At 70.5% G+C, this 222402-nt stretch carries 225 protein-coding genes, 5 tRNA genes and 2 pseudogenes (1 of these 232 running past the window's edge); 99 read left to right on the plus strand and 133 right to left on the minus strand.

The features are described from left to right. On the plus strand, positions 1-370 hold the final stretch of the coding sequence (mshC, locus tag EDF19_RS10300; RefSeq protein ID WP_123680803.1) for a cysteine--1-D-myo-inosityl 2-amino-2-deoxy-alpha-D-glucopyranoside ligase. 875 nt of this gene lie to the left of the window's left edge; 370 of the gene's 1245 nt are visible here — the last part of the coding sequence; the start codon falls outside the window, past its left edge; the stop codon is at positions 368-370. 359 nt (positions 371-729) lie between these two features. Here the strand turns inward: mshC and EDF19_RS10305 are convergent, their stop codons facing one another. Next, positions 730-1653: a proteasome assembly chaperone family protein gene (locus EDF19_RS10305; protein WP_123680804.1), complete on the minus strand. Its 924-nt coding sequence runs from the start codon at positions 1651-1653 to the stop codon at positions 730-732. Between the two features lie 252 nt (positions 1654-1905). Between EDF19_RS10305 and EDF19_RS10310 the strand changes: the two genes are divergently transcribed. From EDF19_RS10310 to EDF19_RS10350, 9 genes are all read left to right on the plus strand, one after another. Beyond that, the gene (locus EDF19_RS10310) at positions 1906-2673 is read left to right on the plus strand and encodes an HAD family phosphatase (protein WP_260217086.1); all 768 of its coding nucleotides are present in this window, start codon (positions 1906-1908) and stop codon (positions 2671-2673) included. Next, positions 2670-3737, plus strand: coding sequence for a tRNA (adenine-N1)-methyltransferase (locus tag EDF19_RS10315; protein WP_123680805.1), 1068 nt, complete (start codon positions 2670-2672; stop codon positions 3735-3737). Before EDF19_RS10310 ends, EDF19_RS10315 begins: the two co-directional genes overlap by 4 nt. Positions 3738-3780: 43 nt before the next feature. After that, entirely contained in the window at positions 3781-4704 is a 924-nt protein-coding gene (locus EDF19_RS10320; RefSeq protein ID WP_123680806.1) for an FKBP-type peptidyl-prolyl cis-trans isomerase, read from the plus strand. A 71-nt stretch (positions 4705-4775) separates the two neighbouring features. Then, on the plus strand, positions 4776-5837 hold the full coding sequence (locus EDF19_RS10325; protein ID WP_123680807.1) for a YafY family protein: 1062 nt from the start codon (positions 4776-4778) through the stop codon (positions 5835-5837). Next, on the plus strand, positions 5830-6816 hold the full coding sequence (locus EDF19_RS10330) for a YafY family protein (RefSeq protein ID WP_123680808.1): 987 nt from the start codon (positions 5830-5832) through the stop codon (positions 6814-6816). Before EDF19_RS10325 ends, EDF19_RS10330 begins: the two co-directional genes overlap by 8 nt. Before the next feature lie 136 nt (positions 6817-6952). Continuing rightward, positions 6953-7705 carry a twin-arginine translocase subunit TatC gene (tatC, locus tag EDF19_RS10335; RefSeq protein ID WP_123681006.1) on the plus strand — a complete coding sequence of 251 codons (753 nt, stop codon included), beginning with the start codon at positions 6953-6955 and terminating at the stop codon, positions 7703-7705. Next, a complete protein-coding gene (locus EDF19_RS10340) occupies positions 7702-10146 on the plus strand; it encodes an RNA helicase (protein ID WP_123680809.1) in 2445 nt (814 codons plus the stop codon). The genes tatC and EDF19_RS10340 overlap by 4 nt, the downstream gene beginning before the upstream one ends. 32 nt (positions 10147-10178) lie before the next feature. Then, positions 10179-11750 (plus strand): apolipoprotein N-acyltransferase, encoded by a 1572-nt coding sequence (lnt, locus tag EDF19_RS10345; RefSeq protein WP_123681007.1) that lies wholly within the window; start codon positions 10179-10181, stop codon positions 11748-11750. Between the two features lie 109 nt (positions 11751-11859). Continuing rightward, positions 11860-12210 carry an RNA polymerase-binding protein RbpA gene (locus EDF19_RS10350; protein ID WP_071297044.1) on the plus strand — a complete coding sequence of 117 codons (351 nt, stop codon included), beginning with the start codon at positions 11860-11862 and terminating at the stop codon, positions 12208-12210. Positions 12211-12291: 81 nt separating this feature from the next. Here EDF19_RS10350 and EDF19_RS10355 read toward each other — a convergent pair whose 3' ends face one another. Then, positions 12292-13521, minus strand: coding sequence for an SPFH domain-containing protein (locus EDF19_RS10355; RefSeq protein ID WP_123680810.1), 1230 nt, complete (start codon positions 13519-13521; stop codon positions 12292-12294). Then, the gene (locus EDF19_RS10360; protein WP_260217087.1) at positions 13518-13991 is read right to left on the minus strand and encodes an NfeD family protein; all 474 of its coding nucleotides are present in this window, start codon (positions 13989-13991) and stop codon (positions 13518-13520) included. The genes EDF19_RS10355 and EDF19_RS10360 overlap by 4 nt, the downstream gene beginning before the upstream one ends. A 154-nt stretch (positions 13992-14145) precedes the next feature. Here EDF19_RS10360 and EDF19_RS10365 point away from each other — a divergent pair, with 154 nt between their 5' ends. From EDF19_RS10365 to EDF19_RS10375, 3 genes are read left to right on the plus strand one after another with little or no spacing between them, the layout of a single operon-like run. Then, positions 14146-14907: an SDR family oxidoreductase gene (locus EDF19_RS10365; protein ID WP_123680811.1), complete on the plus strand. Its 762-nt coding sequence runs from the start codon at positions 14146-14148 to the stop codon at positions 14905-14907. Between the two features lie 10 nt (positions 14908-14917). Beyond that, positions 14918-15370: an NUDIX hydrolase gene (locus EDF19_RS10370; RefSeq protein WP_123680812.1), complete on the plus strand. Its 453-nt coding sequence runs from the start codon at positions 14918-14920 to the stop codon at positions 15368-15370. A 43-nt stretch (positions 15371-15413) separates the two neighbouring features. After that, complete coding sequence (locus tag EDF19_RS10375; protein ID WP_123681009.1) at positions 15414-17816, plus strand: excinuclease ABC subunit UvrA; 2403 nt, start codon at positions 15414-15416, stop codon at positions 17814-17816. On the opposite strand, the gene EDF19_RS10380 is transcribed toward EDF19_RS10375, so the two are convergent. Genes EDF19_RS10380 through alr form a run of 3 tightly spaced genes read right to left on the minus strand, consistent with a single transcriptional unit; the run spans position 17801 to position 22291 of the window. Next, the gene (locus EDF19_RS10380; RefSeq protein WP_123680813.1) at positions 17801-19966 is read right to left on the minus strand and encodes a CapA family protein; all 2166 of its coding nucleotides are present in this window, start codon (positions 19964-19966) and stop codon (positions 17801-17803) included. The genes EDF19_RS10375 and EDF19_RS10380 overlap by 16 nt on opposite strands. Beyond that, positions 19963-21162, minus strand: coding sequence for an ATP-grasp domain-containing protein (locus tag EDF19_RS10385; RefSeq protein WP_123680814.1), 1200 nt, complete (start codon positions 21160-21162; stop codon positions 19963-19965). The genes EDF19_RS10380 and EDF19_RS10385 overlap by 4 nt, the downstream gene beginning before the upstream one ends. Next, positions 21155-22291 carry an alanine racemase gene (alr, locus tag EDF19_RS10390; RefSeq protein WP_123680815.1) on the minus strand — a complete coding sequence of 379 codons (1137 nt, stop codon included), beginning with the start codon at positions 22289-22291 and terminating at the stop codon, positions 21155-21157. Before alr ends, EDF19_RS10385 begins: the two co-directional genes overlap by 8 nt. A gap of 169 nt (positions 22292-22460) precedes the next feature. Here alr and EDF19_RS10395 point away from each other — a divergent pair, with 169 nt between their 5' ends. The 3 genes from EDF19_RS10395 (at position 22461) to EDF19_RS18805 (ending at position 24423) form a co-directional block, all read left to right on the plus strand. Continuing rightward, positions 22461-22778: a hypothetical protein gene (locus EDF19_RS10395; RefSeq protein WP_123680816.1), complete on the plus strand. Its 318-nt coding sequence runs from the start codon at positions 22461-22463 to the stop codon at positions 22776-22778. Between the two features lie 212 nt (positions 22779-22990). Beyond that, positions 22991-23146, plus strand: coding sequence for a hypothetical protein (locus EDF19_RS19130; protein WP_185022781.1), 156 nt, complete (start codon positions 22991-22993; stop codon positions 23144-23146). 173 nt (positions 23147-23319) lie between these two features. Beyond that, positions 23320-24423 (plus strand): hypothetical protein, encoded by a 1104-nt coding sequence (locus EDF19_RS18805; protein ID WP_148071067.1) that lies wholly within the window; start codon positions 23320-23322, stop codon positions 24421-24423. 8 nt (positions 24424-24431) lie between these two features. On the opposite strand, the gene EDF19_RS10400 is transcribed toward EDF19_RS18805, so the two are convergent. Genes EDF19_RS10400 through EDF19_RS10410 form a run of 3 tightly spaced genes read right to left on the minus strand, consistent with a single transcriptional unit; the run spans position 24432 to position 27349 of the window. Continuing rightward, the gene (locus tag EDF19_RS10400) at positions 24432-25892 is read right to left on the minus strand and encodes a Fis family transcriptional regulator (RefSeq protein WP_123680817.1); all 1461 of its coding nucleotides are present in this window, start codon (positions 25890-25892) and stop codon (positions 24432-24434) included. Beyond that, on the minus strand, positions 25885-26232 hold the full coding sequence (locus EDF19_RS10405) for a helix-turn-helix transcriptional regulator (protein ID WP_071403793.1): 348 nt from the start codon (positions 26230-26232) through the stop codon (positions 25885-25887). The genes EDF19_RS10400 and EDF19_RS10405 overlap by 8 nt, the downstream gene beginning before the upstream one ends. Further along, positions 26225-27349 carry a site-specific integrase gene (locus EDF19_RS10410; RefSeq protein ID WP_123680818.1) on the minus strand — a complete coding sequence of 375 codons (1125 nt, stop codon included), beginning with the start codon at positions 27347-27349 and terminating at the stop codon, positions 26225-26227. Before EDF19_RS10410 ends, EDF19_RS10405 begins: the two co-directional genes overlap by 8 nt. 308 nt (positions 27350-27657) lie before the next feature. Here EDF19_RS10410 and EDF19_RS10415 point away from each other — a divergent pair, with 308 nt between their 5' ends. Next, positions 27658-27936, plus strand: a complete 279-nt coding sequence (locus tag EDF19_RS10415) for a helix-turn-helix domain-containing protein (RefSeq protein ID WP_216099621.1) — start codon at positions 27658-27660, stop codon at positions 27934-27936. On the opposite strand, the gene EDF19_RS10420 is transcribed toward EDF19_RS10415, so the two are convergent. Beyond that, on the minus strand, positions 27933-28337 hold the full coding sequence (locus EDF19_RS10420) for a hypothetical protein (protein ID WP_148071068.1): 405 nt from the start codon (positions 28335-28337) through the stop codon (positions 27933-27935). The genes EDF19_RS10415 and EDF19_RS10420 overlap by 4 nt on opposite strands. Before the next feature lie 66 nt (positions 28338-28403). Between EDF19_RS10420 and EDF19_RS10425 the strand changes: the two genes are divergently transcribed. Then, on the plus strand, positions 28404-29102 hold the full coding sequence (locus EDF19_RS10425) for a hypothetical protein (RefSeq protein WP_148071069.1): 699 nt from the start codon (positions 28404-28406) through the stop codon (positions 29100-29102). A gap of 54 nt (positions 29103-29156) precedes the next feature. Next, entirely contained in the window at positions 29157-29744 is a 588-nt protein-coding gene (locus EDF19_RS10430) for a hypothetical protein (RefSeq protein WP_123680821.1), read from the plus strand. 124 nt (positions 29745-29868) lie between these two features. On the opposite strand, the gene EDF19_RS10435 is transcribed toward EDF19_RS10430, so the two are convergent. Then, complete coding sequence (locus EDF19_RS10435) at positions 29869-30117, minus strand: hypothetical protein (RefSeq protein WP_148071070.1); 249 nt, start codon at positions 30115-30117, stop codon at positions 29869-29871. A gap of 136 nt (positions 30118-30253) precedes the next feature. Here EDF19_RS10435 and EDF19_RS10440 point away from each other — a divergent pair, with 136 nt between their 5' ends. Further along, a complete protein-coding gene (locus EDF19_RS10440; protein ID WP_123680823.1) occupies positions 30254-30607 on the plus strand; it encodes a hypothetical protein in 354 nt (117 codons plus the stop codon). Positions 30608-30733: 126 nt separating this feature from the next. On the opposite strand, the gene EDF19_RS10445 is transcribed toward EDF19_RS10440, so the two are convergent. From EDF19_RS10445 to EDF19_RS10470, 6 genes are all read right to left on the minus strand, one after another. Then, positions 30734-31138, minus strand: a complete 405-nt coding sequence (locus EDF19_RS10445) for a hypothetical protein (protein WP_221180646.1) — start codon at positions 31136-31138, stop codon at positions 30734-30736. 114 nt (positions 31139-31252) lie between these two features. After that, positions 31253-31648 (minus strand): low molecular weight phosphatase family protein, encoded by a 396-nt coding sequence (locus tag EDF19_RS10450; protein WP_123680825.1) that lies wholly within the window; start codon positions 31646-31648, stop codon positions 31253-31255. Between the two features lie 15 nt (positions 31649-31663). Next, positions 31664-33061 carry an FAD-dependent oxidoreductase gene (locus tag EDF19_RS10455; RefSeq protein WP_123680826.1) on the minus strand — a complete coding sequence of 466 codons (1398 nt, stop codon included), beginning with the start codon at positions 33059-33061 and terminating at the stop codon, positions 31664-31666. A gap of 20 nt (positions 33062-33081) precedes the next feature. Then, positions 33082-33498 (minus strand): arsenate reductase ArsC, encoded by a 417-nt coding sequence (locus EDF19_RS10460; RefSeq protein ID WP_123680827.1) that lies wholly within the window; start codon positions 33496-33498, stop codon positions 33082-33084. Positions 33499-33518: 20 nt separating this feature from the next. Then, positions 33519-34922: an arsenic transporter gene (locus EDF19_RS10465; RefSeq protein WP_123680828.1), complete on the minus strand. Its 1404-nt coding sequence runs from the start codon at positions 34920-34922 to the stop codon at positions 33519-33521. Then, the gene (locus EDF19_RS10470) at positions 34922-36325 is read right to left on the minus strand and encodes an FAD-dependent oxidoreductase (protein ID WP_123680829.1); all 1404 of its coding nucleotides are present in this window, start codon (positions 36323-36325) and stop codon (positions 34922-34924) included. The genes EDF19_RS10465 and EDF19_RS10470 overlap by 1 nt, the downstream gene beginning before the upstream one ends. Before the next feature lie 116 nt (positions 36326-36441). On the opposite strand from EDF19_RS10470, the gene EDF19_RS10475 reads away from it, so the two are divergent. Further along, complete coding sequence (locus EDF19_RS10475; protein WP_123680830.1) at positions 36442-36795, plus strand: metalloregulator ArsR/SmtB family transcription factor; 354 nt, start codon at positions 36442-36444, stop codon at positions 36793-36795. A 15-nt stretch (positions 36796-36810) separates the two neighbouring features. On the opposite strand, the gene EDF19_RS10480 is transcribed toward EDF19_RS10475, so the two are convergent. Then, the gene (locus EDF19_RS10480) at positions 36811-37353 is read right to left on the minus strand and encodes a MerR family transcriptional regulator (RefSeq protein WP_221180647.1); all 543 of its coding nucleotides are present in this window, start codon (positions 37351-37353) and stop codon (positions 36811-36813) included. On the opposite strand from EDF19_RS10480, the gene EDF19_RS10485 reads away from it, so the two are divergent. Beyond that, positions 37352-38308: an arsenic resistance protein gene (locus EDF19_RS10485; RefSeq protein WP_123681011.1), complete on the plus strand. Its 957-nt coding sequence runs from the start codon at positions 37352-37354 to the stop codon at positions 38306-38308. The two genes, EDF19_RS10480 and EDF19_RS10485, sit on opposite strands and share 2 nt — an antisense overlap. Before the next feature lie 32 nt (positions 38309-38340). Here EDF19_RS10485 and EDF19_RS10490 read toward each other — a convergent pair whose 3' ends face one another. The 12 genes from EDF19_RS10490 to EDF19_RS10545 form a co-directional block, all read right to left on the minus strand. Beyond that, positions 38341-38979 (minus strand): TlpA disulfide reductase family protein, encoded by a 639-nt coding sequence (locus EDF19_RS10490; protein WP_123680831.1) that lies wholly within the window; start codon positions 38977-38979, stop codon positions 38341-38343. After that, positions 38979-39665, minus strand: a complete 687-nt coding sequence (locus EDF19_RS10495; protein ID WP_123680832.1) for a thioredoxin domain-containing protein — start codon at positions 39663-39665, stop codon at positions 38979-38981. The genes EDF19_RS10490 and EDF19_RS10495 overlap by 1 nt, the downstream gene beginning before the upstream one ends. A 17-nt stretch (positions 39666-39682) precedes the next feature. Then, positions 39683-40891: a M23 family metallopeptidase gene (locus EDF19_RS10500; RefSeq protein ID WP_123681012.1), complete on the minus strand. Its 1209-nt coding sequence runs from the start codon at positions 40889-40891 to the stop codon at positions 39683-39685. Positions 40892-40902: 11 nt separating this feature from the next. Further along, positions 40903-41505: a copper resistance CopC family protein gene (locus EDF19_RS10505; RefSeq protein ID WP_185022782.1), complete on the minus strand. Its 603-nt coding sequence runs from the start codon at positions 41503-41505 to the stop codon at positions 40903-40905. Positions 41506-41518: 13 nt separating this feature from the next. After that, a complete protein-coding gene (locus EDF19_RS10510; protein WP_148071072.1) occupies positions 41519-42358 on the minus strand; it encodes a M23 family metallopeptidase in 840 nt (279 codons plus the stop codon). Between the two features lie 82 nt (positions 42359-42440). Next, positions 42441-42854 (minus strand): hypothetical protein, encoded by a 414-nt coding sequence (locus EDF19_RS10515; protein ID WP_123680835.1) that lies wholly within the window; start codon positions 42852-42854, stop codon positions 42441-42443. A 63-nt stretch (positions 42855-42917) separates the two neighbouring features. After that, the gene (locus EDF19_RS10520) at positions 42918-43829 is read right to left on the minus strand and encodes a cation diffusion facilitator family transporter (RefSeq protein ID WP_123680836.1); all 912 of its coding nucleotides are present in this window, start codon (positions 43827-43829) and stop codon (positions 42918-42920) included. 25 nt (positions 43830-43854) lie between these two features. Then, the gene (locus EDF19_RS10525; RefSeq protein ID WP_123680837.1) at positions 43855-44541 is read right to left on the minus strand and encodes a cation transporter; all 687 of its coding nucleotides are present in this window, start codon (positions 44539-44541) and stop codon (positions 43855-43857) included. Beyond that, a complete protein-coding gene (locus EDF19_RS10530; RefSeq protein ID WP_123680838.1) occupies positions 44538-44891 on the minus strand; it encodes a helix-turn-helix transcriptional regulator in 354 nt (117 codons plus the stop codon). Before EDF19_RS10530 ends, EDF19_RS10525 begins: the two co-directional genes overlap by 4 nt. Before the next feature lie 116 nt (positions 44892-45007). Next, positions 45008-46051, minus strand: coding sequence for a DMT family transporter (locus EDF19_RS10535; protein WP_123680839.1), 1044 nt, complete (start codon positions 46049-46051; stop codon positions 45008-45010). Further along, positions 46048-46416, minus strand: a complete 369-nt coding sequence (locus tag EDF19_RS10540) for a metalloregulator ArsR/SmtB family transcription factor (RefSeq protein ID WP_148071073.1) — start codon at positions 46414-46416, stop codon at positions 46048-46050. Before EDF19_RS10540 ends, EDF19_RS10535 begins: the two co-directional genes overlap by 4 nt. Positions 46417-46460: 44 nt before the next feature. Next, the gene (locus EDF19_RS10545) at positions 46461-46946 is read right to left on the minus strand and encodes a DUF4396 domain-containing protein (protein WP_123680840.1); all 486 of its coding nucleotides are present in this window, start codon (positions 46944-46946) and stop codon (positions 46461-46463) included. Between the two features lie 186 nt (positions 46947-47132). Here EDF19_RS10545 and EDF19_RS10550 point away from each other — a divergent pair, with 186 nt between their 5' ends. The 9 genes from EDF19_RS10550 to EDF19_RS10590 all read left to right on the plus strand — a co-directional run bounded on the left by EDF19_RS10550 (position 47133) and on the right by EDF19_RS10590 (position 53471). Continuing rightward, on the plus strand, positions 47133-47588 hold the full coding sequence (locus EDF19_RS10550) for a hypothetical protein (RefSeq protein WP_123680841.1): 456 nt from the start codon (positions 47133-47135) through the stop codon (positions 47586-47588). A gap of 106 nt (positions 47589-47694) precedes the next feature. Beyond that, positions 47695-48300, plus strand: a complete 606-nt coding sequence (locus EDF19_RS10555) for a DUF305 domain-containing protein (RefSeq protein ID WP_123680842.1) — start codon at positions 47695-47697, stop codon at positions 48298-48300. Positions 48301-48610: 310 nt separating this feature from the next. After that, a complete protein-coding gene (locus tag EDF19_RS10560) occupies positions 48611-49114 on the plus strand; it encodes a universal stress protein (protein ID WP_123680843.1) in 504 nt (167 codons plus the stop codon). Then, positions 49111-49854 (plus strand): 2,3-diphosphoglycerate-dependent phosphoglycerate mutase, encoded by a 744-nt coding sequence (locus tag EDF19_RS10565; RefSeq protein ID WP_123680844.1) that lies wholly within the window; start codon positions 49111-49113, stop codon positions 49852-49854. Before EDF19_RS10560 ends, EDF19_RS10565 begins: the two co-directional genes overlap by 4 nt. Continuing rightward, positions 49851-50360 (plus strand): CrcB family protein, encoded by a 510-nt coding sequence (locus EDF19_RS10570; protein WP_185022783.1) that lies wholly within the window; start codon positions 49851-49853, stop codon positions 50358-50360. The genes EDF19_RS10565 and EDF19_RS10570 overlap by 4 nt, the downstream gene beginning before the upstream one ends. After that, positions 50357-50728 (plus strand): CrcB family protein, encoded by a 372-nt coding sequence (locus EDF19_RS10575; RefSeq protein ID WP_123680845.1) that lies wholly within the window; start codon positions 50357-50359, stop codon positions 50726-50728. The genes EDF19_RS10570 and EDF19_RS10575 overlap by 4 nt, the downstream gene beginning before the upstream one ends. A 29-nt stretch (positions 50729-50757) precedes the next feature. Further along, the gene (locus EDF19_RS10580; RefSeq protein ID WP_123680846.1) at positions 50758-51243 is read left to right on the plus strand and encodes an inorganic diphosphatase; all 486 of its coding nucleotides are present in this window, start codon (positions 50758-50760) and stop codon (positions 51241-51243) included. Positions 51244-51377: 134 nt separating this feature from the next. Continuing rightward, entirely contained in the window at positions 51378-52712 is a 1335-nt protein-coding gene (eno, locus tag EDF19_RS10585; protein ID WP_123680847.1) for a phosphopyruvate hydratase, read from the plus strand. Positions 52713-52883: 171 nt separating this feature from the next. Next, a complete protein-coding gene (locus tag EDF19_RS10590) occupies positions 52884-53471 on the plus strand; it encodes a cation transporter (RefSeq protein ID WP_123680848.1) in 588 nt (195 codons plus the stop codon). Here EDF19_RS10590 and EDF19_RS10595 read toward each other — a convergent pair. The 5 genes from EDF19_RS10595 to EDF19_RS10615 form a co-directional block, all read right to left on the minus strand. Next, on the minus strand, positions 53375-54187 hold the full coding sequence (locus tag EDF19_RS10595; RefSeq protein WP_123680849.1) for an AAA family ATPase: 813 nt from the start codon (positions 54185-54187) through the stop codon (positions 53375-53377). The genes EDF19_RS10590 and EDF19_RS10595 overlap by 97 nt on opposite strands. After that, positions 54184-55587: a Mu transposase C-terminal domain-containing protein gene (locus EDF19_RS10600; protein WP_071301383.1), complete on the minus strand. Its 1404-nt coding sequence runs from the start codon at positions 55585-55587 to the stop codon at positions 54184-54186. The genes EDF19_RS10595 and EDF19_RS10600 overlap by 4 nt, the downstream gene beginning before the upstream one ends. Before the next feature lie 6 nt (positions 55588-55593). Next, positions 55594-56196 (minus strand): recombinase family protein, encoded by a 603-nt coding sequence (locus EDF19_RS10605; protein WP_055960814.1) that lies wholly within the window; start codon positions 56194-56196, stop codon positions 55594-55596. A 140-nt stretch (positions 56197-56336) separates the two neighbouring features. Then, positions 56337-56765, minus strand: coding sequence for a uracil-DNA glycosylase (locus tag EDF19_RS10610; protein ID WP_228506156.1), 429 nt, complete (start codon positions 56763-56765; stop codon positions 56337-56339). 140 nt (positions 56766-56905) lie between these two features. After that, positions 56906-57970: a TDT family transporter gene (locus tag EDF19_RS10615; RefSeq protein ID WP_260217091.1), complete on the minus strand. Its 1065-nt coding sequence runs from the start codon at positions 57968-57970 to the stop codon at positions 56906-56908. Positions 57971-58018: 48 nt separating this feature from the next. Between EDF19_RS10615 and EDF19_RS10620 the strand changes: the two genes are divergently transcribed. Beyond that, positions 58019-59068: a LysR family transcriptional regulator gene (locus tag EDF19_RS10620; RefSeq protein WP_260217092.1), complete on the plus strand. Its 1050-nt coding sequence runs from the start codon at positions 58019-58021 to the stop codon at positions 59066-59068. Here the strand turns inward: EDF19_RS10620 and eno (EDF19_RS10625) are convergent. The 6 genes from eno (EDF19_RS10625) to EDF19_RS10650 form a co-directional block, all read right to left on the minus strand. Next, positions 59053-60387, minus strand: a complete 1335-nt coding sequence (gene eno, locus EDF19_RS10625; RefSeq protein ID WP_083393829.1) for a phosphopyruvate hydratase — start codon at positions 60385-60387, stop codon at positions 59053-59055. The genes EDF19_RS10620 and eno (EDF19_RS10625) overlap by 16 nt on opposite strands. A gap of 145 nt (positions 60388-60532) precedes the next feature. Beyond that, a complete protein-coding gene (locus tag EDF19_RS10630) occupies positions 60533-61018 on the minus strand; it encodes an inorganic diphosphatase (protein ID WP_055960822.1) in 486 nt (161 codons plus the stop codon). Between the two features lie 26 nt (positions 61019-61044). Then, positions 61045-61416, minus strand: a complete 372-nt coding sequence (locus EDF19_RS10635; protein WP_055960823.1) for a CrcB family protein — start codon at positions 61414-61416, stop codon at positions 61045-61047. Next, positions 61413-61916: a CrcB family protein gene (locus EDF19_RS10640; RefSeq protein ID WP_395859943.1), complete on the minus strand. Its 504-nt coding sequence runs from the start codon at positions 61914-61916 to the stop codon at positions 61413-61415. Before EDF19_RS10640 ends, EDF19_RS10635 begins: the two co-directional genes overlap by 4 nt. Next, on the minus strand, positions 61913-62668 hold the full coding sequence (locus EDF19_RS10645; RefSeq protein ID WP_171907745.1) for a 2,3-diphosphoglycerate-dependent phosphoglycerate mutase: 756 nt from the start codon (positions 62666-62668) through the stop codon (positions 61913-61915). The genes EDF19_RS10640 and EDF19_RS10645 overlap by 4 nt, the downstream gene beginning before the upstream one ends. Further along, positions 62653-63243 (minus strand): universal stress protein, encoded by a 591-nt coding sequence (locus tag EDF19_RS10650; protein WP_228506158.1) that lies wholly within the window; start codon positions 63241-63243, stop codon positions 62653-62655. Before EDF19_RS10650 ends, EDF19_RS10645 begins: the two co-directional genes overlap by 16 nt. A 32-nt stretch (positions 63244-63275) precedes the next feature. Between EDF19_RS10650 and EDF19_RS10655 the strand changes: the two genes are divergently transcribed. From EDF19_RS10655 to EDF19_RS10675, 6 genes are all read left to right on the plus strand, one after another. Beyond that, positions 63276-63542, plus strand: coding sequence for a cation transporter (locus tag EDF19_RS10655; RefSeq protein WP_123680850.1), 267 nt, complete (start codon positions 63276-63278; stop codon positions 63540-63542). Between the two features lie 252 nt (positions 63543-63794). Beyond that, complete coding sequence (locus EDF19_RS19135; protein ID WP_185022784.1) at positions 63795-63995, plus strand: hypothetical protein; 201 nt, start codon at positions 63795-63797, stop codon at positions 63993-63995. A gap of 201 nt (positions 63996-64196) precedes the next feature. Then, positions 64197-64793, plus strand: coding sequence for a recombinase family protein (locus EDF19_RS10660; protein ID WP_123680851.1), 597 nt, complete (start codon positions 64197-64199; stop codon positions 64791-64793). Positions 64794-65258: 465 nt separating this feature from the next. Then, positions 65259-65921, plus strand: coding sequence for a hypothetical protein (locus EDF19_RS18810; protein ID WP_148071074.1), 663 nt, complete (start codon positions 65259-65261; stop codon positions 65919-65921). A gap of 421 nt (positions 65922-66342) precedes the next feature. Then, positions 66343-68778 carry a hypothetical protein gene (locus EDF19_RS18815; protein ID WP_148071075.1) on the plus strand — a complete coding sequence of 812 codons (2436 nt, stop codon included), beginning with the start codon at positions 66343-66345 and terminating at the stop codon, positions 68776-68778. 959 nt (positions 68779-69737) lie between these two features. Then, entirely contained in the window at positions 69738-70331 is a 594-nt protein-coding gene (locus EDF19_RS10675) for a dihydrofolate reductase family protein (RefSeq protein ID WP_123680853.1), read from the plus strand. Positions 70332-70450: 119 nt separating this feature from the next. On the opposite strand, the gene EDF19_RS10680 is transcribed toward EDF19_RS10675, so the two are convergent. Beyond that, positions 70451-71131 carry an SDR family NAD(P)-dependent oxidoreductase gene (locus EDF19_RS10680; protein WP_123681017.1) on the minus strand — a complete coding sequence of 227 codons (681 nt, stop codon included), beginning with the start codon at positions 71129-71131 and terminating at the stop codon, positions 70451-70453. Between the two features lie 103 nt (positions 71132-71234). On the opposite strand from EDF19_RS10680, the gene EDF19_RS10685 reads away from it, so the two are divergent. Continuing rightward, positions 71235-72068, plus strand: coding sequence for a helix-turn-helix transcriptional regulator (locus EDF19_RS10685; protein ID WP_123680854.1), 834 nt, complete (start codon positions 71235-71237; stop codon positions 72066-72068). On the opposite strand, the gene EDF19_RS10690 is transcribed toward EDF19_RS10685, so the two are convergent. Then, positions 72055-73275 (minus strand): beta-ketoacyl synthase, encoded by a 1221-nt coding sequence (locus tag EDF19_RS10690; RefSeq protein ID WP_123680855.1) that lies wholly within the window; start codon positions 73273-73275, stop codon positions 72055-72057. The genes EDF19_RS10685 and EDF19_RS10690 overlap by 14 nt on opposite strands. Before the next feature lie 53 nt (positions 73276-73328). Here EDF19_RS10690 and EDF19_RS10695 point away from each other — a divergent pair, with 53 nt between their 5' ends. Then, positions 73329-73934, plus strand: a complete 606-nt coding sequence (locus EDF19_RS10695; protein ID WP_123680856.1) for a TetR/AcrR family transcriptional regulator C-terminal domain-containing protein — start codon at positions 73329-73331, stop codon at positions 73932-73934. 53 nt (positions 73935-73987) lie between these two features. Here EDF19_RS10695 and dhaM read toward each other — a convergent pair whose 3' ends face one another. The 3 genes from dhaM to dhaK all read right to left on the minus strand — a co-directional run bounded on the left by dhaM (position 73988) and on the right by dhaK (position 76454). Then, positions 73988-74710: a dihydroxyacetone kinase phosphoryl donor subunit DhaM gene (gene dhaM, locus EDF19_RS10700; RefSeq protein ID WP_123680857.1), complete on the minus strand. Its 723-nt coding sequence runs from the start codon at positions 74708-74710 to the stop codon at positions 73988-73990. Then, positions 74707-75348: a dihydroxyacetone kinase subunit DhaL gene (gene dhaL, locus EDF19_RS10705; RefSeq protein WP_123680858.1), complete on the minus strand. Its 642-nt coding sequence runs from the start codon at positions 75346-75348 to the stop codon at positions 74707-74709. The genes dhaM and dhaL overlap by 4 nt, the downstream gene beginning before the upstream one ends. A 104-nt stretch (positions 75349-75452) precedes the next feature. Beyond that, entirely contained in the window at positions 75453-76454 is a 1002-nt protein-coding gene (gene dhaK / locus EDF19_RS10710) for a dihydroxyacetone kinase subunit DhaK (RefSeq protein WP_123681018.1), read from the minus strand. Between the two features lie 317 nt (positions 76455-76771). Between dhaK and EDF19_RS10715 the strand changes: the two genes are divergently transcribed. Then, positions 76772-77497, plus strand: coding sequence for an MIP/aquaporin family protein (locus EDF19_RS10715; RefSeq protein WP_123680859.1), 726 nt, complete (start codon positions 76772-76774; stop codon positions 77495-77497). 74 nt (positions 77498-77571) lie between these two features. Then, a complete protein-coding gene (glpK, locus tag EDF19_RS10720) occupies positions 77572-79083 on the plus strand; it encodes a glycerol kinase GlpK (RefSeq protein WP_123680860.1) in 1512 nt (503 codons plus the stop codon). A gap of 99 nt (positions 79084-79182) precedes the next feature. Here glpK and trpD read toward each other — a convergent pair whose 3' ends face one another. Then, a complete protein-coding gene (gene trpD / locus EDF19_RS10725; RefSeq protein ID WP_123680861.1) occupies positions 79183-80247 on the minus strand; it encodes an anthranilate phosphoribosyltransferase in 1065 nt (354 codons plus the stop codon). A gap of 70 nt (positions 80248-80317) precedes the next feature. Between trpD and EDF19_RS10730 the strand changes: the two genes are divergently transcribed. From EDF19_RS10730 to EDF19_RS10750, 5 genes are all read left to right on the plus strand, one after another. Further along, positions 80318-80956, plus strand: a complete 639-nt coding sequence (locus EDF19_RS10730) for a heme-copper oxidase subunit III (protein ID WP_123680862.1) — start codon at positions 80318-80320, stop codon at positions 80954-80956. Positions 80957-80977: 21 nt separating this feature from the next. Beyond that, complete coding sequence (locus EDF19_RS10735) at positions 80978-81787, plus strand: cytochrome c (RefSeq protein WP_123680863.1); 810 nt, start codon at positions 80978-80980, stop codon at positions 81785-81787. Positions 81788-81820: 33 nt separating this feature from the next. Beyond that, positions 81821-82882 carry a ubiquinol-cytochrome c reductase iron-sulfur subunit gene (locus tag EDF19_RS10740; RefSeq protein WP_123680864.1) on the plus strand — a complete coding sequence of 354 codons (1062 nt, stop codon included), beginning with the start codon at positions 81821-81823 and terminating at the stop codon, positions 82880-82882. Further along, complete coding sequence (locus tag EDF19_RS10745; RefSeq protein ID WP_123680865.1) at positions 82882-84567, plus strand: ubiquinol-cytochrome c reductase cytochrome b subunit; 1686 nt, start codon at positions 82882-82884, stop codon at positions 84565-84567. Before EDF19_RS10740 ends, EDF19_RS10745 begins: the two co-directional genes overlap by 1 nt. A 190-nt stretch (positions 84568-84757) precedes the next feature. Next, positions 84758-85717 carry a phosphodiesterase gene (locus EDF19_RS10750; protein WP_123680866.1) on the plus strand — a complete coding sequence of 320 codons (960 nt, stop codon included), beginning with the start codon at positions 84758-84760 and terminating at the stop codon, positions 85715-85717. Positions 85718-86136: 419 nt separating this feature from the next. On the opposite strand, the gene EDF19_RS10755 is transcribed toward EDF19_RS10750, so the two are convergent. The 4 genes from EDF19_RS10755 to EDF19_RS10770 all read right to left on the minus strand — a co-directional run bounded on the left by EDF19_RS10755 (position 86137) and on the right by EDF19_RS10770 (position 90345). Beyond that, positions 86137-87690 (minus strand): stealth conserved region 3 domain-containing protein, encoded by a 1554-nt coding sequence (locus EDF19_RS10755; protein WP_123680867.1) that lies wholly within the window; start codon positions 87688-87690, stop codon positions 86137-86139. Between the two features lie 110 nt (positions 87691-87800). After that, entirely contained in the window at positions 87801-88235 is a 435-nt protein-coding gene (locus EDF19_RS10760; protein WP_185022785.1) for a DUF6804 family protein, read from the minus strand. Continuing rightward, positions 88235-88816: a GDSL-type esterase/lipase family protein gene (locus EDF19_RS10765; RefSeq protein ID WP_123680868.1), complete on the minus strand. Its 582-nt coding sequence runs from the start codon at positions 88814-88816 to the stop codon at positions 88235-88237. Before EDF19_RS10765 ends, EDF19_RS10760 begins: the two co-directional genes overlap by 1 nt. Beyond that, positions 88813-90345: an SDR family oxidoreductase gene (locus EDF19_RS10770; protein WP_260217095.1), complete on the minus strand. Its 1533-nt coding sequence runs from the start codon at positions 90343-90345 to the stop codon at positions 88813-88815. The genes EDF19_RS10765 and EDF19_RS10770 overlap by 4 nt, the downstream gene beginning before the upstream one ends. 43 nt (positions 90346-90388) lie before the next feature. Here EDF19_RS10770 and deoC point away from each other — a divergent pair, with 43 nt between their 5' ends. From deoC to EDF19_RS10785, 3 genes are all read left to right on the plus strand, one after another. After that, the gene (gene deoC, locus EDF19_RS10775) at positions 90389-91120 is read left to right on the plus strand and encodes a deoxyribose-phosphate aldolase (protein WP_123680870.1); all 732 of its coding nucleotides are present in this window, start codon (positions 90389-90391) and stop codon (positions 91118-91120) included. A gap of 126 nt (positions 91121-91246) precedes the next feature. Continuing rightward, positions 91247-92200 (plus strand): ROK family protein, encoded by a 954-nt coding sequence (locus EDF19_RS10780; protein WP_123680871.1) that lies wholly within the window; start codon positions 91247-91249, stop codon positions 92198-92200. A gap of 120 nt (positions 92201-92320) precedes the next feature. Next, positions 92321-92866, plus strand: a complete 546-nt coding sequence (locus EDF19_RS10785) for a type IV toxin-antitoxin system AbiEi family antitoxin (protein WP_123680872.1) — start codon at positions 92321-92323, stop codon at positions 92864-92866. Here EDF19_RS10785 and EDF19_RS10790 read toward each other — a convergent pair. From EDF19_RS10790 to ybaK, 17 genes are all read right to left on the minus strand, one after another. Continuing rightward, positions 92853-95177 carry a bifunctional (p)ppGpp synthetase/guanosine-3',5'-bis(diphosphate) 3'-pyrophosphohydrolase gene (locus EDF19_RS10790; protein ID WP_260217097.1) on the minus strand — a complete coding sequence of 775 codons (2325 nt, stop codon included), beginning with the start codon at positions 95175-95177 and terminating at the stop codon, positions 92853-92855. The two genes, EDF19_RS10785 and EDF19_RS10790, sit on opposite strands and share 14 nt — an antisense overlap. A gap of 69 nt (positions 95178-95246) precedes the next feature. Then, positions 95247-95594, minus strand: a complete 348-nt coding sequence (locus EDF19_RS10795) for a rhodanese-like domain-containing protein (RefSeq protein WP_123680873.1) — start codon at positions 95592-95594, stop codon at positions 95247-95249. Further along, positions 95594-96604 (minus strand): protein translocase subunit SecF, encoded by a 1011-nt coding sequence (gene secF, locus EDF19_RS10800; RefSeq protein WP_123680874.1) that lies wholly within the window; start codon positions 96602-96604, stop codon positions 95594-95596. The genes EDF19_RS10795 and secF overlap by 1 nt, the downstream gene beginning before the upstream one ends. Beyond that, positions 96604-98355 carry a protein translocase subunit SecD gene (gene secD, locus EDF19_RS10805; RefSeq protein WP_123680875.1) on the minus strand — a complete coding sequence of 584 codons (1752 nt, stop codon included), beginning with the start codon at positions 98353-98355 and terminating at the stop codon, positions 96604-96606. Before secD ends, secF begins: the two co-directional genes overlap by 1 nt. Positions 98356-98449: 94 nt before the next feature. Next, the gene (gene yajC / locus EDF19_RS10810; protein WP_123680876.1) at positions 98450-98836 is read right to left on the minus strand and encodes a preprotein translocase subunit YajC; all 387 of its coding nucleotides are present in this window, start codon (positions 98834-98836) and stop codon (positions 98450-98452) included. Between the two features lie 91 nt (positions 98837-98927). After that, the gene (gene ruvB, locus EDF19_RS10815) at positions 98928-99971 is read right to left on the minus strand and encodes a Holliday junction branch migration DNA helicase RuvB (RefSeq protein ID WP_123680877.1); all 1044 of its coding nucleotides are present in this window, start codon (positions 99969-99971) and stop codon (positions 98928-98930) included. Further along, complete coding sequence (gene ruvA / locus EDF19_RS10820; RefSeq protein WP_123680878.1) at positions 99968-100588, minus strand: Holliday junction branch migration protein RuvA; 621 nt, start codon at positions 100586-100588, stop codon at positions 99968-99970. The genes ruvB and ruvA overlap by 4 nt, the downstream gene beginning before the upstream one ends. Beyond that, the gene (ruvC, locus tag EDF19_RS10825) at positions 100585-101229 is read right to left on the minus strand and encodes a crossover junction endodeoxyribonuclease RuvC (protein ID WP_111084043.1); all 645 of its coding nucleotides are present in this window, start codon (positions 101227-101229) and stop codon (positions 100585-100587) included. Before ruvC ends, ruvA begins: the two co-directional genes overlap by 4 nt. A 2-nt stretch (positions 101230-101231) precedes the next feature. Further along, on the minus strand, positions 101232-101999 hold the full coding sequence (locus EDF19_RS10830) for a YebC/PmpR family DNA-binding transcriptional regulator (protein ID WP_123680879.1): 768 nt from the start codon (positions 101997-101999) through the stop codon (positions 101232-101234). Positions 102000-102115: 116 nt separating this feature from the next. Continuing rightward, entirely contained in the window at positions 102116-102727 is a 612-nt protein-coding gene (pdxT, locus tag EDF19_RS10835) for a pyridoxal 5'-phosphate synthase glutaminase subunit PdxT (protein ID WP_123680880.1), read from the minus strand. Next, the gene (pdxS, locus tag EDF19_RS10840; protein ID WP_123680881.1) at positions 102717-103628 is read right to left on the minus strand and encodes a pyridoxal 5'-phosphate synthase lyase subunit PdxS; all 912 of its coding nucleotides are present in this window, start codon (positions 103626-103628) and stop codon (positions 102717-102719) included. The genes pdxT and pdxS overlap by 11 nt, the downstream gene beginning before the upstream one ends. A gap of 12 nt (positions 103629-103640) precedes the next feature. Beyond that, positions 103641-104210, minus strand: a complete 570-nt coding sequence (locus EDF19_RS10845; RefSeq protein WP_123680882.1) for an HIT domain-containing protein — start codon at positions 104208-104210, stop codon at positions 103641-103643. After that, positions 104210-106246 carry a threonine--tRNA ligase gene (gene thrS, locus EDF19_RS10850; protein ID WP_395859965.1) on the minus strand — a complete coding sequence of 679 codons (2037 nt, stop codon included), beginning with the start codon at positions 106244-106246 and terminating at the stop codon, positions 104210-104212. Before thrS ends, EDF19_RS10845 begins: the two co-directional genes overlap by 1 nt. A 54-nt stretch (positions 106247-106300) precedes the next feature. Next, the gene (locus EDF19_RS10855) at positions 106301-106843 is read right to left on the minus strand and encodes an adenine phosphoribosyltransferase (protein ID WP_123680883.1); all 543 of its coding nucleotides are present in this window, start codon (positions 106841-106843) and stop codon (positions 106301-106303) included. A 142-nt stretch (positions 106844-106985) separates the two neighbouring features. Beyond that, positions 106986-107219 (minus strand): hypothetical protein, encoded by a 234-nt coding sequence (locus tag EDF19_RS10860; protein WP_123680884.1) that lies wholly within the window; start codon positions 107217-107219, stop codon positions 106986-106988. 604 nt (positions 107220-107823) lie between these two features. After that, complete coding sequence (locus EDF19_RS10865) at positions 107824-110412, minus strand: ATP-dependent Clp protease ATP-binding subunit (RefSeq protein ID WP_123680885.1); 2589 nt, start codon at positions 110410-110412, stop codon at positions 107824-107826. Positions 110413-110507: 95 nt separating this feature from the next. After that, on the minus strand, positions 110508-110993 hold the full coding sequence (gene ybaK, locus EDF19_RS10870; protein WP_123680886.1) for a Cys-tRNA(Pro) deacylase: 486 nt from the start codon (positions 110991-110993) through the stop codon (positions 110508-110510). Positions 110994-111059: 66 nt separating this feature from the next. Here ybaK and EDF19_RS10875 point away from each other — a divergent pair, with 66 nt between their 5' ends. Next, positions 111060-111374: a DUF6412 domain-containing protein gene (locus tag EDF19_RS10875; protein WP_123680887.1), complete on the plus strand. Its 315-nt coding sequence runs from the start codon at positions 111060-111062 to the stop codon at positions 111372-111374. A 62-nt stretch (positions 111375-111436) separates the two neighbouring features. Next, complete coding sequence (locus EDF19_RS10880) at positions 111437-112180, plus strand: membrane protein insertase YidC (RefSeq protein WP_123680888.1); 744 nt, start codon at positions 111437-111439, stop codon at positions 112178-112180. Between the two features lie 33 nt (positions 112181-112213). Here EDF19_RS10880 and EDF19_RS10885 read toward each other — a convergent pair whose 3' ends face one another. After that, on the minus strand, positions 112214-112429 hold the full coding sequence (locus EDF19_RS10885) for a hypothetical protein (protein ID WP_123680889.1): 216 nt from the start codon (positions 112427-112429) through the stop codon (positions 112214-112216). Positions 112430-112942: 513 nt separating this feature from the next. On the opposite strand from EDF19_RS10885, the gene EDF19_RS19140 reads away from it, so the two are divergent. Then, complete coding sequence (locus EDF19_RS19140) at positions 112943-113542, plus strand: hypothetical protein (protein ID WP_185022786.1); 600 nt, start codon at positions 112943-112945, stop codon at positions 113540-113542. A gap of 224 nt (positions 113543-113766) precedes the next feature. Continuing rightward, positions 113767-115128 (plus strand): MFS transporter, encoded by a 1362-nt coding sequence (locus EDF19_RS10895; protein ID WP_123680891.1) that lies wholly within the window; start codon positions 113767-113769, stop codon positions 115126-115128. A gap of 824 nt (positions 115129-115952) precedes the next feature. Here the strand turns inward: EDF19_RS10895 and EDF19_RS10900 are convergent. The 5 genes from EDF19_RS10900 to EDF19_RS10920 form a co-directional block, all read right to left on the minus strand. Beyond that, positions 115953-118091 (minus strand): collagen binding domain-containing protein, encoded by a 2139-nt coding sequence (locus EDF19_RS10900; protein WP_123680892.1) that lies wholly within the window; start codon positions 118089-118091, stop codon positions 115953-115955. 94 nt (positions 118092-118185) lie between these two features. Beyond that, positions 118186-118659 carry an NUDIX domain-containing protein gene (locus tag EDF19_RS10905; RefSeq protein WP_260217099.1) on the minus strand — a complete coding sequence of 158 codons (474 nt, stop codon included), beginning with the start codon at positions 118657-118659 and terminating at the stop codon, positions 118186-118188. Positions 118660-118731: 72 nt separating this feature from the next. After that, positions 118732-119958, minus strand: coding sequence for a cupin domain-containing protein (locus EDF19_RS10910; RefSeq protein ID WP_221180648.1), 1227 nt, complete (start codon positions 119956-119958; stop codon positions 118732-118734). Positions 119959-120026: 68 nt separating this feature from the next. Beyond that, positions 120027-120263: a hypothetical protein gene (locus EDF19_RS10915; protein ID WP_123680893.1), complete on the minus strand. Its 237-nt coding sequence runs from the start codon at positions 120261-120263 to the stop codon at positions 120027-120029. A gap of 62 nt (positions 120264-120325) precedes the next feature. Next, positions 120326-121162, minus strand: a complete 837-nt coding sequence (locus tag EDF19_RS10920; protein WP_123680894.1) for an alpha/beta fold hydrolase — start codon at positions 121160-121162, stop codon at positions 120326-120328. A 164-nt stretch (positions 121163-121326) separates the two neighbouring features. Between EDF19_RS10920 and EDF19_RS10925 the strand changes: the two genes are divergently transcribed. Then, a complete protein-coding gene (locus tag EDF19_RS10925; RefSeq protein ID WP_123680895.1) occupies positions 121327-122154 on the plus strand; it encodes a universal stress protein in 828 nt (275 codons plus the stop codon). A gap of 20 nt (positions 122155-122174) precedes the next feature. Here the strand turns inward: EDF19_RS10925 and EDF19_RS10930 are convergent, their stop codons facing one another. The 3 genes from EDF19_RS10930 to EDF19_RS10940 all read right to left on the minus strand — a co-directional run bounded on the left by EDF19_RS10930 (position 122175) and on the right by EDF19_RS10940 (position 124701). Continuing rightward, positions 122175-123182, minus strand: coding sequence for an SGNH/GDSL hydrolase family protein (locus EDF19_RS10930; protein ID WP_123680896.1), 1008 nt, complete (start codon positions 123180-123182; stop codon positions 122175-122177). Positions 123183-123310: 128 nt separating this feature from the next. Beyond that, a complete protein-coding gene (locus EDF19_RS10935) occupies positions 123311-123667 on the minus strand; it encodes a PRC-barrel domain-containing protein (RefSeq protein WP_123680897.1) in 357 nt (118 codons plus the stop codon). 50 nt (positions 123668-123717) lie between these two features. Then, on the minus strand, positions 123718-124701 hold the full coding sequence (locus EDF19_RS10940) for a glycosyltransferase family 9 protein (RefSeq protein ID WP_123680898.1): 984 nt from the start codon (positions 124699-124701) through the stop codon (positions 123718-123720). A gap of 100 nt (positions 124702-124801) precedes the next feature. Between EDF19_RS10940 and EDF19_RS10945 the strand changes: the two genes are divergently transcribed. The 7 genes from EDF19_RS10945 (at position 124802) to EDF19_RS10975 (ending at position 131746) form a co-directional block, all read left to right on the plus strand. Beyond that, a complete protein-coding gene (locus EDF19_RS10945) occupies positions 124802-125359 on the plus strand; it encodes an HAD-IIIA family hydrolase (RefSeq protein WP_123681025.1) in 558 nt (185 codons plus the stop codon). Next, complete coding sequence (locus tag EDF19_RS10950; RefSeq protein WP_260217101.1) at positions 125356-126459, plus strand: glycosyltransferase family 9 protein; 1104 nt, start codon at positions 125356-125358, stop codon at positions 126457-126459. The genes EDF19_RS10945 and EDF19_RS10950 overlap by 4 nt, the downstream gene beginning before the upstream one ends. Positions 126460-126544: 85 nt before the next feature. Next, positions 126545-127546, plus strand: coding sequence for a glycosyltransferase (locus EDF19_RS10955; protein ID WP_123680899.1), 1002 nt, complete (start codon positions 126545-126547; stop codon positions 127544-127546). Continuing rightward, entirely contained in the window at positions 127543-128877 is a 1335-nt protein-coding gene (locus EDF19_RS10960; protein ID WP_123680900.1) for a glycosyltransferase, read from the plus strand. Before EDF19_RS10955 ends, EDF19_RS10960 begins: the two co-directional genes overlap by 4 nt. Next, a complete protein-coding gene (locus EDF19_RS10965) occupies positions 128874-129506 on the plus strand; it encodes an SIS domain-containing protein (protein WP_123680901.1) in 633 nt (210 codons plus the stop codon). Before EDF19_RS10960 ends, EDF19_RS10965 begins: the two co-directional genes overlap by 4 nt. An 80-nt stretch (positions 129507-129586) precedes the next feature. Beyond that, positions 129587-130978, plus strand: a complete 1392-nt coding sequence (locus EDF19_RS10970; protein WP_221180654.1) for a PfkB family carbohydrate kinase — start codon at positions 129587-129589, stop codon at positions 130976-130978. Between the two features lie 63 nt (positions 130979-131041). Next, complete coding sequence (locus tag EDF19_RS10975; RefSeq protein ID WP_123680903.1) at positions 131042-131746, plus strand: SDR family oxidoreductase; 705 nt, start codon at positions 131042-131044, stop codon at positions 131744-131746. Positions 131747-131834: 88 nt separating this feature from the next. On the opposite strand, the gene EDF19_RS10980 is transcribed toward EDF19_RS10975, so the two are convergent. Then, positions 131835-132926 carry a glycosyltransferase family 9 protein gene (locus tag EDF19_RS10980; RefSeq protein ID WP_123680904.1) on the minus strand — a complete coding sequence of 364 codons (1092 nt, stop codon included), beginning with the start codon at positions 132924-132926 and terminating at the stop codon, positions 131835-131837. 124 nt (positions 132927-133050) lie between these two features. On the opposite strand from EDF19_RS10980, the gene EDF19_RS10985 reads away from it, so the two are divergent. From EDF19_RS10985 to EDF19_RS11005, 5 genes are all read left to right on the plus strand, one after another. After that, complete coding sequence (locus tag EDF19_RS10985; protein WP_123680905.1) at positions 133051-134475, plus strand: aldehyde dehydrogenase; 1425 nt, start codon at positions 133051-133053, stop codon at positions 134473-134475. Further along, entirely contained in the window at positions 134472-135971 is a 1500-nt protein-coding gene (gene rfaE2 / locus EDF19_RS10990; protein WP_123680906.1) for a D-glycero-beta-D-manno-heptose 1-phosphate adenylyltransferase, read from the plus strand. Before EDF19_RS10985 ends, rfaE2 begins: the two co-directional genes overlap by 4 nt. A 118-nt stretch (positions 135972-136089) precedes the next feature. Continuing rightward, positions 136090-136857, plus strand: a complete 768-nt coding sequence (locus EDF19_RS10995) for a DedA family protein (protein WP_185022787.1) — start codon at positions 136090-136092, stop codon at positions 136855-136857. Beyond that, entirely contained in the window at positions 136854-138083 is a 1230-nt protein-coding gene (locus tag EDF19_RS11000) for a sensor histidine kinase (RefSeq protein ID WP_123680908.1), read from the plus strand. The genes EDF19_RS10995 and EDF19_RS11000 overlap by 4 nt, the downstream gene beginning before the upstream one ends. After that, positions 138083-138742 carry a response regulator transcription factor gene (locus EDF19_RS11005; RefSeq protein WP_221180649.1) on the plus strand — a complete coding sequence of 220 codons (660 nt, stop codon included), beginning with the start codon at positions 138083-138085 and terminating at the stop codon, positions 138740-138742. Before EDF19_RS11000 ends, EDF19_RS11005 begins: the two co-directional genes overlap by 1 nt. A 149-nt stretch (positions 138743-138891) precedes the next feature. On the opposite strand, the gene EDF19_RS11010 is transcribed toward EDF19_RS11005, so the two are convergent. The 8 genes and pseudogenes from EDF19_RS11010 to EDF19_RS11045 all read right to left on the minus strand — a co-directional run bounded on the left by EDF19_RS11010 (position 138892) and on the right by EDF19_RS11045 (position 148087). Beyond that, a complete protein-coding gene (locus EDF19_RS11010; RefSeq protein ID WP_123680910.1) occupies positions 138892-139419 on the minus strand; it encodes a Dps family protein in 528 nt (175 codons plus the stop codon). A 136-nt stretch (positions 139420-139555) separates the two neighbouring features. Then, positions 139556-139969 (minus strand): SIP domain-containing protein, encoded by a 414-nt coding sequence (locus EDF19_RS11015; protein ID WP_123680911.1) that lies wholly within the window; start codon positions 139967-139969, stop codon positions 139556-139558. A 29-nt stretch (positions 139970-139998) separates the two neighbouring features. Further along, the gene (locus EDF19_RS11020) at positions 139999-140703 is read right to left on the minus strand and encodes a TetR/AcrR family transcriptional regulator (protein ID WP_260217102.1); all 705 of its coding nucleotides are present in this window, start codon (positions 140701-140703) and stop codon (positions 139999-140001) included. Next, on the minus strand, positions 140700-142757 hold the full coding sequence (locus EDF19_RS11025; protein WP_123680912.1) for a CocE/NonD family hydrolase: 2058 nt from the start codon (positions 142755-142757) through the stop codon (positions 140700-140702). The genes EDF19_RS11020 and EDF19_RS11025 overlap by 4 nt, the downstream gene beginning before the upstream one ends. Further along, positions 142754-144562, minus strand: a complete 1809-nt coding sequence (locus tag EDF19_RS11030; protein ID WP_123680913.1) for an ABC transporter ATP-binding protein — start codon at positions 144560-144562, stop codon at positions 142754-142756. Before EDF19_RS11030 ends, EDF19_RS11025 begins: the two co-directional genes overlap by 4 nt. After that, the gene (locus EDF19_RS11035; RefSeq protein ID WP_123680914.1) at positions 144559-145446 is read right to left on the minus strand and encodes an ABC transporter permease; all 888 of its coding nucleotides are present in this window, start codon (positions 145444-145446) and stop codon (positions 144559-144561) included. Before EDF19_RS11035 ends, EDF19_RS11030 begins: the two co-directional genes overlap by 4 nt. Then, positions 145443-146492 (minus strand): ABC transporter permease, encoded by a 1050-nt coding sequence (locus EDF19_RS11040; protein WP_123680915.1) that lies wholly within the window; start codon positions 146490-146492, stop codon positions 145443-145445. Before EDF19_RS11040 ends, EDF19_RS11035 begins: the two co-directional genes overlap by 4 nt. Beyond that, a pseudogene (locus EDF19_RS11045) lies at positions 146489-148087 on the minus strand (ABC transporter substrate-binding protein). The gene EDF19_RS11040 and the pseudogene EDF19_RS11045 overlap by 4 nt, the downstream one beginning before the upstream one ends. A gap of 235 nt (positions 148088-148322) precedes the next feature. Here EDF19_RS11045 and EDF19_RS11050 point away from each other — a divergent pair. The 3 genes from EDF19_RS11050 to EDF19_RS11060 are packed head-to-tail and all read left to right on the plus strand — an operon-like array spanning position 148323 to position 149973. Further along, positions 148323-148916, plus strand: coding sequence for a molybdopterin-dependent oxidoreductase (locus EDF19_RS11050; protein WP_123680916.1), 594 nt, complete (start codon positions 148323-148325; stop codon positions 148914-148916). Continuing rightward, on the plus strand, positions 148913-149716 hold the full coding sequence (locus EDF19_RS11055) for an FAD-binding oxidoreductase (RefSeq protein ID WP_260217103.1): 804 nt from the start codon (positions 148913-148915) through the stop codon (positions 149714-149716). Before EDF19_RS11050 ends, EDF19_RS11055 begins: the two co-directional genes overlap by 4 nt. Continuing rightward, complete coding sequence (locus tag EDF19_RS11060; RefSeq protein WP_123680917.1) at positions 149713-149973, plus strand: DUF6510 family protein; 261 nt, start codon at positions 149713-149715, stop codon at positions 149971-149973. Before EDF19_RS11055 ends, EDF19_RS11060 begins: the two co-directional genes overlap by 4 nt. 292 nt (positions 149974-150265) lie before the next feature. Here EDF19_RS11060 and EDF19_RS11065 read toward each other — a convergent pair. Beyond that, positions 150266-150337, minus strand: a tRNA-Gly gene (locus tag EDF19_RS11065). A 113-nt stretch (positions 150338-150450) separates the two neighbouring features. Here EDF19_RS11065 and EDF19_RS11070 point away from each other — a divergent pair. After that, a complete protein-coding gene (locus EDF19_RS11070) occupies positions 150451-150657 on the plus strand; it encodes a hypothetical protein (RefSeq protein WP_111084081.1) in 207 nt (68 codons plus the stop codon). A gap of 16 nt (positions 150658-150673) precedes the next feature. Here the strand turns inward: EDF19_RS11070 and EDF19_RS11075 are convergent. Next, positions 150674-152406, minus strand: a pseudogene (locus tag EDF19_RS11075) (2-isopropylmalate synthase). A gap of 148 nt (positions 152407-152554) precedes the next feature. On the opposite strand from EDF19_RS11075, the gene EDF19_RS11080 reads away from it, so the two are divergent. Continuing rightward, positions 152555-153223: a FadR/GntR family transcriptional regulator gene (locus tag EDF19_RS11080; RefSeq protein ID WP_123680918.1), complete on the plus strand. Its 669-nt coding sequence runs from the start codon at positions 152555-152557 to the stop codon at positions 153221-153223. Between the two features lie 38 nt (positions 153224-153261). Here the strand turns inward: EDF19_RS11080 and EDF19_RS11085 are convergent, their stop codons facing one another. Continuing rightward, entirely contained in the window at positions 153262-154641 is a 1380-nt protein-coding gene (locus EDF19_RS11085; RefSeq protein WP_123680919.1) for a hypothetical protein, read from the minus strand. A 105-nt stretch (positions 154642-154746) separates the two neighbouring features. Continuing rightward, the gene (locus EDF19_RS11090; protein ID WP_123680920.1) at positions 154747-154929 is read right to left on the minus strand and encodes a hypothetical protein; all 183 of its coding nucleotides are present in this window, start codon (positions 154927-154929) and stop codon (positions 154747-154749) included. 141 nt (positions 154930-155070) lie between these two features. Between EDF19_RS11090 and EDF19_RS11095 the strand changes: the two genes are divergently transcribed. The 3 genes from EDF19_RS11095 (at position 155071) to EDF19_RS11105 (ending at position 158023) form a co-directional block, all read left to right on the plus strand. Then, positions 155071-155715 carry a TetR/AcrR family transcriptional regulator gene (locus tag EDF19_RS11095; protein WP_148071076.1) on the plus strand — a complete coding sequence of 215 codons (645 nt, stop codon included), beginning with the start codon at positions 155071-155073 and terminating at the stop codon, positions 155713-155715. 85 nt (positions 155716-155800) lie between these two features. After that, positions 155801-157408, plus strand: coding sequence for a long-chain fatty acid--CoA ligase (locus EDF19_RS11100; protein ID WP_123680922.1), 1608 nt, complete (start codon positions 155801-155803; stop codon positions 157406-157408). A gap of 141 nt (positions 157409-157549) precedes the next feature. After that, positions 157550-158023: a hypothetical protein gene (locus EDF19_RS11105; protein ID WP_123680923.1), complete on the plus strand. Its 474-nt coding sequence runs from the start codon at positions 157550-157552 to the stop codon at positions 158021-158023. Positions 158024-158044: 21 nt separating this feature from the next. On the opposite strand, the gene EDF19_RS11110 is transcribed toward EDF19_RS11105, so the two are convergent. The 5 genes from EDF19_RS11110 to EDF19_RS11130 all read right to left on the minus strand — a co-directional run bounded on the left by EDF19_RS11110 (position 158045) and on the right by EDF19_RS11130 (position 159835). After that, entirely contained in the window at positions 158045-158908 is an 864-nt protein-coding gene (locus EDF19_RS11110; protein WP_123680924.1) for a hypothetical protein, read from the minus strand. A gap of 77 nt (positions 158909-158985) precedes the next feature. After that, positions 158986-159330, minus strand: a complete 345-nt coding sequence (locus EDF19_RS11115; RefSeq protein ID WP_148071077.1) for a cupin domain-containing protein — start codon at positions 159328-159330, stop codon at positions 158986-158988. A gap of 152 nt (positions 159331-159482) precedes the next feature. Then, positions 159483-159557: transfer RNA gene (locus tag EDF19_RS11120), tRNA-Val, on the minus strand. A 50-nt stretch (positions 159558-159607) separates the two neighbouring features. Next, a tRNA-Cys gene (locus EDF19_RS11125) sits at positions 159608-159681 on the minus strand. 82 nt (positions 159682-159763) lie between these two features. Next, positions 159764-159835 (minus strand) — tRNA-Gly (locus tag EDF19_RS11130). A 362-nt stretch (positions 159836-160197) separates the two neighbouring features. Here EDF19_RS11130 and EDF19_RS11135 point away from each other — a divergent pair. The 5 genes from EDF19_RS11135 (at position 160198) to EDF19_RS11155 (ending at position 166968) form a co-directional block, all read left to right on the plus strand. Next, a tRNA-Val gene (locus EDF19_RS11135) sits at positions 160198-160270 on the plus strand. A 111-nt stretch (positions 160271-160381) separates the two neighbouring features. Next, the gene (locus EDF19_RS11140; RefSeq protein ID WP_123680926.1) at positions 160382-161911 is read left to right on the plus strand and encodes a DUF3375 family protein; all 1530 of its coding nucleotides are present in this window, start codon (positions 160382-160384) and stop codon (positions 161909-161911) included. After that, positions 161908-162699, plus strand: a complete 792-nt coding sequence (locus EDF19_RS11145; protein WP_123680927.1) for a DUF4194 domain-containing protein — start codon at positions 161908-161910, stop codon at positions 162697-162699. Before EDF19_RS11140 ends, EDF19_RS11145 begins: the two co-directional genes overlap by 4 nt. Next, positions 162696-166070 (plus strand): ATP-binding protein, encoded by a 3375-nt coding sequence (locus EDF19_RS11150; protein WP_123680928.1) that lies wholly within the window; start codon positions 162696-162698, stop codon positions 166068-166070. Before EDF19_RS11145 ends, EDF19_RS11150 begins: the two co-directional genes overlap by 4 nt. A 568-nt stretch (positions 166071-166638) precedes the next feature. After that, positions 166639-166968, plus strand: a complete 330-nt coding sequence (locus EDF19_RS11155) for a hypothetical protein (protein WP_123680929.1) — start codon at positions 166639-166641, stop codon at positions 166966-166968. 167 nt (positions 166969-167135) lie between these two features. Here the strand turns inward: EDF19_RS11155 and EDF19_RS11160 are convergent, their stop codons facing one another. Further along, positions 167136-168602 (minus strand): peptide MFS transporter, encoded by a 1467-nt coding sequence (locus EDF19_RS11160; protein WP_123680930.1) that lies wholly within the window; start codon positions 168600-168602, stop codon positions 167136-167138. A 204-nt stretch (positions 168603-168806) separates the two neighbouring features. Between EDF19_RS11160 and EDF19_RS11165 the strand changes: the two genes are divergently transcribed. Next, a complete protein-coding gene (locus tag EDF19_RS11165) occupies positions 168807-170930 on the plus strand; it encodes an acyl-CoA dehydrogenase (protein WP_123680931.1) in 2124 nt (707 codons plus the stop codon). Between the two features lie 253 nt (positions 170931-171183). Here EDF19_RS11165 and csrA read toward each other — a convergent pair whose 3' ends face one another. The 13 genes from csrA to EDF19_RS11230 all read right to left on the minus strand — a co-directional run bounded on the left by csrA (position 171184) and on the right by EDF19_RS11230 (position 181765). Further along, complete coding sequence (csrA, locus tag EDF19_RS11170) at positions 171184-171450, minus strand: carbon storage regulator CsrA (protein ID WP_123680932.1); 267 nt, start codon at positions 171448-171450, stop codon at positions 171184-171186. 4 nt (positions 171451-171454) lie between these two features. Beyond that, entirely contained in the window at positions 171455-172384 is a 930-nt protein-coding gene (locus EDF19_RS11175; protein ID WP_123680933.1) for a hypothetical protein, read from the minus strand. Then, positions 172359-174413: a flagellar biosynthesis protein FlhA gene (locus EDF19_RS11180; protein ID WP_123680934.1), complete on the minus strand. Its 2055-nt coding sequence runs from the start codon at positions 174411-174413 to the stop codon at positions 172359-172361. The genes EDF19_RS11175 and EDF19_RS11180 overlap by 26 nt, the downstream gene beginning before the upstream one ends. Continuing rightward, a complete protein-coding gene (locus EDF19_RS11185; RefSeq protein WP_123680935.1) occupies positions 174410-175588 on the minus strand; it encodes a flagellar biosynthesis protein FlhB in 1179 nt (392 codons plus the stop codon). Before EDF19_RS11185 ends, EDF19_RS11180 begins: the two co-directional genes overlap by 4 nt. 6 nt (positions 175589-175594) lie before the next feature. Next, on the minus strand, positions 175595-176353 hold the full coding sequence (locus EDF19_RS11190) for a flagellar biosynthetic protein FliR (RefSeq protein ID WP_123680936.1): 759 nt from the start codon (positions 176351-176353) through the stop codon (positions 175595-175597). Then, positions 176353-176628 (minus strand): flagellar biosynthesis protein FliQ, encoded by a 276-nt coding sequence (fliQ, locus tag EDF19_RS11195; protein WP_123680937.1) that lies wholly within the window; start codon positions 176626-176628, stop codon positions 176353-176355. The genes EDF19_RS11190 and fliQ overlap by 1 nt, the downstream gene beginning before the upstream one ends. 9 nt (positions 176629-176637) lie before the next feature. Next, complete coding sequence (gene fliP / locus EDF19_RS11200; protein ID WP_123680938.1) at positions 176638-177456, minus strand: flagellar type III secretion system pore protein FliP; 819 nt, start codon at positions 177454-177456, stop codon at positions 176638-176640. After that, positions 177453-177995 carry a flagellar biosynthetic protein FliO gene (locus tag EDF19_RS11205; protein ID WP_123680939.1) on the minus strand — a complete coding sequence of 181 codons (543 nt, stop codon included), beginning with the start codon at positions 177993-177995 and terminating at the stop codon, positions 177453-177455. The genes fliP and EDF19_RS11205 overlap by 4 nt, the downstream gene beginning before the upstream one ends. Before the next feature lie 10 nt (positions 177996-178005). Continuing rightward, positions 178006-178713: a flagellar motor switch protein FliN gene (gene fliN, locus EDF19_RS11210; RefSeq protein WP_123680940.1), complete on the minus strand. Its 708-nt coding sequence runs from the start codon at positions 178711-178713 to the stop codon at positions 178006-178008. Continuing rightward, positions 178710-179600: a flagellar motor switch protein FliM gene (locus EDF19_RS11215; RefSeq protein ID WP_123680941.1), complete on the minus strand. Its 891-nt coding sequence runs from the start codon at positions 179598-179600 to the stop codon at positions 178710-178712. The genes fliN and EDF19_RS11215 overlap by 4 nt, the downstream gene beginning before the upstream one ends. Positions 179601-179709: 109 nt before the next feature. Further along, the gene (locus tag EDF19_RS11220) at positions 179710-180639 is read right to left on the minus strand and encodes a flagellar motor protein MotB (RefSeq protein WP_123680942.1); all 930 of its coding nucleotides are present in this window, start codon (positions 180637-180639) and stop codon (positions 179710-179712) included. A 2-nt stretch (positions 180640-180641) separates the two neighbouring features. Beyond that, positions 180642-181478 carry a motility protein A gene (locus tag EDF19_RS11225; protein ID WP_123680943.1) on the minus strand — a complete coding sequence of 279 codons (837 nt, stop codon included), beginning with the start codon at positions 181476-181478 and terminating at the stop codon, positions 180642-180644. Beyond that, positions 181478-181765: a flagellar FlbD family protein gene (locus EDF19_RS11230; RefSeq protein WP_123680944.1), complete on the minus strand. Its 288-nt coding sequence runs from the start codon at positions 181763-181765 to the stop codon at positions 181478-181480. Before EDF19_RS11230 ends, EDF19_RS11225 begins: the two co-directional genes overlap by 1 nt. Positions 181766-181892: 127 nt before the next feature. Here EDF19_RS11230 and EDF19_RS11235 point away from each other — a divergent pair, with 127 nt between their 5' ends. The 9 genes from EDF19_RS11235 (at position 181893) to EDF19_RS11275 (ending at position 191368) form a co-directional block, all read left to right on the plus strand. Continuing rightward, positions 181893-182981 carry a hypothetical protein gene (locus EDF19_RS11235; RefSeq protein ID WP_123680945.1) on the plus strand — a complete coding sequence of 363 codons (1089 nt, stop codon included), beginning with the start codon at positions 181893-181895 and terminating at the stop codon, positions 182979-182981. A gap of 109 nt (positions 182982-183090) precedes the next feature. Then, on the plus strand, positions 183091-183951 hold the full coding sequence (locus EDF19_RS11240) for a DUF4397 domain-containing protein (protein WP_123680946.1): 861 nt from the start codon (positions 183091-183093) through the stop codon (positions 183949-183951). Between the two features lie 14 nt (positions 183952-183965). Further along, positions 183966-184601 carry a class F sortase gene (locus EDF19_RS11245; protein ID WP_185022788.1) on the plus strand — a complete coding sequence of 212 codons (636 nt, stop codon included), beginning with the start codon at positions 183966-183968 and terminating at the stop codon, positions 184599-184601. 62 nt (positions 184602-184663) lie between these two features. After that, positions 184664-185209: an RNA polymerase sigma factor gene (locus EDF19_RS11250; RefSeq protein WP_123680948.1), complete on the plus strand. Its 546-nt coding sequence runs from the start codon at positions 184664-184666 to the stop codon at positions 185207-185209. Next, a complete protein-coding gene (locus EDF19_RS11255; RefSeq protein WP_123680949.1) occupies positions 185206-185973 on the plus strand; it encodes an anti-sigma factor in 768 nt (255 codons plus the stop codon). The genes EDF19_RS11250 and EDF19_RS11255 overlap by 4 nt, the downstream gene beginning before the upstream one ends. A 108-nt stretch (positions 185974-186081) precedes the next feature. Next, a complete protein-coding gene (locus tag EDF19_RS11260; protein WP_260217105.1) occupies positions 186082-187680 on the plus strand; it encodes a UDP-N-acetylglucosamine 1-carboxyvinyltransferase in 1599 nt (532 codons plus the stop codon). Positions 187681-187827: 147 nt separating this feature from the next. Beyond that, positions 187828-188982: a DUF475 domain-containing protein gene (locus EDF19_RS11265; protein ID WP_123680950.1), complete on the plus strand. Its 1155-nt coding sequence runs from the start codon at positions 187828-187830 to the stop codon at positions 188980-188982. A 43-nt stretch (positions 188983-189025) separates the two neighbouring features. Next, a complete protein-coding gene (locus EDF19_RS11270; RefSeq protein WP_123680951.1) occupies positions 189026-190606 on the plus strand; it encodes a Na+/H+ antiporter in 1581 nt (526 codons plus the stop codon). A gap of 126 nt (positions 190607-190732) precedes the next feature. Further along, positions 190733-191368, plus strand: coding sequence for an isochorismatase family protein (locus EDF19_RS11275; RefSeq protein WP_123680952.1), 636 nt, complete (start codon positions 190733-190735; stop codon positions 191366-191368). Between the two features lie 80 nt (positions 191369-191448). Here the strand turns inward: EDF19_RS11275 and EDF19_RS11280 are convergent, their stop codons facing one another. The 3 genes from EDF19_RS11280 to EDF19_RS11290 form a co-directional block, all read right to left on the minus strand. Beyond that, a complete protein-coding gene (locus EDF19_RS11280) occupies positions 191449-192339 on the minus strand; it encodes a formylglycine-generating enzyme family protein (protein WP_123680953.1) in 891 nt (296 codons plus the stop codon). A 2-nt stretch (positions 192340-192341) separates the two neighbouring features. Continuing rightward, positions 192342-193883 (minus strand): arylsulfatase, encoded by a 1542-nt coding sequence (locus EDF19_RS11285; protein ID WP_123680954.1) that lies wholly within the window; start codon positions 193881-193883, stop codon positions 192342-192344. Positions 193884-194008: 125 nt separating this feature from the next. Further along, positions 194009-194503, minus strand: a complete 495-nt coding sequence (locus EDF19_RS11290; protein WP_123680955.1) for a DUF1269 domain-containing protein — start codon at positions 194501-194503, stop codon at positions 194009-194011. A gap of 176 nt (positions 194504-194679) precedes the next feature. Between EDF19_RS11290 and EDF19_RS11295 the strand changes: the two genes are divergently transcribed. Next, positions 194680-195594, plus strand: a complete 915-nt coding sequence (locus EDF19_RS11295; RefSeq protein WP_260217106.1) for an HAD family phosphatase — start codon at positions 194680-194682, stop codon at positions 195592-195594. Between the two features lie 7 nt (positions 195595-195601). Further along, positions 195602-196267: a hypothetical protein gene (locus tag EDF19_RS11305; protein WP_260217107.1), complete on the plus strand. Its 666-nt coding sequence runs from the start codon at positions 195602-195604 to the stop codon at positions 196265-196267. Between the two features lie 140 nt (positions 196268-196407). Here the strand turns inward: EDF19_RS11305 and EDF19_RS11310 are convergent, their stop codons facing one another. The 17 genes from EDF19_RS11310 to EDF19_RS11390 form a co-directional block, all read right to left on the minus strand. After that, complete coding sequence (locus EDF19_RS11310) at positions 196408-197583, minus strand: flagellar hook protein FlgE (RefSeq protein ID WP_123680957.1); 1176 nt, start codon at positions 197581-197583, stop codon at positions 196408-196410. 59 nt (positions 197584-197642) lie between these two features. Next, positions 197643-198086 (minus strand): flagellar hook assembly protein FlgD, encoded by a 444-nt coding sequence (locus EDF19_RS11315; protein WP_123680958.1) that lies wholly within the window; start codon positions 198084-198086, stop codon positions 197643-197645. A 25-nt stretch (positions 198087-198111) separates the two neighbouring features. Then, a complete protein-coding gene (locus EDF19_RS11320; protein WP_123680959.1) occupies positions 198112-199551 on the minus strand; it encodes a flagellar hook-length control protein FliK in 1440 nt (479 codons plus the stop codon). Beyond that, entirely contained in the window at positions 199548-200291 is a 744-nt protein-coding gene (locus EDF19_RS11325) for a C40 family peptidase (RefSeq protein WP_148071078.1), read from the minus strand. The genes EDF19_RS11320 and EDF19_RS11325 overlap by 4 nt, the downstream gene beginning before the upstream one ends. Continuing rightward, positions 200288-200719 (minus strand): flagellar FliJ family protein, encoded by a 432-nt coding sequence (locus tag EDF19_RS11330; RefSeq protein WP_123680961.1) that lies wholly within the window; start codon positions 200717-200719, stop codon positions 200288-200290. Before EDF19_RS11330 ends, EDF19_RS11325 begins: the two co-directional genes overlap by 4 nt. After that, positions 200719-202047: a FliI/YscN family ATPase gene (locus EDF19_RS11335; protein WP_123680962.1), complete on the minus strand. Its 1329-nt coding sequence runs from the start codon at positions 202045-202047 to the stop codon at positions 200719-200721. Before EDF19_RS11335 ends, EDF19_RS11330 begins: the two co-directional genes overlap by 1 nt. Next, complete coding sequence (locus EDF19_RS11340) at positions 202044-202709, minus strand: hypothetical protein (protein ID WP_123680963.1); 666 nt, start codon at positions 202707-202709, stop codon at positions 202044-202046. Before EDF19_RS11340 ends, EDF19_RS11335 begins: the two co-directional genes overlap by 4 nt. Further along, a complete protein-coding gene (gene fliG, locus EDF19_RS11345) occupies positions 202702-203766 on the minus strand; it encodes a flagellar motor switch protein FliG (protein ID WP_260217108.1) in 1065 nt (354 codons plus the stop codon). Before fliG ends, EDF19_RS11340 begins: the two co-directional genes overlap by 8 nt. Then, positions 203763-205439, minus strand: coding sequence for a flagellar basal-body MS-ring/collar protein FliF (gene fliF, locus EDF19_RS11350; protein ID WP_123680964.1), 1677 nt, complete (start codon positions 205437-205439; stop codon positions 203763-203765). The genes fliG and fliF overlap by 4 nt, the downstream gene beginning before the upstream one ends. Continuing rightward, positions 205439-205783 (minus strand): flagellar hook-basal body complex protein FliE, encoded by a 345-nt coding sequence (gene fliE / locus EDF19_RS11355; protein ID WP_185022789.1) that lies wholly within the window; start codon positions 205781-205783, stop codon positions 205439-205441. Before fliE ends, fliF begins: the two co-directional genes overlap by 1 nt. Beyond that, positions 205783-206178, minus strand: coding sequence for a flagellar basal body rod protein FlgC (locus EDF19_RS11360; protein WP_260217109.1), 396 nt, complete (start codon positions 206176-206178; stop codon positions 205783-205785). Before EDF19_RS11360 ends, fliE begins: the two co-directional genes overlap by 1 nt. After that, positions 206175-206519, minus strand: a complete 345-nt coding sequence (gene flgB, locus EDF19_RS11365) for a flagellar basal body rod protein FlgB (protein ID WP_123680965.1) — start codon at positions 206517-206519, stop codon at positions 206175-206177. Before flgB ends, EDF19_RS11360 begins: the two co-directional genes overlap by 4 nt. Before the next feature lie 274 nt (positions 206520-206793). Then, positions 206794-207078 carry a hypothetical protein gene (locus EDF19_RS11370; protein WP_148071079.1) on the minus strand — a complete coding sequence of 95 codons (285 nt, stop codon included), beginning with the start codon at positions 207076-207078 and terminating at the stop codon, positions 206794-206796. Continuing rightward, positions 207068-207541 carry a flagellar export chaperone FliS gene (fliS, locus tag EDF19_RS11375; RefSeq protein WP_123680967.1) on the minus strand — a complete coding sequence of 158 codons (474 nt, stop codon included), beginning with the start codon at positions 207539-207541 and terminating at the stop codon, positions 207068-207070. The genes EDF19_RS11370 and fliS overlap by 11 nt, the downstream gene beginning before the upstream one ends. A gap of 10 nt (positions 207542-207551) precedes the next feature. Continuing rightward, positions 207552-208949, minus strand: a complete 1398-nt coding sequence (fliD, locus tag EDF19_RS11380; protein WP_123680968.1) for a flagellar filament capping protein FliD — start codon at positions 208947-208949, stop codon at positions 207552-207554. Positions 208950-209042: 93 nt separating this feature from the next. Then, positions 209043-209930 (minus strand): flagellin, encoded by an 888-nt coding sequence (locus EDF19_RS11385; RefSeq protein ID WP_221180650.1) that lies wholly within the window; start codon positions 209928-209930, stop codon positions 209043-209045. Between the two features lie 119 nt (positions 209931-210049). Continuing rightward, positions 210050-210868, minus strand: a complete 819-nt coding sequence (locus tag EDF19_RS11390) for a sigma-70 family RNA polymerase sigma factor (protein ID WP_123680970.1) — start codon at positions 210866-210868, stop codon at positions 210050-210052. A gap of 457 nt (positions 210869-211325) precedes the next feature. Between EDF19_RS11390 and EDF19_RS11395 the strand changes: the two genes are divergently transcribed. From EDF19_RS11395 to EDF19_RS11420, 6 genes are all read left to right on the plus strand, one after another. Further along, positions 211326-211811 (plus strand): flagellar protein FlgN, encoded by a 486-nt coding sequence (locus tag EDF19_RS11395; RefSeq protein WP_123681033.1) that lies wholly within the window; start codon positions 211326-211328, stop codon positions 211809-211811. A gap of 4 nt (positions 211812-211815) precedes the next feature. Further along, entirely contained in the window at positions 211816-213237 is a 1422-nt protein-coding gene (gene flgK / locus EDF19_RS11400; RefSeq protein WP_123680971.1) for a flagellar hook-associated protein FlgK, read from the plus strand. A gap of 2 nt (positions 213238-213239) precedes the next feature. Further along, on the plus strand, positions 213240-214121 hold the full coding sequence (gene flgL / locus EDF19_RS11405) for a flagellar hook-associated protein FlgL (RefSeq protein ID WP_123680972.1): 882 nt from the start codon (positions 213240-213242) through the stop codon (positions 214119-214121). Then, a complete protein-coding gene (fliW, locus tag EDF19_RS11410) occupies positions 214118-214531 on the plus strand; it encodes a flagellar assembly protein FliW (RefSeq protein WP_123680973.1) in 414 nt (137 codons plus the stop codon). The genes flgL and fliW overlap by 4 nt, the downstream gene beginning before the upstream one ends. Positions 214532-214781: 250 nt before the next feature. Next, on the plus strand, positions 214782-215705 hold the full coding sequence (locus EDF19_RS11415; protein WP_148071080.1) for a hypothetical protein: 924 nt from the start codon (positions 214782-214784) through the stop codon (positions 215703-215705). Positions 215706-215835: 130 nt separating this feature from the next. Beyond that, complete coding sequence (locus EDF19_RS11420) at positions 215836-217074, plus strand: hypothetical protein (protein ID WP_185022790.1); 1239 nt, start codon at positions 215836-215838, stop codon at positions 217072-217074. On the opposite strand, the gene EDF19_RS11430 is transcribed toward EDF19_RS11420, so the two are convergent. Together EDF19_RS11430 and EDF19_RS11435 are read right to left on the minus strand one after the other, a co-directional pair. Next, the gene (locus EDF19_RS11430) at positions 217071-217724 is read right to left on the minus strand and encodes a 3-oxoacyl-[acyl-carrier-protein] synthase III C-terminal domain-containing protein (RefSeq protein WP_311317107.1); all 654 of its coding nucleotides are present in this window, start codon (positions 217722-217724) and stop codon (positions 217071-217073) included. The genes EDF19_RS11420 and EDF19_RS11430 overlap by 4 nt on opposite strands. Positions 217725-218246: 522 nt before the next feature. Further along, positions 218247-218639 carry a ChaB family protein gene (locus tag EDF19_RS11435; protein WP_123680975.1) on the minus strand — a complete coding sequence of 131 codons (393 nt, stop codon included), beginning with the start codon at positions 218637-218639 and terminating at the stop codon, positions 218247-218249. 89 nt (positions 218640-218728) lie between these two features. Here EDF19_RS11435 and EDF19_RS11440 point away from each other — a divergent pair, with 89 nt between their 5' ends. Then, on the plus strand, positions 218729-219700 hold the full coding sequence (locus EDF19_RS11440) for an aldo/keto reductase (RefSeq protein ID WP_123680976.1): 972 nt from the start codon (positions 218729-218731) through the stop codon (positions 219698-219700). Positions 219701-219871: 171 nt separating this feature from the next. Here EDF19_RS11440 and EDF19_RS11445 read toward each other — a convergent pair whose 3' ends face one another. Continuing rightward, a complete protein-coding gene (locus tag EDF19_RS11445; RefSeq protein WP_123680977.1) occupies positions 219872-220528 on the minus strand; it encodes a tyrosine-protein phosphatase in 657 nt (218 codons plus the stop codon). 206 nt (positions 220529-220734) lie between these two features. Next, positions 220735-222009, minus strand: a complete 1275-nt coding sequence (locus tag EDF19_RS11450; protein ID WP_123680978.1) for an ammonium transporter — start codon at positions 222007-222009, stop codon at positions 220735-220737. Between the last annotated feature and the right edge of the window lie 393 nt (positions 222010-222402).

Here is a 222402-nt window from a genome sequence, read left to right on the forward strand (position 1 = left end):
CACGAAGATCTCGAAGTCGCTCGGCAACCTCGTCACCGTACGGGGGCTGCTCGACGACGGCGCCGACCCCCGTGCGATCCGGCTCGCGCTCCTGTCGCACAAGTACTCCGACGACTGGGAGTGGTTCGACGCCGAGCTGACGAGTGCGACGACGCGGCTCGCCACGTGGGATGCCTGGGCCTCCGGGGAGTCCGCCGGGCACGCCGACGACGCGGCCGACGTCGCAGCACGGATCCGCGCGCGGGTCTCCGACGACCTCGACACGCCCGGTGCCGTCGCGGCCGTGGACACCGCGATCGCCGGCGGGACGGCGTGCACGGCCGAGCTCGCCGACCTCATCGACGCGCTGCTCGGCATCCGGCTCGCCTGACCTGCGCGGCCGCGACACGTCGGGTGCGTGCCGCCGAGGGGTCAGGAACTGTCGCTCGGGCGGGCAGTAGCCGACAGTTCGCGACCACTCGCCGGACGTGAGCGGGGTGTCCTGACCGTTCGCGGCCGCCGGACGGGAGGCCCGTGGCGGGCCTGCCCCGTGCCTCCCGTCCGCCGTGTGGTCGCGACACGTCACGTGCGTGCCGTCCACCGGTCGCGAACTGTCGCCGAGGCGGTCGGCAACAGACAGTTCGTGACCACTCGCCGGACGTGAGCGGGGTGTCCTGACCGTTCGCGGCCGCCGGACAGGAGGGACGGTGCCAGCCGACACCGTCCCTCCTGTCCGTCAGCGGGTGACGGCTACTGCTGGGGCCGCCAGGGCCCCTCGCCCCCGGCGGTCCCGCCGTCCTTGCCGTCCTTGTGCTCGCGGCGGCGCAGGTACTGCTCGAACTCCTGGGCGATGGCGTCGCCGGAGGCCTCCGGGGAGTCCACGGTGTCGCGGGCCTGCTCGAGCTGCCCGATGTAGGACGCCATGTCCTCGTCGTCGGCGGCGAGGGCGTCGATGCCCTCTTCCCACTCGGTGGCGTCGTCGAGCAGCGAGCCGCGCGGCACCGTGACGTCGGTGAGCTCCTCGATCTTGTCGAGCAGCGAGAGCGTGGCCTTCGGCGACGGCGAGTTGTGCACGTAGTGCGGGACCGAGGCCCAGAGCGACAGGGTGGTCAGTCCGGCCTTGTCCATCGCGTCGGCGAGGACCCCGAGGATGCCGGTCGGCCCCTCGTACGAGGACTTGTCGACGTCGAAGGCCGCACGGACCCCGGCGTTCTCGCTCGACACGAACACCGAGATCGGACGGGTGTGCGGGACGTCGGCGAGCATCGCCCCGACGAAGACGACGGCGTCGATCGAGTAGACGTCGGCCAGGTCGATGATCTCGGCGCAGAAGCCGCGCCAGGTGCGGGACGGCTCCGGTCCGACGAGCACGAAGACGTCGCGCTCCGACGGGGACCCGGCCGCACCGATGACCGGACGGCCCTCGGCGCCGGGTCCGTGCAGGACGATCCGCGGCCACTGCACCCCGCGGGCACCGGTCTCGTCCGAGCCCATCGTGGGTCGGTTGAACTGGTAGTCGACGTACCGCTCGCCGTCGAGTTCGCGCAGCTCGTCGAGCTCGAGCGACTCGACGATGCGCCGGGCGAGGCCACTGGCGGCTTCGCCGGCGTCGTTCCAGCCCTCGAAGGCGACGACGAGCAACCGGCCGTCGCTGAAGGGGGAGTGCTGTGGCACGGAGCGGACCTCCTGGTGGTGGAGCGGAGCGGAGCGGGGCGGGGACGTGGAGCCCCCGGCCGGACACGATTCAGGCATCCACTGTAGGCCCAGGGCCCCGCGCGCACGCGCCCGTCCGCGACCAGCGGAACGCAACGCAGGCACCGGCGCAGGCGGCGTGCGCCCGCGGCGGGACGCAACGCACGCGCGACTTCGCGGGCGGCCGTGCGCCCCGCCGCGCCCCGTCGGACGCCGCCGGTAGACTCGTCGCCCGTGACCGCGCATCCCCTGGCCCTCGTCCCGCCCGCAGCCGTGCTGTGGGACATGGACGGCACGATCATCGACACCGAGCCCATCTGGCAGCGTTCCCAGGTCGAACTGACGACCAGGTACGGCGCGGAGTGGACCCACGAGGACGGCCTGTCACTGGTCGGCAGCGGACTCGAGCGCTCCGGCGAGCTGCTGCGCGACAAGGGCGTCGACATGGAGGTCGAGGAGATCATCCAGTGGATGACCGACTACGTGATGGAGCACCTGCGCGCCGGTGAGCTGCCGTGGCGACCGGGTGCGCGTGAGCTCGTCGAGGAACTCCATGCCCGCGGCATCCCCACCGCGCTCGTCACGATGTCCCGTCGCAAGATGGCGCTCGTCGCCGCCGAGGCCCTGGGCGAGCGCGGGTTCCGCGTCGTCGTGGCCGGCGACGACGTCGACCGTCCGAAGCCGTTCCCGGACGCCTACCTGTCCGCCGCCGCGCAGCTCGGCGTCGAGCCGACCGCGTGCGTCGCCATCGAGGACTCCGCGACCGGCGTCGCGTCGGCCGTCGCCTCCGGTGCCGTCACCGTGGCCGTCGAGCACATCGTGCCGCTCTCCGAGATCGCCGGCGGCGACGTGCACCTGACCACCCTGTCGGGTGTGGACGTCGACCGTCTGGTCGAGTTGACGGGACCGGCCCTCGCCGCCCGCAGCGCAGCTCCGACAGACCTGCCTGGAGGCGCGGCTGACGTCGCGTCGACCGCTTCCGCCGAAGGGTACGCACGATGACCGACGCTCTGCCGCACACCGCTGGTGGCGCTCCGCACACCCCACCCCGCGGCCCGTTCCGGGCCGGTGACCGCGTGCAGCTCACCGGTCCGAAGGGCAAGCTCACGACGCTGTCGCTCGAGACCGCGGGGGAGTACCACACCCACCGTGGGGTCCTGCGGCACGACGACGTGATCGGCCAGCCGGACGGCTCCGTCATCCGCGCGAGCACCGGCGACGAGTACCTGGCGCTCCGTCCGCTCCTCAACGACTACGTGATGTCGATGCCCCGCGGCGCGGCGATCGTCTACCCGAAGGACGCCGCCCAGATCGTGGCCTTCGCGGACGTCTTCCCCGGCGCCCGCGTGGTCGAGGCCGGTGTCGGGTCCGGTGCGCTGTCGCTGTTCCTGCTGCGGGCGATCGGCCCGACCGGTCAGCTGCAGTCGTTCGAACGTCGCGAGGAGTTCGCCGCGATCGCCCAGGGCAACGTCGGCACCTTCCTCGGCGCCGTCCCGGACAACTGGTCGGTGACGGTCGGCGACCTCGTCGAGTCGTTGCCGGACGCCGTCGACGAGCAGAGCGTCGACCGTGTCGTCCTCGACATGCTCGCACCGTGGGAGTGCGTCGACGCCGCAGCCGATGCCCTCGTGCCCGGCGGCCTCATCGTCTGCTACGTCGCGACGGTCACCCAGCTGTCACGCACCGCCGAGGCGCTCCGCGACACCGGCCGCTTCACCGACCCGATGCCGAGCGAGACCCTGGTCCGCACCTGGCACGTCGAGGGCCTCGCGGTCCGCCCGGACCACCGCATGGTCGGGCACACCGGGTTCCTCATCACGGCCCGGCGCCTGGCCGACGGCACGGTGCTGCCGAACCTGAAGCGCCGTGCCGGCAAGGTCGAGTTCTCGGACGAGGACATCGAGGCGTGGACCCCCGGTGCCGTCGGTGAGCGTGCGACGAGCGACAAGAAACTCCGCAAGGTCGCCAGGCAGTCAGCAGCCCAGGCGCGGAAGGTCGCAGCGGCCGAGGCGTCGTCGGCGTCGGCTGCCGGTGACGCGTCCGAGCCGGCCGACGGCGAACGGTAGGCTGGCGGTCGTGCCCGTCCTGCATCGAACGGAAAGAGGGTCCGTGCGCACCATCCCCGCACTCCTGGTCACCATCGGTCTCGTGGCGTCGCTCACGGCGTGCGCCTCGAACGGCGCCGGCACCACCCCCTCGAGCTGCGCGGCACCCGGTGCCGCGTCCGAGGCCGTGACGGCCACCGGCGCGTTCGGCAAGGAGCCCAAGGTGTCCGTGCCGAGCGGCCTCACCACGAAGGGCACGCAGGTCTCGGTCCTGAAGCAGGGCGACGGCCGCACGATCGACGACGGCACCCCGGTCCTGATCGAGTACACGCTCGTCGACGGAGCCACCGGCGAGGTCGCGCAAACCAGCGGCTACTCCGGTGCGACCGCGCCGATCACCGCCGGTGCGAGCAACTACGGCGCGCTCGGCGCCTCGCTCGAGTGCGCCCAGGTCGGCGACCGCCTCGCGGTGGCACTGCCGAAGAGCGCGCTCAGCAGCTCGTCGGGCACCACCACCGACACCGGGTCCTCGAAGAAGACCGAAGACGCCGTCGTCGCGGTCATCGACGTGAAGCGCGCGTTCGACGCCCGTGCCACCGGCACCCCGCAGCTCGCGGGCGACGGGATGCCCGCGGTCGTGCTGGCCCCGTCGGGTGCCCCCGGCATCACGATCCCGTCGTGGGACGCACCGAAGTCGAACGAGACGCACCTGCTCCGCAAGGGCTCGGGCCGTGAGCTCACCGCGAAGGACACCGCGGTCATCAAGTACACCGCCGTCACCTGGGGTGCTGACGCGTCCGTCGCCGGCTCGAGCTGGACCGACGGCTCCGGCGCCCAGACCGTGCCGCTCGCGAAGGGCCAGGTCGACGAGGGCGTCCGGAACGCCATCGTCGGACACCACGTCGGCGACCAGGTCCTCGCCGTCGTGAACCAGCAGGGCACCGCCTACGCGTACGTCATCGACGTCCTCGGAGCGATGTCGAGCTGACCCCGGCAGACCGTCCACCGACCGCGGCGCGGGTGCACTCCGGTGCACCCGCGCTGCCGTAGGATCGGCTCGTGCCAGCGACCCGTGTGCCCCGCGTGCCCGCCGAGGAGCGGTTGTTCAGCCTCGTGCTCGCGCTGCTCTCGACGGAGTCCGGGCTGACCAAGGCCGAGATCCTGACCAACGTGCAGGGCTACCGGCAGCGGTTCACGCCCGGTGGCGACAACGCCTCGCTCGAGCGCCAGTTCGAACGCGACAAGGACGACGTCCGCGAGCTCGGCATCCCGCTCGAGACGATCGAGACGCCTGGTGCTGCCGGCAACAACCAGACGCTCCGCTACCGGATCCCGAAGGGCGAGTACGACCTGCCCGTCGACGTCCGCTTCACGCCGGACGAGTCCGCACTGCTCTCCCTGGCAGCGATGGCCTGGCGCGAGGGCGCACTGTCGGCCGACTCGCGCCGGGGGCTGCTCAAGGTGCGCTCCGCCGGCTCCGAGGACGACGACGGCGCCCTGCAGCTCGGTGTCGACGCGTACGCTCCGCGGCTCCGTGCCCGTGACGCCGCCTTCGAGCCGCTCCGGTCCGCGCTCGACCGCGGTGCCGCCGTCCGGTTCGACTACATCACCCCCGGTCAGCACGAGGCCCGTCGCCGTGCCGTCGCCCCGCTCGCGCTGGTGCAGCACGGTGGCCGCTGGATGCTCGCCGCCCACGAGTTCGCGACGGGTTCGGACAAGAACTACCTGCTGTCCCGGATCGTCGGGCCCGTCGCCCAGTACGAGGTCGGACAGCACACCGCGCCGGTCGGAGCGGGGGAGCGCACCCTCGCCGAGCTCGAGCGGATCTGGGCCGGTCGGACCGCCCGCATCGCCGTGACGCCCGGCTCGGACGCCGAACGCCGGCTCGCCCGCCGCCGTGACACCGAGACGGACGCGGACGGTGCCCTCGTGCTGCACCACGTCGACCCGCAGATCCTGGCAGAGGAACTGGCCGCCTTCGGCCCCGAGGTCCGCGTGCTCGAGCCGGAGGACCTCCGGGTCCGTGTCGAGGAGCGCCTCCGGGCCCTGGTCCGGGACCACTCGGACGCCGACGTTCTCGTCGGCGGCTCCGGCGCCGGAGAGGAGCCCGACCGTGGCTGACGCCCAACCGCTGCAAGCGCAGGACAAGCTCGCGTTCCTGCTCTCGCTCGTGCCGTACCTGATCGACCGCGAGCGGGTCTCCGTCGCCGAGGCTGCCCGCCACTTCGGCGTGCCGGAGAGCCGCATCCGCCGCGCCGTGGAACTCATCGCCGTCTCCGGCGTCCCCGGCGAGACGATGCAGTACCAGCACGGTGACCTGTTCGACATCGCGTGGGACGACTTCGACCAGAACGACATGATCGTGCTGACGAACCTGGTCGCGATCGACGACTCGCCCCGGCTCTCCGCCCGCGAGGCCTCCGCGCTCATCGCCGGGCTGCAGTACCTGTCCGCGCTCCCCGAGGCCGCCGACCGCGACGCGATCCGCGCGCTGATGGCGAAGCTCTCCCGCGGTGCCGGTGGTGCCGCGTCCACGGTGGCGGTCGGGCAGGACCTGCACGACGTCGCCCTCGCCACGATCCGCCGGGCGATGGCCGACGGCCGCGGGCTCTCGTTCGAGTACGCCGGCCCGCGCACCCAGGGCGGCACCCGGAGCGTCGACCCCCTGCGGGTCGAGTCGATCGACACCGACTGGTACCTGCGGGCGTGGGACCTCGACCGGCAGGCGCTCCGGACGTTCCGGCTCGACCGGATGTCCGGTGTCCGGGTCGACGAGCGCGCGGCGGAGAAGTCCGTCGACCAGGTCGTGATCCCCGACACGCTGTTCCAGCAGTCCAGCGAGGACGTCATCGTCACGGTCGAACTCGACTCCTCGTCCCTGCCGCTCGTCGCCGACTTCCTCGCCGACACGGCCGACGCTCCCGACGGTGACGGCCGGGTCCGCATCCGGCTCGCCGCGTCGAACGGGTTCGACGGGGTCGTCCGGCTCGTCGCGGGGCTGCCGGGCCGCGCGGTCGTGCTCGACCCGCCGGCAGCACGGGCTGCGGTCCGCGACTTCGCCGCCACAGCGCTGGAACTCGCGGCGGGCTCCGCGGGCTGACGCCGCCGCATGTGCGTTCGCACGGAGCGCGCCGAACTGTCGGTGCCGACCCCGTAAGATCGACGTCATGGCTTCGACGACCGCGCGCGGGCGAGCGAAGCGGCAAGGGCGCCAGAAGACCGACGCCGAAGGCCGCATGTCGCTCGGACAGCACCTCATCGAGCTGCGCAACCGCCTGTTCCGCGCAGTGATCGCCGTGGCCATCGCCGCGGTGGGTGGATGGTTCCTGACCCCGTTCGTCCTCGACTCGCTCCGGGCGCCGGTGGCCGAACTCGCGAAGGTCGGTGGGCACACCGCCGAACTGAACTTCCCGATGATCACGGGCGCGTTCGACCTGAAGCTGCAGATCGCGATCACGATCGGCATCGTCATCTCCAGCCCGGTCTGGCTCTACCAGATCTGGGCCTTCATCGTGCCGGCCCTCGTCCGGCGCGAGAAGCAGTACGTCTGGGGCTTCCTCGGCACCGCGATCCCGCTGTTCTTCGCCGGGTGCTACTTCGGGTGGTACATCCTGCCGCACGTGGTCGGCATCCTCGGCAGCTTCGTGTCCAGCCAGGACACCTCGATCGTCGATGCGAAGGCCTACTACGACTTCGTCATCAAGCTCATCGTCGCGGTCGGCATCGCGTTCGTCCTGCCGGTGTTCATCGTGCTGCTGAACTTCGTCGGGGTGCTGTCGGCGTCCGCGATCATCAAGTCCTGGCGCATCGCGATCCTCTGCATCCTGGTGTTCTGCGCCATCGTCACGCCGAGCGCCGACGTCATCTCGATGTTCCTGCTCGCCGTCCCGATGATCGTGCTCTACATCGCCGCCTGCTTCGTGGCGTGGCTGCACGACCGCCGGGTGGCCAAGCGCCAGGCCAAGCTCGACGAAGAGTACGGCCTGTGACGCCCTCCGGCCTCAGCGCGGCCGAGCGGTTCGCCGCGGCCAAGGTCCGGAACCGCTCCCGCAACCTGGAGCTCTTCCGCGCCGACCTGCGCTTCGACCTCGACCCGTTCCAGTTCGCCGCCTGCGACGCGCTCGACCAGGGCCGCAGCGTGCTCGTCGCCGCGCCGACCGGTGCGGGCAAGACGATCGTCGCGGAGTTCGCCATCTGGCTGGCGATGCGCCAGCCGACCGCGAAGGTCTTCTACACGACCCCGATGAAGGCGCTGAGTAACCAGAAGTACGCCGAGCTCGTCGACGTCTACGGCGAGTCCGAGGTCGGCCTGCTCACCGGCGACACGAACGTCAACCCGCGCGCCCGCGTCGTCGTGATGACGACCGAGGTCCTGCGGAACATGATCTACGCGGACTCCGACCTGCTCGACGACCTCGCCTGGGTCGTCCTCGACGAGGTCCACTACCTGGCCGACCGGTTCCGCGGCGCCGTGTGGGAAGAAGTGATCCTGCACCTGCCGACCGAGGTCCGGCTGGTCTCGCTCAGCGCGACGGTGTCCAACGCGGAGGAGTTCGGCGACTGGCTGCAGACGGTCCGCGGCGACACCGACGTCATCGTGTCCGAAGACCGTCCGGTCCCGCTCGAGCAGCACGTGCTGGTCGGGTCGAAGATGGTCGACCTGTTCGACTCCAGCGGTGCGGCGGCGACGAACCGTGTCAACCCGGAGCTCCTCCGACTGGTCGGTGGTGGTTCCCGCAGTGAGCGGAACGGCGGGGGACACCGTGGTCGTCGCGGGCGTGGCGGCTACCCGGAGCGTCGCGGTCCGCGCACCGAGAAGCTGCACCGTGAGCGCATCGCGCACATGCTCGACGAGCGCATGCTCCTGCCCGCGATCTTCTTCGTGTTCAGCCGCAACGGCTGCGACCAGGGCGTCCGGAACGTGGTGCGTTCCGGCCTGTCCCTGACGACCGTGCAGGAGCGCAACGAGATCCGCGAGACGGCGGAGTACCACTGCCGCACCCTCCTCGACGAGGACCTCGCGGTCCTCGGCTACTGGGAGTGGCTCGAGGGGCTCGAGCGCGGCGTCGCGGCACACCACGCCGGGCTGCTGCCGGCGTTCAAGGAAGTGGTCGAGAACCTCTTCCAGCGCAAGCTCCTCAAGGTGGTCTTCGCCACCGAGACCCTCGCGCTCGGTGTGAACATGCCGGCCCGCACGGTGGTGCTCGAGAAGCTCGAGAAGTTCAACGGCGAGGCCCGCGTCCCCATCACGCCGGGGGAGTACACGCAGCTCACCGGCCGCGCCGGACGCCGGGGCATCGACGTCGAGGGGCACTCGGTCATCCAGTGGACCGACGGCCTCGACCCGCAGGCCGTCGCCTCGCTGGCCAGCCGTCGCACGTACCCCTTGAACTCCTCGTTCAAGCCGACGTACAACATGGCGGTCAACCTCATCGACCAGTTCGGCCGGCAGCGCACGCGCGAGGTGCTCGAGACGTCGTTCGCGCAGTTCCAGGCCGACCGGTCCGTCGTCGACCTGGCTCGCAAGGTCCGGTCGCAGCAGGAGTCCCTCGACGGCTACCGCGAGGCGATGCAGTGCCACCTCGGCGACTTCACCGAGTACTCGGCGCTCCGCCGTGAGCTCTCCGACCTCGAGCGGACGAACGTCCCCGGTGGTCGCGAGGCCTCGCACGGCGCCCGGCAGGAACGCCAGGCAGCCATCACCGCCGTCCGCCGACAGCTGCAGCGGCACCCCTGCCACGCCTGCCCCGACCGCGAGGCGCACGCCCGCTGGTCCGAGCGCTGGTGGAAGCTCAAGCGCGTCAACGACAAGCTCCTGCAGCAGATCCGCTCCCGGACGGGCGCCGTCGCGACGACGTTCGACCGCGTCACGGACGTGCTGCTCCAGCTCGGCTACCTGGTCGACTCCGGCAACGGCGAGGCCACCGTCGCGGCCGGCGGTCGACGCCTGCAGCGCATCTACGGCGACCGCGACCTGCTCGTCGCCGAGTGCCTCGAAGCCGGGGTCTGGAAGGACCTCACGCCGGCGCAGCTCGCCGCGATGGCCGCCACGATCATCTACCAGCCCCGTCGCGAGGACGCTCCCGGCACCGAGCACGCCCTGCCGCGCGGAGCGTTCCGGCCGGCCCTCGACGAGACCCTGACGATCTGGTCGCGGCTCGACGACATCGAGCGCGACGCCCGACTCGCCGGGTCGCAGCCGCCGACGCCGGCGATGGCCGTCGGCATGTTCCGCTGGGCCTCCGGTTCGGCGCTCGACGACGTCCTGCGCACCCTCGACCTGCCTGCCGGCGACTTCGTGCGCTGGTCGAAGCAGGTCATCGACCTCCTCGACCAGATCCGGAACGCCGGCGACGACGAACTCGCCCAGACCGCCCGACGCGCGACCGACGCGGTGCGCCGCGGCATCGTCGCGTACGCGGCCGTCTGACGGGAGGCACGGTGCGGGTCCCGGAGAGCGGTGTGCGTCGACGACGTCCCGGCGTCGGCCGCGGTGCGGTCGCGGACGGCCCGTTCGCAGCACTGCCGCTCGGCACGGCGCTGCCCCTGGCCGTCATCGGCGGCGTGCTCTTCGCGCTCTCGTTCCCGTCGCCCGGCTGGTGGTTCCTCGCCTACCCCGCGCTCGCCTGCATGCTGCTCGCCGCGATGGGGCAGCGCGCGCGGCGTGCCGCGTGGCTCGGCTACGTGGCCGGCGCAGCGTTCTGGATCCCGGCGATCTCGTGGGCCGGTCGCTACCTGGGGCCGGTCCCGTGGTTCGCACTCGCGTTGTTCGAAGCCGTGTTCTTCGCCCTCGGCAGCGTGGCGATCGCCCTCGCGTACCGCTGGGTCGCCCGGGTCCTGCCGTCGACCGCCGGACGCGTGTGGGGCCTCCCGGCCGTCGTCGCCGCACTGTGGACCGGACGCGAGTGGTTCTCGGGGAGCTGGCCCTACGGGGGCTTCGCCTGGGGGCGGGTGGGCCTCTCGCAGTCGCAGGGGCCGTTCACGCACCTCGCCGCGTACGTCGGGGTCCTCGGGGTGACCTTCGTCGTCGTCTACTGCGTCGCCGTCGTGGTGTCGCTCGCGCTCGTGACGCCGCGCGCGCCCGGCGTGACGCTCCGGCTGCCGGTGCGTGTGGCGACGGCGGGGCTCCTCGTCGCGGCGGTCCTCGCCGTCCCGGCCTGGCCGACCGCGACCGACGGCACGATCCGGGTGGAGTCGGTGCAGGGCAACGGCCCCGCCGGGTACTTCGACGGCGCCTCGCCGGGCGAGGTCCTCGCTGCACAGGTCGCCGCCACCGACGTCGAGGCGAAGGGCGTCGACCTCGTGGTGTGGCCGGAGGGGTCCGCCGAGTACGACCCGCGGCAGCAGCCCGTCGTCGCGGAGTCGCTCGACTCGGTCGTCGAGTCGCTCGGCGCACCGATCGTCGGGGGTGCCATCACGCAGACCGCGTCGGGCGTGCTCCACAACACCTCGTTCGTCTGGACCGCCGACGGTTGGCAGGCGTCCTACGACAAGAAGCGGCCCGTCCCGTTCGGCGAGTACGTGCCGGACCGGTGGTTCTTCTCGAAGCTCGCGCCGTCGCTGATCGGCCTGCTGCAGCGCGACTACACGCCCGGCACGAAGCCCAACGTGCTCCCCGTCGCGGGCATCCGGGCGGGCGTCGCGATCTGCTTCGACATCGTCGACGACGGACTGACCACCGACATGGTGCGCGGGGGAGCGCAGGTGATCCTCGCGCAGACGAACAACGCCGACTTCTCCGGCACCGACGAGAACCTGCAGCAGCTCGAGATCGCGCGGATGCGGGCCATCGAGACCGGCCGTTCACTCGTGAACATCTCCACGGTCGGGGCGTCGCAGGTCATCGACCCCGCCGGGCGGACGATCGACCGGGTGCCCGAGTACACCGCGACCTCGATGGTGACCGACGTCCCGCTCGGCACCTCGACCACTCCGGCATCGCTCGTGTCCGGGTCGGTCGCACTCCTGCTCTCGCTCGGTGGGCTCCTCGTGCTCCTCGCCTGTGCACCCTGGGGGCGTCGGAACCGCTCCTGATCGACTCGCCGCGCCCAGCCACTGGGAACGGACTGTGAATGCGCCGGTACGGGATTGATGGGGCGTGGGACAGTGTTGTGGAGGGCAGACGAGCGAGAGGAGCACACACATGGCTGATCGGAGTCTCCGCGGCATGCGGCTCGGGAGTCAGAGCCTCCAGAGCGAAGAGGGCGTCGAGCTCTCGGACCGCAAGCGCGCGGTCTACCAGACCGAATCGGGTGAGACGTTCGACATCGTCTTCTCCGCCGACGCCGACGTTCCCCAGACCTGGTCGGAGCCCCGCTCCGGGCGAGAGGGCCGGTTGCTCGGCGACGACGGCATCCCTGTCGAGGTCGCTGCTGAGGACGTCAAGGCACCCCGTACCCACTGGGACATGCTGCTCGAGCGTCGTTCGCGCGAAGAGCTCGAGGAGCTGCTCGAGGAGCGTCTCCAGTTCCTCCGCGCACGACGCGGAGCCTGACCCACCGCAGACACGAACGACGATGCCCGCCCCGGTTCTCCGGGGCGGGCATCGTCGTTCGTGCGTCGGCGCCGAGGTCGGTCAGCGGCGACCCGAGCCGTCGCTGGTCCGGTGCCCGGAGGCGTCGTCTCCCGGCGTTGCCGTGTCGGCGCCCGTCGTCGTCGCGTCGTCGACCTGCTGGGCCGTCGCTTCGTCCGCTGCGGCGAGGTGCGCGTCGACGCTGCGGTTCGACTCGGCGAGACGCTGGTCGAGCTCCGACTCGGGGACGATGTCCGCCGCGGTGGCGTCCGGCCGCGGCATGGCGGCGTCGGCGGTCGCTGCGGCCGAGGTGTTCGCCAGGCTCTCGTTCGCGAGCTTCGAGATGCGGGACAGGAAGTCCGTGCCGCCGGCAGCGCCGCCGACCGGGCCCGAACCCCCACCACGGCTCGCGCTGAAGCCCTTCGCGATGCCGGACAGCGCCTCGGTGAACTCGCTCGGGATCATCCAGAGCTTGTTCGCGGTGCCCTCGGCGATCTTCGGCAGCGTCTGCAGGTACTGGTAGGACAGCAGCTTCTCGTCGGGGTCGCCGGTGTGGATCGCCTCGAACACGGTGGCGATGGCCTGGGCCTCACCCTCGGCACGGAGGACCTGCGCCTTCGCGTCACCCTCGGCCGCGAGGATGGCGGCCTGTCGCTGGCCCTCTGCCTCGAGGATCTGGGACTGCTTCGTACCCTCGGCCTGCAGGATCGCGGCACGACGGCTCCGCTCGGCACGCAGCTGCTGCTCCATGGCGTCCTGGATGGACACGGGCGGCTCGATGGCCTTCAGCTCGACGCGACCGACGCGGATGCCCCACTTGCCGGTGGCCTCGTCGAGCACCACACGGAGCTGGCCGTTGATGTTGTCGCGGCTGGTCAGGGCCTCTTCGAGGTTCAGGCCACCGACCACGTTGCGGAGCGTGGTGGTCGTGAGCTGCTCGACGGCTCCGAGGTAGTTCGCGATCTCGTACGTCGCCGCACGGGCGTCGGTCACCTGGAAGTAGACGACCGTGTCGATCGAGACCACCAGGTTGTCCTCGGTGATCACGGGCTGCGGCGGGAACGAGACGACCTGCTCACGCATGTCGAGCAGTGGCCGGAGCCGGTCGATGAACGGCACGAGCAGGTTCAGGCCCGGGCTGAGGGTCTTGTGGTACTTGCCGAGTCGTTCGACGATGCCCGCTGTGGCCTGCGGGACGATCCGGATCGCCTTGGCGAGGACGACGATCACGAAGATGACGACGACGAGGATGAGCACGAGCAGTGCAATCGTCCCCGTGGAGATGCTGGTCACTTGGTGGCCCTTTCTGCGAGGCGCACGACCGCGGTCGACCCCTCGATCGACTCGACGACCACGGGGGTGCCGAGTGGCGGTGTGCGGTCAGTGGTACCGATGGCGAACCTGGCGCTCCAGGTCTCACCGTTGGCCAGGCGGACCTGGCCGGGAGCCGAGGAGGTGAAGGCGACGGCGACGGTGCCGGGGAGCCCGATGAGTCCCTCGATGTTGGTGCGGTGCGGGTCGGCGCCTCGGCCGAGCATGAGCAGCAGGCGCGGTCGTACGAGCGACAGCAGCACGAGCGCGAGGACGGCGGAGATGATGGCGGACAGCCACCACGGGGCGCCGAGCAGTGCGGCGATCAACCCGCCGGCGGCTCCGGCCGCGAGCATGATGAAGATGAAGTCGAGGGTGAAGATCTCGACCACTCCCAGCAGCAACACCAGACCGATCCAGACGATGGTCTGGATCCAATCGATTCCGTTCACGCGATCTCCCTCCCTCGGTCGCGCGCCGTGGCTCGCAGCGTCGCGACGGCCGGTACAACTCCGTTCAACATATCAGGCGGGTCCGACGGTCGTGCAGGCGATTGGTAGGCTCGGTGCGGCCGACCGGCCGGACCCCGAACTGGAGAACACGACTGTGACGAACCCCCTCGCCCCCGGATCCCTCACCGACACGCGCGCCGTCGTCACCGGCTCGTCCCGCGGCATCGGCGCCGACACCGTCGGGTACCTGGCCGAGGCCGGCGCGAAGGTCGTCGTGAACTACCGCAACAAGGCCAAGCGTGCCGAGCAGATCGCCGACAAGATCGTCGAGGCCGGCGGTTCCGCCATCGCCGTGGGTGCCGACCTCACCGACCACGAGTCCGTGCAGTCCCTCGTCGACACCGTCGTCGCGACCTGGGGCGGGATCGACCTCCTCGTGCTGAACGCCTCGGGCGGCATGGAGTCGGGTCTCGGCGAGGACTACGCGCTCCGCCTGAACCGCGACGCCCAGGTCGACATGCTGCAGACCGCGGTGCCGCACATGCCCGCCGGGTCCCGCGTCGTCTTCGTGACGAGCCACCAGGCCCACTTCGTCGAGACCGCCGAGACGATGGACGAGTACGTCCCGGTCGCCAAGAGCAAGCGCGCCGGTGAGCTCGCCCTGCGCGAGCTGATCCCGCAGCTCGAGGCAGCCGGCATCGAGTTCGTCGTCGTCTCCGGCGACATGATCGAGGGCACGATCACCGCGACCCTGCTCAACCGCTTGAACCCCGGCGCCATCGAGGGTCGTCGTCAAGAGGTCGGGAAGCTCTACAGCGTGTCCGAGTTCGCGGCCGAGATCGCCCTCGCCGCGATCGAGCCGATCCCGGCCGACCACACCAAGCTCGTCGGCGACGTGAGCGGCTTTGTCGGCTAGCGTCGACCGGGTGACTGCCAAGCCCGGCCTCCGCCGAACCTCCCGGATCATCCTGCTCGACCCCGACGGCCGCGTGTTCCTGATGGACACCAACTCGCCGTCCTCCGACGGTGCGCACCGCTGGATCACCCCGGGTGGCGGCGTCGACCCGGGCGAGGACCACCGGGACGCGGCGATCCGCGAGCTCCGCGAGGAGACCGGCATCGTCATCGACGAGCCCGGGGAACCGGTCTGGTCGTGGGACTTCACGGTCGAGTGGGACCTCGCCGACCACGATCGTGGGCACGCCGAGTTCTACGTCGTCCGCACGCCCGGCTTCGAGCTGTCCGACGCCGAGTGGACCGACGACGAGCGCGTCGACATCCTGGCGTCGCGGTGGTGGACGGCCGACGAGCTCGACGCCACCGACGAACCGTTCGAGCCCGCGGAACTGCCGGATCTCGTGCGGCGCTTCACCGCCTGACGGTTCCTTGTCGGTGTCGGAGCCGACCAGTACGCTGATCGACATGCATACCAGTCCGCCCGACGCCCGCCACGACGACGAGCGCGCCGCTGCGGTGCACGCCGCCGACGGCCACGACCGGATCCGGGTGCGGGGCGCGCGGGCGAACAACCTGCGGGACATCGACGTCGACCTGCCGAAGCGTCGTCTGACGGTCTTCACCGGTGTGTCCGGGTCGGGGAAGAGCTCGCTCGTCTTCGGCACGGTGGCGGCCGAGTCGCAGCGCATGATCAACGAGACGTACAGCGCCTTCGTGCAGGGGTTCATGCCGTCGCTCGCCCGCCCCGACGTCGACCTGCTCGACGGGCTCACGACGGCGATCGTCGTCGACCAGGAGCGCATCGGCGCCGACCCACGGTCGACCGTGGGGACGGCGACCGACGCGAACGCGATGCTCCGCGTGCTCTTCAGCCGGCTCGGCCAGCCGCACGTCGGCGGACCGAACGCGTTCTCGTTCAACCTGGCGACGGTGACCGCCGGCGGAGCGATCACGGTGCAGAAGGGCAAGGACGCCAAGGCCGAGAAGGTCTCGTTCTCCCGACTGGGTGGCATGTGCCCCGACTGCGAGGGGCGCGGATCGGTCAACGACATCGACCTGACGCAGCTGTTCGACGACTCCCGGGCGCTCGGCGACGGTGCGATCACGATCCCTGGGTACGGCACCGACGGCTGGAACGTCCGGATGTACGCCGAGTCCGGGTACTTCGACAAGGACACCCCGATCCGTGACTTCACCGAGCAGGAGCGCGCGGACTTCCTGTACCGCGAGCCCACCAAGCAGAAGATCGCGGGCATCAACATGACGTACGAGGGGCTCGTGCACCGGGTGCGTCGGTCGTTCCTGCAGAAGGACCGCGAGGCGATGCAGCCGCACATCCGCGCGTTCGTCGACCGTGCGGTGACCTTCACCACGTGCCCGGCCTGTGACGGCACCCGGCTGAACGACACCGCGCGGTCGTCGAAGATCGCCGGCAAGAGCATCGCGGACGTCTGCTCGATGCAGATCACCGACGTCACGGCCTGGCTGCGCGGCATCGACGAACCCGGAGTCGGGCCGCTCCTCGACGGGCTGCGGGAACTCCTCGAGTCCTTCGTCGAGATCGGCCTCGGGTACCTCTCGCTCGACCGACCCACCGGCACGCTGTCCGGGGGAGAGGGGCAGCGGGTGAAGATGGTGAAGCACCTCGGGTCGTCCCTCAGCGACGTCACCTACGTCTTCGACGAGCCCAGCACCGGCCTGCACCCGCACGACATCGAGCGGATGAACGGGCTGCTCCTCCGGCTGCGCGACAAGGGCAACACCGTGCTCGTCGTCGAGCACAAGCCCGAGGTCATCGCGATCGCGGACCACGTCGTCGACCTCGGTCCTGGTGCCGGTTCCGGCGGCGGCACCCTCTGTTACCAGGGCCCCGTAGACGGACTGCGGGGGAGCGGGACGATCACCGGGAAGCACCTCGACGACCGTGTGGCCGTGAAGAAGACGGTCAGGCAGTCCTCCGGTGCGATCCCGATCCGCGGCGCCTCCGCGCACAACCTGCACGACGTCGACGTCGACGTGCCGACCGGGGTGCTCACCGTCGTGACCGGGGTCGCGGGATCCGGCAAGAGCACGCTGATCCACGGCTCGCTCGCGGCTCGGGACGACGTCGTCGCCATCGACCAGAGCGGCATCCGCGGGTCCAGGCGGAGCAACCCGGCGACGTACACCGGGTTGCTCGAGCCGATCCGGAAGGCGTTCGCGAAGGCGAACGGCGTGAAGCCCGCGCTGTTCAGTGCCAACTCCGAGGGTGCCTGCCCCGCGTGCAACGGCGCCGGGGTGATCTACACCGACCTCGGGATGATGGCGGGCATCGCGAACCCGTGCGTCGAGTGTGACGGCAAGCGGTTCGACCAGTCCGTGCTCGGGTACCACCTCGGCGGCAAGGACATCAGCCAGGTGCTGGCGATGTCCGTGTCCGAGGCCGAGGCGTTCTTCGCCACCGGCGAGGCGACGATCCCCGCCGCCCACACGATCCTGGCGCGGCTCGCCGACGTCGGCCTCGGCTACCTGACGATCGGGCAGCCGTTGACGACCCTCTCCGGCGGTGAGCGGCAGCGCCTGAAGCTGGCCACGCACCTCGGTGAGCGGGGCGGGATCGTCGTCCTCGACGAGCCGACGACGGGGTTGCACCTGGCAGACGTCGCGCAGCTGCTCGGGTTGCTCGACCGGCTCGTCGACTCGGGCAAGACCGTCGTGGTCATCGAGCACCACCAGGCCGTGATGGCCCACGCCGACTGGGTCATCGACCTGGGCCCCGGCGCGGGGCACGACGGCGGCCGGATCGTGTTCGAGGGGACGCCGGCCGACCTGGTCGCCGCCCGCTCGACCCTGACGGGCCAGCACCTGGCCGACTACGTCCGGGCCTGAGGCGGTGGCGCGAGCACCCCGGCGTCGTCGATGGTCGGTGCGCTCGTCGGGAAGTCCCGCTGTCCGAACCGGTCGACGAGCGCCGCGGCGCGTCCGCTCGGGTCGGGCACCGGTCGGCCGTCCGCGTGCTCGAACGTGACGGACCGCAGTCGTCCGGAGACGAACGAGCCGTCGTGGTCGAGCGTGATGTCGAGGTACACGCCGTACCGGGTGGCCTGTTCGGCGCCGAAGACCCCACCGCCGCCGAAGTTCCCCAGACTGTAGGCGATCAGTTTCCCCGCGTGCCACTCGGTGCCACGGAGACTGTGCGGGCCGTGCCCGAGGACGAGGTCGGCACCGGCGTCGACCGCTGCGTGCGCGAAGGCGCGGACGTTCCCCCGGTCCTCGCCGAAGACGGACTCCGGTTCCCCGGACACCACGTTCGCCTCAGGACCCTCCGCCCCCATGTGCGCATGCACGACGACGACGTCCGCGGTCGCTGCTGCTGCGGCCACGACCTGGCGCACGTGCCGCAGGTCGGTGACCCGGTTCGTCCCGCTGTACGGCGCGAAGCCGATGACGGCGACCCTGGTGCCGCCGATGTCGGTGCAGACGATCTGGTCGCGGGCACCGACGCTGGCGATGCCCTGCTCGGACAGGGCGTCCGCGGTGGCCGCGTAGCCCTCCGGCCCGTGGTCGCCGGTGTGGTTGTTCGCGAGGTTCATGAGGTCGAACCCCTCGAGGTACTGCGCCGCGTCCCGCTCGCTGCGGAACGAGAGGCAGTCCGCGCGGTCCCCGCACTTGTCGAACCCGGTGTCGTCGGCGATGACCTGTTCGAGGTTGCCGGTGACGAGGTCCTGGGTGAACCACGACCGGACGGCATCGAAGTGACCGGCGCCGCCGTCCACAGGGACCCGGTGCCCGACGTCGTGGAGCAGGACGTCGCCGACACCGCCGATCGAGACCCGGCCAGGCGTCGTGGCTGCGGTCGTCCTGACGTCGTCGGCACACCCGGGGACGGCGGTGGCGCGGGCACCGGCGACGGTGCACGCGGCGAGGAGCGCGACGGCGAGCGTGAGGCGCCACGGGGCTCGCAACCGCCGTCGCATCGTCGGGCCAGGAGCGGTGCTCGTGCGCCGAGCTGGAAGGTCGAACAACCACCGCGCGCCGTCCCGGTCGGCGAGCCGTGCGAGGAGCAGGCACACGGCAACGAGTACGGCGGTGAGCACCACCGGCCACGCGACCGCGGCGACCAGTTGGACGGCGGGCCGCGCATCCGACAGCCAACCGGTCGCGACGGCGTCGACGACGGCGAGCAGCGGCATGTGCAGGAGGTACACGGGCAGGCTCCGTCGGCCGAGTCGGACGAGTGCCGGCCCGATCACCCGCAGCCTGGCCGTCGACGGTGCCGCGGACAGCCCGGCCGCCGTCCCCAGCAGCGCGACCGCCGGCCAGACGCCGGGGACCTGTTGTGTCCCGGAGAGGCGCATCGCGGCGAATGCCGCGCCGTACGCCGCCACGAGGCCGAGGACGACCGGCAGGGTCACGCGGGGGAGCAGCCGGCGGATCTGGGGTGCCAGGTGGACGCCGAGCAGGAAGAACGTGCCGTCGGCGAGCAGCGAGCCCCGGTTGCCCACGATCGCGGTCGCCCCCGCCGAGACGGCCACCGTCAGCACGGCGGCGGCGCCGATCACCAACCATGGGGACACGCGTCGGAGGACCTTCGCGACGACGAACCACAGCGCGAGCGCGTACAGGTACCACGTGTCCGGTGGACTGATCGTGACGGCCTCGACGAACTCGGTGACGGTGCGGGGCACCAGGGTGGGGAAGTCCGGGAACGCTCGCATCGCCACGGCGTGGATCAGCGACCAGAGCAGGTACAGGTACAGGAACCGCAGGACCTTCGGGCGGAGGACGGCCGCCCACGGACGCGCGACGGCGGCGGAGGCGTAGAACCCGGAGACCAGCAGGAAGAGCGGCATGAGGAACGGCCAGACGACGTCGCCGAGGAGTCCCCAGGCACCCGGGACCGGGACACCGAGGCGCCAGTCGACCTGCAGGTACTGCTTCATCAGGACGTGCCAGAACACGACCAGGACGATGAGGATCCCCTTCGCGGCGTCACCCCAGCCGTCCCGCGTCGGGCTCGGAGCAGGCGCGGCGGTCATGCTCCGGCCAGGGGGTGTGCCGACCCGAGAGCCGCCTCGATGAGTTCGCCGACGAGCTCGACGTACGGCAGCCCGGTCGCGGCGAACATCCGCGGGACCTGGGACTGCTCGGTGAACCCAGGTGAGGTGTTCACCTCGTTGAGCACCACGCCGTCCGCCGTCACGAAGAAGTCGAAGCGGGCGACCCCGGAGCACCCGAGGGTCTCGTAGAGCGCGTGTGCCGCTCGTTCGAGTTCCCCGACCCGTGCTGGCTCGAGCTGGGCGGGCACGGTGAAGCGGGCGGAGCCGTCGTACTTCTGCTCACGGTCGAACAGCCCGCCGGCCGCGACGCCGATCTCGAGCGTCGCGCCGGACCGGAGCGCCCCGGTCCGGTCACGGAACACGGCGATGTCGACCTCTCGTCCGCTGACGAACGCCTCGGCGAGCACGTCGTCGCCGGCGGCGCGGGCGTGCGCGACCGCGGGGGCGTACTCGCCCGGCGACCGGACCACCGTCACGCCGTTGCTCGACCCGCCGGTGGTCGGCTTCACCACGAACGGCGGAGCGAACGGGAGCGCGGACGGCGGCGCGGACGGCAGCGCGGGCAGGCTCGCCGAGTCGCCACCGGCCCGCAGCAGCACCGAGGGTGCGGTCCGGATCCCGATCGCCTCCGCCACCGTCTTCGCGACCCACTTGTCCATCCCGAGCGCACCGGCCCGGACCGGCGACCCGACGACCGGCACCCCGATCATCGTGAGGAGTCCCGCCGCCGCGCCGTCCTCACCGGCGATCCCGTGCAGCGCCACGAACGCGGCGTCACAGGACGTCAGCCGAGCGACCGCCTCGGCAGGGGAGAGCGACCGAGCACCAGTACCGCCCGACGCCGCCCCGCCCGACCCCGCCCCGCCCGACGCCGCCCCGCCCGACGCCGCGCCGCCTGGCACAGCACCGCCCACTGCGGCGTCGTGCCACCGCCCCGCCCGGTCGATCGTCAGCGGCACCGCTTCGAGCCCGAGCGCCCGGACCGCTCGGGTCACCGCAGCCGCCGATGCGAGCGACACCTCGTGCTCGTCGTTCGCGCCCCCGCCGAGCACCGCGACCCGGAGTGGACGAGCGAGCGGACGAGCGAGCGGACCAACGAGCGGACGAGTGAGTGGGGGCGCGAGCGGCCGAGCGCCAGGCAGGGGGAACGGGCTCGTGTCGTCGTGGTCAGGCATGTGCAGGCTCCTCAGCGTGGGTGGTGGTCCGGTGGACCCGGGCGACCCTGGTCCCGATCCGGGTGACGATCTCGTGCGCGATGGTGTCCGCCCACCCCGCCCAGTCGGTGACGGTCGGTGCCCCGTCGTCACTGCAGCCGAACAGGGTCGCGGTCTCGCCGGGGTGCAGCAGGTCGTCGCCCGTGTCGACGACGACCATGTCCATCGAGAACCGGCCGACCAGTGGACGACGTCGACCGCGCACCAGGACCTCGGCCCGTCCGGACGCGGCTCGGGGGAGTCCGTCCCCGTACCCCACGGGCAGGAGTGCGAGGTTCGTCCGACGGTCGGCGACGTGGGTCTGTCCGTACCCGACGCCGGTACCGGGGGTGATCGATCGCGCTCCCACCACCGGTGCCGTCAGTGACAGGGTCGGCCGGAGGTCGGAGGAGGTGCCGGACGGGTCGATCCCGAAGAGTCCGGCACCGATGCGGTGGACGTCGAACCCGCTCCCGACCCCGGTCAGCGTCGCCGCGGTGGCCGCCAGGTGTGTCACGAACCCGGAGAGTCCTCGTCGGCGTGCGGTCCGGACGGCGTTGGCGAAGAGGAGTCGCTCCCGGGTGTTCTGCGGGTCGTCGGGGCGGTCGGCGCAGGACATGTGGCCCATCACCCCGACGACGCGGACGGTGCCGCGATCTCCGAGCAGCCCAGCGGCGGAGCACAGCGCCGACCACGATTCGGGTGCGGCCCCGTCCCGCGCCATGCCGACGTCGGCGTGCAGGTGCACCCGTGCGCGTCGGCCGGTCCGGAGCGCTGCGCGGCTCACCGCGTTCAACAGCTCGGGGCTGTTGACGGCCAGGTCGACGTCCGCGCGGAGTGCCGCCTCGAAGTCGCCGTCCACCGGGTTGAGCCAGCTGAGGACCGGCACGTCGGCGCCGCCGGCCCGCACGGCGAGTGCCTCGTCGACGGTCGTGACGCCGATGGAGGTCGCGCCGGCCTCGACGACGGACCGCGCCATCGAGCCGTGCCCGAAACCGTCGGCCTTGAGGACCGCCATCAGTCGCCCTCCGGTCCGAGCGGCGAAGAAGGCGGTGTTCGCGCGGACCGCGTCGTCGTGGACGACGAGCAGGGGACCGGAACCGATATGCATGATGTCAGTGTTGCGCGCCTCGGGCTCGTCGTCTTCGGCCTGCAGGACGAGGTGCGCCCGGCGCAGGACGGAAAGAACGGCGCCGGGCGGATGACGCCGACACTGAACCGGGGGACAGGTTCATCGAGAAAAGCTGAACGTATCCGGTGTGAGAGGGATAGCGTTTCGAATGACGCTCACGATCAGCTACCCGGCTTCGATCGGCGTCCCGACCGAAGGAGCTCTCATGACCACCCCCGGCAGCGCGCCCGCGCAGACCAACACCCTCGGCATCGTCTCGCTCGTCCTCGGCATCATCGGTGTCCTCGGCGGGTTCTTCATCGCGATCATCGGCGTGGTCGCAGGCATCGTCGGCCTCGTGCTCGGCATCCTGGCCCGCCGTCGCGGGGGGAGCCGCGGCATGATCCTCGCCGGCATCGTCCTGTCGGCGATCGCGATCGTCATCGGGATCGTCGGCTACATCATCACCTTCGCCGTCCTGTCGTAGGACAGCGTCCGTCTCCGGACGGATGGTGAGCAGAAGAGGTCGGGTGCGCTGGTGCGCACCCGACCTTTCCTGCTCACGGACCGATGCAGTGGTCGCGACCAGCACCGGCCTGGAGGCGCGTGGCGGCGCCGCCACGCGCCTCCAGGCCGGCAGTCCACCACGTTGCGGGCCGCCGGATGCGTCATCAGGTCGACGCGCGTACCGTCCCGCGCATGACGTACAGCCAGCCAGACCCAGCCGAGGAAACCACGCAGACCGACGCGCCCGAGCAGCCCGACACCGATCAGGGGAACCTCGAGGAGCAGGGCGGCGAGCCCGCAGCGCTCGAGATCGATGCCGACGACGTTCCGACCGAACCGTCCGAGTGACGCTCGTCGCTTCGTGAGCAGGAATGGTCGGGTCTTCGTGCAGGACTCGACCATTTCTGCTCACGAAGCGCGTTCTCGGCGGATGCAGAACTGGTAACCGCGCGTGTGAGGACGGCCGGAGTCGACACGAACAGGTGTCGCGCCGCGGCCACCACTTGACTACCCTCAGTGAGATGTCCTCACCACCGACGCCGACGCTTCCTGTCTGGGGAGCTCGCTTCGCAAGGCTCGTTCAGGAATCCTTCGACTTTCTCGGCTCGCAGTCGGACCGAAAAAACGAGCACCTGGTTGTAAGGGCAATCCCTCGGAGCGACGGTAGGCATCGAGTCGTCTATCGGTATGGGGTCTTAGGTGAAATGCTGCCGTTTGACGTTATCGAAGACTTTCGGGATATCCTCGCTCGAGGACGATCCGTTCTCGACATTGCCATGTTCGACGCAGTGACGAGGCAAGCATCCCCGCCTCTAACGGCCAGACAAGAGCGATCGACCTACTTTCCTATCGCGGCAACCGAGGCGGACTGGAATTCGCTCGCCGGACAGCCATATATGAAGGCTCTAACCGCCGATCAGCTGAAGAATCTAGAAAAGCTTCAGCCATTCGTGACGGGCAGTGGCACGCTCAGTGAGTTCGCCAAGGTCCACAATGACGACAAACACCAGGCACCGCTGCGATTAGCCGTGGTGCCTGACGCTGAGTTTGTGATGATTTTCGACCACTTGTTTCCGCCGCCCGCGAGCGCAGGGGAGTGCTGGGTTGACTGGGTCGCGCCGCTAGCACCCGTCGAAAATGGCAAGGATTTTGTCGAGTATCGGTCTACGGAGGTGATTGCGGGGGCAGCGGTCGAGGATGTGCCAGTTGCGCTTGCCGTTGAGGTGAGCTCCGGTTGGCGGGACGTCCAACACTTCCTTTGGGAAGTGCTGGAGTTCATCTCCCGAGCGACGGCTGTCCTGCATGACGGAGACATGAAACTTGCGGACGCTCTCCGTGACTACTTTGCGTTCCGACGGGACGAACTTGAGGCGTTTCGGAAGATGCTCGTCGAGCACGACGCTGCTTCGGAAGCGCAATGGCTGACCTCACGCGGAGGATCCGCCGTCCCGCATGATGTCGATGGCATTCACCTGCACCCGATGGCAACCCGACCCGGTGTGCCTGTTCACTCTTTTGCTGCGACTGTTGACTGGCCGGCGCTCTTGTCGGGCGACGATCTTACTCCTTCCTCCGCAAAGCTTGTTCCCTGGTTGCAGGTGGAACGATCGAATCGTCCTGATTGACAGATCGTTCACAAGCGCTGTCGCCTAACCGCGCCGACGTATTGCGCGTAGGTGGAACCGGAGTCGACGCGGTGCGCTTCGATCGTCTCGGGGGAGTAGCCCAGTGCCTCCGCGACGATCGGGACGGGGCCGAGTTTGCTGAGTTCGTGCAGGGCTCCGAGGCGGGCGGCTCGAGCGCTGAAGACGTCGCGTAGGTGGGTGGCAATGTGACCGGGATTAATCGGTCGTCCTGGTGATTGACCGGTAAAGACCCAGTCGCTGCTCGGGTGTGACGCGGTGCGGAGGTTCACGGGTTCTGTGAGGAGCTCCCGCCAGGGTGCATCCAGCGGCGGGGGCAGTTCGAGGTCGATGGAGCCGAGCCGAACACAGACAGTGTCCTCGTTGACCGTGATGTCGCTCCATCGCAGTTCGAGGCTCTTGCGGAGCTGCTGGCCAAACACGAGGACCAGGATTCCGATCGCCCGGTCTCGCGGTGAGAGTTCGTCGGTGTGGACGAGCCGTTCGGTGGCGCTGGCCTGGTCGGAGGCGCTCATCCGCGGGGCGGTTCCACGGCGGTGTCGGGGAACGATCAGGTCCCGGTTGATCAGCCGAGCGCTCTGCGCCCAAGGGATGAGCCGATCGATGAACTGCCTCGTTGAGGGTCCGCTGGTGAGCCAACGGTCGACGTCGCCCTGCGTTGTGTCGACGAACGTGACGTGGTGCTCGGTGAGCCAGTTGAGGAAGTCGACGCCCACCGTGATCGACTGCTTGGCGCGCAGGAATGCATTTCGAGGCACTTCGTCCATGGCGCGGAACTTCCGTAGGAAGTTCCATCGGATCCATCGGTCAACCAGGCGACGATGCTCGTCGTCGGCGACGCGGTTTGGGATCTGTGTCAGCCACTCGGAGAAGGCTGCGAGGTAGTGATCGCGTCGAGGGAGCACGCCGTGCTCGATCAGGAGACCGCGGACGAAGTCCCGCGTTCTCGATTTCGGTAGCTCGTCGATCGCCTCGTGTGTGATGGTCCCGTTCGTAGCGATCATCCGAAGCGTGGCTTGTACGTGGTCCTGCCGAATCCAGGTCAACCCGGAGTTTGCGCGCTGCATTCGCTTGAGGGCGTCAGCCAAGGGTTCGAGCTGTGCGGGGACGCCGCCGTTCGGCGCGGAAAGGGCAGTGTCGACGTAGTTGGAGAGCGCGCATGACCAGCACCGACCCTGAGAATAGAGCTCGTCCTCGGCGCCGCAACGCACGCAGTCGACGTTGATCCGGACGCCCGAGCATGTGCGGCAGGTCGGGCCGTCGTCGGCTGTCCCGGGCAGGATGCCGACGTGCCCACAGACAGCGCAGGTGCCCGACGTTCGGATCGCCTTCCGGTAGCAGTTCTGGCAGATGAGCCCGTCCGGCCAACGCGCGGCGACGGGCCGGTGTTCGCCGCAGCGGCCGCAGGCCTCGTAGGCATCTGCGTCCTCGGGCGCCTTCGGCCTAGCCATGGTCGTCGGCGAGGCGGATCCGATGAGCCACGGGGTTACCGTTGATGGCGGGGGGTTCCTCGCCCGGCCCGGGGGCGTTTACACGGCCAGCTGCTCGCATCTCGACAAACGGCTCGAAGAGGTCATTCGGGGTGCAGTCGAGGATGTCGCAGAGCGCAGCGAACGTTCGAGCGGGGATCCGTTCTGGGGTGCCCGTGACGAGACGGTAGACCTGGCTCTCCGAGAGGTCGATGCCGCGGGTTCGCAACAACGGAACGAGTTCGGTGCTCTTCCAGAGGTTGTGCTGCGCCATTAGGGTGCGGAGGTTCCAGCGGTAGCCGATTCGTCGCTGCTCACTCATCGTGGTGTTCCTCTCGCTGGACGATCCGGGTGGAGATCATCTGTTGCAGGATCTTCTGCTTGAAGTCCGATCCGACCGATGTGTAGAGACTGGTCGTTGAGGCATGGCGGTGACCGACCTGCGTTTGGACGAACGTTGCGTCGTAGCCAGCCTCTAGCAGGTGCGTGACGTAGGAGTGCCGGAGGCAGTGCAGGTTCAGGCCTTCGTCGTAGCCGACGGCGCGACGGAGGGCTACGAAGGCGTCACCGACGGTGCTGACGGCGACGCGGCCGCGTTCGGTTGGCCAGAGGGCGCTGGACCGGTCTGCGGTCTTGAACCGGTCGCGGCGGCCGGGGGAAAGCCAGGTCGACAGGAGTGGGACTACCCACTCGAATTCGGGGACCGTCAAGACAGTGCGTCGGCGCGGCCCGGACCCCTTCGTGCCCTTGCCCCAGCGCACTGTCAACGCACCGAACAGGCCGTAATCCGGAACATGCGGGTTGGGCCCAAAATCACTGATTTCGAGCATCGCGAGCTCGCGACGTCGGAGCCCGAACGCATAACCGACCTTGAACGCCGTCGAATTCCGCATCAAGGCCGGCCACTGCTTCAGACGCTTCCGGTAAGCGAAGTCCACTTGATCGTCGATGTGGTCGAACAGGGCTTGCAGCTCCGAGACAGTGAAGGCGCGTCGCCGTGGATCCCGAGCATCGTCAGCGGTGTGGCGTGGGGAGTTCCACTCGAAGACGATCTGCGCCGGGATCTCGCCGAACATTGCCTCGCAGTAGTCCCCCCAGCCGTACGCGATGTTCGCGACGTACCCGCAGAACGCTGCGATCGCATTGCTGTACGCCCGCAACGTCGACAAGGCGTACGCGCGCTCACCGAGGCGGTGCTCCGCGAGGAACTCGTCGAGGTCGGCCGGTCCCCACGACCACGGGTAGGTGCCGGTGTAGTTCTGAAACCTCCGGATGAGGCTGAGCTTTGGCTCGATCGACGAGGTCTGCAGGCCGCGCGCGAGCATCTGGCTTGTCCACCCGTCGACCATTGCTTCGAACACGCGCTCGTCGGCCCGGAACAGCTGAACGGAGCGATCCTTCAGATGCCTCGGGACCGCGCCTGGTATCGCGCCTGCCATGCGAACTCTCTTCGTAGAATCCTGCACTAAATGCAGGAAATATACGCTGCCCGGTGCCAAGAGCACAAGACCCGATTCTCGGCCGGTTCGCCTCATTCGCTCGCAGCGTGCCCTATCGAGCGGGCCGAGCCAAGTGACCGGTCCCGAAGCCTCCCACACGGGGCAACGCACGGAGTGTCGCCGGCCCTCGCCTTCGCGATCGACCGGCGCCTCGCGCCGCAGGCGTTGGGTCGGCATCCGGCCCTTGACTGGTATGGATCGACTGCCGGCCGTCGGTTGAGGTGGCTTCGCGCTCTACGCTGGGACGCGTGAGCAGAACTCCCCGACAGCGACCGTTCGAGCTCGCGCCGGCGCCCTGGCCGGAGATTCCCGCCGACGATGCGATCGCGGAAGCGGCTCGTACCTTCGTGGTGCGGCTGAGGGAGGCAATGGGAACTCAGAGCACGCGCGCGGTCGCGACGGCTGCTGGAGTGCACCACACAACGTTGCTCGGTGTTCTGGCCGGTCGTTCCTGGCCGGATCTCGCCACGCTCGCTCGGCTTGAGCTCGCCCTCGACACCGAGCTGTGGCGACGACCCGAACGTTAAAGGTCGAACACCGTTTCGAAAGCAAACCAGGTTCCGCCTGACATGTCGGCGAGGGAACGGAGGCGTCCCTCGAAGCGCTGCCGTGACTCGATGGGAGCTTCATGGAGGTGTTGAAGGCGGCGCCTCAGTAGGTCGCGCATCAGCGCCGCAGCCGATTCGTCGCCTCCAAGCTGTCCGCTGATGACGTACTCGCCGGAGTCGAGGTCACAGACGGCGACGAGCTCGGCAGTTCCGACGGTGACGACGAAGTCGCCGCGGCGGCCGACTGTTCGGTAGTCGATACGCGCGGCCTCGGGGATCACGACCGCGTCCAGCCAAGAGAGTTCGACTCTGGCACCGGTTGTGGCCTCGATCGTGAGGCGGGGTGAACCAGGACCCGCGCCTCGCTCGCCTTCTCCCATGTGCTGATTATAATCAGCACGCGGCATGAGGCGTGTTGCGAGCGGCTGGCAGGTGAGGAAGTGGCGTTGGAAGCATCAGAGGCGGCCCCTTCGCCGGTGAGGTCTGCCGCCTCGCGTCAGATGTCGCTCGCCGCGCTGGAGGCGGCCATCCAATCGCTTGGACTCGAGTTCGACGCAACGGTTGAGCAGATCGCCGAATCGCTAACGGCGCTCAACCGGCCGAGTCCGCTGGGAACGGCGAAGCGAGCTCTCATCCTTCAGTGGATCGGCGCGGTCGGTGACGAGTTCCAATGGGAAGCGGAGCTGAGCGACCGAAATCTCATGACCGTGCTGGTCCGAGCCATATCGATCGAACACGCGGCGGTGTTGCAGGCCGATGACGTGGCCCGACGACGGGGGAGCACTCTCCTTGAGCTTCAGGCTGACGTGGCTTCTCGACAGCTCTGGGGATTCGAGCGGGCTGGAGCCTTGCTGTTCCCCTCGTGGCAGTTCATCGACGCCGGTGCCAAGACTTTGGAGCTCATCTCCGATGTTCTACCGACGGTGCTGCAGTGCGTACCGCCTGACGCGCCGCCAGCACTAGTTGCTCGCCTGATGTGTTCCGAAGACCCGCACTTGCAGCGGGGCGGCGCGCGGTGCAGTCCAAGAGAACATCTGATAGTGGGCGGATCGCCTTGGCCGGTGGTGCGGACCTTGCTGCTCGTGCTCGAGGGGTCTGCTTCACGCCTCCAAGATCTCGTACTCGGAGGACGGGGTGACCGGTGAGGTTGGCTGGGAAACAGCCTCCACACTCCGGCTGAAGCGGCGGAGGCGACCACTGTGAACGTCCCCCTATCGAGCTTCAACTCCCTCGCCGGTGTAATCGCGCACGGCCGCGACTATGGCCGAGTCGCTGAGCCACCCACAGGTCCGCGTGGCCGACAAGCGACACTCGAGGAGGAGGAGTTCCTCATCCGGTTCGGCGGCTGGACCCGCGAAGAGTACGAGGAGTCGAAGGCCGAAGTCGCCCGCGGCGAGCTGGAGAACGTGGAGCGTCGCACGGAACTTGAGGGGCTCGTCTCTGCGGTGACCGCCGAGGAAGCCGCGGACTGGTTGCGCATCAACGACGCTGAGCTGCACGCGCTCCTCCTTGTAGGGGAAGTGACCGCCTTTGTTTGGGACGGTGAGTTGCGGTACCCGGCGTGGCAATTCACCGATGACCCAGCGATACCTGTCCTGCCCGGCCTCGCGCGACTCACGCCGGCGTGGGGCGATCAGAAGCATCCGTCCACGATCCTCGGGTTCATGTACAACGCGGACCTCGAGATCGAGGGGACCGATGAGTCCTTCACACCCGTCGAGTGGCTGACGATCGGCGGCGACGTCCAGGTCGTCCTCGACCATCTCGAAGCCGCGAGCTGGCAGTAGGAACACCTCGGATGCACACGGTTCCACCCTTTCGCTTCTCGCAACCGACCTCGACCCACCCCTCCCTCCAGGCGGCGTCTGTGTGGGACCGAGAAGTCGAACAAAACGGGAGTGCCCGATGACGTCACGCGTTCAGATCGCACGCGCACGCGCACGTGTTGCTCTCGCCGCCCTGACGGGTGAAGACCTGCCCGACAGCGTCCGCAGCACCGCCGCCATCGACTTCGCGGATGCCGACGACGCGGTGTTGGTTGCCCGGGACCGCGATCTTGACCCGCCGCGGCAAGACGGCGCCTTCACGCGACTGATCGGTGTTCACGCCGACGGTCGAGATTTCGGGCCGCGCCACAACCCTCCGCGTCGTCGAACCCACCGAGATCTCAGACCAGACGAGGAAGACGCACTCATCGAGTCCGCGTTCGGCACCCGGGAGCGGTACGAAGCAGCGAAGGCGTGCAGTCGCACGCGGAGAGCTCGCAGCAGCCGAACGCCGCTCTTGGCAGCGCGCAATGAGCGCCTCCCTCACTTTGGAGGAGGCGGCCGACTGGCTGGATGCCGGCACCGCACGGGTCCTCACCCACCTCGCGTCCGGCGACCTGTTCGCGTTCGTATGCGACGACGAGCTTCGGTTCCCGGCATGGCAGTTCACCGACGACCCGAACCACCCAGTGCTGGACCACCTATCGACGTTGGCCGGAGCCTTCGACGACGACATGCACCCGACGTCGATCCTCGGCTTCATGACCACACCACACCCGTACACGCGCATCCACGGTGAACCGGCGACGCCCGTCGAATGGCTAACCGCGGGCCGCGGGGTGCAGCCGTTGCTAGAACTACTCGAGACCCGGCGCTTGAGATAGTTCCAGCACCGAAGACCTGCTCAGCCCCACTCGCGATATCCCCGACCTGATGGGGCGGCAGGTGCACCTGGCCAAGCCCCGAGACAGCGCGCTGGAGGGGGAGGCCGGACCTCACGAATGTCGACGTCAGAACTGGATGTACCCGTTCCAATCCCGCTCCGCATCTGACCCGTCCTCCCCGAAAACGTCGGGATCAACCGGGAAGTGCTCGTTCCGGAAGTGATCGAGCGACGCCCGAGCCTTGTCCCGCAGCGCCGAAACATCCTCTGTGGGGTGCATACGAGACAGCATCGCGGTCCGTCGCTCCAGGACCGCATCCCACATCTGGCGACGGCTCACCTCGGCCACCAGCTGTCCGGCGACCAACATCGAGTGGAACTCGAGCGATCCCGCGAACCGATCCATCAGCGTGATCAGATCCCGATCTTTCACCCCCGTGAAGACGTTGGGCTGCCGGTTTTGCTGCTCTATCATCCAGCGCACCTGCGCTCGCGCGTCCTCGAACGCCTGCCCTTCTGGATCCTCTGGCATGACTTCCCCCTCCCGCCACAGCACGATGCATCGGGCATTGGCGATGTACAACAGTAGGCAGCTTCGGTCTGTGTCGTGCTTCTGGCTTCGCTCCCTATCGGGACGGCCTGGTCACTACGGGTTGAGGAGCTCTCGTTCGATGCGTTCTGTGACGGCGTCCCGCATCGGGCGCACGTCCTCTGGCGACCAGGAGGTGGGGTCGGGGAAGGACCACTCGTGGACCGCGCCGCGGGGTTCGGTGGGGAGTTCGAGGCCGGGCTTCATGAGGACGACGATGTCCGCGTGCTCGAGCAGGTCGGCCGTCACGCGCCGAGGCACGCGTCCGGTGATGTCGAGTCCGAGCTCGCCCACTGTCGCGGCGATCGATGGGTTCACCTCGCCGGCGGGGCTGACGCCGGCGGAGGTGGCCGTGTACCGGTCGGGTGCTGCGATTTCGAGGAGCGCTGCTCCGAGCTGTGAGCGGCCGGAGTTGTGTTTACAGATGAACAGGACGGTGGGCTTCGTGGTCATGGCTGCCACTCCCGGTCAGTTGGTGCAGCACGAGGTGCTGTCAGTAGACGGCGCAGGCGTAGTGCAGCAGGCAGCGTCGTCAGCGGCAGGAGTGACGGTGGCGGCTGGGGTGGTGCAGCAGGAGCTGCCGCCGATGTCGGTGGAGCAGACGCCCGTTTCGGGGAGGACGAGCTCGAGCTGTCGCGCTCCGGTGTGGTCGCCGGCGAGTTCGGCGGCGATGGAGCGGACTTGCTCGTACCCGGTGAGGAGCAGGAACGTGGGTGCGCGGCCGTAGGACTTCATCCCGGCGATGAAGAAGTTCGGCTCCGGGTGCGCCAGCTCGGCGACGCCGTGCGGGGGCACGGACCCGCAGGAGTGCAGGTTCGGGTCGATCAGCGGTGCAAGCGCCCGGGGAGCTTCGACGATATCGTCGAGGCCCAGGCGGATCTCTCGGAGCATGTCCAGGTCGGGTCGGAACCCGGTCGCGTTCACGATCACGTCGACGGTCACCACGAAGGGCTCGCCGGCACGTCGACCGACGACGGTGACCTGATCGCCGTCGGGCCGGACGTCATCGATCTCGAACGACGCGATCTGCTGCACCTGAGCGGACTCGACGAGCCCGTGGACGGTGGACCCGAGCTGCCCGCGGGCGGCGAGCCCGTCGGCGGCGTCGGCGCCGAGCCGGGCGGTGCCAGCGTTCCGGACAGCCCACAGCACGTCGGTACCCGGCGCGGTCTTTGCGAGGCTGGCGAGCTTGATGAGCGTGTTCGCCGCGGAGTGGCCGGCACCGACGACCAGGACCCGTCGTCCGGCGAATCGGGCGCGGTCAACACCGAGGACGTCGGGCAGCGCGTGGACGACTCGGTCGCCGAGGTCCGCGGCGGGTGCGAGCCCAGCGGCAGTGAGGGGGTTCGGGGACGTGTAGGTGCCGGAGGTGTCGACGACCGCACGCGCAGTCACGTCAGTGACGCCGTCGGCGGTGTAGAGGCGGAGCAGGAACGGGGTGTCGGCGCGGCCGGTGGAGCGGGTGCGGTCCATCCCCTGCCGTGACACTGCCTCCACGCGGGTGCCGTACTGGATCACCGGTGCGAGCTGCGGGGTCGCAGCCAGGGGCGCCAGGTACGTGTCGACGAGGTCCTGGCCGGTGGGCAGGGATGATGCCCGGGGTGCTTCCCAGCCGGTGGCTTCCAAGAGACGCTGCGCGGCAGGGTCGATGACGTACTGCCACGGGGAGAACAGGCGCGTGTGCCCCCACGCGCGGACGCTCGTCCCGACGGCGGGCCCGGCTTCGTAGACGACGACGTCGAGGCCGCGCTCGAGGAGGTGCGCGGCCGCGGCGAGTCCGACGGGGCCGGCGCCGATGACGGCGACGGGGAGTCCGGTGAAGCGGTCCGCGTCGGTCCGGGGTGGGACGGTGAGGGTGAGCGTCATGGTCTGCGGCTTCCTGGTCGTTACGCGGTTGCTTCGGCGGGCAGCAGCTCGTTGAGGAGCGTCTGGACGCGGTGCTTGATGTCGTCGCGGATGGGGCGGACGTCCTCGATGCCGCGGCCGGCGGGGTCAGTGAGTTCCCAGTCCTCGTACCGCTTGCCGGGGAAGATCGGGCAGGCGTCGCCGCAGCCCATGGTGATCACGGCGTCGGAGTCGCGGACGGCGTCGGTGGTGAGGATCTTCGGCTGGTTGCCGGCGATGTCGATGCCGTCTTCGGCCATCGCCTGGATCGCGATCGGGTTGATCTGGTCCTTCGGCGCACTGCCGGCGGAGAGGACCTCGACGCGGTCGCCGCCGAGGGCCTGTGCGTAGCCGGCGGCCATCTGGGAGCGTCCGGCGTTGTGGACGCAGACGAACAGGATCGTGGGCTTGTCACTCATGAGTGTGTGTCTTTCCGGGTTCAGTGGATGAGGGTGAGCCAGCCGGCGAGGGCGGCGAGGGTGATGGCGAGGACGGGGATGGTGAGGATGATGCCGGTGCGGAAGTACTGCCCCCACCCGATGTGGATGCCCTTCTTCTCCAGTACGTGCAGCCACAGCAGCGTCGCGAGGGAGCCGATGGGCGTGATCTTCGGGCCGAGGTCGGAGCCGATGACGTTGGCGTAGACCATCACCTCGTGCGTGAGCCCGGTCGCTCCGGCACCGCCGATGGCAAGGGCGGCGATGAGGACGGTGGGCATGTTGTTCATCAGCGATGCGAGGATCGCGATGGTGAACCCGACGCCTAGCGCCGTGACGAGGACCCCGTGGTCACCAAACACGTCAAACAGCTTCGCGAGGTAGTCGGTGAGCCCCTGGTTCTGCAGGCCGTAGACGACGAGGTACATGCCGATGGAGAACAGCACGATCTGCCACGGTGCCTCCCGGATCGTCTTCCACACCGGAATCACCCGCCCCGACGCCGCCCCCGCACCGCCACCGGCGGCACGGACGGTGGCGGTGCCGCCGGTGGTGACCAGGACCGGTGCAGCCTCCGCGCGGGCGAAGAGGAACGCGGGCTGCCGGGCGGCAACGAGCACGATCACGACCGCCCCGACGCCAGCGACGGCCGCGAGGGGCACACCGAGTGGGTCGGCGGCGAAGTAGCCGACGAGCAGCAGGGCGAGGACGACCCAACCGGCGCGGAACGTCGCCCGGTCCGTGATCGCGGCGGTGGGGCTGGTGAGGGCGAGGACGTCGTACCGCTTCGGGATGCTCCTACCGAAGTAGAGCAGCAGCATGCCGAGGGAGGCCAAGACGGAGACGATGCCGACGGGGATCATGACGGCGGCGTACTCGGCGAAGCCGAGGTGGAAGTAGTCAGCGGAGACGATGTTGACCAGATTCGACACCACCAGCGGCAGGCTGCCGGTGTCCGCGATGAACCCCGTGGCGAGGATGAACCCGAGCGCCGCCTTCTGCGGCATGTTCAGTGCCCGGAGCATCCCGACGACGATCGGGGTGAGGATCAACGCGGCACCGTCATTGGCGAACACCGCCGCGATGACCGCGCCGAGGCCGACGATCAGGACGAACAACAGCCAGCCGTTGCCGCGACCCCAGCGGGCGACGTGGAGCGCTGCCCACTCGAAGAACCCGGCCTCGTCGAGGATCAACGAGATCAACACCACCGCGACGAACGTCAACGTCGCGTTCCACACGATCCCGACAACGGTCGGAATGTCGGAGAGGCCGACGACGGTGGTGGCGAGGGCGATGACGGCGCCGATGAGCGCGGTGTACCCGATCGGGAAGCCCTTGGGCTGCCAGATCACCACCACGAGCGTCGCGACGAAGATCGCCGCCGCGACCACAGCCAACACCATCAGGCGGTCACCCCGGCCTGATTCACTGCAGCCTGGTTCGCCGCGGCGGCGGCGCGTTCCCAGCCCTGCGCGGCCACCTGCACAGCGTCCCACGGGGACCCGAGCGGCGGCGTGTAGGAGAGGTCGAGGTCGATGACGTCGTCCACGGTGAGTTCCGCGTGGAGGGCGGTGGCGAACGTGTCGATGCGCTTGCTGATCTCCGCAGTGCGCTGCCCGACGATCTGCGCGCCGAGGAGCCGACCGGTGGCCTGGTCGCCGGTGACGCTGATCGTCAGCGGGACGGCGCCCGGGTAGTACCGCTTGTGGTCATCCGCCACCGTCACCCGCGTCAGCGGAGACACGTCCAGTGGGCCGGTCTCGTGCTGGCGGAGGCCGGTGCGGGCGGCGACGAGGTCGAACACCTTCACCACCTGCGTCCCCACGGAACCTGCGAAGACCTTGCTGCCGCCGAGCATGTTCTCCCCGGCGACGCGGCCCTGCTTGTGCGCCGTCGTCCCGAGCGGCAACCAGGTGGTGCCGAGGAGGCGATGGTGCGTCACGATGCAGTCACCGGCAGCCCACACGTGCGGCACCCCGGTGCGCATGGACTCGTCGACGACGATCGCGCCGGCGTGGCCCAGCCGGGCGCCGGCGGCGACGGCGAGGTCCGTGACCGGGCGGACACCGACGCAGACCACGACGAGCGCGAACGTGCCCTCCGCGTCACCGGAGGTCGAGCTGGTGGCGACGCGCCACTGCCCACCGCCTGCCGGGGTAATCCCAGTGACGGTGGAACCCGTCAGGACGGTTGCGCCGTGGCGGCGGACTTCCGCGGTGACGAGGGAACCGAGTTCCGGGTCGAGGGTGGAGAGCACTTCCGGGCCGCGCTGGATCAGTGTCGTGTCGAACCCACGGGCGACGAGCCCTTCGGTCATCTCCAGGCCGATGTAGCCGGCGCCGACGACCGCGACCGGGCTCCCTGCCGGCAGCAGCTCGAGGGCAGCGACGACCTGTTCCGCATCGGTCATGGAGTGCAGTAGGTGGATGCCCGGTTCACCGAACGGGACCCCAGCCGGGCGCACCGGCTCGGCGCCGGTGCCGACCAGCAGCTCGTCGTAGGAGATCTCCTCCTCGCCGCCGGGGCAGGTAACCATGAGGCGACGACGGTCGACGTCGACGGCGGAAGCCCACGTGGAGGAGCGGACGGTCATGCCGGCGGCTTCGAGGTCCGCGCGGGTGCGGTGCGCGAGGGACCCTTCCGTGGCGACGTCGCCGGACACCCAGTACGGGATGCCGCAGATGGAGAAGTTCGGGAACTCGTCCGCGAGCACCACCGTCACATCCGTCGACGGGTCGAGTTCACGGGCGCGGAGCGCCGCGGCGATACCGGCGTCGCTGCCACCGACGGCGAGGAGGTGAGTCATCAGGCTGGTCCTTCACGGATCGAGCGGGAGCCGGAACCCGGCGCCTACATCGAAGCACGTCGATATCGATGAACGCAAATATAGACGCGTGTCGAAGTCCGTGGGAGGATGAGCCCATGACGATCGAGCTGCTTCCCATCCAGGACGTCACCGCGTGCTGCTCGCCCGTCACCACCGAGGCGATGGACCAGGCATCCGCGGAGGTCCTCGCGAAGTCGCTCAAGGCGATCGCCGACCCGGCACGGCTCCGGCTGATCTCGATGGTCGCCGCACACGACGGAGCCGAAGCATGCGTATGTGACCTGCAGGAGCCGCTCGGCCTGTCCCAGCCGACGGTGTCGCACCACTTGAAGGTCCTCGTCGATGCGGGCATCCTGCACCGTGAGAAGCGCGGCACGTGGGCGTACTTCTCGCTCGTCCCAGGTGCTCTCGACACCCTCGCCGGCCTCATCACCGCACCGACGCGCTAACCCTCGGCCGCGCGGTTACCTTCTCCGGGGACGCCGAGCAGTTGCCCCGATGCCGTCGACGATGACGCACTGCGTGCTGCAGTGCTCATCACGGTCCGGGCATCCGGCGAAGTCCTGATCCGCTTGCGCCAACCGCCCGCGCAACTGCTGCAGGCGAGCGATCTTGTCGTCGATCTCCTGAAGACGTAGAGCGAGGACTGGCCGCATGGTGTCGCGGACGTCCGTGCAGGATCGGGTGTCAACCGTGACGAGGTGCTCGGCGACGTCGACGAGGGAGAAGCCGAGCTCTTTGCTCGCCTGGATGAACCCGACCCGCTCGATCGCGGCGTCGTCGTAATCGCGGTACCCGTTCTCGAGCCGGCGGCTGCCAATCAGGCCAAGGGACTCGTAGTACCGCAGCGTGGTCGCAGCGACACCGGTTCTGCGGCTGGCTTCCGAGATGCGCACGTCAGCAGCGTACGACTTGACCTTCCAGCGCACTGGAACGTTTAGGGTCAACGTTCGTGCACACCCCCGATGCGGCCGGAGCGTCCCGGTGAAGCGGCTCGTCTCCGTCATGGAGGATCACCAGATCCTGCTCTACCTGGCCGCGATCGCCATCGGCGCCGGAGCAGGACTAGTGCTGCCCGGAGCGGAGCACCTCGAGGTCGGTATCAACCCCGTCCTCGGCCTCCTGCTCTACGCGACGTTCCTCGGGGTGCCATTCGCCGCGATCGGACGAGCGGTCCGAGACGTTCGCTTCCTCGGCACAGTCCTCGTGCTGAACTTCATCGTCGTGCCGGTCGTGGTGTTCGCCCTGTCCAGGTTCGTTGCCGGCGACCCGCCACTGCTCTTCGGCGTGCTGCTGGTGCTGCTGACACCCTGCATCGACTACGTCATCGTGTTCTCCGGCCTCGCCGGCGGTGCGTCCGCGCGACTCCTCGCGGCGGCACCCCTCCTGATGCTGGTGCAGATCCTGCTGCTCCCCGTCTACTTGCTGCTGTTCATCGGCCCCACCGGGGTTGCCGCAGTCGAGATCGGACCGTTCGTCGAAGCGTTCCTCGTCCTGATCGTCTTGCCGCTGGCTACAGCGGCGGCGACGCAGGCACTCGCGAAGCGGACGCGGATCGCCCGGCGTGTCGAGGGGGTGATGCAGGGTCTGATGGTGCCGCTGATGATGGCGACTCTGTTCGTGGTCGTCGCCTCACAGGCGGGAGCGGTCGCAGACAACGTCAGTCGACTCATCGTGTTGGTGCCCGTCTACGGGGCGTTCCTGGTGGTGATGGCCGCACTCGGGATGGCCGCGGGCAAGATGGCCAGGCTCGACGTCCCCAGCTGGCGTGCACTGGTGTTCAGCGGCGCGACGCGGAACTCCCTCGTCGTCCTCCCGCTTGCCCTCGCACTCCCAGCCGACCTCGGGCTCGCGCCCGTCGTCGTGGTGACCCAGACCCTCGTCGAGCTCGTCGGCATGATCATCTACGTGCGGGTGGTGCCGTGGCTGATTCCGTCGAGGGTGAGCATGGTCAACACCTGAAGGTTCGCTCGACCGCGGCGCGGGTGCGGGACCTAGGTGTTGAGCTCGTCGGTAACGAGCGCGGAAAGTGTGCCCGGGCCGTCGATGGCACCAAGTACGCGGGCCGCGACGCGACCCTTCGTGTCGAGCACGATCGTCGTCGGGACAGCATTTGGTGCGACTTGGCCCGATAGAGCCAGCTGCATGCGCCCTTCGTTCGCGTCGATGACTGACGGGTAGCGGACGGTGAAGCGGCGCTCGAATGCGTCAGCGGTGGACTGCTGATCGCGCACGTTGACGCCGATGAACTGGACGTCTTGATCTTGGAAGCGGTCGTTGACGGCGTTGAGGTGCTTCGCTTCCGCTCGGCATGGTGGGCAGCTGGCGTACCAGAAGTTGATGACGACGACGGTGCCGGCGAGGTCGTCGGAGTTGAAGCGGGTGCCGTCGCTGGTGGTCACGTCGAAGCTGATGGGGTCGGTTCGGCCGGCGGGTGGCACCTGGGTCACAGCGCCGTCGCCGGAGACATAGTTCTGAGTTGTGCCGGACTTGTACTGTCCGGCGAGGTCGTCGTTGCTGCTGTCCGAGCAGCCCGTGACGACTAGGGCGACGAGAAGAGCTGCTGCGCTGGTCAGCGTGCCTCGGAGGCGGTTCGGGTGGAGATGGTGCGCCTGTCCACTTCGGGTCGTCATCAGCCGTCCTGCCGTTCGAGCGCGGTGGTGATGGCTCGTTCGAGGTCGTCGTAGGTGCTGAGTTGCACGAGTTCACCGTCGACGAAGAACGAGGGGGTGCTCTGCACCCCGAGAGCGGCGCCGTCGGTAACGTCTTGCTGGATGCGGTCGCGGACACTCTTGCTGGCAACGTCGCGGTCGTATTCGTCCATGTTCAGGCCGAGGTCTTCGGCGTATCCGCGGAATCGGTCGGCTTGGGAGTCGGTTCCGCGTTCGCCCCATTCCTTCTGGGTGCTGAACAGGCGCTGGTACATGGGTTCGAGCTGGTCTTGCCGGGCGGCTGCCTCGACCGCGGTGGCGGCGTTGCGGGCGTTGCCGTGGCCGGGGAGGGGGAAGTAGCGGAACGCGAAGTTCACGTCGCCGGCATAGTCCTTCCGGAGCTGTTCGACGTAGGGGTAGAAGCCGCCGCACGCTTCGCATTCGAAGTCCAGGAACTCGACGACGGTGACGCCGCTGGTGCCGGGCGTTCCGAGGAGGTGGGTGTCGTCGCGGACGAGCGGCGCGGCAGGCGCCGTGGTCGTGGTCCCGGCGGTCGAGGTGTCGGTGCTGGGTGTGCTGACACGGAGGATGACGGCGATCACGACGATGAGGACAATGACGCCGGCGATGATGCCGGAGGTGATCCCGATACGGGCACTGCGGGTCATGGCGGGGCTCCTAGGGGTTAGACGCCGCGGGCGTTGAGGAACGGCATGGGCGAGATGGCGGCACCGTTTTGACGGATCTCGAAGTGCAGGTGGCAGCCGGTGGAGAGGCCGGCGTTGCCGACGGCGGCGATGTTCTGCCCTGCACTGACGCGTTGACCGGTGCGGACGAGCACACCGCCGGGGAACATGTGGGCGTAGTTGCTGGTGACGCCGTTGCCGTGGTCGATGGTGATGAGGTTTCCGTAGCCGCCGTACGGGCCTGCGTAGATGACGGTGCCGGCCGATGCGGCGTAGAGGCCAGTGCCGCAGGGGGCGCCGAAGTCATCGCCAGCGTGCATGCGGTAGTAGCCGAGCACGGGGTGCAGGCGGTTCCCGTACGACTGGTACGACTCGTAGGAGGTGATCGGCATCGTCCACCCAGAGGCCGACACTGCCCCCGGATTCGACGCGGGCTGCGGGCGTGCTTGCGCGGCCTGGGCGGCGGCTGCCGCTGCCGCGGCACGGGCGGCCGCGGCGCGGCGGCGTTCCGCTTCCGTGTACGCGGCCTCGGTGCTGAGGGTCCGGTTGCGGAGGACGGCGAGCTGATCGGTGAGCTCGCGCTTCCGGGTGCGCTGCGTCGCTTCGGCGGCCGCCGCCTGTTCCGCGGCGGCAGTCGCGGCTTGGAAGGTAGCCGCGGCGTCATCGCGGAGCCGATCGCGGGCTGTTCGTGCGGTGGCGGCTTGCCGGCCGAGCGCGGCCGCAGTGCCGGCACGGGTGGCGGCGTCCTCGAGGGCGGCGTTCATCGTGTCGGTGACCTTCGCCGCGGTACCGAGCCGCTCGAGGAGGTTCCCGGTATCGGTTCCAACACTGACGGACAGGTCGCGTCCGGCGGAACGGGAAAGGTACGCCGACCAGGATGCAATCTGCTCTTCCGCGCCGGCGGCGTCCTTGCGTGCGCGTGCAGCCTGTTCGGTGAGCTTGTCGTAGCGGCCGGCAGCCTCATCGGCAGCGTCTTGGACCTCCTGCAGCTCCGTACCGCGGGCATCGGCGGCTGTGGCAGCTGCAGCGGTCTCGTCCTCGAGAGTGGCGATGAGCGCAGTAAGTTCGGCCGTCTTCGCCTTGGCGGCTGATTCATCGCCGCGGGCCGCGAGCACGTCGGCCCAGGTTGGTGCCGGTGCGGCGGCCGCGGCGGAGGGTGCGGGGAGCACAGTTCCGACCACGGCGGCCGCGGTCACCACAGCGATCATGGTGCGGCGGATCATTCGGTGCGCTTCGGTCGGCGCCGGGTGATCAGCAGCACGGCGATGATCGCGATGATCAGCACGGCAGTCAGCCCGGCGAGCACCCACACTGCAGGACCGGTGTCGCGAGCGGTGTCTGCTGCGGCCGCAGGGGTAGCGGACGGCTCGGTGGCAGCTGCCGGCTCCGGGGTCGCTGGCGCGGTCGGCGTGCTGGCGGGGGCGCTGCTTGGTGCAGCCGGTGCTCCAGTGGAGGTGAACTGGTAGGTGCTGGAGATGGGGTGCCCGTCAACGGAGACGCTGCGCCAGCCGAGGTTGTACCGGCCGGGCTTGGTGAGGTCGACGGGCTTGGTGAGGGTGCTGCCATCGACGCGGACTGTGCCGGTTGAGGTTTCGGCGCCGTCGGGTCCGGTGACGCTGATCACGAGGCCGGATTCCAGGCCCGCGAGCGGGGCTTCGGAGAACGTCAGGGTGACCCGGTCGAGGTCGCCGGAAACGGTGCTGTCCGCGGCCGGTGTTGCCGAGGCGAGGGCGTCGTGCGCTGCGGCCGGGGCGGCGGGGACGAGCAGCGTCGTGGCGAGAGCGATCGGGAGGATGGTCAGGGTGAGAGCGCGCAGACGCACGGGGGGCCTTTCGTCAGGAGGTGGCGGCGGCGTTGCTGCGCAGCCAGGTGGCGGGGTCGATCGGAGTGGTGCCGTTGGCGTGCACCTCGAAATGCAGGTGTGCTCCCGTGCTGCGGCCGGAGGACCCGACCAGGCCCACGAGGTCGCCAGCGGCGACCGACTGGCCGGCGGACAGCGGGGAGGAGCCGATGATCATGTGCGCATACAGGGTCGACACCAGTCGGCCGTTGACGCGGTGGTCGATGACGGCGTACTGGCCGAACTCGGAGTGCCGGCCAGCGATCCGGACAACACCATCCGCGACGACCTGGATCGGGGTGCCAGCGCCGGGCACGAGATCGAACCCTTGATGGTTCGTCGAGCAGGTGGCGCACGGCGCCACCCGGTAGCCGAAGCCCGAACTCAACGGGGCACCACCAAGGAACGGCCACTGCACCGTCCCGGCCGCCGACACATCGGCCAGTGGTGCCGAGCCTGGCTGAGCAGCCGCAGCGGGGGTGGTGACGGTGAAACCGTCACGCTGCTGGGACGGATCGAGCGCTGATGCGGCGACGGTGAGACTCTGCCCGGCGGCGGCCGGTGCGATCACCGCGTCCGGCGAGCCTGCTGCGGCGGTATGCGCGGGAAGCGCCGCGGAGGCGAAAAGCACGAGGACGGCGGCAGCGCCGGTCGATGCGACCAGGGAGGGCGCCGCAGGTCGGCGGCGGGTCATCGGACTGGTTGGGGCCGCGAGATTCGGTGAGGTGGTGCGCGTGGGGCGGCTTGGGCGTCGCGCTGCCGCGCGTTCGGCCTCGAGGGCAGCGCGGCGAGTGAGGTGTGTGGACGTGGCTGGGGTGGGGATGGTGGTGGTCACGGTTCCGATCAGGCAATTCCGGGGGCGAGTGCGGGCAGGCACGGCTGACGACCCCGATGATCGGGGCCGCCCGGAAGGCTGATCAGATGCGGGCGATCGCGAGCCCGGTCAGCGAGACCGCTGACCACCGCTCGAACGTTCCAGGTGGCCGCACTCGTGCGAGGACCCGAGACAGCGCGAACAACGGTCGCTGGTTCTGCCCGATCCGACTCGCGAGCGCAATCGCGATCGCCGTCGTGATGACCAACGCGACGAGCCCGAGCAGGGCGCAGAAAATCCCACCGACACCGTCGTGGGCGTCGACATGCACCGTCGGCGACTCCACGTGCCCCAGAGCCGCAGCGCTGGCCGGCGCTGCGGTCAGGGTTGCGGCGGCGGTGTCGGTGTGGGCTGCGTTGTTCTGCAGCGTGACGGCACCGAGCAGCAGCAGGACTGCAGCGACGACCGCGGTGACTGCGCGGAGCAGCCGGAGCGGGAGGTGGCGAAGTGTCGTCATGAGAGTGGCGGCCGTACCGATACGGCCGCATCCATTGTCACCGATGCTGTCAAGTCGCACAGCTCAGGCGTGCGGGGTGTGTTCGTGTTCCCGGTGGGTAGCGGGCTCGAGTTGGAACGTCGAGTGCTCGACACTGACGTCGAAGTGCTCGGCAACGCACGCCTGCAGCTGGTCAAGGATCTCCGGTGCGTGGCCGTCGCGGAAGCAGCCACCGGCGACGGTGACATGCGCGGTGAGGATGGGAAGCCCAGACGCGATCTGGGAGGCATGGAGATCGTGGACCGCTTCGACGTGCTCGAGCGCTTCCAGGTGGGTGCGGACGTCGTCGAGGTCGAGACCGGCGGGCGTGGTTTCCAGCAGCACGTTCACCGCGTCCCGCAGCAGCACGAACGCACGCGGCAGGATCAGCACGCCGATGAGGATCGCGGCGATCGCGTCTGCGCCGCCCCAACCGGTAATCGAGATGACGATCGCGGCGATGATGACGCCGACCGAACCAAGCGCATCGTTGACGACCTCGAGGAACGCGGCCCGCAGGTTCAGGTTCGCGCCGCGCCCGGAGGCGAGGACGAGGATCGATACGAGGTTCCCGGCAAGCCCGATCATGCCGAAGATCAGCAGTCCCGCGGACGGGATCTCCGGCGGCGTGACCAGGCGTTGAATGCCTTCGACGAGGACGAACAGCCCCACCGCGAGCAGGACCGCAGCCTGCGCAGTCGCGGCAAGGACCTCCGCTCGTGCATACCCCCAGGTGCGGCGGGAGGTGGCGGGCCGCATCGCGAGGGTCGTCGCGAGCAGTGCGACACCGAGCCCGCCTGCATCGGTGAGCATGTGGCCCGCGTCAACCAGCAGCGCCAGGGACCCCGTCCAGATCGCTCCGATGACTTCGGCGACGAGGACCGTGCTGGTGATCGCGAACGCGATCACCAGCCGCTTCCGGTTTGTGGTGCTGCCGTGAGCGTGTTCGTGCGTCATCCGGTTCTCCGTCGGTCAGGCGGTGTCAGCAGCAGTGGTCGTGGTCGTCGTGGTGTTCCCGTTCCCCGGTGAGTACCGAGGCGGGGACGGCGCACGCTTCACCGCGCCACGCTTCCAGGCCCTCCCGGACGGCGAACACGACGATCACGAGGCCGGCGACCGCGTCCGCCCAGGCCCATCCGAGCAGGGTGTTCAGCAGCAGTCCGATCAGGACTGCGGCGGAGAGGTAGGAGCAGATCAGGGTCTGCTTCGAGTCCGCGACGGCGGACGCGGATCCGAGCTCCTTCCCGGTGCGGCGCTCGAACAGGCTCAATCCGGGCATCACCAGCAGCGACACCGCCGTCAGGATGATGCCAACCGTGGAGTGCTCCGGGGAGCGGAGCCCGGTCAGGCTCAGGATGGCGTCGATGGTGACGTAGAGCGCGAGGCCGAAGAAGGACACCGCGATCACCTTCAACGCGACCCGCTCACGGGCTTCGGGGTCTGGGCCGGCGAACTGCCACGCGACGGCGGCGGCAGAGAGCACCTCGACGATCGAGTCGAGACCGAACCCGATCAGCGCCGTCGACGATGACACCGTGCCGGCGGCGATCGCGATGATCGCTTCGATGACGTTGTACGTGATCGTCGCGGCGACGATCCACCGGATGCGTCGCTGCAGGACCTTCTTCCGGTCCGGTCGTAGTGTCACGGAGAGGTTCGTAGCGGTCATGCCGACACCGCGCAGTCGATCGGAACGTCGCAGTCGTCGTCGACGCAGTCCACGCCGTCATCGACGGCGAGGACGACGTCGAGCAGGGCATGCAGCGCCGTCCCGATGTTCGGGTCAGCGATCTCGTATCGGGTTGACCGTCCCTCTGGGACAGCGACGACGATGCCGCACCCACGCAGACACGTCAGGTGATTTGACACGTTCGACCGCGTCAGACCCAGCGTCTCCGCGAGGCGCCCCGGGTATCCAGGGCCATCCAGCAGCTCGAGGAGGATGCGCGATCGGGTCCGATCCGTCATCGCCCGGCCCAGCCGGTTCATCACGTCGACACGAGAAGCACTGGTCAGCATGCGATGACCATACAGTGGTTGCTGTCAGGTCGCTACCTGGCGGTGTCACCGCAGAGCACTTGTTGGTGCCCGCGGCCTCCCTGGCGCCGAGGAACGAACCACGGGGAGCGATGGCGTCAGTGGGTGTGCCGGTGGTGTGCGTCCGGGTAGTGCTCGTGCGTGTGGGTGAGCTGTTCGTGGTGGTGTTCGTGCTTGTGCCAGGTGCCGGCTGGGACGGGGTTGTCGTGGTCGTGCTGGTGGTGTTCATCGTGGGTGTGCCAGTCGTCGTGCGTCATCGGCTGGTGCGTGTGCTCATGCTCGTGCCGCTCAGTGAGGTGTAGCCACACCCCGATCGCCATCAGGATCCCGGCGACCAGGAACGGCCACGTGATCTGGTCCCCGAACGCGAAGGCGAGGACCGCGCCGAAGAACGGGGCGATCGAGTAGTACGCGCCCGCCCGCGCGGTGCCGACGTGGCGCATCGCGACGATGAACAGCGCGAGGCTGACCCCGTAGGCAAAGAACCCGACGACCAGCGCGCCGCTGACTGCGGGCCAGGCGGGAAGGGTCGCGCCGAGTGCGAAGGCGAGGGCGAGGTTCACCGGGCCGGCGACGACGCCCTTGACCGCGGCGAGCCAGGTCGCGTCGGTGAGGGACACCTTCCGGGTGAGGTTGTTGTCCAGTCCCCAGCACAGGCACGCGCCGAGGATCGCCAGTGACGGCCACGGCGACCCGAGGTTCGCTCCCGATGGGACGCTGAGCACGACGGCGCCGGCGACGATCGCGATCATCCCGAACGCGATGCGGCGGTCGAAGTTCTCACGGAACACGAACCATGCCAGCGCTGCGGTGAACACCCCTTCCGCGTTGAGGAGCAGCGAAGCGCCGGACGCGGGCATGTTCGCCAGTCCGAGCATCAGCAGGACCGGGCCGGCGACTCCACCCGCGGCGATCGCCCCAGCCAATGGCAGCACGTCGGCGCGCGCCAGACGCACGCGAGGTGCACGTCGGACCACACGGAGCAGCGTCAGGCCGAGTCCGGACCCGCAGTAGAGCAGCCCGGCGAGCATCCATGGGCTGACGTCCCCGAGGAGCAGCTTGGCGAACGGGGTGCCAGCACCGAAGAGGACGGCGGAGACCAGTGCCGCCTGCACGCCACGGTTCGTCAGCGCGGTCCTCATGCCGGCGCCTGCGCCCGTTCGATTCGGTGGTGGGGCGCTGCACCGACAACATGCTCGGCCTGCTTCACCGCATCGATCACCAGTTCGGACGCATGCTCGTCAGTCAGCCGGTAGAACACGGTCGTGCCCTCGCGGCGGGTGGACACCATCCGAGCGAGCCGCAGCTTCGCCAGGTGTTGCGACACCGCGGCAGGACTCTTGTCGACCACGTCTGCGATGTGGTTCACGGACATCTCCTCCGCGTTGCGGAGCGCCAGGATGATCCGCACGCGGGTCGCGTCCGCGAGCATCGCGAACACCTCTGCCGCGAGCTCGACGTACTCCGACTCTGGGCTGAGACCGCATGGCTTCGTATCTACGTGCACACGCAGATACTAGCCGTCATCACGCCGCGGTTCATTCGGGGGTGTTAGTGGTGGCCGTGGACGACGGCGTGGCCGAGGCCGCGGCTGATCATCCACCGGTTCACCGGGGTCGTCACGATGAACGCGATGACGAGGGAGAACGCCAGGGAGCCCCAGAATAGCCAGTCGTTCAGCTGCGCGTCCATCGCGCCGGGGACTGCGACAATGACGGTGTTGTCGATGATCTCCATCACGGCAATCGACACCGTGTCCGCGGCGAGGGCAACCTTGAACGCAGCGGAGAAGCTCAGCCCGGACCGGATGACGCCGCGCATGGTGAGGGCGTAGCCGAAGATGAACGCCAGCACGATCGACAGGATGATCGTGCCCGTGTTGTGCAGGCCGGTAGCGGTGCCGATGACCATGCCGAGGATTTCACCGATCGCGCAGCCGGTGAGGCAGTGCAGCGTCGCTTGCGCTGCCATCGACCACGTCGTTGCCCCACGGCCCCCACCGTGCTGGGTCATGGTGTCGTGTTCATGGCTGCTCATGTCGCTCCTCCTGTCGGCCAACCAACATCTCGTTGTATACCCCCAGGGGGTACCGTAGTCCTGTAACGCCGAACGCCGCGGGATGTTCCCACACTCCCTCGCGGCAAGTGCCAAGCGGGTTGTACTCCCAGCGCCGCTCCCGCACCATGGAAGCCCTCACGACCACCGACCAGCACGGAACTCCGAATGCTCACCACCGCTTCGACGCCTCGTCGTCGCCTGCTCCTGCAGGCCACGGCGGTGTTGACGTTGCTGCTGCTGGTCGGGTTCACGGTCCTGATGCACAGCATGCTCAGCCGCGCATCCAGCCACGACCACACGATGGTCACGCCGGGGGCCGCCTCGGCTGAGCAGCATGCGGCCACCGGGCACGCCGCCCACGCGGCCGCACCGGCGAGCACAGTGATGACGGTGCTCAGCGACGCCGGCTGCGACGGTGGCCTGTGTGCGCTGATGTGTTCCCTGATGGGGATGGCGTGCGCGGTGGCGATCGCGCTGTTCGCGTGGGCGCTCCTGCGAGCCAGGGCGGGCGGGATCCTCTACCTCCTCGCCCGCCTGCTTGCCTTGGCTGATCACGTCGCTCGACGTGTCGCCGTCCCGAAACCGCCGTCATTGTCGGCGTTGCAGATCATCCGGATCTGATCCGTCCCGCGCGGGAGCCCCCACCGGGGTTCTCCTGCATGCCCGGAAACTCCGGGCGGGCGTCGTGCCCGCCCGGCATCACTGACGTATTCATGGGAACGGATCAATGCACACCACCACTACGCGCGCCCTCGCGGCCGCCGCCGCCCTCACGGTCGGTCTCACCCTCGCCGGATGCTCCACCAGCAATACCGACAGCTCCGCGGACAAGACGTCCGCCTCGACGTCGGCCGCGTTGAAGCACAACGATCAAGACGTCACGTTCACGCAGGAGATGCGTGCACACCATCAGCAGGCGATCGAGATGAGCGACATGCTCCTCGACAAGGGCTCCGACGTCGCCCCCGACGTCACCAGCCTCGCGAAGCAGATCAAGGCCGAGCAGGCGCCGGAAATCAGGACGATGACCGGCTGGTTGAAGGCGTGGGGCGAGCCCACCACCACGTCGAGCATGTCCGGGATGGATCACTCCTCTATGTCCGGGGGGATGATGTCCGGCGGCGAGATGGACGCGCTCGAGAAGGCGTCCGCGGCGGACGCCGGGAAGCTCTACCTCGAGCAGATGATCGAGCACCACACCAGCGCCGTCGACATGGCTACGACCGAAGCCGACGAGGGCACGAACACCGACGCCGTTGCTCTGGCGAAGTCGATCGTGTCGAGCCAGACCAAGCAGATCACCCAGATGAAGGACATGCTCGCGTCCAGGTGACCCCGGCGTGGGCCGCAGCGGGCTCCCACCTCTCGCCGCGGCCCACGACGGGCCTCCTTCTCACGAGTCCGAGTTCCGACTCGACGTCCCCAGTCGTCCCGTCAAGCATCTGGGCGGAAGAGGCGGCGGTCGCTGCCGTAGATGTTGCGTCGTCGGCTGAACGTTCTACCCACGCGCGGCACTGGACGGTGCATACTGGTGACGTCGTCAGACCCGGCAGTGGGGCTTGCCGGACCCAACCTCGACATCCGTCGACAACAGTCCCTATCTCAGATGGTCGCGCTTCCGCGCGCCTGAGGTAGGGAGTGAGATGGCCGAGGCATCTGAGCCCGTCGTCGTTGTCGGGCTGCAGTCGGGGCACGTTGCGGCCGTGGTTGAGGTTGCGGCGCAGATCGCGCACCGATTCAACGGGTCGTTGGTCTGCGTGACGATCGATCCGTCGTTGCTGTCCGTCGGTACCCGCTCGGACGGGTCGGAGATGATCGAGGCGATCGACCCGGACGCGGGAGAAAGCACCCCGCAGGGCCTGTCCGAAGCCGACGTCGCTGCCATCCACGATCTGGCTGCCCGCTCCCACGTCGAGGTGGAACACCTCACGCAGGTGGGGGATCCGGCGCGCGTGCTGGCGAGCGTTGCGGAGGAACGGCATGCCGAGCTGATCGTTGTCGGTACACGCACGGGCCGGCACCGCGTGGCGGAGTTCTTCAACGGATCCGTCGCTGCCCGCTTGACGCACCAGCAACACCGGCCCGTCCTCGTCGTTCCGACTGACCCCGTCGGGTTCGATGACCCATTGCCGTGGGATGCCGCATGAACGGCCGGTTAGTGGTGCTCCGGCATGGGCAGAGCACCGCGAACGCGGCCGGAGTCTTCACGGGACTGCTCGATGTTCCCCTCACCGATGCCGGTGAGCAGCAGGCGCTCCAGGCCGGCGCGCTGCTCCGTGCGGACGGGGTCATCCCGGACCTGGTCCTCACCTCGACGCTGCAGCGCAGCGTGCGGACCGCGGAGCTTGTGACCGAGGCGATCGGTCGGGACCTTCCGATCGAGAGTGCGTGGCAGCTCAACGAACGCAACTACGGCGCTCTCACCGGGCACAGCAAACATGCCGCCCGAGCGACGCTCGGGGAAGTTGCGTTCACCCGGATCCGTCGTTCCCTGAACGGGCAGCCACCGCGAATGCCGCTGCGGCAGTGGTGGGCACTTCGGCGCAGTTCCGCGCTCCGCGATCTCCCATGGTCGGCAGTGCGGCGGACCGAGACGCTCTCCGACGTCATCGACCGAGTGCGCCCCGTCCTGACCGGTCGGATCATGCCGGCATTGGTCGCCGGATCCACGGTGCTCGTCGTCGCGCACGGCAACTCACTCCGCGCGGTGTGCGCCGTCATCGATGGCCTCTCCGAGGTGGAGCTCGCCGGATTGAACCTCCCGACCGGGCAGCCGCTGCTCTACCGGCTCGACGACGACCGCGGGTTCCGTCCGCGCGGCGGCACGTACCTGGACCCGACAGCTCTCACGGCTGCGGCACTGGTCGCGGCAGAAGGCGGAACATGACTTCCCTAACGGACACCACGATGCCCGACGATCAGCTCCCAACCGACCCGGACGTGCAGGTCGGCGACCCGGCCCGCACCATGCGGCCGGTGCACCTGCGGTGGCGCTACCTCGGCCTCGTCGCGCTCGGCGGCGCGGCTGGCACAGCGCTCCGCGACCTGATCAGCACCGCGTTCCCCGCACACCACGGGGTGAGCTGGGCGATCTTCTGGATCAACATCACCGGCGCGCTCCTGCTCGGGGTGCTCCTGGAAGCTCTCGCTCACCGCGGCCCCGACGCTGGCCGACGACGGACCCTCCGGCTGCTGGTCGGGACTGGAGTCCTCGGCGGGTTCACCACCTACAGCACCCTCGCCGTCTCCACCGCGGGACTGTTCCTCGACGGCCGCGCCCTCGCCGGCACCGGGTACGCCCTCCTGACAGTGCTGGCCGGGGCGGTCGCCACCGCAATCGGATTGACCGTCGCCGGCTGGATCCGGCCCGACCGGACGGAGCACACCGCATGAGCGCCCTCACGATCCTCCTGGTCGCCGCCGGCGGTGGCGTCGGCGCGTCGCTGCGGTTCCTGCTCGATGGCACCATCAACGCCGGCCGGCAGTTCCGGATCCCCGTCGGCACCCTCACCATCAACATCACCGGCTCACTGGCCCTCGGGCTGATCACCGGCGCCGCCACCCACCTCGGCGCCCTCCCCGTCGCGATCCTCGGCACCGGGGTGATGGGCGGCTACACCACGTTCAGCACCGCCAGCTTCGAAACAGTCCGCCTCGCCCGCGGCGGCCGCATCAACGCCGCCGCCGTCAACGGGCTCGGAATGCTCGTCGTCTCTGTCGCCGCCGCGACCGCCGGCATCCTCCTCGGCGGTGCCCTATGACCACACCAACTCCCGAACCGGAGGCCCTGATGCACTTCGACGTCACGATCGAGATTCCCCGCGGCAGCGGCAACAAGTACGAAGTCGACCACACCACCGGTCGCATCCGGTTGGACCGGGCCGTGTTCACCAGCATGGTGTTCCCGCAGGACTACGGCTCCATCGACAACACCCTCGGCGCGGACGGCGATCCACTGGACGCGCTCGTGCTCCTGCCCCGTCCCACGTTCCCCGGCGTCGTGATCGACGTCCGTCCGGTCGGGATGCTGCGCATGGTCGACGAGAACGGCGGCGACGACAAGATCCTCACCGTCCCCAACGGCGACCACCGGTTCGACCACGTGCAGGACGTTGTCGACGTTCCCGAGCACACCCGGGCCGAGATCGAGCACTTCTTCTCCCACTACAAGGAGATCGAGCACGGCAAGCACGTCACCACCAACGGGTGGGCTGACCGGGCTGCCGCGGAAGCAGTCATCCGCACGGCGCAAGAAGCCCACACCCAGCACCCCTGACCGCGGCGCCTCACAGACCGCCGCGGGGAGGCAACTGGCGCCCAGTGATCGCCAGGAGGTCGTCCCTCCGCCTCCCCGCGGCCCACCCCACACCAGCACTACTCGACGCACGACCCGAACGAAGGAGCGTCACCATGAACGACTACATCAGCGGCACCCACCACCACGGCACACCGCAGGGTGAGTACGTCACCCACCACAACCACCCGGTCGGTATCGAGTCTGTGCATGGCAGCCGCATCCTCGACTCCCGCGGCTACCCGACCGTCCGCGTGTCCCTCGAGCTCGAAGACGGCCGCACCGTCACCGGCGACGCGCCCGCCGGAGCATCCACCGGCGCGCACGAAGCCCGTGAACTCCGCGACGGCGGCACCGCGTTCGGCGGCCGCGACGTCACCCAAGCACTGCACATGATCGACACTGAGATCGCGGGGCTCCTCACCGGCCGATCCTGGATCGCGATCGGGCAGATCGACGCGGCCCTCGCGGAGCTCGACGGCACCACCGGGTACGGCCGGCTCGGCGCGAACAGTGTCGTCGCGACGTCCATCGCCGCGTCCCGCGCCCTCGCGCACGCTGCCGAACTACCGCTGTGGCGGTGGATCGCCGACGTCACCGGCACCACCCCGCGGATGCCGGTACCGCACTTCAACGTCCTCAACGGTGGTGCGCACGCCGCGAACGCGCTCGACTTCCAAGAGTTCATGATCGCCCCCGTCGCCGCGACGACGATGGCTGACGCGGTCCGCATCGGCGCCGACGTCTACCACGCCCTCGCCAGCCTGGTCCGGGAACGGTTCGGCAGTGTCGGCCTCGGTGATGAGGGCGGCTTCGCCCCATCTATCGCGGCGCCGGAAGAAGCCCTCGACCTGCTCGTCACCGCGATCCGCACCGCCGGGTACGACGCCGACACCGACGGTGTCGCGATCGCTCTCGACCCCGCTGCCAACGAGTTCCACCTCGGTGCCGGCTCCTACCGGATCGTTGACCGCACGCTCGACCGGGATGGCCTGGTCGACTACTACCGGCAGCTGATCGACACGTACCCGATCCGGAGCATCGAGGACGGGTTCGCCGAAGACGACCACGACGGGTTCCGCCGCATGCAAGCAGCGCTCGGGGACCGGATCCAGATCGTCGGCGATGACCTTTACGTCACCGACCCGCAGCGCATCCGCGACGGCGGCGAACAGCAGCTCAGCAACGCGGTACTGATCAAGCCGAACCAGATCGGCACCGTCTCTCAGACGCTCGGTGCGATCGCCACCGCGAGCAGCCTCAACATGGCGAGCATGGTCTCGCACCGTTCCGGGGAGACCACGGACACCTTCATCGCGGACCTCGTCGTCGGCACCGGCACCGGGCAGATCAAGTCCGGCGCACCTGCCCGCGGGGAACGCGTCGCCAAGTACAACCGGCTCACCGAAATCGCGTCGACGAATCCCGAGCTGCCCTACGGTCTTGGGTAAGCCCATCCCGTGCGATGAGTCCAACGGCTGCCGATCCTGCCCAGACGAGGACCTGCTCTGGGTCCTCGACGGGATCGACGCCGTGGAGCCCGGTGGGAGGGGTTGCGGAGCAGATATCTGCCGAGGAGAGCGCCGTGAGCCGCGGCGGGGCGAGCGCGGAACAATGGGTCGGTGACCTCGCACATCGCCGATACGGCTGATCGTCTGCTTCGCCGGGGCCGACTGCTGGAGTGGGCGACCCTTCTCTGGAACGTCGTGGCGGTTGTGGTCCTCGCGGTCCTGACGTTGAGAGCGTCATCGGTCGCGCTGGCAGGTTTCGGCCTCGACAGTCTCATTGAGATCGGGGCGAGCAGTGTCGTGCTGTGGGAACTCGCCGGCACGGGCGAGCAACGACAGCGAACGGCACTCCGCCTCATCGGCGTCGCCTTCGCCGCGCTCGGTGTCTACCTCCTCGTCCAGTCGACCGCAGCACTGATATCCGCGCATCACGCGCAGACGAGTGTGGGCGGAATCATCTGGACTGCCGTGACGGCTGTCGTGATGTTCTGCCTTGCCGCTGGCAAAAACCAGACCGGTCGTGCCCTCGGGAACCCCGTCCTGGAGACCGAAGGCTGTGAGCAGCCTCGCTCTGTGTCGTCGTTTTCGCTGCGATCGGTGTCGGGTCAGGTGGTGCCGATGACGAGGGTGCTGCGGGCGGCCTCGACGACGTCGTTGGTGATGACGTCGAGCTCGTTGATCTTCAGGACGCGTTGGATCTGAGGGAGGAGGCGCTCAAGGAGCCGGAAGTTGCCGCGGGTGATGCGTTCGACGGCGGCGATGGCTTGCGCGTCGGTGAAGTCGTCGGGGTCGAGCGTCTTGCCGAGCTTGCGCCATTGACGTTCGAGGACGAAGAGCAGCTCGTCGTGGCCGAGCGGACGGTACTGGTGGGCGAAACCGAGGCGGCTGTAGAGCTGCGGGTAGTGGCTGAACTGCTTCTCGATGCCGGGCATGCCGATGAGGATCATCGCTATGCCGGTGCGGTCGTACTGGTCGCGGAGCCACTCGATCGCGTTGCCGGTGAGGCGTTCGGACTCGTCGATGATGATCAGCTCGAGCAGGGACGGGTTGGGGCCGTGTGCGTGGTCGAAGTGGCGACCCTGGAGCAGGAGGTGTTCCTCGATGCAGCGTTCGGTGCGGAGCATGTCGTTCCGGAGGTCGTCCTGCAGGGCGCGCATCGTGGCGGAGACCTCGGGCGTGTAGAAGACGGTGCGGGCTCGGTGGGCGGCGGCGTAGATCTTCGTGTCGTCTTCGCTGCGTGCGGCCCATCTGGCGATGAACGGGCCGATGCTGTCCCAGTGGGCGTAGCGGCGTGCGGAGAGGGTCTTGCCGACGCCAGCGGGGCCGAAGCAGACGCCGATGGTGTTCTGCTTCCGGACGGCGTCGGCGAACTCCGCGAACCGACGGTGTTCCTTCGTGATGATGAACTGGCTCGTCATGACCGGTCCTCCTCGTAGGTCATCAGTCGCGGTTGATCCGGTGCCGGTGCGGGTGCTGGTGGGGTGTGATCATCGGGTGTGGGGCGGACGATCGCGATGCGTTCGCGGATCTGCCCGCGCAGGGCTCTTCGTTGCGCGTTCCGGGCGGCCTGGATCTGCTTGAGACTGATGGTCTCGGTCTGATGCGCGGTACTGATCGCGGTGCACAGGAACGCGTCGCGGTGAAAGACACGGATCTCGGTGACGTCGCGGGGGTCGTACCGGACGCTGACGGTGCTGCCCACGAAGGGTGCGAGAGTGGTTGCGGTGTAGCGGAGCCCTTCGAAGTGGATGCCGTCTCGTTGCACGACACGCGTGGTCGGGACGGTGAGCAGGAACCCGTCGAGCTGCTCGAGGGAGTCCGGCATTCGTGGCAGCCACCCGTCTGCGATCCACGCTTCCAGTGGGCTCTTCCGGAGCTCGCGGTGGATGCGGGCGTTGTAGCGGCGGATGAACGTGTTGATGGCACTGTCGACACCGGCGAGATCCAGCGCCGGCGTCGGCGCCGGCGCCGAGGATCCGGGTGCGAGGTGGCCGGGGAGCGTTGGGAGCAGCTCGGTGTTGATGGTGCCGAAGAACCGCTCGATCTTCCCGCGGCCCTGGGGGCGAGCGACCTGCGAGTGGATGATTCGGAGGTGCAGCACGGCGGCGGTGTCGCCGATTCGGTGGCTGGTGAAGTCGGACCCGTGGTCTGTGTAGAGCACGTCTGGGATCCCGCAGACAGGCCAGTCCGGTTCCGGCTTGTGCCAGATCGCTTGCCGGAGCGCGAGCGCGGTGTTCGCGGCGGATGGGGCGCCGAGGAACACCATGTACCCGCAGACCGCGCGGGAGTAGTCGTCGAGGATCACCGTCAACCACGGCCGTTCGGGCTTGCCGTCGGGTCCGACGATGAGCAGATCGAGCATCGTGTGGTCCGCCTGCCAGATCGCGTTGGGGCGATCCGCACGACGTCGGAGCAGCAGTTCGTGCTTGTCCCGATATGACGCGGGCCCCTCAAGCGCGAGCGTCACCATCCCGGGATCAAGCCCGTTCACGATCGACCGCACAACGGAGTACGACGGCGCTGAGAGACCTCGTTTGGTGCAGTAATTGTCGACCTGGCGGTGAATCGTGGCGATCGAAGGTCGTGGCTTGGTGAGTGCGAGCCCCTCAATCAGGCGCACCAGTTCCGGTGCCGTCCGTCGGGCGCCGTGATCGGTGCGGGTGCCGTCGGCGAGAGCCGGGTATCCGCCGGTTCGGTAGCGGGCCAACCAGCGTTGCAGGGTGCGCTCAGCGACGCCCGTGGTGCGGGCCAGGGTGGCGAGCGGGATGGCGTCCTCGACGTGCAGTCGAAGGATGCCCCACCGCTCGCTCGCGTCCATAGCCAGCTACATCGTTGGGGAAGGCTTGGTTCGTCGCGCCGCGACGGGCTCGGCGTGCTTCGCGAGTGCACGGTAGATGGTGGTGCGGCTAACGCCGAGCACGTCGCCGATCTGCGCGACGGTCATGTCCTGCTGTTCGTAGAGCCGGCGTGCGGTGCGCACCTGGTCCGCGGAGAGCCGAGATGGTCGGCCGCCGGTGCGGCCGCGGGCTCGAGCGGCGGCGAGGCCGGCGTTGGTGCGTTCCTTGATGAGGTCCCGTTCGAACTCCGCCAACGCGGCGAAGACGTGGAACACGAGCCGGCCGCCGGGCGAGGTGGTGTCGATGGTCTCCTGCAGGGACCGGAACCCGATGCCGCGCTCGGCGAGAGCGTGCAGCTGATCGATGAGGTGCCGGATGGACCGGCCGAGCCGGTCGAGTCGCCAGACGACGAGAGTGTCGCCGGGGCGGAGCTGGTCGAGGAGCTTGTCGAGCTCGGGCCGGTGTTGGAGCGACCCGGACATGGTGTCGACGAACACGCGGTAGCAGCCAGCGGCGTTGAGCGCGTCGATCTGCAGCGACGCGTCCTGGTCTGTGGTGGACACGCGCGCATACCCGAGAAGGTGACCCATGAAGAGAACGTAGCGAAACTCGACCAGGAGGGGTAGTGGCGGCACGTAGATTCTGGGACTGGGTTCCGCTACAAGACACGGCGCCTCGCACCCGGACTGAGCGCCGGTACGGATAGTTGTAGCGGAATCGTTCGTATTTGTTACGTCTGCCGCGCTCGCGCGGCGAGCCGGAGTGCTTGCACGGAACGGAGGTGTTGTTCCGATCGGTGGCGGCCGTTGGCGGGAGACGGATGTGGTGCTGCGATGACCGGAAGGAGTCGGGGGTGCTCGTCCAGGGTGAAGTGTCGCATGACGCCGTCGAGGGCAACGGCCCCGTACGTGACGATCGCAGTGAGAGCGGGGAGGGCCGCGAGCAGTGTGGCGAGGGCATGCCGCCCCTCGTCGATGTCCTCGAGTCGCACGCGGTCGGGCAGTTCCCATGGGACAAGGTTCCAGCGGACGTACTCGCCGCGTGCGAGTCCGGACTCGATACGGGCTGCTCGGAACGCGGCCGCGGTCGGGCCCGGGTTGTCCTCGCTGCAGATCGCTGCGTGCGCTGCGGCGATGGTCTGGGGGCCAGGCGACTGCATCAGGACCAGGACACGGCTGAATCTGCCGCCGGATCGTGGGTCGAAGCTCGGGACGAACCGTCGGCTGCCGTCGGGCGCGGTCCGCCACGTCTCCGCGAGACCGTTCAGCGATCGAACGTCAGCGAGTTCCTCGGGGGTACTCATGCCGGCTGTGGCGGTGCCAGCAGGGTGCCACGGATGACGGATCCGTGAAAGGTGCGAAGGGCAACGGTGATCCATGCGGCGACGAGGCCGGCGTAGTAGATGACGGCGAGGACGGCAACGACGGTCAGGCCTGAGTGCAGGGCGAGCCCGTTCAGGCCGGTGACGCAGGTCCCGACGGGGAACGTGAAGGACCACCAAGTCAGGCTGAACGGCAAGTGTTCGCGGGCAGTGCGGATGGTGATCGCGAGGGCGATGACGGTCCACAGCAGCGCGAAGCCGAGCATCGCGAACCCGTACACCAGCGCCACGACCAGCAGGGCATGCGCGGTACTCGCATCGACAACGGTGGGGGCGTTCGATGCGAGGAGGTTCACCGCGGTGATCGACTGTCCGACCGGCCCGAGGACGATCCACAGAGTCGGGACCATGCCGGCGTCCCCGACCTTGTGCTGCGCGAGACGGTTCCAGATCAGCGTGATCACGACCAGCGACGTGATGAGGCTGAGGCCGAAGAAGCCGTAGCAGGACCACAGCAGCGTCTCCCGCGCCTGCCCGGCGGGGGCGTACGGCAGCAGGAGCGCACCGGTGGAGGCGGACACCATCGGCGGGACGATCGGCATCAGCCAGCCGCCGAACGCGGAGTCGGGCTTGTTCTCGTGGCGGGTGAACGCCAGGTACGGCACGAGCACTGCCGTGAGCAGTCCTCCGATGGTGCCGATGGTCCACAGGACCCAGTCGATGGTGACGGCGGCGGGCAGGCCGACCCAGTCCTTGCCGAGCAGGAGTGTCCCGGCGCCGACGGTGAGGAACGCCATCGGTGGTGCGCCGTAGAAGTGCGAGATCACCGGGTTGAGCTGGTGCCCGGCTGCAGTGCTCCGGTAGCGGATCCAGTGCAGCACCGTCGCGGTCGTGAGGGCGACGAGGAGCACCGCGGCGATCGCCCACACGACCGTCGCCGCGAGGCGCAGCCCGGGGAACTGCAGCGGCAGTGACGCAGCTGCGACAGCGACGATCCCCGTGCCCATGATCGACGCGAACCAGTTCGGTGTGAGATTCGACACGATCAGGCCTGGCCGCTCCAGGTCACGGAACAACGCCGTCTGCGGCCGTTGGGGCAGCTGGCTACCGTTCGCGGGTGCAGGGTCCGTGCGGAGCGTTGTCATGGGCCAAGCCTGCGCGAATCCTGCCTCTGGCGGTACCCGGAACCTCTTGGCAGGGCACAATCAATGATTGTGGCACTACGGCGACTCACGGACCGAACCCTCGACCTCGACACACTCGACGTGCTCGCACGCGTCGCCGAGACCGGCTCCCTCTCCGCTGCCGCTGGAGCGCTCGGCGTCACGCAACAGGCAGTGTCTGCTCGGATCCGGGTCGCCGAGCGCATGGTCGGTCACTTGTTGGTGCACCGCTCGACCACGGGGTCGGTGCTGACCGAGACCGGCAGGCTCGTCGTCGGGCTGGCCGGACCGGTCCTCGACGCGTCTCGCCACCTCGAAGCAGGAGTGGCTGCGCTGCGGACTCCCACGGGTTCGCTCGTCGTCGCAGCGTCACAGACGATCGCGGAGCTGCTGCTGCCGGGCTGGCTGCTCGAATTCCGCCGCCGCGAACCCGACGTGCGGGTGCGCCTGATCGCGGGCAACTCCGCCGCGGTGACGGACCTCGTGCAGTCGGGTGGCGCGAACCTCGGGTTCACGGAGACCCCGGTGACGGCGGCAGGTGTGTCCGCGCAGGTGATCGCGGACGATGAGCTCGCGGTCGTCGTTGCGCCGGAACATCCCTGGGCTCGGTCGACCGGGATCACTGCGGAGGTCCTGGCGGCGACGGCTCTGCTCCTGCGGGAAGAAGGTTCCGGAACTCGCGCGACCCTCGCCGCATGGCTCAGGGAGGCCGGTTTGAGCATGTCGGTTCCGGCCGCGGTGCTGGAGACCACGAGCATCATCCGGGCGAACGCGCAGGCTGGAATTGCACCGGCGGTGATGAGCCTTCGCACGGTCGCCGCCGACATCAACGACGGGTCGCTGGTGCGGGTCCCGCTCGCTGGGCCGCCACTTGCCCGGCCGTTGCGGGCGATCTGGTCGGGAGAGCCTCAGCCAGCTGGTTCTGCTTTCCTGCGCGTCGCCCACGAGGTGACCGGTCGGGGTCAGCGCAGCCCGTAGGGCAGCTCCGGATTGTTCTCCGCGATCTCGGTGAGCCGGTTGTACTTGGCGACGCGTTCTCCGCGGGCGGGTGCGCCGGACTTGATCTGTCCGGTTCCGGTGCCGACGACGAGGTCCGCGATGAACGTGTCGGTGGTCTCGCCGGACCGGTGCGACACCATGCTCCGCATCCCGAGCGAGCGTGCGACGCCGATCGCGTCGAGGGTCTGGGAGACGGTGCCGATCTGGTTCGGCTTGATGAGCGCCGCGTTCGAGAGGCCGTCCTTCCCACCGTCGCGGATGCGCTGCGGATCGGTGACGTAGAGATCATCGCCGACGATCTGGAGCATGTCGCCGAGCGCGAACGACATCGCCTTCCAGCCGCCGTGGTCATCTTCGGAGAAGCCGTCTTCGATGCTCCGGATCGGATACCGGCTGATGAGGTCGCGGTAGTAGTCGACCATGCCTGCGCGGTCGAGCCGGCGGTCCACGACCCGGTAGCTACCGTCACCGAGCGCGAACTCGTTCGCCGCCGGGTCGAGTGCGATCGCGACGGTGTCCACGCCGGGCTCGTAACCGGCGGCACTGATCGCGGCGACGAGGAGGTCGAGGGCCTCCTCGGGCGCGGCGATCGACGGGGCGAAGCCGCCTTCGTCCCCGAGACCGAGACTGCCGAACCGTTCCCGGACCAGTGCCGCCAGCGCGTGGTAGACGTCCGATCCGATCCGAACCGCGTCGGTCATGGTCTCGGCGTTCACCGGGGCGATCATGAACTCCTGGAAGTCGAGCGCGTTCGCTGCGTGCGCTCCGCCGTTGAGCACGTTGAAGTGCGGGACGGGCAGGCGGGGCGTGCTGCCGGTGACGTCTGCGATCCAACGCCAGAGCGGCAGCTCCGCTGCGGCGGCGAGAGCGCGTGCCATCGCGATCGAGGTCGCGACGACACTGTTCGCGCCGAGCCGGCGGTGGTTCGGGGTGCCGTCGAGGGCAGCGAGGGCGGCGTCGGCCTGCCCGATCGAGGTCCACGACTGGCCGGTGATCATCGGTGCGACGTCCGTCGTGATGAGGTGCAGTGCCTGGCTCACGTCGCGGCCGCCGTAGCTGCTGCCGCCGTCGCGAAGCTCGACAGCCTCATGCGCGCCAGTGGATGCGCCTGCGGGGGCGTCACCGGTGACGACGGTGCCGTCCTCGAGCTCGAGACGCACCTGGATCGTCGGGTAGCCGCGGGAGTCGAGGATCCGGGAGCCGTGCAGGCTGCTGATGGTGACGGGGCGGCTGGTGTGGGTCACGTACTCGCCCTGATGGTGGGTGGTGTGGTGGACGTTGCTGATGTAGTCGTTCACGGCGGTTGTCGCCTTTCGGGTTGGTCGTGCGGGTGTGGGCCGCGGGGAGGCGGAGGGACGACCTCCTGGCGATCACTGGGCGCCAGTTGCCTCCCCACGGCGGTTCAGGGCGCGCACTGGATGGTGTCGGGTGCGCGGGTGCCGGTCAGGGGTGCGGGGTGAACCGTTCCTGTGCGGCGCGGATGATGGCTTCGGCGTCGACACGGTTCGCCCACCCGTTGGTGGTGACGTGCTTGCCGTGCTCGATCTCCTTGTAGTGGGCGAAGAAGTGCTCGATCTCCGCCAGGACCGGCTCGGCGACGTCGGAGATGTCCTGGACGTGGTCGAAGCGGACGTCTCCGGCGGGGACGGTGAGGATCTTGTCATCGCCGCCGTTCTCGTCGACCATGCGGAGCATCCCGACCGGGCGGACGTCGATGACGACGCCGGGGAACGTGGGCCGGGGCAGCAGCACGAGCGCGTCGAGGGGGTCGCCGTCATCGCCGAGAGTGTCGTCGATCGAGCCGTAGTCCTGCGGGAACACCATGCTGGTGAACACCGCCCGGTCCAGGCGGATCCGTCCGGTGGCGTGGTCGACCTCGTACTTGTTGCCGCTGCCGCGGGGGATCTCGATCGTGATGTCGAAGTGCATGAGCTGTTCGTCTCCCAGTCGGATGGTCAAGTGAGGGTGCCGAGGGTGACGCCCCCGGCGGCTGCGGCGACGGAGACGACGAGCATCCCGAGCCCGTTCACGGCAGCCGCGGTGGTGCGGCCAGTGCGTGCGAGGCGGACGGTCTCGAAGCTGGCGGTGCTGAACGTGGTGTAGCCACCCATGAGCCCTGTTCCGAGCACCGCGACGGGGGTGGCGCCGAGGTGACCGGCGGCGCCGGTGATCAAGCCCAGCAGGAACGAGCCGGTGATGTTGATCGTCAGCGTCCCGACCGGGAGCCGGAACTGCCGACCCCGGTTGATCGCACCATCCACGAAGAACCGTGCGGCCGCGCCGACACCGCCAGCGACCGCGACGCTGAGGAAGGCCAGGGCGCTCATGATGTGGCCCCGTTCGGTCGGACCAAACCCGCGATCGCGAGGCCGCTACCGGTGGCGATCGCGCCGGCGAGGACCGTCAGGAGCGCGTACCCGGTGCCGGCCAACCCGCGGCCAGCGAGGAACAACACCGCGGTGCTGGTCGCGAGGGTGCTGTAGGTGGTGAACCCGCCGAGGACACCGGTTCCCAGAAGCAGGCGCAGTGTCCGGCGGCGACCCTCGTCACGTCCGCGATGCGCGAGGTGTTCCAGCAGCACACCCAGTAGGAGCGCGCCGGCGATGTTGATCCAGAAGATCGCCCAGGACACCTCCTGCTGAGCGGGGAACGCGGTGCTGAGTCCGTCGCGTGCGGCGGTACCGATGGCGCCGCCGAGTGCGACGACACCGAGGTACCGCCACCGCAGATGCACTGGCCGGTCGATACGTTCCGGGTCGTTGGCGTCGATGTCTGGGTCGGGCGGGAGCTGCCCATCGGGCAGCTGCGTGTCCGTTCGGGAGGTCATGTTCCACCTTCCGCAGCGACCGCTGCCGCTGCTGCTCGTGCTGCCGGATGCAGGTACTCCCCACCCCGCGGACAGAACCCACCGTCGCCGTCGAACCGGTAGATCAGGGGTTCGCCCGTGGGGAGGTTCAGGTCCGCGAGCTCACCGTCAGTTAGGCCGTCCATGCAGGCACACAGTGCCCGCAGTGAGTTGCCGTGCGCGACGACGAGCACTGTCTGCCCGTCGCGGAGTGCCGGGGTGATGCTGTGCGACAGGACGGGTTGGACCCGGCGGATGACGTCGGAGAGTGTTTCGGTTCGACGAAGTGCCGCCCACGGCAGTCCACGAAGCGCCGGCGTCCGCCGGAGCGCCAGCCACGCGCGGATCGACATGCGTGGTGGCCGTCCCGTGCGGGTCCGACGAACAGCGAAGAACTGCTCCGCCCCCAACGCCGCTTGCGCATTCTGCTTGGACATGCCGGTGAGGGCGCCGTAGTTCCGCTCGTTCAACCGCCACGTCGACTCGATCGGCGCATCACGTCCGAGGACGTCGGTGACGAGCTCCGCCGTGTGGAGCGCCCGCTCGAGCGTCGACGTGAGCACGAGGTCCGGTCGGATGCCGGCATGCAGAAGTAGCAACCCAGCCCGATTCGCTTCGGCGCTGCCCTGTTCGGTCAGCGCGACGTCTCGCAAGCCGGTGAAGGTACCGGCAGCGTTCGCAGTGCTCTGTCCGTGGCGGAGCAGAACAAGCTGGCCGGTCACGGGGTGTCCCACGGCAGTGGGGCATCGAACCCGACCGGATCAACGGGCACTACGAGCACTGAACGGTGCTGCTGATGGGTCAGCCGTACCGCGACCGACCCCGTGAAGAACTCCGCGATTCGACCCGCTCCCGTCCTGGCCCCGACGACCAGCATCGCCGCGTCGCGGTCTTCGGCCACCTGCGACAGTGCCCGGCTCGGATCCCCGACACCCGGGACGAACGTGACGTCGACGCCGTAGGTCGTTGCGGCAGCACGTACTGCCGCCTTGTCACTGTCCGACAAGCCCTGCGGTGTCGTGTCAGCGGTGTCAGGGTCGATCGGTTCCACCATCACCGACCCGTCCGAGCGCGTACCGGCATCGAAGAGCGATGCATCCACGCTGACGCACACCAGCGTCGTACCGAAGCGCCGCGCGATAGACGACGCAACCTCGATGACCCCCGGAGCGAGGCCGGGCAGGACGCCGACGACGACCGGTCCGGAACCGATTGGTGCTGTCATGACACTCCCTACCTCAGGCGCGCAGAAGCGCGACCAGCTGAGATAGGGACTGTTGTCGACAACTGTCGAGGTTGGGTCCGGCAAGCCCCACTACCGGGTCCGAAGACACCACCATTATGCACCCGAACCCCAAGTCACGCGGGCCGTCTCGCGCACCCGCGACGTCCCGACACCGAAGGAAGCGATTCCGACGACACGGAGCGAAGCTGCCCACAGAAGGCCGAGTGACATTCGTTGACGGGCTTCTGGCCGTCGCGGTACTCATCGGCATCAGCTTGAACGCGCTGGTCGGCTGGTGGTGGGCAGACCCGATCGCCGGCTACGTCATCGTGTTCTACGCCTTCCGGGAAGCGATGCAGATCTTCCGGCCGAGTCATCACTAGCGCGGGACTGGGGGAGGTGCCGCCGCACCACCGTTCGGACAGTTGCCGAATGTCCGGAGACTGTGTCAGAATCTTCCTGCGTTCATAGTGCGCGCAACCAGCCGGCCTCGAGCCGGTTTTTTTGTGCCCAGATGTCTCGCCGTGACCCGCGCAGTCTGATCGCCGGTCGCACCCGCGGGTCCGACTCGCGTCCCTCCTCACGGAGGCCCTAGTCCTCGGACGTGCACGGTGCACGAACCGAGAGTCGGCCAGTTGGCTGACAGATCGAACGGTGGAGGTTCCATGCTCCAGCTGTCGATTGAGATCCCTGCCCCCGCTGCCTACGCGGTCGGGTTCGCTCTCGCGATGCTCTTCGTCGCGATCGCGATCCGTCAGGTGTGGCCAATCCTGAACGACAAGGCTGCTCGCCGCGTCGTTCGGGTTCAGCGGGCGAAGGCACTTCGCAAGAAGTAGCCGGACTCAAAAAACACGCCCCCTCCATCGGCGAGGAGAGCTCTGTCCTCCGAATGTATCAAAAACCTCCGTTTGTGGCACATCTCTCACTCCGGATTGCGCAGAGCGCGCCGCGCCGGCGTTGCACGTGGCGGAACTCAGTGCCGATTTCTACGTGCCGTTTCCACTGACGTCCGACGGGTTCCGCTACGTTCATGGGTCATGGGTGAGCTTCTCGGGTACGCGCGGGTGTCGACAACCGATCAGGACGCGGCGCTGCAGCTCGATGCGTTGAATGCCGCCGGCTGCTACCGGGTGTGGGTCGACACAATGTCCGGATCGCTCGAGCACCGTCCGGAGCTCACCAAGATGCTCGATCAGCTCCGACCAGGCGACACTCTCGTCGTGTGGCGGCTCGACCGGCTCGGGCGATCCATCCGGCATCTGATCGACCAGCTGCAGGCGCTGGGGGAGCGGGGTGTCGGGTTCCGATCGTTGCAAGAGACGATAGACACAACCTCACCCGGCGGCCGGCTCGTGTTCCGTGTCTTCGCCGCTATGGCCGAGTTCGAACGGGATCTTATCCGAGAACGCACGCACGCCGGCCTCACGGCCGCTCGAGCTCGAGGGCGGAACGGCGGTCGGCCGCCTCGGCTGTCGGCCGATCAGGTACGAACTGCCAGGCGCCTTTACGAGCAACAGGACATGACGGTCGCGCAGATCGGGGACGTTCTCGGAGTTAGTAGGACCACCGTGTACAGGGCACTCCGACGCGAGAGCGAACCAGTCGCGGGCCGACGTCGAAAGACGTCCGGCTGAGCGTCTGGCACCGCGCGGTCCTGCGACCGATGCGCACGGGGACGTTGCGACATGTCTAGAGCCAACATCAGATCTGTCGTGGAACCCCTGAACCGACCCCATGACTGCGGTTCTCAACGGCACTGGGGCCTGTGGCCTTGGGGCATCCGCCAGCACCGCACCGTTCGGCAAGCATCGGGTAAGGGAGGAAGGTTTCCCCAAGGCGCACGCACGAATGGAGGCCGCCGGTAGTCGATGTCGATCGACAAGCCCACCAGCTCGCGGTGGCCGGCAAATCGCCGCGACGACGATTGAACACGGACGAGAGCGGCTACTCGCGGGTTCTCCCACCAAGTCCGGAACCTGAACGACCGTGCAACAGACGAGTGATCCAACCGATTGGGAGACGGGAGGTCACGTTAAGCCTCCGTAGGCGCACACTTGATCCGATGGCAAGTGACAGGGCGGACGGGACAGGAGTGTCGGGTGGATGAAGAAACGTGGGCGCGTCGGGATCGGATTGCTGCCGCACTCCGTGAGCGCCGCGCCGATCTTGCGAGCATGTATGAGATGGCGCATTCACTACTCGATCATGGAAGCAACAAAGGCGGCGAAAGGGTGCGGGTTTCGCTCATTTGCCATGCTATGCGGGAAGTAATGGCCAAATCAGTACGAGCACTTGCGCGATCAGCAAGCCCCCGCGTGACACCGACGTCTGGGGAGCAAGTGCAAAGGCTCCCCGCGCTCCTCACTGCACATCCCGACATGAATCTCGAGGGTGCCGCTCCCCAAATCGTCGTACCGCTCCCCGCTGCGCGTGCTTTTGATCGGCTCCTCAAGACCGCTGTACAGGAAACTGCGAGGAACCGCGGTGACGTAGCCTCACTCCTAACGGACGACGGTAACGAGGCTCACCCAGCTGTCGCCGCGTGGATCGAAACCAGCCGCTATTTCGTCAAATGGGCACACTTGCATGACGACGATCTCGCACCCGAGGTCCTGCCCGACGATAATGAGTTGAAAGCGCGAATTGCAACCTATGAAGAGCTTATGGACGGCGTGCTGACGGAATTCTTCCAACTTCAGCGGTCAATTGCGGCACTGCTCAAGCAAATCAACGAAGGAACCGGTGACCTGCTCGATGTCTGATACGCGACGACCCAGTGCTGAGCAAGTCAAGAACGTGCTCCTCAAAATCCCGACATTTCAGCTGCGACGAGTCTTCTATGAGGGCTTGACAAATCCGCAATGGGTGAGGCCCCTGCTGCAAGCGGGTGCATTTGCGTCTCCGCCTGAGCCGACTGTACTGGGCGACGGGCTCACCCGTGACGTATTTTGGCCCGAAGTAACATACTTAATCAACATGGCGCCCCATGTGCCATCGGACGTTGTCGACGTGTTGCTTACTCTCCAATGGAGTAACAACCCATGGGTGCGAAGGGCTGCTATCGAGATCGGCACTGTTGTACCCGCCGATCAAGGTGCCCGTTTGATACCGATGTTGAAACAGTGGAGAACTGGTGGAGGTTTCGGATGGCGCACAGATCCGCGATACCTAGTCAGCTTTGCTGTGAGGCTTCTCGAAGGTGATGAAGATGTTCTCGGTCGCTGGCTAGCGAACGAACTCTTCAATCCGAAACCAGAAGGCGAGGGGTACGCACGCAAGCCCACAGCAGGTCTCGATGACTACTGGTATCAGCAAGAGCTTCCGCGGGTGGTAGAAGCTCTTCGAGTTAATTCTTTCAAGGCTGTCACAGGATGGTTGCGCAACTGGATCGACGCTCTACCCTCGTATGGAAGTAATGAATTTAGTGCCGCTGAACGATCTTCGATTGCGGATCTGAGTACAGGGGAACATCCTGACCCTAAGCACTCCCTGATCGACACGGTTAGAGATCTCGCGCTAGCGGGCGTTTCTATCGACACTCCAAGTGCTGCTGATTACTTGGTCGGAAGAAAACGTCAGCTCCTCCATAAAGTTGCACTGTTTGTGGTCGCAGAGTCGCTACGGAGGGAAACCCAACTGCAGTCTCACGATCAACAACTGATCCAAGTTGCAAAGCGCCTCCTCGCCGATTCGACGTCCTATGATGACAATATGCGGATCGAGTACGCGGAGCTTGCCAGAGCGACAGTATTAGTCGACCCGGGGGCGTCCGTTCTGCTCAAAGAGTTCATTCGGGAAGGGCACCTTGATGATCTGCGCTGGATGATTGAAGGCTTGCCACGCAACGGAGAGTCAGATGATGATTTTGCGATAGAGGTGGCTGATCATGCCAGTAGGTCAAAGCACCGGTGGCTATCCGCGATTGGCGATGAGGCCCTGCCGCCGGAGCTGCAAGACGAGCTGAAAGCTCTATGCTCACGGTGGGGCGACATCAAGGACCCTTTGGAGCGGCCGGACAAGGTGAGCAGCTGGGTAGGACCTAGCGCTTTCAGTGATCCGACTGATCTGGAACAAATGACTCCTGTCGAACTCGTCGAGCAGCTCGCCAGCTTGCACTATGTTGGCGACGGTTGGGGCCCCGAACCATCTCACGAGGGTCAAGGGCGTGTTCTTGCCGCTCTTCTTACAACCAAGCCTTTCGCTGTCTCCGGTGTTGGGAATTTGGTTGGACGTTTGAGGCCGACATATGTCCGGGCGATACTCCAGGGCTGGACGGCGGCGTTGAAAGCAGATGTTGAGCTCGATTGGCCGGAAGTCGTCCAATTGGTGAGCGACACGCTGACCCACCCCGAAGCGTCTGATTTTCCATCCGAAGGGGACGGCTTCGATGACGATGCCTCATTCTTGCCAGCAAAGACCGCGGCACTTCGACTGCTTGAAAGTCTCTTGCGCGTTCGGATGAACGCGCAAGTTCCTGATGGCAGCCTGCCGTCATTCGCTTCGTCGCTTTTGAAGCATGGCAGGGATGCGTCTGCTTGGAGTGAGTATGACTCTTACCAGCACGATGAGGCGAGCTGGAGCCCACTGAACCTATCGTTGAATTGGCGCTGGCCTATCTACGTGAGGGCGCTGGTAATCCTTGCGGTCCGCGATGGTGGCAACCCCTGGCGAGCTGCAGCGCTTGAAGAACTGGATAAGGAGCTGGAGTGCAAAGACAGTCACGGCGCGGTGTGGGCCGTCGTTGGCGAGCACTTGGGGCAGCTGCTGTCCACTTGCTCCGAGTGGTTAGAGCCGCGTATGGAGAGATTTTTTGGAGGAGCGGCTGGGGTCACTACTCAACAGCAATGTGCCGTGACCACTGCGATGGCGATACATCACTACCATCCGCGCTTGTACAGCCTGCTGAGAGAGCCCTTGCTCGCGGCTCTTGCTCTGGGGAATGAAGTCCGGGCGGGTTGGGGCACGGCGGCGGAGGCGCAGGCTAGAATTGGCCAGTGGGCAATTAGTGGCCTTATTTACGAGGACATCGAGCCCGACGATCCTCTTGTAATGGCGTTTTTCAATGGGGCTGACGCGCAGGTTCGAGGTGCCGCGATGAGTAATGTAGCGTGGTCTTTTGCTCAAACCAAGTCCGTCGATGCGGGTATTGCAGCGCGTTTCGGCCAGTTATGGGATGAGCGCATTGCACATGTCAGAGAATCTCCTGGAGATGCCGCGGAACTCAGAGGAATTTTCTGGCTGGTGAAATCTGTTGCATATGATGCCCCCTGGTGGCTCCCTCGTCTGCGGGAGGCATTGGAATTCGAGTCCGACATCAAGGCTGACCGGTACCTGCTCGGCCGCGAGTTGGCTCAAGCTTCTGTGGTTGACCCTGAGAACAGTTTGGCGGTACTTGAGCTGCTTCTCGAGTCCGTAGACGGTGGAATGCTCGAGTATGACCTAAGTCGGCATGCTGTTCCGATCGTAATTGCTAACGCTCTTCAATCGGCGAGTGAGTCGGTGGCCAGAGCGGGTCGTTCGTACATGAATGTGCTGGGCGCGAGGGGCTACCTAAGTTTAGAGAGTGAAGTACGGGACGTCGTCAGTGGGGTAATAACCCCCGATCAAGTTGAGGAGTGAGATAGAGGCTGTTGGTGCCGTCCTAGGTTTCCTGCGGTGCGTGGTTTGGCCTTCGTGGTTGTAAGCACCTTCTCTCGCAGCGTGGGCGTACATGGCCCCTCTAATACCTTCGCTGTTTGAAGAATCTCGGCGAACCGCGGCCACCGTGGACCCCGCGGCGAGGGGGCAGCCTTCTTCCTTGTCCCTTCAGCGCCTGGTCGTGCATCCCGGAGCCACCATCATCGTGGGTCCGGAGCTCTCGTGAACCGAACTGTCCGGTTTAACCTGACATAAGAGCGCCGTATCGGCGTGAACGAAGCAGCCGGCCACCCCGAGGGTGGCCGGCTGCTTCGTTGGGGGAGCGGCGTCAGAGGGCGGCGTCGTACGCGTCGCGTACGGCCTGGCTCATGCGGGAGGAGACCTCGTGGCCGTTCGCCTTGATTGAAGAACTCACGGCTCACGGAAGTATCTGGTTCGAGCAGCGGACCTCTTGAAATAGCAAAAGGGCGAGTAGTTATCCACGGTGAGAGGGGCAAGGTGGCCGTTGCATAGAACGTGGCCGACTCACTTCTCCGGCGCCGGCGAGCTGCGGTTAGTCGGTGAGGTTGGCGCGTTCCTCGTTGAGCAGCAAAGACCTTGTCATCATCCGTCGTCCGCGGTCGCGCTCTAAGAAGCTCCAGTGAGGAAGTTGAGCGCGGCACCGCACTGCACCGGACCGCACGGCTCGGCACGGCACGGCACGGCACGGCACTCGAGCTGCAGTGGATTCCTGCATTAAACGCAGGATCCCCTTGCTCGCGAGCATGCCGCTGTCGCGCCGAGCTGGTTTCCAGGTTTCACCTAGTGGACAGATTCTGGGGCTGATCAGGTTAAACACTGCGGCACAAGCGGTGCCGGAGTCGTTGCACTAGATGCAACTCACGATGTTTAAGCGCCGATAATGCATATTATGTCAACTCAGACTGAGACAGGAGCTCCTCGTGCGTGACCTCGTGTTGAAGATGTCGATGTCGTTGGACGGCTACGTGGCAGGTCGCCGTGCAGAATCCGACTGGATGTTCCGCGGCGGGAGTCCCGACTCGATGGCCTGGGTGCGCGACATCGTCGCCGGTGCCGGAGTCCACGCGTTCGGCCGGAAGACCTTCGAGACGATCTCAGGTTTCTGGCCCACGGCGCCCGGACCGATCGCTTCGCCGATGAACACGATCCCGAAGGTCGTGTTCACGACGCAGGGCGACTTCGATCCGCGCACGATGCCCGTCGCGGACCCCGACTCCCCCGCTGTGGCGACCTGGACCGGTGCCCGGGTCGCCTCCGGCCCACTGGATGCCGAGGTCGCCGCGCTCAAGGACGAACCGGGCGGGTACGTGCTCGCGCAGGGTGGCACGGACTTCGGGCGGAGTCTGGTCCGGGCTGGTCTGGTGGACGAGTACCGGCTCGCCGTGTTGCCCGTACTGCTCGGCTCCGGCGACGGGGTGTTCACGGAACTGCGCGACGAGCTCGACCTCGAGCTGGTCAGTGCCACGGCGTTCACGGGCGGCGCGCTCGGGTTGGTGTACCGGCCGAAGCGCTGACACCGCGACCGAGCAGGGTCGGCGAGCCGCCGGATGGATCCAGTGAGCAGGAGACGTCGGGTCCGAATACTCGACCCGACGTCTTCTGCTCACTCGGAAGCTCGAGGACGGCCCGCGGCTCAGTACTCGATGCGGCCGTCCCGGTTGTGGAACTCCCCCGTCGGGCCGTCGGTGTCGATCGTGGCGAGCGCGACCGTGGCGTCGGTGCCCTCGGTGATGGTCTGGTGCCCGCCGAAGCCGTTGAACTCCGTCGCGGTGTAGCCCGGGTCGCTCGCGTTGACCCGGAACCCCGGCAGGTTCTTGGCGTACTGCACGGTCAGTGCGATGACGGCGGCCTTCGATGCCGCGTACGGGATCGCCGGCACGGGGTACTCGTCGTGCCCGGGGGTCGAGAGCCACCGTGCGAACCCGACGCCCGAGGCGACGTTCACGATCACGGGCGCGGCCGAGCGGCGCAGGAGGGGCAGCGCTGCCTGGGTCACGCGGACGAAGCCGGTGACGTTGGTGTCGAGGACGGCGGCCATCGCGCTCGCGTCCAGGTCGTCGACGCCGAAGGAGGTGCCGAGGATCCCGGCGTTGTTCACGAGGACGTCGAGCGACGGGATCTCCGCGATCGCGGCGTCGATGCTCGCCTGATCGGTCACGTCCAGGCGCACCACGTGGGCGCCGAGTGCGCGGGCGTCGTCGCCGGTCGCGGGATCGCGCATCCCGGCGTACACGGTGTGGCCGGCGGCGACCAGGCGACGGACGGTCTCGAGTCCGAGACTGCGGTTGGCTCCGGTGATGAGTGTCGTTGTCATGCCCACCACTCTCCGCCCGGGTGGCTGACTCCCCCAGGCACGGTGCGACGGTGGGACCGGCAGTACCAGGACCGACGGGAGGCGCGGGGCCAGGATGGTGCGTATGAGCGAGTTCGCGAACGTGTTGCGTTCCTGGCGTGACCGGGTGCGTCCGGAAGAGGTCGGCTTGCCGGCGGGGCCGGGCCGGCGGACGCCGGGTCTCCGGCGTGAGGAGCTGGCGGCGCTGGCGCAGGTGAGTGTCGACTACATCGTGCGGCTCGAGCAGGGCCGGGCGACGAACCCGTCACCGCAGCTGCTCGCCTCGTTGGCGACGGCGCTCCGCCTGACCGCCGAGGAGCGGGACCACCTGTGCCGGGTCGCCGGCGTTGCTCCGCCGTCCCGGCAGGTCGTGCCGCGGCACATCACTCCGGGGGTGCAGCGCCTGGTCGACCGCTTGGGTGACGTCCCGCTCGCGGTCTTCACGGCGACCCACGACATCGTGCTCTGGAACGACCTGTGGGCCGCGCTGAACGGTGACCCTTCGCGGTACGTCGGGCTCGAGCGCAACCTCGTCTGGCGGCACTTCATGCACGCGCACGACGGCGTGGAGTGGGACGCCGAGCACCAGGAGGAGTTCTCCAGCGACCTCGCCGCCGACCTGCGGCAGGCGTCCGGCCGGTACCCCGCCGACCGTGAGCTTGCGGAGCTCGTCGTCCGACTGCGCCGGGAGTCCCCCGAGTTCGAGCGTCGATGGGACACCGGACGCATCGCCGAGCACCGGGCGAGCCGCAAGCACGTGCACACCCCGGTCGGCCCGATCGAGATCGACTGCGACGTCCTGACGGTGCCGGGCGGCGACCTGCGGATCGTCGTCTACACCGCGGTGCCCGGCACCGAGGACGCCGCGAAGCTCGACCTGCTCCGCGTCACCGGTCTGCAGGAGCTCACGCCGCGGTGAACACCAGCGACGCGTTCTGCCCGCCGAAGCCGAACGAGTTGTCGAGTGCCGCCCGCATCGGTGCGGTCCGGGCGGTCCCGGACACCACGTCGAGGTCCACCGCCGGGTCGAGCCGGTCGAGGTTCAGCGTCGGCGGCACGGTGCCGGTCTCCAGGGCACGGAGCGTCAGGATCGCCTCGACCGCGCCGGCCGCGCCGAACATGTGACCGATCGCGCTCTTCGGCGCGGTGACGATCGCCGCGTTGCCGACGGCACGCCGGATCGCCGCGGCCTCGCCGACGTCGCCGACGGGTGTGCCGGTCGCGTGGGCGTTGACGTGGTCGATGTCCGAGCCGCTGAGGCCGGCCATCCGGATCGCCGCCGTCATGGCACGCTCCTGCTCGCTGCCGTCGGCGAGCGGTGCGGTGATGTGGTGCGCGTCCGAGGTGATCCCCCACCCGGCGAGCGTGCCGTGTGCGCGCTGCGCCCGGGCCGCCGCGTGCGACGCCCGCTCGAGGACGACGAACCCGGCGCCCTCGCCGAGCACGAAGCCGCGACGGTCGGCGTCGAACGGTCGGGAGATCGTGGTCGGGTCGTCGTCGCCGGGCTTCGCGAGTGCCTGGGACTGCGCGAAGGACGCCATGGTGACGGGCGTCACTGCTGCCTCGGTGCCCCCGGCGATGACGACGTCCGCCTCGCCGGTGGCGATGAGCCGCGCGGCGGTCGCGATCGCCTCGGCGCCGGACGCGCATGCGGAGACCGTCGTGTACGCACCGGCGCGAGCCCCGAACGCGATGCTGATCTGTGCTGCGGCACCGTTGGCCATGAGCATCGGGACGGTCCGCGGCGAGACCCGTCGGGCGCCGGACGCCCCGAGCACGTCGTGTGCGTCGAGGAGCGTCTCCACTCCCCCGATGCCCGTCCCGACGACGACGGCGAGCCGGTCCCCCTCGACCTCGGGTGCGCCGGCGTCCGTCCAGGCCTCCTCGGCGGCGACGAGGGCGAGCTGTTGACTGCGGTCGAGCCGTGCTGCCCGGACGCGGCCGAGCGCGCCGTCGGCGTCGAGGGCGGCATCGGCTCCGACCGTGATCGGGACCTGCCGCCAGAGTGCGCCCTCGCGGTGGAGCGCTCGGACGCCGGAGCGACCGGCGACGAGGGCGTCCCACAGCGGTGCGACTCCGTGCCCGAACGGTGAGACCGCGCCGTAGCCGGTGATGACGATGTCCATGGAACTCCTCTTGTACGTTGAACAAGTTGAGTTGTACCACGTACAATTCCTGCATGGCAACCACGGACGGCTCCGGGACGGCGCGCGGCGCAGCGACCCGGGCGAAGATCCTCGCGGCGACGGCCGGCCTGCTCGGTGCACGCGAGCACGACGGCGCCGACGGCTCCGGTCCCCCGCGCACGGTGACGGTCAGCGAGATCGCCCGCGCGGCCGGTGTCTACCCGAACCAGATCACGCACCACTACGGCTCGAAGGACCGTCTGGTGCTCGATGCCGCCTTCGCGCTGTTCCTCCGGGACACCACGCGGCTGCAGGCGGCGGGCCGGCGTGCGACGTCGGCGGAGTCCTTCCGGCAGGTCCTCGCGCGCACGGCACTCGCGATGCCGTCGACGCCGTTGGTGGTGCGGGCACTGGCCTCCGCCGGCGAGGACGACGCCCAGCGGGAGCGCGTGCGGCTGCTCCTCGCGGTGCTCTTCCGGCAGTCCGAGCGCTACCTCGAGCGCATCGTCGCCGAACACGGGTGGACGAGCCCGAGCGGCGTCGGGCGCGATGCCCGGACGTTCTGGAGTGCGGTGTTCGGCGCGGTGCTGCTCGCCGACGCCGGTGTCACGGGTGGCCCGTCCGACCTCGACCTGGCCGGGACCGTCTCGATCCGCTGACGCCGAGGCCGGCCCCTCCGCTGCGCGGCCGCTACCCCCACGCTGCGCGGCCGCTACTCCCCGAACCCACTCCGGACCAGTTCGACCAGCGCGTCGACGGCTCCCTGCGCGTCGGCCCCCGTCGCCTCGATCGACACGGTCGCGCCCTTCGGCAGCGCGAGCGCCATGATCGCGAGGAGACTCTTCGCGTCCACACCGTTCACGTGCACCGCGGCGTCGTACTTCGCGGCCGTCTTCACGAACTCCGCGGCCGGCCGCGCGTGCAGGCCGGTCTCGTTGACCAGCTCGACGCTCTCGGACGCGGCCACGTCGTCGACGCTGGCCGCTCCGGAAGCCGGCCCCGGGCCTCCAGGCAGGTCGTCGGACGGACGGGAGGCGCCGCTCGCGTCGTCCGCCGGCGCTGCGGCCGATGCTGCGGCAGCGAGCACGGCCGCAGCGTCACCACCCGTCTGGGCGGCCACGGCAGCGGCGACCGCGCCTTCGACGAGCGGCGCCTGTGAGACGTACACCCGTGCGCGGACGTCGTCGTCGAGGAAGTCGAGCGCCGTGTCGGTCGTCAGGTAGGCGGAGCCGAGGTCGCAGAGGACGACGACCGCGTCGGCACCGCTGAGTTCCTCGATGCCGGCGGTGATCGCCTCGAACGAGGTGCCGATGCCGCCGTCGTCGGTCCCACCGGCGGCGACGAGCTGCACGTCGGCCGCCATCTGCCGGGCGAGCTCGACGGTGCCGGTCGCGATGGCCGCGCTGTGCGAGACGATCAGGATGCCGACGCTCACGCGGCGGCGCCCGTCGTCGCGTCCACGGCTGCGCGGAGGATGTACGCCGTCGACTGCGCGCCCGGGTCGCGGTGCCCGACGGCCCGCTCGCCGAGGTAGCTCGCGCGGCCCTTGTGCGCGACGAGCGGCTCGGTCGACTCGGCACCGGACGCGGCCGCGTCCGCCGCGGCGGCGAGGACCTGCTCGGGGCCGTCACCGGCGTCGGCGGCGGCGCCGGCGGCGTCCACCGCCGGCGTCCACGCGTCCACCATCGTCTTGTCGCCGACCGCGGCCTTGCCACGCGACACGACCCCGTCCCGCGCCGCGGCGAGGACCGCGACGAGGGTCGCTGCGTCGAACTCGGACGCATCGCCCGCGGCCTGGGCCGCCTTGAGGTACGCCGTGCCGAACAGCGGGCCGGCCGCTCCGCCCACCGTCGAGATGAGCTTCGTCGCGACCGTCTTGAGCACGGCGCCGGGGGTGTCGAACGACCCGGAGTCGACGGCCTCGAGGACGGCGCGGAACCCGCGGTCGAGGTTCTCACCGTGGTCCCCGTCGCCGATCTCCCGGTCGAGCGTCACGAGCTCTGCCCGGTGTTCGTCGATCGTCGCGGCGGTGCGACGGACCCAGTCGATGGCCCATGCGGTGTCGAGCGCCAATGCGGTTCCCTTCGTGTGTCCGGCCCGGTGGGCTCGGTGTCGTGGTCGGTGGTGCGTGGTCGGACTCGGCCGCTCAGCGGCCGGACTCGGCCTGACTCGGCCGCTCAGCGGCCCCAGCGGAGTGCCGGGGTCTCCACCGGTGCGTCCCAGAGAGCGGTGAGGTCGTCGTCGAGCACCGTGACGGTGAGCGAGAACCCCTGCATCTCGAGGGACGTGACGTAGTCGCCGACCAAACTACGCGCGACGTCGTAGCCGCGGTCCGTGAGGACCTCGGCGGCGCGTCGGTACACGATGTACAGCTCGGAGAGCGGCGTGCCGCCCATCCCGTTGACGAGCAGCAGGAGCTTCGAGCCGGCCGGTGCGTCCAGGTCGGTGAGGATCGGTTCGAGCACCCGGTCGACCAGGGCGTCCGCGGGCGCCATCGGGATGCGCTCCCGGCCCGGTTCGCCGTGGATCCCGATTCCGAGCTCGACCTCGTCGTCGGCCAGGGTGAAGGACGGCTCCCCCGCGTGCGGCACCGTGCCGGACGCGAGTGCCAGGCCCATCGACCGCGTGACCTCGTTGACGTGCCGCGCGACGGCGGCGACGGCGTCGAGGTCGTCACCGCGTTCGGCGGCGGCGCCGGCGCACTTCTCCACCACGACGGTGCCGGCGACGCCGCGTCGGCCGGCCGTGTAGAGCGAGTCCTGCACGGCGACGTCGTCGTCGACCACGACGGACTCGACGCGGATGTCCTCCATGCCGGCGAGCTCGGCGGCGGTCTCGAAGTTCAGGACGTCGCCGGTGTAGTTCTTCACGATGTGCAGGACACCGGCGCCGGAGTCGACGGCCTTCGTCGCGGCGACGATCGGGTCGGGGGTCGGGCTGGTGAACACCGGTCCGGGGACGGCCGCGTCGAGCATGCCGTACCCGACGAAGCCGGCGTGCAGGGGCTCGTGTCCGCTGCCGCCACCGCTGACGATGCCGACCTTGCCGGCGACGGGTGCGTCGGCGCGGTGGATGTGGATCGGGTCCTCGACCAGGACGACGTGCCCGGCGTGGGCTCGTGCGAATCCCCGGACGGTCTCGTCGACCACGGCCTGCGGGTCGTTGATGAGCTTCTTCATGCGCGCTGCCTCCACGGGTGCGGGGCCGAGCCGTGGCGATCACACCGCCGTCGTCGACCGGAGTTGCCCCAATCTACATCCGTCCGACGGTCAGTCGTTCGGTGCTGATGCACGTTCGTGCATCAGCCCGGGGACGCGTCACCGGGGCGGAGACTCCACCGCACATCGAAAGTGCACGTTCGTGCACGTTGCCGCAGTTCCCTCACGATTGCATCGCCCGACGTCGAGCCGCGTCACTATGCTCGGCCTCAATCACTCAACGGGGAGTGCCGGAGCAGCACCACCGGACCCCCACCCTCACGCACTGGAGGTCACCGATGGACGACATCGGGGTCAAGTTCCTGTCCGAGCTCGTCGGCACCGCGATGCTCATCATCCTGGGTGGCGGTGTCGTCGCCGCTGTCTCCCTCACGAAGTCCAAGGGCTTCGGCGCCGGCTTCCTCATGGTCACGATCGGTTGGGGCTTCGCGGTCTTCGCCGGCGTCACCGTGTCCTACAAGTCGGGCGGACAGCTCAACCCGGCGGTGAGCCTCGCCCAGGCCATCCTCGGCAACATCACCGTCGGCGCGATGCTCCTGTTCTGGCTCGCCCAGCTGATCGGCGCGATCATCGGTGCCGTCATCGTCTGGCTCGCCTACAAGCAGCACTTCGACGAGGAACCCGACGCGGCCGCCAAGCTCGGCGTCTTCTCCACCGGCCCGGCCATCCGGTCGTACGGCTGGAACCTCGTGACCGAGATCATCGGCACCTTCGTGCTGGTCTTCGTCGTCATCGCCTTCACCAACGGGCAGACCCCGTCGGAGCTCGGCGCGATCCCCGTCGCCTTCCTCGTGATCGCGATCGGTGTCAGCCTCGGTGGCCCGACCGGCTACGCCATCAACCCGGCCCGTGACCTCGGTCCCCGCCTGGCGCACGCCTTCCTGCCCATCAAGGGCAAGGGCTCGAGTGACTGGGCCTACGCCTGGGTGCCCGTCGTCGGCCCGCTCATCGGTGGTGCGATCGCCGCCGGGCTGTCGTACGCCCTGCTGCCCGTCGTCAGCTGAACCAACCCAACCCCGGGGTGAGCGGTCCGCAACCGCGGACCGCTCACCGCACCGAACACCCGTAAGGAGCACCAATGGCCGACTACATCGTCGCCATCGACCAGGGCACGACCTCCACCCGAGCGATCGTCTTCGATCACTCCGGCTCGATCATCTCGACCGGTCAGAAGGAACATGAGCAGATCTTCCCGCGTGCCGGGTGGGTCGAGCACGACCCCGCCGAGATCTGGGACAACACCCGCGAGGTGATCGGTCAGGCACTGTCGCGTGCCGACATCACGCGGCACGACGTCGCAGCCGTCGGCATCACCAACCAGCGTGAGACCGCTGTCGTGTGGGACAAGACCACCGGCAAGCCGATCTACAACGCGATCGTCTGGCAGGACACCCGCACCCAGTCGATCGTCGACAAGCTCGCCGACGGTGACACCGACCGGTACAAGGCCATCGTCGGCCTGCCGCTCGCGACCTACTTCGCCGGCACCAAGATCATGTGGATCCTCGAGAACGTCGAGGGCGCACGCGAGAAGGCCGAGGCGGGCGACCTCCTCTTCGGCACGACCGACACGTGGGTCCTCTGGAACCTCACCGGCGGCGTGGACGGCGGCGTCCACAAGACCGACGTCACGAACGCGTCCCGCACGCTGTTCATGGACCTCGAGACCCTGCAGTGGCGCGACGACATCCTCGCCGACTTCGGTGTCCCGAAGTCGATGCTCCCCGAGATCGTCAGCTCGTCCGAGGTCTACGGCCACGTCGAGTCCTCGAACCTGCTGCGCGAGGTCCCGATCGCCGGCATCCTCGGCGACCAGCAGGCCGCGACCTTCGGCCAGGCCGCGTTCGACCAGGGCGAGTCGAAGAACACCTACGGCACCGGCAACTTCCTCATCTTCAACACCGGTACCGAGATCGTCCGCTCCGAGAACGGCCTGCTCACCACCGTCGGCTACAAGCTCGGCGACCAGGAGACGCACTACGCCCTCGAGGGGTCGATCGCCGTCACGGGCTCGCTCATCCAGTGGCTCCGCGACAACCTCGGCCTCATCGGCAGCGCCCCGGAGGTCGAGGCGCTGGCCAAGACCGTCGAGGACAACGGCGGCGTGTACTTCGTGCCGGCGTTCTCGGGTCTGTTCGCGCCGTACTGGCGTCCGGACGCCCGCGGTGCCATCGTCGGTCTGACCCGCTACGTCAACAAGGGGCACATCGCGCGTGCGGCCCTCGAGGCGACGGCGCTCCAGACCCGCGAGGTCCTCGACGCGGTCAACGCCGACTCCGGTGTGGACCTGACCGAGCTCAAGGTCGACGGCGGCATGACCGCGAACAGCGAGCTCATGCAGTTCCAGGCGGACATCCTCAACGTGCCGGTGGTGCGTCCGGTGGTCGCCGAGACGACGGCGCTCGGCGCCGCCTACGCAGCGGGCCTCGCGGTCGGCTTCTGGGCGAACCTCGACGAGCTCCGTGCCAACTGGCAGGAGGACAAGCGGTGGGAGCCGCAGCTCGACGCCGAGGAGCGCGAGCGCACGCTGCGCCTGTGGAAGAAGGCCGTCACGAAGACCTTCGACTGGGTCGACGAGGACGTGCGCTGACACGCGTGCGCTGACACGCACCACGTGCTCTGCACGCAACGCACTGGAGGCCCGGTGCCGGTTCTCGAAACCGGCACCGGGCCTCCAGGCTGTCGCGGGTCAGTGCCCGGCGTGCGTCGCGGGGACCGCGACCCAGTCCGCCAGCTTGCGGGTGCCGGCACCGGAGTCGACGGCCTCGGCGGCGACGACGAGCTGCTCGCGGAACCGGTGCAGGATCGGCCGGTCCGCCTGGGCGGGGTCCTCTGCCAGGCGGAACGAGACGAGCCCCGCGGCGGCGTTCAAGAGCACGATGTCCCGGACCGGTCCCTGCTCCCCCGCGAGGACGCGGCGCACGACGTCGGCGTTGTGCGCCGGGTCGCCACCGAGCAGGTCCTCGGTGTGGGCGCGGGGGATGCCGAGGTCGCGCGGGTCGAGGTCGTGCTCGATCACGCGGCCGCCGGTGACCTCCCAGATGTGGCTGTGCCCGGTCGTCGTGAGCTCGTCGAGCCCGTCGTCGCCACGGAACACCAGCGCCGTGGCGCCGCGCGTCTGGAACACCCCCGTGATGATCGGCACCAGGTCGAGCTGCGCGACACCGACCGCGTTGGCCTCGCACCGTGCGGGGTTGACCAGTGGTCCGAGGAAGTTGAAGACCGTCGGGACCCCGATCTCGGCCCGGGCCGGCCCGGCGTGGGCGAACCCGGGGTGGAACGCGTTGGCGAACGCGAAGGTCAGTCCGACACGCCGGAAAGTGTCCGCGACACGCGCGGCGTCCATCGTGAGATCGAGCCCCAACGCGGCGAGCACGTCACTCGAGCCGGACTTCGACGAGCTCGCCTTGTTGCCGTGCTTCACGACGGGCACGCCCGCCGCGGCGATGACGATCGCCGCCATCGTCGAGACGTTCACCGTGCCGACCACGTCACCACCGGTCCCGACGATGTCGAGTGCCATCGGATCGACGTCCAGCGGAACGGCGGCGTCGAGGATCGCGTCACGGAACCCGACGACCTCGTCGACGGTCTCGCCCTTCGCGCGGAGGGCGACGGCGAACGCGGCGATCTGTGCGGAGGTGGCGCGCCCACGCACGATCTCCTCCATGGCCCATGTGGATTGCCTGATCGTCAGGTCCTCGCGCGCCATGAGCGCGCTGATCACCGCTGGCCAGGAAAGTGCGTCAGGCATGACTCGATCGTAGTGAATTCGAGAGACCCGCCAGTCTCCTGCGAAAACACTGTCTGGGGTTTCGGCCATAATGGAGGACGTGACTAGCACCCCTCTCTCCAGATCCGCCAGCGGTCCGGCCCTGAACAGGCCGAACGCCGTTGCCGTGGGGACGATCGTGTGGCTGGGCAGCGAGGTCATGTTCTTCGCCGGCCTGTTCGCGATCTACTTCACGCTGCGCAGTACGTCCCCCGAGCTCTGGGCGACCGAAACTTCCAAGCTCGAGGTGCCGTTCGCCTCCGTGAACACGATCATCCTGGTGCTGTCCAGCTTCGCGTGCCAGTTCGCCGTGTTCGCCGCCGAGCGCTTCCAGGTCCACCGCACGAGCTGGAACCCCCGCCACTGGGGCATGACGGAGTGGTTCTTCGTCACCTACGCGATGGGCGCCATCTTCGTCTGCGGTCAGATCTTCGAGTACGCCAACCTCTGGCACGAGGGCATCACGCTCTCCTCCAGCGCCTACGGCTCGGCGTTCTACATGACCACCGGGTTCCACGGGCTGCACGTCACGGGCGGCCTCATCGCCTTCCTGCTCACGCTCGGCCGCGGGTTCGCCGCGAAGAACTTCGGTCACAAGGAAGCGACCACCGCCATCGTCGTGTCGTACTACTGGCACTTCGTCGACGTCGTGTGGATCTTCCTCTTCGCCGTCATCTACCTTCTCAAGTAGGAACTGGACACCCCCCAGCACATGTTCAACAGAACCAAGTCCAAGAAGGGCCGCCGTTCACCGATGGCGACCGTGTCGCTCATCGTCGTGGGTCTCATGACCACCGGTGGTGCCTACGCGCTGTTCAGCTCCACGGCGAACGCGGACGACAGCACGAGCACCGTCGCGGCGTCCAGCCAGTCGAACGTGAACGAGGGCGAGAAGCTCTTCGCCTCGAACTGCGCGACCTGCCACGGCCTGAGCGCCCAGGGCACCAGCGAGGGTCCGTCCCTCATCGGTGTCGGTGCCGCCTCGGTCGACTTCCAGGTGGGCACCGGCCGCATGCCGATGGCCGCCCAGGGCCCGCAGGCCGAAGAGAAGCCGGCGCAGTTCACGGACGAGCAGGTCGACGCCCTCGCCGAGTACGTCGCCTCCCTCGGCCCCGGCCCGGAGGTCCCCTCGACCGACCTCACCAACGGTGCGGACGGCGACGCGGCCGAAGGTGCGGAGCTCTTCCGCATCAACTGCGCCATGTGCCACAACGTGGCCGGTGCCGGTGGTGCGCTGACCGAGGGCAAGTACGCGCCGAACCTCGAGACGGTGTCGGGCAAGCACATCTACGAGGCCATGCTCACCGGCCCGCAGAACATGCCGGTCTTCAACGACCTGAACCTCACGCCCGAGCAGAAGGCCGACATCATCACGTACCTCAAGTACGTGCAGGACAACAAGTCGCCCGGCGGCTTCGCACTCGGCTCCCTGGGGCCGGTGGCCGAGGGCCTGTTCATCTGGATCTTCGGTCTCGGCGCGGTCGTCGCGATGACCGTCTGGCTGACCGCGAAGTCCAACTGATCGTCCGTGTCGAACGACACTGAAGGGAACACCATGGCAGAGCACGACGACGAGACGCTGAACTCGTCCTCGGCTGTCGAGAAGCACGGCACGACGACGTCGCCCGGGATCGCGGTCCTGCCCGTCGACCCGTTCGAGAACCCGGGCGAGCCGCCGCACCGCGCCCGCCGCACCGACGTCGACCCGAAGAAGCAGCGCCTGGCCGAGCGTCAGGTCGCCACGTTCTTCTACCTGTCGATCGTCGGCAGCGTCCTCTCGATCGCGGCCTACGTCGCCTTCCCGATCACGGACGACTTCGGTTCGGTCCGCACCGCGAACCTCTTCCTCGGTCTGTCGATCGCCCTCGCGCTCCTCGCGCTGGGCCTCGGCGCCGTCTACTGGTCGAAGTCGCTGGTCGTCGACCGCGAGATCACCGAACTCCGCCACGGCACCCGTGGCACGGACGCGACCCGCGCCAAGGCGGTCGAGGCGTTCCAGCTCGCCGACAAGGAGTCGGGCTTCAGCCGTCGCAAGCTGATCCGCAACTCGATGATCGGCGCCCTGGCGGCCTTCCCGCTGCCCGGCATCGTCCTCGTGCGCGACCTCGCTCCCGCCGCGGACCCCAACGAACTCCTCCGCCACACGATGTGGGCGAAGGGCACGCGCCTGACGAAGGACCCGACGGGTCTGCCGATCAAGGCGTCCGACGTGACCATCGGCTCGGTGTTCCACGTCATCCCGGACGGCATGCTCGAGAAAGAGGACATGCTCGAGGAGAAGGCCAAGGCCTCCGTCCTCCTCATGCGCCTCGACCCCAAGGACCTCAACCCCTCCAAGGGGCACGAGAACTGGGGCTACGACGGCATCGTCGCGTACTCGAAGATCTGCACCCACGTCGGGTGCCCGGTCGCCCTGTACGAGCAGCAGACGCACCACCTGCTGTGCCCGTGCCACCAGTCCACCTTCGATGTCTCGAACAACTGCGAGGTCATCTTCGGTCCGGCGGCGCGCCCCCTCCCCCAACTTCCGATCGCGATCGACGACGACGGCTACCTGGTTGCTCAGAGCGACTTCCACGAGCCCGTCGGACCGTCCTTCTGGGAGCGTGAACGCTGATGACCAGCACCACCACCACCGCACCGACGACGGCGGACAAGCCGGCGCCGGAGCGCGGGTCCCGCATCATCGGGGCCGCAGCCAACTACATCGACGAGCGCACCAGCATCTCGGGCCTCGTCAAGGAAGTCGGCCGCAAGATCTTCCCGGACCACTGGAGCTTCATGCTCGGCGAGGTGGCGCTGTACAGCTTCGTCGTCGTCCTGCTCTCCGGGACCTTCCTGACGTTCTTCTTTCAGGCGTCCATGGCCGAGGTCGTTTACCACGGCTCGTACGTCCCGCTGAAGGGCGTCGAGATGTCGACGGCTCTGCAGTCCACGCTGAACATCTCGTTCGACATCCGTGGCGGACTCTTCGTCCGTCAGGTCCACCACTGGGCAGCCCTGCTGTTCGTGGCGTCGATCATGCTGCACATGGCCCGCGTGTTCTTCACCGGTGCCTTCCGCAAGCCGCGTGAGCTCAACTGGGTCTTCGGCTTCCTGCTCTGGGTCCTCGCCATGGCCGAGGGCTTCACCGGCTACTCGCTCCCCGACGACCTGCTCTCCGGCAACGGTCTCCGCATCATCGTCGGCATGATCGAGGGTGTCCCGGTCATCGGCGTCTGGATCGCGTACCTGCTGTTCGGCGGCGAGTTCCCGGGCACCGACATCGTCGGCCGCCTGTACACGCTGCACATCCTGCTGCTGCCGGCGATCCTCGTCGCGGTGCTCGGTGTCCACCTCGTGCTCGTCGTGATCAACAAGCACACGCAGTTCGCCGGTCCGGGCAAGACCAACGAGAACGTCGTCGGTGTCCCGATCCTCCCGGCGTTCGCCGCGAAGGCCGGTGGGTTCTTCTTCATCGTCGCGGGCATCATCGCCCTCATCGCGTCGCTGTTCACGATCAACCCGATCTGGAACTACGGTCCGTACGACCCCTCCCCGGTCTCCGCCGGTACTCAGCCCGACTGGTACATCGGCTTCGCCGACGGTGCCCTTCGTCTGGTGCCGCCGCACTGGGAGGTCGTGTGGTTCGGCTACACGGTGTCGTTCAACATCCTGGCGCCGATCGCGGTCCTCGTCCTGCTCATCCTCGGGATCCTGCTCTACCCGTTCATCGAGGCGTGGGTCACGGGCGACAAGCGCGAGCACCACATCCTCGACCGCCCGCGCAACGCCCCGACGCGCACGGCGTTCGGTGCCGCAGGCATCACGCTCTACGCGAGCCTCTGGGCCGCTGCGTCGTCGGACATCATCGCGACCCACTTCCTGGTGTCGATCGAACACGTGATCCACGTGATCCAGGCCACGACGGTCCTCGGCCCGTTCGTCGCCTTCTGGATCACCAAGCGCGTGTGCCTCGCACTCCAGAAGAAGGACCGCGAGATCGTCCTGCACGGCTACGAGTCCGGTCGCATCGTCCGACTCCCGCACGGTGAGTACATCGAGGTGCACGAGCAGCTCGACGAGTACGAGCGCTGGAAGCTCCTGCAGTTCAACGAGTACAAGCCGCTCATGATCCGCCCGAACGCGAAGGGCAAGATCACGACGCTGCAGAAGGCCCGTGCAAGCGTGTCCCGGTTCTTCTTCGAGGACCGCATCGAGCCCGTCTCGAAGGCCGAGCTCGAGGCAGCGCACGCCGCACACCACGGTCCGGACCTCGAGGGTGGCCACCAGGCTCCCCAGGTGGGCCCCGGCGATCACTGAGCTGAGGCGCTGAGCTGAGGCGCTGAGGTGAGGCACTGAGAAACCCCCGTCACGATGTGGCGGGGGTTTTTCCGTGCAACGCGAACACGCCGTCCCACGTTCACGGGTGATTCACTCAGACGTGCTGGACTCGTCCAGGACGGTGTGGCAACGTGTTGCACCACGCACCCGCCAACGGAATGAGACCCCGATGGACAGCCGGACGGCCGAACACCCCAGGCCGAACCACTTCCTCCTCCACCTCAGCGACACCCACCTCGTCTCCGGGGACGGTGAACTCTACGGCGACGTGGACTCCGCCGCTCGGCTGACCGAGATCGTGGCCGACATCGAAGCGTCGGGCACCCACCCCGAGGCGATCGTCGTCACCGGCGACGTGGCCGACAAGGGCGAGCCGGGTGCGTACGCCCGCATCCGCCAGATCGTCGAGCCGGCGGCCGAGCGCATCGGTGCCCAGGTCATCTGGGCCATGGGCAACCACGACGAGCGCGGCGCGTTCCGCCAGGAGCTCTTCGGGCTCCAGCCGACCGACCGCCCCGTCGACTTCGTCTACGACGTCAACGGCCTCCGCGTGATCACCCTCGACACCAGTGTCCCGGGCCACCACTACGGTGAGGTCTCCCCCGAGCAGCTCGACTGGCTCGCCGAGGTCCTGTCCGAGGCGGCGCCGCACGGCACCATCCTCGCGATGCACCACCCGCCGGTGCCGAGCGTGCAGGACCTGACCGTCCTCGTCGAACTGCGCGACCAGCAGGCCCTGGCCGAGGTCCTCGAGGGCAGCGATGTGCTCTCCATCATCGCCGGTCACCTGCACTACTCGACGAGTGCGGTCTTCGCCGGCATCCCGGTCTCGGTCGCGAGTGCCACCTGCTACACGCAGGACCTCACCGAGTTCCAGGGCGGCACCCGGGGCCGGGACGGTGCGCAGTCGTTCAACCTCGTGCACGTGTACGGCCACAACGTCGTGCACTCGGTCGTGCCGATCGGCCACTACTCGACCGTCGGCGAGCCCGTCTCCGCCGTCGAGACCGAGGCCCGCCTCGCCGCCGCCGGGGTCACGATCCCGGCCGCGGTCGAACCGGCACCGGTGACCTCGAGCATCCCCGTCTTCACGCTCGACTCGGTGCCGGTCTCCCCCGTCCACCGCTAGGCCGCCGCACTTCGTGAGCAGGAATGGTCGGGTCCGCAGAGCGGACCCGACCATTTCTGCTCACGATGGGTGTGCGCGGGCGCGCCCGCGGCGGTGGAACCACCGTGGGGCGGCCGGGAGGCCCGTGGCGGGGCCGACTCGCGCCTCCCGGCCCGCGGGGTGGTCGCGACTCACCGCGGGTGCTGCGTCGCGTGGTCACGTTCCGTCGTTTGCCGGTGGCGCAGGCGACGGTTTGTGACCGCTAGGCGTGTGGGTGGCGGGGTGTCGTGACCGGTAGGGGTCGGTGGAGCGTGCGAACCTCGTGGCTGGGTTCCGGCGCCGGGCTCGCAGGCTCGCCCGGGGCGTGCGAACCTCGTGGCTGGGCTTCGGCGCAGGGCTCGCAGGCTCGCCCGGAGCGCGCCGGCAGGACGCTTCGCGTCCTAAGCGCCGGCGCGCTCCCACGGCGCGGGGAACGGGAAGTACCGCTCGAGGAAGTCCGTCACGCGCTGCGTCCGCTCCTCGTCGCTGACCTCCGGGAAGCTGCCGTCGTTCAGGCAGAAGAAGTCGGCGTTCCGCTTCTTGAGCAGTTCGTCGAGTGACCGCAGACCGGACTGCATCGTGGTGTCGATGTAGCGCACGTCGGCGTTCTCCTGCACGATCGCCCGGCCGGTGAGCAGCGAGTAGTAGTGGTACAGCGAGTTCGTCACCGAGATGTTCTCGGCGGCACGGAACCGCGAGGCAGCGGTTGCCCGGAACTCGTCGGCGAACTCGTGCTCCATCTCGGTCATGATCGACGCCCGGAGCGGAGTGGGTGCGTGCTCGAGGTGGCGAGTGGTGACCGCGCCGAACCGCTGCTGCAGCAGACGACGGTTGACCCGCGCCGAGTTCTCGAACCCGCTGCGCGCCGGGTTGTTCGCCCCGAGCCCGATGCGGGTCGTGGCGAGGATGAACTTCGTCACCGAACCGGGGCTGAAGAACACTGACGGGTCGACGGTGCGCCCGAAGAACATGTCGTCGTTCGAGTAGATGAAGTGCTCGCTGATGCCCGGGATGTGGTGCAGCTGCGACTCGACGGCCTGGGAGTTGTGGGTGGGGAGCACCGACGGGTCGAGGAAGAACTCCTCGCTGCGGACGATGCGGACCTTGGGGTGGTCGGCGAGCCAGGCCGGCGCCGGGGAGTCGGTGGCGATGTAGATCTGCCGGATCCACGGCGCGAAGGTGTGCACCGAGCGCAGCGCGTACTTCAGCTCGTCGATCTGGCGGAACCGGGCGGCGGCGTCGTCGCCCTCGCCCAGGACGGCGCCGGCCTGTGCGGCCTGGCGTGCGCGCTGGTACTCGATGGCGTTGCCGTCCACCCACGAGAACACGATGTCGATCGGGAACCGGATGTCGGAGACGTGGTCGTCGAACATGTGCTCGACGGTGCGCCAGGTGCGGCCGTAGCGCTCGATGTCGACGAGCACGAACTCGTCGCTCGGCAGGCTGCGGCGCATCAGGGCGTTCTCGACGGGTGCGAGGACCTCGGTGTCGGTCACCCGCCAGAACTCGAGCTGCACGCTCGTCTCGGCACCGTAGCGGAGCCGCCCGAGGGGCTCGAGACGCGGTCGGAAGACGCGGAGCACGGGTTGGTCGACGGGGCCGAGGCCGTCGTCCTGCACGAGCACGGCGGGCTCCCCCGGCGGCTTCGCGTAGAACGGCTCGTTGACGGCTGCGGCCATCACGGCGCTCTCGGCGCGCTGCCGGTCACGCTCGTCGACGGCGATCACCGGACGCTGGTCGTTGCCGCGGATGAGCAGGTGGTCGACGTCGGCCGCCGTGAGGGCGTCGTCGAGGAACAGCAGGTCCTCGATCATCGACTGCTGCGGCGTGAGGTGGCCGTTCAGCAGCGTGAGGCGACCCTTGCGCACGACGACGTCGGGTCGCTCGAGACCGCCGGAGGACGGTCGAGGGGTCAGCAGAGGACTCTCGGTCACCGGCTCGGTCTCGTTGTTCATCCACGCCCTTCGCAGCTGTCGGGCCGGGTCGTGCACCCGGCCTCCCGATCCTACCGTCCGCCCGCCGGCTCGGTTGCTCCCGTGGCCGGTTCAGGCGACGGCCTGGAGGCTCAGCTCGCGTCCGCCTCGCGGGGCACCTTGACCGAGATGCCCACCACGATGAACAGGGCAGCCGCCAGGATCTGCAGCGCGGCCCACACCTGGCCGGGGATCGGCACCGTGACGAGGGGGTTCCAGCAGACGGCGACGGCGGCCATCAGCACGGCGGCCCACCAGGTCTTCCCGCGCACCGCGAAGACGAGCACGATGAGCGCGAGGACGGTCACGCCCCACCGCGCGAAGACGAAGCCCGACGAGTCGATGATCGCGACGCAGGCCAGCAGCACGATCGCCGCGATCAGCGACGGTGCGAGCGCCGGTCGGGTGAAGGCCGGGGTCGCCTTCGCCGACGAGGACGTCGGCGACGCGGCCGCCGGTCGCCCCGCTCCCGCAGGCACGCCGTGCTGCGACGACCCCACCGGGGGCCGTCCCTTGCGTGCTGCCATCAGGCGGTTGCCTCGTCGAGGTCGATCGCCTGGATGGACCGGGACATCGGCGGGAGCTCGCGGACCCGTTCGAGCGCCGGCACGAGTTCGTCGACGTAGGCGCGGTAGCCCTCGTCGGTGAGGTGCAGCCCGTCGTCGGTGAACCGGTCGTCGAGGTGGTCGCCGTCGGCGAGGGCGGGCCAGGCGTCGAGGTACTGCGCGTGGCAGGTGGCGACGAACTGCCGGAGGTGCCGGTTCGCCTCCTCGATCTTGGCGGTGTACTCGGCCTGTCGCGGGAGCACCGAGACGAGCAGGAGTCGGACACCGGGCAGCTCGCGGCGGAGCGTGACGAGGATCGTCTCGACGTTCCGGACGACGTGCTCGGCGCTCTTCCGGTGGTTGCCGAAGTCGTTCGTGCCGATGAGCAGCACGATCACCTCGGGCTGCTCGGCGACGACGGCGTCGAGACGTGCGAGCACGCCGTCCGTGGTGTCGCCGCTGATGCCCTGGTTCAGGGTGTGCTCACCCGGCAACCAGGTGTCCCACGAGCCCTGTGCGGTGATGCTGTCCCCCAGGAAGAGAACGGTGCGTTCCTCGGTCATGCTGCCTCCTCGTGCGCCGGCTGCGGACTCCCATTGTGCTGGGTCCGGTTGCGCTGCGTCGACTCGGTGTTGTCGGACTCCCGTTCGGCCGCCGCCGTGATGCGCTCCACCATGCCCGGGAAGATGATGCCGTGGAAGGGCAGGATGCCGTACCAGTACAGGCGTCCTGCCAGTCCCTGCGGGAAGTAGATCGCCCGCTGGTGGTAGTCGCTGCCGCCGTCCGGGTTCGGGGTGACGGTCATCTCGAGCCAGGCGCGACCCGGCGACTTGAACTCGGCGCGCAGGCGGAGGTAGTGCCCGCGGTCGAGCCGCTCGACGCGCCACCAGTCGAGTGCGTCGCCCTGCTCGAGGCGCTTCGGGTCCCGTCGGCCGCGGCTGAGGCCGACACCGCCGGCGATCTTGTCCATCCAGCCACGAGCCACCCACGCGAGCGGGAACGAGTACCAGCCGTTCTCGCCGCCGATCGACTCGACGACCCGCCAGACGTCCTCTGCCGAGGCGTTCGAGTGCCGCTTCCGGTCGTCGACGTAGACCGTGTGGCCGGCCCAGTCCGGGTCGCTCGGCAGCGGGTCGGCCGAGGCGCTGGAGAGCGTCGCGCTGCGCCAGCTCGTCTCGACCTGGCCGGTGCGCATCTTGTTCAGGGCGAGCCGGACCGATCGGCGGTACGAGGTCAGGCCGCCCTTCGGCTTCGGGACGACGTCGTCGATGTCGTGCTCCCGCTGGACGCACTCGAACTGCAGCGACTCGATGATCGGCGTCGCGAGCTTGCGCGGGATCGGGGTGACGGCGTTGAACCAGTGCGCGGCGAGCCGGGGGGTGAGCACCGGGAGCACCGTGATCGGGCGCTGCGGGAGCTTCGCCTCGACCGCGTACCCGTTCAGCATCTGCCCGTACCGGAGCACGTCCGGGCCGCCGATGTCGAAGGTGCGGTTCACGTCCGCCGGGACGTCGAGCGCCGCGACGAGGTAGTACAGCACGTCACGGACCGCGATCGGCTGGATGTGGTTGCGGACCCACCGCGGTGCCGGCATCCACGGCAGGACGTCGGTCAGGTGCCGGATCATCTCGAACGAGGTGCTGCCGGAGCCGATGACCACACCGGCCTGGTAGGCGACGGTCGGGACGCCGGAGGCGAGGAGGATCTCCCCCACTTCCTTCCGGCTGCGGAGGTGCTTCGAGAGCTCGCCGTCCGGGTGCAGTCCACCCAGGTACACGAACCGTCGGACGCCGGCCGCCTTCGCCTCGCGCGCGATGGTCTCGGCGGCGTCGCGCTCGGCCGACTCGAAGTCGCCGTCGGCACCCATCGCGTGGGCCAGGTAGTAGACGGCCTCGACCCCTTCGACGGCGGCACGCACCGCCTCGGCGTCCTGGAGGTCGCCCTCGGCGACCTCGACGTCGTCGCTCCACGGGACGTCCTGGAGCTTCCTGGGGTTGCGGACGAACACCCGCACGGAGTGTCCGGCTTCGAGGAGACGGGGGACGAGTCGGCCGCCGATGTAGCCGGTGGCGCCGGTGACGAGGACCTGCATGCCCTGCACGCTACGCGGCACGCCTGACGGGTAGGCTTGCCGGGTGGACAACGCAGCCTTCCCCGTCACCGCCGATGCCGTCCGCGGCCTCATCGACCACGCGATCCTGAAGCCGGAACTCACCCGTGCCGACGTGGACGCGCAGCTCGACGAAGCCGCCGCCCACCGCGTGTTCAGCGTGTGCGTCCGCCCGAGCGACGTCGCGTACGCGGTCGCACGGCTGCAGGGCACCGGGGTCGGCGTCGGGACGGTCATCGGGTTCCCGCACGGCACCACCTCGACCGAGGCGAAGGTCGCCGAGTCGCTCCAAGCCCTGGCCGACGGCGCGTTCGAGCTCGACATGGTGCAGAACATCGGCGCCGCGAAGTCCGGCGACTGGGAGCGCGTCGAGCAGGACGTCCGCGCGGTCGTCGACGCCGCCGGGTCCACCGTGGTCAAGGTCATCCTCGAGACCGCGTTCCTGACCGACGACGAGATCGTCGCCGCCTCCCGTGCCGCCCAGACCGCCGGCGCAGCGTTCGTGAAGACCTCGACCGGGTTCGCCGGCGGCGGTGCGACGGCCGAGCACATCGCGCTGATGCGTCGCACGGTCGGTGCCGACACCGGTGTGAAGGCCTCCGGTGGCGTGCGCGGTCTCGACACCCTGCTCGAGATGGTCGCCGCCGGCGCGAACCGCATCGGCACGAGTGCATCCGCCCGCATCCTCGACGAGGTCGCGCACCGCGTCGAGACCGGGACCGCGTCGTCGCTCGGCGACGACACCAGCTCGTACTGATCCGCAGCAGTACACCCTGAACCAGACCACCTGACCCGACCACCAGCAGTGGAGCCGGGGCCCACCGGACGCGAGGACGCGTGCGGGAGCCGCGCCGAGCCTCCAGACCGTCGCATCGGAGCGCGCATGTCCAGCACCGCAGCCCAGTCCACCCCGCTCGCCCTCGCCGTCGACCTCGGCGGCACCAAGGTCGAGGCGGCGCTCGTCACGGACGCCGGCGTCGTGCTCCCCGGCACGCGCTTCCGGAGCCCCACCGGCCCGCAGCGGACCTCGGACGAGCTGCAAGCCGCCGTCGACGAGGTCGTGACGCTGGCGCTCGGCACGCTCCCGGCCGACGCGACACTCGTCGGTGTCGGCGTCGGGTCCGCCGGACCGGTCGACGAGGAGCACGGGCTCGTCTCCCCCCTCAACATGCCGGTGTGGCGCGGGCACCCGCTCCGTGACCGCATCGCGGCACTCGTTCCCGACGACGTGCCGGTGACGCTGCGCATGGACGGGCTCGCGATCACGCTCGCCGAGCACTGGGTCGGGGCCGCGCAGGGGTACGACCACGTGATGGGCATGATCGTGTCGACGGGTGTCGGCGGCGGGCTGATCCTGCACGGGCGCACCGTGAGTGGGCCGACCGGCAACGCGGGACACATCGGCCACGTGGAGTGCGGCGGGTACGACGACCCGTGCGCCTGCGGTGGGACCGGGTGCCTCGAGGCGATCGCCAGCGGCCCGAAGACCGTCGCCTGGGCGCAGCGCCAGGGCTTCACCGGCACGACCGGCGAGGAGCTCTCCGCGGCGTACGCGGCCGGCGACGAGATCGCCGTCGCCGCGATCAAGCGCAGCGGACGCGCACTCGGTCAGGCGATCGCCGCGGCGACGAGCCTCGTCGACCTCGAGGTCGTGGCCATCGGCGGCGGGTTCTCGCACGTCACGCCGGACCTCTTCGACTTCGCGCGCGAGGCCGTGGCGGAGCGGGTCGAGTTCCCGTTCGTCACGAAGGTGCAGATCGTCCCGACGGCGCTCTCGCAGGACGGCCCGCTCATCGGTGCCGCCGCGCTGGTGCACCGCGCCGACGTGCTGCGCTGACGTGCTGCGCTGAGGCTCGGCGCTGGCCCGGCGCTGGCTCGGCGCTGGCCCGGCGCTGGCCCGGCGCGGGCTGTCCACAGGTGGTCGTCGGGCGGCTGCGGGGTCGGGCAGGATGTCCGGGTGCCCCGCTCCCGACTCGTCACCACGGACGACTGGCCGGAAGCCGAACTCCGGGCAGGTGTCCTGGCGGGTGAGCTCGTCGCCGTCGGGCACTGCTGGGCCTCCCCCGCCGAGCCGCAGGACCCCGCACTCCGGGCGGCGGCCGCCGGGTGGGTCCTCCGTGACCAGCGGCTGGTGGCAGCAGGTCAGACCGCTGCGTGGATCTGGGGTGCGGTCTCTCGCCCGCCGGACCCGCTCGAGGCGAGCGTCCCGCCGCACCTCCGGCTCAACGTCGGCCCCGAGGTCCGGCTGCGCGAGGTCGTGCTGCCCGCGTCGGACGTGACGACCCTCGGCACCGTCGCCGTCACCACGCCCGCCCGCACCGCCGTGGACCTGCTCCGGACACCAGGAGCGCTCGGCGATGAACGGACCGAGGCGGTCGCGGGACTGCTGACGCTCGGGGTCGTGACCGCTCCGGAGCTCGGCGCGCGGCTCAGTGCACTCGGGACGATCCCGATGGTTCGACAGGCGGAACGCCGCCTGCGCGAGCTGCTCAGCCGGCGCTGACCCGGTAGACGTCGTACACGGCGTCGATGCGACGGACCGCGTTGAGCACCCGGTCGAGGTGGATGGTGTCACCCATCTCGAACACGAACCGGCTGAGGGCCAATCGGTCGGACGAGGTGGAGACCGTCGCCGACAGGATGTTCACGTGGTGGTCGGTCAGCACACGGGTGACGTCGCTGAGCAGGCCCGACCGATCGAGCGCCTCGATCTGGATCTGCACCAGGAACACCGACTTCGACGACGGGGCCCACTCGACCTCGATCATCCGGTCCGGCTCGTTCATCAGCGACTTCACGTTGGTGCACGACGACTGGTGCACCGAGACACCCTGACCGCGGGTGATGAACCCGACGATCTGGTCCCCGGGCACCGGCGTGCAGCACTTCGCGAGCTTGACGAGGATGTCGGGCGCGCCACGGACCAGCACGCCGCTGTCGCTCGTGCGGAGCTGACGGCTCGTGACCTGGCGGGGGAACGCGAGTTCCGGCTCGTCCGTCTCGGTCTCGGTCTGGACGCTGCCCAGGACCTTCTCGATCACGGACTGCGTGGACACGTGGCCCTCGCCGACGGCGGCGTACAGCGCGGAGACGTCCTCGTACCGCATCGACGATGCGACCTCGGCGATGGTGTCCTGGCTCATGATGCGCTGGAGCGGCAGGTTCTGCTTGCGCATCGCCCGCGCGATGGCGTCGCGGCCCTGCTCGATCGCTTCTTCGCGGCGTTCCTTCGTGAACCACTGCTTGATCTTGTTGCGGGCCCGAGGGCTCCGGACGAACTTCAGCCAGTCCTGCGAGGGACCCGAGTCGGGGTTCTTCGACGTGAAGATCTCGACGACGTCGCCGCTCGACAGCTGGCTCTCGAGCGGGACGAGCCGGCCGTTGACCTTGGCGCCCATCGTGCGGTGCCCGATCTCGGTGTGCACGGCGTACGCGAAGTCGACCGGGGTCGCGCCGGCCGGGAGCCCGATGACCTTGCCCTGGGGCGTGAAGACGTAGGTCTCCTTCGCGCCGATCTCGTAGCGCAGCGAGTCGAGGAACTCGCCGGGGTCGCTGGTCTCGGCCTGCCAGTCGGTGATGTGGGCGAGCCACGCCATGTCCTGGTCGTCGGTGGTCGACGAGGTCCCGACGTCGCGCCCGGCAGCGCGCTGCTTGTACTTCCAGTGCGCGGCGACACCGAACTCGGCACGCTGGTGCATCTCGTGCGTGCGGATCTGGATCTCGACGGCACGACCCTGCGGCCCCAGCACCGAGGTGTGGAGCGACTGGTACAAGTTGAACTTCGGCGTCGCGATGTAGTCCTTGAAGCGCCCGGGCAGCGGGGTCCAGCGCGCGTGCACCGATCCGAGCATCGCGTAGCAGTCGCGGACCGTCGGCACGAGCACGCGGATGCCGACGAGGTCGTAGATCTCGTCGAACTCGCGACCCCGCACGATCATCTTCTGGTAGATCGAGTAGTACTGCTTCGGCCGGCCCATGACCTCGCCGCGGACCTTCGCGGCCTTGAGGTCCTTCTTGAGCGTGCCGATCACGTTCTGGACGAACTGCTCGCGCTTCGGCTGGCGTTCCTTGACCAGGCTGTCGATCTCGACGTAGAGCTTCGGGTGCAGGACCGCGAAGGACAGGTCCTCGAGCTCGAGCTTGATCATCTGGATGCCGAGGCGGTGCGCGAGCGGCGCGTAGATCTCGAGCGTCTCCTTCGCCTTCCGCGTTGCGGAGGCGGACTCGACGAAGCCCCAGGTGCGGGCGTTGTGCAGCCGGTCGGCGAGCTTGATGACGAGGACACGGATGTCCTTCGACATCGCGATGACCATCTTGCGGACGGTCTCGGCCTGCGCGCTGTCGCCGTACTTGACCTTGTCGAGCTTCGTGACGCCGTCGACGAGCATCGCGATCTCGTCGCCGAAGTCGACCCGCAGCTGGTCGAGCTGGTAGTCGGTGTCCTCGACGGTGTCGTGCAGCAGGGCTGCCGCGATCGTGATCGGGCCGATACCGAGGTCAGCGAGGATCTGCGCGACCGCGACCGGGTGCGTGATGTACGGCTCACCGGACTTGCGCTTCTGGCCGTCGTGCGCCCGCTCGGCGACCGAGTACGCGCGCTCGATGAGGGTGACGTCGGCCTTCGGGTGGTGCGAGCGCACCGTGCGGATCAGCGTGTCCACCGCACCGGCGGGCTGAGCGCGGGAGAACAGCCGCGGCAGCAGGGACCGGAGCGAACCGATGTTGCCGGTCGTGTTCGGACCGAGCGGGCTGGTGGGCTGCTGCGCGGAGCCGGGCCGGCTGGGCGCGGAGGGATCCTGTTGGGTGTCCGTCATGATGCGCCTCCCAGGACTCGGTCCGAGAGCTCGACCCGAGCTCGATCCGACAAGACTACGCGTGTCCGGTCAGTGCCCGTGACGCGGTTCGCCCTGGGCGTCGCGGACCACCGGGGCTCCCGACTGCTCCCAGGCGACCATGCCGCCGACCAGGTTCACGGCGGCGACGCCGGACTGCTCGAGCGCGGCCACCACCCGAGCCGAGCGGGCGCCCGAGTGGCAGATGACGACGGCCGGCTGGTCGCCGCCGTCGATCTCCTGCCACCGGGTGACGAGCTCGGACATCGGCACGAGCGTGGCCTCGGGAGCATGGACCTCGTCCCACTCCCCCGGCTCACGGACGTCGAACAGCCGCGCGCCGGAGGCGAGACGACGCTGCGCCTCGGCGACGTCGATCTCGGTGATGTCGATCGGCATCAGGCGTCCGCCGCGGCTGCCGCTGCCTCGACCTCGCGGCGGCGCTTCTCGGCGGCCTGGGTCTTCTTCGCGTCGGCCTGCTTCACCTTGGGCTCGTTCTCCCGCAGGTGCGCGTACATCGGCGACGCGATGAAGATCGTCGAGTAGGTCCCGACGATGATGCCGATGAAGAGCGCGAGCGAGATGTCGCGGAGCGTTCCGGCGCCGAGGATGTACGACCCGATGAAGAGGATCGCCGCCACCGGCAGGAGCGCCACGACCGAGGTGTTGATGGAGCGGACGAGGGTCTGGTTCACCGCGAGGTTGACCGACTGCACGAAGGTGCGGTGCGACTCCTGCGACGTGTTCTCGCGCACCTTGTCGAACACCACCACGGTGTCGTACAACGAGTACCCGAGGATCGTCAGGAACCCGATCACCGCCGCCGGCGTGACCTCGAGCCCGACGATGCCGTAGACACCGGCCGTGATCAGGAGGTCGTGCAGCAGGGCGACCATGGCGGACACCGACATCTTCCAGGTGCGGAAGTACAGCGCCATGAAGACCGCGGCGAGGGCGAGGAAGATCACCAGGCCGCGGATGGCCTGCGCGAGCACGTCGGCACCCCACGTGGCGCCGATGAAGGTCGCGGCGACGTCGCTGTCCGGGACGTCGTAGGCCTTCGCCAGGGCGTCCTGCACCTCGGTCGTCTCACGGTCGGTGAGCTGGCCGGTCTGCACGCGGATGCCGTGCTGACCGAGCTGCGAGACACGCGGGACGCCGTCGGGGACGATCGACTCGACGGTCTCGGTCGCGAGGTTCTGGTCGAGGTTCTGCACGTCCGAGAGCGTGAACTCCGAACCACCGGTGAACTCGATGCCGAGCTGGTACCCGCCACGGAGCCACGGCACCGCGAGCGAGATCACGATCGCGATGACGGCGATGAGGTACCACGTCTTGCGGCGGCCGACGATGTCGTACGAGCGCTTGCCCGTGTACAGGTCACTGCCGAACTGGCTGAAGCTGGCCATCAGTCGTCCTTCCCGTCCGGCGTCGTGCCGTTCTGACCGGAGGCCTGCTGGGCCTTCCGCTCCGCGATCGTCTGTCGACGCTGGGCTTCCCCTGCTGCGCGCTGGCGCTTGCCGTCCACCACGGGGGCGCGGAACTGCGCCCGTCCCCGGTAGACCGCGCCGAGTGCCGCCGGGTCGAGCCCGCTGAACTTGTGCCCCTCGCCGAAGAACCGGGTGCGGGCGATGAGCTGCATCATCGGGTGCGTGAACAGCACGACGACGACGACGTCGATCAGGGTCGTGAGGAGCAGCGTGAACGCGAAGCCCTTCACGTCACTGACGGCGAGCACGTAGAGCACGATCGCGGCGAGGAAGTTGATCGAGTCCGAGGCGAGGATCGTGCGGAGCGCACGCTTCCAGCCGGACTCGACGGCGCTCTCGAGGCCACGGCCGTCACGGAGCTCGTCCCTGATGCGTTCGAAGTAGACGATGAACGAGTCGGCCGTGATGCCGATCGCCACGATCAACCCCGCGACACCGGCCAACGAGAGCCGGTAGTCGACCCGCCACGACATCACCGCGATGACGAGGTAGGTCAGGGCCGCTGCGACGCCGAGCGACATCACGGTGACGAAGGCGAGTGCGCGGTACTGGATCACCGAGTAGATGATGACCAGGATCAACCCGATCAACCCGGCGACGAGACCGCCGACGAGCTGGGCCGTGCCGAGCGTCGCGGAGATGTTCTCGTTCGACTGGACCTCGAAGTTGATCGGCAGCGCGCCGTACTTCAGCTGGTCGGCGAGCGTCTTCGAGGAGTCGGCCGTGAACGAGCCGGTGATCTGCGCCTTGCCGTTGGTGATGGCGGAGTTCGTCGTCGGCGCGGTGATGACCGAGCCGTCGAGCACGATCGCGAACTGGTTCTGCGGCTGCGTGAGCGCGACGAGGCGGTTCGTGACGGTGCGGAAGTCCTTCGAGCCCTGACCGTCGAAGGTCAGGTTGACGGCCCACTGGCCGGTCGACGTGCCCTGCGAGTCGGTGGCGAGACCGGAGGTGGCGTTGCTGATGTTCGCGCCGGAGACCTCGACCGGGCCGAGGATGTACTTCGCGGCACCGTCCTGGTCGCACGTGACGAGCGGCTCGTCGTCGGGCGCCGTGGTGACGTCGTCCGGTGCGTCGCAGTTGTAGTTCGTGTACAGGTCCTGCAGCTTCGGCGTGACCCAGTTCAGGTCGCTCGCGTTCGTCGGCTTCGCACTCGGCGTCGCGGCGAGGGAGGCCGGCGGCGAGTACGGCGTGGGCGATGCGGTCGAGGACCCGTCGTCACCGACCGCGGTGTTCGTCGCGGCCTCGGTGTAGAGCACCGGACGGAAGGTCAGCTTGGCGGCGGCCTCGATGCGGTCGATGGTCGCCTTGTCGGGCTTGCCCGGGATCGAGACGACGATGTTGTTCGTGCCCTGGGTGTTGATCTGGGATTCCGAGACGCCGGTGGCGTTGATGCGCTGGCGGATGATGTTCACCGCCTGCTGCAACTGCTGCGAGGTGACGGAGCCGCCCTCGGTGTTCTGCGCCGCGAGGGTCAGCTGCGTGCCGCCCTGCAGGTCGAGGGCGAGCTCGGGAACCCAGCTCGCGCCTTCGAACCACTCGCCGCTGTCGTCCTTGGCGGTGCTGGCGAGGACCGACGCGGCGGTGTTCAGGCCGGCGAGGATCGCCATCAGGATCACCAACCAGGTGAGCGAGCGAAGCGCCTTCTTGACGGGTGTCGATCGTGCCACCGGTCGTCTCGTCTTTCTGTTCAGGACCATCGGCACGCGAGCGCGCGACGGCAGAGGGAAGCCGCCGGGTCAGACGACCCGGCGGCCGAGGGAGTCAGTCGTCCGACTTGCGCTTCTGCGCGTCGGTGTCCTCGACTCGCTCGCCGTAGACGGGCTCACCGTTGAGTTCGGCGACCGGCTTCGACTCGTCCTCGGCCGGGGCGGTGGTCTCGATGTCCGACGCGCTGTCGTCGACGACGCGCGACAGGGTCTGACGGTGCACGGTGACGATGGTCCCCGGTGCGATCTCGACGTCGGCGGTGACCTTCTCGTCGTTGACAGAGAGGAGCGTGCCGTACAGGCCGAAGGAGAGCATGACCTTGGCGCCCGGGACCATCTTGTCCGCGAGTTCCGACTGCTGCTTCTTGCGCTTGCGGCTGTTGTAGAACATGAAGGCCGCGAACGCCACGACGATGACGATGAGGATGACTTCTTGACCCATGATGCGTTGCCTTCTCTGGTTTGCTCGGTTTCGGGCCGTAGCAGTCTAGGGCACGCCACTGTGCGTGGCATGTCACCCGACTGATCGGCCGCTAGTCGGTGTTCTCGGTGTCGTCGAACAGGCCCGGTTGCGCACCGACGCCCTGCCCCGGCGTGAGTCCGAGGTGGCGCCAGGCGACCGGTGTGGCGATGCGCCCGCGCGGGGTCCTGGTCACGAGGCCGACCCGGACGAGGAACGGTTCGACGACCGACTCGATGGTCTCGGACTCTTCCCCCACGGAGACCGCGAGGGTGTTCAGCCCCACCGGTCCGCCGTCGAAACGGGTCAGCATGATCTCCACCACGGCGCGGTCGAGACGGTCGAGGCCGAGCTCGTCGACGTCGTACAGGTCGAGCGCGCCCTGGACCGCTGCCATGCCGTCGGTGGTGCGGTGCACGAGGGCGTAGTCGCGGACGCGTCGGAGCAGCCGGTTCGCGATGCGCGGGGTGCCGCGGGAGCGCCCGGCGATCTCGCGGAGTGCCGAGCGGTCGATGTCCAGCTCGAGCAGGTGCGCCGCGCGGATGAGGACCTGTTCGAGCTCGTCCTTCTCGTAGAACTCGAGGTGCGCGGTGAAGCCGAAGCGGTCACGGAGCGGGTTCGGCAGGAGGCCGGCGCGGGTGGTGGCCCCGACCAGGGTGAACGGCGCGAGGTCGAGCGGGATGCTCGTCGCACCGGCGCCCTTGCCGACCATCACGTCGATCCGGAAGTCCTCCATCGCCAGGTAGAGCATCTCCTCTGCCGAGCGCGCCATCCGGTGGATCTCGTCGATGAACAGGACTTCGCCCGGCACCAGCGACGACAGCACCGCGGCGAGGTCGCCGGCGTGCTGGATCGCCGGACCGCTCGACATCCGCAGGGGGCGACCGGTCTCGTGCGCGACGATCATCGCGAGCGTCGTCTTGCCGAGGCCGGGAGGACCCGCCATCAGGATGTGGTCCGGTGTGCGCTCCTGCAGCCCGGCGGCCTTGAGGAGCAGGTCGAGCTGCCCGCGGACCTTGCGCTGCCCGACGAACTCGTCGAGGGACCGCGGACGGAGCGCCCCCTCGAACGCGAGCTCTTCTTGCGACTCGGCGCCGGCGGCGGTGATGCCGCTCACCGGTTCGCACCGGCGGGCCGGAGGGCCCCGAGCGCGGCGCGGAGCAGGGCCTGCGTGCCCATCGCGGCGGCACCCGGCTCGTTCGCGATCGTGTCGTCCACGGCGGTCTGCGCGGCGTCCTCGCGCCAGCCGAGCCCGATGAGCGCGCTGACGACGTCGGTGGCCGCTGGGTGGGCTGCGGTCCCGCGAGCCGATGCGAGCACGGCAGCCTGCTCGAACGCGGCGAGCTTGCCGGAGAGCGCGACGATGATGAGCTTGGCGGTCTTCGGGCCGATGCCGGAGACCTTGCGGAACGCGCCGTCGTCGTCCTTCGCGACGGCGTTCGCCACCTGTGACGGGTCCATGTGGGCGAGGACGCCCATCGCGGACTTCGGACCGACGCCGGAGACACTGCGGAGCAGGTCGAACACCTGGAGCGCGTCGGAGGACTCGAAGCCGAACAGCAGGTGCTCGTCCTCGCGCACGATCATCGCGGTGCGGACGAAGACCTCGGACCCGTGGCGCATGGTCAGCGCGTGGGCCGGGGTCACGGTGACGGCGTAGCCGACTCCCCCGGCCTCGATCACCACGGCGGACCCGGCGACGTCGATGCAGGTGCCCCGGAGACTCGCGATCATGCTCCGAGCCTACGGCCGCCCACCGACGCGGCCGACGAGCCACGCGGTCGGGCCGCGGCAGCGGCCGCGCGGGCGAGCGGCGAGTCGACCGTGCCGCCCTGTGCATCGCGCCACGCACGCTGTGCCGGGGTGAGGTTCGTGGCACGTTCGCCGGCGACGTCAGGTGATCCGAGCCTCCAGGCATGGCACACGGCCAACGCGAGCGCGTCTGCCGCGTCCGCCGGCTTCGGGGCCTCGGCGAGGCCGAGCACCCGCGCGATCATCGTCTGCACCTGGCGCTTGTCGGCGTTGCCGTAGCCGGTGACGGCGGCCTTGACCTCGGACGGGGTGTGCAGTCCGACGGGCAGCCCGCGGGCGGCGGCGGCGTGCAGCGCGAGCCCGGCCGCCTGGGCGGTGCCCATCACGGTCCGGACGTTCGCCTGCGCGAAGACCCGCTCGACGGCGACCGCGTCGGGGTGGTGCTCGTCGATCTCGGCGGCGATGCCGTCGGCGATGCGGAGCAGCCGCTGCTCGAGCGGCATGTCCGCCGGGGTGCGCACGACCGTCACGTGGACGAGTCGTGCGCGCCGGTTCGGTGCGACCTCGACGACGCCGACGCCGCACCGGGTGAGCCCGGGGTCCACCCCGAGCACACGGAGCACGGCTACTCGCCCTCGTCCTCGTCGAGCTCGGCCTGGACGTCCGCGGGGACCTCGAAGTTCGAGTAGACGTTCTGCACGTCGTCGCTGTCCTCGAGCGCGTCGATCAACCGGAACACCTTGCGGGCGGTGTCGGCGTCGACCGGGACCTTGAGGCCGGGGACGAACTCGGCGTCGGCGGAGTCGTAGTCGATGCCGGCGTCCTGCAGCGCGGTGCGGGCCGCGACGAGGTCGGTCGCCTCGGTGATGACCTCGAAGCCGCCGCCCTGGTCGATGACGTCCTCGACACCGGCGTCGAGGACGGCCGTCATCACGGTGTCCTCGTCGACGCCGTCCGTCTTCGTGACGGAGATGACGCCCTTGCGGGAGAAGTTGTACGCGACGCTGCCGGGGTCGGCCATCGTGCCGCCGTTGCGGGACATCGCCGTCCGGACCTCGGCCGCCGCACGGTTCTTGTTGTCCGTGAGGCACTCGATGAGCATCGCGACGCCGTTCGGGCCGTAGCCCTCGTACATGATCGTCGTGTACTCGATGGTCTCGCCCGTGAGACCGGCACCGCGCTTGATGGCGCGGTCGATGTTGTCGTTCGGGACCGAGGTCTTCTTCGCCTTCTGCACGGCGTCGACCAGGGTCGGGTTGCCGGAGAGGTCGGCGCCGCCCATCTTCGCGGCGACCTCGATGTTCTTGATGAGCTTCGCGAACGACTTCGCACGGCGGCTGTCGATGACGGCCTTCTTGTGCTTGGTCGTTGCCCACTTGGAATGCCCGGACACGGTTCTCCTTGCGTCTTGCGGAAAGTCGGGGTCAGTTTACCCAGCCTGGAGGCACGGTGCGGCCCCGCCCCGCCGGTGCGGGCGCGCAGTCGGCACGTCCGTGGCCGTGGGTCGCGTCAGGCGCTGCGCACCAGGTCGAGGAAGCGGCGGTGGAACCGGTCCTCGCCCGCCACCTCGGGGTGGAAGGCGCTCGCGATGACGTTGCCCTGCTGGACGGCGACGGCCTGACCGTCGGGGAGCGCCCCGAGGACCCGCACGCCGGGGCCGTGCTGCTCGACGACCGGTGCCCGGATGAAGACCGCGTGCACGGGGGCCGCACCGAGCTCCGGCATCGGGATGTCGATCTCGAACGAGTCGTTCTGGTTGCCGAACGCGTTCCGACGCACCGTGGTGTCGAGCACGTCGAGGGTCTGCTGCCCGGCGATGCCGTCGGTGATCCGCGACGAGAGCATGATCATGCCCGCGCAGGTGCCGTACGTCGGCAGGCCCCCGCGGATCGCCTCGGCCAGGGGTTCCGCGAGTCCGAACGCGCGCGACAGCTTGTCCATCACGCTCGACTCGCCCCCCGGGACGACCACGCCGTCGAGCGACGCGATCTCCTCCGGGCGACGGAGCGGGACGACGTCGGCGCCGAGCGCGGTCAGCGAGGCGATGTGCTCACGGAAGTCCCCCTGCAGTGCGAGGACCCCGATGCGGGGTCGAGCCGTGGTCGTCGGACTACCAGCCACGCTCGGCCAGGCGGTGCGGCGCCGGCACGTCGGCGACGTTGATGCCGACCATCGCCTCGCCCAGACCGCGGGAGACCTCGGCGATGACCTTGGGGTCGTCGTGGAAGGTCACGGCCTTGACGATCGCGGCGGCGCGCTTCGCGGGGTCGCCCGACTTGAAGATGCCGGAGCCGACGAACACGCCGTCCGCACCGAGCTGCATCATCATCGCTGCGTCGGCCGGGGTGGCGACGCCACCGGCGGTGAAGAGCACGACGGGCAGCTTGCCGGTCTGCGCGACCTCACGCACGATGTCGAACGGCGCCTGGAGCTCCTTCGCGGCGACGTAGAGCTCGTCCTCCTTCAGGTGGCGCAGGGCCGCGATCTCCTTGTTGATCGTGCGGATGTGCCTGGTGGCCTCGGACACGTCACCCGTGCCGGCCTCGCCCTTGGAACGGATCATCGCCGCGCCCTCGGTGATGCGACGCAGGGCCTCGCCCAGGTTCGTGGCACCGCAGACGAACGGGGTGGTGAAGTTCCACTTGTCGATGTGGTTGATGTAGTCCGCCGGCGAGAGCACCTCGGACTCGTCGATGTAGTCGACACCGAGCTCCTGCAGCACCTGCGCCTCGACGAAGTGGCCGATGCGGGCCTTCGCCATGACGGGGATCGACACGGCGGCGATGATCTCCTCGATCATCGACGGGTCGGACATGCGGGCGACGCCGCCCTGGGCTCGGATGTCGGCGGGGACGCGCTCGAGGGCCATGACCGCGGTGGCGCCGGCTTCTTCCGCGATGCGGGCCTGCTCGGCGTCGACGACGTCCATGATGACGCCGCCCTTGAGCATCTCCGCGAGGCCGCGCTTGACGCGGTCGGAGCCGGTGATCGAGGTGCCGGGGGTGCTGGTGCTGTCGCTCATGATGCGCCCAGTCTAGTGGTCAGCGGGCCAGCCCTCGGCGACCAGTCGGCGGGTGTCCCCGAGCAGCTGGGACATCGACTTCGTCCGCGCGATGATCGGGAAGAAGTTCGCGTCGGACTGCCACCTGGGCACGATGTGCTGGTGCAGGTGTGCGGCCACGCCAGCCCCGGCGACCTCACCCTGGTTCATGCCGATGTTGAAGCCGTCGCAGTGCGAGACCTCGCGCAGGACCCGCATCGCGGTCTGCGTGAGCTCCCCCATCTCGCGCAGTTCGTCCGGCGTCGCCTCGTCGTAGAGCGGGACGTGCCGGTACGGGCAGACGAGCAGGTGCCCGTTGTTGTACGGGAACAGGTTGAGCAGGACGTACGCGTGCTCGCCGCGCGCGACGATGAGGGCGTCCTCGTCGGACTTCCGCGGAGCCTCGCAGAACGGGCAGTCGTCCTCGTGCCCACGACCCTTGCCCTCGCGCCCGGCGTCGATGTACGCCATCCGGTGCGGGTTCCAGAGGCGCTGGAAGGCATCCGGGACGGCCGCGCCGGTAGCGGCGTCCCGGATGACCAGCGGGTCCTGCTCGTCCGTCATCAGACCTGCGCGCGCTCGCGGATCGCCGTGAGGATGCGGTCGACGGCCTCGTCCACGGGCACGGCGTTGTCCTGCCGGCCGTCACGGAACCGGAACGACACCGCTCCGGCGTCGCGGTCGTCGCCACCGGCGATGAGCTGGAACGGCACCTTCGCCTTGGTGTGCGTCCGGATCTTCTTCTGCATGCGGTCGTCCGAGTGGTCGACCTCGGCACGGACACCGTGCGACCGGAGCTTCGCGATGACCTCGTCGAGGTAGTCGCCGTACTCGGCCGCGACCGGGATCCCGACGACCTGCACCGGGGACAGCCAGGCCGGGAACGCACCGGCGTAGTGCTCGGTGAGCACGCCGAAGAACCGCTCGATCGACCCGAACAGGGCGCGGTGGATCATCACCGGGCGCTGGCGCGAGCCGTCGGCCGAGGTGTAGTCGATGCCGAAGCGCTCGGGCAGGTTGAAGTCGAGCTGCACGGTCGACATCTGCCACGTGCGGCCGATGGCGTCACGGGCCTGCACCGAGATCTTCGGGCCGTAGAACGCGGCGCCGGCAGGGTCGGGCACGAGCTCGAGGCCCGATTCCTCGGCGACCTCGCGCAGGGTGTTCGTCGCGACCTCCCAGACCTCGTCGTCCCCGACGTACTTCTCCGGGTCCTTCGTCGAGAGCTCGAGGTAGAAGTCGTCGAGGCCGTAGTCGCGCAGCAGCGAGAGCACGAACTCGAGGGTCGTGGTCAGCTCCTCCTTCATCTTCTCCTGCGTGGTGAAGATGTGCGCGTCGTCCTGGGTCATGCCGCGCACCCGGGTGAGGCCGTGGATGACGCCGGACTTCTCGTTGCGGTAGACCGTGCCGAACTCGAACATCCGGAGCGGCAGGTCGCGGTACGAGCGCGGCTGCGACCGGTACGCCAGGATGTGCATCGGGCAGTTCATCGGCTTGAGGTAGTAGTCGGCACCCTGCCGCGTGACGTTGCCGTCCTCGTCCTTCGCCTCGTCCATGTGCATGGCCGGGAACATGCCGTCCTTGTACCAGCCGAGGTGCCCGGAGGTCTCGAACAGGTCGCCCTTGGTGATGTGCGGCGTGTAGACGAACGAGTAGCCGTTCTCCTCGTGCCGACGGCGCGAGTAGTCCTCCATCTCACGACGGATGATGCCGCCCTTGGGGTGGAAGATCGCCAGGCCGGAACCGATCTCGTCCGGGAACGAGAAGAGGTCGAGTTCGGCACCGAGCTTGCGGTGGTCGCGCTTGGCGGCTTCCTCGAGGCGCACCAGGTACGCCTTGAGCTGGTCCTTGTCGGGCCAGGCGGTGCCGTAGATGCGCTGCAGCTGCGGGTTCTTCTCCGAGCCGCGCCAGTACGCGGCGGCGACGCGCATGAGCTTCGCCGCGTTGCCGATCCAGCGGGTGTGCGGGACGTGCGGGCCGCGGCAGAGGTCCTGCCAGAGCACCTCGCCCGACTTCGGGTCGACGTTCTCGTAGACGGTGAGCTCGCCGGCGCCGACCTCGACGCTCTCGCCGGAGTCACCGTCGGTCGCCGCGCCCTTGAGGCCGATGAGCTCCTGCTTGTAGGGCTCCCCCGCCATCAGCTCGCGCGCCTGCTCGTCGGTGACGACCACGCGACGGAAGCGCTGGGCCTGCTTGACGATGCGGTCCATGCCCTTCTCGATCGCCTTGAGGTCCTCTGGGGTGAAGGGCTCGGCGACGTCGAAGTCGTAGTAGAAGCCGTCGGTGACGGGCGGCCCGATGCCGAGCTTGGCGTCCGGGTTGATCTGCTGCACGGCCTGCGCGAGCACGTGCGCGGCCGAGTGGCGGAGGATGTCGAGCCCGTCCTGCTCCTGCAGGGTCACGGCCTCTGCGGTCTCGCCGGCGGCGACGTCGGCAGCGAGGTCCTTGAGGACACCGTCGACGCGGATGGCGACGACGCCGCGCTCACCGTCGAAGAGCTCGGTGCCCGTCGTGGTCGTCGTCGCGGTGCGGGGCTCGGGTGCCTGGGGCACGGCTGCGGGCTCGGCGCTCTCCGGCGCTGCGGCGACTGACTCGGTCACGATGATGGGACTCCTCGATCGAATTGGTGCGTCAAGACTAGTGCGCGCGAGGGCTCAGGCCGGTACGGCGCCGAGGGTGGTCACGGGCAGGCGCGGCTCGAGGCGTCCGCGGCCGTGCAGGCCGTCGAGCTCGAGCAGCGCGGCGAAGCCGATCGCCTCGTACCCGGCGCGCTCGAGCAGGGTGATGGTGGCCGCTCCGGTGCCGCCGGTGGCCAGGACGTCGTCGACGACGAGCACCCGCGTGCCGGCGGGCAGCTGGCCGGGGCGGAGCTCGAGCTCGGCCTCGCCGTACTCGAGCGCGTACTGCTCGCTGAGGACCTCGCCGGGGAGCTTGCCCGCCTTGCGCACGGTGAGCACGCCGACCTGGTGCTGTGCGGCGATGCCACCGGCCAGGGCGAAGCCGCGGGCCTCGATCCCCGCGACGGCGTCGAACCCGGCGCCGACGGCGAACGGCGCGGCGAGGGCTTCGCACACGCGGCCGAACGCCACGGCGTCGGAGAACACCGGCGTCACGTCACGGAAGAGCACCCCCGGCTTCGGGAAGTCCGGGACGATGGCGGTGAGTCGTTCGACGAGTGCAGCTGCGGTTTCGGTCACCCGCCAACGGTACGGGAGGCGCGGCGTGCGTCGTGCGCGCCGGTGCGGTGGTGCAGTGTGCGAGGTCCAGGGCACGGTGCGAGGCACGGGGCCTGGCACCGTGCGCGGAACCTCGCACACTGTGGGAACGGCGCGGCGCGCGCTAGCGCCACAGGTGCATCGCGGCCCCCTGGACGAGCCAGGCGGCCTCGCGCTGCTCGCGCTCCCGCTCGAGGCGGTTGCGCGTGGCGAGGTCGACCGACGGCCGCACGTGGTGGGTACGCCGGCTCCAGATGATGAGCGACATCCCGATACGGAGCGCGATGCGGTCGGACAGTGAGACCCGACGGCGGACCGTACGGGTGTCGGGAGGGCGGAGAGCGGTCTTCGATGACACGGTGATCCCTTTCAGGGCATGACGGAACTGCCCGGCACACGGGCACGAGTGGACTGCCCGGCACACGGGCAGGCGAATGAATGCGTGGGAATGCATTCCGCGGTCGCCGGAAGAATGTCCGGCGAGGCGGTGCGGAATGCGTTCCGGTACCGAGAGCGTCGCACCGACCCCCGACATTCTCCGGCGACGATCGTGACGGTCCGGCCGCGTGCACGGAGCATGCGGAACGGGACCGATCGGCGATCGTCGGAGCCGGCGCAACGCGAGCCCGGAAGGCTCAGCGTGCGGTGCCGCGCGACGGATTCGTCACGGGGCAGAGATGTCGGGAGTGGGCGGGGCGCTCCGGGTCAGCGGACGCGGATCGGGGTACCGACGAGTCCACGGATCCCACGGAACGGAGTGGTTGCGGTGATCATCATGGTCGGCCCCCTTTCGGTCTCGAGCTGGCGGAGTCGCTGCCTGCTGGCGTTCGCGACGAGTGAACACTAGCGGCAACGGAAATGCCCGCGCAACCCTTTTCTCGCAATTCGTCGGAATTGCATTCCCGAACACGACGAGGGGCCCGCTACCGAATCGGTACCGAGCCCCTCGTGGTGCTGGATCGCTAGAGCGCTGCGTGCTCCGCGACGGTCGCGGTCAGGACGTCGTCCACCACGTCAACCCGGACGGTGTCACCGGCCGAGACGCCACCCTCGACGACCAGCGTCGCGATGCGGTCGTCGACCTCGCGCTGGATGAGCCGACGGAGCGGACGTGCGCCGTACTCCGGCTCGTAGCCGTGCGTGGCCAGCCAGTCGACCGCCGCGTCGGACACCGACAGGACCATGTCCTGCGCGATGAGCCGGAGCGCGGTGTCCTGCAGCAGCAGGGACACGATGGACCGGATCTGGGTGGCGTCGAGCTTCCGGAAGAGCACGATCTCGTCGATGCGGTTGATGAACTCGGGCCGCATCGCCTCGCGGAGCTTGCCCATCACGCGGGCACGCAGGTCGTCCTCCGCGTAGCCGTCCGTCGATCCGACCGGCGAGAACCCGAGCGCACCGGAGCGGGAAGCCAGGAACTCGGAGCCGATGTTCGACGTCATGATCACGACGGTGTTGCGGAAGTCGACCGTGCGACCCTGCCCGTCGGTGAGACGGCCGTCGTCGAGGACCTGCAGCAGCAGGTTGAACACGTCCGGGTGCGCCTTCTCGACCTCGTCGAGCAGCACCACCGAGTACGGGTTCCGCCGCACGCGTTCGGTGAGCTGACCGGCCTCGTCGTAGCCGACGTACCCGGGAGGGGCACCGACCAGCCGCGACACGGTGTGCCGTTCGCCGAACTCGCTCATGTCGAAGCGGAGCATCGCCGACTCGTCACCGAACAGCGAGGACGCCAGGGCCTTCGCGAGCTCGGTCTTGCCGACGCCCGTCGGGCCGAGGAACAGGAAGCTGCCGACCGGGCGACGGGGGTCACCCATGCCGGTGCGACTGCGTCGGACGGCCTTCGCGATCGCCGCGACGGCGTCGTCCTGGCCGACGACGCGCTCGTGCAGCTCGGACTCGAGCGCGGCGAGCCGCGTCTTGTCCGCGGAGCCGAGGCGGGTCACCGGGATCCCGGTGGCCCGCGACACGACGGCTGCGATGTCGGCCTCCGTGATCGAGGTGCCCACGGATCCCGGACGGGAGGCACGGGTGGCGTCCGCCGACGTGGCGGCGGTGATCCGCGCCTCCAGGCCGTCGATCTCGTCGCGCAGGCGCGACGCCTCCTCGTACCGCTCCTCGACGACCGCATGGTCCTTCTCGGTCGTGAGGGACGCGACCTGCGACCGGAGCGCCTCGACGTCGACGTCGCCCGAACGGGCGAGACGACGGCGTGCGCCGGCCTGGTCGATGAGGTCGATGGCCTTGTCCGGCAGGTGCCGGTCGGTGACGTACCGGTGCGAGAGCTCGACCGCGGCACGGAGGGCGTCGGGTGTGTAGACGACGCCGTGGTGCGACTCGTAGCGGGGCGCGAGGCCGGTCAGGATCGCCACGGCGTCCTCGACGTTCGGCTCCCCCACCGTGACGGGCTGGAACCGACGCTCGAGGGCGGCGTCCTTCTCGATCCGGCGGTACTCCTTCAGCGTGGTCGCGCCGACCATGTGCAGGTCACCGCGGGCCAGGCGGGGCTTGAGGATGTTGCCCGCGTCCATCGAGCCGCCCTCGCCGCCACCACCGGCGCCGACGACCGTGTGCAGTTCGTCGACGAAGACGATGAGTTCGTCGGCGTGTGCCGCGATCTCGTCCATGGCCTTGGTGAGGCGCTCCTCGAAGTCGCCGCGGTAGCGGGTACCGGAGAGCATGCCGGGCAGGTCGAGTGCGACGACCCGCTTGCCCTGCAGCAGGGCAGGGACGTCACCGTCGACGATGCGCTGGGCGAGCCCCTCGACGATGGCGGTCTTGCCGACGCCGGGCTCGCCGATCAGGACGGGGTTGTTCTTCGTGCGGCGCAGCAGGATCTCGACGGCCTGCTCGATCTCGTCGGCACGGCCGATCACCGGGTCGATGCGTCCGTCACGGGCGCGCTCGGTGAGGTCGGTACCGAACTGGTCGAGGGTCGGGGTCTCGCTCTGCTGCTGGTCGGCTTCGGTGGTCCCGGGCATCGGGCGCCCCTCTCGTGCCGCCTCGGCGGCCTGCTGTGCGTAGGACTGCATGACCTGCGGGGTGACGCCGGCGCTCGCGAGGAGCTGACCGGTGACGGTCTCCTGGTCCATGACGAGCGCGAAGAAGACGTGCTCGGGGTCGGTGTAGGTGCTGCCGAAGCCGCGGGCGGCCTGGGTGGCCTCCACGAGGACGCGCTGCGCGGACGGTGTCAGCGCCGGGCGCCCGGTCTGCTCGGGCAGGGGCTCGCGCGCCATCGGCAGGCGCTGCTCGACCTCGTCGGCGAGACGCTCGGGATCGACTCCACCGGAGCGGATCACGGCGTCGAAGGGCTGGGTGCGGATCAGCACGTGCAGGATGTGCAGTGCATCGATCTCGCGCTGTCCCTGCTCCACCGCGTACTCGGCGGTGTGCTGCAGGAGCTCGTGGGTGCGCCGGCTGAGGAGCCGGGTGATGTCGACCGGTCGTCCCAGCGGAACGGATCGCTGGGCGCCGGTGTTCTGTGCCGCGAGCAGGCGGGCGAGGAACTCGTCGAACGAGTCGCCGCCGGTCGGGCCGAACGTCTCTGGCAAAGGGACCTCCTGGGAACTTGAGTGCCTTCGACTCAATGCAACGCAGGGGGCCCCGGCTCATTCCCAGTGGCCGAAAAAACTTGCGGCGACTCGACTCAGGTCCGCGCGATGGGCGCCGAGGTGGCCTCGGTGACGCGCGCGAGGTCGGCCGGGGCGAGCTCGATGTCGAAGCCGCGGCGCCCGCCGGACACGAAGATCGTCGTGTACGTCAGCGCGGAGTCGTCGAGCACGGTGCGGATCCGGGACTTCTGCCCGACCGGGCTGATCCCACCGACCACGTACCCCGTCCGCTTCTCGGCGAGGGCCGGGTCCGCGAGGGTCGCCTTCTTGCCGCCGACCGCAGCGGCGATGGCCTTGAGGTCGAGCCGGTTCGCCACCGGGACGATCGCCACGGCGAGGGAGCCGTCGACGGAGACCACGAGGGTCTTGAAGACCTGCTCCTCGCGGAGGCCGAGGGCGGCAGCGGCCTCTTCCCCGAAGTTGGTGGCGCTCTCGTGGTGGTCGTACACGTGCGGCGTGTACGGCACCCCGGCCCGTTCGAGCGCGACGGTCGCGGGGGTGCTCGGCGAACCTGCGGTCATGCGGCGATCCTCTCCTGCGCTGCCCTCCTGCCCGTGGCGGCACGCGGGCGTTACGCTGAACGGACCATGACCGTCATCGAGTTCCTGCTGCGTGCCGTCGCCGCGCTGGTGCTCGGCGGTGCCACGAGCACGGCCGGCGCTGCCGACTCGGGCGGCGCCTGGTCGCTGTTGGCCGTCGCCGCGCTCGGTGTCGCCGCGGTGGCTGCGGCGGTCGTCGTCGCACGGGTCCTCGTCGCGGTCCTCGCTGCGGTGCTCGGCGTCGGCCCGTCGTCCACGGTCGCCGCGGTGGTGGCGGACCTGGTCACCCGGATCACGTTCAGCCACCCCGATGCCGACGGGCACACCCGCTCGCGGGCTCCGGGGGCCGTCGCTCCGTCCTGACCACCGACCGGTGGCCGGGGCTGAACGCACACCCCCGAACCCACCACCGATCGGAACACGTCATGGACCTGTCAACCCTGCCCCTCGTCGGCCCGCTGCTGCACGGCGGCGCCGACCTCATCGCGGCGCTCACCACGGTGCTCTCCCCCGCCACCGGCTCCTTCGCCGCCGCGCTCGCGGTCGTGCTGCTGACCCTGGCAGTCCGGGCGGTGCTCGTCCCGCTCTCGGTGCTCCAGGTCCGCGCGGAACGGGATCGACGCCGGCTCGCGCCGCGGATCGCCGAGCTCCGGAAGCGCCACGGCAAGGACTCCGAGCGGCTCCAGCGGGCCGTCCAGCAGCTGTACACGAACGAGAAGGTGTCACCGCTCGCCGGGTGCCTGCCCGTCCTCGCCCAGGCGCCGGTGCTGTCGCTCGTGTACACGCTCTTCACGCACGCGTCCATCGGTGGCACGGCGAACGCCCTGCTCGACGCCACCCTCGTCGGGGTCCCCCTCGGGCACTCGCTGGTCGTCACGCTGACCTCGCCGCTGTGGGCGCACGCGTGGGTCGTCGTGGTGCTGCTCGTCGTGCTCGCCGTCGTCGTGGAACTCAGCCGACGGGCGAACCTGCGCTGGAACCCCGTCCCCGCGCCGGAGCCGGCGACCGCGGTGCCCGGTGCCGCCGCGACGGCCGCCATCGCGCGGTACGCACCGTTCACCACCGTGGTGTTCGCCGCGATCGCGCCGCTGGCCGCCGCGCTCTACGTCGTGACGAGCGCCGCGTGGACCGCCGCAGAACGTGCCGTGCTGCGCCGGGTGGTCCGCTAGCGCAAGGCGCTAGGCACTAGGCGCTGCGTCGCGTCAGCCGCCCTGGCCCTCCTGCTGCGGGCCCTGGTCGACCGGGTCGTACTCCGTGCCGCGGCCCTGCTCCTCGTCAGCCGTCGGGACGTGGCGCTCGGTCCCCGACCCGCCGGGGCTCGTCGCGACGTAGTCGGCCTCGCCGGACTGGGTGTCGTGGCTCAGCGGCTCGAGGGTCTCGGGGTCGGCGTCGTGCTGCTGCGTGGGGTCGGTGCTCATGCACCACGCCTACTCCCCTCGTTCTGGGTGCGCGCCGCCGGCCACCCGGTGCCACGATGGAAGGCGTCCAACACGACCGGCAGAGCTGGGGTGCGCATGGTCCACGACGACGTGGCAGCGGAACGGGCACGGCTCGAAGCCGTGGCCTGGGGAGCGGAGTCGAGCCCCGCAGATGCGGCGCGCGCTCGGATCGCGTTGCAGGACCTCGCGCGCGGGCGTCGCTCGGGTGCGCGGAAGGCCGTTCTGTCCGCCATGCCGGCTGCGGACAGCGGCGACCGGCCTGGAGGCACGACACCCGTCAGCACGCCGCCACCGTCCCCGGCGCGGCCGGCTCCGGAGCCCGCCGCGGCTTCCTGGTCCGTTCCCGTACCGGAGTCCGAACCGGCTCCCGTTCGGGAGTCCGCTCCGGCTCCCGTTCGGGAGTCCGATCCTGCTCCCGTTCGGGAGTCCGATCCTGCTCCCGGAACCGCGCCGGTTCCCGACCCCGTTCCGGCGGCGCAGGCCGGTGCGTGGGTGGCGAACGCGGACGGACGAGCCGACCACGTCGACGAGGCGACGGTGGACGGCGGGGGTGAGCCGGGCCTCCAGGCGGGACCTGCGCGATGGGCGCGCTGGCGGAGCGTGCTGTGGACCGCGCGGCCCCGCGTCTGGATCGCGCTCGGGGCGGCCGCGGCGGTCGGTGTGGCGTTCGCGGCCGGCACGGTCGTCGGCACCACACGACCCGACGTCGCCGCGGCACCGAGCATCACGCCGACGGCGGGGACGGTGACGCTCGAGCAGCTGCTCGACGCACCGCAGACCTACGCCGACCAGCTTCCGGGGCCCGTCGAGGCACCGGTCAGCCTGCACTCGACGCGGCTCATCTTCTCGAACCGTGCCCTCGACGGCAGCTCGTTCGACACGCCGTGGGCGGTGTGGGCCGGGGTCGGGACGGACCGGTCGACGATCTGCCTGGTGGCGACCGCGAACCGGATCGAGTCGTCGACGGCGTGCTACCCGCGGGAGTCCGCGCTGCACGGCTCGGTGTCGATGTCGGCGCAGTCGATGAGCGGGACGCTGACGATGAGCCTGCGGGGTGGCGGGGTGCAGGGTCGGGTGACGAACGAGTACTGAGCGCCGGGGCTGCGCTCGCTGTGCATTGTTGGAGCGCTCCGAGAATCCGGTGTGACCCCCTCGCGGGCTCGGGATCATCGTGCAACACTGGAAGAGCGCACTCGCCGTGGAGTCGTACCCACATCATCCACATCCGCGAGCGCGCCCCGCAGACCCCCCGGTCAGCCGTCGTCACACCGTCGGCAACGTCGCGCGCTCCACCGTGCCCCGGAGGAGGTCAGCACGTGACCACCAACACCACCACCTCGGCCGTGTCGACCCAGACGCGGCCGATCACCGTCACCACCCAGTCGATCGTCGGCATCGCCGTGCTCGGCCTCGCGACGTTCTTCGCGATCACCACCGAGCTCATGCCCGTCGGCCTGCTCGGCACCATGAGCGCAGACCTCGGCGTGTCCGAGGCGAGCATGGGCATCGTCGTCACCGTGTACGCCGCGGCCGTCGCGATCCTCGCGCTGCCGCTCACCGCGTTCACCGCGAAGCTCCCCCGCAAGGCCGTGCTGGTGTCGACGCTCGTCGGCTACACGGTCTCGAACCTGATGGTCGCCTTCGCGCCCTCGTTCGCCGTCGTCTGCGCGGGCCGGGTGGTCGGCGGCATCGCCCACGCCCTGTTCTTCTCGGTCGCCTCGGCGTACGCCACCCGGATCGTGCCACCGCGACTGGCTGGCCGGGCGATCGCGTTCGTGTACTCGGGCAGCTCGCTCGGGTTCGTCCTCGGCGTCCCCGTGGCGACCTGGGTGGCGCAGCACATCGGCTGGCGCCCCGCCGTGTTCTCGGTGGGTGTCGCCGCCGCCGTCCTCGCCGCCGTCGCCCTCGCGTTCCTGCCCGCCGTCCGCGGTGCTTCCTCTCCGCACATCGGGTCTCCGAAGGCATGGGCACGGACCGGCCTGCTCTCGGTCGTGATCGCCGACCTGCTGCTCTTCGCCGGGCACTACGTCGTCTACACCTACATCGGCCCGTACGCGATCGACGCCGGACTCGACTCCTCGCTGGTCAGCGGTGCGCTGCTCGTCCTCGGCGGCACCGGGGTCATCGGGCTCTGGCTCGCCGGCGTGTTCGTCGACCGGGCACCCCGACAGACCCTCGTGGCGGCCGTGGCCGTGATGGCCGTCGCCTTCGCCGTGATGCCGTTCGTGCACGGTTCCCTGATGGGGACGATGGTCGTCGCCGGCGTCTGGATGGCGGCCAACGGCACCACCGGCACGCTGTTCATGGCGGCCGCGATCCGTTCGGGAGGCGTCTCCCCTGACATCGCCGGCGCCCTGGTCAACGGTGCGTCGAACATCGGCATCGCGGGCGGTGCAGCCATCGGCGGCCAGGTCCTCGGGGTCGTCGGGCTGCAGTACCTGCCGTTCGCGGGCGCAGCGGTCCTGATCGGGTCCCTCGGGGTCGTGGTGCTCGCGCGCCGTGGGTTCCCGGTGCACTCGCACACGCAGGAGCACCTGTCGACGTCCTCGATCGAGGCGATCACCTCGTCGCTCGCGGTCGTCACGACCTCGGTGCCGGTGGTCGGCCGCGCGATCCAGACGATGACCGGGTCGATCGGCGTCGTCACGGGTTCGGTGCGGACGCGTCGGACGCAGTAGCGCGGGGCTGCGCGCGGCGGGGGCTGGGGTCCGCTGCGCGGGCGTCCGGGCCGGTGGGGCGGGCCGGGCTCGGCCGAGTGGTCACGACATGCCGCGTGCGTGGCGCCGGGTTGGCGCGAACTGTCGGTTGGACGCCTGTCGGGCGGCAGTTCGTGCACCCTCGGCGGACGGTCGGCGGCGTGTTGTGCGACCTCGGCGGGTGGGCCTCGGCGTGTCGTGTGGGCCCGGCGGCGGGCTCCGGCGGGCGGCGGCACGCGGCGGCACGCGCGGGCGGTCTGTAGCGAGTGGTCACGACATGCCGCGTGCGTAGCGCCGGGGTGGCACGAACTGTCGGTTTGACGCGTGTCGGGCGTCAGTTCGTGCGACCTCGGCGGACGGCCGGCGGCGTGTTGTGCGACCTCGGCGGATGGGCCTCGGCGTGTCGTGCGGCCCCGGCGGCGGGCTCCGGCGGGCGGCGGCGGGCGCGGGCTGTCTCGGGCGAGTGGTCACGACATGCCGCGTGCGTAGCGCCGGGCTGGCACGAGCTGTCGGTCGGACGCGTGTCGGGCGTCAGTTCGTGCGACCTCGGTGGACGGCCGGCGGCGTGTTGCGCGACCTCGGCGGGTGGGCCTCGGCGTGTCGTGTGGGCCCGGCGGCGGGCTCCGGCGGGCGGCGGCACGCGAAGGCGATTCCCGGCGGACCTGAGCCGCGTGTTGTCCAACCTCGGCGGACCTGAGCGGCGTGTTGTGCGACTTCGGCAAACAGCCGAGCGGGCCGGCGCGGCGCCGGCCGCACGGACGAGGGGCGGGCCGGCAGCGCCGGACCCGCCCCTCGTCCGCGCTGGGTCAGTCCTGCAGGTGGCTCCGGCGGCGGTTGCGCACGGCGCGGTAGGTCAGCAGCGCCGCACCGAGGAGCACGAGCACCCCGGCCGCGATGAGCCCCGGCCCGAGGTCCGCACCGGTGTACGCCAGCGGCCCGCCGTTGCCCGGGTCACCGGCGGCGTTCCCCGGTGTGCTGCCCGTCCCACCGTTCGCCGGCAGGGTCGGGACGGCCGTCGGGGACGAGGTGGCAGTGGGCGTCGCCGTCGGGGTGGGCGTGGGCGTCGGGGTCGCGGCTGCCGGGACGACGAAGGCCAGCGGTGTCGCCGCACCTTCCTCGGGCGTGACGATCGGCTGCGCCTCCGCGCCGTCGACGTCGACCGTGATCGTGTACTCGGTCGTCGGCTCGAGGCCGGTCAGGTCGAACGCGCCGTCCTCGTCGGTGGTGACGGTGACGGGTCCGCCGGCCTGCGGGTCGGTCGGGGTCGCGACGACGTCGACACCGGCGACCGGGTCACCGTTCGTGTCGACGACCGTGCCTGGCTGGTCGGTCGTGATGACCGCGGGGACGGCGGGCGACTCGAAGGGCAGGTCCGAGGTGACGCTGTCGCCCGCGACCGCGGTGACGCCGGTGTTCGCGGTGTCACCGGTGGCTCCCGGAGCGGGGACGACCGTGCGGACCGTGTAGGTGCCGGCGACCGTGGCGAAGACGTAGCTGCCGTCGGCGCCGGTGGTCGTCGAACCGACGACCGCTCCGGTCTCGTCGAGGAGGTCGACGACCTGGCCCTCGGGCACGGCCGCACCGTCGAGGGTCACGACGCCGGTCACCGTGGCGATCACAGCAGCGGGAGCGACGATCGGCTCCGGCTCCACGGGAGCGGCGTCGGCGTCGCCGGTGGTGATCGTCGTCGGCTCCCCGGCGGCGATCGACACGTCGAGGTCGGTATCGGCCGGAAGGTCGGAGCCGGTGTAGACCCCGTCGCTGTTGGTCGTGGTGTCGACCAGTGTGTCGCCGGTGTCCGGGTCGGTGATCACGACCGGGACGTTCGACACGGGATTGCCGTCGTCGTCGGTCACCGTCCCGATCACCGAGGTGGTCTCTGGCGGCGAGGTGAACGCGAAGTCGACGTCGGTTCGATCGTTACCGGTGGTGGAGAGGTTGAGAGACACCCCGCTGACGATGGACGTGCCGTCGTCCGTTCCGTCAGGGTCGACAGCGCCGGCTGGAGTGGTTATGCGAACGACGTAGTCGTTGATCTGCGGGAGTGCCGGGAAGCTGTAGCGCCCGTCGGCGTCGGTAGTTGTGGTGTAGACGACCCCACGCGGTGCAGTTGCCGTGACGGTGGCCCCAGGGATTGCCGTTCCGTCTAGGGTCGCGACACCACTGATGGTTGCGGTCTTCACGGCGAACCAGGTCTGGTAGACCGGGAATCCGCTGCGCTGCTGGTACGTGACCGTCAAAGTCTTGAGTGAGGCGGTCGGGCTGAACCACGCTGACGCGCCCGCGGTGTCCGATGCCGACGCGTTTCCGATGAGGGTGCCGCCTCCTGCGGTGCCGGTGTTCGGTGTCCAGGTCGGCACGTCGCTACCCGGAGTCGGGTCGTCGGTCGTGCCCCGGCCACACGGCCAGCCACCCTCAGCGACGGACGAGCAGGAGTTGTATCCCGTGTTGCCGCCCGCGGCCCCGTTGAATCCGATCGCGCCTGCGCTGATCGGGTTCCCGTTCACGTCAGTTGCGGTCACGGTCGCCTGATCCGCGTCGATGTCTCCGAGGACAAACGCCCAAGATCGCCCACCTGGCGTCGGTTCCGCGAACGTGTAGGTGGTCGTCGACGGTGACGTCGCATTATCCGCGGTCGGTCGCTGGTTCATGTAGGTCGTGCCGCGGCTCGAGCCGAACCCCGCCTGACCAACCGGCGTCCCCGCGGACTGCCACGTCGACGCGCCACTGATGACGGTCGACTGCCGCGAGTTCGACGTGAACGTCGTGTCCGGGAACCCGGCCATCGTCATCGTCCCCGTGTACGCCTTCGACGCACCGCTGAGGGTGAACGTCCCCCAGTTGCCGACCGGCTCAGCCGAGGCGCTCGTGGCGCCCCCGATCGCGAGCCCTGCTCCGAGTGCGAGGGCGGTGAGCCCTGCCGTGACCGTGCGCCAGCGCCGCATGCGTACTCCCCTGTGATGGCGTCGGCGTGCCCCGACACGCGTGCAGGCTATCCACAGGACGCGGCGCCTGTCCGCACCGTCACCACATCGTGACTCACCCGGAACGAGCGAGGCGCTCGAGCAGTGCGTCGAGCGCCGCGACCTGCCCGGCGACGAGCAGCCCGCGGGCTTCGTCGACCGTCACCCACCGCGCGTCGTCGACCTCCGGGACCTCCACGAACCGTCCCGACCCGCGCGGCAGCTCCAGCTGGACGGTGTTGCTCCGCACCTCGTCCACGGCGAACGTCGGTGCCGATGCGGTGAAGACCCGGACGCGCTTGCCGGAGGCCTGCCGGAACTCCCCCAGGTCGACAGCGTCGGACGCTGTGACCGGTGCGGGGACGCCGATCTCCTCGGCGAACTCCCGCACCGCGGTCGCGAGCGGCTCCTCGGCTCCTTCGACGAGCCCCTTCGGGATCGTCCAGGCCCGTGGTCGGCTCCGCCAGAACGGCCCGCCCATGTGCGCGACGAAGACCTCCGGTCCCGTCGACGCGGTCCGGTGGAGCAACAGTCCGGCGCTCACCACCACGTCGTCGACGCTACGCGGGACCAGCCTGGAGGCGCGGATCACCTCGACGACGACCCGCACCTCCCAGCCGGGTCACCGTTCGCGGGGCGCCCGCAGTGGCACGATCCCCTGGGATCCGCGCGGGAAGGTCGCGAGGACCTCCTCGGGGATGTTCAGGTGCTGCGACACCAGCGACGGCGGCAGGTGCGCGAGCCAGTTCGCGAGGGAGACCTCCTCGTAGTGGTCGCTGCGGAAGGTCTCGACGTAGATGAGCGGCTCGTCGCCGGTGTTCTCCACGTAGTGGCCGAGGTTCCGCTTCACGACGCCGACGTCGCCGGCCTTGAAGTCCATCGTGTTGGCGTGGGGACCGGTGTTGAACACGGTCATGCGGCCCTGGCCCTTGAGGTAGTACTGCCACTCGTCGGCGTTCGGGTGCCAGTGCAGCTCACGCATGGACCCGGGCTCCACGACCGTCAGCGCCGCGGCGACGGTCTTCGCGCCCGGGAAGTTCGTGCTGTCCGCGATCCGGATGCTGCCGCCGCTGTTCTCGAACCGCGGGGCGGTCTTGCCCATCCGGAAGATGACGGGTTCGGTGCCGCCCCACTCGACGCCGGCTGCGAGCTGGTCCTGCTCCAGGTCGCCGGGGACCTCGCCGGGGAAGATCCAGAGGTCGTGCAGCGGCAGGTCCGCGAAGGCGTCCTGCGCGACGCCGAAGTTCTTGGCGAGGACGTCCGGCGGGGTGTGGGCGAACCAGTCGGTGAGCAGGAGTGTGTTGCTCTCGGACTGCTCGCCGCTGTCGAAGGCGAGGACGAACTCGGCGCCGTCCGGGCCGAGGCCCTGGAGCGAGTGCGGGAGCCCGGCGGGGAAGAACCAGAGGTCTCCCTCGAAGACGTCCTCGACGCTCGGCAGCCCTTCGCGGCTCAGCGTCGTGACGCGGCAGCCTCCGCGGGTCATCAGCGCCCACTCCGCGGTCTGGTGCCAGTGCAGCTCACGGATGCCGCTCGGCTCGAGGTACATGTTGACGCCGGCGATCTCGTCGGAGATCGCGAAGTCGGACTGGGTCAGCTCCCGCGCCCACCCGCCGCGCTGGACCCGACGGGGCGAGATGTTGAAGGACGACCAGAAGAAGGCCTGGGTGCTGATGTCGGTCGCCGGCGCGTTCAGTTGACTCGGGAACTGCGCTGCGAGTGCCGGGTTCTGCGGGCCCGTCATCGTGTTCGCGGCCGGGTCGTCTGCGATGTTGACGAGTCCTTCCTGCGGGAGGTCGGGGTCGCCGACGGCGGGGGTCTCGTGGTGCGGCGGGGTGGGTTGGTCGGTCATCGTCTGCTCCTTCGCTCTCGGTTGAGCGTCGAGACCATCGGACCAGGAGTCGTCGACCGCCCCTAGCGTCATCCGACGCGATCCTGCTCCAGCGCTCGTTGCTCCTGGACGTGCTCGGCCAGTGCCGCGCTGAGGACGTCCGCGAGGAACGTGGATCCCGACACCCTCGCGATGAACGCCCGACCCGTGGCCGTCAGCGCGCCGCGGTGCACGGCGTCGACGACGATCTCCCGGACGGCTTCGCGGCGCCCCGGGGGGAGCGCGGCGAGCACACGGTCGGCCTGCTCCAGCAACTCGGTCTGCATGTCACTCCTCAGCACGAGGGGCGCGCCCCACCACGGAGCACGCCCCTCGGGTCCGTGGACGCCTACTGCTTCAGGAAGGCGAGGATGTCGGGGTTGATGACGTCCGCGTGGACCGTCAGCATCCCGTGCGGGTAGCCCTCGTAGATCTTGAGGGTGGCGTTCTGCAGGAGCTCGGCCTGCTTGATCGAGGCAGCCTTGTACGGCACCACCTGGTCGTCGTCGCCCTGCGTGACGAGCACCGGGACCGAGATGGCCTTGAGGTCCTCGGTCTGGTCGGTCTCGGAGAAGGCCTTGATGCCCTCGTAGTGCGCCAGCGCGCTGCCCGTCATCCCCTGGCGCCACCAGTTCGCGATGACCGGGGCGGACACGTCGGCACCCGCCCGGTTGAACCCGTAGAACGGACCCTCGGCGACCGCCTGGTAGAACTCGGCACGGTTCGCCGCGAGGGCGCTCCGGAACCCGTCGAGCACCTCGATCGGCGTGCCCTCCGGGTTGGCGTCGCTCTTGAGCATGATCGGGGGCACGGACGACACCAGGACGGCCTTCGCGACGCGGCCCTGCGGCTCGCCGTACTGGGCGACGTAGCGTGCGACCTGGCCGCCACCGGTGGAGTGCCCGATGTGGATCGCGTTCTGCAGGTCGAGGTGCTGCACCAGCGCGTCGGTGTCGCTGGCGTAGTGGTCCATGTCGTGGCCGGTCCCGATCTGCGACGACCGTCCGTGTCCACGGCGGTCGTGCGCGATCACCCGGTAGCCGTTCGCCAGGAAGAACAGCATCTGCGCGTCCCAGTCATCGGAGGACAGGGGCCATCCGTGGTGGAAGACGATGGGCTGCGCGTCGCGGGGCCCCCAGTCCTTGTAGAAGATCTCCGCACCATCGCTCGTTGTGACGAACGCCATCTTGAACCTCCGAGAAAGTGTCTGCTCCACCTGTTTGGAGCACGATCACCGTAACGTCGCGGTGTCGCCGACCGCTTGGGTCATTCGACGCATCCGGAGTAGCGTGCAGGGCACGGAGCGCCAGTCGACGCCCCCGGAGGACCCCGACGAGGAGGTCGATCGGGATGGACGAACGGTGGACGACGGTCACGCTGGCCGCGGATGCGCTGAAGCCGCACGACGAGTCCCTGCGGTGGATCGCCGCACGGGCCGGTACCGGGATCGACCGGGTGCGGATCATCGGCCTGGACCCGGCCCTGGAGGGTCGGGCGCACGTCGCGGACGACCTCGCCGAGTCGGTCCGGACGGCCATGCCCGGCACGACGGTCGAGATCCGACGGCACGCGGGGCCCTTCGCCGCCGCGCTCGTCGAGGAGTCGGACGGCGGCGACCTGCTGGTGATCGGGACCTTCCGGAGCCGACGCGGCTCGACGGCGGGCGCGGACCCGGCCCGTGTCGCGGAGCGTGCCGCCGTGCCGACGGTCATCGTGCCCGAGGGGCCGCACCCGATCGACGGCGACGTGGTACTGGCCGTCGAGGAGCCGATCGACGAGCGAGCCGTGACGATCGCGGTCGACGAGGCGGTCCGACGGAACCGGCGCCTGACACTCCTGCGGGCGTGGGAGATGCCGGTGCTGACCCGCACCGGGCTGACCGACTTCGCCGAGGACCCGTTGCGGTGGCGGACCAGGAACGCCGGACTCCTGCAGCGCGTCACGAACGAGCTGACCGCGCGCTTCCCGGCGGTGCGGATCCGCCCCCTGCTCGTCGAGGGGCACCCGGGGCACGCGATCGCGTCGCACACCCGCCGGGCGTCACTCGTGGTGCTCGGTCGTGGACACGTGCGGGCGCTGTCGGGCTCGTTGCTGCACGACGTGCTGCGCGAGACCGCGTCTCCGGTGTGCGTCGTGCCGCCCGCTGCCCACACCGACGCCCGCGCGGCGACCGCCTGACGCGTGCACCTGCCCGCGGCTCAGCCGGCGAGGCCGCGGATCGCGGTCGCCATGCGTGCGGTCAGGTACGCGACGCCCCGCTCGTTCGGGTGCAGCGCGCCGGCCTTGAGGTCGATGCGGCGCAGGTCCCCGGTCCCGGTGAGGGTGACGCCGGCGACGTAGCGCTTCGTCGGAGCGCAGGCGGAGTGGTCGGCGGTGCTCGCGAAGACGTCGACGAACCGGACGCCGGCCGCGTCCGCCGCCGACGCGGACACCTCGTTCAGCTCCTCCTGCACCCCGTGCAGGTACTCGACGTCGGTGTCCGTGAACGGGAACGTGTCCTTCGGGAACGACCCGGCCAGCGTGCCGAGGTCGAGCGCCGACCGGAAGCAGCCCTTCGCCGGGGTGTGCTCGGCGTCCGGGAAGATCGCCGGGTACCCGAGGAACACCACGACGGCGTTCGGTGCGGCGGCCTTCACCGCGGCGAGGGTGTCCGCGATCCCGAGCGCCACCCGCGACTGGATCTTCGCCGCGAGCTGGTCGTCGCCGTCCGTGACGAGGGTGCTCTCGCACGACGGCGCGTCGCGACCGGAGAACACCGGCCCGTTCGCCGAGATCGCCAGGCACGACGCCGCCGTGCCGAACAGGTCGGCGTCGTTCCCGCCGATCGTCAGGGTCACGAGTCGGGTGTCGTCGGAGAGCGACTCGATCTGTGGCGGCACCCCCTTGAACTGGTGCCCCGTCGTGACGTCCGCGCTGGTGGCCCCTGCACACGTGACGTCGGTCAGGTCGAGCCCGAACTGCGCTGCCAGCCGGTGCGGGTAGTCCCTCGCGGACTGCACGCATGCGCTCGTGGGCAGGCGTGTCCGGTCGCCGAGGCCGTACCCGGCGGAGTACGAGTCACCGAGGGCGACGTACTGGCTGCCCGGCGGGACGTCGGCGAGCGACTCCGCCGGGGCGGTGGTGACGGGGTACGGCTGCGGGACCGGCCACATCGGCGCCGCGGACGCGTCCGGAGCACCGGCCGGCACCAGGAGCGACACCGCCACGAGACCGACCGCGCCGAGGGTCGCCAGGGCAGCGCGGAACGGACGACGGGCGATGCGGCGCAGTTGCGGCCTCCGTGGGTGGGGAGGGGCGGACGGGGTGGTCGGGATCGTCGGTGACGAGCGGGCGGTCAGCGGCGCCCGAGTCGGCGCTCGCCGCCGCTGCCGGTCTGGTACTGCAGCCCGTAGTGCTGGTAGAGCTCGGGTTCGGTCGCCGCGTCGAGCTCACCGTCCGTGGGGATCGACGGTGCGTCCTTGACGAGCTTCTTCGAGAAGGCCACCCGCAGGTGCTTCGGCGCGACGAGAGCGCCGACGAGCGGGACGAACACGAGCTTCTGGAACCCGACGAGCCCCGTCGTGAGTGCGCCGAACGCGGGCTCCGAGGTGGCGGTGTCGTAGTAGATGCTCTCGAGGGTCCCGACCTTGTCGTCGGACTCGTCGACGACCGGCAGACCGATCCAGTCGCGGATGTTCGCAGCTTCGAACACGAAGGGCTCCCTCCGAGCACCCGGCGGGTCCGGGTCGCTCGTGTCCGACGCTACCGTCCGGCCTGCTGTGCAGTCACTCCGAGCCGGTCGACCGCGCCCAGGACGTCGTCGGCCGAGACCGCGAGGATCGCCGGGTCCGGGTCCTCGGCGAACACGTCGCCGCGCCGGACCGAGGCGTCGGTGAGGACGATGTGCGGCCCGGACGCCGGCGGCCCCCACGCCTCCGGCGGAGCCGGTCCGAACAGCACCACCGACGGCACCCCGTACGCCGACGCGAGGTGCGCGGCGCCGGTGTCGACGGTGACGACGAGCCGCGCCGCGGCGATGACGCCGGCGAACGCCTGCAGCTCCAGGGAGCCGGCCAGGACCGCCCCCGGCGCGAGGCCGGCCGCGTCGGCGACGGCGGCGGCGCGCACGACGTCGTCCGCGCCTCCTGTCAGGACCACGTCGAACCCGCGGTCGCGCAGTCCGCGCACCACGTCGGCGAAACGGTCTGTCGGCCAGTGCCGGGCACCGTGGAAGGCACCGACGTGGACGACCGCCGCGCCGGCGACCGCGCGCGGACCGTCCGGGCGGTCGATGGCGACGTCCTCGGCGTCGGCGGGCACGCCGTGCCAGGTGAGCAGGTCTGCCCACCGGTCGCGTTCGTGCACGTCGGCGGGCCACTCGGGGCCCGCGTACCCGTGCGTCGGGTCGGCGTGTCCGATCACGCGGCGGGGGGCGAGGGCCGCGACGAGGTCCGACGACTCCGGGCCGGCGCCGTGCAGGTTCACCGCGACGTCGACGGTGCCGGTCGGCGCGGCGATCGGGTGGTCGAGCCCGTGCTGCGCGAGGTGCACGTCGACGGCCGGCACGAGCTCGACGACCGGGGCGAGCCACGCGGTCGTCGCGAGGGTGATCCGGTGGTCCGGGAACGCACGACGGAGCGCACGGAGGGCGGGCACGGCGACGAGGAGGTCGCCGAGCTTGATGGCACGGAGGACGAGCAGTTCGGGCCGACCGTCGGACGGTGGCATGCTCTCGAGGGCGGTCACGACCGCGACGGTAGACGGAGCACCCTGGTGGCGTGGCCGGTTCCGCGCGCAACGGCTGATCCTGGGGCCGTCCCCGGGTCCGCACCGGTACTCCGGGAGCATGCCCCTCGCTCCGGACCGGCCCGTCGTCGGTGTGCTCTTCGACCGCGACGACACCCTCGTCGTCGACGTCCCGTACAACGCCGACCCGCGCCTCGTCGTCCCCGTGCCCGGTGCACGCCGTGCCGTCGAACGCGTGCGCGCCGCGGGGCTCGCGACCGGCGTGGTGACGAACCAGTCGGTGATCGCGAAGGGCATGGCGACCCGTGAGCAGGTCGACGCCACCGACGCCCGGGTCGACGAGCTCGTCGGACCCTTCGACGTGTGGTGCGTCTGCCCGCACGACGCCGGCGACGGCTGCGCGTGCCGGAAGCCGCAGCCCGGCATGGTGCTCGACGCCGCGGAGCGTCTGGGCGTGCCGGCGGCCGGTCTGGTCGTGATCGGCGACATCGGCGCCGACGTGCGCGCTGCCGAGGCCGCCGGTGCCCAGGGGATCCTCGTCCCGACGGCGCGGACCCGGCAGGAGGAGGTGGACGCGGCGACGACGGTCGCGGGGACCCTCGACGAGGCGGTCGGACTGGTGCTCGAACGGGTCGACAGCTCGGTGAGCAGCACGTGAGCGCCGTGACCCCCGCGCCACCGGGCGACCGACGCCGGGTGCTCGTCGCGCGGCTCGACTCCTTCGGTGACGTGCTCGTCGCCGGCCCCGCCGTCCGCGCGATCGCCCACGGCGCCGCCCACGTCACGATGCTGTGCGGCCCCCAGGGCGCCCCGGCCGGACGACTCCTGCCCGGCGTGGACTCCCTGCGCGTCTGGTCCGCGCCGTGGGTGACCGAGACCGTCCGCCCCGTCGACGACTCCGTGGTCGACGAGATCCGCGCACTGGTCGCCGAGGAACGCCCGGACGAGGCCGTCGTCCTGACGTCCTTCCACCAGTCGCCGCTCCCGCTCGCCCTGCTCCTCCGGCTGGCCGGCGTGCCCCGCGTGACCGGTGTCTCCGTCGACCACCCCGGGTCGCTCCTCGACGTCCGGCTCCGACCGGGCGAGGACCTGCCCGAGGACATCCCGGAGCCCGAACGTGCGCTCCGGATCGCTGCCGCCGCCGGGTACCGGCTGCCGCCGGAGGACGACGGGAGGCTCGTGGTGCGTCACGACGCCCCGGCACCACCCGAGGTGACCGCCCTGGGACGGTACGTGGTCGTCCACCCCGGCGCGAGCGTCCCGGCCCGGTCGTGGCCGGCCGAGCACCACCGCGCGCTCGTGCAGGCGTACGCCGACCGCGGGATCCCGGTCGTCGTCACCGGCTCCCCCGGCGAGACCGCACTGACCGCCGAGGTCGCCGGAGCGAGCGGGATCGACCTCGGTGGTCGCACCTCGCCCGAGGAGCTCGCCTCGGTGCTCGCCGGCGCGGAGGTCGTCGTCGTCGGCAACACCGGCCCGGCGCACCTCGCCGCAGCCGTCGGCGCCCCGATCGTCAGCCTGTTCTCCCCCGTCGTGCCGGCCGCGAAGTGGGCGCCGTACGCCCCGCTCGTCGAACTGCTCGGCGACCAGGGCGCTCCGTGCCGGCTCAGCCGTGCCCGCGAGTGCCCCGTCCCCGGGCACCCGTGCCTGTCGTCGGTGCGGCCGGAGGACGTGCTCGACGCGCACGAGCGGCTGCTCGACCGCGCTTCCCGGATGGAAGTCGCGAAGCTGCGGAGCAGCCCAGAAGCACGTGCGTAGCGTCCGCCACTGCTCCTGCTCCTCCTCTTTTGCTCCTCCCCCTCCTGCTCCTCTCCCCGGCTGATCGACGAACGGAAGGCCCTGCATGCGGATCCTCGTGTGGCACGTGCACGGCGGCTGGATGGACGCCTTCGTCCGCGGCCCCCACGAGTACCTCGTCCCGACCACCCCGGCGCGCGACGCCTGGGGACTCGGGCGCGGCGGACGCGCCTGGCCCGACTCCGTCGTCGAGATCGACCCCGCCGACGTCGTCGACGCCGAGGTCGACCTCGTCGTGCTGCAGCGCACCGAGGAGCTCGAGGAAGCCCGTCGCCTGCTCGGCGGCCGCGCGGTCCCGATGGTCTTCGTCGAGCACAACGCACCCCGCGTCGACGTCCCCTCGAGCCTGCACCCGTTCCGAGACCGCGACGACCTGCTCATCGCGCACGTCACCCACTGGAACGCCCTGATGTGGGACTGCGGCACCACCGCCACCACCGTGGTCGAACACGGCGTCGTCGACCCGGGGCCCCTCTGGACCGGCGTCCAGGAACGCTTCGGTGCCGTCATCAACGAACCGGTCCGCCGCGGCCGGGTCGTCGGCACCGACCTGCTGCCGCGCTTCGGCGCCGTCGCACCCGTCGACGTCTGGGGCATGGGCACCGAGCGCCTGCCGGAACTCGACTTCGGCGACCGGGTCGTCGGCCTCGGTGACGTCCAGGCCGACCCGATGCACACCGCGCTCGCCGAACGTCGCGCCTACGTGCACCCGAACCGCTGGACGTCGCTCGGGCTGTCGCTGATCGAGGCCATGCACATGGCGATGCCGGTCCTGGTCCTCGCGACGACCGACGCGCCGCGCACCGTGCCCGCCGAGGCCGGCGCGATCGCGACCGACGTGGCGGAGCTGGTCCGCGCCTCCAGGCTGCTCCTCGATGACCCCGACGAGGCGCGCCGACGGGGGCTCGCCGCCCGCGAAGCCGCGTTGGCGCGGCACGCGCTCGCCCGGTTCACGACGGACTGGGACGAACTGCTCGACGACGTGGTCGCGCGACGTGCGCGACGCGACCGTGCGACCACGGTCGCGATGGAAGGGAGTGTCCGATGAAGATCGCGATGGTCTCCGAGCACGCGAGTCCGCTCGCCACGCTCGGCGGGGTGGACGCCGGTGGGCAGAACGTGCACGTCGCCGAGCTCTCCGGCGCGCTCGCCGACCGCGGCCACCGGGTGACCGTGTACACCCGCCGGGACGACGCCAGCCAGCCGGTCCGGGTGCTGCTGCGCCCGGGGGTCGAGGTCGTGCACGTCGACGCCGGTCCGGCCCGGACGGTCCCGAAGGACGAGCTCTTCCCGTTCATGGGCACCTTCGCGTCGGTGCTCGCCGCCGAGTGGTTCGTCGAGCGTCCGGACGTGGTGCACGCGCACTTCTGGATGTCGGGACACGCGGCGCTCGAGGCGGTGGCGCAGGTGCAGGCCCGGACGGGCGGCATCCGGATCCCCGTGGTGCAGACCTTCCACGCCCTCGGGGTCGTCAAGCGCCGTCACCAGGGCGCCGCGGACACCAGCCCCGCGGAGCGCGAGTGGATCGAGCCGGCGGTCGGCCGGAGCGTCGACCAGGTCATCGCGACGTGCTCGGACGAGGCGTTCGAGCTGAAGGCCCTCGGCGTGCCGCTGCACCGGATCTCGGTGGTGCCGTGCGGCGTGGACGTGTCCCTGTTCCGACCGGACGGCGAGGTCGAGGAGCGCACCCGACCCTTCCGGGTCCTGACCGCCTCGCGACTCGTCCGGCGGAAGGGCGTCGGCACGACGATCGCCGCCCTCGCCGCCCTGGTGCACGCGGGCCGTGACGTGGAGCTCGTGGTCGTCGGCGGTGCGGGCGTGGCCGGGGCCGACCTGGTCGACGACCCCGAGTACCAGCGGCTCGACGCGCTGGCACGGTCGCTCGGCGTCCGCGACCACGTCGAGTTCCGCGGCCAGCTCCGCCAGGGCGACATGCCGGCGGTGTACCGGAGCGCGGACGTCGTCGTCTGCGCACCCTGGTACGAACCGTTCGGCATCGTGCCCCTCGAGGCGATGGCGTGCGGCCGACCGGTCGTGGCGTCGAGCGTCGGAGGACTCATCGACACGGTGGTCGAGGACGACACCGGCCTCCACGTGCCGCCGCGCGACGAGGACGCCGTCGCTGCGGCCGTCGGCGGCCTGCTCGACGACGCCGCGCGCCGCGAGGCGTACGGCCGCGCCGGACGCCGCCGCGCCGAGGCCCGGTACACGTGGCAGAAGGTCGCGGCCGACAGCGAACGCGTCTACGAGCGCCTCGCCGCCGGCAGCGCGTTCACGACCACGACCACCGCGTCCGGCAGCACCACCGGCACCACCAGCAGCACCCGGCTCGGGCGTCGTGCCCGCGTCGCCGGCTCGACGGAGAGGACCGCCCGATGACCATCGACCAGCAGACCGGGACCGTGGGTCACGACACCGGGACCAGCACCGCGAGTGCCCGCATCGTGCTCGACCACGTCGCCGCGTCGGTGCCCGTCGTGGCGTCGCTCGTCGACCACAAGGACCACATCGGCGACTGGGCCGACGACATCGCCGCGCGGCTCGTCGCCGGACGGCGGCTGCTCGCCGCGGGCAACGGCGGTTCGGCGGCCGAGGCACAGCACCTGACCTCGGAGCTGACCGGCCGGTTCGACGGGGACCGTCCCGCGTACTCCGCGATCTCGCTGCACGCCGAGAGCTCGGCCGTCACCGCCATCGGCAACGACTACGGCTTCGACGAGGTCTTCGCGCGACAGGTCCGTGCACACGCCCGGGCCGGCGACGTCGTGGTGCTGCTGAGCACCAGCGGCAAGAGCCCGAACCTGCTCCGCGCCGCCGAGGCGTCCCGGCAGGTCGGCGCGCGCACGATCGCGATGACCGGACCACGCCCGAACCCGCTCGCCGAGGCCGTCGACGACGCGATCTGCATCGACGGCCCGTCCGCCAACGTGCAGGAGGCGCAGCTCGTCCTCGTGCACGCCCTGTGCCGCGCGATGGAACCGGCACTCCGTCGTGGGGGCCGTCGGTGACCGGCGCGACCCAGGGCCAGCCGCGCGCGACCCAGGGCCAGCCGCGCGCGACCCAGGGCTCGCCGCTCCGCATCGCCGTCGTGGGGGACACCCTGCTCGACGTGGACGTGTCCGGCACGAGCGAACGCCTGAGCCCGGACGCCCCGGTGCCCGTCGTCGACGTCCGCACCGACGACCGACGAGCAGGCGGCGCCGGACTCGTCGCGACGATGCTCGCCCGTGACGGCCACGACGTCACGCTCGTCACCGTGCTGAGCGACGATGCCCGCGCCGACGAGATCCGCGCGCTGCTCCCCGGTGTCCGGATCGTCGCCGGCCCGTCGGGTGTGCCGACCCCGGTGAAGACCCGCGTCCGGGTCGTCGACCACGCGCTGGTCCGCATCGACGAGGGCTGCGCGACGCCGCCGGTCCCCGACGCGACCGAGGAGATGACCGCCGCGCTCACCGGCGTCGACGCCGTCGTCGTGGCTGACTACGGCCGTGGCGTCGCCGCTGCCCCGGCACTCCGCGACGCCCTGTCCCGCATCGCCGTCGACACCCCGGTGGTCTGGGACCCGCACCCCAAGGGCGCAGCCCCCGTCGCCGGCATCTCGGTCGCCACCCCGAACAGCGCCGAGGCCCACCGGTTCACCGACCTCGACGGGGACGGCGTGCCGTTCGCCACCGACGCTGCGGCCGCCCTGGTCGAGTCGTGGGACGTCGGCGCCGTGGCCGTCACGCTCGGTGACCGCGGCGCGCTGGTCGCCCACCGCAGCACAGCGGACGGAGGAGCCGCCCGGAGCGCCGGGCGCGCCGTCGACACCCGCTTCGTCCCGGCACCGTCCGTCAGCGCCGGCGACCCCTGCGGCGCCGGTGACCGGCTCGCCGCCGGGGTGGCCGTCGCGCTCGCCTCCGGCGCCGACGTCGGCGACGCGGTCGCGGCCGGGGTCGCCGACGCGTCGGCCTACCTCGCCGCCGGTGGTGTCGCCGCGCTCTTCGCCGACGACGGACCGGCTCCGGTCGCGGTGCCCGGTGTCGACCGCGACGCGATGCGCCTCGTGCACGAGGTCCGGAGTGCCGGCGGGACCGTCGTCGCGACCGGGGGCTGCTTCGACCTGCTGCACGCCGGCCACGCGCGGACCCTGTCGGCCGCGCGGGCGCTCGGCGACTGCCTGGTGGTCTGCCTGAACTCCGACGACTCCGTCCGGGCGCTGAAGGGCCCCGACCGGCCGATCATGACCCAGGACGACCGGGTCGAGCTGCTCCTCGCACTCGACTGCGTCGACGCCGTCGTCGTGTTCGACGAGCACACCCCCGACGAGGCCCTCCGCCGCTTCCGCCCCGACGTGTGGGCGAAGGGCGGCGACTACGCCGTCAGCGACCTGCCCGAGACCGCCACGCTCGCCGAGTGGGGTGGCCGGGTGGTCACGGTGCCGTTCCACCCGGGGCGGTCCACGACGCGCCTGGCCGCGGCGCTCGAACACGTCGGCTGAGCCACGGCGCTCGACGTCGGCTGCGCCACGGCGCTCCCCCAGACCCTCCACGAAAGGAAGTCCATGCCCGTCCCCACCACCCCCATCGGCCGTGTCCTCGTCACCGGCGGAGCCTCCGGCCTCGGCGCCGCGGTCGTCGCCGCAGTCACCGAGGCCGGCGGCACGCCGATCGTCCTCGACCTGCGCGTCGACGCCGTCGGCGACGGGATCGACGCCGTCGCGGTCGACGTGACCGACACCGCGGCGACCGAGGAGGCAGTCCGTGCTGCTGCCGAACGGCACGGCGGACTCGACGCGGTGGTGACGGCGGCCGGTATCGACAAGCCCGCCCCGATCGGCGGCATCTCGTCCGGCGACTGGGAGCGGATCGTCGCGGTAAACCTGCTCGGCACCGCCGCCGTCGTCCGTGCGGCACTGCCAGCCCTCGAGGCCTCGCACGGCCGGGTCGTCACCGTCTCGTCGTCGCTCGCCCTGCGCGGCGTCGGCGACGGCACCGCGTACTCGGCGTCGAAGTTCGGCGTCCGTGGTTTCTCGCAGGCCCTGGCCGCCGAGACCGGTGGCAGCGTCGGCGTCACCAACGTGATCCCGGCCGGCATGCGCACGAACTTCTTCGCCGACCGCACCGAGCAGTACAAGCCGGGGCCGGACGCACAGCTCATCGAGCCGGAGTACGTGGCGAACGCGATCCTGTTCGCGCTGTCGCAGCCGGCAGGCTGCGAGATCCGCGAGCTGTCGATCATGCCGGCGACGGAGCCGAGCTGGCCCTAGACCGGACCGACCGACGGACGGGATGCGCGGTGCCAGCTGGCACTGCGCCTCCCGTCCGTTGTTCGTGACGTCGACGGCCGCAGCCGCGTCAGGTGGTCCGGAGCAGGTCCGCGACGTCCCCCAGGACGGCCTGCGGCTCGACCTCGTCGACGTAGGACGGGTCGTGCGCGCAGCGCTCGGCGGTCCAGCCGACCTGCGTGACGTCGATCCCGCACACGGGGCAGCGCGTCACGAAGGACAGGTGCACGCGGTGCCGCCCGCGGTCGAACGGGCCGGCGTTGATCACGTTGCCGAACCAGAAGACGCCGACGGTCGGCGTCCCGACCGCGACGGCGAGGTGTCGCGGGCCCGAGTCGTCGCCGACCATGACGTCCGCGGCGGCGAGGACCGCCGGCAGCTCGGCGAGGGGCAGCGAGCCGGTCAGGTCGTGGACGTGGTGCTCGCTCGGTGTGCCGGCCAGCGCCTGCCGGATCGCCGTCGCGGCCGGCACGTCGGTGTCGTCGCCGACCAGCACCACGTCGTCGCCGGCGGCCAGGCGTGCCCGGGCGACCGCCGCGAACCGGTCGGGGCTCCAGCGTCGGCGCGGGTCGGTCGCGCCGGGGTGGATCGCGACGAGACGTCCGGAGACGCCGAGCCGTTCGCGGACCGCGGCCCGTTCGGCGGCGTCCACCCGCACCCGTGGGTCGAGCGTGACCGGAGCGGCCCCGGCGAGCGAAGCCACCTCGAGCGCCCGGAGCACCTCGTGCTGGTAGTAGACGTAGCGCACCCAGCGTTCGAGGGACTCAGCGTCCTCCGTCGCGGTGCCGACCGTGTGCCGCGCGCCGAGACGCAGCAGGAACGGGTTCGAGTTCCGGCCGCCGCCGTGCAGCTGCACCGCCAGGTCGAACCGCCCGGTCAGGCGTGCGAAGAAGTCGTCCTCGTCCGGGGCGCCGTCCCCCGCGTCACGGACCCCGGGCACGACCGGGAGCTCCTCGAACGCGTGCACCGCGTCCGTCCGCTCGGTCAGGATCGCAGCGGCCAGGGGCGCGCCGAGGAGGGTGATCCTCGCCTCCGGGTAGGCGCTGGCGAGCGCCTCGATCGCCGGGACCGCGAAGAGCAGGTCTCCCAGCCCACCACCGCGGAGCACCGCGATCTCCCGGACGTCCTCGAACCGTTCTCCGCCGTTGCCGATGCGCTGCACCCCTCCCGTCTACCGGTCCGCGCCCGTGCGGGTCGCGAGGGATGGACGAGAAGCGCGACCCCGAGTCCGTGCCCAGGTGCCACCGAGGACCGTCTGACTCCCGCCCGCACTCCGGAAGGAACCCATGACGCTCGCACCTGCTGTCCCCGACGTGACCACCGACGCCGACGCCATCGTGGTGACGGACCCGGTGAACGGCTCGATCGCCTCGACGGTGCGCCGTGCCTCCGAGGAGGACGTCCGGAACGCCGTCGCACGAGCCCGGGCATCCGCGTCGAGCTGGGCCCGCACGGCACCGGCCGAACGCGGTGCGCTGCTGCACGCCGCTGCCGAGCACGTCCGCGCGCACGCGCAGGAGCTCGCCGACCTGAACACCCGCGAGACCGGCAAGGTCCCGGGTGACGCGATCGGCGGGGTCGAGGCCGGCGTCGGCACCCTCGTGCAGTACGCCGAGCTCGGCCCGGTCCACCGTGGTGAGGCGCTCCGCGGCCAGTTCGGCGCCGCCGACTGGTCCCTCCCGCACCCGCGCGGCGTCGTGCTCGCACTGACCCCGTGGAACGACCCGGTGGCCGTCGCCTGCGGCATGCTCGGCGCCGCGATCGTGACCGGCAACACCGTCGTGCACAAGGGCAGTGAGCGGTCTCCCGCCACCATCGCCCGGCTGAACGCCCTGCTCGCCGAGGTCCTGCCGGACGGCGTGCTCATCGGCGTCGACGGCGACGCGACCACCGGTGAACTCCTGCTCGCCCAGGACGGCATCGACGTCTACGCGCACGTCGGCTCGACCGCCACCGGCGACCGGCTGGCCGAGGTGGCCGCCCGCACCCGTGCGCACGTCATCCGTGAGAACGGGGGCAACGACGCGGTCGTCGTGGACGCCGACGTCGACCCGGACTGGGCCGCCGCGCAGGTCGCCCTCGGCGCCTTCGCCAACACGGGGCAGATCTGCACGAGCGTCGAGCGCGTCTACGTGCACCAGGACGTCGCCGAGCCCTTCGTCGCGGCACTCGTCGCCGAGGCCGAACGGCGCACCGCCGCCCCGGCACGGGAGTACGGGCCGCTCGTCGACCACCGGCTCCGGTCCGTCGTGCAGTCGCACGTCGACGACGCGATCGCCCGCGGTGCCTCGGCCCGGGCCGGCGGTGTCACACCGGGCGGCCTCGGCAGCTTCTACCCGGCGACGGTCCTGACCGGCTGCACCGACGACATGACGGTGATGACCGAGGAGACCTTCGGGCCGATCGCGCCGATCCGTGTGGTGTCGGACTTCGACGAGGGGCTCCGACTCGCCGCCGCCGATCGGTACGGCCTCGCCGCCACGGTGCTGACGAACGACACCGCGCACGCGCTCCGGGCCGCGGCCGAACTGCCTGTCGGCACGGTGAAGATCAACGCGGTCTTCGGCGGCGCTCCCGGTGGCAGCGCACAGCCGCGCGGCGCCTCGGGTGCCGGTTTCGGGTACGGGCCGCACCTGCTCGACGAGATGACCACCTCGACCGTCGTCCACCTCGAGCCGGCACCCCGCGCCACCGCCGGAGGCGCGCGATGAGCGTCGACGTCCGGCTGGTCCGCGACCTCGTCGCCATCGTCGACGACCGGGAGCCCCTCGTCGTCGTGATCGGTGACTGCATCCTCGACCGGTGGAGCGTCGGCGAGGCCGAACGGGTCTCGCGCGAGGCCCCGGCACCCGTCGTCCGGGTCACCGAGACCATCGCGGTGCCGGGCGGCGCGGCGAACACCGCCGTCAACGCGCGCGCACTCGGCGCCCGGGTCCGGATGGTCGGGCTGATCGGCGACGACGAGTCCGGCCGGGTCCTGCGCGACCGACTCGACGCCGCCGGGGTCGACACCTCGTTCCTGGTGGAGATCCCCGGTGCCCGCACCACGACGAAGTCGCGGGTCGTCGGCGGTGACCGGGTGGTCGTCCGCGTGGACGAACTCGCCGCCACGCCCACCGCCGACCACGGTGACCGGCTCGCACAGTCCGTCGCACGGGCTCTCCGGTGCGCGGACGCCGCCGTCGTCTGCGACTACGGCCTCGGGGTGCTCGCCGATGACGTCGTCCCCGTGATCGACCGGGACCGCCCGGACGCGGTGGTCGTCGACGCGCACGACCTCAGCCGGTGGGCTCCGCTCCGCCCCGACCTCGTCACGCCGAACGCGGGTGAGGCCGCGGCGCTCCTCGGGCAGGAGCTCGGGACCGGCCCCGACCGCGCGTCGGTGGTCGTCGACGCCCGCACAGAGGTGCTCGCCCGCACCGGTGCCCGCGCCGCCGTCGTGACGCTGGACCGCGACGGCACGGTGCTGCTCGAGTCCGGAGACGACCAGGGCTTCCGGACGCGTGCCGTCCCCGCCTCCGAGCAGCAGGCCTCCGGCGCCGGGGACACGTTCTGCGCGGCCGCGACCGTCGCCCTCGCCGTGCACGCATCGCTCCGCGACGCCGTGGCCGTCGCGCAGGCCGCCGCCGACGTGGTCGTCCGCGAGGCCGGCACGTCGGTCTGCACGGCCGCCGCCCTGCTGGACTCGGTGACCGCCCCCGCGGCCACCGTGGTCGACCACGACGAGCTCGCCGCCGCGGTCGCCGAGGCACGGCAGGCCGGACGCCGGGTCGTGTTCACGAACGGCTGCTTCGACGTCGTGCACCGCGGGCACACCACGTACCTGCGGCAGGCACGCGACCTCGGGGACCTGCTCGTCGTCGCGCTCAACGACGACGACTCGGTCCGCCGGCTCAAGGGCCCCGAGCGACCGATCAACCCGGCCGAGGACCGTGCCGGCGTGCTCGCTGCCCTGGCCTGCGTCGACCTGGTGACCGTCTTCGCGACGGACACCCCGATCCCGCTCATCGAACGTCTCCGGCCCGAGGTCTACGTCAAGGGCGGCGACTACTCCCCCGAGATGCTGCGCGAGACCTCGGTCGTCCGTGCGTACGGCGGCGAGGTCGTCATGGTCGACTACGTCCCCGAGCACTCCACCACCGCCGTCGTCCGTCGCATCCGCGAGGCCGCAGCCGCGACACGACCCGAGCCCGACCAGGCACTGTGACCCGTCGGGAAGTCATACCCGGGTAGGGGGTGGTCGAGACCGGGGCGGGATGGCAGCCGCTCCGGCGCTCCGTAGCGTCGAACCCGTCGACGAGGTCCGTCGGCGGAGGGAGCCACCCGTGTTCGACCAGATCACCCCGCTCGTCCTCGAGCTGGCCGCGAGCCCGCTCGTCTTCCTGGTCCTCTTCGCCCTGTGCTTCGTCGACGGGTTCTTCCCGCCGGTGCCGAGCGAGTCCGCCCTCGTGGCGATCGCCGCCGTCGCCGCGACGTCCGGCCAGCCGGTGCTCGCCGGGGTCCTCGGCGCCGCCGCGCTCGGTGCGATCGCCGGGGACTCCGTCGCGTACTGGATCGGCCGTCGGATCGGACTCGACCGGCTCGCCCGGTCCCGTCGCCCTCGGATCGCCCGGGCCTTCGCGTTCGCCGAGCGGCAGATGCAGCGCCGCTCGGCGAGCCTCATCCTGGTCGGCCGGTACATCCCGGTCGGCCGCGTCGCGGTGAACATGACGGCCGGTGCGACGAAGCTGCCGTACCGGCGGTTCCTCGCGATCAGCGCGATCGCCGGTGTGGCCTGGTCGGCGACCTCGGTCGGCATCGCCCTCGCCGCGTCGCAGGTGCTGCACGAGCCGATCGTCGCGGCCGGGGTCTCCGTCGTCGTGGCCGCCGGACTCGGCCTGGTGGTGGACCGCGTCGTCGGTAGAGTCAGCCGGAAGCGCGAGCAGGCTGCGGCGCGGACCGTGACCGCGAGCGCGAGCGCGGATTCCAGCTCGGCGCCGGCCGCCCGCACGGCGCCGGCCACCCGCACGGCACCGACCACCCGCACCGCACAGCGCACCGCACAGCGCACGGCACCGTGCACCGCCCCGACCGGAGAGACCGCCCGCCCGTGACCGACACACCGCACCGCCGCCGACCGACCTGGCTGCCCCTCGCCGCGGCCATCGGGTTCGTCGTCCTCGTGGTGTCGCTCTTCACCGTCGCGGCCCCCGTCACCGCCGTGTACTACGCGGTCCCGGTCGCCCTCGCGATGCTCGTCTCCGCCGTGCTCGCCGGCAGCATCGGCATCGCACCGTTCCTGCCCCGGACGGCAGCGGTCGCCCACCTCCTCGGTCTCGCGGCGCTCGGCTTCGTCACCGCGCCGAGCCCGACGGGCCCGTGGCCGATCCCCGTGACGGGCATCATCGGCCTCAGCATGCTGCTCGTCGTCCTCGGCGTCCGGAGCACCTGGCGCACGACGGCCGTGGTCTGGGCCGCAGCAGCCGTGCTGCCCCTGTTCCTCGTCGCCGTGACGCCCGACCGGTGGGACCGTCCCGACGTCTGGGCGACGAGCTTCGTCGTCTCGGCCGGTGACACCCTGATCCTCGCCGCCGCCGCGGTCGTCATCGGCCAGCGCCGGAGCATCCGACAGGAACTCGTCGCAGCACGTCGCGACGTCGAACTCGAGCAGGCACGTCGTCGCTCGGTCGAGGAGCGGTCCCGCATCGCCCGAGAGCTCCACGACGTGGTCGCGCACAGCATGTCCGTCGTGCACATGCAGGCCGAGTCCGCGCCGTACCGGGTGGCCGACCTGCCCCAGGAGGCCCGCGCCGAGTTCGCCGCGATCGCCGAGACCTCCCGCACCGCCCTCCGCGAGATGCGGCAGCTCCTCGGCACCCTCCGAGGTGACGCCGACGCCGAGCGCGCCCCGCAGCCTCGGCTCACCGACCTCCCCGCGCTCGTGCAGGCCACCCGTGCTGCGGGCATCCCCGTGGACCTCCGGGTCGACGAGCTCCGTGGGGATGACGACGTCGTCGACCGGCTCGCGCAGCTCACCGCGTACCGGGTCGTGCAGGAGGCGCTCGGCAACGTTGCCCGGCACGCGCCCGGCGCGTCCACCGTCGTGACGGTCGGGAGGCACGGGTCGGCGCTCCGGGTCGAGGTCGCCAACGACGCGCCACCGTCCGGCACGGTCCCCGCTGCACCACCGGACGACGGCGGCTACGGACTCGCCGGGATGCGCGAGCGGGTCGCCGCCCTCGGCGGCACGATCGAGCACGGCCCCACGGCCGACGGCGGCTTCACGGTCGTGGTGACCCTGCCCGTCCGCGAACCGGCGGCCGACGGGAGGACGCGGTGATGCGGGTGATGGTGGTCGACGACCAACAGATGTTCCGGGTCGGACTGCGGGCGATCCTCCAGGCCCAGGACGACGTCGAGGTCGTCGGTGAGGCCGCCGACGGCGCCGAGGCCGTCGTCGAGGCGATCCGGCTGCAGCCGGACGTGATCCTGATGGACGTGCGGATGCCGGAGCTGGACGGCATCGAGGCGACCCGGCGCATCACGGCCGCGCCCGCGGTCCGGCCGGTGCGCGTGGTGATGCTGACGACGTTCGACATCGACGACTACGTGTTCGACGCGCTCCGGGCCGGTGCGAGCGGCTTCCTGCTGAAGGACGCCAGTGCCGAGGAGCTCGTGGCCGCCGTGCGGACCGTGGCGGGCGGCGAGGCACTGCTCTCCCCGCGCGTGACACGGCACCTGGTCGAGGCGTTCGTCGCCGGACCCGTGGCTGCGGCACCGCGGATGGAGGTGCTCGACGTCCTGACCGACCGCGAGCGGGACGTGTTCATGCTCGTCGCCCGGGGCCGGTCGAACGGGGAGATCGCGGCGGACCTGTACATCGCGGAGCAGACCGTGAAGACCCACGTCGGGAGGATCCTGGCGAAGCTGCAGCTCCGGGACCGCGTGCACGCCGTGGTGCTGGCCTACGAGACGGGGCTCGTCGGCCCGGCCGCGTGACGCGCCGCGCTCGTGCCCCGTCGCCTCGCCAGCAGCGTGTCGTGGGATCTCGTCAGCGGCGCGGGTCGCGGTGGGCAGGCGGCACCACAGACGGACGGGAGGCCCGGTGCCAGCTGGCACCGGGCCTGCCGTCCGGAAGTGGTCGCGACTCAGGCGGCGAGGTGCGCCTGCAGGAACCAGCGGTCCTTGGTGAGGCCGCGCTCGATCTCGATGGCGACGTCCTGGCTGTTGAGGTCGACCTCGTCGAGACCGTCGACGGCGCGGCGGACCTGCAGCAGCGCGGCGTCGATCTGGGCGATGACCTCGGTGATCGTGACGTCCGAGTTCTGGAAGCCCTGCGACAGCGGCGGGAGCGAGGTGTTCGCTGCGACGGTCGCGATGCGCGAGTCGACCGGCAGACCGAGGGCGACGATGCGCTCCGCGGCGGTGTCGGCGTACTCCTGGGCGTGCTCGACGATCTCGTCGAGGAGCTCGTGGACGCCGACGAAGTTGCGACCGCGGACGTGCCAGTGCGCCTGCTTGCCGTTGACGACGAGTGCCTCGAGGTCGATGACGACCGGGGCGAGGAACTGCGCGACCCCGGCAGCGAGCTCCGGCGTCGTCGAGAACGGTGACGTGGTGGTGGTCGTCGTCGTGGTCGTGGTGCTGGCCTGGGTGGTGCTGCTCTGCGTGGTCATGTCGTTTCCTCCTGCATCGTGGCTACACCGGATCGCTGAGCCTGTCCTGACCAGCCCGGTGCTTCCGATGGACACAACCATGCCCGCTTCTCTTGCATGCCGCAAGGAAGAGCAGGCTGCCCTTACCCGGCCGAGATCAGCCGATCAGGGTGTCGAAACCGGCGTCGGCGAGTTCGATCTGCACGACGGAACGCGCACGCTCGACCCAGGGGCTGTCGGTGCAGCCGATCCAGACGCTGGTGCGCGGCTCGCAGTCGGCGACGCACCACTCGGCAGCCCACCCGGTCACGGCCTGCGCCAGGACCTCACCGTGGTCGGCGAAGACGAGGGACGCGACGGCGGACTCGCGCGTGCTCCGGACCAGCCAGGTCACGGTGATCCGCGGCGGTGCCGGAAGGATGCGGACCTGCTCCTGCACGGCGACCTCGACGAAGACCTGCCCGTAGGCGTTCTCCGGCAGCTCCTCGAGCAGTCGGTGGATCTCGACGAGGTCCTCCGCGCCACCGGCGATGAGGATGCGTTCGCTGGGCTGTCGCCGGGTCCGTGCCATGTCGCAACGGTAAGGCAAGCCTTACCTCATCACAAGGGGAACCGTCCGGTTCCGGCGATCTGCACAGCTGGCACACCGAGTTCATGCGACAGGAACGTCCACATCCACGTGAGCGCGACCGTGTTCGTCAGGCCAGGGACCCCCTGCGCGATCTGGGTCGCCACCCCGTCGCTGTACGCCGCGAGCTTGAGCGCGACGGTGTCGGGGTCGATGGACCCCGCGACGGCATCGCGGAAGACGCCGGAGTCTGCTCCGCGTCGGATCACCCGGACGAGACAGGCCTCCCAGACGCGGATCCGTTCGGCGTACTCGGCCGCGACCTCCGGCCGACGTGCGACGGCCGTCCAGTAGTCGGACCAGATGCTCCAGTGCTGCCGGACCTGCTCGGTGTCGCCGAACAGCGGGGCGACGAGCGTCCGGAGCCCCACCAGCACGTCCGGTTCGGCGTCCACCGCCGCGACGATGGCCCCGTAGAACCGCTCGGTCTCGAGGACGACGACCTCGTTCAGGATCTCCGCGACGCTGCCGAAGTGGTAGGTCACCGTACCGACGGAGACCCCTGCCTCGGCCGCGATGTCCCGCAGCCCGGTGGCCCCGACGCCGTTCCGGACGATCACGGCACGGGCGGCCTCGACGATCATCGCGCGCCGGACCTCCGGACGCTGCCGGACGCGGGTGGCCTCCCCCGCCCTCGACCCCGACCCGGAACCGGCGACCGCCCCCACCCCGGTCACGCCGAGGTCCGTGGGACGTCGTCGACGAACGTGTGCTCGGCGACGAGGACCTCGGGGACCTCCGGCCCGCCGTCCCGCGCCCATGCTCGCACCGAGTTCACGACGTGGAAGGCCTCGGCGTCGGCGGACACCTCGGACGACGTCTCGAGCCGCGCCGCCCAGTCCGGCTTCGCCAGCCCGATCGCCCAGCGGGACGACGCGGTCGCGGACTCCGGGTCGTCGGAGGCGATCCGGTAGGTCTCCCGCGCGTCCTCGCTGAACACGAGTCCGTCCGGGTAGACGCGCCCGCCGCCGTAGCCGGGGTCGACGTCGAGCGTCCACTCCCCCGTCTCGACGTCGTGCGTGACGGTGCGCTGCGGCAGGACCTCGGTCGGGGCGACGCGTTCGATGGCGAGGGGCGCCGACCGTTCCGGCGCGTCGAACCGCACCCCGTCGTCGGACTCCCGGGTCCAGACCGGCAGGGTGACGCTCGACGCGGTGGGGTCGACGGTGACCGTGGCTTCGACACCGTGCGGCCAGACCCACGGCCAGTACGACGACGACACGGCGATCCGGAGGCGGTGGCCCGCGGCGAACCGGTGCCCGGTCGAGACCAGCTGCACCGGCAACGCGACCGGCACGCCGGGTTCCAGGGGCTCGTTCCGGTCCATCCCGTTCCGCTTCGCGGCGTTGAGCACGCCGCGGGTGATGAGCGTCGACGAGCCGTCGGGCGCCACGTCGCAGAGTCGCACGGTCAGGGTCGCCCGGGCCTGGTCGCTGGTGACCGCGAGGTCGACGAGCACGTTGCCGAGCAGGTCGAACGACTTGCCCACCGGCAGGTCGAAGCAGACCGAGCGGCCGTCCTCGGCACGCTGGTCCGGTGGCAGGTCGGTGGCGTTGCCGAACGGGAAGAACCGGCCGGCATCGGCTCCGGTGTGCTGCGGCGACCGCACGATCACCGGTCCGAGGTCACCGCCACGCAGGGCGGCCAGCGGCAGGACCCGCTGGTGCGTCGCGGAGGACGGCCACGCCTCGGCGCCGACCCACCGTCCGCGGCGCGACTCGTAGTACGGCGCCGGCGCTTCGCCCTCGTTGATCCAGGCCCGGAGCGCCGGTTCCTCCTCGACCCCGTTCTCGGTGCCGCGGAGCCACCGGTCCCACCAGCGGAGCGTCTCCTGCAGGAACCCGATCGACGGTCCCGGTGCCAGACCTCGGTCCGGGTACTGGTGCGACCACGGACCGACGATGCCCTTCACCGGCGACTGCACGGTGGACACCAGCCGGAGCACCGCGTCGCGGTACGGGTCCGCCCAGCCGCCGACGGCGAGGACCGCGGCGCTGATGTCGCCGACGTCCTCGGCCGCGCTGCCGTGCCGCCAGTAGTCGTCGCGCTCCTGGTGCGAGAGCCACACCGGGGTCATCGGCCGGTTGCGCTCGAGCCGGTCCGCCCACTGCGACACCCACGACGAGCCGACGACCTCGGGCCGCGGCGGGCGCGAGTTGAACGCGAACATCGTCGCGCCCCACGCCGCCATGTCGATGCCGAGCACCGCGCCGCCGACGTAGTGGACGTCGTTGTCGTACCGGTCGTCCGTCGAGCACACGGTGACGATCGCCTTGAGTGCGGCCGGTGCACGGGCAGCCAGCTGGAGGGCGTTGAAGCCGCCCCAGGAGATGCCGAACATGCCGACGGAACCGGTCGACCACTCCTGCTCGGCGAGCCAGGCGATGACGGCCTCGCCGTCGCGGAGCTCCTGTTCGCTGTACTCGTCGTCGAAGAACCCGTCCGAGGACCCACTGCCGCGGATGTCCACCCGGACGGAGGCGTACCCGTGCTGCGCGTACCAGGGGTGCCGCTCGGAGTCCCGCGGCGCGGTCCAGTCGTCGAGCCGGTACGGCAGGTACTCGAGCAGCACCGGCACCGGGCCGTCGGGCGACACCGGTGCCCAGATCCGGGTGTGCAGGCGCACCCCGTCGGGCATCGGGATCCACTCGTCACGGACGATCACACCGTCCGGCAGCGAGACCGGATCGCCGATGGCGGTGAAGGTGGCGGGAGTGGTCCCGTCGGTCATGCGTCCTCCCAGTTGCGGATGCGGTGTCCGTCGCCGTGGTCCGTCCAGCCGTCGGCGTGCCGCCAGCGCGGCACCCCGTCCCCGACGTCCGGCAACGTCGTGTTCCCCGGTTCGAGGGTCGCGGCGAGGAGCGTCGACGTGTACGGGTGGTTCGGGCCGGTGAAGACCCGTTCGGTCGGCCCGATCTCGACGATCCGGCCGCCGGTCATCACGGCGACCCGGTCGGCCACGCCACGCACGACGGCCAGGTCGTGGCTGATGAACAGGCAGCTCAGCCCGCGCTCGCGCTGGAGCTCTGCTAGCAGGTCGAGGATCCCCGCCTGCACCTGCACGTCGAGCGCGGTCGTGATCTCGTCGGCGATCACCAGCGAGGGGCCGGCAGCCAGCGCCCGGGCGATCCCGACGCGCTGCCGCTGTCCGCCGGAGAGCTGGGCCGGCAACCGGTCCGCGAACTCCGGCCCGAGACCCACCTGGGTGAGCAGCTCGCCGACGCGCTGCCGCGAGGACGCACCCGTGAACAGCTTGAGCGGTCGACCGATGGCGGCCCCGACGGTGCGCCGTGGGTTCAGCGAGGTGTCGGCGTTCTGGAACACGAGCTGCACGGCCCGCCGCAGCGGAGCGGACCGAACGGCGATCGGCTCGCGCAGGTCGCCGCTCGTCGTGCCGTCGTCGTAGGTGAACGTGCCCGACTCCGCCGGCACGAGGCCGGCCAGCGCCGTCGCGAGCGTCGACTTGCCACTGCCGGACTCGCCGACGACGGCGAGCGTCTCGCGCTCGGCGATCGTGAACGAGACCCCGTCGACGGCGGCCGGCAGGCCGCGGCCGTAGCGGATCACCAGGTCGTCAGCGGTCACCACCGAGCGGACGGGAGGCCCGTCACCGGACGCTCCGGAGGCGGCCGTCTCGGAGACGGTGGCGTCCAGGGCCACGCGATCCGTTCCTCCCGCCCGTCGCCCGTCCGGCACCGCGGCCAGCAGGGCGCGCGTGTACTCGTGCTGCGGAGCGGCGAAGAGCGCCGCCGTGGCGGCGTGCTCGACGATCTCACCGTCGCGCATGACGGCGATCTCGTCCGCCATCGCGGACACGACCCCGAGGTCGTGGCTGACGAGCAGGACGGCCATGCCGAGCTGCCGACCGAGGTCGGCGATCAGGTCGAGGACCGCGGCCTGGGTGACGACGTCGAGCGCGGTGGTCGGCTCGTCGAGGACCAGCACGCGGGGGCGCGCGGCGACCGCCATCGCGATCGCGATGCGCTGCTGCTGGCCGCCGGAGAGCTGGTGCGGGTACCGGCGGACGATCGACTCCGGGTCCGGCAGCCGGACCAACCGGACGAGCTCGCTGACGCGCTCCGGGCTGTCGGGCTCGCCGTGGGCGCGGAGGGCCTCGCGGATCTGCTCGCCGACCCGCATCGACGGGGTGAGGGCCTGCCCGGCGTTCTGCGCGACGACGGACGCGGTGCCGCCGCGGAGGGCACGGCGGCCGGACGGGGACAGCGCGAAGACGTCGTCGCCGCCGACGCGGACCGAGCCGTCGACGATCGTCGAGCCCGCCCGGAGGTGCGCGAGCAGGGTCCGGGCGACGGTGGACTTGCCGCTGCCGGACTCGCCGACCAGGCCGAGGGTGCGGCCGGCGGGGATCGCGAAGGAGACGCCTCGGACGACCGGGACCAGGCGCTTGCCGGCGGCGTACGAGATCGCGAGGTCGTCGACGCGGACGATGGGGTCCGTCGCGGTCGCCGTCGTGGGCGACGTGGTGTCGGTGCGGGCCGTGCGGCCGGTGGCGGTCGTGTGGTCGGTGCGGGTCATGCGCTCACTCCCTTCGTGGCGCGGTCGACGCCGAGCGACTTGCTCAGTCCGTCCGCGGCGAGGTTGAGGCCGATGACGAGGGTCGCCAGGGCGACGATCGGCGCGAGGGTGCCGAGCGGGACGACGGTGAGCGCGGTGCGGTTCTCCTGCACCATCAGGCCCCAGTCCGGCGTGGGTGGGTTCGCGCCGAAGCCCAGGAAGGACAGCGAGGCGACGAGGAGCACGATCCACGAGGCGCGCATCGCGTACTCGACCAGCACGACGTCGAGCACGTTCGGCAGGATCTCGCGGACCACGATCGACAGCGCTCGCTCACCGCGGGCCCGTGCGGCGGTGACGTAGTCCTGCGTGATCACGGTCCGGGCGGCACCGCGGACGACCCGGGTCACCGCCGGCGCGTACACGACGGTGACGGCCAGCACGATGACCCAGAGCCCGGCGTCGAACACCGTCACGACGACCAGGAGCGCGAGGATCGACGGCACGCTGAGCAGCGCGTCGACGACCCGCATCACGGCCTCGTCGAACCAGTTGTCGGCGTACGCGGTGATGCAGCCGAGAACGGTCCCGACGGCGACGGCGATCGTCGTCGCGAGGAAGGTCACGAGCAGTGCGTACCGGCCGCCGTTGAGCGTGCGGGAGAGCACGTCGCGGCCGTACTGGTCGGTACCGAGCCAGTGCGTCCACGTCGGACCGGTGAGGACGTCCCCGGCGTTGGTGGCCACGGGGTCGTGCCCGGCGATGACCGGGGCGAGGACGGCGAGCACGACGTGCAGCGCGATGAGCCCGAGGCCGATGCTCAGCGCGGTCGAGCCGCGCAGCGGGGCGAGCGCGCCGGTGAGCACGTCGCGTCCGGCGCGGCGGCGGGGTGCGATGGCGGTCATGCTGCGGCCTTCCTGGTGCTGCGCGTCCCGCGGGTGCGCGTGCGGGGTCGCCGCTGTCGGGTGCGCAGCTTCGGGTCGAGAGCGAGTGCGACGAGGTCCGCGGCGAGGTTGCAGACCACGTAGACGACGGCGCTGAGGAGCGCGATCGCCTCGATGGTGGGCAGGTCGCGGTTGAACACGGACTCGAGCATCAGCTTGCCCATCCCCGGGTAGTTGAAGACGTTCTCGACGACGACCACGCCACCGAGCAGCCAGGCGACGTTGAGCGCCACGACGTTGAGCGTCGGCAGCAGGGCGCTCGGCACCGCGTGCTTCCAGACCACGCGGCGCATCGTCAGGCCCTTGAGCTCCGCCGTGGTGACGAACTCGGACGCCATCACGTCGATGGTGGACGACCGTGCGGTGCGCACGATGTACGCGGCCATCGCCAGGGTCAGCACGATGATCGGCAGCCAGATCGTCGGCAGCAGCTCGGCCACGGTGGCGTCGCTCCCCCGCAGGACCACGGCGGGGAAGACCGGCAGGCCGATCGCGAAGAGCAGGACGAGCACGGTGGCGACCATGAACTCGGGCACGCTCATCACGACGAGGCTGACGATGGAGATGACCCGGTCGGTGGGGCGGCCGCGGCGGACACCCGCGATGACCCCGAGGGTCAGCGACACCGTGACGCCGACGAGCATGGCCGGGATCGCGATGAGCATGCTGTTCCGGAACGCCGTGAACAGCGTCGGGGCGACGGGCTCGCCGCTGACGAGCGAGGTCCCGAAGTCGCCGTGTGCCGCGCCGCCGAGCCACTGCAGGTAGCGCAGCCAGACGTTCTGGTCGAGGCCGAGCGACTCGCGCAGTTGCTTGACGGCGTCGGGGGTGGCGTTCTGCCCGAGCAGCTGCTGCGCGACGTCGCCCGGCAGGGCCTGCACCGCGAGGAACACGAAGAGCGAGGCCAGGACGACGGTGAGGACGGCGATGCCGATCCGGCGGAGGACCGGGACGAGGACGTCCGAGGGCCTGTTCGTGGTCGCCCTGGGCTTGTTGGTGGTCGTCATCGGCGCAGTCCGATCCGGAGGTAGTCGAACTCGAAGCCGAACTCCGAGTAGTTCACGACGTCGCGGGAGAGCCCCACGAGCCGGTCGCCGAACATCGGGGTCATGTCGGCCCCGTCCTCGACCACGAGCCGCTGGGCGTCCTGGTAGAGCGTCAGCCGCTTGGCGTCGTCCATCTCGGCCCGGGCGTCGTCGAGGAGCCCGTCGAAGGTCTTGTTCGACCACGCGCTCTCGTTGTACGACGACCCGGTGCGGAAGATCTGGTTGAGCAGCTGGTCGATCGGCCGGCCGGTGAACCAGTAGCTCACCATCAATGGCTTCTGCATCCAGATCTGCGTGTAGTACGAGTCCGAGCTGGCGTTGCGCACCGTGAGCGTGATGCCCGCGTCCGCAACGGCATCCCGGTAGGCGACCGCCATCGGGGTGAACACCGACTCGTAGGACGACGTGTAGATCGAGGTCCGGAACCCGTCGTGGCCGGCCTGCTTGAGCAGTGCCTTCGCCTTGTCCGGGTCGTACTCGCGATGGTCGTCGACGAACGCGGCGAGCTGCGGCGGCACCGGGTTGTCCCACCCGGCCGAACCGGTTCCCTGCAGCGCGGTGTCGACGACCTTCCGAGGGTCTTACGCGAGCTTCATCGCCTGACGGACGCGCGGGTCGCTGAACTCGTCGCTCGTGGCGAGCATCGGGATCGTGTACCACTGCGCGTTCTTCGAGCGGGCGACCGTGGCGCGGTCGGACGCCGACACCACACGGGCGGTCGCGAAGTCCAGGTTCGTCTGCGAGATCAGGTCGATCTGCCCCGCGAGCAGGGCGTTGACGCGCGCCGTGGTGTCCTGGATCGAGTAGAAGTCGATGCCGTCCAGTGCTGGCCGTCCGGCGAAGTGGTCGTCGAACGCCTCGACGCTGCCGGCTCCGGCCGGGGTGAACGAGGAGAGCTTGAACGGCCCGGTGCCGATCCCGGTGCGACCGATGTCCGCGATCGCGTCGGCGGGCACGATGTAGCACTGGTACGCGGTCAGGAGTGACGGGAACTCGGCGTTCGGCTTCGTCAGCGAGAAGCGCAGCGTGTACGGGTCCGTCGCGCGCATCGAGTCGGCGTCCATCACCTCGCCGAGGACACCGGCCTGCGGGCTGCCGGTCTTCTCGTCGAGGATGTGCCGGATGCTCGCGACGGCGTCGTCGGCGGTGAAGCGTGACCCGTCGTGGAACGTCACGCCGCGGCGGAGTGAGAACGTCCACTCGGTGCCGTCGGCGTTCGCGGACCACTCCTCGGCGAGGTCGGGCACGGTGGTGCCCTGTTCGTCGAGCTTGACGAGTCGGTTGTAGAGCGCGCCGAGGTACTCGTAGGCCGACAGCGAGCTGGCGGAGTCGAGGGTCTCCGCGGCGGATGCGGCCGGACGGGCGATCCGGAGCCGTCCACCGCGCCGGGCGATGCCGGTTGCCGCGGCTTCGGGGATGGTCGGGGTGCCGGCGGCGCCGGAGCTGCACCCGGTGAGCGTGAGCAGGCCGAGACCTGCGAGACCGGCGGCGCCGGTGAGGAGCGCACGACGGCTCGGGCCGCGGGCGTTCCGGGGGTCGGTGACGATGGGCTGCATTCGGGGTGGCCCCTCCTGTAATCGTTCCGGTGAACGATAGAGGGCCTGGTCCGATCCCCCAAGTCCGGCGATCTCGGTTCCCGCACCGGGCCGCGGCACCCGATCGGCAGCGCTCCGCGGATCCCGGACCCGCGGTGGACCGCCCGGACGGGGACCGAACGTTTACCAAGCCGTTACACGGGAACGCTCCGCGCACGGAATGATCGTCACAGCACGGTCGACGTGAGGAGCAGCGATGGCGACGTTCACCAGAGGGTTCGGCGGTCGGCGGGACGACCACGACGCCGGACGGATCCCGCCGGGTCAGACACTCGTCCGCGACTGGCCGGTGCTGTCCGCCGGGGCGACGCCCGACATCGCCCCCGCCGACTGGAGCTTCTCGATCCGGACCGAGTCCGGCGTGCACGAGTGGTCGTGGGACGAGGTCCAGGCCCTCGGGGTCGAGGACGTCACGGTCGACATCCACTGCGTCACGCACTGGACCAAGCTCGACATGCCTTGGCGCGGGGTGCCGCTCGACCGCTTCTTCGAGGACGTCGAGACCGAGCTCGACTACTGCATGGTGCACAGCTACGGCGGCTACACCACGAACGTCCCGCTCGACGAGTTGCTCGACGGCAAGGCCTGGGTCGCGTTCGAGGCCGACGGTGAACCCCTCGACCCCGAGCACGGCGGTCCCGCGCGGCTCCTCGTCCCGCACCTGTACTTCTGGAAGAGCGCGAAGTGGGTGCGCGGGATCGTCATGCAGTCGGACGACGAGCCCGGCTTCTGGGAGAACGCCGGCTACAACCTGCACGGCGACCCGTGGAAGGAAGAGCGGTACTGGTGAGCGCGTCCGCGCCCTCCGACACCGGCCTGGAGGCACGCCCCGCGTCCGGTGGGCCGGCCTCGGCGACCCGGCGGCCGGCCTGGCACCCGGCGACCGTCGCGGCGGTCGCCGTCGAGACGCCGAACGCCAGGCGGATCGACCTCGAGGTACCGACCTGGCCGGGCAACGACGCCGGGCAGCACCTCGACCTGCGCCTCACCGCAGAGGACGGCTACCAGGCATCCCGCTCGTACTCGATCGCGTCGTCCGGTGACGGGACGCGGGTGGTGCTCGCGGTCGATCGGGTGGACGGCGGCGAGGTCTCCCCGTTCCTCGTCGACGCCGTCGAGGTCGGCGACGCGCTCGAGGTGCACGGTCCGCTCGGCGGCTGGTTCGTCTGGCGCCCCGGCGCCTCGTCGCGTCCGGTGCAGCTCATCGCCGGCGGATCGGGGATCGTCCCGCTGCTGGCCATGGTCACCGCGCACGCGACGGCCGACGATCCGGCGCCGTTCCGCCTGCTCGCCGCGGTGCGGACGCCCGACGACGTCTTCTTCCGGGCAGAGGTGGACGGCGCGGTCGCGGCCGCCGCCCCCCTCGAGGTCACCTACGTGTACAGCCGGACCGCTCCCCCAGCGTCCGCGGTGCCGGCCGGACGGCTGACCCGTGACTCCCTTGCCTCGGCGGTCTTCCCACCGGACGCCGGCGCCCGGGTCTACGTCTGCGGTTCGACGCCCTTCGTCGAGCAGGTGCTCCGGTGGCTCGGTGAGCTCGGGCACGACCTCACCGACGTCCGGGCCGAACGGTTCGGGGGCAACGGATGACGCTCGTCGACGGCAACGCCCTCGCCGGGGCGCTCACCGAACTGCTCGGTCCGGACCCGACGGTCACCGTCCTGCGCTGCGCCGGCTGCGGGTCGCTCGGCCCGGTCGCCCTCGCCGCCGTGTACCGCACGGCGATGGGGTCGGTCGCGCGGTGCCGCGACTGTGACACGGTGCTCGTCACCGTCGTCGATGCCGGGGAGCAGCGGTGGGTCGCCCTCCCCGGGACCCGAGCGGTGCTGGAGCCCGTACCGGAGTAGCCGGATGGAGTGCAACGTCCCACAGCGTGTCGTGCGGCATCGTTGCGGGATTCCGCAAGCCGGGCAACACCGACCCACCCGAACGAGGCACGGCTCCGGATCACTCCTCGGGACTTCGCCTGGCCACCCACCGGCGCGGTCCCGTCCCGGGGTGACGGTGCCCCTGCGTCCGGTGGGCGCGGGTACCCGAAGCCTGCGCACACCGGGCATCGTGGGGGCACCGGGCCGTGGAACGACGGAACCCCCGGGGCGACTCGTGATCGAGCTGTTCCGGGGGTTCTTCGTGCTTTCGAGCGGATGACGAGATTCGAACTCGCGACCCTCACCTTGGCAAGGTGATGCGCTACCACTGCGCCACATCCGCGTTCGCACGCCCTGTCGGCCGTGCAGCAGTGACTCTACCCGATCCCGGACCCGATCCCCGGTTTCCACCGGTGATCCGGGCGTGTCCGGTCCTGGCAGAGTTCGATCGACAGCATGAGCTACGTGCACGACAACCCCGGCGGGACCGAGGCCCACGGCGTCGACCTGATCGACGGCGACACCCCCGCGATCCGGATCCTGGTGCACGGTGACCTGCCCACCACGATCGAGCACGAGGGGCGCACCTGGCTCGCCACCGGTGACGCGCACGACGACGGTGACGACCAGGCACCGCCGATCGCGATCTACCGGCCGGTCTGACCGGCGCGGGCGGGAGCTACTCGCCGGCCCGACCGGCGCGGACCACCCGCGCCGCCTGCAGCACGGCCTCGACGCTCGCGATGAGCACCGATCGGTCGCTGCCCGCCGCCCAGTGCGTGCCGACGGCGTCGCGGTACTCGACCAGGGTCAGCGCCTCGCTGTCGCTGCCCGCCGTCCGTGAGGTCTGGTGCAGCGAGACGATGTCCACCGTCGTGCCGCACCGTGCCAGCAGCGCGACGACGGCCTCGACGGGGCCGACATCGGTGGACGAGCCCTGGTGGTCGACGCCGTCGACCCGGAGCGTGACGTCCGTCCGAGCCGTGTCGCCGAGCGACGACTCCAGCGCGACGAGTTCGAGACCAGCGGCGGTGTGCACCCCGGCGCCGGCGCCGGCGCCGGTCGCGGTCCCCTTCCCGCGCTCGTAGGACGCTTCGAACAGGGCGAGCAGGGCCGCCCCGTCGACCTCACCGCCCGATCCGTCGACGTGCCCCTGCACTCGCCGGGCGAAGTCGATCTGCAGGCGGCGCGGGAGTTCGATGCCCGACGCGGTCTCGAGCAGGTGCGCGATCCCGCCCTTGCCGGACTGCGAGTTCACCCGGATGACGGCGTCGTAGCTCCGGCCGATGTCCGCCGGGTCGATCGGCAGGTACGGCACCCGCCAGGGGATGTCCCGCTCCGAGCGCCCCTCGGCGGCGGCCCGGTCACGGTGCTCGGCGAAGCCCTTCCGGATGGCGTCCTGGTGTGTCCCGCTGAAGGCCGTGTGCACGAGGTCGCCGACGTAGGGGTGCCGCGGGTGCAGTTCGATCCGGGTGGCGTCCTCGACGGTCCGCCGGACGTCGTCGATGTCGGAGAAGTCGATCATCGGGTCGATCCCCTGTGCGTGCAGGTTCAGTGCGAGCGTGGCGATGTCGACGTTCCCGGTGCGCTCCCCGTTGCCGAAGATGCACCCCTCGACGCGCTGGGCGCCGGCGAGGACGGCGAGCTCGGCGCACGCGATGCCGGTTCCCCGGTCGTTGTGCGGGTGCACCGAGAGGATGACGGAGTCGCGCCTGGCGAGGTTCCGGCTCATCCACTCGATCTGGTCGGCGTACACGTTGGGCGTCGCGATCTCCACCGTCGCCGGCAGGTTCAGGATCACCGGGCGCTCGGGTCGTGCGTCCCACAGCTCGGTCACGGCGTCGCACACCTCGAGCACGAACTCCGGCTCCGTCAGGTTGAACACCTCGGGGGAGAACTCGAACCGCACGTTCGGCAGGTGCCCCGCCAGCTCGAGGACGTCCCGGGCGCCGGCGAGGATCATCTCCCGCAGCTCGTCCCGGTCCTTCCGGAGCACCACGTCGCGCCAGGTCGGGGCGGTCGCCGTGTACATGTGCACGACGACGTCGTTCGTGATGCCGCTGATCGACTCGACCGTGCGTTCGATGAGGTCGCGCCGCGCCGGCGTGAACACCACGATCGTGACGTCGTCCGGGGCGATGTCCGTCTCGGCGATGAGCCGGACGAACGCGTGGTCCGTCTCCGACGCCGAGGGGAGCCGACCTCGATCTCCTTGTAGCCCATCCGGACCATGAGCTCGAAGAACCGGCGCTTCCGCTCGGGGTCCATCGGTTCGGCGAGGGCCTGGTTGCCGTCGCGCAGGTCGACGGGGACCCAGAGCGGGGCGACGGTCAGGGTCGTGGTCGGCCACGTGCGGTCCGTGAGCGGGACCTCGACGCGGGCGGTGACGTCCTGGTAGCGGTGCGACGGCATCGGGGACGGCTGCTGCCGGTTCCAGTGCGCGGCGGAGACGGTGGTGCTGGTGGTGGTCATCGGGGCTCCTCTGGTGCTGCGTGCGACGACCGCAGCACTACTCCTCAGACAAGTAGAGGACTTGTGGCGAGTAGGGCAGGATGGTCGCATGACGCCGGTCCGCCGTGAACCCCTCGCCGAACAGGCGGCCGACGCGCTGCTCACCCGGATCCGCGGCGGCGAGTGGGCGCTGGGACAGAAGCTCCCCGGCGAGACGACCCTCGCACCGCAGCTCGGCGTCGGACGGTCCACCATCCGCGAGGCGATCCGGCACCTCGCCGGGCGCGGGGTCCTCGCCTCCCGGCAGGGCGCCGGGGTGTTCGTGACCGCCCTCGACGTGCAGGACGGGCTCGAGGACGTCCTCCGCCGGGCCGACATCGTCGCGGTCGTCGAGGCGCGCACGGCGATCGAGGTCGAAGCCTCGTCGCTCGCGGCCGAGCGTCGGACGTCGGCCGAACTCCGGGCGATGCGGGACGCGATCGAGCACCGGCGGGGCCGACGCGGCAGCATCGAGGAGCACGTCGACGCGGACACGGCGCTGCACCGGACGATCGTCGTCGCGGCGCACAGTCCGTTGCTCACCGAGCTCTTCGACGGCCTCACCCCGCGCAGCCGGCAGGCGATGGTGGAGCTGCTCCGCATCCGTGGCGCCTACGGCAGCGACGCCGACCACGACGTGCACGCCGAGATCGTCGACGCGATCGAGGCCGGCGACCCGGCCGTCGCGGCGACGCGCACCAGGGCGCACCTCCGCACCCTGACGAGCCGCCTGGCCTGACCGCGCAGACTGCGCGGCCCGACGACGGCTGCCCGGCGTCAGTGCCCCCGGACGTCGCCCGTCAGCAGCACGTGCTCGACCCCGACGCTGAGTTCGTCGTGCAGGGTGTCCGCGAAGTACTGCCCGGCCCCGAGCCCGAGCAGGTGCGCGACCGCAGCCGCCGCGTCGGGGTACCCGGGGTTCCACTCGTCGTGCAGGAACGCCTGGACGTGACCGGTCTCGTGCACCACGACGGCTCCGACGTGCTCGTGGCCGTCGACGCCCTCGAGCACCGCGTCGTACACGACGGGTTCGGTGTCGTCCCCGAGCGGGTCGAGGTGGACCTCGCCGATCCCCGGCCACTCGGTGCGGACGGGCGGCAGGTCGGGCGCGTGCAGGTGCGGGGTCCGCTCGTCCTCCGCCGACTCGACCGTGCCGGTCGCCAGGTACTCGTCGACGACCTCGTGCACGCGGGTGTGCAGGTCCGGCTCGTACTGCCACCAGCGCTCGTGGACGGCGCGGAGCCACGCCTGGGTGACGGGGTCTGCGGCCGCCGAGATGCCGACGAGCTGCGGTGCGGTACCCGGCGTGCCGACCACCTCGAGCTGCTCGTCGTGGGTCTCGACGGTGATCGACCCGGTCGCCGGGTCGGCGTGCACCCCGTGGACGTCCTCCGGGGCGCCCGCCCAGAGGTCCGCGGACAGCTTCGGCGGCAGCGGGAAGGGCACCGCGACGGCGGGCAGGGTCAGGGCGTGCTCGACGGCGTCGCCGAGCCAGACGTCGTCCGCGCGGGAACCGGCGACGATCCCGCCGGTCGCCGCGTCGGTCGCGAGCCGGTCGACCTCGTCCTGGTCGGCGTTCATCGAGGCGAAGACGCTCGTGTCGGCCCACTGCACGAACTCGCCGGCGCTGCGGTCCTCGTCGGTGAAGGGGACGTCCCACACGGTCGGGTCGGTCAACACGAAGGACGCCGACCGGCCAGCGGGGCCACGTCGCACGGCGCGGAGCAGCGCGGGCACCAGGCCGGGCAACTCGCGGTACGCCTCCCCCACGCTGACGCGGTCGATGGCGAGCAGGTCGGGCTTGCCGAGCATGTGGGCCGCGGACTCCTGCAGTTCGAGGAGCTCCTCGCCCGTGGAGTCACGGACGGCCGCGGCGGTGGCGAAGGCCCCGGCGACGTCGGAGACCTGGAACGCGAGGACCAGCGACTCGACGGACTCGGGTTCGCGGGCCGTGAACGCGGTGACCTCGGCCACCGGCACGGCCTCGGACTCGTCGTCCGTCAGCGGCACGCGCACGTCGATCACCCAGCGGTCGATGTCCTGTCCGGGGAACCCGTCACCGTCCTCGTCCGCGACGGTGATGTGCACGAGGCGCAACGACCCGTCCCACGCGTCGTGCACGGCTCGGGCGATGGCGGCGTCCTGGTCGTCGTTCACGGCGTCAACGCTAGTGCCGCGTGTGCTGACCGGTCGACGCGCGCGTCGAGACCACGTCGACCGTGGTCCGACCGGTGCGGCGGACGTCCGCCGTCAGGACGGGGATCAGGGCCGTCCTGACGGCGGGGTCGACGTCACCGGTGCACGCCGGGGTGGCGTGCCGCTGGGTGTGGTGACGTGGTCCCGACCGATCCCGCAGAAGCAGACGAGCCGGATCGGGGTGCCGTCGTGGAGCTGGTGGAACGTCTCGACGTGCGGGACGGGGGCGGGGGCGGGGACGTCGGTCATGCGATGGGCCTTCAGAGCTGCCGGAGGGATGCCATGAATCGACAGTGGCTCACGGTTCGTAAGACGATCGTATTGCGAATCCTCGTTGCTCCGCGTCCCTCCTTCGGGGGCCGCGTGCCGAGGAACCAATAGGGTGAAACGGTGCCCCACCGTCGTGAAGAACAGAAAGCGATGACGCGGCAGGCGATCATCACGGCAGCGGCCGCCGAGTTCGCGGTGCGGGGCTTCGAGGCCACGACGTACTCGTCCATCGCGGCGGCGATGGGCAAGCAGAAGTCGGCGGTCGGCTACCACCACTTCGCCTCCAAGGAGGAGATCGCGCTCGCGGTGGTGGCGGAGCAACGGCAGCGTTGGTCGGCGATCGTCGAACGCGTGGAGGCCGCGACCGAGCCGGGACTGGTCCGCCTCTTCGTGCTGCTGCTCGATGCCGTCGAGGACGCTCGAGAACACGCGCTCGCCCGGGCGACGGTCCGGCTGCTCGTCGAGGCGCGCACCGTCGGCCTGGTGTTCCCCCGGTCACCGTTCGGCTGGCGTGCTGCCGTCCAGCAGCAGGTCCAGACCGCCATCGACGCGGGCGTGATCCCGGCCGGAGCATCGGCGGAAGCGCTCACCGCCCGGCTCCTGAACGCGAGTTTCGGGGTGTTCGAGGTGGAGAACCGAGGGCTGCAGCCGGCCGACACCGTCGCGAACCTCCGCGCGCTCTGGGCGGATCTGCTCAGTGCCGCGGGCGTGGCCGATGCCGGGTCCGTCATCGCCGAGGCGGGGGGCCTCACGCGCACCCGCTGAGCCGGAACCGGACTCCCGACCCGACGCCCTGGCACGCTGAACGTATGATCCGAAGCACCACTCGTCGAGGAAGACGGAGCCCGGCATGACCAGCACGACCCCGACCGCCGCCACCAGCGGAACCGCCCGACCGCACCGGGCCACCGCGTCCGTCGCCGCGATCCTCGCCGAGTCCGCCGCGCGGTACCCGGACGACGTCGCCGTGATCGTCGGAGACCAGCGCACCACGTACGCGGAGCTCTGGGCCGAGACCCTCGCCTACGCGGGGGCGCTCCGGGCCGAGGGCGTCGCCGAGGGATCGCGGGTCGCCATGCTCGTGCCGAACGTCGCGGACTTCCCCCGGGTCTACTACGCCACCCTGGCACTCGGCGCTGTCGTGGTGCCCGTGCACGCGCTCCTCAAGCGACGCGAGATCGACTACCTGCTCCGCGACAGCGGTGCGACCCTGCTCGTCTGCGCCGCACCGCTGCTCGCCGAGGGCGCGGCCGGCGCCGAGCTCGCCGGCGTCGACGTCGTGACCGTCCTCGCGCCTGCCGAGTCGTCGGAGCACCACCGCCTCGAATCACTGGCGGAGACGACGGAGCCGCTCGACATCTACGTGCCCCGCGACCCGTTCGACACCGCGACGATCCTGTACACGAGCGGCACCACCGGACAGCCGAAGGGGGCAGAGGGCTCGCACTTCTCGCTCCTGGAGCAGGCGAACACGAACCTCATGAGCACGTTCGACATGCACCGGGGCGACGTCCTGCTCGGCGCCCTGCCGCTCTTCCACACCTTCGGGCAGACCTGCACGATGAACACCGGGTTCCGGGCCGGCGCGACGATCGTGATGCTGCCGAAGTTCGACGGCGACACTGCCCTCGCGGCGATGGTCGAGCACGGCTGCGGCATCTTCATGGGCGTCCCGACCATGTACATGGCGCTGCTCGACGCGGCGACGCGCTCCGACGCCCGCCCGGCGCTCCGCTACGCGATCTCGGGTGGGGCCTCCCTGCCGATGGCCGTGCTGGAACGGTTCCAGACCGTCTTCGACGCGCCGATCCACGAGGGCTACGGACTCACCGAGACCTCCCCCGTCGCGACGTTCAACCACGTCGGCCGTCCGCCGCACCCCGGCACGATCGGCACGCCGATCTGGGGCGTCGACGTCGAGATCGCTGACCCGGAGACCCCGGACGCGATCGTGCTGCTGCCGCGCGGCGAGATCGGCGAGCTCGTGATCCGCGGGCACAACCTGATGAACGGGTACCTCGACCGCCCCGAGGACACGGCTGAGGCGATCGTCGACGGCTGGTTCCGCACCGGTGACCTCGGCACGAAGGACGACGAGGGCTACCTGACGATCGTCGACCGCACCAAGGACATGATCATCCGCAACGGCTACAACGTGTACCCGCGTCAGGTCGAGGAGGTCCTCGCGGCGCACCCCGACGTCGCCATGGCCGCGGTCTTCGGGGTGCCGCACGAGCTGCACGGGCAGGAGATCGAGGCAGCGGTCGTGCTGCGCGCCGAGGCCACCGTCACCGCAGACGAACTCGTGCACCACGTCGCCGACCAGATCGCGGCGTACAAGTACCCCCGTGTCGTGCACGTCGTCGACGCACTCCCGCTCGGCCCCAGCGGCAAGGTGCTGAAGCGCACGCTCGTCGAGCAGTTCAGCGCGCAGCCGGAGGCTGCCAGCGCCTCCTGACCGACGCGACGTCCGTGCGGGTGCTGCTGGTGGCCGTGGACGGGACCGGGCCGGGAGGCGCGGTGCGGGTCGGGCCCGCACCGCGCCTCCCGGCAGACCGTCGCGTCCACAGCGACGCGTCGGTCTGCGACGATGGCGGTCATGAACGCTCTGCCGTACGACCCACCGTCGGAGCGCACGCTCGAGACCGTCGCCCTGGAGATCATCGCGGCGGTCGACTCCTCCGTCGACACCTGGCACCGGTACCGGCAGCTCGAACCGACCATCGCGGACGTCGTCCCGCCGTTCGTCCGCGAGTACGACGTCGGGTACGCGTGCAGGGACGACTGGCACGGCGGGGACCCGGGACCGGCGATGCGGCGGATCCTCGGCGACCTCGAAGCGGCCGACGCGATCCGCCCGCTCCGCACGGCCGCGGCCGAGGCGCTGGTGGACTTCCACACGCGCTGGGCCCGCCGGCACGGCGGAGCACCGTCGACGTCGGACCGCTCGGCAGCGACCTGGGAGATCGTCGACGTGGACCGCTTCGAGTCGCGCGTGGCGGCGTTCACCCGACACCCGGCCTCGGTCTCGGCGGCGGTCCGGGCCGGAGTGGACCGGTTCGCCGACGCGTGACGGCGATCCGGCAGCCGTTCGTCAGCGCCGGATCGCGGGAGGGGCGACCGGGACCGCGAGGGTCTCCCGGAGCCGCTGCTCGGTGAGCGCCGGGTCCGTCAGCCACGGGATCCGCCGCACGAGGCCGTCGGCGAGCTCGGCGGTGCTGCGTGCGCGGAGGACATCGCGACCGAGCGCGGGGGTCATGAAGACGGTCTGACCGTGTCGGTCGTGCCACATGTCGAACGCCCGGTAGCCGGACTCGCCGTCCGCTGCCGCCGCGGCCTGCAACGCGGTGATGTGCGCGCTCCGCTGCTGTTCCAGGGCCGCGGTGACCTGCACGATGCGGACGCGGCTCTCCCAGCGGAGCGGCACGTCCGGGGCGGTGGCGAACGCCGTCGAGACGTTGTAGGCGCGGCGGACGTTCCCCAACGACTCCTGCGACCACCGCGGGTACTGCCCCGGCAGCAGGTACAGGTCCGCGAACACCAGGTCGTCGAGCCCTGCACCGACACCCGGCCACTGGCCCTGCCCCCGCGCGGGTCTGGCCGGCGTCCGGTCCAGGTACTCGTCGAGCCCGAGGCCGATGTGTCGCCACCACGGCGTCGGCTTCTGCACCTCGACGCCGAGCTGCAGGACGAGGGTCCGCGACGCGTGCCGGTAGGTGTCGAGCGTCGCCTCGAGCGAGGCCTCCACGTCGTCCCAGGTCAGCGGCCGCTCGTGCGTGGACCCTGCGATGAACGTGCTCGTCTCGCGGCGGGCAGCGAAGTCCGACCGAGCCTGCGTGGACAGCCGCGCGAGGGCCGTCTCGACGGGCAACACGGGTGGCACGTCGAGCGGGGCCTGGCGAACGAGCCGCGGCAGCCGCCGGAACGGCGCAGCGAGCGCGTCTGTCCATCGAGCCATCTGCTGGTCGTCCCCCTCCGACCACCGACCATACGTGCGGGCGCACGGGCGCCGCAGCCCCGCGTCCGGGGTACTCGTCAGTGCGACGGGCCGAGGACCGACGTCGGCACGCCGGTGTCGGTTGCCTCCTTGAGTTCGATCAGGATGGTGTGGGTCGGCGTCGTCCCGGTGTTCCGGCCGGAGTGCTCCTGCGCTGCGAGCCACACGGCGGTGCCGGCATCGAGCGCGACCTGGGCTGTCCGGTCGCCGGCGGTGAGCTGCCGCTCGAAGGAGGTCAGCGTCACCATCACGCTGTCCGGGTGGTGGTGCGGGTGGGTCTGGTCACCGGGCTCGTCGGAGTAGTCGAGCACCCGGACGTGCTCGTTCTCCCACAGCAACCGGTAGTGCCCCGGATCCGTCACGAGGGGGTCGTCTGCGGTCATCGTCGACTCGCTTCCGTTCGGGGTGCACCCCATCGAGGATGCGTCGTTGCGCCCCATGGTGCTCTCATCGGGTCCGGCGCGCGGCTGACGGGGACCCCGGGAACGACGAAAGCCCCCGGCCGGACCTGGTGGTCCTGCCGGGGGGTTCTTCGTGGTGGGCGATACTGGGATCGAACCAGTGACCTCTTCCGTGTCAGGGAAGCGCGCTACCGCTGCGCCAATCGCCCAGAGAGTCCCTGCCTGGATCGAGATCCGTGCAGAGTCTGGAGGGTGTTGCTGGAGGTGGGGACGGGATTCGAACCCGCGTGGACGGCTTTGCAGGCCGCTGCCTAGCCTCTCGGCCACCCCACCATCGAGGTTCACGTCTCCGTGAGTACCCGAACGGTGGGATACCCTCTGGTGAGTCGTGGGACTTCGAGAAGCCCCACACTCGAGCGGATGACGAGATTCGAACTCGCGACCCTCACCTTGGCAAGGTGATGCGCTACCACTGCGCCACATCCGCATTTGTCTGACCCGCTGTTCCGGCGACGACGTAAACTCTATACGAACCCGAGGCCTTCCGCCAAAATCCTTCCCGTTCACCGGGCGTGTCCCCCGAGTTCATGCGGATCCGCAGGGGCATCGGCACCCTCGCACGGTGCGAGGAGCGCCCGCGACAACGGCTCACGGTGCGAGGTTCCGCGCATGGTGCAACCCCGACGCCCTCGCACACTGCGGGAAACCTCGCACCGAGCGACGCCACGAGCGGAGTACCGACCGCCCCGCCCCCGAGCGCACCCCGCAGCCGCGCCACACCCGGGCGGCACGTCGTGTTCGGTGCACCGCCGGAGATCGGCTAGTATCGATCCGCACGAACAGTGCAGGGGGCGATTGGCGCAGTTGGTAGCGCGCTTCGTTCACACCGAAGAGGTCATCAGTTCGAGTCTGGTATCGCCCACACGCAACACCACCACAGCAAGAGCCCGGCGCACGATGCGTCGGGCTCTTGTCATCTCATCAGGCCGCAGCACGCCGGCCACACCACCAGCACGATCGGACGAAGGGGCGCATGACCGACGTCGACCTCGAGTTCGCCCGGGTCCGAGCGGTCCTCGACCGTCCGACGCTGCGGCTCATGTCCCGCCCCACGAGCGCGACCGTCCTCGCCGTCTTCCGTACGGTGTTCGACCGCGACGTGCAGTACGTCCCCGCCGACCGGATGCACCTGCAGGTCGAGGAGCACGTCGCCCGCCTGCAGGCCTCGGGCGCGCGGGTGCCCGCGAGCGAACAGCACGAGCAGAGTGAGCAGGACGCTCGACCGCACGGCCGCGCACTCTGCCGTGAGTGGGTCGCCGCACAGTGGCTCGTCCGCTCCAACTCCCCCGACGGCGACGAGCAGTACTCGCTGACGAGCCACGCGCTCGAGGCCCTGAGCCTCGTCGACGCCCTCTCCGCCGACCGGGCACTCATCAGCGAGAGCCGGCTCGCGATGATCGTCGACGCCGTGCACCGCTGGGCCGCCCGCGCCGAGCCGGACCCCGACGTGCAGATCCGCCGCATCGACGCCCAGATCGCCGAGCTGCAGGCCGAGCGCGAGCGACTCGAGCACGGCGACGACGTCGTGACGGTCGACGACGACCGGATGCGCGACGGGTACACGAACATCTCGGACCTCATCCGGCAGCTGCCGAGCGACTTCAAGCGCGTGGAAGAGGCCGTCGCGACGATGCACCGGTCGATCGTCGAGGACTTCCGACAAGAGGTCCGCCCGATCGGCGAGATCCTCGACGACTACCTCGCCCGCACCGACAACCTCATGCAGGCCACTCCCGAGGGCCGTGCCTTCGAGGGGGCGTTCGAGCTCCTGCGCGACGACGCCCTGCTCCTGCGGCTCCGGGACGACGTGGCCACGATCCTGTCGCACCCGTTCGCCGAGTCGCTGGGTTCGGCGGAGCGCCGCGCCTTCCGCAACACGGTCACGATCCTCCGCCAGGGCATCGAGGACGTCCTCGCCCAACGCCGCCAGCTCACCGCGACGCTCCGCGACCAGATCGTCGCGCACGACGTCGTCCGCGACCGCGAGCTCGATGCGGTGCTGCGCTCGATCAACCGCGGGCTCGCGACGCTGATGGGCCAGGGCGGCGCCCGTGAGCGCATCCCGCTCCCGCTGCTGCCGGCCCCGGCCGAGGTGGGCACCCTGCGCGAGCGCTTCTACGACCCGGACAACGAGTCGGTGCCACCGCCGATCGAGGAACCCGACGACGACGTCTTCGAGGACCTCGACGTCGAGATGCTCCGCAAGCACGGCGGTCCGCTCCTGACCGAGCTGCGCGCCGCGCTCCGGTTCGCCGAGGCCGACTCCAGCGTCGACGCGTTCCACGGGCTGCCGCCCGAGCAGCGCCGCCCGGTCGAACTGTTCGGCCTGGCGCACCTGCTCACCGGGCACGCGGACTTCGAGTCCGCGGCGCACGTCGCCGAGCACCGCACGGTGCGTCCGGACGGCAGCCCGGTCACCTTCCACATGCCCACAGCTGCCCTCGCCGACGAGCGCACGCCGGTGAGCGATCCCCACGACGACGACGCACAGGAGGCGCGGTGAGCGACACGACGCCGGCAGAGGTCGACGAGATCGACCCGTTCGACGACCCCACCAGGGTCATCGAGGACGACGACCGTGACGAGTCCAGCTTCGCCCTCTTCGAGGGCGACGAGGGCCGGCTCGACGAGCACCAGCGCCGTGCACTCGTGGCGCTCCTGCGGTACTCCTACGTCAGCTCACGGTCCCACGCCGACGAGTGGCGCGCGGTCCTCGACGGCGAGTACCAGCTGCGGTCGCGACTGAACGACCTGTTCCTCGAGCTGCACGTCGACCGGGACCGCGAGGTCGCCTGGAAGCGCCAGGCCCGTTCGGAGAGCCAGCGCCGCACGTTCCCGACCCTGCTCCGCGACGTGCCGTACACGCGCGAGGAGACGATCGTCCTCGTCTACCTGCGGATGCGGCTCCGTGCCGACGCCCGACCGGGTCCGGACCAGGTCGTCGTCGACCGCTCCGAGATCCTCGGGCACGTGGCGGGCTTCCGTCCGGCCACCGCGACCGACCGCACCCGCGACGAGGGCCGGGTGGCGAAGGCGATCGAGCGTCTCGTGACGGCACGCATCCTGATCCGGACGTCCGACCCGGACCGGTTCCGTGTCGCCAGCGCCGTCGAGGTGCTGCTGCCGCTCGACCGCCTGCTGGAACTGGACGCGTGGTTGCGGACGACCACCGCGAACGAGGACGCAACCGCCCCGGGTGGCGAGGCGACCGACGGGGACGACCCGCGCCTCCCGGCCGACGACGCGACCGACCCGGGGACCGACACCGACGACGACGAGACGGAAGCATGACCGACACCTTCGCGATGCCCGCGCTGTTCGACACGGTGGCCCAGTGGCGCGCTGAGTCGATGCAGGTCGTGAACTGGGGCGGCTTCCACGGCCACCGGCAGGTCGAGCTGTCCGGCACGGCGACGCTCATCTCCGGCGCGTCCGGTACCGGCAAGTCCACCTTGATGGACGCGTACCTCGCGGTGATGATGCCATCAGACGTGCCGTTCAACGGCGCCTCGAACGACGCCACCACCGGCCGTGCCCGCAGTGCCGACCAGCGCAACCTGCTGACCTACCTGCGCGGCAAGGTCGACACGCGCCGTGACCCGGAGAGCGGCGCGCTGCGTGACGTGAACCTGCGCGGCGACGACCAGACGACCTGGGGCGCGGTCGCGGTGACCTTCCGGAACGACGACGAGCGCCGGTTCACGGTGCTGCGCGCGTACATCGTGCCGAAGCGGGCGCGCGGCGTCGGTGACATCCAGATGACCATGGCGACCGTCGACGACACCTTCGACCTGCGCCGGCTCGAGGAGTTCGTGCCGACGCGGTTCCACCACCTCGAGCTGACCGGTCGCGTGCCGGGGCTCGTGATCCGCGACACCTACCAGGAGCTCGCGTACACGCTGCAGACCCGGCTCGGCATCGGCGACTCCGGTGGCGGCAACCGGGCGATGCGCCTGCTCGCGCGCATCCAGGCCGGACAGCACCTGCCGACCGTCGACGCGCTGTACAAGTCGCTCGTGCTCGAGACCCCGGGCACCTACGAGGCCGCCGACCGCGCGCTCGCCCACTTCTCCGCCCTCGACGAGGCGTACGAGGCGATGGACACCGAGGAGCGCAAGGTCCGCATCCTCTCCCCCATCACCGAGCTGCACGACGAGATCGCGCGGTCCCAGGCTGCGGCGAGTGCCCTCGACGGCATCGCCACCGGCGCCGAGGTCTCGCCGTTCGCGCACTGGACGGCCTCGCGGAAGCGGGAGCTTCTCGACGCCGAGGTCGCCCGCAACGGCCGGGAACGCACCGCGTCGCGCGCCGAGGTCGCCGCGGCCGAGGCCCGGCACGCCGCGGTCGAGATCGAGCTGCGCGACGCCGAGGCCCGGCTCCGCGACCAGGGCGGCAACGCGCTCGCCCAGCTCGAGGACCGCATCGACCGCCGCACCCGTGAGCGCGACGCGGTGGTCCGGACCCGGGCGACCTTCGACGAGCGGACCGCCGTGCTCGGGCTGTCGGCGTCGCTCTCGTCGGAAGCCGGCTTCACCAGCGCGCAGCGGGCGTCCCACGACTTCCTCGGGACGTACGCGGCTGCACGCTCGTCGTTGGACGACCGCCGCGACGCCCTGACCCGCGAGGAGTACCCGCTCCTCGACCGCGAGCGGTCCCTGCGCCAGGAGCGGCAGTCGCTCGAGCACCGGCAGGGCGCGATGCCGCTGCCGATGCACGAGGCCCGGCTCGCCATGGCCCGCGCCGCCGGCATCGACCCGTCCGAACTGCCGTTCGTTGCGGAGCTGCTCGACGTCCTGCCCGGCGAGGAGCGCTGGCGCACGGCGATCGAGTCCGTCCTGGCGCCCGTCGCCCGCACGCTGCTGGTGGACCAGGACCGCCTCGGCGACTTCAGCGAGGCGATCGACGCACTGCGGCTGCCGGTCCGGGTGCAGTTCGAGGGCGTGCCGACCGGGCCGCACCTCGACCTCGACGGCGACCCCGCGATGGTGTCCGGCAAGCTCGCGATCAAGCAGTCCCCGTTCAGCACGTGGGTGCGCGAGCGGATCGAGTCCGACCGCACCGACGCCCGCTGCGTGGCCGACGCTTCGGAGCTCGGTGGCGGTGGCCGTCGGGTCACCGAGTCCGGGCAGCTCCGGGACGGCCGTCGTGGTGCGCACGGCGACCGGCGGCAGGCGAACGTCATCGGCTTCACCAACGAGGCCCGGATGGCCTCGGTGGAGCAGGAACTTACCTCGATCGCCGAGGACCTCACCACGCTCGAGGCCCGTCGCACCGATGTGGCGCAGGACATCGCGGCGCTCGACACCCTCCGCGCCGCGCACCAGCACGTCGTCGACGTCACGTGGGACGCGATCGACGTCGAGGGGCTCGAGTCGTCGCTGGCCCGCCTCGACGAGGAGCGTCAGGCGCTGCTCGCAGCGGACGACGGGCTCCGCACCCTCCGCGCCTCGGTGGCACGCCTGCGGACATCGCTCGACGAGACCGCCGACCGCCGGTCCGCCGCACGGCTCTCCGTGCAGCGGCTCGAGGAGCGGCACGCGGTGCTCGTCGACGGGCAGGACGCCGCAGCCGAGATCCTGTCGCGTTTCGACGACACCCCCGAGTCGTTGCCCGACGACGAGCAGTCGCGACTGCTCGCCGAGACGTTCGCCGAGGTCGGTGCCCCGGACGGTGTGGACGGTTTCGACGACGCCACCCGACGGCTCCGACGCCGCCTGGAGGAGCGGCTGTCGCAGGCACTCGACGGTGCCGCAGCGGCCTCGACGTCGTTGACGCTCACGTTCCAGCGGTACCAGGACGCCTGGCCGGACCCGAACCTCGGCACCGGCGTCGCGTCGTACCCGGACTACCACGCGATCCTCGACCAGATCGTCGCCACCGGCCTGCACGCGCGACGGACCGAGTGGCGTCGGCGGCTGTCGCAGTGGAGCGGCGAGGACCTCGTGCCCCTCGCCGGAGCCTTCGACCGCGCCGTCGTCGAGATCGAGGAGCGCCTCGAACCGGTCAACGAGATCCTGCGCGAGCTGCCGTTCGGCGCGAACCGGGACCGCCTGAAGATCCAGATCCGACGCGTCACCCGAGAGGACGTGAACGCGTTCCGCCGCGAACTCCGCGCGCTCTCCGCGTCGGTGGACACCGAGCTCACCGACGACGTGCTCGAGACCCGGTTCCGGCGGCTCCGGCGCTTCATGGACGTCATCCGCCCGGACTCCGAGGCGCCGCGCGGCCGCACCACCCAGCGCGACGCCGTGCTCGACGTCCGCCGCCACATGGAGATCACGGCCGTCCGGTACGACACCGACGGCAACGACCTCGGCGTGTACTCGTCGCTCGGTGACAAGTCCGGTGGTGAGACGCAGGAGCTCGTGGCGTTCATCGTCGGCGCGGCCCTGCGGTACCAGCTCGGCGACGAGACCCGGCCCCGGCCCCGGTTCGCGCCGGTGTTCCTCGACGAGGCGTTCATCAAGGCGGACTCGGAGTTCGCCGGCCGGGCGGTCACCGCGTGGCTCCGGCTCGGGTTCCAGCTCGTGGTGAGTGCGCCGCTCGACAAGGTCACGGCGCTCGAGCCGTCGATGGAGCGGCTCCTGTCGATGCGGAAGCACCCGGAGACGGGCCACTCGTCCATCACCGAGATCGCCCGGGTGGAGGCGGTCGCCGGCTGACGCGGGCGGGGTGGCGGTCGCCGGGCCGGGTCTCGGGGCGGGGGCGGGTCGCGCGTGTCGGGTCTGGTCGCGCGTGTCGGGTCTGGTCGCGCGTGTCGGGTCTGGTCGCGCGTGTCGGCTGGTCAAGACACCCCGCTCAGTTTCGCCGAGCGGTCACTCCCCGTCGCCTGGCGGCGCCGCCGCCGACGGTCTGCGACCGCTCGGCGCGCTGGCGGCGGGGTGTCCTGACCACCCGGCCCGCGCCCTGGACGCGACCACTCGACGCGCTGTCGGCGGGGTGTCCTGACCACCCGGCCCGCGCCCTGGACGCGACCGACGACGGCCTGGAGGCGCGGTGCGGGCCCGCCACGGGCCTCCCGGGCGTCGTCCCGCCGGTCGCAACTCCCCGCTCAGGTTCGCGGAGCGGTCACGAACTGTCGGATGGCGGCGGCGCAGCCGACGGTCTGCGACCGCCCGGCGCCCGCCCGACGGGGTGTCCTGACCACCCGGCGGCGCGCGCCCGACGGGGTGTCCTGACCACCCGGCGGCCGGGCCGTCAGCGTGTCGGCAGGTGCCGCACAGACGTTCCATGACCACTCGCCGCTACGGTGAGGGCGTGTTCGGACGACGCCGCTCCCCCAAGCCCCGCCCCGACGACGCGCAGGGCCTCGGCATCGGCGCGCTCGTGCAGGTCATCGACTCCGCGCAGGGCGGCGAGCGGTGGGCCGACGAGCCGATCGGCGTGATCGTGGCTCCTGGCGGCAACCAGCTCGTGGGCTACCCCGGGGTCGGCGAACCGCTGTCGTGGACGGTCGCTTTCGACGAGCCCGTGTACACGAAGGACGGCCGCGGCCCCTTCGAGCGCGCGACCGTCCTGAGTCGTCAGCTGGTGCCGGTCACGACCGACAGCGGCGAGTAGTCCGGGTCAGGGACTCAGTACTCTTCGGAGCCGCTCTTCATCATGGCGGCGACCGCCATGCAGGAGCCCACGCCACCGAGGACGCCGACGCCGATGATGATGCCTGCGATGAGTTCGAGCATGGGTGGTGACTCCTCGGTTTTGTCGGCCGTGTGGCTGCGTTCAGGTTACCGGATACCGCGCATGAGCTTCAGCACCGGCTTCGCGAGGACGAGCAGCACCACACCGACCGCGACGGCGACGAGTCCGAGCACGGTGAAGTACGGCGCTTCGTTCTCCGGGTCGTAGTAGCGCGAGAGCACCCCGGTGACCGCGGTGCCGAGCGACACCGACAGGAAGAAGAGCGCGACCATCTGCGTCTGGAACTTCGGCGGGGCGAGCTTGGTGGCCACCGACTGTCCGACCGGTGAGAGCAGGAGCTCGGCGACGGTGAAGACGAGCAGGATGCCGACGAGGGCGATCAGCGGCGTGCCGTTCTCGCCGGTGCTCACGAAGGGCAGGAAGAGCAGGAACGCGATGCCCATGATGCCGGTGCCGAGCGCGAACTTCGTCGGGGTCGACGGCTGGCGGGTGCCGAGCTTCGTCCAGAGGGCGGCGAAGACCCCCGACAGCACGATGATGAACACCGGGTTGATCGACTGCACCCACGAGACCGGCATCTCCCACCCGAACAACGACCGGTCGAGGCGTTCGTCCGAGTAGACCGTCACGACGGTGAACTGCTGCTGGTAGAGCGACCAGAACACCGCGCTGCCGATGAAGAGCGGGATGAACGCGAGGACGCGCGAGCGCTCGTCGGCCGTGATGCCGCTGGTCAGGATGACGACGAAGTAGCCGATGGTGGCGAGGACGACGACCGCGACGACGACGGTGGGCAGGTTCCCGACGTTGAGCAGTCCGGTCAGGACGGCGACGACGATGACGACGAGCGCGACGACCACGCCCGCGCCGATCAGGGGCAGGCGTCGACGGTCGACGGGGTTCGCGACCTCGCGGACCACCTCGGGCAGCTTCTTCCGTCGGATCGCGTACTGCACCAGGCCGGCGGCCATGCCGACCGCGGCCAGACCGAAGCCCCAGTGGAAGCCGAGCGAGGACTGCAGCAGGCCCGTCAGCAGCGGCCCGAAGAAGGCACCGAGGTTGACGCCGAGGTAGTAGAGCGAGAACCCGGCGTCGCGCCGGGGGTCGTCACGACTGTAGAGCCCGCCGACGATCGTCGTGGCGGTGGCCTTCAGCCCGCCGGAGCCCAGCGCGATGAGCACCAGGCCGACCCCGACACCGGCGACCCCGGGGATGAGCGCGAGGGCGATGTGCCCGAGCATCACCACGACCGCGCTGCCGAACAGGGTGCGGTCGGCGCCGATCAGCCGGTCCGCGATCCACGCCCCGATGATCGTGAAGAGGTACACGGCTCCGCCGTAGGCACCCATGATGCCGGTGGCGATGCCCTTGTCGATCCCCAGGCCACCCTGTGTCACCGTGTAGTACATGTAGATGAGGACGATGCCCTGCATCCCGTAGAACGAGAACCGCTCCCAGAGTTCGACCGCGAACGGGGTGGAGAGTTCGAACGGCTGTCCGAAGAAGGTGCGTGGGGGCCGGGGATCGTGTCCCTTGGCGGTGGAGCCTGACATGCCGGCCAGTCTGCCCCGGTCGCTTCCGACGCGCACAATCGTCGACAGGCGCTCAACAATCCCGCTTGGAGGGTTCCCACCACCTCGACCACGTGTCGACCGCGCCGCGTTGTACGGCGCGCACGGCGTTCGAGCGGCTCTCGGCAGCCGTGTCTAGCGTGGACGGTGCAACACCGGACACCGCAGTTCAGGAGGACTCCGACCATGGTCGACACCGCACCCGTGCAGCACAGCAGCGCCCCGAAGGCCGACGCCACCGGTGACCCCGCCGCGGGCACCCCCGCCGGCAGCACCGGCAGCACCGGCGCCTCGACGAACTCCGGGCCGGACACCGACCTGCACATCGACGTCGACCTCGTCGAGGAACTCCTGCTCGGACGCTGGGCCGAGGACCGCCGGATCTCCCGCCGCCTCGTGCTCGACCCGGCGCTCCACAAGACCGAGGGACTCGGCACGATCGAGCACCGTGCCCGCGCGTTCGACCAGCTGCAGATCCTCGTCGACGCCGGCGCGATCCAGCGGCCGTACCCGTTGGAGCTCGGCGGGCAGGACAACCACGGCGGCAACCTCGCGGCCTTCGAGGAGATCACCACCGCGGATCCGTCGCTGCAGATCAAGGCCGGCGTGCAGTGGGGCCTGTTCGGTTCCGCGGTCCACCACCTCGGCACGGCTCGGAACCACGAGGAGTTCCTGCCGGGAATCATCGGCTTCGACGTCCCCGGCTGCTTCGCGATGACCGAGACCGGCCACGGCTCGGACGTGCAGAACATCGCCACGAGCGCGACCTACGACCCGGACACGCAGGAGTTCGTCGTGCACACCCCGTTCCGCGGTGCGTGGAAGGACTACATCGGGAACGCGGCGCTGCACGGCAAGGCCGCCGTCGTCTTCGCGAAGCTCGTCACGCAGGGCGTCGACCACGGCGTGCACGCGTTCTACGTCCCGCTCCGTGACGACGAGGGTGCGTTCCTACCAGGAGTCGGCGGTGAGGACGACGGCGTCAAGGGCGGCCTGAACGGCATCGACAACGGTCGGCTGCACTTCGACCACGTCCGGATCCCCCGCACGAACCTGCTGAACCGCTACGGCGACGTCGCCGAGGACGGAACGTACAGCTCACCGATCGACTCGCCCGGACGCCGCTTCTTCACGATGCTCGGCACCCTGGTGCAGGGCCGTGTTTCGCTCGACGGTGCGGCCGTCGTCGCGCAGAAGATCGGCCTGCAGATCGCGCTGACCTACGGCATGCAGCGCCGCCAGTTCCCCACCGGCGGCGGCACAGAGGGCGTCCTGCTCGACTACGGCCGCCACCAGCGGCGGCTCATCCCCCGCCTGGCGACCGTGTTCGCGCAGTCCTTCGCGCACGAGCAGCTCCTCCGCACCTTCGACGACGTCTTCAGCGGACGCGAGGACACCCCGGAGCGCCGCGAGGACCTCGAGACCCAGGCGGCCGCCTTCAAGTCCCTGTCGACCTGGTCGGCGCTCGACACGTTGCAGGAGTGCCGCGAGGCCTGCGGCGGCGCGGGCTTCCTGGCCGAGAACCGCCTGACGAGCCTCCGCGCCGACCTCGACGTCTACGTGACGTTCGAGGGTGACAACACCGTCCTCCTGCAGCTCGTCGGCAAGCGCCTGCTCACCGACTTCCGGAAGCAGGCGCCGCGCGACCCGGCGTCCACCGCGAAGTTCGTCGCGGCCCAGGTCGGCACGAAGCTCGCGGACGCGTCCGGCATCCGTCGGCTCGGACAGGCCGTCGCCGACCGCGGGTCGCTCGCCGCGAGCGTCACCGACCTGCGCGACCCGGCGACCCAGCGGGCGCTCCTCGCCGGACGGGTCGAGACCATGGTCACCGAGATCGGGCTGCGGCTGAACACCGCCGGCAAGGACCGCGCCCGTCAGGCCCTGCTGCTCAACCGGTCGCAGCACGAGTTGATCGAGGCCGCGCGGGCGCACGCCGAACTCATGCAGTGGGACGCCTTCACCGCGGCGCTCGACGAGGTCACCGAGGGCGACACCCGGCGCGTGCTGGTGTGGCTCCGTGACCTGTTCGCGCTCGGGCTGCTCGAGCAGCACCTGGACTGGTACCTCGTGCACGGGCGGCTCACGGCCCAGCGGGCCCGTGCGGTGTCGGCGTACATCGACCGGCTCGTCGCACGGATCCGGCCGATCGTGCCGCAGCTGATCGAGACCTTCGGGTACGAGCCCGGACACGTCCGCGCCCCGATCGCCCTCGGCGAGGAGCAGGCCCGTCAGGACGAGGCACGCGCGTGGTTCGCGGCCGAGGCAGCAGCCGGCCGCCTGCCCGAACAGGAGAAGAAGCCCCGCCCGTAGCCGCCTGGTGCGGACGGTCCGACCTGGAGGCCCGGGTCGGGTCGTCCCCGCCGGCCCCGCTCACGAGGAACGTCGTTCCGTCCGGTCGCGCCCCGCCAGCGTCATCGCGCCCCGAAGAGTCGGGGCGCGATGCCCGCCACAGGGCGCGCTCGGCAACGACCAAACGCCAACGACCAAACGCCAACGACCATACGACAACGACCGCGACCGCGCCCGACCCCGCCCGGACGGGCAGCCCGCGCGACGGCCGGGACTACGCCCGGTCGGCCCCGCCGAGATCCCCGAGCGCCGCGCGCAACCGCGCCTCGGCGTCGTCGCCGGACTCGCCGGCAGCAGCCGCAGCAGCGGCTTCGGCGTTCGCCTCGGCGACCGCCCGCACGACCTCTTCACGCTGGATCTTCACGCCACGCGGCGCGTCGATCCCGATGCGCACGCCGTCCCCTCGGGCGTCGAGGACCGTGATGACGATGTCGTCACCGACGAGGATCCGCTCGCCGACCTTCCGCGTGAGTACCAGCACCCGTTCAGCCTAGCGACAGGACGGGCACCCCCAGCAGGTCGATCGACTCCGGCGTGGCGGTCTCCCCCGCGCCGATCGCGACGACGCCGGCCACGGGCAACCGGTCGGCGACCGTGGACACCATGGCCGCCGAGTCCTCCGGCTTCCGTCCGACGTCGACCACGACCCACACCTGGTCGGGCTCGAGCCCTTCGCTGGTCCGTCGGTCGTCCCACGCGGCGAAGGCGACGACGGCGTGGCCGTCCCGCACCCCGTCGGCGCGGGCGAGGATCCCGGAGCGGCGGTCAGCGGCGTCGGTGGGCCGCAACGCGTACCGGGTCGCGAACAGGCGTGCTGCCGCGTCGACGTCGTTCGGCCGTCCGACCAACAGCACCAGGTCCCCGTCGGCGGACCGCACGGCCGGGGCCGTGGGCCGGACCGTGCGCCCGACCGGGGCGACGTCGGGGACGCTGGTCGGGCCTCCCGGCTGGGCGTCGGTGACAGCCTGGGTGTCGGTGACGGCCCGGAGGCGCGGGTCGACCCGGACAGGCGCGTCCTGGTCCGGCAGCGCGGCCGTCGGGCGCGGCGCGCTCCCCGTGATCCCGTCCGCCGCGAAGCCGTCGAGCACCGACGCGAACGCGTCGGCGCGCGTCGTCGCGGTGCCGTCGGTGCCCGCGATGCGGGCCTCCGCCGCTTCCGCGTCGGCGAGGAGCGCCGCGATCCCGATCCGCTGCACCGGCGAGTCCGCGATGACGACGCGCGCGGTCGGGGGCTCCCCCGGCTCCGGGACCTCGACGGTGGCCTCGACGTGCGCCTTGCGGAACAGTCCGCCGATGCCCGGCGTGGTGACGCGTTCGGCGGCGACGATGCGGGCACCGGCGCCGAACTCGGTCCGGACGGCGTCCCGGACCTCGTCGAGCGTGGCGCCGCTACGCTGCAATCGGGTCGGCGGCACGGACCACTCCCACGGTCTCGATGGTGGAGCCGGCGGCGGTGGCCTCCTGGTACGACAGCACCGGGAGCCCGTTCGACTGCGCGGAGACCATGCGGTGCACGGCCGGTCGCAGCTGCGGGGCGCAGACGAGGACGGCGGAGAGCCCCTGGTCCTCGACGCTCCGGACGGCGTCGCGGACGGAGCCGAGCACCTGCTCGATGCGGTGCGCGTCGAGCACGATCTGCGAGCCCTGCTCGGACGGTCGGAGGCCCTCGAGCATGGACTGCTCGAGCAGCGGGTCGATCATGATGACGCGGAGGGTGCCGGCGTCGAGGTAGCGCGCGGCCAGGGCGGGTCCGAGGGCGGCGCGGGCGGCTTCGACGAGTCCCTCGGGGTCGGTGGACACCTTCGCGCGGAGGGTCAGCGCCTCGCAGATCCGGCCGAGGTCGTTGATCGGCACCCGCTCGACGAGCAGGCCCTGCAGCACCCGCTGGAGTTCGGCCATCGAGAGCATGCCGGGCACGAGCTCCTCGACGGCGGCCGGGTTGACCTGCTTGACGCCCTCGGTCAGGACCTTGACGTCCTCGCGGGTGAGCAGGCGCGCGGCGTTGTCGCCGATGATCGCCTGCAGGTGGGTGACGAGCACGGACACGCGGTCGATCACGGTGGCCCCGGTCATCTCGGCGGCGTGCCGGAGCTCGGCGGGCACCCACTTGCCGGCCAGGCCGAAGACGGGTTCCACGGTGGTGGTGCCCGGCAGCCCGTCGAGGTGGTCGCCGAGCGCCAGGACACTGCGCGCCGGTGCGGTGCCGCGGCCGGCCTCGACCCCGGCGATCCGGATGGCGTACGTGGAGGGCGGCAGGTCGATGCTGTCGCGGGTGCGGACCGGCGGCACCACGACGCCCATGTCGATCGCGATCTTGCGGCGGAGTGCCCGGACCCGGCCGAGCAGGTCGTCGGAGGCGCCGGAGACCATGTCGACGAGGTCGGGGGCGAGCAGGATCTCGAGGGCGTGCACGCGCATCTGCTCGATGAGGTCCTCGGGGCTGTCCCCGGTGGGTGCTGCGGACGCGATCGCCTGCTGTTCCGCCGCGGCGGCCTCGGCCTGGGCGGCGTTGCGGCCGATGCGCCAGCCGGTGAAGAGCAGGGTCGCGCCGACGAGCAGGAACGGCAGGATCGGCATGCCGGGGATGAAGCCCATCGCGATGGCCGCGACGCCCGCGATCATCAGGGCGTTCCGGGACTGCGACAGCTGGGTGGCAGCCGAGGCACCCATCTCGGACTCGGCACCGGAGCGGGTGACGATCATGCCGGTGGAGACCGCCATCAGCAGCGCGGGGATCTGGGTGACGAGCCCGTCGCCGATGGTCAGGATGCCGTACTTCGACAGGGCGTCGGTGGCGGAGAGCCCGTTCTGCAGCATGCCGATCGCGATGCCACCGACCAGGTTGATGATGATGATGAGGATGCCGGCGATCGCGTCGCCCTTGACGAACTTCGACGCACCGTCCATCGCGCCGTAGAAGTCGGCCTCGGCGGACACCGCGGCACGGCGGTCCTTCGCCTGTTCGTCGGTGATGAGGCCGGCGTTGAGGTCCGCGTCGATCGCCATCTGCTTGCCCGGCATCGCGTCGAGGGTGAACCGCGCACCGACCTCGGCGACGCGCTCGGCACCCTTCGTCACGACGACGAACTGGATCACGATGAGGATCAGGAAGATCACGGCGCCGATGATGATCGAGCCGGACACCGCGACGTGGCCGAACGCCTGGATGACGTCGCCGGCGAAGCCCTCGCCGAGGACGAGCCGGGTGGACGCAACGTTGAGCCCGAGGCGGAACAGCGTCGCGACGAGCAGCAGCGACGGGAACACCGAGAAGTCGAGCGGCTTCTTCACGAACAGCGTCGTGAGCAGGATCACCAGCGCCAGCAGGATGTTGATGATGATCAGGAAGTCGAGCAGGAACGACGGCACCGGCAGGATCAGCAGCAGGATGATGCCGACGATGAACACCGGGACGACGAGCTTCGGCAGGTCCTTGCGGTTCATGCGGTGACTCCTTCGGAGCGGGTGGTTCGGAGCTTGCGGGGCCGGAGGTCACCGGTCAGGGTGGCGGGGTCGATGACGCCGGCGACCTCGTCGGGCGTCGTCGGGCGCGGCGCCGAGTGCGTGCCGGCAGCGGTGCCGCGGGCCTTCAGCGCCATCACGAACGAGAGCACGCGGGCGACCGGCGTGTACAGGTCGACGGGGATCTCGTGCCCGAGCTCGCACGCGGCGTGCAGGGCACGGGTGAGCGGGACGTCGCGGACGATCGGCACGCGGTCCTCTTCCGCACGGGAACGGATCACGTCGGCGACCGGTCCGGCGCCCTTCGCGACCACCCGTGGCGCGGACTTCCCCGGCTCGTACTTGAGCGCGACGGCGTAGTGCGTCGGGTTCGTCATCACGACGTCCGCGGTGCCCACCGACGCGATCATCCGGTTGCGGCTCATGGCGAGCTGCCGTGAGCGTCGCTGACCCTTGACGAGCGGGTCGCCGTCGCTCTTCTTGTGCTCGTCCTTGACCTCGCGCTTGGTCATCATGGTGCGCTTGCGGTTGCGCCGGATGACGACGAACACGTCGATCGCGGCGAGCAGAAGCCCGGCCGCGATCGCGGCGCGGAGCAGGGTGCCTGCGCCGTCCGCCGCGGCCTCGAGCACCGCGGACAACGGCAACGAGCCGCTCGTCATGAGCACGGGCATCAGCCCCTGCACCGCGAACCAGAGCACGAGCCCGACGACCGAGGTCTTCAACAGCGCCTTCACGCCGTTCCACAGCGCCTGCACGCCGAACACGCGCTTCAGGCCGGCGATGGGGTCGAAGTGCGAGGCCTCGGGTGCGAGCTTCCGGATGTGCACGCCGCCCTGCGCCACCGCGGCGGCCGTGACCGCGACGAGGACGACGAGGAGCATCGGTCCGAGGGTGGCACCGATCGACCCCATCGACTCGGCGAACACCTGGTTCATCGTGCCGATCGTCGGGTTCGTGATGACGGAGCGGACGGCACTGAGCTGGTGGGTGCCGGCGGCCGCGGCGTTGCCGATGACGGCGGGCACCATGAGCGCGACGACGGCGATGCCGATCCACGCGCCGAGGTCCTGGGAGCGGCCGAGCTGGCCCTTCCGGTAGACCTCCTGCATGCGCTTCTGGGTGGCCTTCTCGGACTTCTCACCACTGTCGGACACCGGGCGTCACCCCCGTCCCGTGATCGCCTGGACGGCGTCGCCGGTCAACGACGACACCACCGAGGGCAGGGCCATGAAGAGCGCACCGGCGAAGAGGACGGTCAGCCCGATCTTGATCGGGAAGCCCATCTGGAACGCGTTCAGCGCCGGGGCGACGCGGGTGAGCAGACCGAGGCCGACGTCCGCCAGGAACAGCACGACGACGAGCGGTCCGGCGATCTGCAGCGTGGCGAGGAACATCTGCGACATCGCGGTGACGAGCAGCGACGCGAGGCCGTCGAGCGCGAACGAGCCGGTCAGCGGGACGGCGTCGAAGGAGCGCACGAGGCCGCCGACGATGAGCTGGTAGCCGCCGGAGGTGAACAGGAGCGCGAGGGCCGCCATCTGGAACAGCCGGGTGAACTGGGCGCCGTTGACCTGCGACTGCGGGTCGAACGCCTGCGCGAGGGTGAAGCCGCCGAACAGGTCGATGAGCGCACCGGCGGACTGCACCGCTGCGAACACCAGGAAGACGAGGAACCCGAGCGCCAGCCCGACGACGAGCTGGGTGAGCAGGGCGAGCAGGAACGGGCCGGTCTCGAGCGACTCGTAGCCGACGGCGACGCGCGGGGCGACCCCGATCGCGAGACCCAGCCCGAGGATCACCTTCACGGTGCCGGGGAACGCGCGGTACGAGAACGGCGGCGCGATCACGAAGAACGCCACCAGCCGGACGCCGGCGAGCATCGTCGCCTCGAGCCGGTCGGCGTCGACGGCGAGCTCCATCAGGCGCTCCCGAGGAGCTTCGGGATCATCTCGAAGGCGACGTGCGTGAACGCCACCATCTCCGAGATCATCCAGTTGCCGCAGATCACCAGGGCGATCGCCACCGCGACGGCCTTCGGTACGAAGGAGAGCGTGACCTCCTGGATCTGCGTCACCGACTGGAACAGCGAGATCGCGAACCCGACCACGAGCGACGTGATGAGCACGGGAGCGGCGAGCTTCGCGGACACCAGGAGCGCCTGCAGCACGAGGTCGATGACTGCCTGCTGGTTCATGCGCGCCCCCTAGACAACGTGGTAGCTCTCGATGAGCGACTTGATGATGAGGCCCCAGCCGTCGACCAGCACGAAGAGCAGGATCTTGAACGGCAGCGAGATCATGACCGGCGGGAGCATCATCATGCCCATCGACATGAGCGCCGCGGAGACGACGAGGTCGATCACCAGGAACGGGATGAAGATGACGAACCCGATGATGAACGCGCTGCGGAGCTCCGAGATGATGAACGCCGGGATCACCGTCGTCATCGGCACGTCCGCCATCGACTTCGGGTTGTCGAGTCCGGCGGCGCGGGTGATCAGGGCGACGTCCTCGTCCCGCGTCTGGTGGAGCATGAAGGTCCGCAGCGGCTTCGTGCCGATCTCGACGGCCTGGTCAAAGTCGAGGTGCCCGGCCAGGTAGGGCTGCAGCGCGTCCTCGTTGATGTGCCCGAGCACCGGCGCCATCACGAACAGCGACAGGAACAGCGCGAGCCCCGCGATGACCTGGTTCGGCGGGATCGACTGCAGGGCGAGCGCGTTCCGGGTCATCGCGAGGACGACGAAGATCTTCGTGAACGACGTCATCATGAGCATGAGCGCCGGTGCGACGCTGAGCAGGGTGATGCCGATGAGCGTCTCGACGGCGGACGACGGGGTGCCGTCGGGACCGTTCACGCTGACGCTGAAGTCACCGGTCGCGGGTGCGGTCGGCGTGACGGGTGCCGTCGGTTCGACGACCCCGGCGGCGTGCGCGCCGGTCGCGGTGAGCATGAGGAACCCGGCGACCACCGCCAGCCCGAGCAGGACCAGCGCGACCAGTCGTCCGGTCCGTGCGGCGGTCACCCGGCCCGCCGGTTCCGGAGCGCCGCTGCTGCCTGCCGCCAGGTCTCGGCGGACAGGATCGAGCCCTGCAGCTGCTGCGCGGACGGCGCGACGGTGCGCTGGGGACGGCGGTTGCGCGGACGCATCGGCAGCGGGTCCGCTGCGGTCGTCTCGTTCGCGTCGGCCGGGAGGCCCGTGGTGGCGTCCGACTGCAGCGCCAGTTCCTGACGGAACACGTCGGCCGACGGGGCGGGACGAACGGGCAGCTGGACGGGTCCGGTCACGATGGTCAGCTCGGGTGCCGGTGCCTGCCCGCTGGTGAGCAGGCTGACGCCCTGCTCGGAGACGCCGAGCACGAGGCGCTCCCCCTCGACGTCGACGACGACGATGCTCGCCTTGCCGCCGAGGCCCTGTCGACCGACGACCTCGACGGTCGCCGCACGACGACCGGAGGCCTTCCCGGCGAAGCGCTTCTTGCTGGCGCGGTGCAGCACCCACATGAGGGCGAGCACGACGCCGAGCGACAGCGCGACGCGGAGGGTGACGAGGAGGGTGTCCACGGGGCCGGGCTCAGACGGATTCGGCGACGTCGAGGATCCGCGTGATGCGGACGGCGTAGTCCTGGTCCACGACGACGACCTCGCCGTGCGCGATCAGGCGACCGTTCAGCAGGACGTCGGCGGGAGCGCCGGCGCTGCGGTCGAGCTCGACGACGGCGCCGGGCTCCATGCCGAGCACGTCGCGGACCGACATCCGGGTCCGGCCGATCTCGACGGTGAGGGTCATCTCGACGTTGTTGATGCGACCGAGGTTGCCGGCGGGGACGGCCGCCGGCGTGGCCGGAGCGGACACCGTGCCGTTCTCGCGCACCCGGATGCCGAACCACCCCCCGGGAGCGCCACCGGCGGTGAGCTCGAACACGACGGTGTCGGGGTCGGCCAGCAGCGACGCGGCCGAGCCACGGTGCGCCTCACCGAGGACGCCGACACCGAGCACGGTCGCGGCGGCCTCGAGCGACGGCCGCAGCACGTCGGTGACGGCGACGATGCCGTGGTCCGTGCCGCCCGCGGCGGTCACCGCGTCGAGGTCGGTGAGGACGAGCGCCAGATCGGCCGACAGGCCGCCGACGAAGGACGCGACCACCGCGTCGGCCGCCGCTTCGAGCACGACGGGGGTCGCGCCTCCAGGCAGGAGCACCGCACCCAGGGGGGCGGCCGTCGGGAGCTGCGCCGCGAGCGACTCGGCCGCTGTCGTGTGCAGGGTGGTGGTGACGTTCATGCGTGCTGCTCCGTGCTCGTGGCAGAGGTGGTGGTGACGACGATGCCGGCGAGGCGTGAGCCGTTCGCGCCGACCGCTGCGGTCCCGACGGGCTCGCCGTCGACCGCGATGGTGAGGGGCCGGTGCTGCGGGTGCGGCAGGGGCAGGAGGTCGCCGACGGCGAGCCGGAGCACCTGCGTCGGCAGGACCGTCGCCGGGGCGAAGTGCAGGCTGACGCCGACCGGCACACCCGCGAGCTGCGCGTCGAGCAGCGCCTGCGCGTCCGCAGCGGACACGTGGGTCGCGGCCTCGCCGAGCTGCGGCAGGACGGCCTCGGCCGGCAAGGCCAGCGTGCCGGGGGCGATCCGGTCGCCGACGCGGATCGAGAACGAGGCGACGATCATCAGGTCGCCCTTCTGCGCGGCCTGGGCGAACTGGGAGTTGAACTGGAACCCGCCGGCGGTGACGTCGTGCGCCAGGAGCCCGCCGAACGAGTACCGCAGGTCGTCGAGTGCGTCCTCGACGATCTTCCGGACGAGGGCCTGCTCGATCGGCGTGAAGGTGCGGTCCGGGGTCGGCAGGGGCTTCGAGGCGCCGAGGGCGTGCGACACCCAGGTCAGCGCTGCGTCGAGCGGCACCTGGAGGACGCCCTTCGAGGCGATGTCGGCGATCGGGAGCAGCACCATGCCGGTCAGTGCGGGCAGCGAGGCGGCGTACTCGTCGTACGTCGTCATCTGCACCTGCTCGCAGGTGACCTGGCTGACGGCGCGCACCTTCGCGGTGAGCTGGGTCCCCCACTGGCGCGCGAAGGTCTCGAACGCGAGCTCGAGGACCCGTGCGTGCTCACGGGCGAGCGTCGACGGGCGCGCGAAGTCGTACACCTCGGGCGCTGGCAGGGTCTCGGTCACGAGGGCGTCTATCGGTCGCCTGTGTGCCACCCGTCAGTGGTGTACCCCGTAGTGGGGCGGTGGGGGTTTCGCGTCGTCTCGCGTCGTCTCGCGTTCTCGCCTCGGGTGGTCAGCCCTTCTGGACTCCGTCCTGTGCCTTCGCCAGCGCCGGCATCAGGGCACTGACGTCCTGGTCGGCGTTCGACAGCACCACGATGTCGACCCGCCGGTTCAGGGCGAGGTCCTGGTCCGTGCCGCCCTTCGCGAGCGGCCGGCTCGACCCGAACCCGACGCTCTGCACGTGGTCGCCCGGCATCCCGCCCCGCTCGACGAGGTCGCGGAGCACCCCCGTGGCCCGCGCCGCGCTGAGCTCCCAGTTCGTGGCGTACGGCGCCGTCGAGTTCCGCTGGTCGGCGTGCCCCTCGATGCTGACGTCGTGCGCCGAGGTCTTCAGCACCGGGGCGATCGCGTCCATGATCGACCGCGCCTGATCGGACAGGTCCGCGCTGTTCGTGCCGAAGTACGTCTCGCTGCCGACGAGCCGGACCGTCAGGCCGCGGGCGTCCAGGGTGAACTGGACGTTGCGGGTCTGACCGGCCTTCGTCAGGTTCTTCTCGATGGCCCGCTCGATCTTCGTCAGGTCGTCGAGCTCCTGCTTCGCCGCCGCGACGTCCTGCTTCGTCGCCGTCTTCGGCACCACCGTCGACGCGGGGTCGACGTTCGTGTCCTTCGCGCCGGACGACGCCGTGGAGTGGTCCGCCTGCGACTTGTCGGTCGAGTAGCCGGAGCCGTCCTCGACCTGGTCCTTCGTCACGACGGTGCCGCTCGCGGTGTCGACCTTCTGCGACTCCACCTCGCCGAACCCCGTCGCGAGCGAGTTCTTCAGCGCGATGTACTTCTCCTGGTCGACCGTCGACATCGCGAAGAGCACCAGGAACATGCACATCAGCACCGTGATCATGTCCATGTAGGACGCCATCCACCGCTCGTCCGGGTGCTCGGCCTCGTCGTGGGACTTCTTCGCGCGACCGCGGCCGCGTCCCCGGGGGTTCGCGCTCACCGTCAGGCCGCCAGCTGCTGCTCGTCGGCGTCGGCGCTGCTTCCGCCCTTGCCGCCCTTGCCGCTCTTGCCCTTGCCTGCCGTGTCGACGCGGGCAGCCGGCGGGACCATCGCCTTCAGCCGCTCACCGAGCAGCCGGGGCTGGCTGCCGGCCTGCACGGCCAGGAGCCCCTCCATCAGGAGCGTCTGCCGGTCCGACTCGAGCTGCGCGAGCTTCCGGAGCTTGCCGCCGATCGGCAGCCACAGGAAGTTCGCGGTGAGGAGGCCCCAGAGCGTCGCCACGAAGGCGCTCGCGATGAGCGGACCGAGCTCGTCCGGCTTGCCGAGGTTCGCGAGCACGTGGGTCAGCGACACCACGGTGCCGATGATGCCGACCGTCGGAGCGAACCCACCGAGGCCCATGAAGAACGCGCTCGCGCTCCGCACCGGGGCGGCGTTCGACTCGATCTCGTCCTCGAGCAGGATCCGCAGCTCGTCGCCGTCGGTGCCGTCCGCGATGTTCTGCAGCGCCTTCTTCATGAACGGGTCGTCGTGCTTGTCGGCCTCCTGCTCGAGCGCGAGCAGCCCGTTCGACCGAGCCGTCTCCGCGAGCCCCACCACGTCGTCGATGACCGACTGCGGCGGGGTGACCTTGCCGGTGAACGCCTTCGGCACGGCCTTGAAGCTGGCGATGGCGTCCTTCAGCGTCGTGCTCGCGATGCCGCAGCCGATGGTGGCGCCGAACACGAGGAGCATCGGGGCCGGCAGGAACAGGCCGGCGAGCTCGACGTGCTCCATCTCGACCATGCCGAACAGGGCACCGAAGGCGAGCAGGATGCCGACGATCGTTGCGATGTCCATCAGCGGCCCCCGTCCTGTGCACGCGGCGGGTGGATCGGTGCGACGGGCGCGAGCGTCGGCTGCGGGCCGGTGCTGTTCCGCACGGCAGCGTCGGTGCCGTAGGCCATCCCGACGATGCGGGCGCGGTACGCGGCGATGAGGTCGATCACGTCGGCCATGGACTCGCGGACGATGTACTTCGCCCCGTCGACCATGATCAACGTCGTGTCCGGCGTCTCCTGGATGCGCTCCACGAGATCGGGGTTGACAGCGAATCCGCTGCCGTTCAGTCGTGTGACGACGATCATGGCCCGTCCTGGTTCTCGATCGTCCCGCCGCCGTCCGTGGGGCGGGATGCGGCCCGTCCGTGGGCCTGCGAGAAGGACTATCGGCGGGTGCGGCGGTGGCGTTAGTGGCCGTCACTAGCCTGGTGCCGTGATCACTGCCGAGGACCTGCTCACCGGACCCCGAGGGCGCCGGTTCTGCCTGGAGCTCCTGCGTCGCGTGCAGCCCGACGACGACCCAGCGGCCGCGCACCTCGGCGAGCTGCTCTTCTGGGCCGTCTTCCACCTCGGCCAGGAACGCGGCGACGGCGGCGTGCTGTTCGGCATCGGTGGAACGGCCGTCGCCGGTCCCGTTCCGGAGATCGGTGCGGTGGCGGACGCGCTCGACGCGGTCCGGCTGCCCGATCCCACCGAGGACCACGTCGTCGAGGCACTGGAGCAGACGGCGGAGAGCGCGCTCTGGTGGCAACCGGCGGACGCCAGCGACGCCCTGCTCGAGCGGCCGGAGCTGGGCTCGGTGCTGCGGCGGGTCGCGCAGTGGGTGGCCGGGAGCGAGGTGGTGCAGCGGCTCTGGTCGGTCGAGCAGGACGGCGCGCGGTGGGTCGTGACGTTCGACGACGACGACGACGGTGCCGGTGCCGGGCGTGCTCGTCCGGTCGTCTCTGATGCGCTCCGGGGCTGGGCCGACGATCTCCGGCGCGATGCGGCGGCGGGCACCGACGGCCGGACGAGCGGCGCGTGGTGGACGACGCCGCCCTGGCCGCTCGTGCAGACCACGGGCGCACCGCTCGCGTCGTCCGGGCCACTGGCGCTCTGGGCGGTCGAGGACTCGTTCGGCCAGCAGCACGCGCTCGTCGCTCCGGCGTCGCCGGGTCGGACGCTGCGGGTCTGCATCGTCGACGGCCCGGAGGACTGGGCGGCGGTCTGCCGTCGCTGGCCGCTCGACGTCACGGGGACGACCAGGAGGCACGACTGGGGGCTCGCGACCGGCCGCGACGGCGACTGGGTCGTGCCGGACTGGTCGGCGGTCGCGCGCGAGTACGACGTCGTGCACCTGACCGTCGCCGGGTGGCTCCGTACCTCGGGAGCCGTCGTCGCCGTGGACGACACCACCGCGAGCGTGGTCGCCGGCTGGACGCCGGACTCCGCGTACTGGCTCACCGATCCCGGCCCGGTGCTCGGCACCCCGGAGGTCTGGACTCGACCCGGCAACGCCGGGCCGTGGCGACCGCGCTCCTGATCCGTCGACGTCGGGTGCATCCGATCGGGGTCCCGGGCCGGTAGTGGGAGTACGACGTCGACGACGACGTCGTCCGCACCGGCCCGGACCGGCCCGAAGGAGTCACGTCATGCGCAAGACACTCGCCACCGGCCTGAGCGCCGGTGTCCTGCTCGCCGCAGCCGCGGTCGTGCTGCCCGCGACGGCCGCCACCGCCGCCACGGGCGACGCCACCCTCTCCGTCCTGCACGCCGTGCCCGCCGTCACCGTCGACGTGTACCTCGACGGCAAGCGGGCCCTCGACGACTTCGAACCAGGGTCACTCGCCGGGCCGATGATGATGCCGGTCGGTGCCCACGAGCTCGCGATCACGGCGTCCGACTCGTCCGACGACTCGAAGCCGATCATCGGCCCGGTCGACGTCACGCTCGACGCCGGCGGGAACTACACCGCCGTCGCACACGACGAGGCCGACGGATCGCCGACCGCGACGCTCTTCACCAACGACACGTCGACGGTCCCGGCCGGACAGGGTCGACTGGTCGTCCGGCACGTCGCAGCCGCACCCGCGGTCGACGTGCTCGCCGGCGGCAAGGCGGTCGTGTCGAACCTGTCGAACCCGGACGAGCAAGCGCTCGAACTGCCGGCCGGCACGGTCTCGGCCTCGGTCGCGGCGACCGGCACGACCGACCCCGTGATCGGACCGGCCGACGTCGAGGTCGCAGCGGGCGCCGACACGATCGTGTACGCGTGGGGCAGCCTGGACGACTCGAACCTGGCCCTCGCCACCCAGACGATCTCCGACCTCGGTGGAACGCTGAACGGCGTGCCCGCAGGGAACGCCGGTCTGGTCGCGACGAACCGCCCCGACGCCGCACCGCTGTTCGGTGGTGCTGCTGCTGCGATCGCAGCCGCGGTGGCCATCGGCGCCGTCGTGCTCCGTCGCCGTCACGCGGCGACCACCACGCGAGCGCAGGACTCGGGCCGCTGAGCATGCTCCGACCGGTGCGGTCCGCCGCGGCGACGCTCGTCGTCGCCGCGGTGGCCGTCGCCGTCCTGACCGGGTGCTCGTCGGCCGGGTCCGCCCCCGGCGGGCGCCCTTCGTTCGCCCCGACCACCACACCCACGCCCGTCCCCTCGGCGTTCTCCACCGCGGTGCCGCAGGCAGCGGCCACGCTGCCGCCGGTCCGGACAGCAGCACCGCCGACACGGATCAGCGTCGACTGGGCGGGTGTCACCGCACCGGTCCGGCCCGAGGGTGTCGACGACGACGGCGCGATGGCCCTGCCGCCGGACCCGGGCGTCGCCGGCTGGTACCGGTTCGGTGCGGCACCGTCCTCGTCGGCGGGCACCATCGTCATCGCGGCCCACGTCGACGCCGTCGGGTACGGCACCGGCCCGTTCGCCCACCTGCAGGACGTCCCCGAGGGCACCACCGTCACGCTCACCGACGCCGACGGCACCGACACCCGCTGGCGGATCGACTCGGTCGGCCTGCTCACGAAGCAGGGGCTGCCCTGGGCGTCGGTGTTCCGCGGCGACGGACCGCGGCAGCTCGTGCTCGTCACCTGCGGCGGCGACTTCGACACCGCCACCCACCACTACGAGAGCAACCTCCTGATCACCGCGAACCCCGCGTGAGCACCGGGCGCGACGTACGATCAGGGCGCGGTCGACGAGGACCGCACCAGCGACAGGACGACGTGACGACCACCCTCCTGGACGACGGCGAACTCTCCGACGCGTTCAGCGCCGGAGGCCAGGACGCCCTGCGTGCGGTCTACGACCGGTGGTCGTCGCTGGTCTACTCGCTCGCACTCCGCGCCCTGGCGGAGCCGAGCGCCGCCGAGGACGTCACGCAGCAGGTGTTCGTGAAGGCCTGGCAGCACAGTTCCACCTACGACCCGGCGCGTGCACCCCTCGGCGCCTGGCTCGTCGGCATCACCCGGAACTGCATCGCGGACGCACTCGCCGAACGCCGCCGACACGCGAGCGCCGCCGACCCCGACGTCGTCGAGGAGACCACACCGGCACCGGAACCGGCGTTCGACCTGGCCGAACGGGCGCTCGTCGCGGGCGAGCTCGACCGGCTCGCCGAGGTCCCCCGACGGGTGATGCGACTGGCGTTCTACGACGACCTCAGCCATCGTGAGATCGCTGAACGGCTCGACCTGCCCCTCGGGACGGTCAAGAGCCACATCCACCGGAGTCTGGCTCGGCTCCGAACACGTCTGGAGGTGATCGAATGAAGCACGTCGACGACGAGACCCTGGCGATGCTCGCGGTCTCCGACGAGGTGGCCGAGGACGACGTCGCGGCACACCCCGCCTCCTGTGCCACCTGCCGGGACGAAGTGGCCGCGCTGCAACGGGTCGCCGCAGTCACCCGGTCCTCCACGGACATCGAGCTGACCGCGCCCCCGGAGCGGGTCTGGGACCGGATCGCCGCCGAGATCGGGACGGCCCCGTCGCCGACGCCTGCGCGCGCGGTGCGCCGCCGTCCGCGCCGTCGTCGCCGCCTGCTCGCCGTCGTGCTGACCGGGGTCGGGGTGCTGGCCGTGCTGGTCGGCATCGGCGTCGTCTCCGGAGTCGTGCCCGGGGTCCTGCCCGGCTCGCCCGCGCGGAACGAGACGGTGCTCGCGACCGCCGACCTCGATGCCCTGCCCTCGTGGAAGGGCTCGAGCGGCACCGCCGAGCTCGAACGTGATCGGGACGGCCGCCTCACCCTCGTCGTGGACCTGCGCACCGGAGCCGACGCCGACGGCGACGCCGACGGCGACGGCGACGCCGACGGCGACGGCACGGGTGCGCTCCGCGAGGTCTGGATGATGCGCTCGGACCTCGAGGGGCTCGTCAGCGTCGGGTTCCTCGACGGCGACCGCGGACGCTTCACCGTCCCGGCGGCGATCGACACCTCACGCTTCCCCGTCGTCGACGTCTCGGCCGAGGCGGACGACGGCGATCCGGCCCACTCCGGCGACTCGATCGTCCGCGGCACGCTGTCCCCGTCCTGATCGCGTTCGTCCCCCGAACTCTCAGATACGAGTTGATGCAAGTGCGTACGGGCCGCGAAACGGTCCGATCGGCAGCGTTTTATCTCATGAGCGTGTTAGCGTGACGCCATGTCCGACACCACCACCGTCGTCACCCCCGCTGCCACCGTGCCCGGCACCACCGTGTCCGCCGCCACTGGCTCCGCCGCTCCGCTCCGCGAGGTCGGCGCCCTGATCCGGGGCGCCCGCAAGGGTCGCAGCATGACCCAGGCGCAGCTCGCCGAACGCGTCGGCACCAGCCAGAGCGCGATCAACCGCATCGAGCAGGGCGGCCAGAACCTGTCCCTCGAGATGCTCACGCGCATCAGCGATGCCCTCGACCAGCAGATCGTCTCCATCGGTGGCGCACCGCAGCGTGCGCACCTGCGCGTGCAGGGTGGCCGGAAGCTCAGCGGGTCGATCGCGGTGAACTCGAGCAAGAACGCCGCCGTGGCGCTGCTCTGCGCATCCCTGCTGAACCGTGGTGTGACCCGTCTGCACAAGGTCGCCCGGATCGTCGAGGTCGACCGCATCATCGACGTGCTCCGCAGCCTCGGCGCGAGCGTCACCTGGTCGGAGGACGGCGAGACCCTCGAGATCGTCGCGCCGGCCGACCTCCACCTCGACGCCATCGACGCCGACGCCGCTCGACGCACCCGCAGCGTCCTGATGTTCCTCGGCCCGCTGAGCGGCCGCTACGAGTCCTTCCGCCTGCCGTACGCCGGTGGCTGCGACCTCGGCACCCGGACCGTCGAGCCGCACCTCATCGCGCTCCGCCCCTTCGGCGTCGACGTCGAGGCGACCTCCGGTTGGTACGAGGTCGGCGTCGCCAACCAGGACGTCCCCGCGAAGTCCGTCGTCCTCACCGAGCGCGGCGACACCGTGACCGAGAACGCGATCCTCGCCGCCGCCGCCCGCGACGGTGAGACCGTGATCCGGAACGCCAGCCCGAACTACATGGTGCAGGACCTCTGCTTCTTCCTCGAGCTGCTCGGGGTGCGCATCGAGGGCATCGGCACCACGACCCTCCGCATCACCGGCAAGAGCCGCATCGAAGAGGTCGTCGACTACTGGCCGAGCGAGGACCCGGTCGAGGCGATGAGCCTGCTGACCGCCGGCATCGTCACCTCGTCGACCCTCACCGTGACCCGTGCGCCGATCGAGTTCCTCGAGATCGAGCTCGCGACCCTCGCCGAGATGGGTCTGCGCTTCGACGTCAGCGCGGAGTACTCCGCCGCCAACGGCCGGACCCGCCTGGTCGACATCACCGTGCACCCGTCCGAGCTGCACGCTCCGATCGACAAGATCCACGCGATGCCGTTCCCCGGCCTGAACATCGACAACCTGCCCTTCTTCGTCGTGATCGCCGCGACCGCCTCCGGCACCACGCTCGTGCACGACTGGGTCTACGAGGGCCGGGCGATCCACCTGCTCGACCTCACCCGCCTCGGCGCCAGCGTCACCCTCCGCGACCCGCACCGCCTCGACGTCACCGGTCCGACGCACTTCTCCGGAGCGGAGATCAGCTGCCCGCCGGCCCTCCGTCCCGCGGTCGTCATCCTGCTGGCGATGCTCGCGGCCAAGGGCGAGAGCGTCCTGCGCAACGTCGGCATCATCGCCCGCGGGTACGAGCAGCTGCAGGAGCGCCTGAACTCGCTCGGCGCGTCCATCGAGACGTTCCACGACTGAGGCGACCGCCTGCCTGCGTGACCCGACGGCCCGTCCCCGCAACTGGGGACGGGCCGTCACCCGACCTGCCGGAGCCGAGCCGCGCCTCCAGGCCGATGCCCAGGAGCGCTCCACCACCCGCCCAGGCGACAGGTGCTGGATTGGTTGATGGCCACGAGATCGCTCCTGACCGTCCCCCTGCTCATCACCGTCACGGCGGCTGCCGTCGCGTGGGCCGTCCTCGGCCCCGCCGCGGCACTCGCCTTCGTCGCCCTCGCCCTGCTCGAGATCGCGATGGCTGCCGACTCCTCGGTCCCGATGGCCGGCATCGCCGGCCGCCTGCACTCGCCCGCCCGCCGGCTCTTCCTGTCACTCGGCATCGTCGCGGGCGTCCTCGCGATGCGCCTCCTGCTGCCCCCGGCCGCCGTCGCCGTCGGTGACGCGACCGACCCCGCGGCGTCCGTCGGCGAGGCCGTCTTCGAACCCGGCTCGTTCACCGCGCACCTCGCCGAGGTCCGCCCGGCCCTCGCCGCCTTCGGCGCCGCGTTCATCTGGTTGGTCTTCGCCGAGTACCTGTTCAACACGGACCGCGCGTCGCGCAGGTCGTGGCTCGGCCGCCTGGAGGCGCGGCTCGCCGCCGTCGGACACCCTCGCGTCTGGTCGCTGGTCACCGCCACCGCCGGCGCAGCCGTCACCACGGTGCTCGTCGCCTGCGACGCGGGCTGGGCGCCGCGGGCGGTCCTGCAGGTGGCGATCGGTGGTGCGGCGGGGATCGGCGCGTACCTGGGGTCGAAGGCGGTCGCGAAGTGGGCGCTCCGGACGCCGAGCGGCAGCACCGACACGGCGTCGATCGGGACGGGCGGCAGCGCGTGGCGCATCCACGCATACGCCTCGACCGTGGTGTTCGAGCGGGGGCTCGTGGTCTTCATGCTGTTCGAGATCCTCGACGGCGTGTACAGCCTGTCCGGCTCGGGAGCGCTTGGCGCGGACGGGCTCGGGGCGCTCGAGCAGGCGGCCGTGGCGGTCGCGGCGATCGGGGTCGGCGCGGTGTTCCTGGCGCGACTGACGTCACGACTCGACGAGGCCGCGGGCCTGAAGCGGCTGCGGTACCTCAAGGCGGGCGCCGCCTACGTGCTCGGCCTGCTCTCGGTGCTGCTCTGGGCGAGTCTGCTGGTGCCGATCCCGGGCGTCGTTGTCGGGTGGTTCGGCACGGTCGTCATCGGGCTGGCGCTGGCGAGTTCCCTGCCGTGGCGTGCGTGGTGGCGTCGGTTGACGCGGACGTCTCCCGCTCGCTGGGTGCATCCGAGCGCCGGACCGCGTTGACTGGAGCGTCGGCCGAACGGAGTCGGCCGAACGAGGAGAACGCGTGCTGGGACCTGAACTCGTGGTGGTGCTCGGCCTCGCCATCGCCCTGACCGCGGCGCTTGCCGACCGGATCCGGGTAGCACCACCCGTGCTGTTGCTCGTGTTCGGGGCCGCGCTCGCCCTCATCCCGGAGTTCGCGAACGTGCAGCTGCCCGCCGAGGCCGTGCTGCTGCTGTTCCTCCCCGCGCTGCTCTACTGGGAGAGCCTGACCACGTCGCTCCGCGAGATCCGGAAGAACCTGCGCGGCATCGTGCTGATGGGGACCCTGCTCGTGGTCGTCACGGCGGGAGCGGTGGCGGTGCTCCTCCACCTGCTCGGGCTGCCGTGGGGACCGGCGTGGGTGCTCGGTGCGGCAGTGGCACCGACCGACGCCACCGCGGTCGGGGTGCTGACGAAGATGCTCCCCCGCCGGAACGTCACCGTGCTCCGCGCCGAGAGCCTGGTCAACGACGGCACGACCCTCGTGGTCTACGGGATCGCGGTCGCCGTCACCGTCGGCACGCAGGAGCTCACGTTCTGGGGTGTCTCGGGCATGCTCGTGCTCTCGTACCTCGGCGGCCTCGCCGCTGGCCTCGCCGCCGCGTGGATCGGGACGCTCGTGCTGCGGCGGGTGGACACGGTCGTCCTCGAGAACCTCGTCACGCTGCTCGTCCCCTTCGCGGCGTTCCTCGCCGCCGAGGCGATCGGCGCCTCCGGTGTGCTGGCCGTGGTCGCTGCCGGCATCGTCGTCAGCCAGGTCGGTCCGAAGCTCGACCGCGCCGAGACCCGGCAGCAGGTGCGGGCGTTCTGGTCCTTCCTGACGTTCCTGCTCAACGGCGCGCTGTTCGTGCTGGTCGGCATCGAGGCGATGGTGGCCGCACGCGCACTCGACCCGGCGGACCTGCTGCGGGCGACCGGGATCGTCCTCGCCGTGGCGGTCCTGCTCGTCCTCGTGCGGTTCGCCTTCCTCAACGCCGCGGGCGGGACGATCTGGCTCGTCACCCGGCGTACCGGAGGCGAACCCCGCGAGGGCCACCGCGACCGGCTCGTCAGCGGGTTCGCCGGCTTCCGGGGTGCGGTGTCCCTGGCGATGGCCGTCGCCGTCCCGCGCACCCTCGAGTCCGGCGGCGCCTTCCCCGACCGGGACCTCATCGTCTTCGTGACCGCCGGTGTGGTCATCGTCACGATCGTCGGCCAGGCGCTCGTCCTGCCAGCCGTGCTCCGGAAGGCGGCCCTGCCCGAGGACGAGTCCGTCGGCGAGGAGCGTCGGTACGCCGAGCGCACCGCGATCGAGGAAGCACTCGACGCGCTCCCCCGCCTCGCCCGGTCGACGGGGGCGGACCGTGCCACGGTCGAGCGGCTCCGGAAGGACTACGAGGCGCACCTCGACGTGATCGATGCCCGGGAGACCGAGGACGACGACCACCCGGCGCTCCAGCGGCACGACAACGCGGTCGCGCTGGAGCTCGCGCTCGTGCAGCACAAGGCGCGCACACTCCTGCGCCTCCGGGACGCCGACGAGATCGACGACCTGGTGCTGCGCCAGGTGCGCGCCGGGTACGACGCCGAAGAGGCGCGGTTGGGCGGCATCACGCCGGTCTGATGCGGTCGATGCGGTGCGGAGGTCGCCCGCTGCCGGACGGGACTGACCCGTCGGTGCGTTGCAGTCCCGGCGGCGTCGGGGACGGAGGATGATCGACGGGCACGTCCACCGACCAAGGAGCCCTCCGTGACCAGCCCCCAACGCGCCCTCGTCCTCGTCGACGTCCAGCTGGAGTACTTCAGCGGCCCACTCGAGATCCGGTTCCCGCCGGTCGACGACTCGCTCGCGCAGATCACGGCCGCCATCGACGCGGCGACCGCCGCCGGCACGCCGATCGTCGTCGTCCAGCACTCGGAGGGCGAGTCCGCTCCGGTCTTCGCCCCCGGCACCGAGGCGTTCGCGCTGCACCCCGCGGTCGAACAGCGATGGAGCCCCGAGTGGAAGCACGTCACGAAGCACCACAGCTCGGTGTTCGCCGACACCGACCTGCTCTCGTGGCTGCGCGAACGCTCGCTCGACACGGTGACCCTCGTCGGCTACATGACCAACAACTGCATCATGGCGTCCGCCGTCGAAGCGGAGGCGCTGGGCATCGCGGTCGAGGTACTCTCCGACGCGACCGGGGCGATCAGCCTGGTCAACGCGGGCGGTGCGGTGGACGCGGAGACGGTGCACCGCACGCTGATGGCGATCCTGCAGTCGAACCTCGCCGCCGTGGCCCCGACGTCCGAGTGGACCGCGGCGCTGCATGTCGGCGCCGCGATCGCGAAGGACGCACTGCCGTCCTCCGCGACGGCGGGTGCCGAGCGGTTCCCCGCCTGACGCCAGCGACAGCCTGAGGCCAGCGGCGGCCCGCGGCAGCCCGCCGCACGCGGCGGCCCGCCGCGTGCGGCGTCGCTCCGTCAGGACGCGATGCGGAACCCGATGTGGCTCATGCCCGTGTCGATCGCCTGGCCGCGGCGTGCGGCCGGGCGGTACCGACGGCAGTAGCTGTCGGCGCAGAGGAACGAGCCGCCCTTGACGACCCGCTGCGCGACCGCGGTGTCGGTCTCGTCCTCCGGCGCGCAGCAGTGGTGGGCGGAGGCCTGATCGACGTACGGGTCGCTGGTCCACTCCCAGACGTTGCCGCCGGTGTCGTGCAGGCCGTACCCGTTCGGCGGGAACGACCCGACGGGCGTCGTCCGGCCGTACCCCTGGTCCGCGCGCCACGGGAACGCGCCGTGCCAGTAGTTCGCCCGTGGCTCCCCCGGTCGCTCGGGGTCGTCGCCCCAGGTGAACTCCGCGCCGTCGAGGCCGCCGCGGGCCGCGAACTCCCACTCGGCCTCGGTCGGCAGTCGACCGCCGGCCCATGCCGCGTAGGCGTCCGCGTCCTCGTGGGCGACGTGCACCACGGGGTGGTCCGGTCGGTCGGCGATCGTGGACCCCGGACCGACGGGTCGACGCCAGTGCGCTCCCGGGGTCCACGCCCACCACTGGCTGAGGTGTCGGAGGTCCACCGGCCCGCTCGTGCCGGTGAAGACCATCGACCCGGCGTGCAGGTTCTCGGGCGGAGCGCCGGGGAACTGTGCGGGATCGAGCGGGCGCTCCGCCACCGTGCGGTACCCCGTCGACCGCACGAACGCGGCGAACTCCCGGTTCGTCACCGGCTCCGGCGCGATCGCGAAGCACTCGACGGTGACCCGGCGGGCGGGCGCTTCTTCCGGGTAGTGCTGATCGGACCCCATCGTGAAGGTGCCGCCGGCGATCCGCACCATCGCGGAGCGGATCGCCGTCGTCGGAGCGCTCCCCGCCATCGTCAGTCGCCGCCGGCCAGGAACGACTGCAGCTTGTCGACCGCCTGGTCGATGCTGAACGTCGCCGCGCGCTGTCGTGGCGGGAACTCCTCGAACGTGTCGAGGAAGTCGGTGACGAGCGCCGTGGCTGCCAGTAGGAGGTAGTCGTTCTCGAACAACCAGTCGAAGTACGTGTTCGACGTCACGTCCGCTCGTTCGAACGGATCGGTCCGGAGGTTGTAGAGCTTCGGGACACGGAGCGTGACGAACGGGTCGAACCAGACCTGCAGCGTCCCGTTGACCCGCTGCTCCATGAACACGGCCTTCCAGTTGTCGAACCGGAGCGCCAGGACGTCACCGTCGTCGGAGAAGTAGACCAGGCCGGGGCGCGGGCCCTTCTCCGTCGCACCGGTCAGGTACGGCAGGAAGTCGTACCCGTCGATGTGCACCTTGTACGTGCGGTCGCCGATCGTCTTGCCCGCCTTGAGCTCGTCGACCGTGGTGGTGTCCCCGACCGCGGCGAGGAACGTCGGGAACCAGTCGTGGTGCTGGATGATCGCGTTCGAGATCGACCCAGCGTCGATGTGCCCGGGCCAGCGGATCATCTGCGGGACGCGGAACGCCCCTTCCCAGTTCGTGTTCTTCTCGCTGCGGAACGGGGTCATGCCGCCGTCGGGCCAGGTGTTCATGTGCGGCCCGTTGTCCGTGGAGTAGATCACGATGGTGTCGTCGGCGATGCCGAGCTCGTCGAGCTGGTCGAGCAGGGACCCGACCACCCGGTCGTGGTCGATCATCGTGTCGTGGTAGGTCGACTGCCACCGCCCCGCCTGCCCGATGCTCTCCGGCTTCGGGTGCGTCCGGAAGTGCATGTGCGTGGTGTTCATCCAGACGAAGAACGGGGTCTCGGACTCGGCCTGCCGACCGATGAAGTCCATCGCGGCGTCCGCGAACTCCTCGTCGATGGTCTCCATCCGCTTCTTCGTGAGGGGGCCCGTGTCCTCGACGCGCTGCTTCCCGCGGCGCCCGTAGCGTCCGTCCACGGTGTCGTCGTCCTCGTCGGAAGCCCACGAGTGGATCACCCCGCGCGGTCGGGCGCGGTCGTTGAACGCCGGGAAGTCCTCGACCGACGGCCAGTTCGCCGACTCCGGCTCCTCTTCCGCGTTGAGGTGGTACAGGTTGCCGTAGAACTCGTCGAACCCGTGCGCGGTCGGCAGGAAGTCGTTCTTGTCGCCGAGGTGGTTCTTGCCGAACTGTCCGGTGGCGTACCCGTGCGGCTTCAGGACCTCGGCGATCGTCGGGTCCTCGGCGCGGAGCCCGAGGTCGGCGCCCGGCATGCCCACCTTGCTGAGCCCGGTCCGGAAGACGCTCTGCCCGGTGATGAACGACGACCGGCCGGCGGTGCAGCTCTGCTCGCCGTAGGAGTCCGTGAACCGCATCCCCTCGTCGGCGATGCGGTCGATGTTCGGCGTCTGGTACCCCATCAGCCCGTCGCTGTAACAGCTCAGGTTGGTGATCCCGATGTCGTCACCCCAGATGACCAGGATGTTCGGCTTGTCCTTCGGCATGGCTGCCCTCCTCGTTCGTGGTGACCGCGTCGGTGTCGGTGGCAGGTGCGGCCCTGCTGGGATGCTGCTCGACCGTGTCCGGAGCCGGGCCACCCTGAGCGGGTGAGATGTTCCGTCCGGCGTCCTCAGCGCGGGCCGTGGGGGTCGTGCGCGATCTCCTGCTCGTCCTGGTCCGAGACGGTGGTGCGCAGGACGGTCCCCCCGAACCGGGCCAGTGCGTCCACGAGCCGAGCGCTGTCCTCGGGCGTCGTGTACGCGACGACGGCCGAACCGCCGTGCCCGAGCTGGTCGGCCAGCTCCCGTCGGAACGACGCGTCGAGGCCCGCGCGGTCGAGCCCGGCGAACAGGACGCCGACCACCCCGCCGACGACGAGACCGATGAACGGCATCAGGAACAGGAACCCGAGGACCGTGCCGAAGACCGCGCTGGACGCCGCTCGGGCGCCGACCCGCGAATCGCGCGCTGGTGACTCGACGTGCGTCTTGCCGTGCTCGTCGACACGGACGTGGGCGAGACCGTCGAGCAGGACGGCGGACCGCTCGTCGAGGGCCTGCGCTTCCTCGTACGCCGCGCGACCACGGCCCTCGTCGTCGAACGTCAGCACGATGAGCTCGGCCATGTGGTGTCCTTCCGGTGTCGCACGAGCGGGCGTCGGAGCGGAGCACGTCCGGTTCTGGTCCTACCGTCGGGTGTGCGGCTCCGGACCACCCGTTGCGGGTGAACCGCGGTCCCCGTGCGCAGTTCACCCGATGCGGATGGTGCGCGCGCGGTCCACGTCCGGTGACCATGGCCGGCATGAACGCACTGCCTTCCTGGCGCCCGGGTGGCGCACGCGACGTCATCGAGCGATTCGTCGCCGACAGCACGCACGGCGACACGGCGCTGCCGCCGGCCGAGCGGGTCGCCGTCTTCGACAACGACGGCACGCTCTGGAGCGAGAAACCGATGCCGACGCAGCTGCAGTGGCTCGTCGCCCGCTGGGCGGAGGCCGCACGCGCGGACCCCGACCTCGCCGCCACGCAGCCGTACGCCGCCGTCGCGTCCGGCGACCTGTCGTGGGTCGGCCAGGCGGTCGACAAGCACGCGAGCGGTGACGACGCCGATCTCCGCCTGCTGCTCGCCGCGGTGACCCGTGCGACCGCTGGCATGAGCGTGGAGGACTACGGCCGCGTCGTGGGTGACTTCTACGCGCAGGCGGAACACCCGGTGCTCGGCGTGCCGTACGCCGCGACGGTCTACCAACCGATGGTCGAGCTGGTGCAGTTCCTGCGCGAGAACGACTTCGCCTGCTACGTCGTCTCGGCCGGCGAACGCGACTTCATGCGGCCGATGACCGAGCAGAACTACGGCATCCCGCCGGAGGCCGTGATCGGGTCGGCGATGGGGCTGGAGTACGTCGACGGCGAGGTCCGATACGTCGACGCGCTCGCGTTCTTCGACGACGGGCCGGAGAAGCCGGTGCGGGTCTGGAGCCGCATCGGTCGACGACCCGCCGTCGCGGTCGGCAACTCGAACGGCGACCGCGAGATGCTCGAGTACACGCAGCCGGGTGCGTCCGGGCTCCGCCTGCTCGTGCACCACGACGACGACACCGGACGGGGCGACGAACCGTACGACAAGGGTGCGGAGACCGTGCTCCGAGAAGCATCCGACCGGGACACCACCGTGATCAGTGTGCGCGACGACTGGTCACGGGTCTTCCCGAGCTGATCCGCCCATGTCGCGCGAACCCCGGCCCGAACCCCGGCCCGAACCCCGGCCCGAACGGACCGAACCCCGGCCGCGCTGGCACCGCTGGCACGAGCTCGTCGCGGTCGTCCTGCTCTCCGTCACGGCGGTGACGACGGCGTGGTGCGGCTTCCAGGCGTCGAAGTGGGGCGGTGAGATGTCGATCGCGTTCAGCCAGGCATCGAGTGCGCGGATCCAGGCTGCGGACGCCGCTTCCGGAGCACGGGACGCCCGTCAGTGGGACGTGACGCTCTGGGTGCAGTGGGTCCTGGCGGACTCCCGCGACGACGAGACGCTCCGGGACTACGTGCAGACGCGGTTCTCCCCGGAGCTCCGGACCGCCTTCCGGGCGTGGGACGAGGACGGACGCACCGAGGACGGGCCGTTCGCGACCACGGCGTACGTGCCGGCAGGAGCCGAACGCGCCGCAGCCCTGTCGGACCGGGCGGACCGGCGGTTCGACCTGGCGCTGCAGGACAACCAGCAGTCCGACGACTACTCCGTGCTGACGGTGCTCTTCGCGCTGGTCCTGTTCTTCACCGCGCTCTCCCAGCGCGAGGCCCGCGGGTGGATCCGGACGACGTTGCTCGCCGCCGGGGTCGTCGGGCTCGTCGTCGGCGCCTGCCTGCTCGCCGTGTTCCCGGTCGCGCTCTGACCCGCGCGACATCGTGGGCAGGAATGGTCGGGTCCCCCGAGGGCACCCGACCATTCCTGCTCACGAAGCGACCGCAGCGCACGCCGCGACCGCAGCGACCGCAGCGACCGCAGCGACCGCAGCGACCGCAGCGCCGCCGCCTACCGCTTCAGGTTCGTCAGCTCCTGCAGCACCTCGTCCGAGGTCGTGATGATGCGCGCGTTCGCCTGGAAGCCGCGCTGCGCCACGATCAGGTTCGTGAACTCCTGCGACAGGTCCACGTTCGACATCTCGAGCGTCCCCGCCGCGAGCGAACCGACGCCCGCCGAGCCGGGGCCGCCGACGGTCGCGGTGCCCGAGTTGCCCGTTGCCCGGTACCCCGAGGCGCCGGTCTTCTCGAGGCCGGCCGGGTTGGCGAAGGTCGCCAGCGCGATGCGGCCGAGCGCGAGCGACGCACCGTTCGAGAACGTGCCGGTGACGGTGCCGTCCTTCGAGATCGAGTAGCCCTGCAGCGCGCCGGCCTCGCGGCCGTTCTGCGAGCCGATCGACGCGGTGTTCAGCGAGGCGAAGCCGGTGAGCTCCCCCATGTCGACCGTGATGCCGCCGACGGCGAGGGTGCCGCCGGCCGTCAGTGCGCCGTTCGCCCCGAAGGTGAGCGACGAGGTCGCCGAGGTGCCCTGACCGTTGTTGGCGGTCACGTCCCAGCCGTTCGCGGTGCGGGTGTACGCGAGGGACATCGTGTGCTTGGCACCCGAGGCGTCGTACACGGTGGCCTCGCGGGTGATGGTGTCGCCGACGGCGGTCTCGGACGGCAGGTTGCCGGCGACCGAGGCCGTGGTGGTGCGGACCGCGGGGGCTGCGGCGTCGAGCGGCAGCGTGATGTCGGCGAGACCGCCGTTGTCGTTGACGACACCGTTCGTCGCCGGGTACCCCTGCACGATCTTGCCGTCGGCGGTGACCAGGCGGCCGTCGGCGTCGAAGTCGAACGCGCCGGCACGGGTGTAGACGGTGTCGTTGCCGAGGCGGGTGACGAAGAAGCCGTCGCCCGAGATCATCAGGTCGGTCGCCTTGCCGGTGGCCTGCGCGGAGCCCTGGGCGAAGTTCGTGGAGACACCGGCGACCTGGACGCCGAGGCCGATCTGCGCCGGGTTCGTGCCGCCGACGCCGGTCTGCGGTCCGCCGGCACCCTGGGTCATCTGCGACAGGGTGTCCTGGAAGACGGTGGTCGAGGACTTGAAGCCGACGGTGTTGACGTTGGCGATGTTGTTGCCGGTGACGTCGAGCATCTGCTGGTGGGAGCGGAGGCCGGAGATCCCGGAGTAGAGCGAGCGGAGCATGGTGCGTCCTTTCGGAGAGGCAGGAAGAAGAAGAAGGAGAAGGGGAAGGAGGACGAGCGTCAGGCGGCCGGAGCTGCCGTGGTGATGCCGGAGATCACGTCGAGAGCGACCTCCTTCCCGTTCACGCTGACTGTGGGGACGCTGTTCGCGTACGACACGGCCGAGGCGTTCCCGGTGACGGACTTGCCCGAAGCGGCGTCGGTGTAGCTGACCTGCTTGCCGACGAGGTTGGCGGCGGCGATCCGCATCTGCAGCGAGAAGTTCTCGTTCCCCGTCGTGGTCTGGTTGGTGATCTGCTCCATCATCGCGAGCTGCGTCTGCTGGCTGATCATCTGGTTGGTGTCCATCGGCGAGGACGGGTCCTGGTTCTGCAGCTGCGTGACGAGCAGCTTCATGAACACCTCGGAGTCCATCGTCTGGGACTTCTGTGCGGTCGAGTTCGCAGCGAGGGCCGCGGCCTGAGCGGCCGGGTCCACGCTGCCGGTGATGCCGTCGATGGGCATGGTTGCGTTCCTGTTCGTGAGCCGGTCAGGCGAGGACGTCGAGTCCCGCGGTGCGGACGGTGGGTGTCGGGGTGGTGGGCCGGTCGCGCGGGGTGGGTCGCGCCTCCAGGCCGGTGTCGCCACGGGGCGGACCGGCGGCCGGTCGCTGGTCGCGGGTCGGCGAGTCGCCCGGGTGGTTCGCGGACGACAGGTCGAGCGTCGTGCTCAACCCGGTGCCAGCCGCGTCACGGCGGAGGTCGGGCAGCACCTGCCGGACGGCCTCGCGCCCGGCGTCGGACGCGGCGAAGAGCTCGACGTGCATGCCGTGCGTCGTGACGTGCGCGCGGACCGTGACGGGGCCGAGGCCCTCCGGTGCGACCTGGACGGTCACGACGTGCTCGCCGGGGCCGGCCTGTGCGAGCGTGAACACCGGTCGCGACAGTTGCTGGGCGAGCGGCGCGGGGGTCGCGGACTGTGCCGGCGCGCTCGCGGCGCTGACCGCGGTCGTCGAGGTGGTCGGCAGGACGAAGGGCGTCTCGCCTCCGCGCGTGGAGGTGACGGCCTGGAGGCCCGGATCACCCGCCGTCGACCCCTGCTGCTCCGACCCGTGGCCGGTCTGGGCACCGCGTCCGGCCGTCGGCCCGGTGCCGGGTGCGGCGATCGTCGCGACCACGGGGGTGGCCGCGTCGTCGGTCGGTGTCGGTGCTGCGGCGGTCGTCGACGCGGACACCGGGGGCTGCGCGGCGACCGTGGTCGTGGTGCCGGGCGCGGGCGCGGCGCCGGGCGTGGTCGTGCTGACCGTCGGCGCCGCGGTCGCGGGCGTCGGGGTCGCAGCGCGTGCGGACTCGCCGGCGATGAGCGCCGCGGTCGGGGCTCCGGTCGGCGCTGCGGTCGGGGCGTCCGTCGGGGCTCCGGTCGGGGCGCCGGTCGGGGCTCCCGTCGGGGCGCCGGTCGTCGTCACCGGCGCGGTCGCCGGTGCCGGAGCGGTGCGCTGAGCAGTCCTCGCCGTGGTGCTCGCAGTGGCGCTCGCCGCGGTGCCCCCCTCGGTGCTCACGGTCGCGGAGGTCGCAGCCGTCGTCGTCGCCACCGCGGGCAGGACGGACGGGGTCGCGGCGTCCACCGGTGCGGCGCCGGTCGAGTCCGCGGGAGCGGCGGCAGCGACGAGCACAGGCGGGACGGGCGTCGGCAGGACGACGGCGGCCGGGGCGACCGGGGCGACGGCTCCGGGCAGCGCGGCGGTCTGCTGGTCCGTCGTCTGGGTGGTCTGGTCCGTCGCGGTCTGGTCCGGTGCGGGCGCAGTCGTCCCGCCGTCGGTGCGCGTGCCGGCGCCGCGGTCCCGCTCCGGGCGGCGCTCGGCGTGCCGGTCCGTGGTGACGGCCGCGGTCAGGGCAGCGTCGAACGCGCCCGGACCGGACGTGTCCTTCGCGGCACGCGCCGGCGGTCCGGCGGGCGTCGTCGTGGGCTGGGTGGCGATCGTCAGGCTCATGCGGCACTCCCGGACTGCATCAGGGACAGCAGCGCGGCGGTCTGCAGGTCGGTGGTGCTGCTCGCGGCGGTGCTCGCGGCGGCGGTGGCGGTCGTCGCCGTGGTGGCCGAGGCCTGCGACGGCACGATGCGGCGGATCGTGGCGATGTCGGCGTCCGAGTACCAGTTGTCCACGATGCGGACGTCCTTGCCGGGGCGCGGCGCGTGCAGCACCTTGCCGTCGCCGACGTAGATGACGACGTGGCCCTCGCCCTTCGGGATGATGAGGTCGCCGGGCTGCGCGTCCTTGAGGGACCCCACCTCGACGCCCATCTTCGCCTGGTCCGGCACGACCCGGGGCATGGTTACCCCGAGGTCCTTGAAGACCGTCTGGACGAGTCCCGAGCAGTCCATGCCCGCGGTCGTGGTGCCGCCGAACACGTACGGCACGCCGAGGTACTTCTTCGCGTCCGCGACGACGTCGGCCCCGGTCGCACCGCTGCCGGTCGCGAGGGTGTCCGCACCGGCGTCGACCGAGGTGGCGGGGGCGGCGGTCGCGGTCGCCGCGGTGCCGGCCGCGGTGGTCCCGGCGGCGGCGGTGCCCGTGCCGGTCGCGGTGGCCAGGGCGTCGGCGAAGGCGCTCGACGAGGCCGCCGACGACGCGGCGGACGTCGACGCCGTCGTCGCGGCGGAGCCACCCCGGAGGGTGTCGATCTGCGACCGGATCTCGGAGATCCGCGAGAGCACGGCTTCCACGCTCATCGGGCACCACCTTCCGTGCGGCGTCGGGCCGCGATCTCGTCGAGGGCGTTCTGTTCGGTGCGGAGTTCCTCGGCGGCCTGCTCGGCGGCGTGCTTGCCCTCGAGCTTCTCCAGGCCGACCGCGGCGCGGCGGGCAGCGGTGTAGTCCTCCTGGGCGCGGTCGGCGTCGGCGCGGCGGGTGCGGACCACGGCGTCGAGCTCCTCGAGCATCCCGCGGGTGGCTGCACGCGCGGCGGCCACGGCGCTCAGGTTCGCGGCGTCCTCGATGGGCTGCGACCCCTCGGCGTCGGCGAGGCTCCGCCGTGCGGCGATCCGGGCGTCTGCGGCGTCGCGGACGCGCTCGTTCGCCGTGGCGAGCGAAGCGGCGGCCCGGTCCTGTTCGGTGTGCCGGAGGCGCAGGAGCCCGGCGAGCGGGAAGCGGCGGGCCATCACGCCACCCCCAGCTGCCGCACGAGGGCGCCGAGCCGCTGCCACGACGCATCCGCGGTGGCACGCTCGTCCATGCCCTGCCGGAGGAACGCGTCGATCGCGCTCTGGTGGTCGACGGCGGCGTCCACGAGCGGGTTCGAGCCGCGCTGGTACGCGCCGACGTCGAGCAGGTCCTGGGCGGCGGCGCGAGCGGCCATCACCTTCCGCAGGGTCGTCGCGGCACCGCGCTGCTCGGGACTGGTCACCTTTGAGGCGACGCGGGACACCGAGCCGAGGGCGTCCACGGACGGGAAGTGCCCGGTGATCGCGAGCTTCCGGTCGAGCACGACGTGGCCGTCCAGGATGCTCCGCGCAGCGTCGGCGATCGGCTCGTTGTGGTCGTCGCCGTCCACGAGCACGGTGTACATCCCGGTGATGCTGCCGGCGCGGTCGGTGCCGGCACGCTCGAGCAGCCCGGCGAGCACCGAGAACGTCGACGGCGGGTAGCCCCGGGTCGCCGGCGGTTCGCCGACGGACAGGCCGATCTCCCGCTGTGCCATCGCGACGCGGGTGAGTGAGTCCATCATCAGCACGACGTCCTGGCCGGCATCGCGGAACGACTCGGCGATGCGGGTGGCGACGAACGCGGCACGCAGACGCATCAGCGCGGGCTCGTCCGACGTCGACACGACGACGATCGACCGGGCGAGACCCTCGGGTCCGAGGTCGTCCTCGAGGAACTCCCGGACCTCACGGCCGCGCTCCCCGACGAGGGCGATCACGTTGACGGCGGCGTCGCTCCCCCGCGCGATCATCGACAGCAGCGACGACTTGCCGACCCCGGACCCGGCGAACAGGCCCATGCGCTGCCCGCGGCCGACCGTGGTGAGGGTGTCGAGCACCCGGACGCCGAGCTGCATCGGGGTGTCGATGCGGGTCCGAGCCATCGCGTTCGGGGTCTCGTGGTCGAGCGGGACCCAGGCGTCGGCCCGGAGCGGTCCGCGGTCGTCGATCGGTCGGCCGAGCCCGTCGAGCACCCGCCCGAACAGTCCGGTCCCGGTCGGCACGAGCACGGGGCGACCGGTGGGGCGTGCCGGGGTCCCCGCGGTCACACCGGTGAGCCGGCCGAGCGGCATGCAGCGGACCCCGGTGGCGTCGGTCGCGACGACCTCGACGGTGGTCTGCGGGCCGCCCTCGCGGCCGACCGTGACGAGCTCGCCGACGTGCGCGTCGAGTCCCGCGACGGTGAGCCCGAGGCCGACGGCGCTCGTGACGATCCCGACACGCTGGGGTGCGGCCTGCCGGAGGGCGTCGTCGAGCCCACGGGGCCGGAGCAGCGTGGCGGTCACCGCTCGTCCTCCGTGGCGGCGACGCCGAGTGCCGTGCGGGCGCGGTCGAGCGCGGTGGCGATCCGGGCGTCCAGGATCCCCTCGGGCAGGTCGACGACGGCGTCGCCGTCGCGGAGCGACGGGTCGGCGACGACCGGCACGGGCAGGTCGACGGCCGCGACGCGGGCCGCGTCCGCCGGGCTGAGCCGGACGGCCACGGGGACGGTGCGGTCGATGGACGCGAGCGCCCGCCGGACGGTGGCCTCCGCGCCGGACGCACCACGGGCCTCCAGGCCGTCCGTGGTGTCGACGACCGACGCGTCGACCGGCGGACGGGAGGCGCGGATCTCGTACCCGACGACGGCCTCGGCCAGGTCCATGGCCGCGCTGGCGACGGAGGCTTCCGCGTCCGCCAGGACGGGCACGAGCTGCGAGAGCATCGCGTTCGTCGCCGCGTCGAGCACGGCGATCCGGCGCGACGTGTCCGCCTCGAGCGCGGTGATGCGCGCGGCGTGCTCGGCCTCGAGGCGCGCACGCAGAGCCTCCGCCTCGGCGCGCGCTGCCCGGAGTCCGGCGGTGTAGCCGGCCGCGTGCCCACGGACGTCCGCGCTGGCGGCACGCTCGCGGCCCGCGGGGTCGCCGATGACGGGGAACGCGACGCGCTGCACGACGATGTCAGTCAACGAGCTCGTCCTCCTCGGCGCGGTGCACGGTGATGACGCCCTGCGCCTCGAGCTCGCGCACGGAGCGGACGACCTCGGCACGGGCCTCCTCGACCTGCGAGACGCGCACCGGGCCCATGGCCTGCAGTTCGTCGTCGAGCAGCTCGCGGTTGCGCTCGGACACGTTGGCACGGATGGTCTCGACCACCGGGCCGGCAGCGCCCTTCATCGCGGTCGCGAGGATCTTCGAGTCGATGCCACGGAGCACCTGCTGGATGTCGCGCGACTCGAGCTTCACGATGTCCTCGAAGGTGAGCATCCGGGAGCGGATGTCCTCGGCGAGTTCCGGGTCGCGGGCCTCGAGCCCGTCGAGCACGGCCTTCTCGGTGGCGACGTCGGAGCGGTTGATGATGTCGACCAGCGGCGCGATGCCGCCGACGACCTCGACGCTCTCGCGCGGCGAGACGACGGCGCCGGCGCGTTGGCGCAGGACACCGGCGACGATGCCGACCGCCTCCGGGGTGGCGCTGCCCATCGTGGCGAAGGCCTGCGCGACGTCGGTGCGGACGCGCTCGTCGACACCGGCGAGCACGGCGCTCGCCTGACCGGGCTTCAGGTGCGCGAGCACGAGGGCGATGGTCTGCGGGAGCTCGCCCTCGAGCAGCGTGATCACCTGGCCGGGTTCGGCGTCGTCGAGGAACTCGAACGACTGGCCGGCGAGGTTCGACGCCAGCCTGTCCATCACGCCAGCGGCACGCTCGGCGCCGAACGACGCCTCGAGCAGCCCGAGCGCGGTCTCCTTGCCACCGCGCTTCTGCATGCGGCCGCTCATCGTCATCCGGTGGAACTCGGTCATCGTCTGGTCGACGACGGTGTCCTCGACCCGGCGCATCCGGACGATCTCGCCCGAGATCTCCTCGGCCTCGATCTCCGTGAACTGCTTCATGACCTCGGCCGCGCGGTCGGTGTCCATCTGCATCAGGATGAGCGCGACCTTCTGGGCGCCGGAGAGGTTGCGGTCGTTGGCGCCCTTGCCGGGACCGTTGCCGTTGCCGCCGCTCGGCATCAGGGCGCTCACACCGGTGCCCGGTCGTCGAGGAGCCCGCGGAGGAGCTCGGCGGTGCGCTTCGGGTCCCGTTCGGCCAGGGCGGAGATGTCCTGACGGCGGCGCTCGGCCGAGATCTCCTCGGTGGTGAGGACCTCGGTCGGTGCGTCCCCGGCGGGCATCGTCGACAGCACGGCGGTCGGGGCGTCACCCGCGCCGAGGGTCGCACGCTCGCCGAGGCCGTCCATCGCCAGGGGCAGCTGGAAGGTCTCGCCGGCGAAGGCGTCGAGTTCGCCGAGGTCGACGGCCTCGCGCTCCTGCTTCCGGCTGCGGCGGGCGACGAAGAACATGATCGCGATGACTGCGAGCACGATCCCGATCACGATGCCCGCGGTGCGGATCGAGGACCAGAGGGCTTCCTGCTGGTCGGCCTTCTGCTGCGCCTCGAGCGCCTTCGCTGCCTGGTCGGCGGCGCTGGTGTCGAAGTCCATCATCGCGACCTTCACCTGGTCGCCCCGCCCGGAGTCGACCCCGGCGGCGTTCGCGACCAGGTCGTTGATGCTCTGCAGGTTCGCGTTCTGCACCGCGTCGGCCTTCGAGTTCAGCGCGACCGAGATGGTCTGCCGGTCGAGGGCGCCGGAGGGGATCTGCGTCGTCTCGGTGGTGTGGTCGACGGCGTTGTTCTTCGTCGCGGACTCGTTCGTGTAGCCGTCGTCGCCGGTGCCGGCCGCGCTCGTCGCGGTGCCGTTCGGCACGGCGATGTTGTCCGGCCCGAGGACACCCGTCGCGCCGCTCGACGCGCCGGAGCCCGAGCCGTACTGCTCGGTGCTGCTCGACTCGTTGAGCGCCACCGGACCGGAGGTCGGCGTCGTGTAGCTCTCGGAGGTCCGGGTGCCGGACTCCTGGTTCATCGTCGCGGAGACCACGACGCTCGCGTTGCCGGTGCCGAGGGTGGTGTCGAGCAGGTCCTGGATCTTCTTGCTCGTCGCCGCGTCGTAGTCGGCCGCCTGGTCCGCGCCGCTGCCGGTCGCGCCGGTGCCGACGGCGGAGAGCGTCTGACCCTTGGAGTCGACGACCGAGACGTCGGTGGGCTGCATGCCCTCGACCGCGGCGCTCGTCAGGTGCACGATCGCCTGGACCTGGTCGGTGCTGAGCTGGGCGCCGTTCTTCGGAGCGATGAACACCGACGCCGTCGGGTCCTTCTCCTCGGACACGAACACGGACTTCTCCGGGATCGCGAGCTGCACGGTCGCGGTCTGCACGCCGTCCATCGCTCCGATGGTCTTGGCGAGCTCGCCCTCCATCGCCCGCTTGTACGTGACGTCCTGCTGGAACTCCGAGCTCGTCACGCCCATCTCGTCGAGGAGCGAGTAACCGCCCTCGTTCGAGGACGGCAGGCCGTTCGACGCGGCCTTGAGGCGCTCCGAGTAGACCTGCGCCTGCGGCACGAGGATCGTCGCCCCACCGTCGGTGAGCTGGTAGGGCACCCCGTCGGTCTGCAGCTGGTCGGTGATCGAGCTCGCATCGGCGGCGGCCAGGCCGGTGAACAGCGGCGCGTACGACGCCTTGCCGAGCCACGACGCGAGGGCGATGCCACCGAGCACGAGCGCGGCGATGACGAGGATCGCGATGGTGCGCTGCGCGGCGCTGAAGCCCTTGACGTAGGCGGCGAAACGCCCGAGGGCGTTCTTGACGGCGACCGGCATCAGGCCTGCATCCTCATGATCTCGTTGAACGCGTCGACGCCCTTGTTGCGGACCGCGGAGACGAGCTCGAGGGTGACCTGCGCGCGGGTGGCGGCGATGGTCGCGTCGTGGATGTCGTCGAGGTTGCCGGTCACGGCCTTGAGCGCGAGGGTCTTCGAGTCGCTCTGCAGCGCCTGCAGGCCGTCGACGGCGCCCGTCAGGCTCGCGGCGAACCCGCTGCCGTCGGTGGCCCCGGCCGCACCGGTCGCGCTCGTGCTCGTGCTGTCGCTCGAGGTCCCGGACACACTCGTCAGGGCGTTCGTCATCGCGTTGGTGGTCACACCGTTCACGGCGTCGATGGGCATCAGTTCTTCCCGATCTGCAGTGCCGCCTCGTAGGCGGTCTTGGCACGGTCGACCACGGCGGCGTTCGCCTGGTAGCCGCGCTGGGCCATGATGAGGTCCGCCATCTGCGTCCCGAGGTCGATGTCCGGCATGCGGACGTACCCTTCCTCGTTCGCGAGCGGGTTGTCCGGGTCGTAGGTCACGCGGCCGGCGGCGCTGCCGAACGACGCACCCTTGACGTAGGCGCCGGAGACGCCGTTGCCCTCTTGGACCTCGACGTAGCGGGCCTGGAACGCGGTGTCGTCCATCGACTTCACGGTGTTCGCGTTGGCGATGTTGTCGGACACGGCGTCGAGCCACTTGCGGTGCACGGTCATGCCGGTGCTCGCGATGCCGATCGCGTCGAAGGTGGTCACGAGCTGGTCCGCATCGCCGCACGGACGCTGGTGAGCTCGGAGTTGATCGCCTGCGTGGCGAACTGGTACCGGAGCACGGTGTCGACGTTGGAGAGCGTCTCCTCGTCGAGGTTGACGTTGTTGCCGTTCGTGTTCGTCGGCTCGAGGCTCCGCGCCACGGTCGGGGCGGTGGCGCCGCTGCCGTCGACGATCGACTGCGCGAGGGCGTCCTCGAACTGGACCTTCTCGGCGTGGTAGTTCGGCGTGTTGATGTTCGCGATGTTGTTCGCGATCACCTTCTGGCGCATCGACAGACCGTCGAGTGCGCTCTGCAGCGCGACGCTCGTCACGGAATCGAACACGGGGGTCCCCTCGTCAAGACGCTCGTCGCGGTGTGCGACGTCGCCGTGCGGTGGTGGCCGATCCGTGGCCGAACTGGTGAGCGATCCGTGCTCGAGTGGCGCTATCGGTGCCCGTCGCGGGCCGCGTTAGGCCTCGCCCCGAACGGGGGGCGCGTGCTGCGGGCACGTGACGGGCGTGGCCGGGGCGTGGCTGGGGCGTGCACCGCGAATGCGACAGAACACCCGTCGATCAACGGGTGTTCTGTCGCAGGAGGAGTGCGCGCGGCGCGCGGCGCTACGCGGAAGCGTCGAGGTACACGGACCCGCGGGGCTCCCGCGTCGCGTCGACGGCACGCAGCGCACCGAGGTGCGTCAGCGTCGCCCGGCGGTCCGCGTCGAGCGTCGCCATCCGGTCCCGCTGCGCGGCGAGCAGCCGGGAGGCCCGTCCCACCAGGTCGCGCGGCATCGGTCCCAGCCCGGTCGGCTCCGACCACCCGGCCACGGCCGTGGACCCGGCCGTCTGCCCGGCGGCGTCGTGTTCGAGGGAGGTGAGCAGGGCCTCCCAGGCGTCACGCGACACCGAGCGCACCGCCCGTCGCCTGGTGGGCAGCCGGCGTCGCCGGCAGCGACGCGGCCGCGTCGTGCCACGACTGCCGGAGCGGCTCGAGGATCCGGATGCAGTCGCGGGTGGCCTGCACATCGCGGTGCACGTTCGCGGTGATGAGCGACGTTGAGGCGTAGTTGTAGACGGCGAGCAGGCCCTCGCCACCGTCCCACGCGTCGATGCGGAGCGTCGCGGACAGCTCGCCGACGATGGCCTGGGCGTGCAGGAGCTGCTCGCGGGCGGCGTCCCAGTCGGCGGTGGTCTGCGCGGCCTCGGCGCGGTGCAGGTCGAGCAGCAGCCGGTCGTAGAGCATCGTCACGAGCTGGGCCGGGGTCGCGGAGAGCACGGCCTCGTTCGTGTACTGGGCACGGCGCTGGTCGGTCACGGTGCGGGGCTGCGCGGCCTGCCGGAAGGCGGCGGCCTGGAAGTCGAAGGTCATGGTGTTCCCGTCAGCTCGACGTCGTCGCGAGCTGGCTGGCGAGCCAACTCGACTGGGACTGGAGCTTGCTGAGGCTGGTCTCGAGCGAGGAGTACAGCGTCTGGAGCGCGGCGCGGCGCATCGTGAGGCGGTCGGTCCAGCTGTCGATCTGGGTGTTGAGGTCCTTGGCGACGGACTGCTGGCCGGTGATCGAGGTGGTGATCGACCCGTTGTACTTGTCCGACGCGGCGGTCGCGGACGCTCCGACGTTCGCGGCGACCCCGGCCAGCATCGCCTGGGTGCCCTCGGGGTCGGTGGTGAGCGCCTTCTGGAACGCGTCGGCGTCGAAGGTGAAGTCGCCGTCCTTCGTGATCACGATGCCGATCGAGGACGGGGACTTGCCGCCCACCGGTGCGGACATCGTGCTGGCGAGCCGCTGCACCACGTCCCGCGTGGTCGCGTCGCCGGACAGCACGCCGGCGGTCGTCGTGGTGGTGCCGGTCGTCGCGCTGGTCGTGCTCGTGACCGCGGTGTTCGTCCCGTAGTAGGCGGAGACCGCGTTCAGGGCGTCGACCAGCCCGGACGCCACGGCCTGGGCCTTCGTGGTGTCCTGCGCCGTCGTCACGGTCACCGGGTCCGTCGTGGCCTTCGAGACGGTGACACTGAGCCCCGGGACCAGGTCGGTGAACGTGTTCGTCGCGCTCGTGACCGTCTGCGCGGCGGCGGTGCCGGCCCAGAGCGTCACGCTGGCGTCGCTCGCCTGGGTCACGACGGCTGCCCCGATCTGGCTGAGCACGTTCGTGGCGGTGCCGGCGGTGACGTCGGCCCCGGTCCCGCGGTACACCTGGAACGCACCGTCGGCACCGGTCTTCGCCGAGGTCAGCTGCAACCGGTAGAGCTTGGTGCCGTCGGCGTCGGTGCCCGCCGAGACCTTCGTGGCGGTCACCCCCGCGCCGGACTTGTTGATCGCGGAGACGGTGTCGTCGAGGGAACCCGACGTCGGTGTCACCGTCGTGGTGGTGCCGTCGGCTCCGACGATCGTCACCGGCGAGGCGTCGGCCGACCAGGTCGACATGGCGGCGGTCACGCCGACCTGCGCCGACGCCGTGGACCCGACGGTGAAGGTGAGGGAGCCGACGCTCGCGTTCGTGCCGGTGGCGACGGTGACGCTCGGGGCGGAGCTCGTGGCGGTGAAGACGTCGAGCGACGTGGCCTTCGCCGCGGCCGCTGCCTTCGTCGCGAGGGTCTGCACGAGCCCGTTGATCGTCTGCAGTGACGAGATGAACGAGTTCGTGCTGGTGAGCTTGTTCTTGAGCAGGGTCTGCGGGACCCCCTCGACACTCATCAACGAGTTGATGAGGTCGGTCGTCTTGAGCCCGCTGACGAGGCCGTCGATCGCGAGGCTCGAGGCCGAGGACACGGAGGACATCGTCGCTGCTCCCTGACGTGGTGGGGTGTGGCGGGAAGGGCGACGCCGCCGCCCGGGGCACCCGAACGGTCCCGGGCGGCGGCGTCAGGGGTACTAGCGCAGGAGCGAGAGCACGTTCTGGGTGCTCTGGTTCGCCTGGGCGAGCATCGAGGTGCCGGCCTGGCTGAGGATGTTGTCGCGCGTGTACTTGACCATCTCCTCCGCCATGTCGACGTCCGTGATGCGCGAACCAGCAGCGGTCAGGTTCTCCTTGGCCACGTTCGTCACGTTGATGGCGTGGTCGAAGCGGTTCTGGATCGCACCGAGGTTCGATCGAGCCGAAGAGACTGCCTTGATCTGCTCGTCGATCACGCCGATCGCCGTCTGCGCGTTGGCAGCGGTGTCGAACTTGATCGCACCGGCGGTCGCGACGGTGCCGTCGGCCGCGTACTCGTCGGCGGTCACCTTGCCGGCGATGGTGCTGACGTTCGCACCGGCGAGGTCGACCGTGATCTGGCTCTGCGTGTTGCCGTTCGCACCGACCTGGAACTGCAGCTTCCCGTCAGCGGCCGTGCCGGCGCTGCCGTCGAGCAGGTTGATCCCGTTGAAGTTGGTCGAGTCCGAGATGCGCTGCAGCTCCTTCTGGAGCTGACCGACCTCGGTCGTGATCGCCTTCCGCGAGTCCTCGTTGTTCGAGTCGTTGCCGGCCTGCACAGCCAGGTCGCGCATGCGCTGGAGGATCGAGTGGGTCTCGGTGAGGCCACCTTCAGCGGTCTGCACGACGGAGATGCCGTCCTGCGCGTTGCGGGCGGCGACCGTGAGGCCACCGACCTGGGACTTCAGCCCCTCGGAGATCGACAGACCGGCCGCGTCGTCGGCAGCACGGTTGATGCGGAGGCCGCTCGAGAGCTTCTCGAGGGACTTCGACAGGTCGTTCTGCGTCGAGTTGAGGTTCCGGTACGTGTTGAGTGCCGAGAGGTTGGTGTTGATGGACATACCCATGGTGGTTTCCTCCGTGAATTCTGGGTCGTACTACAGCCCGTCCGTGGGCTGACATGGATGACTCTCGACCGGTTGTCTCGAGTCGTTAGGGGTTCAGCGGAGAACTTTCCGCCGAAGTCTCAGCTCGCGGCCACGGCCGTCGGCGCCGTGGCGTCGTGCACCGCACGGGCGACCCCGGCCGCGGCGTTCGACGCGACGCGGGCGAGGTAGGCGCTCCGGCGGGCTGCGGTGGTGCGGGAGGCGGGCTCGGCCGTCGGTCCTCCGTCGCCGTAGTGGGCGGCCAGCCCGTCGCGGAGCAGGCGCATCGCCTCGGAGCGCTGCTGCGAGACGGCGGAGTGCGTGATGCCGAGCTCGGCGGCGACGTCGGTGACCGAGCGGTCACCGAAGTAGACGGCTTCGACGACGAAGCGCATCCGCTCGGGCAGCGCCTCGACGGCGGCACGCAGGTAGCGGCGCTTCTCGGTCTCGAGCAGGTCGTCCCCGGGCAGCGGCAGCTCGGCGGCGACCAGGTCGTGCACCGTCTCGTCGAGCGGGGCCACGGTGCGGCCGGCGTCGCTCATCGCGTCGGCTGCGGTCTGCCGGTCGACCCCCATGGCATCGGCGATCTCCTGCACGCCGACACTGCGGCCGAGCCGGGCGGACAGTGCCTCCTGCGTCGCGAGGGTCTCGCGGATCCGCTTCCGGGTGCCGCGGGATGCCCAGTCGGCGGAGCGCATGTCGTCGGCGACGGCACCGGTGATGCGGGTGCGGGCGTAGGCGCCGAAGGGGACGCCGAGGGTGGGGTCGAAGGCGTCGGCGGCGGCGACGAGGGCGAGCGACCCGACGGCGGCGAGGTCGTCGCGGTCGAGGTGCGTTGCTCGAGCACGGACGTCGGCGACGATGTAGCCCACGAGCGGGAGGTGCTCGACGATCATCGCGTTGCGTTCGGTGCGGTCCATGCTGATCCCCTGATCGACCCGTTGGTGAAGACCTGACTGACCCGTCCGTGGGCATGGCGGACGCCGGCCTCGGATGGCCGGTGCGTACGCCGAAGACCCGCCCGGTTCCCTCCGAGCGGAGCACCCTGCGCCCCTGTGACGCGGTGCGGGGTGTCCCCCGCGGTGCGTTCTGAATGTATCGGCTGGCAATGCGCTGTACGGGTGCTCATCCGTCCCCAGTGCGGGGGTACGGGGGCCCTTTCCACGTCGGCATTTGGGAGGACTCCGGCCCGGGAACGTACGTTCTTGTCCCCCGGTGGGGGACGTTTCCGACCGGACTGGAGGCACGACTCGCGTCCGACGACCGCATCACGTCCGACAGGTGCTTACGTCGCAGGGCGTCGGGTCGATAGGTCTCGGTGTCCGCCTGATGGTGGACCCAACGGAACCCGACCACCCCGCACCCTGGGAGGAGCTGATGAGTGTGAACGACCTGTCCGCCGTGCTCTGGCGCGAACGCGAACTGCTCGAACTGCTCACCTTCAAGCTCGAGGAGGAGCAGCTGCTGCTCGCCGCCGGCCGCTCCCGCTGGGTGTCGCACGCCAGCCGCGAGGTCGAGCAGGTCCTCGACCGGCTCCGCAGCACCGGACTCGAGCGCGCCGCGTCGAGCGCCGAGGTCGCCGAGGAGTGGGGCGTCGCCTCCGACGCTCCCCTGCGCGAAGTCGTCGCCGCGGCACCGAACGGGCCGTGGGGCGAGATCCTCGCCGCGCACCTCACCGCGATGGTCGAGCTGACCACCCAGATCGGGGCGCTCCGCGACGAGAACGACCGGTTCCTGAAGGCCGCGGCGCACGCCACCGAGGAGACCCTCGCCGGCACCGTCGCCGGTGCGTCCACCTACGACGCGAGCGGCACCTCGGGCGACCGGGGCGACGGCGCGCGGCTCTTCGAGGGGACCCTGTAGCACCGTGGTCAGCACCTTCGGCTCCCTCGCCACCGCGTACTCCGGGCTCTCCGCGGCGCGGGCCGGCATCGACGTCACCGGGCAGAACATCGCGAACGCCGGCACCGCCGGGTACACGCGGCAGCGCGTCACGCAGTCCTCGATCACCGCGGCCCAGACCGGCTTCATGCGCGGCACCGCGGCACTCGCCGGGCAGGGCGTGTCGGTCGACGGCATCGCCCGCCTGGCCTCGCTCACGCTCGACGTCGGCGTCCGCGTCGCGACCGGGTCCTCGGCGTACGCCGACGTCCGGGCGACCGCGCTCTCCGCGCTCGAGACCGGGCTGCACGAGCCCGGCTCCGACGGCCTGAGCGCGAAGCTCGACGCGTTCTGGTCGTCGTGGAGCGAGCTCGCCAGCCACCCGGACGACCCGGGTGCGGCCAGCGCGGTCCTCGGTGCCGCCGGCACGGTCGTGTCCGCCCTCGCGGCCGGGTCGAAGGCCGTCGACGCCCAGTGGTCCTCGGTGCGCGGCACGGTCGCGTCCCAGGTGACGCAGCTCAACGACGCCGCGAAGCAGGTCGCCGACCTCAACGGCCGGATCCGCACCGCGCTGGCCTCCGGTGGCAACGCGAACGAGCTCCTCGACCAGCGCGACCAGCTCACCGAGCAGATCGCCTCGCTCGCCGGTGGCACGACCCGCACCAACGCGGACGGCACGGTCGACGTCCTGCTCGGCGGCAACCCGCTCGTGCAGGGCACCGACGCGCGCTCCGTCGCCCTCGGCGGAGGCACGCGACTCGCCGACGGCGCCCCGGTCACCCTGACGTGGACGTCCGGCACCGCCGGCGCGGTGTCGCTCTCCGGCGGTTCCATCGGTGGCGCGATCTCGGTCCTCGCCCCGGCGACCGGCAACGGCACCGGCGGAGCGCTGGCCGAGGCCTCCGCCTCGTACGACGCCGTCGCGACGACGCTCGCCACGGCCGTCAACGCCGTGCACGCCACCGGCACCACTCCCTCCGGCGCGACGGGTGCCCCGTTCTTCGCCGTGACCGCCGGCGTCCCCGCGGCGCAGGGCCTGTCCGTCGTCCCGACGGACGCCAGCGGCCTGGCGACGCGGAACGCGGCGGGTGAACTCGACGACTCGTTCGCCGACGCGCTCTCGCGACTCGGTGCGGCCGGAGACGGTGCCGACACGGCCTGGGCGACCTTCGTGGCGGGCGTGGGCACAGCCTCCCGGTCGGCCGCGTCGGAATCGACGCTCACCGGACTCGCCCTGACCAACGCACGCACCCAGCAGCAGTCGAGCGCGGGTGTCGACCTCGACGAGGAGAACGTGAACCTGCTGAGCTACCAGCACGCGTACCAGGGCGCGGCGCGCGTCCTGACCGCCGTCGACGAGATGCTCGACACCCTCATCAACCGCGTCGGACTCGTCGGGAGGGGCTGATCGTGATCACCCGTGTCACCACCCAGATGTCGATGGCCGCGGCCACCGCGCGCCTGCAGTCGGGCGCGTCGAAGCTCGCCCAGCTCACCGACCAGGCCACGTCGCTCCGCGCGATCGGGAAGCCGTCGGACGACCCGGCCGGCACCGCGTCGTCGATGCAGGTGCGCAAGGAGCAGGCAGCCACCGCGCAGTACAGCCGCAACGCGAACGACGCCGTCGGCTGGCTCGCGACGACGGACAGCACCCTGTCCAGCGTCTACTCGGTACTCAACAGCGTGCGCGACCTCACCGTGCAGGCCGCGAACTCCGGCACCATGAGCGACGCCGACCGCGACGCGTTCATCACCGAGTTCCAGTCGCTCAAGGCCGACCTCGAGGCGCGTGCGAACACCACCTACGGCACCCGGTCGGTCTTCGCCGGCGCGTCGACGGCCGCTGCCGCGTACGACCCCGCCACCGGGTGGGCGTCGTCCGGGACGGACGTCAGCCGACGGATCGGTGACGGCACCACCGTCCGGGTCGACACCGCCGGCGCCGACGTGTTCGGGACCGGTGGCTCGTCGGTGTTCGGGATGATCGACTCCATCGTGAGCGACCTGCAGAACGGGACGAACGTGAACGACCGCATCAACGACGTCGACGCGGCGCTGACCACCGTCCGGGGCGCCCAGGCCGACGTGGGGGTGCGGCACGCCGCAGCACTCGCGGCGCAGTCGTCCCTGAAGACCGACGCCAACGCGCTCGAGAACCGTCGCGCCGGCATCGAGGACCTCGACCTCGCCAAGGCCGTCCTCGACCTGCAGGTGCAGCAGACCAACTACCAGGCAGCCCTCGCCGTCACCGCGAAGGTCCTGCAGCCGACCCTGATGGACTACCTGTCATGAGCATCTCCCTGACCTTCGCCGTCCCCCCGTTCGGCCTGTCACCCGCGCCGTCCTTCGCCCTGACGCCGGTCTCCGGCGCCGAGGGGCTCTTCACACTCGTCGGTGGTTCCTCGCGCCTGTTCGTGCTCGACGCTGCTGTGCACCTGCCGTCGTACTCGCCGGAGCTCACCGACGAGCAGGCCGCCGGCCTCGGGCTGTCCGACCCCGCCGACGCGATGCTGCTCGTGGTGGCGAACCCGGGGGCGTCGGGCTCGTCTGGCTCGTCGGGCACGTCTGGCTCGTCGGGCTCGTCTGGCACCACGGTGAACTTGCTCGCGCCGATCGTGGTGAACGCCCGGACGGCCGTGGGTGCGCAGCTCATCCTGGAGGACCAGGACCTGCCGCTGCGGGCGGAGCTCGCCCGGGCGTAGGCGGCACTCCGACGAACACGAGGTTTGCGACATCCCACGAGTCGATCGGCTCGTGGTTCGTCGGAACATGCGAACGCAGAAGTTGCGCGTGCACATTGCGACGAACCACGAGGTGATCGACAAGTGTTCTGTCGGCTCATGCACACGCACTGGCCGTGGTTGTTCCTGCACAGGGACCGCGATTCCCGAAGCTGTCCACAGATGAGCCGTCTCGGTCCTGCTGTCGAGGCGGTTCCGCGACCCTCGGTAGATGGACAGAACGAGTGGCATCGAACTCATCAGGACCACGGGCCGGACGGCTTCTGAACGGCGCACCCTCGAGCGAGACGTGCGCCGCGGAGTACTCGAGCGGATCCGGCCCGGGGTCCTGGTCCGCCCCGGTGCGCTCGACGAACTGCACCCCGGTGAGCGGCACCAGGTCATGGTCCGTGCAGCGAGACACCTGATACGCCCACGCGACGTCGTCTCGCACGAGTCGGCAGGCGTCCTCCTCGGTCTGCCACTGGTTGGTCCGGCTCCCCCGAAGGTGCACCTCTCCGTCCTGACGACGACGCACACCCGCGTGACGTCGTGGTTCGTGCAGCACGGCGTCGGTGCCCGACCACCCTGGACCGCCGAGTCGATGGACGGGCTCCTCGTCACGACGCCGGCTCGGACTGCTGTGGACATCGCAGCGAGCAGGCCGCTCGATCATGCGCTCCCGGTCGTCGACCACGTGCTCCGAGCCGGGAGTGCCAGCCGCGACTCGCTCACGACGGAGCTCGATCGTCTCGTCGCTGCGAGGGCCAAGGCGGGGATCGCGATCGGGATGGGGTCGGGGCTGTCGGGGTCGCCGGCCGAGTCCGTGTGCCGGGTGCGGTTCCGCGAACTCGGGACGCCGGAGCCCGTGCAGCAGCACACGTTCCAGCGCTCGGGTGCCGGGCCGGCCGTGGTGGACTTCTGGTTCCCGGCGCAGGGGGTGGTGGTCGAGGTGGACGGGCGAGGCAAGTACGAGGACGCCGAGATGCTCGACGGGCGGACGACGGCCGAGGCGCACTGGCGTGAGAAACGACGAGAGGACTTCATCCGGTCGTTCCCCGAGGTCCGGGCGGTCGTCCGGTTGTCCTGGTCGGACCTGATGCGACCGGACAGCGTCCGTGCCGAACTCCGTCGAGCAGGTGTGCCGTGCCGGTGAGCGTCGGAGTCGGCACGCGGGCCCATGCGGAGGCAGGTGTGGGCACAGGCGTGGAGACCGATGTGGAGACGGATGTCGGCACGCGTGTCCACTTCACGGACCTCCCACGTGGTCGGCGTACGGTGACCGCATGGCCCGAGCCCCGAAGGACCAGGCGATCGTGCCCTTGCCGAACGCCCAGGTCTCCCCCCTCTCTTCCGACGATCGAACCCCGCAGCAGCAGCAGCCCACCGGCTGGGTGCGGTGGCTCGACCGCGTGCTCAGCGTGCAGCGACCCGTCGTCGTCGCCCACGTCACCGCGATCCGGCGTCGCAAGCCCGACGCCACCCCGGCGGAGGTCATCCAGATCCTCGAGCGGCAGTACCTCACCGCCGTGACGTCGGGTGGCGCTGCCGTGGGTGCGAGTGCGGTGATCCCCGGCGTGGGGATGGCCGCGGCCCTGGGGCTGAGCGGCGCGGAGACGGTCGGGTTCCTCGAGACCACCGCGCTCTTCGCCCAGTCCGTGACCGAGGTGCACGGGATCGCCCTGGACGACCCCGAGCGCGCACGGACCCTGGTGATGGCCATGATCCTCGGCACACCGGGCACCCAGCTCATCAACCAGCTCGCGGGCCAGGTCGCCGGAGGCCAGGCGCGGACCGCGTTCTGGGGCGAGATGGTGACGTCGTCGCTCCCGAAGCAGGTCGTCAACGGCATCGGTGGCCAGGTACGCGACCAGTTCGTGAAGCGGTTCGCGGCACGGCAGGGCACCACGATCCTCGGTCGCGCACTGCCGTTCGGGATCGGCGCGGCGGTCGGCGGTCTCGGCAACCACGCGCTCGGGCGGAAGGTGATCCAGGCCTCACGCACGGGGTTCGGTGTGCCGCCGGCGCAGTTCCCGATCGTGCTGACTGCGAAGGTCACCAAGGCGCCGAAGGAGCCGAAGGCTCGCAAGGCACTGCAGGCGGGGAAGGAACCGAAGGGGTCGAAGGAGCGGCCGCAGCGGGCGTTGCCGTGGCGCCGCTCACCCGGTCGCGACGAGGACCTCTGGGCAGAGGACGACGACCGAGCACCAAGCGAGCCCGCAACCAACGGGACCACGCCCGCAGTCAATGGGACCACGCCCGCAGTCAATGGGACCACGCCCGCGACTGACACGACCGCAACCGACGCGCCCGCGACTGACGCGACCGCTGCCGACGCCACCGGGACCAGGGCCGGGGCCAGGGCCGGGGCCGACGCCACCGGAACCGGGACCGGGACCGGGACCGGGACAGGGACCGGGTCGAGCACGCCGTGGAACTGGGCCGGCACCCCCGGCATCGGCGACGCCGACCCCGACGACCCGCGCCCGGACGACCGCAACGGCCCAGCGAGCAGCGCCCGCTAGAAGGACCGCACCGGCGTCGTGACGACCTGACCGGCGTGGGCGAACCCGCCTCCGAAACCGAACAGCAGCGCCGGGACACCCTCGGGCAGGTCCCCACGCTCCCACGCCTTCGACAACCCGAGCGGCACGCTGGCCGCCGAGGTGTTCCCGGACTCGACGACGTCCCGGACCACGAACTTCGACTCTCCGCCGAGCGCGGTCACGAGGGGCTCGATGATCCGCAGGTTCGCCTGGTGGAACGCGAACACCTGGATGTCGTCCATCGTGAGGCCGGCTGCCGAGACCACCGCCCGTGCGTGGTCGGCGGCTTCGGTGATGGCCCAGCGGTAGATCGAGCGACCCTCCTGGCTGAAGCGCTCGGGATCCCCGGAGACCCGGACGGCGTCCTGCAAGTGCGGCACGCTCCCCCACGACACCGGCCCGATCTCCGGCGTCTCCGCGACACCGAGCACCGCGGCACCAGCGCCGTCGCCCACGAGCACGCAGGTCGAGCGGTCGGTCCAGTCCACGATCCCGGAGAGCAGCTCCGACCCGATGACGAGTGCGACGTCCGCCGACCCGACCCGGATCGACTGGTCGGCGAGGGCCATCGCGTACTCGAAGCCGCTGCACGCGGTGTTGATGTCGATGGGCGCCGGGCCGTTGGTCATCCCGAGGGCTGCGGCGACCCTCCCGGCCGTGTAGGGTGCGCGGTCGCGGTGCGCGGTCGCGGTGCGTGGTGGAGGCGACGATGACCAGGCCGACGGCCGAGGGCGAGACGCCGGCGTCGGCGAGTGCCTTCCGTCCGGCCTCGATCGCCATCGACGTGACGGTGTCGTCCGGCCCGGCGATGTGCCGGGTGACGATCCCGGTGCGGGTCCGGATCCACTCGTCGTTCGTGTCGACCATGGTCGACAACTCGTCGTTCGTCAGGACACGTTCGGGCTGGTGGTGTCCGAACCCGAGGATCCGGCTGCCACGGAGTGCTGGGATGTTCACCGTCGGCACCTTACTCCGACCCCGCAGCCGCGCATGCCCGCCGGGGCATGCAGAGCCCAGCGCCGGACTCAGCCTCGGTCACGCAGAGCCCAGCGCCGGACCCAGCCCGGTCACGCAGAGCCCAGCGCCGGACCCAGCCCGGTCACGCAGAGCCCGGAGCCGGACCCACCCCCGACGGCGCGCTGACACGACCGTCACTTCCGTGCAGCAGCCGTCGACCGGTCGTTCGCCTTCTTGATCGCCTCGACCAGCTCGTCCTTCTTCATCGAGGACCGCCCGCTGATGTCGAGCTTCTTCGCGACGTCCATCAGGTGCGCCTTCGACGCATTGGCGTCGACGCCGCCCTCGGTCTTCCCGGAGCCGCGCGATCCGGCGGCACCGGAGTCGGAGGGGCCCGAGGACTCCTTCTCCTCCCAGTGGTCCCCGACCTTCTCGTACTCGTGCTTGACGGCGGAGTACGCGGTCCGCCGCGCGCGTTCGCCCGGCCCGTAGGACTCGTTCGCCGAGTCGAGGGCCTTCGTGAAGATCTCCTGCGCGTGCTTCGGCGATCGCTGCAGGGTGCTCGGGATCTCGTCCTCAGCTGGCATGGTCTGCTCCTTCCGTCGACGGATTCTCCTCCCGTCACCGGTACTCCCAGGGCCTGGCAGCGTTCCGAGCCGCCCGGTAGACCTGGTGCATGGACTACACACACCTCGGACGGACAGGGCTGTCGGTTTCTCGAGCAGTGCTCGGCACGATGAACTTCGGCCCGGAGACCAGCGAGGACGACTCGCACGCCATCATGGACCGGGCCCACGAGCTCGGCGTCAACTTCTTCGACACCGCCAACGGCTACGGCGGCTCGGTGGGCAAGGGCGCCACCGAGGAGATCATCGGGCGGTGGTTCGCCAAGGGCGGCGGCCGTCGCGAGAAGACGGTGCTCGCAACGAAGGTCTACGGCGACATGATCGACTGGCCGAACGGCGGCAAGCTCAGCGCGTTCAACATCCGCCAGTCGCTCGACGCCAGCCTGCAGCGCCTGCAGACGGACCACATCGACCTGTACCAGTTCCACCACGTCGACCGTGCGACCCCCTGGGACGAGATCTGGCAGGCGATCGACGTCGCCGTGCAGCAGGGCAAGGTCCTGTACGTCGGCTCGTCGAACTTCGCCGGCTGGCACATCGCCCAGGCGCAGGAGGCCGCGAAGCGTCGCCACACCTTCGGCCTGGTCAGCGAGCAGTCGATCTACAACCTGGTCGTCCGCGACATCGAGCGCGAGGTCCTGCCCGCCGCCCGCGAGTACGGTCTCGGCGTCATCCCGTGGTCGCCCCTGCAGGGCGGGCTGCTCGGTGGCGTCATCGAGAAGACCGAGAACGGCTCCCGTCGCCTGTCCGGTCGCAGCGCCGAGTACGTCGAGGGGCACCGCGACCAGCTCACGGCCTACGAGTCGTTCGCGAAGGAGCTCGGCCACACCCCGGGTGAGCTCGCCCTCGCGTGGCTGCTGCACCAGCCCGGCGTGACCGCGCCGATCACCGGTCCCCGCACGATGGAGCAGTGGGAGTCCGCGGTCCGCGCGGTCGACATCCGCCTCGACCAGCGTGCGCTGGACCGGCTCGACGAGATCTTCCCGGGGCACAAGACCTCGCCGGAGGACTACGCCTGGTGACCTGACGGGCGGGCCGCGCCCCGGCCCGAGAACGGGACCACAGCCGGGAGGCACGGTGCGCGTCGGACGCGCACCGTGCCTCCCGGCCGTCGTCGCGTCCACGGCACGTGGCGAGCCAGCAGACCGGCAAGCGGCAAGCGGCGATCCGGACCCGCGACCCGCGACCACGCGTCAGAGCGCGACGACCTCCGCCTCCGTCAGCCCGGCCCATCGCAGGTAGGCGCCGACGCTCCCCCAGCGTTCCTCGACGTACCGGACCACCGTGGTCATCGTCTCCGGCACGCACCGCTGTGCGACGGCGGTGGCCTCCGGGTCGGTGCTCACCGCACGCTCGGCGGCGAACCGCGAAGCCAGTCCGTAAGCGCTGGCGGCGTAGTCGTCGCCGACGGCCTCGATCGACGCGCCCCACAACCGCGCGAGCAGCCCGCTGACGACCCCCGTGCGGTCCTTGCCGGCCGAGCAGCAGACGAGCACGTCGCCGTCGGCCCGGGCGATAGCGCGGAACGCCGCGGCGATCCCCGTGCGGTGCCGCTCCAGCCAGTCGATGTACTGCTCCTCGAGTTGCACGGCCTGGGCGCCGGACTCGACGGTGGAGGGGTCGAACAGTGGAACGAGCCGGTAGCCGTCGGCGGCGGCGAGCGGGTGCGGGACGCGGGCGATCTCGTCGTCACGGCGCAGGTCGACCACGGCGGCGAGCCCGGGCGGGTACGCGTCCGCGCCGACACGCTCGGTGTTCGCGCGGTACACGGTGCGACGGCGGCCGTCCTGCGCACCGGGCCCGCCGACCTCGCGCAGGTTCGTCAGGGCCTGGGGCGGGATCGTCGTCATGCGACCACCCTTCTATGCTCCCGTCAGCCGACGCACGACCAGCAGCACGACCGTGCCGCCCCGCAGAACGCACGCCGGGCACGACTCGCACGCCGGGCACGACCCTCCGCCGGGCACGACCCGCACGCCGAGCACGACGACGGGCCCCGCGCTTGCTGTGTGCGCGGGGCCCGTCGTCGTGCGGGTGGTGCTGGTGTCAGGACTGACTAGCGGACGGAGACCGGGGTCTCGTCGCTCTGCTCGTAGAGGACGTAGCCCTCTTCACCGTGGACGGCGGTGTCGATGCCGGCGACCTCGTCCTCGGTCTTGACGCGGAAGCCGATCGTCTTCTCGATGAGGAAGCCGATGACGAACGCCAGGACGAAGGAGTAGATGCCGACGGCGAGGGCCGCGGTGGCCTGCTTGCCGAGCTGCTCGAACGAACCCGAGTAGATCAGGCCGGTCTCGTTGGCGAAGAAGCCGAGGTACAGCGTGCCGACGATGCCGCCGACCAGGTGGACACCGACGACGTCGAGCGAGTCGTCGAAGCCGAGACGGTACTTCCAGTCGATCGCGAAGCAGCAGATGATGCCGGCGACGAAGCCGAGCAGGATGCCCCAGCCCGGGGTGAGGTTGGCACACGCCGGGGTGATGGCGACGAGACCGGTGACGGCACCCGATGCGGCACCGACGGACGTGGCCTTGCCGTCCTTGAGCTTCTCGATGAGGAGCCAGCCGAGGATCGCGGCGGCCGGAGCGGCGAGGGTGTTGACCCAGGCGATCGCGGCGATGCCGTCAGCGGCACCCTCGGAGCCGGCGTTGAAGCCGAACCAGCCGAACCACAGGATGGCGGCACCGAGCAGGACGAAGGGCGGGTTGTGCGGCTTGTGCGCACCCTTGGCGAAGCCGACGCGCTTGCCGAGGACGAGCGCCAGGGCGAGTCCTGCCGCACCGGCGTTGATGTGCACCGCGGTACCACCGGCGAAGTCGATGACGCCCCACGTGGCAGCCCAGCCGGAGGTCAGGTTGAAGACCCACGAGGCGACGGGGAAGTAGACGACCGTGACCCAGACGCCGGCGAAGACCATCCACGCGCCGAACTTGGCACGGTCGGCGATCGCGCCGGAGATGAGCGCGACCGTGATGATCGCGAACGTGGCCTGGAAGCCGACGAAGGCCATCGACGGGTACGCCGCCTGGATGTTCGAGGACTGCGCCTCCTCGAAGGCCTGGCCGAGGCCGATCTGGTTCCAGTCGATGCTGAAGAAGCCGACGACACCGGAGACCGCCGTGCCGTCGCCGTGGTTGGCGAAGGCGATCGCGTAGCCGTAGAGCACCCACAGGACGCTCACGAGTGCGATCGCACCGAACGACATCATCATCATGGAGATGACGGACTTGGCCTTCACCAAGCCGCCGTAGAAGAAGGCCAGGCCGGGTGTCATGAACAACACCAGCGCCGCCATGACCAACACGAACGTCGTGTTGCCCTGATCAAGCATCTGTTCACCTCTCGATTGCACGAGCGGCTCTTGGACCGCCTCGGGTGACACCGAGTCTGGCGAGGTGACGTTTCACGAGGGAGCACGATGTGTTTCGCGGATGTAACGCGACGGCGCGGTTTGTAAACGTCGTGTTTCGACGGGCGCAGGACCCCCTGAACGAGGGCCGTCCCCGCCACCGGCTGTGCCGAGGACCGTTCGTCGGCGGACACCGCGCCCCGTCCTGGTCGTCGCGCCCCGGCTCCTCGGGGCGCGACGACCGCGGGCGGGCGCGAAGCCCGCGCCACCCCGCGCCGCCCCGCGCCGCCCCGCGCCACCCCGCGCCACCCCGGCGCGAAGCCCGCGCCACCGCGCCACCCCGGCGCAACCAGGCCGGGAGGCCCGTGGCTGCGC

Origin of the sequence: Curtobacterium sp. PhB115 (assembly GCF_003752025.1) — a bacterium.
Lineage (GTDB): Bacteria > Actinomycetota > Actinomycetes > Actinomycetales > Microbacteriaceae > Curtobacterium.

Excerpts from the sequence above, each read along its gene's own strand:
- EDF19_RS10750 (WP_123680866.1), top strand. The coding sequence starts at position 84,758 with ATGGACAGCCGGACGGCCGAACACCCCAGGCCGAACCACTTCCTCCTC.
- fliE (WP_185022789.1), bottom strand. The coding sequence starts at position 205,783 with ATGCCCATCGACGCCGTGAACGGTGTGACCACCAACGCGATGACGAAC.
- EDF19_RS10450 (WP_123680825.1), bottom strand. The coding sequence starts at position 31,648 with ATGACCACGAAGCCCACCGTCCTGTTCATCTGTAAACACAACTCCGGC.
- EDF19_RS10445 (WP_221180646.1), bottom strand. The coding sequence starts at position 31,138 with ATGCCAGAGGATCCAGAAGGGCAGGCGTTCGAGGACGCGCGAGCGCAG.
- EDF19_RS10740 (WP_123680864.1), top strand. The coding sequence starts at position 81,821 with ATGGCAGAGCACGACGACGAGACGCTGAACTCGTCCTCGGCTGTCGAG.
- eno (WP_123680847.1), top strand. The coding sequence starts at position 51,378 with ATGAACGACTACATCAGCGGCACCCACCACCACGGCACACCGCAGGGT.
- EDF19_RS10610 (WP_228506156.1), bottom strand. The coding sequence starts at position 56,765 with ATGCAGTCGCCTGGCCCCCAGACCATCGCCGCAGCGCACGCAGCGATC.
- EDF19_RS11385 (WP_221180650.1), bottom strand. The coding sequence starts at position 209,930 with ATGGGTATGTCCATCAACACCAACCTCTCGGCACTCAACACGTACCGG.
- secF (WP_123680874.1), bottom strand. The coding sequence starts at position 96,604 with ATGGCCAGCTTCAGCCAGTTCGGCAGTGACCTGTACACGGGCAAGCGC.
- EDF19_RS10460 (WP_123680827.1), bottom strand. The coding sequence starts at position 33,498 with ATGAGTGACAAGCCCACGATCCTGTTCGTCTGCGTCCACAACGCCGGA.
- fliD (WP_123680968.1), bottom strand. The coding sequence starts at position 208,949 with ATGTCCTCCGTGTCCTCGGCCTCGAGCCTCGCGATCGACGGCCTCGTC.
- EDF19_RS11390 (WP_123680970.1), bottom strand. The coding sequence starts at position 210,868 with ATGGACCGCACCGAACGCAACGCGATGATCGTCGAGCACCTCCCGCTC.
- dhaK (WP_123681018.1), bottom strand. The coding sequence starts at position 76,454 with ATGAAGAAGCTCATCAACGACCCGCAGGCCGTGGTCGACGAGACCGTC.
- EDF19_RS11320 (WP_123680959.1), bottom strand. The coding sequence starts at position 199,551 with ATGAGCCTGACGATCGCCACCCAGCCCACGACGACGCCCGCCGGACCG.
- EDF19_RS10500 (WP_123681012.1), bottom strand. The coding sequence starts at position 40,891 with ATGATCGCTGTGGTGACCGCGGCCGCCGTGGTCGGAACTGTGCTCCCC.
- EDF19_RS10490 (WP_123680831.1), bottom strand. The coding sequence starts at position 38,979 with ATGACGACCCGAAGTGGACAGGCGCACCATCTCCACCCGAACCGCCTC.
- EDF19_RS10545 (WP_123680840.1), bottom strand. The coding sequence starts at position 46,946 with ATGAGCAGCCATGAACACGACACCATGACCCAGCACGGTGGGGGCCGT.
- EDF19_RS10560 (WP_123680843.1), top strand. The coding sequence starts at position 48,611 with ATGGCCGAGGCATCTGAGCCCGTCGTCGTTGTCGGGCTGCAGTCGGGG.
- EDF19_RS11330 (WP_123680961.1), bottom strand. The coding sequence starts at position 200,719 with ATGGCCCGCCGCTTCCCGCTCGCCGGGCTCCTGCGCCTCCGGCACACC.
- EDF19_RS10480 (WP_221180647.1), bottom strand. The coding sequence starts at position 37,353 with ATGACGGAGACGAGCCGCTTCACCGGGACGCTCCGGCCGCATCGGGGG.
- EDF19_RS10655 (WP_123680850.1), top strand. The coding sequence starts at position 63,276 with ATGCACCCGAACCCCAAGTCACGCGGGCCGTCTCGCGCACCCGCGACG.
- fliF (WP_123680964.1), bottom strand. The coding sequence starts at position 205,439 with ATGCCGGTCGCCGTCAAGAACGCCCTCGGGCGTTTCGCCGCCTACGTC.
- EDF19_RS10945 (WP_123681025.1), top strand. The coding sequence starts at position 124,802 with ATGCCCCTCGCTCCGGACCGGCCCGTCGTCGGTGTGCTCTTCGACCGC.
- EDF19_RS10555 (WP_123680842.1), top strand. The coding sequence starts at position 47,695 with ATGCACACCACCACTACGCGCGCCCTCGCGGCCGCCGCCGCCCTCACG.
- EDF19_RS10495 (WP_123680832.1), bottom strand. The coding sequence starts at position 39,665 with ATGACCCGCAGTGCCCGTATCGGGATCACCTCCGGCATCATCGCCGGC.
- EDF19_RS11290 (WP_123680955.1), bottom strand. The coding sequence starts at position 194,503 with ATGGCCGAGCTCATCGTGCTGACGTTCGACGACGAGGGCCGTGGTCGC.
- EDF19_RS10525 (WP_123680837.1), bottom strand. The coding sequence starts at position 44,541 with ATGACCGCTACGAACCTCTCCGTGACACTACGACCGGACCGGAAGAAG.
- pdxS (WP_123680881.1), bottom strand. The coding sequence starts at position 103,628 with ATGAGCGACAGCACCAGCACCCCCGGCACCTCGATCACCGGCTCCGAC.
- EDF19_RS10315 (WP_123680805.1), top strand. The coding sequence starts at position 2,670 with ATGACCGACGCTCTGCCGCACACCGCTGGTGGCGCTCCGCACACCCCA.
- EDF19_RS10920 (WP_123680894.1), bottom strand. The coding sequence starts at position 121,162 with ATGGCGTTCGTCACAACGAGCGATGGTGCGGAGATCTTCTACAAGGAC.
- EDF19_RS11160 (WP_123680930.1), bottom strand. The coding sequence starts at position 168,602 with ATGTCAGGCTCCACCGCCAAGGGACACGATCCCCGGCCCCCACGCACC.
- EDF19_RS10380 (WP_123680813.1), bottom strand. The coding sequence starts at position 19,966 with ATGACCGCCGCGCCTGCTCCGAGCCCGACGCGGGACGGCTGGGGTGAC.
- EDF19_RS11190 (WP_123680936.1), bottom strand. The coding sequence starts at position 176,353 with ATGGAGCTCGCCGTCGACGCCGACCGGCTCGAGGCGACGATGCTCGCC.
- EDF19_RS10915 (WP_123680893.1), bottom strand. The coding sequence starts at position 120,263 with ATGCAGACCGAGTTGCTGGAGCAGGCCGACCGTGTGCTCGCCGCGCTC.
- EDF19_RS10885 (WP_123680889.1), bottom strand. The coding sequence starts at position 112,429 with ATGAGCACCGACCCCACGCAGCAGCACGACGCCGACCCCGAGACCCTC.
- EDF19_RS10965 (WP_123680901.1), top strand. The coding sequence starts at position 128,874 with ATGACCATCGACCAGCAGACCGGGACCGTGGGTCACGACACCGGGACC.
- EDF19_RS11140 (WP_123680926.1), top strand. The coding sequence starts at position 160,382 with ATGACCGACGTCGACCTCGAGTTCGCCCGGGTCCGAGCGGTCCTCGAC.
- EDF19_RS10400 (WP_123680817.1), bottom strand. The coding sequence starts at position 25,892 with ATGGCTAGGCCGAAGGCGCCCGAGGACGCAGATGCCTACGAGGCCTGC.
- EDF19_RS11265 (WP_123680950.1), top strand. The coding sequence starts at position 187,828 with ATGGCCACGAGATCGCTCCTGACCGTCCCCCTGCTCATCACCGTCACG.
- EDF19_RS10635 (WP_055960823.1), bottom strand. The coding sequence starts at position 61,416 with ATGAGCGCCCTGGCCTTCCTCAGCGTCGCGGTCGCTGGCGGTGTCGGC.
- EDF19_RS10745 (WP_123680865.1), top strand. The coding sequence starts at position 82,882 with ATGACCAGCACCACCACCACCGCACCGACGACGGCGGACAAGCCGGCG.
- EDF19_RS10550 (WP_123680841.1), top strand. The coding sequence starts at position 47,133 with ATGCTCACCACCGCTTCGACGCCTCGTCGTCGCCTGCTCCTGCAGGCC.
- EDF19_RS10755 (WP_123680867.1), bottom strand. The coding sequence starts at position 87,690 with ATGAACAACGAGACCGAGCCGGTGACCGAGAGTCCTCTGCTGACCCCT.
- EDF19_RS11295 (WP_260217106.1), top strand. The coding sequence starts at position 194,680 with ATGAACGCACTGCCTTCCTGGCGCCCGGGTGGCGCACGCGACGTCATC.
- EDF19_RS10975 (WP_123680903.1), top strand. The coding sequence starts at position 131,042 with ATGCCCGTCCCCACCACCCCCATCGGCCGTGTCCTCGTCACCGGCGGA.
- EDF19_RS10580 (WP_123680846.1), top strand. The coding sequence starts at position 50,758 with ATGCACTTCGACGTCACGATCGAGATTCCCCGCGGCAGCGGCAACAAG.
- EDF19_RS10680 (WP_123681017.1), bottom strand. The coding sequence starts at position 71,131 with ATGACAACGACACTCATCACCGGAGCCAACCGCAGTCTCGGACTCGAG.
- EDF19_RS10570 (WP_185022783.1), top strand. The coding sequence starts at position 49,851 with ATGACTTCCCTAACGGACACCACGATGCCCGACGATCAGCTCCCAACC.
- alr (WP_123680815.1), bottom strand. The coding sequence starts at position 22,291 with ATGCATATCGGTTCCGGTCCCCTGCTCGTCGTCCACGACGACGCGGTC.
- trpD (WP_123680861.1), bottom strand. The coding sequence starts at position 80,247 with ATGCCTGACGCACTTTCCTGGCCAGCGGTGATCAGCGCGCTCATGGCG.
- EDF19_RS10515 (WP_123680835.1), bottom strand. The coding sequence starts at position 42,854 with ATGACGACACTTCGCCACCTCCCGCTCCGGCTGCTCCGCGCAGTCACC.
- EDF19_RS11280 (WP_123680953.1), bottom strand. The coding sequence starts at position 192,339 with ATGGCGGGGAGCGCTCCGACGACGGCGATCCGCTCCGCGATGGTGCGG.
- EDF19_RS11050 (WP_123680916.1), top strand. The coding sequence starts at position 148,323 with ATGGCGACGTTCACCAGAGGGTTCGGCGGTCGGCGGGACGACCACGAC.
- ybaK (WP_123680886.1), bottom strand. The coding sequence starts at position 110,993 with ATGACCGCAGGTTCGCCGAGCACCCCCGCGACCGTCGCGCTCGAACGG.
- EDF19_RS11115 (WP_148071077.1), bottom strand. The coding sequence starts at position 159,330 with ATGACCGCAGACGACCCCCTCGTGACGGATCCGGGGCACTACCGGTTG.
- EDF19_RS10520 (WP_123680836.1), bottom strand. The coding sequence starts at position 43,829 with ATGACGCACGAACACGCTCACGGCAGCACCACAAACCGGAAGCGGCTG.
- fliN (WP_123680940.1), bottom strand. The coding sequence starts at position 178,713 with ATGAACGTCACCACCACCCTGCACACGACAGCGGCCGAGTCGCTCGCG.
- EDF19_RS10600 (WP_071301383.1), bottom strand. The coding sequence starts at position 55,587 with ATGGACGCGAGCGAGCGGTGGGGCATCCTTCGACTGCACGTCGAGGAC.
- EDF19_RS10455 (WP_123680826.1), bottom strand. The coding sequence starts at position 33,061 with ATGACGCTCACCCTCACCGTCCCACCCCGGACCGACGCGGACCGCTTC.
- EDF19_RS11040 (WP_123680915.1), bottom strand. The coding sequence starts at position 146,492 with ATGACGACCACCAACAAGCCCAGGGCGACCACGAACAGGCCCTCGGAC.
- EDF19_RS10760 (WP_185022785.1), bottom strand. The coding sequence starts at position 88,235 with ATGGCAGCACGCAAGGGACGGCCCCCGGTGGGGTCGTCGCAGCACGGC.
- EDF19_RS11100 (WP_123680922.1), top strand. The coding sequence starts at position 155,801 with ATGACCAGCACGACCCCGACCGCCGCCACCAGCGGAACCGCCCGACCG.
- EDF19_RS10405 (WP_071403793.1), bottom strand. The coding sequence starts at position 26,232 with ATGAGTGAGCAGCGACGAATCGGCTACCGCTGGAACCTCCGCACCCTA.
- fliW (WP_123680973.1), top strand. The coding sequence starts at position 214,118 with ATGAGCATCTCCCTGACCTTCGCCGTCCCCCCGTTCGGCCTGTCACCC.
- EDF19_RS10690 (WP_123680855.1), bottom strand. The coding sequence starts at position 73,275 with ATGGACATCGTCATCACCGGCTACGGCGCGGTCTCACCGTTCGGGCAC.
- EDF19_RS11005 (WP_221180649.1), top strand. The coding sequence starts at position 138,083 with ATGCGGGTGATGGTGGTCGACGACCAACAGATGTTCCGGGTCGGACTG.
- EDF19_RS11150 (WP_123680928.1), top strand. The coding sequence starts at position 162,696 with ATGACCGACACCTTCGCGATGCCCGCGCTGTTCGACACGGTGGCCCAG.
- EDF19_RS11260 (WP_260217105.1), top strand. The coding sequence starts at position 186,082 with ATGTCCGACACCACCACCGTCGTCACCCCCGCTGCCACCGTGCCCGGC.
- EDF19_RS11035 (WP_123680914.1), bottom strand. The coding sequence starts at position 145,446 with ATGACCGCCATCGCACCCCGCCGCCGCGCCGGACGCGACGTGCTCACC.
- EDF19_RS10440 (WP_123680823.1), top strand. The coding sequence starts at position 30,254 with ATGAGCGCCTCCCTCACTTTGGAGGAGGCGGCCGACTGGCTGGATGCC.
- EDF19_RS10605 (WP_055960814.1), bottom strand. The coding sequence starts at position 56,196 with ATGGGTCACCTTCTCGGGTATGCGCGCGTGTCCACCACAGACCAGGAC.
- EDF19_RS11030 (WP_123680913.1), bottom strand. The coding sequence starts at position 144,562 with ATGACCCGCACCGACCACACGACCGCCACCGGCCGCACGGCCCGCACC.
- ruvA (WP_123680878.1), bottom strand. The coding sequence starts at position 100,588 with ATGATCGCGAGTCTCCGGGGCACCTGCATCGACGTCGCCGGGTCCGCC.
- EDF19_RS11110 (WP_123680924.1), bottom strand. The coding sequence starts at position 158,908 with ATGGCTCGATGGACAGACGCGCTCGCTGCGCCGTTCCGGCGGCTGCCG.
- EDF19_RS10985 (WP_123680905.1), top strand. The coding sequence starts at position 133,051 with ATGACGCTCGCACCTGCTGTCCCCGACGTGACCACCGACGCCGACGCC.
- EDF19_RS11315 (WP_123680958.1), bottom strand. The coding sequence starts at position 198,086 with ATGCCCATCGACGGCATCACCGGCAGCGTGGACCCGGCCGCTCAGGCC.
- EDF19_RS10485 (WP_123681011.1), top strand. The coding sequence starts at position 37,352 with ATGGAGGATCACCAGATCCTGCTCTACCTGGCCGCGATCGCCATCGGC.
- EDF19_RS11105 (WP_123680923.1), top strand. The coding sequence starts at position 157,550 with ATGAACGCTCTGCCGTACGACCCACCGTCGGAGCGCACGCTCGAGACC.
- EDF19_RS19130 (WP_185022781.1), top strand. The coding sequence starts at position 22,991 with ATGACGTACAGCCAGCCAGACCCAGCCGAGGAAACCACGCAGACCGAC.
- EDF19_RS11155 (WP_123680929.1), top strand. The coding sequence starts at position 166,639 with ATGACCACTCGCCGCTACGGTGAGGGCGTGTTCGGACGACGCCGCTCC.
- EDF19_RS10735 (WP_123680863.1), top strand. The coding sequence starts at position 80,978 with ATGTTCAACAGAACCAAGTCCAAGAAGGGCCGCCGTTCACCGATGGCG.
- EDF19_RS10395 (WP_123680816.1), top strand. The coding sequence starts at position 22,461 with ATGACGCTCACGATCAGCTACCCGGCTTCGATCGGCGTCCCGACCGAA.
- EDF19_RS10875 (WP_123680887.1), top strand. The coding sequence starts at position 111,060 with ATGACCGTCATCGAGTTCCTGCTGCGTGCCGTCGCCGCGCTGGTGCTC.
- tatC (WP_123681006.1), top strand. The coding sequence starts at position 6,953 with ATGTCGCTCGGACAGCACCTCATCGAGCTGCGCAACCGCCTGTTCCGC.
- EDF19_RS18805 (WP_148071067.1), top strand. The coding sequence starts at position 23,320 with ATGTCCTCACCACCGACGCCGACGCTTCCTGTCTGGGGAGCTCGCTTC.
- EDF19_RS10790 (WP_260217097.1), bottom strand. The coding sequence starts at position 95,177 with ATGACGGACACCCAACAGGATCCCTCCGCGCCCAGCCGGCCCGGCTCC.
- rfaE2 (WP_123680906.1), top strand. The coding sequence starts at position 134,472 with ATGAGCGTCGACGTCCGGCTGGTCCGCGACCTCGTCGCCATCGTCGAC.
- EDF19_RS11325 (WP_148071078.1), bottom strand. The coding sequence starts at position 200,291 with ATGAGCGTGGAAGCCGTGCTCTCGCGGATCTCCGAGATCCGGTCGCAG.
- EDF19_RS10765 (WP_123680868.1), bottom strand. The coding sequence starts at position 88,816 with ATGACCGAGGAACGCACCGTTCTCTTCCTGGGGGACAGCATCACCGCA.
- EDF19_RS10960 (WP_123680900.1), top strand. The coding sequence starts at position 127,543 with ATGAAGATCGCGATGGTCTCCGAGCACGCGAGTCCGCTCGCCACGCTC.
- glpK (WP_123680860.1), top strand. The coding sequence starts at position 77,572 with ATGGCCGACTACATCGTCGCCATCGACCAGGGCACGACCTCCACCCGA.
- EDF19_RS10730 (WP_123680862.1), top strand. The coding sequence starts at position 80,318 with ATGGAGGACGTGACTAGCACCCCTCTCTCCAGATCCGCCAGCGGTCCG.
- EDF19_RS11010 (WP_123680910.1), bottom strand. The coding sequence starts at position 139,419 with ATGACCACGCAGAGCAGCACCACCCAGGCCAGCACCACGACCACGACG.
- EDF19_RS11070 (WP_111084081.1), top strand. The coding sequence starts at position 150,451 with ATGAGCTACGTGCACGACAACCCCGGCGGGACCGAGGCCCACGGCGTC.
- EDF19_RS11285 (WP_123680954.1), bottom strand. The coding sequence starts at position 193,883 with ATGCCGAAGGACAAGCCGAACATCCTGGTCATCTGGGGTGACGACATC.
- EDF19_RS10715 (WP_123680859.1), top strand. The coding sequence starts at position 76,772 with ATGGACGACATCGGGGTCAAGTTCCTGTCCGAGCTCGTCGGCACCGCG.
- EDF19_RS10925 (WP_123680895.1), top strand. The coding sequence starts at position 121,327 with ATGGACGAACGGTGGACGACGGTCACGCTGGCCGCGGATGCGCTGAAG.
- EDF19_RS10845 (WP_123680882.1), bottom strand. The coding sequence starts at position 104,210 with ATGACGGACGAGCAGGACCCGCTGGTCATCCGGGACGCCGCTACCGGC.
- EDF19_RS11420 (WP_185022790.1), top strand. The coding sequence starts at position 215,836 with ATGGCCCGAGCCCCGAAGGACCAGGCGATCGTGCCCTTGCCGAACGCC.
- fliQ (WP_123680937.1), bottom strand. The coding sequence starts at position 176,628 with ATGAACCAGCAGGCAGTCATCGACCTCGTGCTGCAGGCGCTCCTGGTG.
- EDF19_RS10660 (WP_123680851.1), top strand. The coding sequence starts at position 64,197 with ATGGGTGAGCTTCTCGGGTACGCGCGGGTGTCGACAACCGATCAGGAC.
- EDF19_RS10565 (WP_123680844.1), top strand. The coding sequence starts at position 49,111 with ATGAACGGCCGGTTAGTGGTGCTCCGGCATGGGCAGAGCACCGCGAAC.
- EDF19_RS11415 (WP_148071080.1), top strand. The coding sequence starts at position 214,782 with ATGGACAGAACGAGTGGCATCGAACTCATCAGGACCACGGGCCGGACG.
- EDF19_RS10535 (WP_123680839.1), bottom strand. The coding sequence starts at position 46,051 with ATGAGGACCGCGCTGACGAACCGTGGCGTGCAGGCGGCACTGGTCTCC.
- EDF19_RS11225 (WP_123680943.1), bottom strand. The coding sequence starts at position 181,478 with ATGGACATCGCAACGATCGTCGGCATCCTGCTCGCCTTCGGTGCCCTG.
- EDF19_RS11395 (WP_123681033.1), top strand. The coding sequence starts at position 211,326 with ATGAGTGTGAACGACCTGTCCGCCGTGCTCTGGCGCGAACGCGAACTG.
- EDF19_RS10530 (WP_123680838.1), bottom strand. The coding sequence starts at position 44,891 with ATGCTGACCAGTGCTTCTCGTGTCGACGTGATGAACCGGCTGGGCCGG.
- EDF19_RS10420 (WP_148071068.1), bottom strand. The coding sequence starts at position 28,337 with ATGGGAGAAGGCGAGCGAGGCGCGGGTCCTGGTTCACCCCGCCTCACG.
- EDF19_RS10900 (WP_123680892.1), bottom strand. The coding sequence starts at position 118,091 with ATGCGGCGCTGGCGCACGGTCACGGCAGGGCTCACCGCCCTCGCACTC.
- EDF19_RS10630 (WP_055960822.1), bottom strand. The coding sequence starts at position 61,018 with ATGCACTTCGACATCACGATCGAGATCCCCCGCGGCAGCGGCAACAAG.
- fliS (WP_123680967.1), bottom strand. The coding sequence starts at position 207,541 with ATGACCTTCGACTTCCAGGCCGCCGCCTTCCGGCAGGCCGCGCAGCCC.
- EDF19_RS11240 (WP_123680946.1), top strand. The coding sequence starts at position 183,091 with ATGCGCAAGACACTCGCCACCGGCCTGAGCGCCGGTGTCCTGCTCGCC.
- EDF19_RS11060 (WP_123680917.1), top strand. The coding sequence starts at position 149,713 with ATGACGCTCGTCGACGGCAACGCCCTCGCCGGGGCGCTCACCGAACTG.
- EDF19_RS11440 (WP_123680976.1), top strand. The coding sequence starts at position 218,729 with ATGGACTACACACACCTCGGACGGACAGGGCTGTCGGTTTCTCGAGCA.
- EDF19_RS10955 (WP_123680899.1), top strand. The coding sequence starts at position 126,545 with ATGCGGATCCTCGTGTGGCACGTGCACGGCGGCTGGATGGACGCCTTC.
- EDF19_RS11025 (WP_123680912.1), bottom strand. The coding sequence starts at position 142,757 with ATGACCGACGGGACCACTCCCGCCACCTTCACCGCCATCGGCGATCCG.
- EDF19_RS11165 (WP_123680931.1), top strand. The coding sequence starts at position 168,807 with ATGGTCGACACCGCACCCGTGCAGCACAGCAGCGCCCCGAAGGCCGAC.
- EDF19_RS11435 (WP_123680975.1), bottom strand. The coding sequence starts at position 218,639 with ATGCCAGCTGAGGACGAGATCCCGAGCACCCTGCAGCGATCGCCGAAG.
- EDF19_RS11255 (WP_123680949.1), top strand. The coding sequence starts at position 185,206 with ATGAAGCACGTCGACGACGAGACCCTGGCGATGCTCGCGGTCTCCGAC.
- EDF19_RS11450 (WP_123680978.1), bottom strand. The coding sequence starts at position 222,009 with ATGCTTGATCAGGGCAACACGACGTTCGTGTTGGTCATGGCGGCGCTG.
- EDF19_RS11445 (WP_123680977.1), bottom strand. The coding sequence starts at position 220,528 with ATGACGACGATCCCGCCCCAGGCCCTGACGAACCTGCGCGAGGTCGGC.
- EDF19_RS11180 (WP_123680934.1), bottom strand. The coding sequence starts at position 174,413 with ATGAACCGCAAGGACCTGCCGAAGCTCGTCGTCCCGGTGTTCATCGTC.
- EDF19_RS10410 (WP_123680818.1), bottom strand. The coding sequence starts at position 27,349 with ATGGCAGGCGCGATACCAGGCGCGGTCCCGAGGCATCTGAAGGATCGC.
- EDF19_RS10880 (WP_123680888.1), top strand. The coding sequence starts at position 111,437 with ATGGACCTGTCAACCCTGCCCCTCGTCGGCCCGCTGCTGCACGGCGGC.
- EDF19_RS11305 (WP_260217107.1), top strand. The coding sequence starts at position 195,602 with ATGTCGCGCGAACCCCGGCCCGAACCCCGGCCCGAACCCCGGCCCGAA.
- EDF19_RS10470 (WP_123680829.1), bottom strand. The coding sequence starts at position 36,325 with ATGACTCACCTCCTCGCCGTCGGTGGCAGCGACGCCGGTATCGCCGCG.
- EDF19_RS10685 (WP_123680854.1), top strand. The coding sequence starts at position 71,235 with ATGAGCGAGTTCGCGAACGTGTTGCGTTCCTGGCGTGACCGGGTGCGT.
- EDF19_RS10640 (WP_395859943.1), bottom strand. The coding sequence starts at position 61,916 with ATGACCTCCCGAACGGACACGCAGCTGCCCGATGGGCAGCTCCCGCCC.
- EDF19_RS10770 (WP_260217095.1), bottom strand. The coding sequence starts at position 90,345 with ATGCAGGTCCTCGTCACCGGCGCCACCGGCTACATCGGCGGCCGACTC.
- EDF19_RS11015 (WP_123680911.1), bottom strand. The coding sequence starts at position 139,969 with ATGGCACGGACCCGGCGACAGCCCAGCGAACGCATCCTCATCGCCGGT.
- EDF19_RS10595 (WP_123680849.1), bottom strand. The coding sequence starts at position 54,187 with ATGACGAGCCAGTTCATCATCACGAAGGAACACCGTCGGTTCGCGGAG.
- EDF19_RS10795 (WP_123680873.1), bottom strand. The coding sequence starts at position 95,594 with ATGCCGATCGACATCACCGAGATCGACGTCGCCGAGGCGCAGCGTCGT.
- EDF19_RS10910 (WP_221180648.1), bottom strand. The coding sequence starts at position 119,958 with ATGACCGACCAACCCACCCCGCCGCACCACGAGACCCCCGCCGTCGGC.
- EDF19_RS10780 (WP_123680871.1), top strand. The coding sequence starts at position 91,247 with ATGTCCAGCACCGCAGCCCAGTCCACCCCGCTCGCCCTCGCCGTCGAC.
- EDF19_RS11090 (WP_123680920.1), bottom strand. The coding sequence starts at position 154,929 with ATGACCGACGTCCCCGCCCCCGCCCCCGTCCCGCACGTCGAGACGTTC.
- EDF19_RS11230 (WP_123680944.1), bottom strand. The coding sequence starts at position 181,765 with ATGATCGTCGTCACACGACTGAACGGCAGCGGATTCGCTGTCAACCCC.
- EDF19_RS11430 (WP_311317107.1), bottom strand. The coding sequence starts at position 217,724 with ATGACCAACGGCCCGGCGCCCATCGACATCAACACCGCGTGCAGCGGC.
- EDF19_RS10575 (WP_123680845.1), top strand. The coding sequence starts at position 50,357 with ATGAGCGCCCTCACGATCCTCCTGGTCGCCGCCGGCGGTGGCGTCGGC.
- EDF19_RS10375 (WP_123681009.1), top strand. The coding sequence starts at position 15,414 with ATGCATACCAGTCCGCCCGACGCCCGCCACGACGACGAGCGCGCCGCT.
- EDF19_RS10350 (WP_071297044.1), top strand. The coding sequence starts at position 11,860 with ATGGCTGATCGGAGTCTCCGCGGCATGCGGCTCGGGAGTCAGAGCCTC.
- EDF19_RS11080 (WP_123680918.1), top strand. The coding sequence starts at position 152,555 with ATGACGCCGGTCCGCCGTGAACCCCTCGCCGAACAGGCGGCCGACGCG.
- yajC (WP_123680876.1), bottom strand. The coding sequence starts at position 98,836 with ATGGGTCAAGAAGTCATCCTCATCGTCATCGTCGTGGCGTTCGCGGCC.
- EDF19_RS10465 (WP_123680828.1), bottom strand. The coding sequence starts at position 34,922 with ATGGTGTTGGCTGTGGTCGCGGCGGCGATCTTCGTCGCGACGCTCGTG.
- EDF19_RS10385 (WP_123680814.1), bottom strand. The coding sequence starts at position 21,162 with ATGCCTGACCACGACGACACGAGCCCGTTCCCCCTGCCTGGCGCTCGG.
- EDF19_RS10695 (WP_123680856.1), top strand. The coding sequence starts at position 73,329 with ATGGCAACCACGGACGGCTCCGGGACGGCGCGCGGCGCAGCGACCCGG.
- EDF19_RS10475 (WP_123680830.1), top strand. The coding sequence starts at position 36,442 with ATGACGATCGAGCTGCTTCCCATCCAGGACGTCACCGCGTGCTGCTCG.
- EDF19_RS11310 (WP_123680957.1), bottom strand. The coding sequence starts at position 197,583 with ATGCTCCGCTCGCTCTACTCCGGGATCTCCGGCCTCCGCTCCCACCAG.